The 225,581-nt window shown below is 65.1% G+C and carries 217 protein-coding genes, 3 tRNA genes, 1 pseudogene and 1 riboswitch (2 of these 222 running past the window's edge); of the genes and pseudogenes, 130 read left to right on the forward strand and 91 right to left on the reverse strand.

The window, feature by feature from the left end:
* The 6 genes from MKP08_RS08630 to MKP08_RS08655 form a co-directional block, all read left to right on the forward strand.
* A protein-coding gene (locus tag MKP08_RS08630) for a class II 3-deoxy-7-phosphoheptulonate synthase (RefSeq protein WP_241553479.1) crosses the window boundary here: on the forward strand, positions 1–587 show its final stretch. The gene continues 787 nt to the left of window position 1, outside the view; only the last 587 of its 1,374 coding nucleotides appear in the window; the start codon falls outside the window, past its left edge; its stop codon occupies positions 585–587.
* Positions 588–973: 386 nt separating this feature from the next.
* Complete coding sequence (gene egtB / locus MKP08_RS08635) at positions 974–2,239, forward strand: ergothioneine biosynthesis protein EgtB (protein ID WP_241553480.1); 1,266 nt, start codon at positions 974–976, stop codon at positions 2,237–2,239.
* Positions 2,239–3,225 (forward strand): L-histidine N(alpha)-methyltransferase, encoded by a 987-nt coding sequence (egtD, locus tag MKP08_RS08640; RefSeq protein ID WP_241553481.1) that lies wholly within the window; start codon positions 2,239–2,241, stop codon positions 3,223–3,225. Before egtB ends, egtD begins: the two co-directional genes overlap by 1 nt.
* A 30-nt stretch (positions 3,226–3,255) precedes the next feature.
* On the forward strand, positions 3,256–3,966 hold the full coding sequence (locus MKP08_RS08645) for a TIGR02281 family clan AA aspartic protease (protein ID WP_241553482.1): 711 nt from the start codon (positions 3,256–3,258) through the stop codon (positions 3,964–3,966).
* 116 nt (positions 3,967–4,082) lie between these two features.
* Positions 4,083–4,766 carry a Fe2+-dependent dioxygenase gene (locus MKP08_RS08650; protein ID WP_241553483.1) on the forward strand — a complete coding sequence of 228 codons (684 nt, stop codon included), beginning with the start codon at positions 4,083–4,085 and terminating at the stop codon, positions 4,764–4,766.
* 112 nt (positions 4,767–4,878) lie between these two features.
* On the forward strand, positions 4,879–7,035 hold the full coding sequence (locus MKP08_RS08655; RefSeq protein WP_241553484.1) for a TonB-dependent receptor domain-containing protein: 2,157 nt from the start codon (positions 4,879–4,881) through the stop codon (positions 7,033–7,035).
* Here the strand turns inward: MKP08_RS08655 and MKP08_RS08660 are convergent.
* The 11 genes from MKP08_RS08660 to MKP08_RS08710 form a co-directional block, all read right to left on the reverse strand.
* Positions 7,029–7,337, reverse strand: a complete 309-nt coding sequence (locus tag MKP08_RS08660; protein WP_241553485.1) for a hypothetical protein — start codon at positions 7,335–7,337, stop codon at positions 7,029–7,031. The two genes, MKP08_RS08655 and MKP08_RS08660, sit on opposite strands and share 7 nt — an antisense overlap.
* The gene (locus tag MKP08_RS08665; protein WP_241553486.1) at positions 7,334–8,344 is read right to left on the reverse strand and encodes a response regulator; all 1,011 of its coding nucleotides are present in this window, start codon (positions 8,342–8,344) and stop codon (positions 7,334–7,336) included. Before MKP08_RS08665 ends, MKP08_RS08660 begins: the two co-directional genes overlap by 4 nt.
* Before the next feature lie 35 nt (positions 8,345–8,379).
* Positions 8,380–8,820 carry a chemotaxis protein CheW gene (locus MKP08_RS08670; protein WP_215228556.1) on the reverse strand — a complete coding sequence of 147 codons (441 nt, stop codon included), beginning with the start codon at positions 8,818–8,820 and terminating at the stop codon, positions 8,380–8,382.
* 27 nt (positions 8,821–8,847) lie between these two features.
* The gene (locus MKP08_RS08675) at positions 8,848–9,222 is read right to left on the reverse strand and encodes a response regulator (protein ID WP_241553487.1); all 375 of its coding nucleotides are present in this window, start codon (positions 9,220–9,222) and stop codon (positions 8,848–8,850) included.
* Positions 9,223–9,248: 26 nt separating this feature from the next.
* Positions 9,249–9,794 (reverse strand): chemotaxis protein CheD, encoded by a 546-nt coding sequence (locus MKP08_RS08680; protein WP_306300137.1) that lies wholly within the window; start codon positions 9,792–9,794, stop codon positions 9,249–9,251.
* Positions 9,791–10,819, reverse strand: coding sequence for a chemotaxis response regulator protein-glutamate methylesterase (locus tag MKP08_RS08685; RefSeq protein WP_241553488.1), 1,029 nt, complete (start codon positions 10,817–10,819; stop codon positions 9,791–9,793). Before MKP08_RS08685 ends, MKP08_RS08680 begins: the two co-directional genes overlap by 4 nt.
* Positions 10,819–11,676, reverse strand: coding sequence for a protein-glutamate O-methyltransferase CheR (locus MKP08_RS08690; RefSeq protein ID WP_241553489.1), 858 nt, complete (start codon positions 11,674–11,676; stop codon positions 10,819–10,821). The genes MKP08_RS08685 and MKP08_RS08690 overlap by 1 nt, the downstream gene beginning before the upstream one ends.
* Complete coding sequence (locus MKP08_RS08695) at positions 11,673–13,832, reverse strand: chemotaxis protein CheA (RefSeq protein WP_241553490.1); 2,160 nt, start codon at positions 13,830–13,832, stop codon at positions 11,673–11,675. The genes MKP08_RS08690 and MKP08_RS08695 overlap by 4 nt, the downstream gene beginning before the upstream one ends.
* Positions 13,833–13,849: 17 nt before the next feature.
* Positions 13,850–14,113 (reverse strand): STAS domain-containing protein, encoded by a 264-nt coding sequence (locus MKP08_RS08700; protein ID WP_241553491.1) that lies wholly within the window; start codon positions 14,111–14,113, stop codon positions 13,850–13,852.
* 40 nt (positions 14,114–14,153) lie between these two features.
* The gene (locus tag MKP08_RS08705) at positions 14,154–15,581 is read right to left on the reverse strand and encodes a methyl-accepting chemotaxis protein (RefSeq protein ID WP_241553492.1); all 1,428 of its coding nucleotides are present in this window, start codon (positions 15,579–15,581) and stop codon (positions 14,154–14,156) included.
* A 282-nt stretch (positions 15,582–15,863) separates the two neighbouring features.
* Positions 15,864–15,938: transfer RNA gene (locus MKP08_RS08710), tRNA-Gln, on the reverse strand.
* 87 nt (positions 15,939–16,025) lie between these two features.
* Between MKP08_RS08710 and MKP08_RS08715 the strand changes: the two genes are divergently transcribed.
* The 7 genes from MKP08_RS08715 to MKP08_RS08745 are packed head-to-tail and all read left to right on the forward strand — an operon-like array spanning position 16,026 to position 23,370.
* The gene (locus MKP08_RS08715; RefSeq protein ID WP_241553493.1) at positions 16,026–17,039 is read left to right on the forward strand and encodes a DNA topoisomerase IB; all 1,014 of its coding nucleotides are present in this window, start codon (positions 16,026–16,028) and stop codon (positions 17,037–17,039) included.
* A complete protein-coding gene (locus MKP08_RS08720; protein WP_241553494.1) occupies positions 17,039–17,548 on the forward strand; it encodes a CinA family protein in 510 nt (169 codons plus the stop codon). The genes MKP08_RS08715 and MKP08_RS08720 overlap by 1 nt, the downstream gene beginning before the upstream one ends.
* Positions 17,545–19,614, forward strand: coding sequence for an NAD(+) synthase (locus tag MKP08_RS08725; RefSeq protein ID WP_241553495.1), 2,070 nt, complete (start codon positions 17,545–17,547; stop codon positions 19,612–19,614). Before MKP08_RS08720 ends, MKP08_RS08725 begins: the two co-directional genes overlap by 4 nt.
* Positions 19,615–19,624: 10 nt before the next feature.
* Positions 19,625–20,512, forward strand: a complete 888-nt coding sequence (locus MKP08_RS08730) for a DMT family transporter (protein WP_241553496.1) — start codon at positions 19,625–19,627, stop codon at positions 20,510–20,512.
* Positions 20,513–20,559: 47 nt separating this feature from the next.
* Positions 20,560–21,624 (forward strand): type III polyketide synthase, encoded by a 1,065-nt coding sequence (locus MKP08_RS08735; protein ID WP_373418081.1) that lies wholly within the window; start codon positions 20,560–20,562, stop codon positions 21,622–21,624.
* Positions 21,617–22,303, forward strand: a complete 687-nt coding sequence (locus MKP08_RS08740; RefSeq protein WP_241553497.1) for a methyltransferase domain-containing protein — start codon at positions 21,617–21,619, stop codon at positions 22,301–22,303. Before MKP08_RS08735 ends, MKP08_RS08740 begins: the two co-directional genes overlap by 8 nt.
* The gene (locus MKP08_RS08745; protein ID WP_241553498.1) at positions 22,282–23,370 is read left to right on the forward strand and encodes an FAD-dependent monooxygenase; all 1,089 of its coding nucleotides are present in this window, start codon (positions 22,282–22,284) and stop codon (positions 23,368–23,370) included. Before MKP08_RS08740 ends, MKP08_RS08745 begins: the two co-directional genes overlap by 22 nt.
* Before the next feature lies 1 nt (position 23,371).
* Here MKP08_RS08745 and MKP08_RS08750 read toward each other — a convergent pair whose 3' ends face one another.
* From MKP08_RS08750 to MKP08_RS08765, 4 genes and pseudogenes are all read right to left on the reverse strand, one after another.
* Positions 23,372–24,454, reverse strand: a complete 1,083-nt coding sequence (locus tag MKP08_RS08750) for a branched-chain amino acid aminotransferase (RefSeq protein ID WP_241555578.1) — start codon at positions 24,452–24,454, stop codon at positions 23,372–23,374.
* 116 nt (positions 24,455–24,570) lie between these two features.
* Positions 24,571–25,068 carry a hypothetical protein gene (locus MKP08_RS08755; RefSeq protein WP_241553499.1) on the reverse strand — a complete coding sequence of 166 codons (498 nt, stop codon included), beginning with the start codon at positions 25,066–25,068 and terminating at the stop codon, positions 24,571–24,573.
* 330 nt (positions 25,069–25,398) lie between these two features.
* A pseudogene (locus MKP08_RS14420) lies at positions 25,399–25,536 on the reverse strand (PEPxxWA-CTERM sorting domain-containing protein); the annotation flags it as partial.
* Between the two features lie 1,319 nt (positions 25,537–26,855).
* On the reverse strand, positions 26,856–27,416 hold the full coding sequence (locus tag MKP08_RS08765; RefSeq protein WP_241553501.1) for a hypothetical protein: 561 nt from the start codon (positions 27,414–27,416) through the stop codon (positions 26,856–26,858).
* Positions 27,417–27,450: 34 nt separating this feature from the next.
* Between MKP08_RS08765 and MKP08_RS08770 the strand changes: the two genes are divergently transcribed.
* The 6 genes from MKP08_RS08770 (at position 27,451) to MKP08_RS08795 (ending at position 31,977) form a co-directional block, all read left to right on the forward strand.
* On the forward strand, positions 27,451–28,215 hold the full coding sequence (locus tag MKP08_RS08770) for a TlyA family RNA methyltransferase (protein WP_241553502.1): 765 nt from the start codon (positions 27,451–27,453) through the stop codon (positions 28,213–28,215).
* Between the two features lie 87 nt (positions 28,216–28,302).
* A complete protein-coding gene (locus MKP08_RS08775) occupies positions 28,303–28,857 on the forward strand; it encodes a TspO/MBR family protein (RefSeq protein ID WP_241553503.1) in 555 nt (184 codons plus the stop codon).
* 38 nt (positions 28,858–28,895) lie between these two features.
* Positions 28,896–29,144: an accessory factor UbiK family protein gene (locus MKP08_RS08780; RefSeq protein WP_241553504.1), complete on the forward strand. Its 249-nt coding sequence runs from the start codon at positions 28,896–28,898 to the stop codon at positions 29,142–29,144.
* A gap of 24 nt (positions 29,145–29,168) precedes the next feature.
* Positions 29,169–29,768 (forward strand): recombination protein O N-terminal domain-containing protein, encoded by a 600-nt coding sequence (locus tag MKP08_RS08785; RefSeq protein ID WP_241553505.1) that lies wholly within the window; start codon positions 29,169–29,171, stop codon positions 29,766–29,768.
* 2 nt (positions 29,769–29,770) lie between these two features.
* Complete coding sequence (gene leuB, locus MKP08_RS08790) at positions 29,771–30,835, forward strand: 3-isopropylmalate dehydrogenase (protein ID WP_241553506.1); 1,065 nt, start codon at positions 29,771–29,773, stop codon at positions 30,833–30,835.
* Positions 30,836–30,888: 53 nt separating this feature from the next.
* The gene (locus tag MKP08_RS08795) at positions 30,889–31,977 is read left to right on the forward strand and encodes a glycosyltransferase family 2 protein (protein ID WP_241553507.1); all 1,089 of its coding nucleotides are present in this window, start codon (positions 30,889–30,891) and stop codon (positions 31,975–31,977) included.
* A gap of 52 nt (positions 31,978–32,029) precedes the next feature.
* Here MKP08_RS08795 and MKP08_RS08800 read toward each other — a convergent pair whose 3' ends face one another.
* A complete protein-coding gene (locus tag MKP08_RS08800; protein ID WP_241553508.1) occupies positions 32,030–33,313 on the reverse strand; it encodes a phospholipid carrier-dependent glycosyltransferase in 1,284 nt (427 codons plus the stop codon).
* A gap of 116 nt (positions 33,314–33,429) precedes the next feature.
* On the opposite strand from MKP08_RS08800, the gene MKP08_RS08805 reads away from it, so the two are divergent.
* The 34 genes from MKP08_RS08805 to MKP08_RS08970 all read left to right on the forward strand — a co-directional run bounded on the left by MKP08_RS08805 (position 33,430) and on the right by MKP08_RS08970 (position 56,981).
* Complete coding sequence (locus MKP08_RS08805; RefSeq protein ID WP_241553509.1) at positions 33,430–34,635, forward strand: PLP-dependent aspartate aminotransferase family protein; 1,206 nt, start codon at positions 33,430–33,432, stop codon at positions 34,633–34,635.
* Between the two features lie 60 nt (positions 34,636–34,695).
* Positions 34,696–35,967, forward strand: a complete 1,272-nt coding sequence (locus MKP08_RS08810) for a Glu/Leu/Phe/Val dehydrogenase (RefSeq protein ID WP_241553510.1) — start codon at positions 34,696–34,698, stop codon at positions 35,965–35,967.
* Between the two features lie 130 nt (positions 35,968–36,097).
* Positions 36,098–36,520, forward strand: coding sequence for a Co2+/Mg2+ efflux protein ApaG (gene apaG / locus MKP08_RS08815; RefSeq protein ID WP_241553511.1), 423 nt, complete (start codon positions 36,098–36,100; stop codon positions 36,518–36,520).
* 41 nt (positions 36,521–36,561) lie between these two features.
* Positions 36,562–37,365 carry a LysR family transcriptional regulator gene (locus tag MKP08_RS08820; RefSeq protein ID WP_241553512.1) on the forward strand — a complete coding sequence of 268 codons (804 nt, stop codon included), beginning with the start codon at positions 36,562–36,564 and terminating at the stop codon, positions 37,363–37,365.
* A 100-nt stretch (positions 37,366–37,465) separates the two neighbouring features.
* Entirely contained in the window at positions 37,466–38,983 is a 1,518-nt protein-coding gene (locus tag MKP08_RS08825) for a Tad domain-containing protein (protein ID WP_241553513.1), read from the forward strand.
* Positions 38,980–39,786, forward strand: a complete 807-nt coding sequence (locus MKP08_RS08830) for a TadE/TadG family type IV pilus assembly protein (protein ID WP_241553514.1) — start codon at positions 38,980–38,982, stop codon at positions 39,784–39,786. The genes MKP08_RS08825 and MKP08_RS08830 overlap by 4 nt, the downstream gene beginning before the upstream one ends.
* Positions 39,783–40,415, forward strand: a complete 633-nt coding sequence (locus tag MKP08_RS08835) for a TadE/TadG family type IV pilus assembly protein (RefSeq protein WP_241553515.1) — start codon at positions 39,783–39,785, stop codon at positions 40,413–40,415. Before MKP08_RS08830 ends, MKP08_RS08835 begins: the two co-directional genes overlap by 4 nt.
* Before the next feature lie 144 nt (positions 40,416–40,559).
* A complete protein-coding gene (locus tag MKP08_RS08840) occupies positions 40,560–41,183 on the forward strand; it encodes an SOS response-associated peptidase (RefSeq protein ID WP_241553516.1) in 624 nt (207 codons plus the stop codon).
* A 381-nt stretch (positions 41,184–41,564) separates the two neighbouring features.
* Positions 41,565–41,936: a 30S ribosomal protein S12 gene (gene rpsL, locus MKP08_RS08845; RefSeq protein WP_126175288.1), complete on the forward strand. Its 372-nt coding sequence runs from the start codon at positions 41,565–41,567 to the stop codon at positions 41,934–41,936.
* A gap of 138 nt (positions 41,937–42,074) precedes the next feature.
* Positions 42,075–42,545, forward strand: a complete 471-nt coding sequence (rpsG, locus tag MKP08_RS08850) for a 30S ribosomal protein S7 (RefSeq protein ID WP_215228523.1) — start codon at positions 42,075–42,077, stop codon at positions 42,543–42,545.
* Positions 42,546–42,677: 132 nt separating this feature from the next.
* Positions 42,678–44,810, forward strand: coding sequence for an elongation factor G (gene fusA, locus MKP08_RS08855; RefSeq protein ID WP_241553517.1), 2,133 nt, complete (start codon positions 42,678–42,680; stop codon positions 44,808–44,810).
* 119 nt (positions 44,811–44,929) lie between these two features.
* Positions 44,930–46,120 (forward strand): elongation factor Tu, encoded by a 1,191-nt coding sequence (gene tuf, locus MKP08_RS08860; RefSeq protein ID WP_215228521.1) that lies wholly within the window; start codon positions 44,930–44,932, stop codon positions 46,118–46,120.
* A gap of 307 nt (positions 46,121–46,427) precedes the next feature.
* Positions 46,428–46,739 carry a 30S ribosomal protein S10 gene (rpsJ, locus tag MKP08_RS08865; RefSeq protein ID WP_061924928.1) on the forward strand — a complete coding sequence of 104 codons (312 nt, stop codon included), beginning with the start codon at positions 46,428–46,430 and terminating at the stop codon, positions 46,737–46,739.
* 247 nt (positions 46,740–46,986) lie between these two features.
* Positions 46,987–47,871: a 50S ribosomal protein L3 gene (gene rplC / locus MKP08_RS08870; RefSeq protein WP_241553518.1), complete on the forward strand. Its 885-nt coding sequence runs from the start codon at positions 46,987–46,989 to the stop codon at positions 47,869–47,871.
* Between the two features lie 3 nt (positions 47,872–47,874).
* Positions 47,875–48,498, forward strand: coding sequence for a 50S ribosomal protein L4 (rplD, locus tag MKP08_RS08875; RefSeq protein WP_215228519.1), 624 nt, complete (start codon positions 47,875–47,877; stop codon positions 48,496–48,498).
* Positions 48,491–48,799, forward strand: a complete 309-nt coding sequence (locus MKP08_RS08880) for a 50S ribosomal protein L23 (RefSeq protein ID WP_215228518.1) — start codon at positions 48,491–48,493, stop codon at positions 48,797–48,799. The genes rplD and MKP08_RS08880 overlap by 8 nt, the downstream gene beginning before the upstream one ends.
* Positions 48,800–48,813: 14 nt before the next feature.
* Entirely contained in the window at positions 48,814–49,650 is an 837-nt protein-coding gene (gene rplB, locus MKP08_RS08885; RefSeq protein WP_241553519.1) for a 50S ribosomal protein L2, read from the forward strand.
* A gap of 6 nt (positions 49,651–49,656) precedes the next feature.
* Positions 49,657–49,932, forward strand: a complete 276-nt coding sequence (gene rpsS, locus MKP08_RS08890; RefSeq protein WP_215228516.1) for a 30S ribosomal protein S19 — start codon at positions 49,657–49,659, stop codon at positions 49,930–49,932.
* Positions 49,932–50,309 (forward strand): 50S ribosomal protein L22, encoded by a 378-nt coding sequence (gene rplV, locus MKP08_RS08895; RefSeq protein ID WP_215228515.1) that lies wholly within the window; start codon positions 49,932–49,934, stop codon positions 50,307–50,309. Before rpsS ends, rplV begins: the two co-directional genes overlap by 1 nt.
* Position 50,310: 1 nt before the next feature.
* Positions 50,311–51,006 (forward strand): 30S ribosomal protein S3, encoded by a 696-nt coding sequence (gene rpsC, locus MKP08_RS08900; RefSeq protein WP_215228514.1) that lies wholly within the window; start codon positions 50,311–50,313, stop codon positions 51,004–51,006.
* A 15-nt stretch (positions 51,007–51,021) separates the two neighbouring features.
* Positions 51,022–51,456 (forward strand): 50S ribosomal protein L16, encoded by a 435-nt coding sequence (rplP, locus tag MKP08_RS08905; protein ID WP_215228513.1) that lies wholly within the window; start codon positions 51,022–51,024, stop codon positions 51,454–51,456.
* A complete protein-coding gene (rpmC, locus tag MKP08_RS08910; protein WP_215229607.1) occupies positions 51,456–51,665 on the forward strand; it encodes a 50S ribosomal protein L29 in 210 nt (69 codons plus the stop codon). The genes rplP and rpmC overlap by 1 nt, the downstream gene beginning before the upstream one ends.
* Before the next feature lie 10 nt (positions 51,666–51,675).
* A complete protein-coding gene (gene rpsQ / locus MKP08_RS08915; RefSeq protein WP_215228512.1) occupies positions 51,676–51,966 on the forward strand; it encodes a 30S ribosomal protein S17 in 291 nt (96 codons plus the stop codon).
* Positions 51,967–52,049: 83 nt separating this feature from the next.
* Positions 52,050–52,418 (forward strand): 50S ribosomal protein L14, encoded by a 369-nt coding sequence (gene rplN, locus MKP08_RS08920; protein WP_067680194.1) that lies wholly within the window; start codon positions 52,050–52,052, stop codon positions 52,416–52,418.
* The gene (rplX, locus tag MKP08_RS08925) at positions 52,418–52,738 is read left to right on the forward strand and encodes a 50S ribosomal protein L24 (protein WP_215228511.1); all 321 of its coding nucleotides are present in this window, start codon (positions 52,418–52,420) and stop codon (positions 52,736–52,738) included. The genes rplN and rplX overlap by 1 nt, the downstream gene beginning before the upstream one ends.
* Positions 52,731–53,309, forward strand: a complete 579-nt coding sequence (gene rplE, locus MKP08_RS08930) for a 50S ribosomal protein L5 (RefSeq protein ID WP_215228510.1) — start codon at positions 52,731–52,733, stop codon at positions 53,307–53,309. Before rplX ends, rplE begins: the two co-directional genes overlap by 8 nt.
* Positions 53,310–53,335: 26 nt before the next feature.
* The gene (rpsN, locus tag MKP08_RS08935; RefSeq protein ID WP_241553520.1) at positions 53,336–53,641 is read left to right on the forward strand and encodes a 30S ribosomal protein S14; all 306 of its coding nucleotides are present in this window, start codon (positions 53,336–53,338) and stop codon (positions 53,639–53,641) included.
* 11 nt (positions 53,642–53,652) lie between these two features.
* A complete protein-coding gene (gene rpsH, locus MKP08_RS08940; protein WP_215228508.1) occupies positions 53,653–54,048 on the forward strand; it encodes a 30S ribosomal protein S8 in 396 nt (131 codons plus the stop codon).
* Positions 54,048–54,581 carry a 50S ribosomal protein L6 gene (gene rplF / locus MKP08_RS08945; protein WP_215228507.1) on the forward strand — a complete coding sequence of 178 codons (534 nt, stop codon included), beginning with the start codon at positions 54,048–54,050 and terminating at the stop codon, positions 54,579–54,581. Before rpsH ends, rplF begins: the two co-directional genes overlap by 1 nt.
* Before the next feature lies 1 nt (position 54,582).
* A complete protein-coding gene (gene rplR, locus MKP08_RS08950) occupies positions 54,583–54,927 on the forward strand; it encodes a 50S ribosomal protein L18 (RefSeq protein ID WP_241553521.1) in 345 nt (114 codons plus the stop codon).
* 1 nt (position 54,928) lies between these two features.
* Positions 54,929–55,807, forward strand: a complete 879-nt coding sequence (gene rpsE, locus MKP08_RS08955; RefSeq protein WP_373418082.1) for a 30S ribosomal protein S5 — start codon at positions 54,929–54,931, stop codon at positions 55,805–55,807.
* Positions 55,808–55,812: 5 nt separating this feature from the next.
* Positions 55,813–55,989 (forward strand): 50S ribosomal protein L30, encoded by a 177-nt coding sequence (rpmD, locus tag MKP08_RS08960; RefSeq protein WP_215228505.1) that lies wholly within the window; start codon positions 55,813–55,815, stop codon positions 55,987–55,989.
* Positions 55,986–56,312, forward strand: a complete 327-nt coding sequence (locus MKP08_RS08965; RefSeq protein WP_241553522.1) for a hypothetical protein — start codon at positions 55,986–55,988, stop codon at positions 56,310–56,312. Before rpmD ends, MKP08_RS08965 begins: the two co-directional genes overlap by 4 nt.
* 285 nt (positions 56,313–56,597) lie before the next feature.
* Positions 56,598–56,981 carry a PleD family two-component system response regulator gene (locus MKP08_RS08970; protein ID WP_256970034.1) on the forward strand — a complete coding sequence of 128 codons (384 nt, stop codon included), beginning with the start codon at positions 56,598–56,600 and terminating at the stop codon, positions 56,979–56,981.
* Positions 56,982–57,147: 166 nt separating this feature from the next.
* Here the strand turns inward: MKP08_RS08970 and MKP08_RS08975 are convergent, their stop codons facing one another.
* Complete coding sequence (locus tag MKP08_RS08975; protein WP_241553524.1) at positions 57,148–58,161, reverse strand: acyltransferase; 1,014 nt, start codon at positions 58,159–58,161, stop codon at positions 57,148–57,150.
* Positions 58,162–58,356: 195 nt separating this feature from the next.
* Here MKP08_RS08975 and rplO point away from each other — a divergent pair, with 195 nt between their 5' ends.
* The 11 genes from rplO (at position 58,357) to MKP08_RS09030 (ending at position 66,743) form a co-directional block, all read left to right on the forward strand.
* Positions 58,357–58,857, forward strand: a complete 501-nt coding sequence (rplO, locus tag MKP08_RS08980) for a 50S ribosomal protein L15 (protein ID WP_215228501.1) — start codon at positions 58,357–58,359, stop codon at positions 58,855–58,857.
* Positions 58,858–58,963: 106 nt separating this feature from the next.
* A complete protein-coding gene (gene secY / locus MKP08_RS08985; protein ID WP_241553525.1) occupies positions 58,964–60,328 on the forward strand; it encodes a preprotein translocase subunit SecY in 1,365 nt (454 codons plus the stop codon).
* Positions 60,329–60,358: 30 nt separating this feature from the next.
* Positions 60,359–61,003 carry an adenylate kinase gene (locus tag MKP08_RS08990; RefSeq protein WP_241553526.1) on the forward strand — a complete coding sequence of 215 codons (645 nt, stop codon included), beginning with the start codon at positions 60,359–60,361 and terminating at the stop codon, positions 61,001–61,003.
* Positions 61,004–61,077: 74 nt separating this feature from the next.
* Entirely contained in the window at positions 61,078–61,782 is a 705-nt protein-coding gene (locus MKP08_RS08995) for an SRPBCC family protein (protein WP_241553527.1), read from the forward strand.
* A gap of 9 nt (positions 61,783–61,791) precedes the next feature.
* Positions 61,792–62,577: an SDR family oxidoreductase gene (locus MKP08_RS09000; RefSeq protein ID WP_241553528.1), complete on the forward strand. Its 786-nt coding sequence runs from the start codon at positions 61,792–61,794 to the stop codon at positions 62,575–62,577.
* A 321-nt stretch (positions 62,578–62,898) separates the two neighbouring features.
* Entirely contained in the window at positions 62,899–63,267 is a 369-nt protein-coding gene (gene rpsM / locus MKP08_RS09005; protein ID WP_241553529.1) for a 30S ribosomal protein S13, read from the forward strand.
* A gap of 57 nt (positions 63,268–63,324) precedes the next feature.
* Positions 63,325–63,714: a 30S ribosomal protein S11 gene (rpsK, locus tag MKP08_RS09010; protein WP_215228496.1), complete on the forward strand. Its 390-nt coding sequence runs from the start codon at positions 63,325–63,327 to the stop codon at positions 63,712–63,714.
* Between the two features lie 106 nt (positions 63,715–63,820).
* Positions 63,821–64,876 carry a DNA-directed RNA polymerase subunit alpha gene (locus MKP08_RS09015; RefSeq protein ID WP_241553530.1) on the forward strand — a complete coding sequence of 352 codons (1,056 nt, stop codon included), beginning with the start codon at positions 63,821–63,823 and terminating at the stop codon, positions 64,874–64,876.
* A 90-nt stretch (positions 64,877–64,966) separates the two neighbouring features.
* Positions 64,967–65,389 (forward strand): 50S ribosomal protein L17, encoded by a 423-nt coding sequence (gene rplQ / locus MKP08_RS09020; RefSeq protein ID WP_215228494.1) that lies wholly within the window; start codon positions 64,967–64,969, stop codon positions 65,387–65,389.
* A gap of 203 nt (positions 65,390–65,592) precedes the next feature.
* Positions 65,593–66,114, forward strand: a complete 522-nt coding sequence (locus MKP08_RS09025) for a hypothetical protein (protein ID WP_241553531.1) — start codon at positions 65,593–65,595, stop codon at positions 66,112–66,114.
* Positions 66,115–66,203: 89 nt separating this feature from the next.
* Positions 66,204–66,743, forward strand: coding sequence for a hypothetical protein (locus MKP08_RS09030; RefSeq protein ID WP_241553532.1), 540 nt, complete (start codon positions 66,204–66,206; stop codon positions 66,741–66,743).
* Here MKP08_RS09030 and MKP08_RS09035 read toward each other — a convergent pair.
* Positions 66,731–67,393, reverse strand: a complete 663-nt coding sequence (locus tag MKP08_RS09035; protein ID WP_215228491.1) for a trimeric intracellular cation channel family protein — start codon at positions 67,391–67,393, stop codon at positions 66,731–66,733. The two genes, MKP08_RS09030 and MKP08_RS09035, sit on opposite strands and share 13 nt — an antisense overlap.
* Positions 67,394–67,611: 218 nt before the next feature.
* On the opposite strand from MKP08_RS09035, the gene MKP08_RS09040 reads away from it, so the two are divergent.
* Complete coding sequence (locus MKP08_RS09040) at positions 67,612–69,234, forward strand: hypothetical protein (protein WP_241553533.1); 1,623 nt, start codon at positions 67,612–67,614, stop codon at positions 69,232–69,234.
* Positions 69,235–69,267: 33 nt separating this feature from the next.
* Here MKP08_RS09040 and MKP08_RS09045 read toward each other — a convergent pair whose 3' ends face one another.
* The 10 genes from MKP08_RS09045 to MKP08_RS09090 form a co-directional block, all read right to left on the reverse strand.
* Positions 69,268–70,602 (reverse strand): serine hydrolase, encoded by a 1,335-nt coding sequence (locus MKP08_RS09045; RefSeq protein ID WP_241553534.1) that lies wholly within the window; start codon positions 70,600–70,602, stop codon positions 69,268–69,270.
* 62 nt (positions 70,603–70,664) lie between these two features.
* Positions 70,665–71,501 (reverse strand): hypothetical protein, encoded by an 837-nt coding sequence (locus MKP08_RS09050; RefSeq protein WP_241553535.1) that lies wholly within the window; start codon positions 71,499–71,501, stop codon positions 70,665–70,667.
* Between the two features lie 13 nt (positions 71,502–71,514).
* On the reverse strand, positions 71,515–72,918 hold the full coding sequence (gene lpdA / locus MKP08_RS09055) for a dihydrolipoyl dehydrogenase (protein WP_241553536.1): 1,404 nt from the start codon (positions 72,916–72,918) through the stop codon (positions 71,515–71,517).
* A gap of 110 nt (positions 72,919–73,028) precedes the next feature.
* A complete protein-coding gene (gene odhB, locus MKP08_RS09060) occupies positions 73,029–74,303 on the reverse strand; it encodes a 2-oxoglutarate dehydrogenase complex dihydrolipoyllysine-residue succinyltransferase (protein WP_241553537.1) in 1,275 nt (424 codons plus the stop codon).
* Between the two features lie 3 nt (positions 74,304–74,306).
* Positions 74,307–77,168 carry a 2-oxoglutarate dehydrogenase E1 component gene (locus MKP08_RS09065; protein WP_241553538.1) on the reverse strand — a complete coding sequence of 954 codons (2,862 nt, stop codon included), beginning with the start codon at positions 77,166–77,168 and terminating at the stop codon, positions 74,307–74,309.
* A 99-nt stretch (positions 77,169–77,267) separates the two neighbouring features.
* A complete protein-coding gene (gene sucD, locus MKP08_RS09070) occupies positions 77,268–78,158 on the reverse strand; it encodes a succinate--CoA ligase subunit alpha (protein ID WP_241553539.1) in 891 nt (296 codons plus the stop codon).
* Positions 78,159–78,165: 7 nt separating this feature from the next.
* The gene (locus MKP08_RS09075; protein ID WP_241553540.1) at positions 78,166–78,735 is read right to left on the reverse strand and encodes a hypothetical protein; all 570 of its coding nucleotides are present in this window, start codon (positions 78,733–78,735) and stop codon (positions 78,166–78,168) included.
* Positions 78,736–78,834: 99 nt separating this feature from the next.
* A complete protein-coding gene (mdh, locus tag MKP08_RS09080; protein ID WP_241553541.1) occupies positions 78,835–79,800 on the reverse strand; it encodes a malate dehydrogenase in 966 nt (321 codons plus the stop codon).
* 253 nt (positions 79,801–80,053) lie between these two features.
* Complete coding sequence (locus MKP08_RS09085) at positions 80,054–82,054, reverse strand: bifunctional diguanylate cyclase/phosphodiesterase (RefSeq protein WP_241553542.1); 2,001 nt, start codon at positions 82,052–82,054, stop codon at positions 80,054–80,056.
* 78 nt (positions 82,055–82,132) lie between these two features.
* Positions 82,133–82,468, reverse strand: coding sequence for a hypothetical protein (locus MKP08_RS09090; RefSeq protein ID WP_241553543.1), 336 nt, complete (start codon positions 82,466–82,468; stop codon positions 82,133–82,135).
* A 228-nt stretch (positions 82,469–82,696) separates the two neighbouring features.
* A riboswitch (cobalamin riboswitch) is annotated at positions 82,697–82,897 on the forward strand.
* Positions 82,898–82,987: 90 nt separating this feature from the next.
* Here MKP08_RS09090 and MKP08_RS09095 point away from each other — a divergent pair.
* The 4 genes from MKP08_RS09095 to MKP08_RS09110 are packed head-to-tail and all read left to right on the forward strand — an operon-like array spanning position 82,988 to position 87,514.
* Entirely contained in the window at positions 82,988–84,892 is a 1,905-nt protein-coding gene (locus MKP08_RS09095) for a TonB-dependent siderophore receptor (protein WP_241553544.1), read from the forward strand.
* Positions 84,889–85,839 carry an ABC transporter substrate-binding protein gene (locus tag MKP08_RS09100; RefSeq protein ID WP_241553545.1) on the forward strand — a complete coding sequence of 317 codons (951 nt, stop codon included), beginning with the start codon at positions 84,889–84,891 and terminating at the stop codon, positions 85,837–85,839. The genes MKP08_RS09095 and MKP08_RS09100 overlap by 4 nt, the downstream gene beginning before the upstream one ends.
* On the forward strand, positions 85,836–86,789 hold the full coding sequence (locus MKP08_RS09105) for an iron ABC transporter permease (protein WP_241553546.1): 954 nt from the start codon (positions 85,836–85,838) through the stop codon (positions 86,787–86,789). Before MKP08_RS09100 ends, MKP08_RS09105 begins: the two co-directional genes overlap by 4 nt.
* Positions 86,786–87,514 (forward strand): ABC transporter ATP-binding protein, encoded by a 729-nt coding sequence (locus tag MKP08_RS09110; protein ID WP_241553547.1) that lies wholly within the window; start codon positions 86,786–86,788, stop codon positions 87,512–87,514. The genes MKP08_RS09105 and MKP08_RS09110 overlap by 4 nt, the downstream gene beginning before the upstream one ends.
* 68 nt (positions 87,515–87,582) lie before the next feature.
* On the opposite strand, the gene MKP08_RS09115 is transcribed toward MKP08_RS09110, so the two are convergent.
* From MKP08_RS09115 to MKP08_RS09125, 3 genes are all read right to left on the reverse strand, one after another.
* Positions 87,583–89,868, reverse strand: a complete 2,286-nt coding sequence (locus MKP08_RS09115) for a M3 family metallopeptidase (protein WP_241553548.1) — start codon at positions 89,866–89,868, stop codon at positions 87,583–87,585.
* A gap of 177 nt (positions 89,869–90,045) precedes the next feature.
* Positions 90,046–90,705 (reverse strand): hypothetical protein, encoded by a 660-nt coding sequence (locus MKP08_RS09120; RefSeq protein WP_241553549.1) that lies wholly within the window; start codon positions 90,703–90,705, stop codon positions 90,046–90,048.
* Positions 90,677–91,312 (reverse strand): lysozyme, encoded by a 636-nt coding sequence (locus tag MKP08_RS09125; RefSeq protein WP_241553550.1) that lies wholly within the window; start codon positions 91,310–91,312, stop codon positions 90,677–90,679. The genes MKP08_RS09120 and MKP08_RS09125 overlap by 29 nt, the downstream gene beginning before the upstream one ends.
* Positions 91,313–91,795: 483 nt before the next feature.
* On the opposite strand from MKP08_RS09125, the gene MKP08_RS09130 reads away from it, so the two are divergent.
* Both MKP08_RS09130 and MKP08_RS09135 read left to right on the forward strand, forming a co-directional pair.
* Complete coding sequence (locus MKP08_RS09130; RefSeq protein WP_241553551.1) at positions 91,796–94,027, forward strand: DUF305 domain-containing protein; 2,232 nt, start codon at positions 91,796–91,798, stop codon at positions 94,025–94,027.
* A gap of 90 nt (positions 94,028–94,117) precedes the next feature.
* Positions 94,118–94,543, forward strand: coding sequence for an NUDIX hydrolase (locus tag MKP08_RS09135; RefSeq protein ID WP_241553552.1), 426 nt, complete (start codon positions 94,118–94,120; stop codon positions 94,541–94,543).
* Positions 94,544–94,606: 63 nt separating this feature from the next.
* Here MKP08_RS09135 and MKP08_RS09140 read toward each other — a convergent pair whose 3' ends face one another.
* Complete coding sequence (locus tag MKP08_RS09140) at positions 94,607–95,224, reverse strand: flavin reductase family protein (protein WP_241553553.1); 618 nt, start codon at positions 95,222–95,224, stop codon at positions 94,607–94,609.
* Positions 95,225–95,350: 126 nt separating this feature from the next.
* Here MKP08_RS09140 and MKP08_RS09145 point away from each other — a divergent pair, with 126 nt between their 5' ends.
* From MKP08_RS09145 to uvrA, 3 genes are all read left to right on the forward strand, one after another.
* Positions 95,351–96,379, forward strand: coding sequence for a glycoside hydrolase family 43 protein (locus tag MKP08_RS09145; RefSeq protein WP_241553554.1), 1,029 nt, complete (start codon positions 95,351–95,353; stop codon positions 96,377–96,379).
* Positions 96,379–97,305, forward strand: a complete 927-nt coding sequence (locus MKP08_RS09150) for an alpha/beta hydrolase (RefSeq protein WP_241553555.1) — start codon at positions 96,379–96,381, stop codon at positions 97,303–97,305. Before MKP08_RS09145 ends, MKP08_RS09150 begins: the two co-directional genes overlap by 1 nt.
* 155 nt (positions 97,306–97,460) lie before the next feature.
* On the forward strand, positions 97,461–100,415 hold the full coding sequence (gene uvrA, locus MKP08_RS09155) for an excinuclease ABC subunit UvrA (protein WP_241553556.1): 2,955 nt from the start codon (positions 97,461–97,463) through the stop codon (positions 100,413–100,415).
* Positions 100,416–100,657: 242 nt separating this feature from the next.
* Here the strand turns inward: uvrA and MKP08_RS09160 are convergent, their stop codons facing one another.
* Together MKP08_RS09160 and MKP08_RS09165 are read right to left on the reverse strand one after the other, a co-directional pair.
* Positions 100,658–101,809 (reverse strand): RNA-directed DNA polymerase, encoded by a 1,152-nt coding sequence (locus MKP08_RS09160; RefSeq protein WP_241553557.1) that lies wholly within the window; start codon positions 101,807–101,809, stop codon positions 100,658–100,660.
* A 72-nt stretch (positions 101,810–101,881) separates the two neighbouring features.
* On the reverse strand, positions 101,882–102,262 hold the full coding sequence (locus MKP08_RS09165) for a hypothetical protein (protein ID WP_241553558.1): 381 nt from the start codon (positions 102,260–102,262) through the stop codon (positions 101,882–101,884).
* A 267-nt stretch (positions 102,263–102,529) separates the two neighbouring features.
* Between MKP08_RS09165 and MKP08_RS09170 the strand changes: the two genes are divergently transcribed.
* A complete protein-coding gene (locus MKP08_RS09170) occupies positions 102,530–103,492 on the forward strand; it encodes a hypothetical protein (protein ID WP_241553559.1) in 963 nt (320 codons plus the stop codon).
* On the opposite strand, the gene MKP08_RS09175 is transcribed toward MKP08_RS09170, so the two are convergent.
* The 8 genes from MKP08_RS09175 to rlmN all read right to left on the reverse strand — a co-directional run bounded on the left by MKP08_RS09175 (position 103,461) and on the right by rlmN (position 111,727).
* A complete protein-coding gene (locus tag MKP08_RS09175) occupies positions 103,461–104,105 on the reverse strand; it encodes a hypothetical protein (protein WP_241553560.1) in 645 nt (214 codons plus the stop codon). The genes MKP08_RS09170 and MKP08_RS09175 overlap by 32 nt on opposite strands.
* Positions 104,106–104,226: 121 nt before the next feature.
* Positions 104,227–104,736 carry a septal ring lytic transglycosylase RlpA family protein gene (locus tag MKP08_RS09180; protein WP_241553561.1) on the reverse strand — a complete coding sequence of 170 codons (510 nt, stop codon included), beginning with the start codon at positions 104,734–104,736 and terminating at the stop codon, positions 104,227–104,229.
* A gap of 887 nt (positions 104,737–105,623) precedes the next feature.
* The gene (locus MKP08_RS09185) at positions 105,624–106,856 is read right to left on the reverse strand and encodes an argininosuccinate synthase (protein WP_241553562.1); all 1,233 of its coding nucleotides are present in this window, start codon (positions 106,854–106,856) and stop codon (positions 105,624–105,626) included.
* A 63-nt stretch (positions 106,857–106,919) separates the two neighbouring features.
* Positions 106,920–108,173, reverse strand: coding sequence for a cyclopropane-fatty-acyl-phospholipid synthase family protein (locus tag MKP08_RS09190; RefSeq protein WP_241553563.1), 1,254 nt, complete (start codon positions 108,171–108,173; stop codon positions 106,920–106,922).
* A gap of 116 nt (positions 108,174–108,289) precedes the next feature.
* Positions 108,290–109,039, reverse strand: a complete 750-nt coding sequence (locus MKP08_RS09195) for a molybdopterin-binding protein (protein ID WP_241553564.1) — start codon at positions 109,037–109,039, stop codon at positions 108,290–108,292.
* Positions 109,036–109,701 (reverse strand): cytochrome b/b6 domain-containing protein, encoded by a 666-nt coding sequence (locus MKP08_RS09200; RefSeq protein ID WP_241553565.1) that lies wholly within the window; start codon positions 109,699–109,701, stop codon positions 109,036–109,038. The genes MKP08_RS09195 and MKP08_RS09200 overlap by 4 nt, the downstream gene beginning before the upstream one ends.
* A complete protein-coding gene (locus MKP08_RS09205; RefSeq protein ID WP_241553566.1) occupies positions 109,698–110,483 on the reverse strand; it encodes an SDR family oxidoreductase in 786 nt (261 codons plus the stop codon). Before MKP08_RS09205 ends, MKP08_RS09200 begins: the two co-directional genes overlap by 4 nt.
* A complete protein-coding gene (rlmN, locus tag MKP08_RS09210) occupies positions 110,480–111,727 on the reverse strand; it encodes a 23S rRNA (adenine(2503)-C(2))-methyltransferase RlmN (protein ID WP_241553567.1) in 1,248 nt (415 codons plus the stop codon). The genes MKP08_RS09205 and rlmN overlap by 4 nt, the downstream gene beginning before the upstream one ends.
* 219 nt (positions 111,728–111,946) lie before the next feature.
* Here rlmN and MKP08_RS09215 point away from each other — a divergent pair, with 219 nt between their 5' ends.
* Positions 111,947–112,615 carry an outer membrane protein gene (locus tag MKP08_RS09215; protein ID WP_241553568.1) on the forward strand — a complete coding sequence of 223 codons (669 nt, stop codon included), beginning with the start codon at positions 111,947–111,949 and terminating at the stop codon, positions 112,613–112,615.
* A gap of 65 nt (positions 112,616–112,680) precedes the next feature.
* On the opposite strand, the gene MKP08_RS09220 is transcribed toward MKP08_RS09215, so the two are convergent.
* The 3 genes from MKP08_RS09220 to MKP08_RS09230 are packed head-to-tail and all read right to left on the reverse strand — an operon-like array spanning position 112,681 to position 115,628.
* Complete coding sequence (locus tag MKP08_RS09220) at positions 112,681–113,130, reverse strand: invasion associated locus B family protein (RefSeq protein WP_373418083.1); 450 nt, start codon at positions 113,128–113,130, stop codon at positions 112,681–112,683.
* Between the two features lie 37 nt (positions 113,131–113,167).
* Positions 113,168–113,650 (reverse strand): GreA/GreB family elongation factor, encoded by a 483-nt coding sequence (locus tag MKP08_RS09225; RefSeq protein ID WP_241553570.1) that lies wholly within the window; start codon positions 113,648–113,650, stop codon positions 113,168–113,170.
* A gap of 19 nt (positions 113,651–113,669) precedes the next feature.
* Positions 113,670–115,628 carry a lytic transglycosylase domain-containing protein gene (locus MKP08_RS09230; protein WP_241553571.1) on the reverse strand — a complete coding sequence of 653 codons (1,959 nt, stop codon included), beginning with the start codon at positions 115,626–115,628 and terminating at the stop codon, positions 113,670–113,672.
* Positions 115,629–115,710: 82 nt separating this feature from the next.
* On the opposite strand from MKP08_RS09230, the gene dapA reads away from it, so the two are divergent.
* The 6 genes from dapA to alaS all read left to right on the forward strand — a co-directional run bounded on the left by dapA (position 115,711) and on the right by alaS (position 124,486).
* Positions 115,711–116,592: a 4-hydroxy-tetrahydrodipicolinate synthase gene (gene dapA / locus MKP08_RS09235; RefSeq protein WP_241553572.1), complete on the forward strand. Its 882-nt coding sequence runs from the start codon at positions 115,711–115,713 to the stop codon at positions 116,590–116,592.
* Positions 116,593–116,623: 31 nt separating this feature from the next.
* Positions 116,624–117,106 carry an SsrA-binding protein SmpB gene (smpB, locus tag MKP08_RS09240; RefSeq protein WP_241553573.1) on the forward strand — a complete coding sequence of 161 codons (483 nt, stop codon included), beginning with the start codon at positions 116,624–116,626 and terminating at the stop codon, positions 117,104–117,106.
* 185 nt (positions 117,107–117,291) lie between these two features.
* Positions 117,292–117,825 (forward strand): DUF2062 domain-containing protein, encoded by a 534-nt coding sequence (locus MKP08_RS09245; protein ID WP_241553574.1) that lies wholly within the window; start codon positions 117,292–117,294, stop codon positions 117,823–117,825.
* 44 nt (positions 117,826–117,869) lie between these two features.
* Positions 117,870–120,257, forward strand: coding sequence for a response regulator (locus MKP08_RS09250; RefSeq protein WP_241553575.1), 2,388 nt, complete (start codon positions 117,870–117,872; stop codon positions 120,255–120,257).
* A 111-nt stretch (positions 120,258–120,368) separates the two neighbouring features.
* Positions 120,369–121,427, forward strand: a complete 1,059-nt coding sequence (gene recA / locus MKP08_RS09255) for a recombinase RecA (protein ID WP_215228452.1) — start codon at positions 120,369–120,371, stop codon at positions 121,425–121,427.
* 407 nt (positions 121,428–121,834) lie between these two features.
* Positions 121,835–124,486, forward strand: a complete 2,652-nt coding sequence (gene alaS, locus MKP08_RS09260) for an alanine--tRNA ligase (RefSeq protein ID WP_241553576.1) — start codon at positions 121,835–121,837, stop codon at positions 124,484–124,486.
* Positions 124,487–124,502: 16 nt separating this feature from the next.
* Here the strand turns inward: alaS and MKP08_RS09265 are convergent, their stop codons facing one another.
* From MKP08_RS09265 to MKP08_RS09275, 3 genes are all read right to left on the reverse strand, one after another.
* A complete protein-coding gene (locus MKP08_RS09265) occupies positions 124,503–124,691 on the reverse strand; it encodes a hypothetical protein (RefSeq protein ID WP_215228450.1) in 189 nt (62 codons plus the stop codon).
* A gap of 52 nt (positions 124,692–124,743) precedes the next feature.
* Entirely contained in the window at positions 124,744–126,507 is a 1,764-nt protein-coding gene (locus MKP08_RS09270; RefSeq protein WP_215228449.1) for a cation:proton antiporter, read from the reverse strand.
* 423 nt (positions 126,508–126,930) lie between these two features.
* On the reverse strand, positions 126,931–128,583 hold the full coding sequence (locus MKP08_RS09275) for a carbon-nitrogen hydrolase family protein (protein WP_241553577.1): 1,653 nt from the start codon (positions 128,581–128,583) through the stop codon (positions 126,931–126,933).
* 140 nt (positions 128,584–128,723) lie between these two features.
* Here MKP08_RS09275 and MKP08_RS09280 point away from each other — a divergent pair, with 140 nt between their 5' ends.
* On the forward strand, positions 128,724–129,416 hold the full coding sequence (locus MKP08_RS09280; protein WP_241553578.1) for a tetratricopeptide repeat protein: 693 nt from the start codon (positions 128,724–128,726) through the stop codon (positions 129,414–129,416).
* Between the two features lie 73 nt (positions 129,417–129,489).
* Here the strand turns inward: MKP08_RS09280 and MKP08_RS09285 are convergent, their stop codons facing one another.
* The 3 genes from MKP08_RS09285 to cpdR all read right to left on the reverse strand — a co-directional run bounded on the left by MKP08_RS09285 (position 129,490) and on the right by cpdR (position 131,397).
* Positions 129,490–130,710 (reverse strand): NADP-dependent isocitrate dehydrogenase, encoded by a 1,221-nt coding sequence (locus MKP08_RS09285; RefSeq protein WP_215228447.1) that lies wholly within the window; start codon positions 130,708–130,710, stop codon positions 129,490–129,492.
* A 145-nt stretch (positions 130,711–130,855) separates the two neighbouring features.
* Positions 130,856–130,930: transfer RNA gene (locus MKP08_RS09290), tRNA-Val, on the reverse strand.
* 74 nt (positions 130,931–131,004) lie between these two features.
* Positions 131,005–131,397: a cell cycle two-component system response regulator CpdR gene (cpdR, locus tag MKP08_RS09295; RefSeq protein ID WP_241553579.1), complete on the reverse strand. Its 393-nt coding sequence runs from the start codon at positions 131,395–131,397 to the stop codon at positions 131,005–131,007.
* 145 nt (positions 131,398–131,542) lie between these two features.
* Between cpdR and MKP08_RS09300 the strand changes: the two genes are divergently transcribed.
* On the forward strand, positions 131,543–132,454 hold the full coding sequence (locus tag MKP08_RS09300; protein WP_241553580.1) for an N-formylglutamate amidohydrolase: 912 nt from the start codon (positions 131,543–131,545) through the stop codon (positions 132,452–132,454).
* A gap of 221 nt (positions 132,455–132,675) precedes the next feature.
* On the opposite strand, the gene MKP08_RS09305 is transcribed toward MKP08_RS09300, so the two are convergent.
* Complete coding sequence (locus MKP08_RS09305) at positions 132,676–133,470, reverse strand: SapC family protein (RefSeq protein WP_241553581.1); 795 nt, start codon at positions 133,468–133,470, stop codon at positions 132,676–132,678.
* Positions 133,471–133,545: 75 nt separating this feature from the next.
* Entirely contained in the window at positions 133,546–134,994 is a 1,449-nt protein-coding gene (locus MKP08_RS09310) for an FAD-binding oxidoreductase (RefSeq protein ID WP_241553582.1), read from the reverse strand.
* 166 nt (positions 134,995–135,160) lie between these two features.
* Here MKP08_RS09310 and MKP08_RS09315 point away from each other — a divergent pair, with 166 nt between their 5' ends.
* Together MKP08_RS09315 and MKP08_RS09320 are read left to right on the forward strand one after the other, a co-directional pair.
* On the forward strand, positions 135,161–135,727 hold the full coding sequence (locus tag MKP08_RS09315) for a hypothetical protein (protein ID WP_241553583.1): 567 nt from the start codon (positions 135,161–135,163) through the stop codon (positions 135,725–135,727).
* A gap of 119 nt (positions 135,728–135,846) precedes the next feature.
* A complete protein-coding gene (locus MKP08_RS09320; protein WP_241553584.1) occupies positions 135,847–137,229 on the forward strand; it encodes a DEAD/DEAH box helicase in 1,383 nt (460 codons plus the stop codon).
* 15 nt (positions 137,230–137,244) lie between these two features.
* Here MKP08_RS09320 and MKP08_RS09325 read toward each other — a convergent pair whose 3' ends face one another.
* Both MKP08_RS09325 and MKP08_RS09330 read right to left on the reverse strand, forming a co-directional pair.
* Entirely contained in the window at positions 137,245–139,056 is a 1,812-nt protein-coding gene (locus tag MKP08_RS09325) for a sensor domain-containing diguanylate cyclase (protein ID WP_241553585.1), read from the reverse strand.
* Positions 139,057–139,134: 78 nt separating this feature from the next.
* Positions 139,135–141,441, reverse strand: a complete 2,307-nt coding sequence (locus tag MKP08_RS09330) for an ATP-dependent helicase (RefSeq protein ID WP_241553586.1) — start codon at positions 141,439–141,441, stop codon at positions 139,135–139,137.
* A gap of 138 nt (positions 141,442–141,579) precedes the next feature.
* On the opposite strand from MKP08_RS09330, the gene MKP08_RS09335 reads away from it, so the two are divergent.
* A complete protein-coding gene (locus MKP08_RS09335; protein ID WP_241553587.1) occupies positions 141,580–142,128 on the forward strand; it encodes a hypothetical protein in 549 nt (182 codons plus the stop codon).
* 90 nt (positions 142,129–142,218) lie between these two features.
* On the opposite strand, the gene rsmD is transcribed toward MKP08_RS09335, so the two are convergent.
* From rsmD to MKP08_RS09350, 3 genes are read right to left on the reverse strand one after another with little or no spacing between them, the layout of a single operon-like run.
* On the reverse strand, positions 142,219–142,764 hold the full coding sequence (rsmD, locus tag MKP08_RS09340; RefSeq protein ID WP_241553588.1) for a 16S rRNA (guanine(966)-N(2))-methyltransferase RsmD: 546 nt from the start codon (positions 142,762–142,764) through the stop codon (positions 142,219–142,221).
* A complete protein-coding gene (locus MKP08_RS09345) occupies positions 142,761–143,525 on the reverse strand; it encodes a pseudouridine synthase (RefSeq protein ID WP_241553589.1) in 765 nt (254 codons plus the stop codon). The genes rsmD and MKP08_RS09345 overlap by 4 nt, the downstream gene beginning before the upstream one ends.
* Positions 143,526–143,571: 46 nt before the next feature.
* Positions 143,572–144,303: a DUF6445 family protein gene (locus MKP08_RS09350; RefSeq protein WP_241553590.1), complete on the reverse strand. Its 732-nt coding sequence runs from the start codon at positions 144,301–144,303 to the stop codon at positions 143,572–143,574.
* 73 nt (positions 144,304–144,376) lie between these two features.
* Between MKP08_RS09350 and MKP08_RS09355 the strand changes: the two genes are divergently transcribed.
* Positions 144,377–146,101 carry an MFS transporter gene (locus MKP08_RS09355; RefSeq protein ID WP_241553591.1) on the forward strand — a complete coding sequence of 575 codons (1,725 nt, stop codon included), beginning with the start codon at positions 144,377–144,379 and terminating at the stop codon, positions 146,099–146,101.
* Here the strand turns inward: MKP08_RS09355 and MKP08_RS09360 are convergent.
* From MKP08_RS09360 to purB, 8 genes are all read right to left on the reverse strand, one after another.
* Entirely contained in the window at positions 146,098–147,393 is a 1,296-nt protein-coding gene (locus tag MKP08_RS09360) for a folylpolyglutamate synthase/dihydrofolate synthase family protein (RefSeq protein WP_241555580.1), read from the reverse strand. The two genes, MKP08_RS09355 and MKP08_RS09360, sit on opposite strands and share 4 nt — an antisense overlap.
* Positions 147,394–147,398: 5 nt before the next feature.
* Positions 147,399–148,247 carry an acetyl-CoA carboxylase, carboxyltransferase subunit beta gene (accD, locus tag MKP08_RS09365; protein ID WP_241553592.1) on the reverse strand — a complete coding sequence of 283 codons (849 nt, stop codon included), beginning with the start codon at positions 148,245–148,247 and terminating at the stop codon, positions 147,399–147,401.
* Positions 148,244–149,044, reverse strand: coding sequence for a tryptophan synthase subunit alpha (gene trpA, locus MKP08_RS09370; RefSeq protein ID WP_241553593.1), 801 nt, complete (start codon positions 149,042–149,044; stop codon positions 148,244–148,246). Before trpA ends, accD begins: the two co-directional genes overlap by 4 nt.
* 426 nt (positions 149,045–149,470) lie before the next feature.
* The gene (trpB, locus tag MKP08_RS09375; protein ID WP_241553594.1) at positions 149,471–150,685 is read right to left on the reverse strand and encodes a tryptophan synthase subunit beta; all 1,215 of its coding nucleotides are present in this window, start codon (positions 150,683–150,685) and stop codon (positions 149,471–149,473) included.
* Positions 150,682–151,323, reverse strand: coding sequence for a phosphoribosylanthranilate isomerase (locus MKP08_RS09380; protein WP_241553595.1), 642 nt, complete (start codon positions 151,321–151,323; stop codon positions 150,682–150,684). The genes trpB and MKP08_RS09380 overlap by 4 nt, the downstream gene beginning before the upstream one ends.
* A 4-nt stretch (positions 151,324–151,327) precedes the next feature.
* The gene (gene pyrF / locus MKP08_RS09385) at positions 151,328–152,002 is read right to left on the reverse strand and encodes an orotidine-5'-phosphate decarboxylase (protein ID WP_215228429.1); all 675 of its coding nucleotides are present in this window, start codon (positions 152,000–152,002) and stop codon (positions 151,328–151,330) included.
* Positions 151,999–152,403 carry a hypothetical protein gene (locus MKP08_RS09390; RefSeq protein WP_241553596.1) on the reverse strand — a complete coding sequence of 135 codons (405 nt, stop codon included), beginning with the start codon at positions 152,401–152,403 and terminating at the stop codon, positions 151,999–152,001. The genes pyrF and MKP08_RS09390 overlap by 4 nt, the downstream gene beginning before the upstream one ends.
* 54 nt (positions 152,404–152,457) lie before the next feature.
* A complete protein-coding gene (gene purB / locus MKP08_RS09395) occupies positions 152,458–153,768 on the reverse strand; it encodes an adenylosuccinate lyase (RefSeq protein WP_241553597.1) in 1,311 nt (436 codons plus the stop codon).
* Between the two features lie 198 nt (positions 153,769–153,966).
* On the opposite strand from purB, the gene MKP08_RS09400 reads away from it, so the two are divergent.
* Positions 153,967–156,759 carry a DUF3857 domain-containing protein gene (locus tag MKP08_RS09400; protein WP_241553598.1) on the forward strand — a complete coding sequence of 931 codons (2,793 nt, stop codon included), beginning with the start codon at positions 153,967–153,969 and terminating at the stop codon, positions 156,757–156,759.
* A gap of 28 nt (positions 156,760–156,787) precedes the next feature.
* On the opposite strand, the gene radC is transcribed toward MKP08_RS09400, so the two are convergent.
* Positions 156,788–157,498: a DNA repair protein RadC gene (gene radC / locus MKP08_RS09405; protein ID WP_241553599.1), complete on the reverse strand. Its 711-nt coding sequence runs from the start codon at positions 157,496–157,498 to the stop codon at positions 156,788–156,790.
* A gap of 195 nt (positions 157,499–157,693) precedes the next feature.
* On the opposite strand from radC, the gene MKP08_RS09410 reads away from it, so the two are divergent.
* From MKP08_RS09410 to MKP08_RS09430, 5 genes are all read left to right on the forward strand, one after another.
* On the forward strand, positions 157,694–158,062 hold the full coding sequence (locus tag MKP08_RS09410; RefSeq protein WP_215228424.1) for an AtpZ/AtpI family protein: 369 nt from the start codon (positions 157,694–157,696) through the stop codon (positions 158,060–158,062).
* Positions 158,063–158,074: 12 nt separating this feature from the next.
* Positions 158,075–158,869: a F0F1 ATP synthase subunit A gene (locus MKP08_RS09415; RefSeq protein ID WP_255750116.1), complete on the forward strand. Its 795-nt coding sequence runs from the start codon at positions 158,075–158,077 to the stop codon at positions 158,867–158,869.
* Positions 158,870–158,908: 39 nt separating this feature from the next.
* Entirely contained in the window at positions 158,909–159,136 is a 228-nt protein-coding gene (locus tag MKP08_RS09420; RefSeq protein ID WP_215228423.1) for a F0F1 ATP synthase subunit C, read from the forward strand.
* 90 nt (positions 159,137–159,226) lie between these two features.
* Positions 159,227–159,721 carry an ATPase gene (locus tag MKP08_RS09425; protein ID WP_241553600.1) on the forward strand — a complete coding sequence of 165 codons (495 nt, stop codon included), beginning with the start codon at positions 159,227–159,229 and terminating at the stop codon, positions 159,719–159,721.
* Positions 159,714–160,292 carry a hypothetical protein gene (locus MKP08_RS09430; protein WP_241553601.1) on the forward strand — a complete coding sequence of 193 codons (579 nt, stop codon included), beginning with the start codon at positions 159,714–159,716 and terminating at the stop codon, positions 160,290–160,292. Before MKP08_RS09425 ends, MKP08_RS09430 begins: the two co-directional genes overlap by 8 nt.
* Positions 160,293–160,383: 91 nt before the next feature.
* Here the strand turns inward: MKP08_RS09430 and gloB are convergent, their stop codons facing one another.
* Positions 160,384–161,145 (reverse strand): hydroxyacylglutathione hydrolase, encoded by a 762-nt coding sequence (gene gloB, locus MKP08_RS09435; RefSeq protein WP_241553602.1) that lies wholly within the window; start codon positions 161,143–161,145, stop codon positions 160,384–160,386.
* 114 nt (positions 161,146–161,259) lie between these two features.
* Positions 161,260–162,963, reverse strand: a complete 1,704-nt coding sequence (gene rpsA / locus MKP08_RS09440) for a 30S ribosomal protein S1 (protein ID WP_241553603.1) — start codon at positions 162,961–162,963, stop codon at positions 161,260–161,262.
* A 508-nt stretch (positions 162,964–163,471) separates the two neighbouring features.
* Here rpsA and MKP08_RS09445 point away from each other — a divergent pair.
* Positions 163,472–164,236: an EAL domain-containing protein gene (locus MKP08_RS09445; RefSeq protein WP_256970035.1), complete on the forward strand. Its 765-nt coding sequence runs from the start codon at positions 163,472–163,474 to the stop codon at positions 164,234–164,236.
* A 19-nt stretch (positions 164,237–164,255) separates the two neighbouring features.
* Here the strand turns inward: MKP08_RS09445 and MKP08_RS09450 are convergent, their stop codons facing one another.
* The 4 genes from MKP08_RS09450 to aroA are packed head-to-tail and all read right to left on the reverse strand — an operon-like array spanning position 164,256 to position 167,087.
* Complete coding sequence (locus MKP08_RS09450) at positions 164,256–164,846, reverse strand: DUF2238 domain-containing protein (RefSeq protein ID WP_241553605.1); 591 nt, start codon at positions 164,844–164,846, stop codon at positions 164,256–164,258.
* Between the two features lie 29 nt (positions 164,847–164,875).
* Complete coding sequence (locus MKP08_RS09455) at positions 164,876–165,502, reverse strand: d(CMP) kinase (protein WP_241553606.1); 627 nt, start codon at positions 165,500–165,502, stop codon at positions 164,876–164,878.
* Complete coding sequence (locus tag MKP08_RS09460) at positions 165,499–165,768, reverse strand: permease (protein WP_215228417.1); 270 nt, start codon at positions 165,766–165,768, stop codon at positions 165,499–165,501. Before MKP08_RS09460 ends, MKP08_RS09455 begins: the two co-directional genes overlap by 4 nt.
* Positions 165,765–167,087, reverse strand: coding sequence for a 3-phosphoshikimate 1-carboxyvinyltransferase (gene aroA / locus MKP08_RS09465; protein WP_241553607.1), 1,323 nt, complete (start codon positions 167,085–167,087; stop codon positions 165,765–165,767). Before aroA ends, MKP08_RS09460 begins: the two co-directional genes overlap by 4 nt.
* 147 nt (positions 167,088–167,234) lie before the next feature.
* Between aroA and MKP08_RS09470 the strand changes: the two genes are divergently transcribed.
* The 5 genes from MKP08_RS09470 to rimM all read left to right on the forward strand — a co-directional run bounded on the left by MKP08_RS09470 (position 167,235) and on the right by rimM (position 170,601).
* Positions 167,235–167,564 carry a TIGR02300 family protein gene (locus MKP08_RS09470; RefSeq protein ID WP_215228415.1) on the forward strand — a complete coding sequence of 110 codons (330 nt, stop codon included), beginning with the start codon at positions 167,235–167,237 and terminating at the stop codon, positions 167,562–167,564.
* A gap of 123 nt (positions 167,565–167,687) precedes the next feature.
* Positions 167,688–167,763, forward strand: a tRNA-Ala gene (locus tag MKP08_RS09475).
* Between the two features lie 248 nt (positions 167,764–168,011).
* Positions 168,012–169,484, forward strand: a complete 1,473-nt coding sequence (gene ffh, locus MKP08_RS09480; RefSeq protein ID WP_241553608.1) for a signal recognition particle protein — start codon at positions 168,012–168,014, stop codon at positions 169,482–169,484.
* A gap of 33 nt (positions 169,485–169,517) precedes the next feature.
* Positions 169,518–170,000, forward strand: a complete 483-nt coding sequence (rpsP, locus tag MKP08_RS09485) for a 30S ribosomal protein S16 (RefSeq protein WP_241553609.1) — start codon at positions 169,518–169,520, stop codon at positions 169,998–170,000.
* Between the two features lie 55 nt (positions 170,001–170,055).
* Positions 170,056–170,601, forward strand: coding sequence for a ribosome maturation factor RimM (gene rimM / locus MKP08_RS09490; RefSeq protein WP_241553610.1), 546 nt, complete (start codon positions 170,056–170,058; stop codon positions 170,599–170,601).
* Here rimM and MKP08_RS09495 read toward each other — a convergent pair.
* Positions 170,598–171,485 carry an oxidoreductase gene (locus tag MKP08_RS09495; RefSeq protein ID WP_241553611.1) on the reverse strand — a complete coding sequence of 296 codons (888 nt, stop codon included), beginning with the start codon at positions 171,483–171,485 and terminating at the stop codon, positions 170,598–170,600. The genes rimM and MKP08_RS09495 overlap by 4 nt on opposite strands.
* A gap of 52 nt (positions 171,486–171,537) precedes the next feature.
* Positions 171,538–172,446: an NAD(P)/FAD-dependent oxidoreductase gene (locus tag MKP08_RS09500; protein WP_241553612.1), complete on the reverse strand. Its 909-nt coding sequence runs from the start codon at positions 172,444–172,446 to the stop codon at positions 171,538–171,540.
* 56 nt (positions 172,447–172,502) lie between these two features.
* Here MKP08_RS09500 and trmD point away from each other — a divergent pair, with 56 nt between their 5' ends.
* The 12 genes from trmD (at position 172,503) to MKP08_RS09560 (ending at position 185,095) form a co-directional block, all read left to right on the forward strand.
* Positions 172,503–173,249, forward strand: coding sequence for a tRNA (guanosine(37)-N1)-methyltransferase TrmD (trmD, locus tag MKP08_RS09505; protein WP_241553613.1), 747 nt, complete (start codon positions 172,503–172,505; stop codon positions 173,247–173,249).
* Complete coding sequence (gene rplS / locus MKP08_RS09510) at positions 173,246–173,617, forward strand: 50S ribosomal protein L19 (protein WP_215228408.1); 372 nt, start codon at positions 173,246–173,248, stop codon at positions 173,615–173,617. Before trmD ends, rplS begins: the two co-directional genes overlap by 4 nt.
* A 128-nt stretch (positions 173,618–173,745) precedes the next feature.
* Positions 173,746–176,019 (forward strand): S9 family peptidase, encoded by a 2,274-nt coding sequence (locus MKP08_RS09515; protein ID WP_241553614.1) that lies wholly within the window; start codon positions 173,746–173,748, stop codon positions 176,017–176,019.
* Complete coding sequence (locus MKP08_RS09520; protein ID WP_241553615.1) at positions 176,016–177,200, forward strand: APC family permease; 1,185 nt, start codon at positions 176,016–176,018, stop codon at positions 177,198–177,200. The genes MKP08_RS09515 and MKP08_RS09520 overlap by 4 nt, the downstream gene beginning before the upstream one ends.
* Before the next feature lie 78 nt (positions 177,201–177,278).
* Positions 177,279–178,487 carry an APC family permease gene (locus MKP08_RS09525; protein ID WP_241553616.1) on the forward strand — a complete coding sequence of 403 codons (1,209 nt, stop codon included), beginning with the start codon at positions 177,279–177,281 and terminating at the stop codon, positions 178,485–178,487.
* Between the two features lie 99 nt (positions 178,488–178,586).
* Entirely contained in the window at positions 178,587–179,612 is a 1,026-nt protein-coding gene (locus MKP08_RS09530) for an aspartate-semialdehyde dehydrogenase (protein WP_215228404.1), read from the forward strand.
* Between the two features lie 5 nt (positions 179,613–179,617).
* Positions 179,618–180,187, forward strand: coding sequence for an aspartate-semialdehyde dehydrogenase (locus MKP08_RS09535; protein WP_241553617.1), 570 nt, complete (start codon positions 179,618–179,620; stop codon positions 180,185–180,187).
* A complete protein-coding gene (locus MKP08_RS09540; protein WP_241553618.1) occupies positions 180,184–180,945 on the forward strand; it encodes an alpha/beta fold hydrolase in 762 nt (253 codons plus the stop codon). Before MKP08_RS09535 ends, MKP08_RS09540 begins: the two co-directional genes overlap by 4 nt.
* Before the next feature lie 61 nt (positions 180,946–181,006).
* Positions 181,007–182,863: a M2 family metallopeptidase gene (locus MKP08_RS09545; RefSeq protein ID WP_241553619.1), complete on the forward strand. Its 1,857-nt coding sequence runs from the start codon at positions 181,007–181,009 to the stop codon at positions 182,861–182,863.
* 24 nt (positions 182,864–182,887) lie between these two features.
* On the forward strand, positions 182,888–183,349 hold the full coding sequence (locus MKP08_RS09550) for a RimK/LysX family protein (RefSeq protein WP_215228401.1): 462 nt from the start codon (positions 182,888–182,890) through the stop codon (positions 183,347–183,349).
* A 13-nt stretch (positions 183,350–183,362) separates the two neighbouring features.
* On the forward strand, positions 183,363–184,268 hold the full coding sequence (gene rimK / locus MKP08_RS09555) for a 30S ribosomal protein S6--L-glutamate ligase (RefSeq protein WP_215228400.1): 906 nt from the start codon (positions 183,363–183,365) through the stop codon (positions 184,266–184,268).
* 86 nt (positions 184,269–184,354) lie between these two features.
* Entirely contained in the window at positions 184,355–185,095 is a 741-nt protein-coding gene (locus tag MKP08_RS09560; protein WP_241555581.1) for an SIMPL domain-containing protein, read from the forward strand.
* Here the strand turns inward: MKP08_RS09560 and MKP08_RS09565 are convergent, their stop codons facing one another.
* From MKP08_RS09565 to rpsF, 4 genes are all read right to left on the reverse strand, one after another.
* Positions 185,096–186,535 carry an AMP nucleosidase gene (locus MKP08_RS09565; protein ID WP_241553620.1) on the reverse strand — a complete coding sequence of 480 codons (1,440 nt, stop codon included), beginning with the start codon at positions 186,533–186,535 and terminating at the stop codon, positions 185,096–185,098.
* A gap of 129 nt (positions 186,536–186,664) precedes the next feature.
* Complete coding sequence (rplI, locus tag MKP08_RS09570; protein WP_215228397.1) at positions 186,665–187,297, reverse strand: 50S ribosomal protein L9; 633 nt, start codon at positions 187,295–187,297, stop codon at positions 186,665–186,667.
* Between the two features lie 13 nt (positions 187,298–187,310).
* Positions 187,311–187,535 carry a 30S ribosomal protein S18 gene (gene rpsR / locus MKP08_RS09575; RefSeq protein WP_215228396.1) on the reverse strand — a complete coding sequence of 75 codons (225 nt, stop codon included), beginning with the start codon at positions 187,533–187,535 and terminating at the stop codon, positions 187,311–187,313.
* Positions 187,535–187,900 carry a 30S ribosomal protein S6 gene (gene rpsF / locus MKP08_RS09580; RefSeq protein ID WP_215228395.1) on the reverse strand — a complete coding sequence of 122 codons (366 nt, stop codon included), beginning with the start codon at positions 187,898–187,900 and terminating at the stop codon, positions 187,535–187,537. The genes rpsR and rpsF overlap by 1 nt, the downstream gene beginning before the upstream one ends.
* A gap of 223 nt (positions 187,901–188,123) precedes the next feature.
* On the opposite strand from rpsF, the gene MKP08_RS09585 reads away from it, so the two are divergent.
* Complete coding sequence (locus MKP08_RS09585; RefSeq protein WP_241553621.1) at positions 188,124–189,095, forward strand: DUF808 domain-containing protein; 972 nt, start codon at positions 188,124–188,126, stop codon at positions 189,093–189,095.
* On the opposite strand, the gene MKP08_RS09590 is transcribed toward MKP08_RS09585, so the two are convergent.
* Both MKP08_RS09590 and MKP08_RS09595 read right to left on the reverse strand, forming a co-directional pair.
* On the reverse strand, positions 189,092–189,367 hold the full coding sequence (locus MKP08_RS09590) for a hypothetical protein (protein ID WP_215228393.1): 276 nt from the start codon (positions 189,365–189,367) through the stop codon (positions 189,092–189,094). The two genes, MKP08_RS09585 and MKP08_RS09590, sit on opposite strands and share 4 nt — an antisense overlap.
* Positions 189,364–190,794 carry a glutamate ligase domain-containing protein gene (locus tag MKP08_RS09595; protein ID WP_241553622.1) on the reverse strand — a complete coding sequence of 477 codons (1,431 nt, stop codon included), beginning with the start codon at positions 190,792–190,794 and terminating at the stop codon, positions 189,364–189,366. Before MKP08_RS09595 ends, MKP08_RS09590 begins: the two co-directional genes overlap by 4 nt.
* A gap of 75 nt (positions 190,795–190,869) precedes the next feature.
* Between MKP08_RS09595 and MKP08_RS09600 the strand changes: the two genes are divergently transcribed.
* The 4 genes from MKP08_RS09600 (at position 190,870) to dnaN (ending at position 194,717) form a co-directional block, all read left to right on the forward strand.
* Positions 190,870–191,700 carry an LD-carboxypeptidase gene (locus MKP08_RS09600; protein WP_241553623.1) on the forward strand — a complete coding sequence of 277 codons (831 nt, stop codon included), beginning with the start codon at positions 190,870–190,872 and terminating at the stop codon, positions 191,698–191,700.
* Positions 191,701–191,732: 32 nt separating this feature from the next.
* Positions 191,733–192,671: an ACP S-malonyltransferase gene (fabD, locus tag MKP08_RS09605; RefSeq protein WP_241553624.1), complete on the forward strand. Its 939-nt coding sequence runs from the start codon at positions 191,733–191,735 to the stop codon at positions 192,669–192,671.
* On the forward strand, positions 192,671–193,423 hold the full coding sequence (gene fabG / locus MKP08_RS09610) for a 3-oxoacyl-[acyl-carrier-protein] reductase (protein WP_241555582.1): 753 nt from the start codon (positions 192,671–192,673) through the stop codon (positions 193,421–193,423). The genes fabD and fabG overlap by 1 nt, the downstream gene beginning before the upstream one ends.
* Before the next feature lie 166 nt (positions 193,424–193,589).
* Complete coding sequence (gene dnaN, locus MKP08_RS09615) at positions 193,590–194,717, forward strand: DNA polymerase III subunit beta (protein WP_241553625.1); 1,128 nt, start codon at positions 193,590–193,592, stop codon at positions 194,715–194,717.
* A gap of 19 nt (positions 194,718–194,736) precedes the next feature.
* Here dnaN and MKP08_RS09620 read toward each other — a convergent pair whose 3' ends face one another.
* On the reverse strand, positions 194,737–195,750 hold the full coding sequence (locus MKP08_RS09620; RefSeq protein ID WP_241553626.1) for an NAD(P)-dependent alcohol dehydrogenase: 1,014 nt from the start codon (positions 195,748–195,750) through the stop codon (positions 194,737–194,739).
* A 78-nt stretch (positions 195,751–195,828) separates the two neighbouring features.
* Positions 195,829–197,133: an FAD-dependent oxidoreductase gene (locus tag MKP08_RS09625; RefSeq protein WP_241553627.1), complete on the reverse strand. Its 1,305-nt coding sequence runs from the start codon at positions 197,131–197,133 to the stop codon at positions 195,829–195,831.
* A gap of 252 nt (positions 197,134–197,385) precedes the next feature.
* Here MKP08_RS09625 and MKP08_RS09630 point away from each other — a divergent pair, with 252 nt between their 5' ends.
* The 3 genes from MKP08_RS09630 to MKP08_RS09640 all read left to right on the forward strand — a co-directional run bounded on the left by MKP08_RS09630 (position 197,386) and on the right by MKP08_RS09640 (position 205,301).
* Complete coding sequence (locus MKP08_RS09630; RefSeq protein WP_373418101.1) at positions 197,386–200,037, forward strand: EAL domain-containing protein; 2,652 nt, start codon at positions 197,386–197,388, stop codon at positions 200,035–200,037.
* Between the two features lie 74 nt (positions 200,038–200,111).
* Positions 200,112–201,929 carry a translation elongation factor 4 gene (gene lepA, locus MKP08_RS09635; protein ID WP_215228385.1) on the forward strand — a complete coding sequence of 606 codons (1,818 nt, stop codon included), beginning with the start codon at positions 200,112–200,114 and terminating at the stop codon, positions 201,927–201,929.
* An 18-nt stretch (positions 201,930–201,947) separates the two neighbouring features.
* On the forward strand, positions 201,948–205,301 hold the full coding sequence (locus MKP08_RS09640) for a P-loop NTPase fold protein (protein ID WP_241553629.1): 3,354 nt from the start codon (positions 201,948–201,950) through the stop codon (positions 205,299–205,301).
* Between the two features lies 1 nt (position 205,302).
* Here the strand turns inward: MKP08_RS09640 and MKP08_RS09645 are convergent, their stop codons facing one another.
* The 3 genes from MKP08_RS09645 to MKP08_RS09655 all read right to left on the reverse strand — a co-directional run bounded on the left by MKP08_RS09645 (position 205,303) and on the right by MKP08_RS09655 (position 208,472).
* Positions 205,303–206,148 (reverse strand): hypothetical protein, encoded by an 846-nt coding sequence (locus MKP08_RS09645; RefSeq protein ID WP_241553630.1) that lies wholly within the window; start codon positions 206,146–206,148, stop codon positions 205,303–205,305.
* A 105-nt stretch (positions 206,149–206,253) separates the two neighbouring features.
* The gene (locus MKP08_RS09650) at positions 206,254–207,519 is read right to left on the reverse strand and encodes a glutamate-5-semialdehyde dehydrogenase (protein ID WP_241553631.1); all 1,266 of its coding nucleotides are present in this window, start codon (positions 207,517–207,519) and stop codon (positions 206,254–206,256) included.
* 50 nt (positions 207,520–207,569) lie between these two features.
* The gene (locus MKP08_RS09655) at positions 207,570–208,472 is read right to left on the reverse strand and encodes a pyrroline-5-carboxylate reductase family protein (RefSeq protein ID WP_373418084.1); all 903 of its coding nucleotides are present in this window, start codon (positions 208,470–208,472) and stop codon (positions 207,570–207,572) included.
* Positions 208,473–208,526: 54 nt separating this feature from the next.
* Here MKP08_RS09655 and proB point away from each other — a divergent pair, with 54 nt between their 5' ends.
* From proB to ligA, 5 genes are all read left to right on the forward strand, one after another.
* On the forward strand, positions 208,527–209,681 hold the full coding sequence (gene proB / locus MKP08_RS09660) for a glutamate 5-kinase (protein ID WP_215228378.1): 1,155 nt from the start codon (positions 208,527–208,529) through the stop codon (positions 209,679–209,681).
* A 93-nt stretch (positions 209,682–209,774) separates the two neighbouring features.
* Positions 209,775–210,572, forward strand: coding sequence for an outer membrane protein assembly factor BamD (locus tag MKP08_RS09665; RefSeq protein ID WP_241553633.1), 798 nt, complete (start codon positions 209,775–209,777; stop codon positions 210,570–210,572).
* Positions 210,573–210,709: 137 nt separating this feature from the next.
* Complete coding sequence (gene recN / locus MKP08_RS09670) at positions 210,710–212,374, forward strand: DNA repair protein RecN (RefSeq protein ID WP_241553634.1); 1,665 nt, start codon at positions 210,710–210,712, stop codon at positions 212,372–212,374.
* A 29-nt stretch (positions 212,375–212,403) separates the two neighbouring features.
* A complete protein-coding gene (locus tag MKP08_RS09675) occupies positions 212,404–213,291 on the forward strand; it encodes a S9 family peptidase (protein WP_241553635.1) in 888 nt (295 codons plus the stop codon).
* Positions 213,288–215,447, forward strand: a complete 2,160-nt coding sequence (gene ligA / locus MKP08_RS09680; protein WP_241553636.1) for an NAD-dependent DNA ligase LigA — start codon at positions 213,288–213,290, stop codon at positions 215,445–215,447. The genes MKP08_RS09675 and ligA overlap by 4 nt, the downstream gene beginning before the upstream one ends.
* A 26-nt stretch (positions 215,448–215,473) precedes the next feature.
* Here the strand turns inward: ligA and MKP08_RS09685 are convergent, their stop codons facing one another.
* Positions 215,474–216,505 carry a histidine kinase dimerization/phosphoacceptor domain -containing protein gene (locus MKP08_RS09685; RefSeq protein WP_241553637.1) on the reverse strand — a complete coding sequence of 344 codons (1,032 nt, stop codon included), beginning with the start codon at positions 216,503–216,505 and terminating at the stop codon, positions 215,474–215,476.
* Between the two features lie 253 nt (positions 216,506–216,758).
* Between MKP08_RS09685 and MKP08_RS09690 the strand changes: the two genes are divergently transcribed.
* Complete coding sequence (locus tag MKP08_RS09690) at positions 216,759–218,240, forward strand: carboxylesterase/lipase family protein (RefSeq protein ID WP_241553638.1); 1,482 nt, start codon at positions 216,759–216,761, stop codon at positions 218,238–218,240.
* Between the two features lie 3 nt (positions 218,241–218,243).
* Here MKP08_RS09690 and MKP08_RS09695 read toward each other — a convergent pair whose 3' ends face one another.
* From MKP08_RS09695 to MKP08_RS09710, 4 genes are read right to left on the reverse strand one after another with little or no spacing between them, the layout of a single operon-like run.
* A complete protein-coding gene (locus MKP08_RS09695; RefSeq protein WP_241553639.1) occupies positions 218,244–219,728 on the reverse strand; it encodes an MFS transporter in 1,485 nt (494 codons plus the stop codon).
* A gap of 43 nt (positions 219,729–219,771) precedes the next feature.
* Positions 219,772–220,551 carry a DUF2459 domain-containing protein gene (locus tag MKP08_RS09700; RefSeq protein WP_241553640.1) on the reverse strand — a complete coding sequence of 260 codons (780 nt, stop codon included), beginning with the start codon at positions 220,549–220,551 and terminating at the stop codon, positions 219,772–219,774.
* Positions 220,511–221,413: a 50S ribosomal protein L11 methyltransferase gene (locus tag MKP08_RS09705; protein ID WP_241553641.1), complete on the reverse strand. Its 903-nt coding sequence runs from the start codon at positions 221,411–221,413 to the stop codon at positions 220,511–220,513. The genes MKP08_RS09700 and MKP08_RS09705 overlap by 41 nt, the downstream gene beginning before the upstream one ends.
* A 9-nt stretch (positions 221,414–221,422) precedes the next feature.
* Positions 221,423–222,169 (reverse strand): SDR family NAD(P)-dependent oxidoreductase, encoded by a 747-nt coding sequence (locus tag MKP08_RS09710; RefSeq protein ID WP_241553642.1) that lies wholly within the window; start codon positions 222,167–222,169, stop codon positions 221,423–221,425.
* 138 nt (positions 222,170–222,307) lie between these two features.
* Here MKP08_RS09710 and sdhC point away from each other — a divergent pair, with 138 nt between their 5' ends.
* The 4 genes in view from sdhC to MKP08_RS09730 are tightly spaced (at most 37 nt apart) and all read left to right on the forward strand, a layout consistent with a single transcriptional unit that may run on beyond the window.
* Positions 222,308–222,703 (forward strand): succinate dehydrogenase, cytochrome b556 subunit, encoded by a 396-nt coding sequence (sdhC, locus tag MKP08_RS09715; RefSeq protein ID WP_215228367.1) that lies wholly within the window; start codon positions 222,308–222,310, stop codon positions 222,701–222,703.
* An 11-nt stretch (positions 222,704–222,714) separates the two neighbouring features.
* Entirely contained in the window at positions 222,715–223,101 is a 387-nt protein-coding gene (gene sdhD, locus MKP08_RS09720; RefSeq protein ID WP_241553643.1) for a succinate dehydrogenase, hydrophobic membrane anchor protein, read from the forward strand.
* A complete protein-coding gene (gene sdhA / locus MKP08_RS09725) occupies positions 223,101–224,939 on the forward strand; it encodes a succinate dehydrogenase flavoprotein subunit (RefSeq protein ID WP_241553644.1) in 1,839 nt (612 codons plus the stop codon). Before sdhD ends, sdhA begins: the two co-directional genes overlap by 1 nt.
* 37 nt (positions 224,940–224,976) lie before the next feature.
* Positions 224,977–225,581 carry the 5' portion of a glycoside hydrolase gene (locus MKP08_RS09730; RefSeq protein WP_241553645.1) on the forward strand. Its footprint extends 259 nt past the window's final position, so the window shows 605 of its 864 coding nt (coding positions 1–605); the start codon lies at positions 224,977–224,979; its stop codon lies beyond the right edge, outside the window.

A 225,581-nucleotide genomic window follows, 5' to 3' on the forward strand; every position in this document is an offset into this window, starting at 1 on the left:
TGCTGTGGATCGGCGACCGCACCCGGTTCGAAGGCAGCGCGCATATCGAATTCGCGCGCGGCATTGGCAATCCGCTGGGCATGAAATGCGGGCCGAGCCTGGAGCCGGACGCGCTGCTCAAGCTGCTCGACACGCTCAACCCGGGCCGCGAGGCGGGACGCATCACGCTCATCAGCCGTTTCGGCCACGACAAGGTGGAGGCGGCGCTGCCCCGGCTGGTCCGCGCGGTGCAGCGGGAAGGGCACCCGGTGGTGTGGAGCTGCGACCCGATGCACGGCAACGTGGTCAAGTCGGAAAGCGGCTACAAGACGCGGCCCTTCGACCGCATCATGGCCGAGGTGCGCGGCTTCTTCGCCGTCCACCGGGCGGAAGGCACCCATGCGGGCGGCATCCATCTGGAAATGACCGGGCAGGACGTGACCGAATGCGTCGGCGGCGCGGTGGCGATCACCGACGATGCGCTGGGCGACCGCTACCACACCCATTGCGACCCGCGCCTCAACGCCGCGCAGTCGATCGAACTGGCGTTTGCGATCGCGGACATGCTGCGGCTCGCGGCGTCCGAGCAGCAGGCTGACGCGGCTTAGAGGGGGTCGGGCCACGGTAGGGCTCGCCCTGTTAGTTTAGAAGGCCGTCATCCCGGTAATGGCTAGGATGACGGTGCCCGTGCATGTTGCCTATGGCCCATGGCAGGACGTCTTTGGCTGGTGGACGTAGTTTCCTACCCCCTGCGAAAATGCGAGAGGTGCCGGATGCTTCGTGCCCCGCACACCCCGCGCATGCCCGTCAGAAACCACACTCTTCCCAACCCCGATTTCCGGCCCCAGGACACTGTTCCATGTGTTCCATCCTGTAGGACTTCGCCTTGAAAAGGCGCGCGCTTTCTGGAACGAAGGGGCAACTCCCGCGCTTAAGCGGGAAGGGCGGTCGTCTGTCACCGGGTGACGGATCGCCGCGACAGGGATCAGACCGCATGGCCGAACCGAAGCTCCGCACCCGTCCGCAAGACGCCTCGCTCGCCGCGCGCTTCCACGCCGCGCGCGGGCTGACGGAGGCACTGGCCGCACCGCTTTCGGAAAGCGATGCGACGATCCAGTCGATGGAGGATGCGAGCCCCGCCAAATGGCATCTCGCACACGTCACCTGGTTCTGGGAGACCTTCCTGCTGCGCGATCATCTCGACGGCTACGAACTGCACGACGAGAAATGGCCGTTCCTGTTCAACTCCTACTACGAAACGGAAGGCGAGCGCATCGCGCGCGACAGCCGGGGCATGCTGTCGCGTCCGACCGTGGGCGAGATACTCGCATGGCGGCATCACGTGACCGAAGCGATGGGCCCGCTGCTGGATCGCGAAGACCTCGCCCCGCTGATCGAACTGGGCATCGCGCACGAGCAGCAGCATCAGGAACTGCTCCAGACCGATATCAAGCACGCGCTGTTCCAGAACCCGCTCGGTCCCGCGGTGTGGGACGGCAGCCCCGCCAAGGCGGAGGCGCGCGATCGCGGCTGGCTGGAACATCCCGGCGGGATCGCGCTGATCGGGCATGGCGGAAACGGCTTTGCCTTCGACTGCGAGGGGCCGCGGCACCGGGTGTTGCTGGAACCGTTCGCGCTGGCCGACACGCTCGTCACCAATGCCGAGTGGGAAGCGTTTATCGCCGATGGCGGCTACCGGGACCATTCGCTGTGGCTGTCCGACGGCTGGTGCTGGGTTCAGGATAATGGCGTTGCCGCGCCGCTCTATTGGCGCGACGACCAGCACTTCACGCTTCAGGGCTGGCAGGCGCGCGATCCGCACGCGCCGGTCACGCATATCTCCTATTACGAGGCCGACGCCTTCGCGCTGTGGGCGGGCGGACGCCTGCCGACCGAATTCGAGTGGGAGGCGATCGCGCGCGGGCAACATGCCGAGCAAGCGCCGAGCCATGATCCGGCGAGCGGCAATCAGCTCGACGAAGCGGGCCCGGTTCACCCCACGGGTGGCGCCACGGGTTCGTCGGACCTGTTCGGCGATTGCTGGCAATTCACCCGCAGCGCCTATCTGCCCTATCCGCGCTTCCAGCCGGCCGAGGGTGCGGTGGGCGAATACAATGGCAAGTTCATGAGCGGCCAGTTCGTGCTGAAGGGCGCGAGCTGCGCCACGCCGCGCGGCCATTCGCGCCCATCCTATCGCAATTTCTTCTACCCGCATCAGCGCTGGCAATTCACCGGCCTGCGGCTCGCCAAGGACATCTGATGACGCAAAACCGGGGGCTGGAACTGGTCGATCGCGACGAGCAGGGGGTGGACCGCGCCTTTCGCGAGGACGTGCTGGAGGGTTTGAGCGAGATGCAGAAGGCGACGCCCGCGCGCTGGCTTTACGACGATGCAGGCTCCGAACTGTTCGAGGACATCACGCAGGTGGAGGAGTATTATCCGACGCGCTGCGAGACCGAGATACTGCGCGCTCGCGGCCCGGAGTTTGCTGACGCGGTCGGGCCAGGGCGCGCGGTGGTGGAATTCGGTAGCGGGTCGTCGGTCAAGACGCCTTTGCTGCTCGAGGCGATCGACCCGGCGGCCTACGTGCCGCTCGACATCGCCGGCGACTTCCTGCGCGCCGCGGCAGAGGATCTGGGCCGCAAGTTCCCCGACCTTCCGATCTATCCGGTGGAGGCCGACTTCATGCGCCGGGTCGAGCTGCCCGCCGAAGTGGCCGACATGCCCAAGCTGGGCTTCTTCCCCGGCTCGACCATCGGCAACATGGTCCCACGCACGGCCGTCGACCTACTGCGCACGATGCGCGCGACGCTGGGCGAGGGATCGATGCTGCTGATCGGGATGGACCTGATCAAGAAACGCAGCGTCCTGGAAGCGGCGTATGATGATGCAGCGGGCGTTACTGCCAGCTTCAATCTCAACATGGCGCGGCGGATCAATCGCGAACTAAGTGGGACCATCCCGGTCGAGAAGTTGCACCACGAGGCGCGGTGGAACGACGATTTCGCCCGGGTTGAAATGCATCTGGTGGCCAACGACGACATTGCGTTCGAGGTCGCGGGGCGCAGCTTCACGATGGCGAAGGGCGAGACGATCCATACCGAAAACAGCCACAAGTTCAGCCGTCGCAGCTCCAACGCCCTGCTGCTGGCGGGCGGCTGGACGCCGGTCGGTCGCTGGCTCGACGGCAAGGACCGCTTCAGCGTCGTGCTGGCCCAGGCGACCGTGCCGCGCAACGCACCCTGAGGGGCGGGCGCCGCGCGGCTTGCACCGTTCATGGAATTGCTAGCCGATAGCGCCTATATCGAACGCGTGGACCCCAAGACCCTCTTCGACGCGCTGCTGAGCTACGTCGCCGACATTCCGCAGAGCGAGCTGCTGATGGCGGCGCTGGCGGCCATGGTGCTGGGCTGGATCGGAGCGATGATGGCGCGGCGACGCATACCGCTGGGCCGCCTGGTCGGCACGGCCTCGACAGTCGTGCTGGTCGGTGTGCTGGCGCTGGTGGTGGTGCAGGTCGCGCGGATGGACCCGCGCTTCGACGTCGCGATGTCGGACCTCGGCCTGCCGGAACAGCGCGTGGAGGGGAAGGAAACGCGCGTTCCGCTGGCACCCGACGGGCATTACTGGCTCAAGGCGCGCGTGAATGGCGAGCAGGCCAATTTCCTGGTCGATACCGGCGCGACTCTGACGGCGATTTCCGCGCGCACGGCGGAGCGGGCAGGCATCGAACCGCGCCGCGACCGGATGCCGGTGATGATGACTACCGCCAACGGCACCGTCCGCGTGGGCACCACGACGATCGACGAACTGCGCTTCGGCAATGTGGCGGCGCGCGGGCTCGACGCGGTGATCGCGCCCAATCTGGGCGATACCAACGTGATCGGCATGAATTTGCTCAGCCGCCTGGCAGGTTGGCGGGTGGAGAACGGGGAGCTGATCCTGGTCCCCAATCATCCGCAACCCGAAGTGGACACGACCGAATAGGGCCCGGTCCGCATCGGCGATCCGCATTAAGACAACCGTGCGGCGCTATTGACAATCATTCGCAAGGGGCCCAGCGCGCGCACTCCAATGCTTGTGTGCGAAGGGGACCGAGCGGGATGATGCTGCGGATCGAGAATGTGCTCGACAAAGGTTCGCTGGACGCGGTCCGCCGCACCATCGACGCCGGACCCTGGGTAGACGGGAACGAGACATCGGGGCACCAGTCGCGCTCGGCCAAGCGGAACCGGCAGTTGCGCCAGGGATGCAAGGAGGCGGCTGAGGCCGGGCGGATGGTTCTCGACGCGCTCGGCAAGGCCCCCGAATTCGTCGCCGCCGCGCTGCCGTTGAAGGTCTTCCCGCCCCTGTTCAACCGCTACGCCGGTGGCGAAAATTTCGGCGCGCATGTCGACAATTCGATCCGCCAGCTCGCCGGCAGCGAGTTCCGTATCCGTAGCGACCTGTCGGCTACGCTCTTCCTCGAAGAACCCGATGCCTATGACGGTGGCGAACTGGTGGTCGAGGATCTGTTCGGCGAGCACCGGGTGAAGCTACGCGCCGGGGACATGGTCCTTTACCCCGCCTCCAGCCTCCACCGCGTCACCCCGGTGACCGAGGGAACGCGGACCGCCTGCTTCTTCTGGTTGCAGAGCATGGTCCGCGACGATTGCGAACGCGAGCAACTCTACCGGCTGGACCGCAGCGTGCGGGTACTGACCGAGGAGCGCGGACCGCACGATCCCGTGGTGCTGGAACTCACCAATCTCTACCATAATCTCATGCGTCGCTGGGCCGACGCCTGACGGCGCATAGCGCATAGGATGATATTGAGAATAACTCGCATTAGCGTTGACTCCCTATTCTCGCGATCCTAGAGGCGGTGCCAAGGGACTACGAAAACAGGGGTCAAAAATCGTGAATGCTATTTCTCGCCGCAACATGAATCGCGGCACCGCGCCATTTCTCGCAATCGGATGCATCGGATTCATCGCCAGCGCCCCGGCCCAAGCCGAAGAGGCGGCGGCTCCTCCCGATACGATCGTCGTCAACGGTGCGCGCCTGAACGGGTTGGACATCGACGAGGCCACGGCAACGGTGCTCGATACGCCGCGCACCATCAATATCGTATCGGAAAAGACGATCGAGCAGACCGCGTCCTACTCGCTGGAAGATGCGCTTCGTACGGTGCCCGGGATCACCCTGGGGGCAGGCGAGGGGGGTACGGCGAGCGCTGACATACCCCTGATACGCGGAATCGATGCGACCGGGGACATCTTCGTCGACGGCGCACGCGACATCGGGACCCAGACCCGCGACACCTTCGCGGTCGAGCAGATCGAGGTCTTCAAGGGCCCGAGCGGCGCGTTCGGCGGCCGCGGCGCAGCGGCGGGCGGGATCAACCTCGTCAGCAAAACCGCGCGCGAAGGCTCCCTGGTCGCCGGAACCGCGTCGATCGGAACGGCGGACCTCTATCGAGCGACCGCCGACATTAACCAGCAGATCGGCGACCGGCTCGCCGTGCGGGTCGCCGCCTTGTATCATCAGAGTGACGTGGCGGGGCGCAATGCCGTGCACGATGAAAGATGGGGCGTGTCACCGTCGATCGCGTTCGGGGTGGGGACGGACACCGTCGCGCGCCTGACGCACTACCATTTTGAAAGCGACGGCATCCCAGATTACGGGATCCCGCTAACCTCGCGCGGTCAGCTACCCGGCGGGGTACGTCGCCCGGCCGATGTCGACTACGACAATTTCTATGGCTTGCTGGTGCGCGACTTCCAGAAAACGCGGGTCGATGCGACCACCTTCCAGTTCGACACCGCGCTGAGCACAAACTGGAGCGCCAGTGCACTGCTGCGCTACTCCAACTCGCGCAACGACTATATCGTCACCAACCCCGACGACAGCGCTGGCAACGTTGCGAACGGGTACGTCTGGCGGAACATCAAAAGCCGCAATGCGCTGACCGAATCGATGACCGCGACTGCCAATGTTTCGGGCCAGTTCGCCACCGGCGGGATCGAACACAGCCTTTCGACCGGAGTGGAATACAGCTGGGCCGATACGTTCAACCGCAACTACAGCGTCGATACCGGCAACTATCGTTTCAACGGCCCGGGAACGGGGTGCCTCGATCCTTCCGGGCTCGCCAGCTACAATTGCACCGACCTGCAGAACCCGAACCCGGCCGACCCATGGTCCGGTGCGATCACGCCTTCCACCTCGCCTTCGACCGCCGATGCGGAGGATATCAGCGTCTATGCGTTCGATTCGATCACGCTGATGCCGCAGATCATCGTCAACACGGGCGTGCGCTACACCGATTACCGCGCGGGTGGTGCGGGCAGCGGGCGCGGCGGACCCTATAGCGGGTCGGTCAAGACCGATTTCGTCAGCTGGCAGGCAGGCGTGATATTCAAGCCTGCGCCGTGGGCGAGTATCTACGCATCCTACGCGAATGCCAAGAACCCGCCGGGGACCGACGTGGGCGCGGGATCGGGGAACATCCCCATTCAGAACGATACCTACGCGCCGCAGGAAACCGAGAACTACGAGATCGGCGCGAAGGCCGATCTGTTCGGCGGCTCCATGCAGCTATCGGGAGCGGTGTTCCAGGTCGATCGCAACAATATCATCCAGACAGACGGGCTGGGCAATGTGACCGAGATCATCGATTCCGCACGTATTCGCGGGTTCGAATTGGGGGCGACCGGCCGCGCCGGACCACTGTCCGTGTTCGGCGGCTACAGCTATATCGACAGCGAGCTACCCAACTCGCCCCGCAACAACATGTCGCTCAACGCTTCGCTCGCGGTCACGCCGCGGTTCGAATTCGGTGGCGGCGTCTATCATCAGTCAAGTCGCTTCGCCGATACGACGCAGCTGGTGCGGGCGGACGGATATTGGCGGGTCGACGCCTTTGCGTCCTTCGCGATGACCGATCGGATCAAGCTGCAGCTCAACGTCAAGAATGTCGGCGACGAGCGCTACGTTGTGAAGCTGCGCAACCCGCACTTCGCGGTTCCCGCGCAGGGGCGCCAGGCGATCCTTTCGCTTTCCGCGCGCTATTGATCGTCGCGCTGGCAGGCGGCGCGTAGCCGCTGAGCCATGTCCTCCAGCCCGACCTCCAGGCTGTCGCCAGCCTGGGGGTCGCTTTCCAGCACGCTAGCGACCGAGAGCTGGATTTGCGTTACCAGGTCGATCTTCTGCAGCGGTTCCATGTGCTTGCGCACGACCTCGGGATCCATCGCGAGTTCGTATGCCAGATCGTTGAGATGGCGCGCGGCAAGCCTGAGTTCCTCGGCCAGGGCGGCGGTCAGCGCCGGCCCCTGAAACGCAGGCTCGTCCTGTACGATTGCGCTGGCCCGCGTCATTTGCTGATCAGCTTGAGAAGTTCGGACGCGAGGCTTTCGCGTGCGACCGGCTGGGATGCGTGACCGCGCGACAGGTTGTATTCGCCATTCTCGTCCACGGCAATGACGTGCGATCGCGCATCGCTCAGCACACCTGCGCCCCGCGCCGCGTCTTCGCCCAGGCTGGTTACCACGAGGCCGACCGCGCCATCGCCTGCCGCCTTTGCGGTGGAAGCGAACAGCAGCGAGATGGCCGGTCGCTGTCCGGCCACCGGATCGCGCGCGAGCAATTGCAGGCGCCCTTCCGGCCAGCCGCCGACGACGAGGTGATGCTCGGTACGCGGCGCGAAGTAGATCGTGCCACTCTCCATCGCCATGCCGTCTTCCGCAATAACGACCTTCGCGCCGAGCTGGCCGTCCAGCTTCGCCACCACGCCATCCAGCACGTCCTGATCGACGTTCTGCAAGACGACGGCGGTGGGCGGGCAGTCGTCGCCGAAGCCGGCAAAGAGAGAGAAAAGCTCGCTGATCGAGGTCGAGTCAGCTCCGACCACGAGCGGGCGACCGTTCCACTCAAGAGGCGGGCGGGCCGGTGCCGACCCTTCGTCCTGCTTCGACAGCTTGGACAGCCGGACGGACAGTGCCCGCTTGATGCATTCGCCGACCTCGGCGATGGTTTCCTGCATCACGTCGCGCGAGCCGACGGGCTTGGGGAAGCACCCGACCGCGCCCAGCCGAAGCGCCTCGACCGTATCGGCGGCGCCTTTTGAGGTGCGGGTGGAGAACATGATGACGGGCATCGGCCGCGTGCTCATGATCTCTTCCAGATATTCAATTCCCGACATGCCGGGCATTTCGACATCGAGGGTAATCACGTCCGGACGAAGCGAAGCCGCCTGCTCGCGCGCGTCGTCGGCGCTGTCGGCTTCCCCGACGACGGAGATGTTCGGGAGTTCCTCCAGCGCGAGCGATATCATCGTGCGCATCATGCGGGAATCGTCGACGACCAGAACCTTCGTGTCGGACATGGCTAACTGCAACCTCTAGGCAAGTATGGAAGGGATCAGGCGGCTTCTGACAGCGCCTTGGGTAAACTCAGCCGCTCCAGTGCGAGAACCGAGATCACCCGATCGTCGACGGTCGCGAGGGCTTCGAGCAGGCTCGGGGACTGCGGATCGTCGACCTCGGGAGGGGGCTGGAGGTCGTCCTGCGAGACGGACACGATATCGTTGACCGCGTCCGCCATGATGCCGTGCAATTGCTCGTTGATCGACATGACGATGATCACATGGCGCTCGCTCGGTTCGGTACGCCCCCAGCCGAGCCGTTCCCTGAGGTCGAGCACTGGCAGCACCACACCGCGCAGGTTTACCACCCCACGAACGTGGGAATCGACATTGGGCAGGGGCGTCGCTGGCGACCACGCGCGAATCTCGCGGATGGCCATGATATCCATGCCCAGCGTCTGGCCGTTGATTTGGAAGGTGATGAGTTGGCGGTTCATGGTCGGCTTCCTGCGTTGTGCGAATGATCAGTGGAGGACCCGGCGGATAGCCGCCGCGAGCTTTTCCGGGTGGAAGGGCTTGACGATCCAGCCGGTCGCGCCGGCGGCCCGCGCGCGCTGCTTCTTCTCGTCCGAACTTTCGGTGGTCAGCACCAGGATCGGCAGATCGCTGCGTCCCGCCGCACGAACCTGTTCGATCAGCCCGAACCCGTCGAGCCGCGGCATGTTGAGATCGGTGATCAGCAGGTCAGGCTTGAATTCGGCACCGTCGAAATCGAACTTGTCCAGCGCGCACACGCCGTCTTCCGCCTCGACCACGTCGTAGCCCATGTCGGTAAGCGCGCTGCGCAACAGCATTCGCATACTGGGCGAATCGTCCACGGTGAAAATCGTCTTGGTCACGGCTCGGTCCTTGTCATTCGATGATCTCAAAAGAATTCCACGTCCCCGCCGGTATCTACGGCGGGTGTCGGAGCTGGCGGCGGCGGTGGCGGCGCGGCACCCGCGATCGTTCGCGAACGTGCCAGGCCAAGGCCCGGGCGAAATTCGACCCGGCGCGCCGAAGTGCCGCCGACGTCTTCCCCGACGAGCGGGATCCTCTCTTCCGCAAGGAAGGAGCGGGCGAAGGCGATGTTGGCGGAGCCGATATCCTTGAAGGCGGCATGCATCCGGGCACCGCCGAAGATCCGCGCCTTCAGCCGGTGGCGCATCGCGCCTTCGGCCAGCATCTCGTTGATCAGCACTTCCATCGCGTGGACGCCGTAGCGCCGCAGCGCGCCCGGATTCTCTTCCGACCCTTCGGCCAGCAGATAATGATTGAGCCCCCCGATCCGCGCGAAGGGATCGTAGAAGCAGGCCGCGACGCAGCTGCCGAGCACGGTGGTCAACACAACATCGGTCGCGCCGCAGACCTGGCCTTCTCCCTGTGCGACCGTGATCCGGCGCAGGCCATCGCGACTGGGGAAGCGGGTCATGCGCGGCACCATTCGAGCGCGCGCTGGCCGATCCGGCGCAGGGGAAGCTGTTCGGTCACCGCCCCGCAGTTGAGCGCAGCCGCCGGCATGCCGTAGACGATGCTCGTCGCCTCATCCTGTCCCAACGTCATCGCGCCGCGATCGCGCATGCCCTTTAGCCCCGCCGCGCCGTCGCAGCCCATGCCGGTGAGGATCATGCCAAGGGCAGTGTCGCCCGCAACGCGCGCTACCGATTGGAACAGGCGATCGGCGGAGGGGCGATGCCCGTTAACTCGTTCGCCCGCGGTCAGCCGACAGTAGAGCTGGCCCCGCTCGCCCGCGATTTCCAGATGCCTGTCGCCGCCGGGCGCAATGTAGACTTGGCCGCGTACCAGTTTCGCTCCGGCGCGCGCTTCCGCGACCTTCGGCGGACATTTGCGGTCCAGTCGTGCCGCAAAGCTCGTGGTGAAGCTTGGCGGCATGTGCTGGACGATCACGGTTGGCGGACAGTCCGCAGGGAACCCGCCAAGCAACTCGATCAGCGTTTCGACGCCGCCGGTCGATACTCCGATGGCGATCACGCTGTCGGGGCGGGGGCTGTAATCGCGCGCGGGCCGTTCCGCCCTGGCGGTGGAGGGCGAACATGTGAGCCGGGCCCGCAGCGCCGCGGACCGAACCAGCTCGACCAGCGAAGGCGCGTGCTCGACCTTGCGGGCGCCGAGATTGTTCTTGTCGTGGCAGGCGAAGGCACCGAGTTCGAGCGCGGTTAGCGAAGCGTTCGCCCCCTCGCTGGTGAGCGAGGAAACCATGACCACCGGCATGGGGCGGAGCTGCATGACCCGCCGGAGGAACTCCAGCCCGGACATGCCCTCCATCTCGATATCGAGAGTGATGACGTCCGGATTGAGCGCCTTGATCTTGTCGCGGGCGTCATAGGCGCTGTTTGCCACCCCCACCACGTCGATATCGGGGGCCTCGTCCAGTTCGCGGCGCAACAGCGCCAGCATGGTGGGCGAGTCGTCGACGATGAGAACACGCGTCGGCATCACGCGACCTTCCGCCAGGACGTGCGACCGACGATTTCGAAACGCCTGGCGACCTCGCCGTCGAGGCGCTCGGAGTGACCGATGCAAAGCAGACCGCCAACCTTCAGGGCATCGGCCAGTCGCGCCTGTAGCCGGGCTTTCGTCGGGCCATCGAAATAGATCATCACGTTGCGGCAGAAAATGGCGTCGAAGGTTGTGCGGATCGGCCAGTCGCCCAGCAGGTTGAGGACGTTGAACACCACTGCAGCGCGGAGGGCGGGATCGACTTCGAAGCCGTCGCCGGATTTGTTCAGCCAGGTCTTCGCAAGCGGGCCGGGGACGGTTTCCACCACGTTTGCGGGATAGATTCCGGCCTTCGCTGTCGCCAGCACCGATGGCGAAACGTCGGTCGAGAGCATCCGGAAATCGCCGCTCAGCAAACGCTTTCCGCCGCTACGGTCGCTGCCGAGCATCGACATCAGCCAGCTGTAGGGCTCTTCCCCGCTGGAACATGCGGCCGACCACAGCCGAACACGCCCACCCGACGCAAGCCGCGCTTTCAGGTCGGGCCAGACAAGCCGGTTGAAGTCGTCGAAATGGTGGTTTTCGCGAAAGAAGAACGTGTGGTTGGTCGTCAGCGCGTCGATCGCGCGACCCCGTTCGGGGGCGTCGCTATCGATCAGACCGATATAGTCCGCCACGCTCGACAGACCGCAGGCGCGCACGCGCGGTGCCAGCCTGCCATATACCATCTGTGCCTTCGATGCGGGCAGCAGGATGCCGACCTCGCGATAGGCAAGCTCCGCGATCGCCCGGTGGTCGGCCTCGCCGAAACCGAACTCGCGCTCGCGCGGACGAGAGGCTATCGCCGCCTTCATGCCGCGTCGGCCAGCGCTGCGGGAGCGGCTGCCCCGCGGTGACGGGAAAGCAACTCGTGCGCGTCCACGATCAACGCGACCTTGCCATCCCCCAGGATGGTGGCCCCGGCGATACCGGCGACCGGCTGGAAATTGGCCTCCAGGCTCTTCACCACGACCTGTCGCTGATCGTCGATGGAGTCCACCATCAGGGCGACCTGCCCGTGATCGCCGTCGACCACGATCAGCACCCCGTCACGCGGATCGCGCTCGCGCTCGTCGATCGCCAGCGCGGAAGCGACCGACAGGATCGGTACGTAGGTTCCGCGCACGTTGAGGAGATGGCCGCTTGCGCCATAGGGTTTGACCGCTTCGGGTGTGGGGCGGATGTTTTCGATTACGTGGGACAGCGGAACGACCATCGTCTGATCGCCAACCGTCACCACCATGCCGTCCAGCACCGCGAGGGTCAGCGGCAGGCTGAAGGAGAAGATCGATCCGTGTCCGGGGCGCGAGGTGATGGTGATCCGCCCGCCTAGCGCCTGGATGTTCTTGCGCACGACATCCATACCCACGCCGCGGCCCGAAATGTTCGAGACCGCCTCCGCGGTGGAGAAACCCGGTGCGAAGATGAGCGCGTCGATCTCTTCATCGGTCAGGACCGCGTCCGCATGTACGATACCCTGCTGGATGGCGCGGGCACGCACCTTCTCGCGATCGATCCCCTTACCGTCGTCGCTCACCGCGATCACGATCCGGCCCGACTGATGGGTAGCGGAAAGCCGGATGAGACCTTCCTCCGGCTTTCCGGCAGCGACGCGACCTTCCGGCCCCTCGAGACCGTGGTCGACCGCATTGCGGATGAGGTGGGTCAGCGGCTCGCCGATCCGCTCGATCACCGTCTTGTCGACTTCCGTCATCTCGCCTTCGAGTTCGAGGCGTACGCGCTTGCCCGTTTCGGCTTCGAGGTCGCGGATCAGGCGCGGTATCCGGCTGTAGACCGTCTTCATCGGCTGCGCGCGGATCGCCATGGTCGATTCCTGCAATTCACGCGTCAGCAGTTCGAGATCGGCCAGTTCGTCGGCGTGCCCGGCCCCGTCGTCGAGGAGGCGCTGCGACAGCATCGACTGGGTTATGACCAGTTCTCCGACCAGGTTCACGAGCCGGTCCAGCTTGGCGAGATCGACGCGGATCGTGGCCGAGGGTGCAGGTGGGGCAGCTGGGCTCGGCCGTGCCGCGGGTGTGGCGGGCGCGCTCGCCGGTTCCGGCTTCGCTTCGGCTACGGGAGCGGGTTGGACCACGGGTGCCGCTTCGGGCGCGGCATCCGCAGGATCAGCGTCCTCCTGCTCTGTTTCGGCGGAAGCGCGGGCGAGGGTCAGGCTCTCCGGCTCGCTGAATTCGAAGGGGGTGCGTATATCCTCCTCCGCCACGTTGGCGGGGATGCGCAGTGTCCAGCGCAGATAGGCTGTTTCCGGGTCGAACGCGCCGAGCGCCGGAAGCGTGCTATGATCACAGCGGATATCGCGCGCGCCGAGCGCCGCAAGCTCGCGTAGGATGAGCAGCGGCTCGGCTCCGTTGGCCAAGGCATTCGGGGCTGGGCAGTAATTGAGTACCCAGTCGTCCGCTTCCTGTTCCGTGGTGGAGGAGGGCTCAGTCTCGTTCGCGGGTTCCGCCACGGAGGGCGTCGGGCCGAGCATCGCCATCAGATCGTCGAAGCCGTCGTCCTCGGCCTGCGCCTGTTCCGGTGTAGCGGTCGGCGCATCCTCAGCGCTCGCCGGTGCCTCGGCGGCAGCGGTTGCGGTCGCCTGGCAGCGGGCATCGAGCCGCTCTATCATGCTCTCGTCGGCGGGAGGTTCGCCATGTTCGCGCGCAGCATTGACGTGATCCGCCAGCATGTCGAACGCGCCCAGCATCAGGTCCATCAGATCGCGGTCGAGCGCGATCTTGCCTGACCTCACGAGGTCGAGGAGCGATTCGTAATGGTGTGCGTAATGCTGCAACTGCTCCAGGCCGAATGCCCCCGCACCACCCTTGATCGAATGGACGTGACGGAAGATCGTATTGATCGTTTCGGGATCCTGATCCGCGCCTTGCAGTTCGGCGAAGCAGGCTTCCATCCCGGACAGTCCTTCTTCACATTCCTGGAAGAAGATGGCCTCGATTTCGTTCATATCCACGAGCGGGACTCCGGCGGTCAGGAGGTCAGAAGGTCGTCGAGGCCGGCAAGGGTCGCCATGTCCGACAGCGGCTTGCTCGGATTGTCGAGCCGGAATGGCAGGCCGACGCCGGCAGCCGTCGTCTTGGCGGCAAGCAGCACCTGCAGGCCTGCCATCCCGATCTGATCAACCTCTCCACCGTCCATCAGCAGGGGCTGGGATCGGTCGACATGTTCTCCCAATGCGGTCGCAATCCTGACCGCTTCGGAGCCATTGACGTTACGGGATAACGCTATTGTCACGCTTCAACTCCCCCTGAACTGATTGGTACGCGTGCGCGGCTCAGAACTCGGACCAGTCGTCGTCGCCGAAGCTGGTGGTTCCACCGTTTGCCACGCGCCGGGCCTGGGGTGCCGTCGGCGCGCGATTGATGTTCGCTGCTTGGGCCTGGAGCCGGTGAACCGGGTTGCCGGTGGAACGCGGGGCCGTGCCGCTATTAAGCAGACGGAATTGCGAAACCTGCTGGTTAAGGGTCGTCGCTTCCTCGGCCAGGCTGCGCGCTGCGGCGGTCGCTTCTTCCACCATCGCGGCATTCTGCTGCGTCACGCCGTCCATTTCGCTTACGGCGGTATTTACCTGCTGAAGACCGGTCGACTGCTGCTTGGCCGATGCGGCGATCGTTTCCACCAGATCGGCGACCTCTGCGATCCGGGTGATGATGCGTTCGAGCGCCTGACCCGTCTCACTCACCAGACCGACGCCCAGTTCGACCTGATCGGAGGAGGCCGTGATCTTCGCCTTCACGTCCTTCGCCGCTTCGGCCGAACGCTGGGCAAGGGCGCGCACTTCGGATGCGACGACCGCAAACCCTTTGCCTGCATCGCCCGCGCGGGCCGCTTCGACCCCCGCGTTGAGGGCCAGAAGGTTGGTCTGGAATGCGATCCCGTCGATGACGCTGATGATTTCGCTGATTTCGCCCGAAGAGCGTTCGATCCCGTTCATGGATTCGACCGCCCGGCGCACGATTTCGCCCGATTGCTGCGCGTCGTTGCGGGTTTCGCCGACGATGGCGTTCGCCCGGTTCGCCCCCTCGGCCGTCTCGCGAACGGTGCCCGTGATCTCGTCCATGGCGGCGGCGGTCTCTTCGAGGCTCGCCGCCTGCTGTTCGGTGCGCTGCGAGAGGTCGTCCGACGCCTGGCGGATATCGCTGGCCCCGTTGTTGATCCCGTTCGCAGCCTCGATAACCGCTCCTACGACGTCGGAGAGAGCTTCGGAGGCGCGGTTGAAGTCGTTACGCAACTTCTCGTATTCGGAGGGGAAGGGCTCATCGATCCGATGCGTAAGATCGCTTACCGCGAGCTTCGAAAGGCCTTCGCCCAGTTCGGCCACAATCCGCTCCTGCGCCGCGGCCGTGTCGCGCACCGTTTCGCCATTCTTGCGAAACACGTCCATCGCGCGCGTCATCCGGCCGACACAGTCGGTGTAGGTCGTGTACTCGATGGGGGAGGAAAGGTCGCCGGCGGCGAGGCCTTCCATCCGCACCACGGTGCCCACATAAGGATCGCAGACGTTATTCTTGAAAATCAGGCCCGCCGCGACCGCGGCGACCAGCGCCCCGAACGCGGGAAAGAGCAGCCACCCTTCCGCACCGGAAGACGAAACCGCCGTTACAGTGGTAAACACCGGGACCGCGACGATCGCCGCGAACACGAATGTGATGACATCGAACTTGCGCCGAATGGGCGCGTTTTCCCGGAACCACGAGAGCATGAAGAAACCTCCGCGTATAGAAATCAGGACTGTGGGATTTTCCTACCGTCGAGGCCCGGATACGGGTTAGCCCCTAAACCGTAGTTAAGCGCGTTGGTTACTCACAGCTTACCGGACGGTTTCGTCGCTTGGCTTCGAGGTCGCCGTGAGCGAAACAGATGCCGACAACTGCTGCTGGAGAGCTCGAGAATCCGCGTCTCTCATGACGAAAGACCATGTATGCCGTAGGGGAAACGGGTCCCGCTGTGGCGAGCGATCTAAGTAAACGTGTGGGCGGGAGAATGGCTGGGGTGGCAGGGATCGAACCTGCGAATGCCGGTACCAAAAACCGGTGCCTTACCACTTGGCTACACCCCAGCAGGTGCGCGCCCCTATAGCGTGCAGACGCGGGATGTGAAGGGGCGATGCGGGGAACCAGACCGGGCGGGCGCGAATTGAGCCCGCATGGTGTCGCATCCCTCCGGACTGATATACGTCGACGATCAACTGCCCGGCATCACGCGCAAGCGGTCAGGCAAGGGGTGGAGCTATTACGATCCCGAAGGCGAACTGATCACCGACCGCGCCGAACGTACGCGGCTCAACGCGATCGCGCTACCGCCGGCTTATACCGACGCATGGTACTGCCCGGCAGAAAACGGGCATATTCTGGCAACCGGATACGATGCGAAGGGGCGCAAGCAATATCGCTATCACCCAGTTTTCCGGGAAGCGCGCGAAAGCGAGAAGTTCGACGGTTGCATCACCTTCGCCAGCCTGCTGCCGCTGATCCGCAAGCGGGTCGAGGAGGATCTGGCAGGCACCCGCGTGACGCGCGAACGCGCGCTGGCGGGTGTGGTCCGGTTGCTCGATCTGGGCGCGGTGCGCATCGGGAATGACGGTTACTCGAAGCGCAATGGCAGCTACGGGGCGACGACGATCAAGAGCCATCATGTGAAGGTCAAAGGCCAGAAACTGGATTTCAGCTACAAGGCGAAGTCCGGCAAGCAGCGCGAGATCACGTTGGACGATGCAGACCTCGCAAGGATCGTGCGTGAGATGCAGGATCTGCATGGGCAGGACCTTTTCACGTTCGAGGATGGCGAGGGCGGAATCTGTGACGTCACTTCCAGCCATGTGAACGACTATCTGTGCGAAACGATGGGCGATCACTTCACCGCGAAGAATTTCCGCACCTGGCATGCGAGCGTCCTGGCGTTCGAGATGATCGCGACGGCGAAGGACAATCTCACGATCAAGGCTCTCACGGAGAAAGTTGCGGAGAAGCTGGGCAACACGCCTGCCGTGACCCGCAAGAGCTACATTCATCCCGCCATGTTCGCGCTGCTCGACCGGCAGGCGGAATGGCGCCGCGGTCTGCGGCTGCCGCGAGCGACCAAATGGCTGTCCCGCGCCGAACGGGGTCTCATCGAATATCTCGAAACCTGCCCGCCTGCGCAGGACCTCCTGGCCGCCTGATGGCGGAGACGCTCGACCCTCTCCTTCCCGAGCGGCTCGATCGGCTCGCACGCGAAGTGCTGGATCTGGCAAAGGAGCGGGATGCGCCGATCGTCGTTGCCGAAAGCTGTACCGGCGGTCTGCTCGCCGCGCTGCTGACCGACGTTCAGGGGCGTTCGCACATGTTCGAGCGCGGTTTCGTCGTTTATTCGGACGGCGCGAAATGCGATCTGCTCGGTATCGAGCGCGAAATGGTGGATGATTGCGGCGCGGTCAGTCGCCCGGTGGCGCTGGCCATGGCGAAGGGCGCGCTGAACCGCGCCGATGCCGGAGTCGCCCTTTCGGTCACGGGTTTCGCCGGGCCGGGGGGAGATGACGACGAGGAGGGCCTTGTGCATTTCGCATGCGTTCGCGATGGTGGCGAGCCGCTTCACCGCGAATGCCATTACGGTGCCGTCGGACGGGACGGCGTACGGATCGCGGCGCTCGAAACGGCGCTGGAAATGATGAGGGACGCCTTGCGCGCATGAGTGAAGATCGCAGCCATCCGTTCTACGACCTGCACAATCATGGCTTCGTGCGCGTAGGGACCTGTACGCCCACGGTGCGCACCGCGGATGTCGACGCGAACACGCGCGGCATCATCGAACAGGCACGGGTCGCCAGTGAACGGCAGGTGGACCTGCTGCTTTATCCCGAACTGTGCGTGTCGTCCTACGCGATAGACGACCTTCATCTGCAGCTTGCAATGCTGGAAGCGGTGGAGCGTGGCATCGGGGAGATCGTCGAAGCCTCGCGTGAACTGACCCCCGTGCTGGTCGTCGGCGCGCCGCTGGCCCGCAATGGGAAAGTCTACAATTGCGCGCTCGCCATCGCGCGGGGTCGCATCCTGGGCGTCATTCCGAAAAGCTACCTGCCCAATTATCGCGAATTTTACGAGAAGCGCTGGTTTCAGCACGGGCGCGGCTGTGTCGGCCTGACTATCGAGGTCGCGGGTCAGGACGTGCCCTTCGGAACCGACGTTATCTTTGCCGCATCGAACCTTCCCGGTTTCACCTTCGGGATCGAGATCTGCGAGGATTTCTGGGCTCCGAACCCACCGGGCACGCTGGCCGCGCTGGCGGGCGCGACGATCCTGCTCAACCTCTCGGCCTCGCCGATTACCATCGGGCGCGCGGACGATCGAAAGCTGCATTGCCGCGCCAGCTCCAGCCGATCGATGTGTGCCTACGCCTATTCCGCCGCGGGCCATGGCGAGAGTACCACCGACCTTGCATGGGACGGACAGGGCGTGATCTACGAACTGGGCGAGCTGATGGGAGAGAGCCAGCGCTTCGATCTGGATCCCGACCTCTGCGTGGTCGATATCGACACGCAGCGAATCTTGTTGGACCGGATGCGCAACCAGACCTTCTCGGATGCCGCCGAGCACGAAGGGCGGCCGGAGGATTTCTATCGCACAGTCCGTTTCGAACACGAATATGAGCCTGGCAACCATGGGCTCGAACGGCCGATCCGTCGCTATCCCTTCGTTCCCAACCGGCAATGGGCGCTGGATGAGGATTGTTTCGAGGCCTTCGGCATTCAGGTCGATGCGCTTATGCGGCGGATCGAGGCAACGAAGCCCGAGAGCCTCGTCATCGGAATTTCGGGAGGGCTCGATTCTACCCATGCGCTGCTGATCGCATGCAAGGCGTGCGATCGGTTGGGACTGCCTCGTTCGACCATCCGCGGCTACACGATGCCCGGCTTTGGCACGTCGCAGGGGACCAAGGGCAATGCCTGGGCCCTGATGAAAGCGACCGGCATCGTCGCCGAGGAAATCGATATACAGCCCGCCGCGCGTCGCATGCTGGAGGACATCGGCCATCCCTTCGCCGATGGCGAGCCTGTCTACGACACCACTTTCGAGAACGTGCAGGCGGGGCTCAGGACCGACTATCTGTTCCGGCTGGCAGGGCAGCATAACGGCTTCGTCGTCGGCACCGGGGACTTGAGCGAACTGGCGCTGGGCTGGTGCACTTATGGCGTGGGCGACCAGATGAGCCATTACGGGGTCAATTCCGGGGTGCCCAAGACGCTCATCCAGTACCTCATGCGCTGGGCGGCGCAGACCGAGCAATTCGACGAGGATGTGCACCAGGCGCTCTACCGGGTGCTGGACACGGAAATCAGCCCAGAATTGATCCCGGCGGGTGAGGATGGCACGATCCAGAGCACCGAAGACACAATCGGCCCTTATTCGCTCAACGACTTCTTCCTCCATCATATCCTGCGCTACGGCCAGAAACCGGGCAAGGTCGCCTTCCTTGCCTGGCATGCGTGGCGCGACGCCGGCGAAGGCGTTTGGCCGGCAGGTTTTCCGGAAGGGTCCAAACGGGCCTACGATCTGGCCGAAATCCGCACATGGCTGGAAAAATTCCTTTGGCGTTTCTTCCAGTTTAGCCAGTTCAAGCGCAGTGCCATGCCTAATGGCCCCAAGGTGTCGGGCGGTGGCGCGCTCAGTCCGCGCGGCGACTGGCGTGCCCCGAGCGACGCCGTAGCGGACATCTGGCTCGCGGAGTTGCGCGAAACCGTGCCGGACGGGAACAGCTGACGCACGCTGCATGTCATTCCGTACGATCGCACTACTGTTCCTCGTCAATCTGATCTGGGCCGCCAATGTGGTGGTCAGCAAGCTGGCGGTGGGCGATCTGGGAATCCCGCCGCTGTTCTACGCCTTGCTGCGTTCGGTGATCGTGGTGGCCGCGCTCGCGCCGCTGCTGCGCCCGGTACCCCAAGGGCTCCTTCGCGTGATGCTGGTCGGGCTCGCCATCAGCGGCGGTTCGTTCGCATTGCTCTTCGTCGGGCTCAAAACCGCCAGTCCCTCGGCCGCGGGGATCGTCAGCCTGTCGGGGGCGCCGCTGACCGTGCTGTTCGCGATCCTGATCCTGAAGGAGCGGGTTCGCTGGCGGCGGGCCGGCGGGATCGTGCTTGCCTTCGTCGGTGTGGGGATCGCCGTCGCCTCGCCATCCGGCTGGGCGAACGGTTCCGGCCTAGGCTGGGTAGGCTTGTCGGCCATCGTCGGCGCGCTGGGATCCGTTTTCGTTAAACGGGTCGAGATCGACTCCGTGCGGTTGCAGGCGTGGGCGGCAGTCGCGTCCACCATCGTTCTCACGCCGCTGACACTGGCGACAGAGGGCGAGCAGTTCGCTTCGCTCGCCACCCATCCGTGGGAAGCGACGGCGTGCCTGCTCTATGCCGCGCTTGTCACCTCGGTCGGTGCGCATTCGCTCTATTACCGCCTGCTCCAGCACAACGAGGCGAACATGATCGTGCCGTTTACGCTGTTGTGTCCCTTGATGACGGTGGGGCTGGGCGCATCGATTACGGGGGATGCCATCGGATGGCCGCTCATCATCGGCGGACTAATTGCTGTCGCCGGTGTGGCGGTGATCGTGCTGCGCCCCAGCCAGGTCATGCCGAAGCAGTTCCTCGTCCGGCCCCGGTTGTAGCCGCTAAGGGAGCGATCGCGCGCTTCCCGCGTTTAGTGCGTACCCCGATGGCCGAGACCCCCCATTCCATGACCGCGCGTATTACCGATCTAGCCACCGCCGTACCCGACTGCGATTTCGAGCAGGATTATCGCGGCTGGGCCATGCGCCAGCTGGGCGAGGGACGGGAGGCCAAGGTTTACGAGCGCATGGCCGAGCGTTCGGGCATCGAGCATCGCTGGTCGGTATTAAGTGCGGAGGACGCCAAGCTTGACCGGGGGGAAGGCTATTACTCGGCCGCCGCTCCCTCGACCGCAAGTCGGATGGCTATCTACGAGCGGGAGGCGCCGGATCTGGCACTGCGCGCGATTGCGAAGCTCGATCGGTTGGGCGATATCACGCACATCGTGGTGGCAAGCTGCACCGGCTTCGTGGCCCCCGGTATCGACCAGATCATCGCGCGTCGCCTGGGCCTGCCCGACGATGTCGAGCGCGTGCTGATCGGCTTCATGGGCTGCTATGCCGCGGTCACCGCATTGCGCACCGCGCGCCATATTGTCCGTTCGGAGCCAGATGCGCGGGTACTGGTGGTGACGGTCGAACTCTCGACCCTGCATCATCAGAACCGGGTCGAGATCGAGCCGCTGCTGGCGGGCGCGCAGTTCGGCGACGGAGCTGCCGCGGCGATCGTCACCGCCGAGGGGCCGGGCCTTGAATTGGGCGAGGGTATTTCCGCCGCGCTTGAGGAAAGCGAGGCCCTGATAACCTGGCGCATCGGCGACACCGGGTTCGAGATGCATCTGTCCGGGGAGGTACCCAATCGCATCGCCGCAGCCCTATCGGATACGGCGGTGCGGCGGCGTATTCTCGGGACCGGTCCCAAACCCGAAGCCTTTGCCGTTCACGCGGGCGGTCGCTCGATCCTCGACGCGGTGGAGCGTGGCCTTGAGCTCGATCCGGCCCAGCTGCAGGCATCGCGCGCGGTCCTGCGCGATTTCGGGAACATGTCGTCCTCTACACTGATGTTCGTGATGGGGCGGATGCTGCGTGAGATGCCCGCTAGCGGCATCGCGCTTGCCTTCGGCCCGGGTCTCGCGATGGAAGGCTTCCGGTTCGGCCGAGTGGATGCTTGAGCGCCGCCTCATCGCCGAGGAACTGATGGATGATCCGGCACTTGTGCCGGAGATCTACGACGCCGTGTTACGTGACCTGGCCAAGGTCAACCGGGTCACCATGGCCGCGCGCCCTACGCTTGCCTTTCTCGACCGAGCGGTGGGACGGCGCGACCATTTCACCCTCCTCGATGTCGGCTTCGGTGATGGCGATATGCTGCGCATCATACGCCGCTGGGCGGTTCGGCGCGGCGTCGCGGCGCGGCTCGTAGGCATCGACCTGAACGCCAAGAGCGTCGCCATCGCGCAGGCGCGGACAGATCCCGGCAGCGGAATAGAGTACCGGGCGGGCGACTATGCCGATCTGGCGGGCGAGGGGTTCGACTGCGTCGTCTCCAGCCTCGTCGCGCATCATATGACCCATGCTCAGCTCGTCTCCTTCCTGCGCTTCATGGACGGCGAAGCGCGCGCGGGTTGGCTGGTCAACGACCTCCATCGCCACGGTTTTGCCTATCATGGCTATCCGTTGCTCGCGCGGATTTTCGGCTGGCACGATATTGTGCGCCATGACGGGCAGATGAGCATCGCGCGTTCCTACCGCCCTGCGGAATGGCCGCCCTTGCTGGCGGAGGCGGGGGCGACGGGGGCGCGGGTGTTCCGCGCCTTTCCGTTTCGCCTGTGCGTGGAGAAGCTGCGCTGACCGCGCCCCTGATCCTCGGCGCCGGACCTGCCGGCTGCGCCGCCGCCATCGTGCTGGCGCGGGGCGGGGCGGAGCCGGTGCTGATCGACCGGGACGAGAGAGTAGGCGACGCGCTGTGCGGCGGCTTCATGAGCTGGCGTACGGCGCAGAGCCTGCGCGGCCTCGGCATCGATCTGCCCGCGCTGGGCGCGCACCGGGTCGGGCGGTTGCGACTGTTCGCGGGCGAGCGTCAGGCAGACGCGCGATTGCCCGCGACCGCATTCGGCCTCTCGCGCCATGCCTTCGACACCGCACTGCGCCAGATGGCTCTGGCTTCGGGCGCGCGACTGGAGATCGATCGCGCGCGGGGCCTGGCACCCGGCCGGATCGAGGGCGAGCGGCGGGAATGGTGTTCCGACGCGATCTTCCTCGCCACGGGCAAGCACGATGTGCGCGGGGAACGCCGCCCGCGCCAGGGCGACGATCCGGCGCTCGGACTGCGTATCCGCCTGCCCGGCAGTGAGCGGCTGCACGATCTGCTCGCCGGGGCGATCGAGCTGCATTTCTTCGACGGCGGCTATGCCGGGATCGTGTTGCAGGAGGGCGGCAGCGCCAATGTCTGTCTCGCGGTGCGGAAGTCGCTGCTGGCCGGGGCGGGCGGCGACCCGCGCACCCTGCTCGACCGGCTGGCGGCGGATTACCCGGCGTTCGCCGAGCGCATGGCGGGCGCACCGGCGGGGCTGCCCATCGATACCATCGGCTCCGTCCCCTACGGCTGGATCGCGACCGAGACGCAGCCCGGCCTCTACCGGCTCGGCGATCAGGCGGCGGTCATTCCGTCGCTTGCGGGCGAGGGGATGAGCATCGCCATCGCCAGCGGGATCGCGGCGGGCGAAGCCTACCTTTCGGGCCGCAGCGCGCCGCAATTCCAGCGCGGCTTCGCCCGGCGCTCCCGGCGACCCGTCGGCGCGGCTAGCCTGGTGTGGCATCTTGCCGAGAACCCGACCGGCGCGCTTGCGCTGGCAACCATGGCGAAGCTCCTGCCCGCCAGCGCCGGGCTGGCGATGCGGCTATCGCGGATCGACTGACCTAGAGCCGCGTCACCCAGCCATGGGTGTCGTCGACCGCGCCCTTCTGGATGCCGACCAGCCGCTCGCGCAGCTTTGTGGTCAGCTGGCCCGGACCGCCGCTGCCGATGGTGAACTCGCCGTCCGGTTGCGCGACCGTGCCCACGGCGGTGACGACCGCCGCGGTGCCGCAGGCCATGGTCTCGACCAGCTTCCCGCTCTCGGCATCGGCGCGCCACTGGTCCAGCGAATAGGGCTCCTCGCGCACGGTCAGCCCTTGCTCGCGCAGCAGCGTCAGCAGGCTGTCGCGGGTGATGCCGGGCAGGATCGTACCGGTCAGCGGGGGCGTCACCACGCTGCCGTCGTCGAACACGAAGAACAGGTTCATGCCGCCCAGTTCCTCGATCCACTTGCGCTCCACCGCGTCGAGGAACACGACCTGGTCGCAGCCTTTCTCGATCGCCTCGGCCTGCGGCACCAGCGAGGCGGCATAATTTCCGCCGGTCTTCGCCGCCCCGGTGCCGCCGGGCGCGGCGCGGACATAATCCTGGCTGACCCAGATTTTCACCGCCGGCGCGCCGGATTTGAAATAATTGCCCGCCGGGCTGGCGATGACGAGATACTTGTATTTCTTCGCCGGGCGCACGCCCAGAAACGCTTCGTCCGCGAACATGAAGGGGCGCAGATAGAGCGAGCCGCCCGGTACGGTCGGCACCCAGGCGCGATCGACCTCCACCAGCCGCCGCAGCGATTCGAGGAACAGCTCTTCGGGCAGTTCGGGCATGGCCAGCCGCCGTGCGCTGTCCCGGAACCGGCGCGCGTTCGCCTCCGGCCTGAACAGTGCGAGGCTATCGTCCGCCTGCTTGTACGCCTTCAACCCTTCGAAGATTTCCTGCGCATAATGCAGCACTGCCGCCGCGGGATCGAGGCTGAGCGGTTCGCGCGGTGCGATGCGGGCCGAATGCCAGCCACGGCCATCGTTCGCGTCGTATTCGATGATCGCCATGTGATCGGTAAAGACGCTGCCGAAGCCCGGATCGGCGATCGCCTGGTCGCGGGTTTCGCCCGGTACCGGCGCGGGGTGGGGAATGTGCTCGAAGTCCATGGCGGCGGCGTAATCCGCGGCGGGGCGCGGGGCAAGGGGCGAGGTGGTGCGGAGCGGCGGTTGATCGTCCAACACGATGGAACGCGAACCGCGCGTTTGAAAAGTGTGACCTTCGCTCATCCCGTTGCCCCTTCTTCGGCATGGCGCGTCCGGGCGAGCACCGCGAAAAGCGCGGAATTATCCGGTTTCTGTCGGACCCCGGCATAACGCCCGGCGTGCAGGACGACCTGCCATATGCCGGTCTCGATGCGCCATTCGAGCTGTGCGAGTGTGACTTTCCAAGAGGGGCGCAAGGCCGCGTGCGCCGCCTCCAGCGCGGCAGCCAGCCGCTCTCGGCCACGCGGCGTTCCGGTGCTGGCCAGCGCCGCGTCCCACGCCGCCACGAACCCTTCCGATCCGGCACGCGCGCGCAGGCGATAGGCGCTCTCGCGCGCCATCGAGACGCGGCGCGCCGCCTGCGCGACCGAGCGCGTCTGCGCCAGATGCCCGATGAACTCCGCCTGCCGCAACGGCGTCCACCCGTCCGCCCGCAACCGTACCGGCGCGGCGTGGAAGGGCGGAATGGCGAGCGGTGGCGCGCGATCGCGCGGCGGCCGGGCAAAATAGTGCTTCATCCACCGTGAGAAGGCATTTTTCGGCGGAGTAGGAAAGTTAATAGACCGCCAACCCGTCGCCCCGGACTTGATCCGGGGCCGGTGCTTCTTCCCGAGCGACGTCGAGTTGAGATATCTCGGTGCAAATCGAGCACCGGCCCCGGATCAAGTCCGGGGCGACGCTACGGGCGCAGATGGGCGGTTTTGCGATTGTCGGCGTCTGAAGAGAGATAGCCGACGAAGGTCCGGCGGGCCGGTTTCTCGGCGATGGCGGCAAACGACCCCAAGGTCTCCACGCCGCCTGAGGCAGCAGAGCGTCGCGGAAGAAGACCGCGACGCTCCGGTATCAACCTAGCTGAAGCTGAGAGAGGACCGCACCCTCGCAACCTTCGCGCCCTGCCGACGCATAACCCCGCCGATCGCACCAAAACCGAGTATAAGGAGAGCCCAGGTGGCCGGCTCGGGGACGCCACCACTAGCTGCGATAGCGCTCCCGGCGCTGACATAGCGATATGGAGAGCAGTTGTCGCATTCGTAAGACCTGGCGGTGTCCAGTACATTTGTACCCACCGATGCCAGCGACGACATGAAGCCAAGGCTGAGGTAGGGTTTATTATATGTGGCTTTGTTGCCGATGTAGAATGAGTTCGGACCTAAGGCGTTTTGCGCTATCACGGTGCTGGTCATCGCATCGTAGGTGAAGCCTCCCAGAGCAGACGCTGCGGTCGTCGTGATGTCGAAGGAGAGCAGCGAGCCTGTTTCGGAATCCGTGGAAAACGTCCCGCTCGCAGTTCCTCCGTCCGTGAAGGTTACGCCTTGCAGCGTCCAGACTATAGGGGCCGCATGGGCGGATGTCGTACCGAGCAGTGCAGCCGCGGTTGCGGCAAAAAGAGACTTTTTGTTCATTATTCCCTCTCAAACATCGAGCCTACCCGCCTGGGTGATCGCTCCAAAAGACAAGACTTAACGGGATTCTCGGTGCGCCCTCCCGGAATCACGCCGAGTATACGAGGGCCAGCTCACTATTAACACTATTTTCACGATAGTTTTGCGGAACTTTTAGGGAAAAGATCCCGATATGGAACAAGCTCCGCCTGATCGTAATCGCACTACTTGAACGCAGGGCTCAGCGCACGGCAGCCCTATCGTCTGCCGCGAGGCGCGATGGCCGCCTTGAGATGACCACGTTCATCGCATCTTTTGCTCGGATCGGTTGATCGTCAATCTTGTGGGTGGCCCCCCGCTCGGATGGCATAGGTACGGCGTTCGCTTTCGATTCTCCGACCGCAGTGTGCGATGGCGCGAGCGTCGTCTCCCTGGACGGCTTTGCGCACTGTGTCGGCTGTTCGCGCAATCTCGCCGAACGGGATAAGCGAACGGCCGCTTTCGGCATCGCTTCGAAAGTGGCGGGACGACAGAATTGGGCGCTCAAGGCCGGTTCGCCACAACCCCAAAATGAGAAGGCCAGCCTCCGCGCCCGGCTCGATGCCTTGGGGGAGACTGGCCTTCGCATGGTCAGCGGCCAGGAAGTGCCGCTCACGGTGCCTCTATCGATAGGATCCTACCGATAGTGCTCCGTGCGGAAACTTGCCGACCTCTCTGCTGAACCATGAGACATCGGATCACCTCCTTTCGCGCTGTAGAGCCATAACCCGCCGTATCACCGGGGGTTGAAATCGTCGTTCGCCGCCGATCTCATCCCCTTTGTGATTCGTGCGGCCTGCGAAAACAAGGCCTGAATAAAAGTTTTCCAACGTCAGAATTGATCGAATGCGGTGCGCGGGTTTGCGCGCGCCTCGCGATCCTCCTTACCGACAGTCCTCGATCACCCGGCTCACTTCCGCCCAGGCGGGGAGGTAGAGCGTGGGCAATCCCGCGACCTCGATCGCGAAGCGCCCCTTGCTGAAAGCCATCGCATCCAGCAGCGGGTCGCGCGCGTTGAGCGTCGCCGCGACGCGACCTGTGCCGGGAATGGGCTGGGCCTGCACCACGCGGTCGGCGGTTTCGGTGCGCACCTGCATGGGAACCGCTGCACCGGCGCTGCCCGCCCGGACCAGCGCGATCGATCCGGCCGCGCGGTCGCACTCGATGGCGAATTGCCCGGTCCCGCCGCGCGCGCCGAATACGGCATAGGGCTTCCTGCCGTCCTGGGCGTAGCGCCAGTCGCCCGGCGTCTGGGGCGCGTCCATCCAGTTGTCGAAACTGGGCGTGGGCACCGTCACGGTAACCGGGGGCGGGGGAGGCGGGGGCGTGGGGGTCTGCTCCACCCGCTGCGGCGTGGGCGCGCAGGCGGCGAGCCCGATCGTCAGCGCGATCGCGGGGGCGAGGCGCAGGGCGATGGAGCGGATCGGCGTTCGGTTGCTTTGCATGGGGATGTAATGCGCGCTAACCGCGATGGGGTCCATGGCGAAGAAGATCCGTATCGACCAGTTGCTCGTTTCCCGCGGTCTGGCGGAAAGCCGCACCCGTGCGCAGGCGCTGGTGATGGCGGGGCTGGTGTTCTCCAACGAAAGCAAGCTGGCGAAGCCGGGCCACCAGCTGCCCGAGGACGCGCCGCTGGAAGTGCGCGGGCGCGACCATCCCTGGGTCTCGCGCGGGGGGATCAAGCTGGCGCACGCGATCGAACATTTCGGGCTCGATCCCGCGGACGCGGTGGCGATGGATATCGGCAGCTCCACCGGCGGGTTTACCGACGTGCTGCTGCAGAAGGACGCGGCCCATGTCTTCGCGGTCGATTCGGGCACCAACCAGCTTGCGTGGAAGCTGCGGCAGGACGAGCGCGTGACGGTGCTGGAACAGACCAGCGCGCGTATTCTGACCACAGAGCAGATCGACCGGCCCTGCGACTGGGTGGTGTGCGATGCGAGCTTCATCGGCCTCACCAAGGTGCTGGAGCGTCCGCTGGAGCTGGCCGCGCCCCGATGCCGCCTCGTCGCGCTGATCAAGCCGCAGTTCGAGGTCGGGCGCGAGGAGGTGGGCAAGGGCGGAGTGGTGCGCGACCCGGCCTTGCACGCGCGCGTCTGCGACGAGGTGTGCGCCTGGCTGGCGGATCGCGGCTGGACGGTCGATGGCGTGGTGGAAAGCCCGATCACCGGGCCGGAAGGCAATGTCGAATTCCTGGTCGCCGCGCATCGCGGCGATGGTGGAGGCGAATGCGGCGGGGAATAGTGCGTCTGCCGGTTGCGCGCGCGTGCGCCGCAATCTAGGTGCTGGTGCGAATAGGTCGCATGAATGCCCCTTTATCGAGGAGGTTCAATGTCGCGTCTGGCCTCGCGCGGGCAACTGCGCGCCAGCTTCATCCGCTGGGCCCTGTTGTGCATTCCCGCAGTCGTCCTGCTCGGCCTGCTGTCGGGGGCCGCGTCGGGCAATGGCGCTGGCAACCCGTGGTTCGCCTCGCTCGACAAGCCGGCGCTCTATCCCCCGCCGATCCTCTTTCCCATCGCCTGGACCGTGCTGTACGTCCTGATGGGTCTGGCGCTGGCGCTGGTGTGCAACGCGTGGGGCGCGCGGGGTCGGACCGCGGCGATCTTTGCCTTCGTGGTGCAGTTCGCACTCAATCTGGCGTGGAGCCCGCTGTTTTTTGCCGCGCACCAGATCACCGCCGCGCTGATCCTGATCGTCGCGATGGGGATCGCGATCGTTGCGACCATTGTGCTGTTCTGGCGGGTGCGGCGGGCGGCCGCCGTGCTGCTGGTGCCCTATCTGGCCTGGGTGTGCTTCGCCAGCGTGCTCAACTACCAGATCCTGGCCCTCAATCCGCAGGCCGACGGTGCCTCGTCCAGCGGGGCGGCGCAGCGGATCGCGATCTGATCTTGCCAATTCCGCCCGCGCGCCACATTTAGGCCGGTATGCAGAGCCAGAACCCCATGATCGCCGATTTCGTTAAGCTCGTGAACGGTGCCGCGGGCACCTTTGCCGGGATGACCCGCGAGGCGCGCGAGAGCGCGCGCGAGCGGGTCAAGGAAACGCTCGGCGGGCTCGACTTCGTCAGCCGCGAGGAATTCGAGGCGGTCAAGGCCATCGCCGCCAAGGCGCGCGAGGACAGCGAGGCGCTGGCCGCCCGCGTGACCGCGCTCGAGGCCAAGCACAAGCTCTGACCGGCCAGCCGGGACGATGATCCCGTGCAGCTGAGGGCACCCGCCATCGTGCTGGCGACGCGCTCGCATGGCGAGACCGCCGCGATCGCGCGGCTGTTCACCGAGGAGGCTGGCGTCGTGGCGGCCTATGTCGCGGGCGCGCGAGGCCGCCGGATGCGGCCCGTCGTGCTGCCGGGCAATATGGTGGAGGCAGACCTTCGCGCCCGGTCCGACAGCCAGCTCCCCTTTGCCAAACTCGAACTCACCCAGTCGCGCGGACCCTGGCTGAGCGAACCCTTGCCCGCCGCGGCGATCGGCTGGGTCACTGCGCTCACCGCCGCGACCCTGCCCGAACGCAATGCCTATCCCGCGCTGCATAGCGCGCTTTCGGCTCTGCTCGACGCCATCTGCGCCGCACCTTCCGCCCGGGGCTGGGCACCCGCGCTGGTGGCTTACGAAGCGCTGTTGCTGCGCGAGCTCGGCTATGGGGGCACGCGGCCCGCGGCGAGCACGCTAGCCGAGGTATTGGCGGCGATGGAAAAACTGGCCGAACCGCTCGCCCGCCATCTGCTAGCCGACCGGGCGAGCGACACGATGGCCGCGCGCGAGCGGCTGGTGGCGCGCCTCGCAAGAATGGACGGGTAGCGATGAAGATAGCGGTTTTCGGAGGCGACGGGATCGGGCCCGAAGTGACCCGGCAGGCGGTGCGCGTGCTGGAGACGCTCGATCTGCCCGGCCTGACCCTGTTCGAAGGCGATGTCGGTGCCGTGGCCTATCGCCGCCACGGCCATCCTCTGCCCGAAGAAACCCTCGCCATGGCGCGCGAAGCGGACGCAGTGCTGTTCGGCGCGGTCGGCGATCCCGCCTGCGACGACCTGCCGCGCGAGCATCGGCCCGAACAGGCGATCCTGGGCCTGCGCAGCGAACTCGGCCTGTTCGCCAATCTGCGCCCCGCGACGACCTTTGGCGGGCTGGAGAACATGAGCGGCCTGCGGCCCGAAATCGCGCGCGAGATCGACATGCTGATCGTGCGCGAGCTCAACGGCGACGTCTATTTCGGGGAGAAGGGTACGCATACCCGGACCGACGGACAGCGCGAAGGGTGGGACCGGATGTCCTATGCCGAGGGGGAGGTACGGCGGATCGCGCATGTCGCCTTCGCCGCGGCGCGCGGGCGATCGGGCCGCCTCACCAGCGTGGACAAGGCCAATGTCCTCGAAACCAGCCAGCTTTGGCGCGACGTGGTCTGCGAGGTCGCTGTCGATTACCCCGATGTCGAGCTCGATCATCTCTATGTCGACAACGCCGCGATGCAGATGGTTCGCGCGCCCGGCCAGTTCGACACGATCGTGACGGGCAATCTGTTCGGCGACATCCTGTCCGATCAGGCAAGCATGTGCGTGGGCTCGATCGGGTTGCTGCCCAGCGCCAGCCTGGGCGAACGCCGCACCGCGCACGGCACTTTCGGACTTTACGAGCCGATCCACGGCAGCGCGCCCGACATTGCCGGGCAGGGCCGGGCAAACCCGCTCGCCGCGATCCTTTCCGCCGCCATGCTGCTGCGCCACTCGCTGGGCCGCGAAGACGATGCGCGGAGCGTGGAGAAAGCGGTCGCCGACACGCTGGCGGATGGGCTGCGCGGCTTCGATCTGGGCGGAGACGCATCGACCGAACGGCTGGGGGATGCGGTGGTCGGACGCCTCGTTGGTTGACCCACGTCAACTGGCGATTGCCAGTAACCTGCGCTGACCCTAAAGGCGCGCGCGTGATCGAACTCGCCATCATTTTGCCGACGCTGAACGAGCGCGGCAATCTCGCCCCCCTGCTCGACCGGCTTCACGAGACTCTCGGCGATATCGCCTGGGAAGCGATCGTGGTCGACGACGACAGTCCGGATGGCACCGCCGAGGAGGCGCGTCGGCTGAGCCGGACCGACCCGCGTATGCGCGCGGTGCAGCGGATCGGCAGGCGAGGCCTCGCTTCTGCCGTGATCGAGGGGGCCTGTGCCACCGCCGCGCCTTACGTCGCGGTGATGGATGCCGACCATCAGCACGACCCAGCGCTGATCCCCGAGATGCTCGCCCATGTCCGCGGCGGGGAATACGAGGTCGCCGTCGCCTCGCGCTTCGTCGAAGGCGGCAGTGCGGCGGGCCTGTCCAGCGCCCGGCGCGAGAAGGGGTCGGACCTCGCCAATCGCCTGGCGCGCAAGATGACCGGCGTAGAACTGGCCGATCCGATGAGCGGGTTCTTCGTGATCGAGGCGGCAAAGGTTCGCGAGCTCGCCCCCAATCTGTCCGGCATCGGGTTCAAGATCCTGCTCGACATCCTCGCCGCGGCACCGGTCGCGCTGAAGGTCAAGGAAGTGCCGATGCAGTTCGCCTGCCGCCGCGAGGGCGAAAGCAAGCTGGACCGAGCGGTGGCGTTCGAGTTCCTGATCGGGCTCTACGACCGTGCCTTCGGTCGCTTCGTTCCGACCCGCTTCGCCCTGTTCGGGACCGTCGGGGCGCTGGGCGTGGCAGTTCACCTGACCGTGCTGACGCTGCTGTTCCGGTTCGCGGGCGAAGGCTTTGCACTTGCGACCACGATCGCGACCTTCATCGCGATGTCGTTCAACTTCTGGCTCAACAACTGGCTCACCTATCGCGACAAGCGGCTGGCGGGGGTGAGCGCCTTCGTGCGGGGGTGGGCCGGGTTCATCGTCACCTGCCTGGTCGGCGCGATGGCCAATGTCGCCATCGCTACGCTGTTGCAGGCGCGCGGCTTTCACTGGGTGCTCGCCGCGCTGGCGGGGATCGTGATCGGTTCGGTCTGGAACTACGCGCTGTCGAGCCGCTTCGTCTGGGGCAAGTTCTAGGCGGGTTACGCCCAATCGGTTGCCGGTACCGTCTACCGTCGATGGCGCCCGATCACTTCCATTCCTTGAACCAGGCGTAATCCGTGAACGCGTTCTTCTTGTGGAGCGGTGCGGCGCTCAGGATCGGGTAGAACCACGCGAACAGGCCGATGCTTGCGGCCATCGCCAGCAGCACCGCGCCCTGCGCCCAGCGCCGCCGCAGGTTCCATAGCGCGTCGAGCGCCAGCGCCAGCGCGGCAAGCAGGAAGCAGCTCGGCAGGAAATAGTGGTAGTAGAACTGGATCGGCTTGGCCGCGACGATCCAGGTGCCGATGGCGACGGCATAGAGCGCGAACACCGCCAGCGCGTCCGCCCGCTTGCGGAAAAAGCCGGCCCAGGCGCACCAGAGCACTGCCGGCAATCCAGCCAGCATGGTGAAGGGATTGCCGATCAGCATCACTCCGCGCTGCGCCCCGTCGATCTTCTCGTACAGATACCAGATCGCGCGCGAATCGGTGACCCACTGGTACCACTGGCTCTGGTAGGGATGCGGCTTGCGTACGCTTTCCTGCAGCTCAACCATCCATTTCTGCACTTCGAACAAATTGCCGTGCGTGAAGGGGCCGCCCGCGAACCACAGCGCCGGGATGAAGGTCGCCGCATAGACCGCAATCGGTAGCAGGCCCAGCCACACGCCCGCCTCTATCAGCGAGACGCCGGGCACGGGTCCGCCCTCGCGCGCGAACAGCAGCCGGTGGCGCGCCGTCCAGCCCCGCCAGACCAGGAACGTGAGCCCCGGCAGCGCGACGAGCGGCCCCGCGTTCCACTTGCAGGCGAGGGCGGCACCCATCGCTATCCCGGTAAGGACGAGATGCGTGCGCCCGCGCTGCGGATGGCGCAGCGCGGCGGCGAACTGCCACGTCGCCAGTGCCACGAAACCGACCATGAACATGTCGAGCATGGCGATGCGCGCCTGCACGAACAGGATGAAGCCGGTCGCCAGCAGCAGGGCGAACATGATGGTCGCCGCCCGGCGCAGGCTTGCGAGCCATAATGCGCGGCTGAAGGCGAACAGCGTCAGACTGGCGGCAATAAGCGGCCCGATCCTCCATGCCAGCGGGCGATCGCCGAACAGGGCGAGCAGGCCGACCAGGATCTCCTTCGCCAGCGGCGGATGCTCGGCGTTCTTCCAAGCAGTCCCTGCCAGCATCTGGCGCGCGGCCGGAATGTAATGGACCTCGTCGAAATACAGCTTCGCCGGAAAATCCAGCCGGATGGCGCACAGTCCGGCGAAAGCGAGTGTCAGCAGGATGAGGATGATCAGCGGGTCGCGCGCGCCGAAACGGGGCTGGTTCATCGCCGCACGATTATGGGCAGAGCGGCCCGACCACAACAGCTTTCTGGCGCTTTGCAGACGCACGGCACTTCGTCGCCACCGTTGCCAGCGACGGGCGCGTTCCGTAAGCGGGCCGCATGAAGAAAGACACCGGCACCGACCGTTCCATCACGCAGAACTGGCGCCCCGCCACGCAGGCCCTGCGGGGCGGCACCTGGCGGTCCGACCATGGCGAGACGAGCGAGGCGATCTTCCTCACCTCGGGCTATACCTACGACGATGCGGCGACCCCCGCGGCGCGCTTCGCGGGCGAGGAACCGGGGATGACCTATTCCCGGTTGCAGAACCCGACCGTCGCGATGCTGGAGGAGCGGATCGCACTGATGGAAGGTGCCGAGGCGTGCCGGGCGCAAGCGAGCGGGATGGCGGCGATGACCGCCGCGCTGCTGGCGAGCCTGTCGGCGGGCGATCACTGCGTCGCTGCGCGCGCCGCCTTCGGGTCATGCCGCTGGCTGGTCGACCAACTCCTGCCGCGCTTCGGGATCGAGACGACGGTCATCGACAGCGCGGACAACGACGCCTGGCAGGCGGCGATCCGGGACAACACGAAGGTGTTCTTCTTCGAAACGCCGGCCAATCCGACGCTCGACGTGGTCGATCTGGAACATGTCTGCGGCGTCGCGAAGGCACATGGCGTCACCACCATCGTCGACAACGCCTTCGCCACCAGCGTGCTGCAAAAACCGATGGAGTTCGGGGCCGACGTGGTCGCCTATTCCGCGACCAAGCTGATGGACGGGCAGGGCCGGGTGCTCGCCGGTGCGGTGTGCGGGACGAAGGAGTGGATCGACGAGGTGCTGCTGCCGTTCCAGCGCAACACCGGGCCCAACCTGTCGCCGTTCAATGCCTGGGTCGTGCTCAAGGGCCTCGAAACGCTGGAACTGCGCGCCATGAAGCAGAGCGAGAACGCGGTCGCGCTCGGCCGGATGATCGAACCCAGGGTCAAGCGGATGCTCCATCCCGGCCTTGCCAGCCATCCGCGCCACGACCTCGCGATGAAGCAGATGCGCGCGACCGGCCCGATCTTCAGCTTCGAGGTCGAGGGGCGCGAGCAGGCGCACGCGATCCTCGATGCGCTGCAACTGGTCGATATCTCCAACAATATCGGCGATGCGCGCAGCCTGATGTGCCACCCGGCCAGCACCACCCACGCCGCCATGAACGAGGACGAGCGGCAGGCGATGGGCATTCCCCAGGGGCTGCTGCGGGTGAATGTCGGGCTGGAGGATATCGAGGACCTGAAGGAAGATCTCGACCGCGCATTGTCCGCAGCGGGGCTTTAGGCCGGAACGAAGCGCCGGTTTCGGCCATTCTTCGGGCAAAACAGACCGGAGAATTCCAACATGGGTGATATGTTGAGCGCCGCGCGCGAGCGGATGCATCGCGCCGCGAAGGCGCTGGACCTGCAGGACGAACTGATCGAGCGGCTCTGCTATCCGCGCGAGACCTTGGCCGCCTCGATCCCGCTGCGCCGCGACGACGGCACGCTGATGCAGCTGAAGGCGTGGCGCTGCCGGTACGATTCCACCCTCGGCCCGACGAAGGGCGGCATCCGTTTCCATCACACGGTGAGCGAGGACGAGGTCTCGACCCTCGCTTTCTTGATGACGATGAAATGCGCGCTGATGGATCTGCCCTTCGGCGGGGGCAAGGGCGGGGTGAAGGTCGATGCGACCCAGCTTTCCACGATGGAGCGCGAGCGGCTGGCCCGGCGCTATGTGCGCGCCTTCGCCCGTATCCTGTCGCCCGACCGCGACATCCCTGCGCCCGACGTCGCCACCGGCGAGCGCGAGATGGCGTGGATGGTGAGCGAATATTCCGACCTCGTGGGCCGGATCGAACCGCACGCCTTCACCGGCAAGCCGGTCTCGCTGGGCGGCATCGTCGGGCGTACCCCGGCGACCGGGCGCGGCGGGATGATCGCGCTGGAAGCCATGCGCGAGAAGCTGGGGCTGGGCGGCAACCAGTCGCTGACCATCGCCCTGCAAGGCTACGGCAATGCGGGCAGCTGGTTCGCAAAGGCCGCGCGCGAGGCCGGGCACAAGATCGTCGCCGTATCCGATTCGTCCGGTCTGGTGCGCGCGAAGGGCGGGCTACCGATCGACCGACTATCGCAGGTGAAGGAGGAGAAGGGCGAAGTCTCCGCTCTCACCGGGGAGGGTATCTCCTCGCTCAAGGACGGCGCGAAGATCGTGGAGCAGGAATGCGACGTGCTGGTGCTTGCCGCGCTCGGCGGAGTGATCGGCGGCCCCGAGGACGTGGAGAAATTGGGCTGCAAGGCCATCGTGGAGATTGCCAACCGCCCGATTCTGCCGGCCGCCGACGACGCCTTGCGCCAGGCGGGTATCGAGGTCGTGCCCGACATCCTCGCCAATGGCGGCGGCGTGGTGGTGAGCCATGCCGAATGGGTACAGGGTCGCCAAGGGCGGCCATGGAAAGAGCACGAGGTCGAGACCTATCTGGAAGATCATATCAGCGACGCCGCCGACCGCGTCCGGCGCCTGATGGATTCGCACGGTCTCGATATGCGTACCGCCGCCCATGGCTGCGCGCTGCAGCGTCTGTGCGCCGGGATTTCCGCCAGCGGCCTGGCTAAAGATTACGCGGACGGGTGACTCGACGCGTCGACGCGGCCGTGCAGATTGGCAACAGCTTTCCGATAATTTCACCGCGGGTTCGGTCGTGGCGCGAAAAAGTGCGCGTTGGACCTTGCCGTGACAGACAGAAGGATTACGCTCGCCCGATATGAAGGAAATGTTCCAGCACGCCGCCACGACCGACGGGATCACGGTTCGGGTCGTTGCCAACTATCTGCCCGAACAGAGCCGCCCGGACGATGGCAAGTGGTTCTGGGTCTATCACATCCGGATCGAAAACGGCTCGCACGAGCGGGTCCAGCTCGTCAGTCGACACTGGCGCATCGCCGATGCCGATGGCCGGGTAAGCCATGTCGACGGCGAAGGGGTCGTCGGCGAACAACCGGTGCTCAATCCCGGGCGCAGCCACGATTACGTCTCGGGCTGTCCGCTCGAAACGCCGTTCGGCACGATGGAAGGTTTCTATACCTTCCACCGCGAGGACGGCCATCCGTTCGAGGTGCGTATCCCGTTCTTCCCCCTGGCCGCACCGGCCAATGCGGAAAGCCGCGCCCCCGAAGCGCGCGGCTGAATATTGCGGTTCGCGCCCGCGCGGCCTAAGTCGCGGGTCCGATGAAGCGCACTCACCTCCCTCTCAACGCCCTGCGTGTGTATGACGCGGCGGCGCGGCACCTCTCCTTCACCCGCGCAGCGGACGAACTGGCGGTCACGCCCGCGGCCGTCGGGCAGCAGATCCGCGCGCTGGAAGATCACCTCGGCACCGTCCTGTTTCGCCGCACCAGCAAGGGCCTCGAACTGACCGAGGAAGGGCGCGCGGGGCTGGAGCCGCTGCGCGAAGGCTTCCTGAAGTTCGAGGAAAGCGTGCAGAACATGCAGGCGGGTCAGGCGAGCGATCGCTACACCATCGCCGCGCCGCGCGAATTCTACGCCCAGTGGCTGGCGCCCAGGCTCGCCGCCTTCCGGGCCGAAAGTCCCGGCACCCGTTTCCAGCTGGTCGAGAACGAGAACGCGGATTTCACCGAAGCCAATCTCGACGTCGCCATCCGCCTGATCGACGGGCCGGGCGATCTGGAAGGGGTGGAGCTTGCGCCCGCGCGCCGTGTGGTGGTCGTCGCCGCCGGGCAGGAAAGCGATCCGCCCGACGAATGGATCGCATGGCCCGGCGCGCCGCTGCCGGAAGGAGCGGAGGCGACGGTGCAGGTCGGCAATGCCGGGCAGGCGCTGTCGAGCGCTATTGCGGGGCTGGGTCGTGCCGTGCTGCCCTATCTGCTGGTTGAGGAAGCGCTGGATCAGGGCAAGCTGGTCGCGATAGAGGGGCCGGACGAGGGACGCCGTGCCTACTGGATGGTCGCGCCGCTGCCCCAGTGGCGGCAGAAGAAGGTGCGTACGCTGACGGCCTTCCTGACCGGGTCCTGACGGCGGTTCGCAGCGTTGTCTGGCCGAAATAGCCATAGCGCCGGATGAGCAGACGTTCTTAGCGATGCGGTAAGCATTCCTGGGGCATATGCGCGAGCCTATGACCGGGCTCCGTGTAATTCTTGCGCATTGGATCGGGCTGCTTGCGCGCGACGTGCGCGGAAACGCGCTCGCAATCTTCGCTGGCGCCTTGCTGCCGCTGACCGCGATGATCGGCGGCGGAGTCGACATGGGCATCGGCTACATGGCGCAGGCGAAGCTGCAGAATGCGTGCGACGCGGGTGTGCTGGCCGCGCGCCAGTCCATGCGCGGCAATCTGTTCACCGCCGCGAACGAGACGGAGGGACAGAGGTTCTTCGCGTTCAACTTCCCCGACGGCATCTATGGCATCGACGATGCTGCGCTGGAGATTACGCAAAGCGATACCGACAAGGCGCAGTTGCTCGGCTACGCCAGCGCCAAGGTGCCCACTGCCATCATGGCGGTCTTCGGATACGACCAGATCCCGATATCGGCCGCCTGCGATGCGCGCCGCGACCTCGGCTACAACGACGTCATGCTCGTGCTCGACGTGACCGGATCGATGAATTCGGCACCCTCGGGCGGCGGCCAGAAGAAGATCGTGCGGCTGCGTTCCGGCGCGAAGGGGCTCTACCAATCGCTGGCCGCCGCCGACTCGCCTGGCACGACACGCTTCGGCATGGTGGCTTATTCCGTTACTGCCAATGTCGGACGGCTGCTTTCCAACAGCGACTTCGTGAAGAACCAGCATCACTGGACTACGCGCCAGGGGTGCGCGTTCGTGCTCTGGGGCATTTGCTTCGGCTCCAAGACGGAAGTGGGCAATTTCCTGGTCAACATTCGCGATACGAAATGGGGGAGGAACAACGACGAGCAACAGAGCCTGACTGCCTTCCGCACCAGCGGGGATGCCTGCGTCGAGGAGCGACCGAGCGAGGGCTACACCCAAGACGACTACCAGATCCGCGATACCGTGACGCGCAACGACATCGACCGGCGGGCGACCGGCCCCGACGACACCAGCCGGCAATTCGGTCGCTATGATCCGGAGTCGATGGCCGACCCGGGTGGACACAGTTGCCCGTCCGAGGCGCTGCCTCTGACCAACTATTCGAATCAGGGCAGCTTCGTCAGCGATGTCAACAAGGTGACGCAGCGCGTGGGCGGCAACACCTACCACGATGCCGGGATGCTGTGGGGGCTGCGCCTGATCTCCCCCACCGGGTTCTTTGCCGCCGATAATCCGACCACACGCAACGGCGTCGTCGTCAACAAGCATATCGTGTTCATGACCGACGGCGTGCAGGAGGTTAATGCCAACGGCTATACCGAGGACAGCCGGGACTCGCAGATGAACCGGGTACGGGGCAGCGGTTCTCTCGACACGATCCACCGGGCGCGCTTCCTTGCGACCTGCAACCTTGCGAAATCGATGGGTATCACCGTGTGGGTGATCGTGCTCGACACCAAACCCAACCCGGAGGTGGAGCAGTGCGCGACCAGCGGTGCGACCTATTTCTACAGCGACGGTAACGATCTGGAGCAGGTCTTCTCCGATATCGGCGCCGGGATCGGCCGGCTGAGGTTGACCAAATGATCCGGCGCCTGTTCCCTTCCCGCATCGCGCGCGACGAACGCGGCGCGACCATCGTCGAGTTCGCGCTGATCCTGATCCCCCTGCTGACCGTCATCATCGCGGGGCTCGATTTCGGGTATCAGAGCTATGTCCGCGCGGTGATGCAGGGCGCGGTGAACGACGCCGCGCGCCGGGCCTCCGTGCAGAACCCGGAGCTAGCTTATGCTGGCGATTCGGTGGAGGACCAGGTCGAGCAGATGATCCGCGACCAGATCGGGAGCATCGCGATCGGGGCCGACATCGATGTGAAGCAGACGAGCTTCTACAGGTTCTCCAGCATCGGCAATGCCGAGCCGCTGCTGACCGACGTCAACAAGAACGGCCGCTTCGACGCCAATGACGGCGATTGCTGGCGCGACGAGAACGGCAACGGGGTTTACGATACCGACCAGAGCGCGGGCGCGACGGGTCGCGGCTCCCCCGACGATGTCATCTTCTACCAGGTCGATGCGCTCGTGCCACGCCTGTTCAACAGTGGCTGGCTGTGGGGCGGCTCCGATGAGTTCGAGCTGGCCCTGGAGGCAGCGGTGCGCAACCAGCCTTTCGGCGAGCGCGTCACGCCGCCCGTCCTGTGTGGCAAACCGGTAGCGAGCGGCCCGGGCAGTTCTGGCGGCAATTGCAACGGCCACGGCCTCGCAGTGGGGCTCAACAACGGAACCGGCAACGGGCTGGGCCTGGGTGTCTGCGTCGGCGGTATCGGCGTGAACGTCAATGCGGGCGGCGGTAACGGTAACGGTAACGGTAACGGTAACGGTCGCCCGTGATCGCGCCCGCCGCCTTCCTCTCCCGCCTGCGCCGCGCGACCGGCGGTGTCGCCTATATCGAATTCGCGCTCGGCCTGCCGGTGTTCCTGACGCTGATCCTGGGCGGGATCGAGACCACCAATTATACGATCGCCCAGCTGCGCACGAGCCAGATCGCGATGTCGGTCGCCGACAATGCGGGCCGCAATCCTGAGAGCGTGGACGAGGCGGATATCTACGAGGTGTTCGCCGGCGTCCCCGCCATCGGCGGCTCCCTCGACTTCGAGAACAACGGTCGCGTCGTCGTCTCCTCGCTGCAGGACAACGGCAAGACCGGGTCGAGGAAGGGGCAGGAGATCGAGTGGCAGCGCTGCTACGGCGATCTCGACGTCGATCCCGCCTATGGCCGGCAGGGCGCCGGTGCGAACGACGACCGGCTGAAGGACGGCATGGGCGCTCCCAGCCACCGCATCGCGGCGGGGCCGGGCACCGCGGTGATCTTCGTCGAGGCGACCTACGAGTACCAGCCGCTGTTCTGGGACCGCGTGATCTCCAATCCCATCATCCGCTACGAAAGCGCGTTCAACGTGCGCGACCGGACCGAGAACGCGATCACCAATACGCAGAATCTGACCCCGCTCACCTGCTGAGCGGAACCGGGGGGGCAGGGGGCCTGCATCCTCCCCTCGCATTTCGCCGCGTGTGTTTTCGCCCGGAGCCGACCTGTAAGGCTGGGCACTGTCACCTATGGCCGAAGCCTGTCGTCCCAAGCCAAACGCCGTTACACAGTTCCCATGTGTAATCTCTATCGCCTGACCAAAACCACGGCCGAGGTCGCCAACTGGTTCTCGGCGATCGAGCAGCTCGCCGGCGCGAACTTTGCGGGCGAGGTCTTTCCCGGCACGCCCGGCATGGTCGTGACCGAAGGGGCGCTGGTCTCGATGAGCTGGGGCTTTCCGCTCCAGCGCACCGGGTCGAAGGGGCAGGCGTTGAAGCCCAAGCCGGTCAACAATACGCGCGCAGACAAGCTCGACGGATTTTTCTGGCGTTACAGCTTTGCCGAGCGGCGCTGTCTGATCCCGCTTAACGCTTGGGCGGAGGCGGAGGGGCCGCGCGGGGGCAAAACGCGCAGCTGGCTCTCGCTGCCCGACGCGCCGCTGTTTGCCTGCGCGGGAATCTGGCGCGACAGTGACGAGTGGGGGCGATGCTACTCGATGGTGATGACCGATGCCTGCGGCGTGGCGGCCGATTGCCATGACCGGATGCCAGTGATCCTGTCGGCCAGCGACTACGCCATCTGGACCGCGGGCGAACCCGAGGCGGCGCGCGCGCTGTGCCGCCCGTGGGAAGGGCCGCTGACGCTCGAGCGGACGGACGAGCCATGGGCGGGCGGGGCGGCGCAGCCTCCGCTGTTGTAGCGGCGGTCGTTTCCGGTCGGGCGGTCGACCGCTCCCTTGACCCGAATCCCACAAGTGCGTATGTGCGCGCCTATCCGAGGCAGCGCTTGCGCCGCCCCGGGTAGATAGAGCTGAACATTGCCGGTGGTGTCCCGGGGCCTGGTGCCGATGCGCGTCGGGCTCTTTTCTATTGGGGCGAACCTCACGCTTGACAGGGTGGGGCTCGCGCGGGGCAGCCGTCAAAGTAACCCGGTGGCCGTGCGGCCCGAGGGTGGAGTGTTTCAGGCTCGTGCGAGAACACCGTGTGCGACGCGATGCGCCCGCGTGGCGCTCGCCCGAACCGATACATTCCGTCCCGATCCGCTAGTTGCCGCCTCCATACGGTGAAGAGAAAGAACTCATATGCCGACGATCAACCAGCTGGTCCGCAAGGGCCGCGAACCGCAGAAGGCCAAGAGCAAGGTCCCTGCGATGGAAGCCAACCCGCAGAAGCGCGGCGTTTGCACCCGTGTCTATACCACGACCCCGAAGAAGCCGAACTCGGCGCTGCGCAAGGTTGCCAAGGTCCGCCTGACCAACCAGCGCGAGGTCATCACCTACATCCCCGGCGAAGGGCACAACCTGCAGGAGCACTCCGTGGTGCTGATCCGCGGCGGGCGTGTGCGCGACCTTCCCGGCGTGCGCTACCATGTGCTGCGCGGCGTGCTCGACACGCAGGGTGTGAAGGACCGCAAGCAGAGCCGTTCGAAGTACGGCGCCAAGCGCCCGAAGTAAGGTTTAGGCGCGGCGGCGGCTCGCTCCCCCACCCGGTTGGCCCTACGTGGGTAGGATTTGGGTGGCCGGGTGGGGGAGCGAGCCGGTGCCGCAGGACGCTCACGGATGTGAGCGGCCACTCCGAAGGAGTTAGAAAATATGTCACGTCGTCGTCGCCCGGAAAAGCGCGAAATCCTGCCCGATCCCAAGTTCGGTGATCTGGTGCTGTCCAAGTTCATGAACAACCTGATGCTCGATGGTAAGAAGGCCGTGGCCGAGAAGATCGTCTATGGCGCGCTCGACACCGTCGAGGCGAAGGCCAAGGCGAACCCGGTCGAGGTGTTCCACGCCGCGCTCGACAACATCAAGCCGCAGGTCGAGGTCCGCAGCCGTCGCGTTGGCGGTGCGACCTATCAGGTGCCGGTCGAGGTCCGCCCTGAGCGTGCTCAGGCGCTGGCCATCCGCTGGATGATCACCGCGGCGCGCGGTCGCCCGGAAACCACCATGGCGGCGCGCCTCTCGGGCGAGCTGCTCGATGCGTCGAACAACCGCGGCAACGCGGTGAAGAAGCGCGAGGACACGCACCGCATGGCGGACGCGAACCGCGCCTTCTCGCACTACCGCTGGTAAGAGATCGGTCAAAGCGGGGCCGCTCGGCGACGGCCGGCGGTCCCCGCGTCTTCAATCGGTCACACTGATACCCATATGGGGGAGGCTTACCGGCAGCCCCTGCTTTAAATTCGAACCCGACGAGGAATTATCATGGCCCGCGACTATCCGCTGGAGCGCTATCGCAATATCGGCATCATGGCGCACATCGATGCCGGCAAGACCACCACGACCGAGCGTATCCTCTATTACACCGGCAAGTCCTACAAGATCGGCGAAGTCCACGACGGCGCCGCGACCATGGACTGGATGGAGCAGGAGCAGGAACGCGGGATCACCATCACCTCGGCCGCGACCACCACGTTCTGGACGCCCGAAGATCCGACGATGGATGCCCGTTCGGATCCCGAAGCGCTGCGCGCGGACATGCCCAAGTACCGCATCAACATCATCGATACGCCCGGCCACGTGGACTTCACCATCGAAGTCGAGCGTTCGCTGCGCGTGCTCGACGGCGCGGTCGCCGTGTTCGACGGCGTGGCCGGGGTCGAGCCCCAGTCCGAAACCGTCTGGCGGCAGGCTGACAAGTACGGCGTTCCGCGCATGTGCTTCATCAACAAGCTCGACCGCACCGGCGCCGATTTCTATTATTGCGTCCAGTCGATCGTCGACCGTCTCGGCGCGACCCCGCTGGTCATCACGCTGCCGATCGGTGCGGAAAGCGACCTGAAGGGCGTCGTCGACCTCGTCGCCAATCGCGGTATCGTGTGGCAGGCCGAAGACCTCGGCGCGAAGTACGAATTCGTCGACATCCCCGAGGATATGGCCGACAAGGTCGCCGAATACCGCGAGAAGCTGATCGAAACCGTCGTCGAACAGGACGACGAGGTCATGGAAGCCTATCTCGAAGGTAACGAACCCGACGTGGCCACGCTGAAGAAGCTGATCCGCAAGGGCACGATGGCGCGCGATTTCGTGCCGGTGACCTGTGGTTCGGCGTTCAAGAACAAGGGCGTTCAGCCCCTGCTCGACGCGGTGGTCGATTACATGCCGAGCCCGCTCGACGTTCCGGCGATCAAGGGTGTCCTGCCCGACAGCGAAGAGGAAGAAACCCGTCCGTCGTCCGACGACGCGCCTTTCGCCGCGCTGGCCTTCAAGATCATGAACGATCCGTTCGTCGGCTCGCTCACCTTCACCCGCATCTATTCGGGCAAGCTGGCCAAGGGCCAGGTCCTGAACTCGGTGAAGGACAAGAAGGAAAAGATCGGCCGCATGCTGCTGATGCACTCGAACAACCGTGAGGACATCGAGGAGGCATTCGCCGGCGACATCGTCGCTCTGGCGGGCATGAAGGATACGACCACCGGCGACACGCTGTGCGATCCGGCCAAGCCGATCATTCTCGAGCGGATGGAGTTCCCGGACCCCGTCATCGAGCTGTCGGTGGAGCCCAAGACCAAGGCCGACCAGGAAAAGATGGGCGTTGCGCTCAACCGCCTGGCCGCCGAGGATCCGAGCTTCCGCGTCACGACCGACCACGAGTCGGGCCAGACGATCATCAAGGGGATGGGCGAGCTTCACCTCGACATCCTGGTCGATCGCATGAAGCGCGAGTTCAAGGTCGAGGCGAATGTCGGTGCGCCGCAGGTGGCGTATCGCGAATCGCTCGCCCGCGAAGTCGAGCTGACCTACACCCACAAGAAGCAGTCGGGTGGTTCGGGCCAGTTCGGTGAGGCGAAGGTGCGCCTGATCCCCGGCGAACGCGGGCAGGGCATTGTCTTCGACGACCAGATCAAGGGCGGCAATATTCCGCGCGAATATATTCCGTCGGTCGAGAAGGGCATGCGCGAGCAGGCCGAGAGCGGCTATCTGGTCGGCTTCCCGATCATCGACTTCACCATCGAGCTGATTGACGGCAAGTACCACGACGTCGACTCGAGCACGGTGGCGTTCGAGATCACGGGTCGCGGCGCGATGCGCGAAGGTGCGCAGAAGGCCGGGATCAAGCTGCTCGAGCCGATCATGAAGGTCGAGGTCGTGACGCCCGAGGATTACCTCGGCGACGTGATCGGCGACCTCAACAGCCGGCGCGGACAGATCCAGGGCACCGACAGCCGGGGCAACGCCCAGGCGGTGGAGGCCAACGTGCCGCTCGCCAACATGTTCGGCTACGTCAACGAACTGCGTTCGTTCACGCAGGGGCGTGCGCAGTACACGATGCAGTTCTCGCACTACGACGAGGTCCCGGCCAACGTCGCGGCGGAAGTCAAGGAGAAGCTTGCCTAAGGCAGGGCAAGCGAGTAGGGGCGGCGCCTTCACGAGGGTCTTCACGGGGGCCTTCGACCTGGGGTGCCGATCCTCTCCCGGTGAAATTCAATATCTGACAGACAGAGGTTAAGAGTAAAATGGCGAAGGAAAAATTCGAGCGGAACAAGCCGCACTGCAACATCGGCACGATCGGTCACGTCGACCACGGCAAGACCACGCTGACCGCGGCGATCACCAAGGTGATGGCCGAGACCTACGGTGGTTCGGCTGTCGATTTCGCGAACATCGACAAGGCGCCCGAAGAGCGCGAGCGCGGGATCACCATCTCGACCGCGCACGTCGAGTACGAGACCGAAGCGCGTCACTACGCTCACGTCGACTGCCCGGGTCACGCCGACTACGTGAAGAACATGATCACCGGTGCCGCGCAGATGGACGGCGCGATCCTGGTCGTGAACGCCGCCGACGGCCCGATGCCCCAGACCCGCGAGCACATCCTGCTGGCCCGTCAGGTCGGCGTGCCGCAGCTGGTCGTCTACATGAACAAGGTCGACCAGGTCGACGACGAGGAAATCCTCGAGCTGGTCGAGCTGGAAGTTCGCGAGCTGCTGTCCGAGTACGGCTTCGACGGTGACGATATTCCGATCGTCAAGGGTTCGGCCCTGGCCGCCCTCGAAGGTCGCGACGACAACATCGGCAAGGAATCGATCATCGCGCTGATGAAGGCCGTCGACGAGTACATCCCGCAGCCCGAGCGCCCGGTTGACCAGGCGTTCCTGATGCCGATCGAGGACGTGTTCTCGATCTCCGGCCGCGGCACCGTGGTTACCGGCCGCGTCGAAACCGGCGTTGTGAACGTCGGCGACGAAGTCGAGATCGTCGGCATCAAGGACACCACCAAGACGACCGTCACCGGCGTCGAGATGTTCCGCAAGCTGCTCGATCGCGGCGAAGCGGGCGACAACATCGGTGCCCTGATCCGCGGCGTTGCGCGTGAAGGCGTGGAGCGTGGCCAGGTCCTGGCGAAGCCGGGTTCGGTTACGCCGCACACCGAGTTCAGCGCCGAAGTCTACGTTCTGTCGAAGGACGAAGGCGGCCGTCACACGCCGTTCTTCGCCAACTACCGGCCGCAGTTCTACTTCCGCACCACGGACGTCACCGGCGAGGTCATCCTCCCCGAGGGCACCGAGATGGTGATGCCGGGCGACAACGTGACCATTTCGGTCAAGCTGATCGCGCCGATCGCCATGGACGAAGGCCTGCGCTTCGCGATCCGTGAAGGCGGTCGTACCGTCGGCTCGGGCGTGGTGTCGAAGATCACCACCTGATCTTCGCCGTAGCGAATTGAGGAGGCCCGGTTCCCCGATGGGGAGCCGGGCCTTCGCTATTTATAGGAGGTGCCGTCCGTCTCACGCTTCGGGCCGAACCTCCCGGTAACGCCCGATTTGTTGGAAAACGGGGGTTGCCAGAGCGCGAGCAGATTCGTATATGCGCGCCTCGACCCGGGGATTCGTCTCCGTCGAAACGAATTTCAGGAGGGCCGCCCTCTCCGGAGTTTTCCGGAAAGCGGGTGGGCCTTTCTTTTTTTGATGGCCCGGCAACGGGTCGTTTGGCTCTTTCGCATCGGTGTAGGTAATGGAAGCTCAGAATATCCGCATTCGCCTCAAGGCGTTCGATCATCGCGTTCTCGACCAGGCGACTGGCGAAATTGCAGAGACCGCTCGTCGTACCGGTGCGCTTATTCGTGGCCCCATTCCCATGCCGACGCGTATCGAGAAGTTCACCGTGAACCGCGGCCCGCACATCGACAAGAAGTCGCGTGAGCAGTTCGAGGTGCGCACCTACAAGCGGCTGCTCGACATCGTGCAGCCCAACGCCCAGACGGTCGACGCGCTGATGAAGCTGGACCTCGCCGCGGGCGTCAATGTCGAGATCAAACTGGCTTGATCGCGACCGTCCCCGGTGGGACGCTAAACTGACCGAAGGTTTCGGGGTTCTCTACGGCCCCGCCGATCCCAGCCAGGATCGGCAAGACATAGGGATACCGCCGGACCTGGTCCGGGCCGCGTCCCCCGTCTCGCTCTCTCCTGAATGGGGGAGGGCACTTTGGCCCGGACGGGGCGACGCATCACAGAATGGGCCAAGCATGCACCCGGGGATGGGCCTCTGGTGCCTCTGTTGAGGAGTTTCGACGATGCGCACAGGCGTTATCGCAAAGAAAGTCGGGATGACCCGCCTCTTCCAGGAGGACGGACGGCACGTGCCCGTTACCGTTCTCGCGCTGGAGGATTGCCAGGTCGTCTCGCACCGCACCGCGGATCGCGACGGCTATTTCGCCCTCGCGGTGGGTTCGGGCACTGCCAAGCAGAAGAACGTCAACAAGCCGCAGCGCGAAGCGTTCGGCAAGGCCGAAGTCGGGCTGAAGATGAAGGTCGCGGAATTCCGCGTCGAGAACGACGAGGGCCTGCTCCCCGTCGGTGCCTTCATCAGCGCAGACCACTTCATCGCCGGCCAGAAGGTCGACGTGACGGGCTACACGCAGGGCAAGGGCTTCGCCGGCGCCATGAAGCGCTGGAACTTCGGCGGCCTGCGCGCGACGCACGGCGTTTCGCTGAGCCACCGTTCGCATGGTTCGACCGGTAACCGTCAGGATCCGGGTCGCGTCTTCAAGAACAAGAAGATGGCCGGCCACATGGGCGACCGTCAGCGCACGCAGCAGAACCTCGAGATCGTGCGCACCGACGCCGACCGCGGCCTGCTGTTCGTGAAAGGCTCCGTCCCCGGCGCGAAGAACAGCTGGATGCTGGTCCGCGATGCGGTGAAGGTGGCGATGGCCGACGATCTGCCGTTCCCCGGTGTGATGCGTCGCAACCAGTCCGAGTTCTCGCACGAAGAGACCGATGCCGGTCTGGTCGAGAGCGGAGCCGAGCACGAAGTGCACCAGGAGGTTTCCGCCGAGCAGCAGGAAGCGCTCCTGAAGGAACAGGACGCGGGCGCCGATGCCGATACCGGCGCCGCCGATGACAACAACACCACGCCCTCTGCCGACAAGGCCGAAGGCGAGAACAAGGAGGGCTGAGCCGTGAAGGTGAAGGTCCAGAAAATCGACGGTAAGGCGTCGGGCGACATCGAGCTGAACGACGATGTGTTCGGTGTCGAGCCGCGCGCCGACATCCTGCACCGCGTCGTCACCTGGCAGCTGTGGAACCGCCGTGCCACCGCACGTCCGACGCGCGAGCGTTCTGATGTGGCGCGCACCGGCAAGAAGTTCGGCGCGCAGAAGGGTTCGGGCGGTGCTCGTCACGGCGATCGCGGCGCTCCGATCTTCATCGGCGGCGGCAAGGCGCATGGCGCGCGCAAGCGCGACTTCAACATGTCGCTCAACAAGAAGATCCGTGCCCTCGGCCTGAAGATGGCGCTCTCGAGCAAGGCGAAGGACGGCCTCGTCGTTCTCGACAGCCTCGAGATGAAGGAAGCCAAGACGAAGGAGCTCAAGGGCCACTTCGACAAGGCGGGCTGGAACGGCAAGGTCCTGGTCATCGGCGGCGAGAACGTCGACGAGGGCTTCCGCAAGGCGGCGAGCAACCTGGTGGGCGTCAACGTCCTCCCGGCGGCCGGTGCCAATGTCTACGACATCCTGAAGCACGACACGCTGGTCCTGACCAAGGACGCGGTCGAAAAGCTGGAGGCGCGTTTCAATGGCTAAGCAGCAGAATGTGGACGCGCGCCACTACGACGTGATCCTGGCGCCGCACATCACCGAGAAGTCCACGCTCGCGAGCGAGAACAACGCGGTGGTGTTCAAGGTGGCGAACGACGCCACCAAGCCGCAGATCAAGGAAGCGGTCGAAGCGATCTATGACAAGAAGGTCGTGGGCGTGAACACGATCGTGACCAAGGGCAAGACCAAGCGCTGGCGGGGCAAGCCCTACAAGCGCACCGACTTCAAGAAGGCGATCGTTACGCTCGCCGAGGGTGACTCGATCGACGTCACCAGCGGTATCTGAGGGGCTAGAGGAAAATGGCACTCAAGAACTACAATCCGACCAGCCCCGCACGCCGCGGGCTGATCCTCGTCGACAAGACCGGGCTCTACAAGGGCAAGCCGGTCAAGTCGCTGACTGAGGGCAAACGCAAGACCGGCGGGCGCAACAACAAGGGTCACGTGACCTCGCGCGGCATCGGTGGCGGCCACAAGCAGAAGTACCGCTTCATCGATTTCAAGCGGCGCAAGTGGGACGTGGAAGGCACCGTGGAGCGGATCGAGTACGATCCCAACCGCACCGCCTTCATCGCGCTGATCACCTATAGCGACGGCGAGCAGGCCTACATCATCGCGCCGCAGCGCCTGGCTGTGGGCGACACCGTCGTCGCGGGCGAGCGTGTGGACACCAAGCCGGGCAACGCGATGCCGCTGGGCAACATGCCGGTCGGCACCATCATCCACAATGTGGAGATGAAGCCGGGCAAGGGCGGGCAGATCGCCCGTTCCGCCGGTGCCTACGTCCAGCTGGTCGGTCGCGACCGCGGCATGGTCATGGTCCGCCTGAACAGCGGCGAGCAGCGTTACCTGCGCGCCGATTGCATGGGCACGGTCGGTGCGGTGTCGAACCCGGACAACCAGAACCAGAACTTCGCCAAGGCCGGCCGCACCCGCTGGAAGGGCAAGCGCCCGCTGACCCGCGGTGTCGCCAAGAACCCGGTCGATCACCCGCACGGCGGTGGTGAAGGCCGGACCTCCGGTGGCCGTCATCCGGTTACCCCGTGGGGCAAGCCGACCAAGGGTGCGCGCACCCGCAACAACAAGCAGACGGACAAGATGATCATCCGTTCGCGCCACGCCAAGAAGAAGAGGTAATCGGACATGGCACGTTCCGTCTGGAAAGGTCCGTTCGTCGAACTCAGCCTTCTGAAGAAGGCGCAGGACGCACAGGAAGCGAGCAGCAGCAAGCCGATCAAGACCTGGTCGCGCCGCAGCACGATCCTGCCCGACTTCGTCGGCCTGACGTTCAACGTCTACAACGGTCAGAAATTCATCCCGGTCTCCGTTTCGGAAGACATGGTCGGCCACAAGCTCGGCGAGTTCTCGCCCACGCGCAGCTTCCCCGGCCATGCCTCCGACAAGAAGGGCAAGCGCTAATGGGCAAGGCAAAATCCCCCCGTCGCGTGGCCGACAACGAGGCGCTCGCCGTAGGCACCACCATCCGTGGTTCCGCGCAGAAGCTGAACCTCGTCGCCGAGCTGATCCGCGGCAAGAAGGCCGAGGAAGCGTTGAACATCCTCGCTTTCTCGAAGAAGGCGATGGCTCGCGATGCCAGCAAGGTGCTGGCTTCCGCGATTGCCAATGCCGAGAACAACCATGATCTCGATGTCGACGCGCTGGTCGTCGCCGAGGCTTCGGTGGGCAAGTCGATCACGATGAAGCGGTTCCACACCCGCGGTCGCGGCAAGTCGACGCGCATCCTGAAGCCGTTCAGCCGGCTGCGCATCATCGTTCGCGAGCAGGAAGAGGCGTAAGATGGGTCAGAAGAGCAATCCGATCGGTCTGCGCCTGCAGATCAACCGCACCTGGGACAGCCGCTGGTACGCCGAAGGGCGCGACTATGCCAAGCTGCTCAAGGAAGACATCGAAATCCGCAAGTACATCGTGAACTCGCTGCCGCAGGCCGCGATTTCGAAGGTGGTGATCGAGCGTCCGGCCAAGCTGTGCCGCATCTCGATCTACGCGGCGCGCCCCGGCGTCATCATCGGCAAGAAGGGCGCCGATATCGAGAAGCTGCGCACGAAGCTTGCGACCATGACGGAAAGCGAGATCAAGCTGAACATCGTCGAGATCCGCAAGCCGGAAGTCGATGCGAAGCTCGTCGCGCAGGGAATCGCCGATCAGCTGATCCGCCGTGTGGCGTTCCGCCGGGCGATGAAGCGCGCGATGCAATCCGCAATGCGCCTTGGTGCCGAAGGCATCAAGATCGTGTGCGGCGGCCGTCTGGGCGGTGCCGAAATCGCGCGTGTGGAGCAGTATCGCGAAGGTCGCGTTCCCCTGCACACGCTGCGTGCGAACATCGATTACGCCGAGGCCGAGGCGCTGACCTCGTACGGCATCATCGGGATCAAGGTCTGGGTCTTCAAGGGCGAGATCCTGGGTCACGATCCGACCGCGCAGGACCGTCTGATGATGGAATCGCAGACGTCCGGCGTGCGCCCGGCGCGTTGAGTGTAGGATAGAGCAATGCTGCAACCGAAACGAACCAAGTACCGCAAGGCGTTCAAGGGCCGGATCAAGGGCGAGGCCAAGGGTGGCACCGACCTGAACTTCGGGTCCTACGGCCTGAAGGCGCTGGAGCCGGAGCGTATCACCGCCCGCCAGATCGAGGCCGCGCGCCGTGCGATCACGCGCCACATCAAGCGCCAGGGTCGCCTCTGGATCCGCATCTTCCCGGACGTGCCGGTGTCGAAGAAGCCTGCCGAAGTCCGTCAGGGTAAGGGCAAGGGTTCCGTCGAATACTGGGCCGCCCGCGTGAAGCCGGGTCGCATCCTGTTCGAACTCGATGGCGTCGCCGGTCCGCTGGCCGCCGAAGCGTTCGAGCGTGCAGCGATGAAGCTGCCGATCAAGACCAAGGTCGTTGCCCGCCTGGGCGACACCAGCCACCTGGGGGGCGAATGATGGCCAACGCATTCGAAGACCTGCGGCAGAAGACCGACGACCAGCTCGTCGAGGAACTGACCGAGCTGAAGCGCGAGCAGTACAACCTGCGCTTCCAGGCCGCCACCAACCAGCTGGAGCGTCCGGCGCGGATCAAGGAAGTCCGCCGCACGATCGCCCAGATCAAGACGCTGCAGGGCGAGCGTTCGCGCGCCGCCGAGAAGGCATAAGGACCAAGATATGCCCAAACGTATCCTGATCGGGACGGTGACGTCCGACAAGACCGACAAGACGGTGACCGTGCTGGTAGAGCGCAAGGTGAAGCACCCGCTCTACGGCAAGATCATCCGCCGCTCGAAGAAGTACCATGCCCACGACGAGAACAACGAGTTCACGCTGGGCGACGTGGTTCGGATCGAGGAAACCAAGCCGATCTCCAAGACCAAGACCTGGGCCGTCAAGGACCGGGTCACCGCGGGCGGCGTGCAGCCGGTCGAGGCCGAGCTCGACGTCGAGGCGGCGAGCAACTGAATTTTGCGCCCCGTATTTGCGGGGACAGGCGTAGGAACTGCCGGGCAACCGTCCCGGCAAGCCAGTGAGAAGGAACCGGATCGATGATCCAGATGCAGTCCAATCTCGACGTCGCGGACAACAGCGGCGCGAAGCGCGTCCAGTGCATCAAGGTGCTGGGCGGGTCGAAGCGTCGTACGGCGTCCGTCGGCGACGTGATCGTGGTTTCCGTGAAGGAAGCCCAGCCGCGCGCGAAGGTGAAGAAGGGCGACGTACACCGCGCCGTCATCGTTCGCACGAAGAAGGATGTGCGCCGCCCCGATGGCAGCGTGATCCGCTTCGACAGCAATGCCGCGGTGCTCGTGAACAAGAGCGAAGAGCCGATCGGCACCCGTATCTTCGGCCCCGTCGTGCGCGAACTGCGCGGCCGCGGCTTCATGAAGATCATCTCGCTCGCACCGGAGGTGCTGTGATGGCGAATGCCAAGATCAAGAAGGGTGACAGCGTCGTCGTCCTGTCCGGCAAGGACAAGGGCAAGACCGGCACCGTCGCGAAGGTCCTGCCCAAGGAAGGCAAGGTCGTCGTCGAGGGTGTGAACACGATCGCCCGTCACCGCAAGCCGAGCCAGACCAACCCGCAGGGTGGCATCGACCGCTACGAGGCGCCGATGTCCATTGCCAAGGTTGCCGTGGCCGATCCGAAGGACGGCAAGCCGACCCGCGTCCGCTTCGAGGAGCAGGACGGCAAGAAGGTCCGCATCGCCGTCAAGTCCGGGGAGAAAATCGATGGCTGATTATACCCCTCGCATGAAGGCCCGTTACGAGGAGGAAATCGCGAAGGCGATGACCGAGAAGTTCGGGTACAAGAACCGTCTGGAAGTTCCGCGGCTCGAGAAGATCGTGCTCAACATGGGCGTGGGCGAGGCGAGCCAGGACAAGAAGAAGGTCCAGACCGCTGCCGAGGAAATGGCGCTGATCGCCGGTCAGAAGCCGGTCATCACCAAGGCGAAGAAGTCGATCGCTCAGTTCAAGCTGCGCGAAGGCATGCCGATCGGGTGCAAAGTGACCCTGCGCCGCGAGCGGATGTACGAATTCCTCGACCGCCTCGTGACGATCGCGATGCCCCGCATCCGCGACTTCCGCGGCCTCAACCCGCGTTCCTTCGACGGTCGTGGCAACTATGCCATGGGCCTGAAGGAGCAGATCGTGTTCCCCGAGATCAGCTACGACAAGATCGAGAAGGTCCGGGGCATGGACATCATCGTGACCACGACCGCCAAGACGGACGAAGAAGCGCGCGAACTGCTGCGCCTGTTCGGTTTCCCGTTCCCGGCGGAAGAGTCGCAAGAGAAGGAAGCGGCGTAAGCCGCGAGAAAGAGAGCTTAAGTCCAATGGCGAAACTGAGTTCGATCAACAAGAACGAGAAGCGCAAGAAGCTGGTCAAACAGTTTGCGGCGAAGTTCGAGAAGTTGAAGGCGATCGCGGACGACACCTCGCTCGACGAGAGCGAGCGTCTGATGGCCCGGCTGAAGATGGCCGAGCTGCCGCGCAATGCGAACCCGACCCGGGTCCGCAACCGCTGCTCCACCACCGGCCGCCCGCGCGGCTATTACCGCAAGTTCGGCATCAACCGCATCGAACTGCGCGACCTCGGCAACAAGGGCCTGATTCCGGGCCTGACCAAGTCGAGCTGGTGAGGAATCGATAGATGGCTATGACCGATCCCCTGGGTGACATGCTCACCCGCATCCGCAACGGCCAGCAGGCGAAGAAGGACAGCGTCCTCTCGCCCGCCAGCAAGCTGCGTGCAAACGTCCTCGAAGTTCTCCAGCGTGAAGGCTACATCCGTGGCTATTCCGAGGACGAGAGCGGCAAGCACAAGGCGCTGCGGATCGAACTGAAATATTTCGAAGGCGAGCCCGCGATCAAGCATCTCGCCCGCGTTTCGAAGCCGGGCCGGCGCGTCTATTCGGGCAGCCGCGAGCTGCCGAGCGTGCGCAACGGCCTTGGCATCACCATCGTCTCGACGCCGCGCGGCGTGCTCTCGGATGCCGAAGCACGCAGCGAGAAGGTCGGCGGCGAAGTGCTGGCGGAGGTGTTCTGATGAGCCGCATCGGCAAAAGGCCGGTGGCGATCCCCAACGGGGTCACCGCCAATATCGAGGGCCAGACCCTGAACGTGAAGGGGCCCAAGGGCACCCTGTCGATGTCGCTCAGCGATCTCATCGACTACAAGGTGGAAGGCGACGCGATCAGCGTGCAGCCCGCCAACGACACGCAGAAGGCGCGGGCCTATTGGGGCATGCAGCGCACGCTGGTGTCGAACCTGGTCGAAGGTGTCACCGAAGGCTTCACCAAGACGCTGCAGATCTCTGGCGTCGGCTACCGTGCGCAGGCTCAGGGTAGCAAGCTGAAGCTGCAACTGGGCTATTCGCACGACGTCGATCTCGACGTTCCCGAAGGGCTTACGGTGCAGACCCCGGACCAGACGACCGTGATCGTTACCGGGATCGACAAGCAGGCCGTGGGCCAGTTTGCCGCCGAAGTCCGCCGCTGGCGCAAGCCCGAGCCGTATAAGGGCAAGGGCATCAAGTACCAGGGCGAGTATATCTTCCGCAAGGAAGGGAAGAAGAAGTAAGATGGCAAAGCTTTCCCTCTTCGAACGCCGCCGGCGTCGCGTGCGCACGGCTCTCAAGTCGCGCGCCGGTGCCAAGCCGCGCCTGTCGGTGCATCGTACCGGCCAGCATATCTATGCCCAGGTCATCGATGATGCGCAGGGCAAGACGATCGCGTCCGCTTCCACCCTTGGTGGCAAGAGCACCGGCGCGAATGTCGATGCCGCCACCCAGGTGGGCAAGGACATCGCCGCCGCCGCCCAGAAGGCGGGCGTGACTTCCGTCGTGTTCGATCGCGGCGGCTTCCTGTTCCATGGCCGCGTGAAAGCGCTGGCCGACGCCGCCCGCGAAGGCGGGCTGGAGTTCTGATATGGCTGACGAAAAGAAACCCGAAGACAACGCCGCGACCGATGCGGCCAACGCGCCCGCGATGACCCCCGAGGTCGCCAAGGCTCGCGCCGATTCCGGTGTCGATATCGACCACCCGGCGAGCGCTGAGAGCGGTCCGGAAGTGAAGAAGGAAGAACCGGCGATCGCCGATACGCCTTCCGAAGCTGCCGACAACCAGAGCGCCGCGCAGGGTGCCGAAGGTCAGCCGCGCGAGCGTGGTGATCGCGGCGGCCGTGGCCGTGGCGGTCGTGACGGTGGCGGCGGTGGTCGCGGTCGTGGCCGTGGCGGCCGCGACGGCGGTCGCGGGCGGCGCGAGGAAGAGGACGACGGCATCATCGAGAAGCTCGTCCACATCAACCGCGTCAGCAAGACGGTGAAGGGCGGCAAGCGCTTCGGCTTCGCGGCGCTGGTCGTCGTGGGCGACGGGTCCGGCCGGGTCGGCTTCGGCCACGGCAAGGCCCGCGAGGTGCCCGAGGCGATTACCAAGGCTTCGGCCTCGGCTCGCAAGAAAATGGTTCGCGTTCCGCTGAAGGAAGGCCGCACGCTCCACCATGACGGCAAGGGCCGTTTCGGTGCCGGCAAGGTGACCGTTCGTGCCGCACCGGCGGGTACCGGCATCATCGCCGGCGGCCCGATGCGTGCCGTGTTCGAGAGCCTGGGCGTGGCCGACGTTGTGACCAAGTCGGTCGGTTCGTCCAACCCCTACAATATGATCCGCGCCACTTTCGACGCGCTGACGAACCAGACGTCGCCGAAATCGGTGGCGCAGCGTCGGGGCAAGAAGGTTGCCGACCTGCTGGGTCGTGGCGGTTCGAGCGAGGCCGAGGCGGAAGCCGACGCCGCGGCTCTGGTGGAGTAACCGGAATGGCCAAGATCAAGATCAAGCAGATCGGCAGCCCGATCCGGCGCCCTGAATCGCAGAAGAAGATTCTCGTCGGCCTGGGCTTGGGTAAAATGCACCGCACCGTGGAGGTGGAAGACACCCCCGAGGTACGCGGCGCGATCGCGAAGCTCCCCCACATGGTGGAAGTGGTCGAGTGAAACACTTCCGGTTCTTCCTGGAAGGGGAAAATTTTCCCCTTCCACAGGAAGGATCGGACGTCGTTGTCGACATGGGCTGGTTCGCCACCCGCTGGGTGCAGGCGACGACGCTCGACGCGGCGATGGCAAAGGTGATGAGCGACATTCGCCGTCATACCCGCCTTGCCGCCGTTCCTTCCGGCAGCGGCGCAATCGTGTCCGTGCATGAAGCACGTAGGATAAACGCCGGTCAGGCCGGTGCCCACCGAGAGGCTTTGTCCTTCTATCGCATGCCGCCATCCGGCCCGAAGCAGAACGAGAGCGCCGCGAGCGCCAGTATCTGAGCGACATCCCCCGGGCGCATTGGCTACGGCAGACGCCCACCGGATCTCGGCAGTGCCAAATGGGGAATAAGGCGCGATGCGCGCCTCGCCCTAGGCAATCTGCGGATGCGCCGCCAGGCACCCTCCAAGACATGATCGAAAACGCCTGCCTCGGAGGAACTTTGCAGCCGTTAGGTTCGTATGCCCGTTCGCGAGGAGGGTCCCCTTCTGCATCGTGTGGTCCCAGTGTTGTCTATACCGGTGGTGATGCTAACCTCCTCCGGGATCGCAGGAAAAGGCCCATCTATGGCACTGATATTGTACGCCGAAGACGACCCCATCATGGGGGAGATCGTCAGGGCGGCGCTGGGTAAGGCGGGTCACGTCGTCGGGGTGGTGGGGGACGGAAAGGCTGCGCTCGCGTCGCTGCGCTTTCGCCGGCCCGCGCTGCTGATCCTGGATATGAACATGCCCGGGGTCGGCGGGGCGGAAGTGCTGGATTACGTCAGGCGCGATCCCGATCTCTACGATCTTTCCGTCCTGATCCTGACAGCGCGCCAGAGCGCATCCGACGAGGAGATCACGCTTCGAGCCGGAGCGACCGATTATTTGAAAAAGCCCGTCGATCCCGATAAGCTTGCGGTGACGGTGGATATGATCCTGATGCGGGACGAAGCCCGCCGCGGCTGACCCGCTCCGCCGCCGGTACGTTAGACACCCCGGAAACGGAAAACGCACATCGGGATCTAAGAGGCAGTTCCTTCCAACCGTGCTGGCCATAGCGAAAGCGCGCATGGTCGGCGTATGGGCGCATCCATTCCCGAGCCTGGACCATTCTCCAGCTGCAATCGATCGTTCACTTGCCTTGGAGGGAACGTTCGTCGGCTAATCCCGGGCGTTCTCCCTTCGCGAGAAACTTGGGTAGAACGAATAGCCACGGCGCGAAACGATCCGTGATGTTTCTGATCACGACCGATACGAATACCGCTATCGCCGTGCCCAAGGGTACCGCCCAGTATTCGATGCCTTCTTCCGTCACCTTACGGAACAGGCTCATCAGCGGCCACATCATGCCAAAGTGAAGGATGAATATCTCGAGCGAATGCCGTCCCAGGTATGTGAACAGGGCGCGCACGGCCTCGAGATGATCCGTTATGATCTTGGCGATCGACAAGCCCACGATCGTTCCGAAGACGGCAAGACCGGCATTGAAACCGAGTTTTCCGGAAATGATCGCCAGCAGAAGAGCCGCCGTGCCGATCGTGATAGGGCGAGCCACGAGGTATCGAACCCACGGCATCGCAAACCAGATACCGAAAAGATAGAAGACAGCATCCTTGGCGACGGCGGTCTGATGGGTCGAAAGCGCGCCCCACAGGTTCTGGGGCCACCCTGCAAACGATAGGATCGAAAGCGCCGCGGCTATCAGTATCGCCGGAAGTTTCATGGACACCGCCGCCCGCGCGGTGAAGCGGTAGATCACGAGGCCCCACAAGAACCACAGGTGTATCGGTGGATTATAGAACGATGAAAGAACCCATTCCGGGTCCTCGCGCCCTCGCAGCGCATACAGGAACGTCCACAGCGTGAAGAGCCAGATCATCGTCAGCAATCTCTTGCGAAAGAAGGTGGCCCAGCCTTTGGACAAGGTATGGCTGAAAACGAGACCCGATACGAAGAAAAACAGTGGCATCCGGATCTGAAGCAGTGGATTGTTTATTGCGACGTAGATCGAGTCCCGTGGCAGATCGATGGTAGTGTACGCGGCGGCAATGGCATGCCAGAATACCACCAGGACTATCGAGAAGCCTTTCGCGGTATCGAGGAACAGTTCGCGTGGTTTCTTGTCCGACGCTGTGATTTCGGACATCCGGCGGTTTCCCTATGCTGAAATCGAAGGCCTATCGACAAGCACCGAACACGATCGCGCCGGTGGAATTCAGCCTCTTTCAGAATATTTTCGGGAAAGAACCTCAGTGCGATTCCGAGGGTGACATCGCACCCGATTTTCGTTAAGGGCGCGCCTTTCCAACAGCGCGAACCAAAGCGAAAGCGAGTGCAGACTATGAAACTGAACGAAATCCGCGACAACGAAGGTGCCCGCAAGTCCCGCATGCGCGTGGGCCGGGGCATCGGCTCGGGCAAAGGCAAGACCGCGGCGCGCGGCCAGAAGGGCCAGAAGAGCCGCGAGGGCGTGTCCATCAACGGCTTCGAAGGCGGCCAGATGCCGCTCCACATGCGCCTGCCGAAGCGCGGCTTCAACAATCCGTTCGCGAAGGACTATGCCGAGGTGAACCTGGGCATGGTGCAGAAGTTCATCGACGCCGACAAGCTCGATGCGAAGAAGGACATCGACCACGCCGCACTGAAGGCGGCCGGCCTCGCCCGTGGTGGCAAGGACGGTGTGCGCCTGCTCGGCAAGGGCGAGCTCAAGGCGAAGGCCAAGTTCATCGTCGCCGGTGCCAGCAAGGGCGCGATCGAGGCGGTCGAGAAGGCCGGCGGTTCGGTCGAGGTGCTGGCACCCAAGAAGCCGAAAACCGAAAAGGCCGCCAAGGCCGACGCTTAATTCACGCAAAAGGGGCGGGCCGGGTTCGACATCGGACCCGCCCGTCCCTATGTGTCCCCCCGACGCCGGGAGGGACCGGCGAAAAGTCTAGGATATACAGAATCCCATGGCATCACGCGCCGACAATATCGCGAGCAATCTGAGTCTCGCGAATTTCTCCAAGGCCACCGAGCTGAAGAACCGTATCTGGTTCACCATCGGTGCCCTGATCGTGTTCCGCTTCCTGAGCTTCGTACCGCTGCCGGGCGTCAATCCGATGATCCTGTCGCAGCTATACGCGCAGACGCGGGGCGGGATCCTCGATCTCTTCAACACCTTCTCGGGCGGCAGCCTGGAACGCATGAGTCTCATCGCGCTCGGCGTGATGCCTTACATTACGGCCTCGATCGTCGTGCAGATGGCCGCTTCGCTTCACCCGGCGCTCGCCGCGTTGAAGAAGGAAGGGGCGACCGGACGGCAGAAGCTGAACCAGTACACCCGCTACGGCACAGTCTTCCTGTGCGCGATCCAGGGCTGGTTCCTGGCGACCGGCCTCGAAAGCTACGGCGCACAGAGTGGCATGCAGGCGGTGATCGATCCCGGCCTGCTGTTCCGCGTGGTCGCGGTGATCAGCCTGATCGGCGGGACCATGTTCCTGCTGTGGCTGGGCGAGCAGATCACCAGCCGGGGTATCGGCAACGGCGTCTCGCTGATCATCATGGCGGGCATCGTCGCCCAGTTCCCGAACTTCACCAGCAACATGTTCGCCAGCTATTCGAAGGGCACGATCAGCTCGTTCCTGATCATCGGCTTCATCGCCATGATCGTGGGGCTGGTGCTGTTCATCTGTTACATGGAGCGGGCGCAGCGGCGCTTGCTGATCCAGTATCCCAAGCGCGCGACGCAGCGCGGAATGATGCAGGCGGATCGCAGCCATCTGCCGCTGAAGCTCAACACTTCGGGCGTGATCCCGCCGATCTTCGCCAGCTCGCTGCTGCTGCTGCCGCTGACCATCAGCCAGTTCGCGCAGAACTCGATCGCGATCGACAGCACCGGCGGCCAGATCCTTCAGACGCTCAACCAGTATCTGCAGCATGGCCAGCCGCTCTACATGCTGCTGTATGCGATCGGCATCATCTTCTTCTGCTTCTTCTACACCGCCGTCGTCTTCAACCCGGAGGAAACCGCGGACAATCTGAAGAAGAACGGCGGCTTCATTCCCGGTATCCGTCCGGGCAAGCGGACCAGCGAGTATCTCGATTACGTCCTGACCCGCATCACCGTGGTCGGTGCCGTTTACCTGACCGTGGTCTGCTGCCTGCCCGAATACGTCATCGCGCAGACCGGCATTCCGCTGTTCCTGGGCGGAACCAGCCTGCTGATCGTCGTCAACGTCACCGTCGACACCATCAGCCAGATCCAGTCGCACCTGCTGGCGCACCAGTATGGCGACCTGATCAAGAAGGCGAAGTTGAAGGGGCGCATGCGCTAGGGCATGACCGGGGCGAAAGGGGAGCGCCAAGTGAACATCATCCTTCTGGGTCCGCCGGGCGCGGGCAAAGGGACGCAGGCCAATCGCCTGGTCGAAGAGCGCGGCATGGTGCAGCTGTCCACCGGCGACATGCTGCGCGCCGCGGTGAAGGCGGGTACGCCCGTCGGGCTGAAGGCCAAGGCCGTGATGGACCGCGGCGAGCTGGTTTCCGACGAGATCGTGTCGGAGCTGATCGATGCCGAGCTCACCGCCATGGACGCGGGCACCGGTGCGATCTTCGACGGCTATCCCCGCACCCGCGCGCAAGCCGAAAGGCTCGACGAACTGCTCGACAAGCACGGTCGCAAGCTGGACCGCGTGATCGAGCTGGAAGTCGACGAGGACGCGCTGGTCGATCGGATCACCGGGCGCTTCACCTGCGCCAATTGCGGTGCTGGCTATCACGATCGCTACAACCTTCCGCAGGTGGAGGGGGTGTGCGACCGGTGCGGTTCCACCGACTTCAAGCGGCGGCCCGACGATACCGAGGAAACGGTGCGCACGCGCATGCAGGAGTACCGGGCCAAGACCGCCCCGATCCTGCCCTATTACGAAGAGCGCGGCATCGTCAGCCGTGTCGATGGCATGGCCAGTATCGACGAGGTTGCCGACAAGATCGACGCGCTGCTTTCCTGATCATTTCCTCCTTTCGCTTCCCATTCCCTCGGCGCGCCCGTTCGCCTAGGATGGGATGCGAAGGAGGAGCGAGGGTGATCGGAAAACGGATAATCGGTGCCTGCGCGCTCGCCGCCGGAACGGCGCTTGCCATGGCCTCTCCGGTGCAAGCCAAGGTCGTCAAGCAGGCGGCGGATTTCTTCGTCACGCAGGACAGCGCGACGGTCCCCGCCGATCCGCAAGCGGTGTGGCTTGCGCTGATCTCTCCGGGCGAGTGGTGGAGCGACGAGCACACCTGGTCGGGCGACGCCGCGAACATGTCGATCATTCCGCAGGGCGGCGGGTGCTTCTGCGAGCGCATTCCGGAGAGCGACACGGACGGCGTGGTCGGCCTGGCGGGGAGCGTCCAGCACATGGTCGTGCTGCAAGCCTTCCCACGCAAGGCGCTGCGCATGCGCGGCGGGCTCGGTCCGTTGCAGAGCGAACCGGCGACGGGCGTCCTCACCATCACCATCAAGCCGGTCGCGGGCGGCACGCGAATTCTGTGGGAATATGTCGTCGGCGGCAAGACGCGCTACGATACGGCCGACATCGCCAAGGCGGTGGACGGCGTGATGAGCCAGCAGCTCGCGGGCCTCGCGAAGAAGCTCGGCGGTAAGGTCGATGCCGCGGGGGAGGGCGCCGCCGAAGAGCGCGCCGCGCCCGCAGGCAAACCGAAGCCAGCTGCACAGGCTCCCGACGTAAGCTCCGACAACGTGCTCGACGCCGTGGATGCGCTGGGCAAGAAACCGAAGGATTGAGGCAGCACGATGGATCTGGGAATAGGCGGGAAGACTGCGATCGTCTGCGCTTCGAGCGGCGGGCTGGGCCGAGCTTGTGCGGCGCATCTGGCCGAAGCCGGGTGCACGGTCGTGGTCAACGGACGTGACGCCGACAGACTGGAGCGCACCGCTGCCGAACTGCGTGAACGCAGCGGGGCGCAGATCGTCGCGGTAACCGGCGACGTGACCGAAGCAAATACGCGCGACGCCCTGATCGGAGCGGCGGGCGGGGCGGCCGATATCCTCGTCAACAATGCAGGCGGACCGCCGCTGGCCGATTTCCGCGACCTTTCCGAACAGGACATCCATGCCGGGCTCCAGTCCAACATGGTCACCCCGATCGCAATGATCCAGCTGGTGATCGGCGGTATGGAGGAGCGCGGCTTCGGCCGGATTCTCAACATCACTTCGGCGAGCGTGCTGACCGGGATCGAGAAGCTCGATCTGTCCTCCGGCGCGCGGGCCGGTCTGACCGCGTTCCTGTCCGGCGTCGCACGGCAGGTCGCGCCAAGGGGTGTTACGATCAACAATCTCCTGCCCGGTAATTTCGACACCGACCGGCAGGCCTCGATCATCGATCGGATCGCCGAGAACACGGGCAAGTCGCGCGATGCGGTGCGCGAACAGCGGGCGACGGCGCAACCGGTGGGCAGGCTGGGTATCCCGGAGGAATTCGGCGCGGCCTGCGCCTTCCTCGCCAGTACCCATGCAGGCTTCATCACCGGACAGAATCTGCTCTTGGACGGAGGGGCCTTCACCGCCAATTTCCCGTAAGGCGTGCTGTTTTTGACAGAGCGGGCGTGACAGAGTAAATCGCACTTGAAACGCGCTACGCGGGACCCATATGGAGCTCGCGCCGCTTTCGCATTGTGCGCTGTTGACGCGTGGTGAGAATCGGCCTAAGCGCGCCATTCATTCGATTGTTGCGAGATATAAGAGTCCGGCAGGCTGCGAGAAACTGGCACGCCAACCGGACTTTTGGCTTTTCCGGCCCTTCGTGTCCGCAGCCGCCGAATGAATATCAGCGATGAGATAGGGGGCGCCGCTTCGCGCATCCGCGGATCGACCGTCCCCCTGTGGAGCATGGAGAAGTAAGTGGCTCGTATTGCCGGGGTCAATATCCCCACCAACAAGCGCGTGATCATCGCGCTCACCTACATTCACGGCATCGGTCGCACGACCGCCGTGGAAATCGCCGACAAGCTGGGCATCGATCACAAGACCCGCGTCCAGGACCTCACCGATGCCGAGGTGCTGCAGATTCGCGAGGCGATCGACGCCGAACACACCGTGGAGGGTGACCTCCGCCGTGAGACGGCGATGAACATCAAGCGGCTGATGGACCTGCGGTCCTATCGCGGCCTGCGCCACCGTGCGGGCCTGCCCGTGCGCGGTCAGCGCACGCACACCAACGCCCGCACCCGCAAGGGCAAGGCGAAGCCGATCGCAGGCAAGAAGAAGTAAGCGCGGGTCCTTCCGCAGCTTACCCGTCTTCTTCTCTCAAGTTAGGGAAACATCACCATGGCACGCGAACCCAGCCGTATCCGGCGCCGCGAACGCAAGAATATCACCAGCGGCGTTGCGCACATCAACGCCAGCTTCAACAACACCATGATCACCATCACCGATGCGCAGGGCAATGCGATCAGCTGGTCCAGCGCCGGCATGATGGGCTTCAAGGGCAGCCGCAAGTCGACGCCCTATGCCGCGCAGGTCGCTGCTGACGACGCGGGCAAGAAGGCCGCCGAGCACGGCGTCCGTACCCTCGAGGTCGAGGTCAAGGGCCCCGGTTCGGGTCGCGAAAGCGCGCTGCGCGGGCTCGCGGCGGTCGGCTTCACGATCACCTCGATCCGTGACGTCACCCCGATCCCGCATAACGGGGTGCGCCCGTCGAAGCGTCGCCGCGTCTGATCCGAGCCTGCCCGGCGGCGCCTAACGGTGCCGCCGCTCCCATCCCGGATTGGACGCGCAAGGCCAGCGCACCGGTCCGCCCGAATTCGAACACCAGGGGAATCCCATGTCCGTCAACACCAAGAACTGGCAGGAACTCAAGAAGCCGACGCAGCTCGACATCAAGGACAGCGGTGACAAGAAGCGCAAGACCACTTTCGTAGCCGAGCCGCTGGAACGCGGTTTCGGTCTGACGCTCGGCAACGCCCTGCGCCGCGTGCTGCTCTCCAGCCTGCAAGGCGCCGCGATCACCTCGATCAAGATCGAGAACGTGCTGCACGAATTCTCCTCGCTCGCCGGCGTGCGCGAGGACGTGACCGATATCGTCCTGAACGTGAAGCAGATCGCGCTGAAGATGGAAGGCGAGGGGCCCAAGCGTCTCCAGCTTTCCAAGACCGGCCCGGGTGCGGTCAAGGCGGGCGACATCGCCGTGTCGGGCGACATCGAGATCATGAACAAGGATCTCGTGCTCTGCCACCTTGACGAAGGTGCGAACCTCAACATGGAACTCACCGCCGACGTGGGTAAGGGCTATGTCCCCGCGGTCGCGAACCGTCCGGTCGATGCGCCGATCGGTCTGATTCCCGTCGACAGCCTGTATTCGCCCGTGCGCCAGGTCAGCTACAAGGTCGACAACGCCCGCGTCGGGCAGGAGCTCGACTACGACAAGCTGAACCTGACGGTGGAGACCGACGGCACCGTGACCCCGGAAGATGCCGTGGCCTACGCCGCGCGCATCCTGCAGGACCAGCTGACGCTGTTCGTCCACTTCGAGGACGGTATCCCGCAGCCGCAGAGCGCGATGATCGGCATGGCCGCCGAGCCGCAGGAATCGGATGCCAACCAGCTCAACCGCTACCTCCTCAAGAAGGTCGACGAGCTGGAGCTGTCGGTGCGTTCGGCGAACTGCCTGAAGAACGACAACATCATCTATATCGGCGACCTGGTCCAGAAGACCGAGGCCGAGATGCTCCGCACGCCGAACTTCGGCCGCAAGTCGCTCAACGAGATCAAGGAGGTCCTTTCCTCGATGGGTCTGCGCCTCGGCATGGACATCCCTGGCTGGCCGCCGGAGAACATCGAGGAAATGGCCAAGAAGCTCGAACAGGAGCTGCTGGGTTAATTCACCTCGCAACGGGCAGGGGCCGGACCCGCAAATCCGGCCCGTACCGGGGTACCTCGCACGGCCCCCTTACGAACGAAGGAATGAAATATGCGTCACGGAATTTCGCAGCGTAAGCTGAACCGCAAGTCGGGCCACCGCACCGCCATGTTCCGCAACATGTCGGCCGCGTTGATCAAGCACGAGCAGATCCTCACCACCGCGCCGAAGGCGAAGGAACTGCGCCCCTATGTCGAGAAGCTGATCACGCTGGCGAAGCGCGGTGGCCTTTCCAACCGTCGCCTTGCGATGAGCCGCTTGGGCGACGAGACCCAGCTCAAGAAGCTGTTCGACGTTCTAGCCGAGCGTTATTCCGATCGTGAGGGTGGTTACACCCGTGTCATCAAGGCCGGCTACCGCGGTAGCGACGCCGCGCAGATGGCGGTGATCGAATTCGTCGACCGCGACGAGGAGGCCAAGGGCCAAGACTCGGGCCCGGTCATGAACGACGAGGAAGATTACGAGGACGCGTAAGCCCTCCACATATCGAACAACTGGAAGGGCCGCGAGGAAACTCGCGGCCTTTTCAATTGGTTCGAACGTATAAGTGCGTTCAGATAACTAGCCTTTTAGATGAACTGGGGCTGTCGCGCCAATTCAGCGTCGTCTCACTGCCGATGCTCCATAAGGGGATCAACCGAGGCAGTCCCGCCCCGGCCTGATGCGAGGAGCAACATATGAGAACCGTTTCAAAAGCCCTGCTCGGAACCGTCGCCGCAGGTGCGATGGCGGTGACTTCGGCAGCCCCCGCAATGGCCCGCGATCGTTACGGTCGCGACGACGGTATCAGCACGGGCGAAGTGATCGCCGGCGCCGTCATCCTGGGCGGCATCGTCGCCATCGCCAGCTCGATCGGCAAGAACCGCGACCGGTATCGCGGGGACCGCCGTTACGATGCCCGCTATCGTGACAATTATTATCGCAGCCGGGGCAATCCGCGCGCCGCGGTGGAGCAGTGCGTGCGCGCCGCGGAAGGCAATGCCAACCGCTACGGCTATCGCGCCGACGTCACCAATATCAGCCGGGTGAATGACACGCGCTATGGCTGGCAGGTTCGCGGCAACATCGCCGTCGATGCGGGCCGGGGCTATGGCCGCTACAATCGCCGCGGTGGCTACGACACCGGTCGCTTCAGTTGCGACATCAGCCGCGGCCGCGTGGTCGACATCGACTATCACGGTATTCGCGGGCTGCGGTGACGCAATCTCTCGCAAAGCTGCGGTTCAGCCTCACGACAGGCTGAACCGCGCATTTTCCGCCTCTTCCCTATCGAAAGGGTGATTTCATCATGACACGACTGCCTTCCCTGCTCGCCGGACTTGCCGCCGCTTCGATGGCGGTCGTGCCTATTTCCGCCTCTGCGGCGCAGGTAGAGACTCCGGTTTCGCCTGCCGTCTATGATCAGGGGTCGGCTCTGGCCTTCCTCGATGCGGATGCGCACCAGTACGACCGGCGGTGGCGCGATCGCCGCTATCGCCACCATCGCGACGACAACGGCATCACCGGCACCGACATCCTGATCGGGGCGGCGGTGATCGGCGGCCTGGCCGCGCTCGCCACCGCCAGCCAGAAGCCGCGCGAGGAACCCCGCTACGAGCCGCAATACAACGACGATTATCCGCAGGCCCCCGATCAAGCCTATAACGACCAGGCCTATGACGATGGCTATGCGCCCGCCGACGGGCAGTACGACGATCAGACCTATTACAATGCCCGCGCCCGGGCCGGCTCCCCGGCACCCGACGCGCCGTCGGGCGCGTATGATTACGATCCGAATGCCCGGTCCGACTATCCCGGCGGTCCCCCGGCGGACTATTACGGCGACTGATTTTCTTCTTCCGCTGTTGCCGCGGCCCGTTCATGATAAGCCGGCAGCGCCAGATTGAAGCGGATGGCGGCGCTGCGCAGCGCGTAGCCTGCCGCCGTCGCTCCGGTCCAGGTGAAGCCCCGAGCGATATTAAGCTCGGTGCCGATGGCGCACAGCGTTGCGGAAAGAGCCGAGGCAGTAACGTACAGCTCCGGCTTCATCAGGATCGACGGGCGTCCCGCCACCACGTCACGGATAATGCCGCCCACGCACCCCGTCACCACGCCCATCATTGCGGCGGGGACGGGCGGAACGCCATAGGTCATCGCTTTGGCCGTGCCGAGAACCGCGTAGGCGGTGAGGCCCAGTCCGTCAGCATAGTCGAGCAGATGGCCGGTCCAGATGCGGGTCGGGGTGAACCACACCGCCAGCGCCACGATCAGCGTCACCGCCGCGACCCAGGGATCGTGAATCCAGAACACCGGTGCACCGATCAGCAGGTCGCGGATCGTCCCCCCGCCGACCCCGGTGACGAGGGAGAAGAAGGACAGGGTGACGAAGGTTTGCCGCTCGCGCGCGGCGATCAGCGCCCCCGACAGCGCGAACACCGCCACGCCGGCCAGATCGAGCCAGTCGAGCAGCGGCGTCAGGATGGTTTGTGCGTCTGGCATCACGGCACGCTGGGGCAGGAGAGAATCATGCGCGGCCCATTAGGCCCCTCGCGCGTATGGCACCACCCGTTGCGCGCCGCCCATGTGCCGCGGTTGCCGTGACACGCCGGGCACCGCCCGTTAGATCGACCGTTGATACCGTTCATCGCAAAGGAACCCCGCCCATGCGCAAAGCCATTCTCCCGCTTCTCCTGACGACAGCCGCGTGCGCAGCGCCGATGGCCGATACAACCGATATTGCGAGTACCCGGTCTGCGTCGCACGAGGGGTACGACTTGGACGCGCAATACGCGAAGCTGGCGGAAATCCAAATGGACCCGGATACGTCCTACCTCTCCGCCGAAGAGCGCGACGTGGTGAACCTGCTGATCCAGGCGTCCGACCTGATGAGCGAGATCTACCTGCGGCAGCGCTATGCCGACAATCCGCAAATCCGCACCGCCATCTCGCGCATCCGGCGGGCCGATCGCGACCGGCTGCTGGCGATGTTCGACCGCAATTTCGGGCCGTGGGACGAGATCGCGGAACTGCATCCCTTCTACGGCACCGACGCCATGCCGGAAGGGGCGGGCTTCTACCCCACCGATATGACGCGCGAGGAATTCGACGCCTATCTCGCGGCGCATCCCGATCAGAAGGATGCGCTCACCAGCCCCTACACCGTGGTGCGGCGCGATGGCGACGCGCTGAAGGCGATCCCCTATTCGGTCGAATACGCGCAGTGGCTCAAACCCGCCGCCGCGCTGCTGGAGAAGGCGGCGGCGCGCACCAGCAATCCGAGCCTGAAGAAATTCCTGAACCTGCGGGCCAAGGCCTTCCTCACCGACAATTACTATCAGAGTGAGCTCGCCTGGATGGATCTGAAGGACACCCCGATCGAAGTCGCAATCGGCCCGTACGAGGTCTATACCGACAGGCTCTACGGCACGAAGACCGCGTTCGAGAGCTTCGTCACCCTGCGCAATCCCGAGGAAAGCGCCGCGCTGGCGAAGTACAAGAACTACCTGCGCGACATGGAAAAGAACCTGCCGATCGAGGACCGGTACAAGAACTTCGAACGCGGTTCGGAAAGCCCCATCGCGGTGGCGGACCAGGTGCATGGCGGCGGCGACAACGAGCCGGGCGTGCAGACCATCGCCTTCAACCTGCCGAACGACGAGCGCGTGCGCGAGGCCAAGGGCGCGAAGAAGGTGATCCTCGCGAACGTACTCGGCGCCAAATACGATCGCATCCTGAAGCCGATGGCGGGCGTGATCCTGAAGCCAGATCAAGCCGCGCTGGTGGCGAAGAAATACATGGAGCTGGAAACGCTGTTCCACGAGCTGTCGCACAGCCTGGGGCCGGGCAGCATCACCGTCGACGGGCGCAGGACCACGGTCAGCGCTGAGCTCAAGGACCAGTATTCCGCGCTCGAGGAATCGAAGGCCGATGTGATGGGCGCGTACAATGTGCTCTACATGATGGAGCGCGGCGAAATCCCCGCCAGCGAGAAGCAGCAGCTGCTCGCCTCCTACTTCGCCGGCATCTTCCGCGCGGTTCGCTTCGGTACCGAGGAAGCGCACGGCAAGGGCGCGGCGCTGCAATACGGCTATCTGAAGGAGAAGGGCGCGTTCCGCTGGGACGATGTGGCGCAGCGCTACGTGGTCGATTACGCGAAGATGGAAAGTGGCCTCACCGATCTCCTCCACGACCAACTGATGCTGCAGGCGCGGGGCGATTACGCCGGCACCAAGGCGTTCTTCGCTCGCTACGCCAGGCTGGACGATCACGCCCGGGCCGCGATCGCCGCGATTGGCGACATCCCGGTCGATATCGACCCGATCTATCCGGAGCGTATCTGATCGCGATCGGGGTGGCCGTGAGCGCTGCCCGCCCTATTCGCGCCTGGCGGGCATCTCCTGACCGTTCTGGAACAGGGTCAGGCCGGTGACCTTGCCGCTGTCATCGCGGGTGAATTCCACCACCGCGTCGACCACTTTCAGGAAGAAGCGGTCCGGCTTCTCGGCGTAGAGCTGGAACTCGGGCTGGTTGGTGGCCTGGGCCATCAAATGATCGCCCTCGCGCCGGATGGTGATCGCGAAAGTCGGCGCGAGGCGATAGGTGCCCGGGTATTCGTCCAGCGTCTCGGCCGACACCGCGACCTCATGGCGCACCGTGACCGGCGTGGCCTCGCGGCCCTGCGCCAGCTTCATCAGCGATGTGCCGAGGCGCGAGGCGGCGGGGCCATTCATGTTGGCGAGCACCGCCACCGTCACCTTGCGGTCGGGATCGTAGCCGAGCCAGCTGTTGAAGCCCTCGATCCCGCCGCTGTGCGAGATCGTCGTCGCGTCGCCTTCGCGCTGGACCAGCACGCCGAGCGCGTAGTCGTCGCGCGCCACGGTCAGCAGGTCCTTCATGCTGGCGGCGGGTAGCAGCTTGCCGCTGAACAGCGCGCGCTCCCATTTGAGCAGATCGCGGGTGGTGGAATAGAGCCCGCCCGCGCCGAGGGGCCACGACATGTCGGCATAGGGCGCGTTGAGCGGCCCGTCCGGCCCCGGCGCGTAGCCGGACGCGCGATGCATGACGATCGCGCTCTGATCGTCATAGGCGGTGTCGGCCATGCCTGCCGGCTGGAACAGATTCTCGCGCACGAAGTCCGCATAGGATTGGCCGCTCAGGCGCTCGACGATACGGGTGAGGACGATATAGTTGGAATTCGAATAGTCGTATTTGGAGCCCGGTTCGAATTCCAGCGGCAGGTCGCGGAACAGCGCGATCGGCTCGCCTTCGGCGGTCGGCCGGGCCTTTTCAGCGTCGAACGCGTCGAGCCCGGTGAAATTGACGATGCCGGAGGTGTGGGTGAGCAGGTTGCGCACCGTGACCTTCGCCCAGGCGGGCGGGGTGTCGGGGAGATAGGTCGAAACCGGCGCGTCCAGCTTCAGCTTGCCCTGGTCGCGCAGCATCAGCGTGGCGACGGCGGTGAACTGTTTGGTCAGCGAGCCGATGCGGAACTTTGTGTCGCCATCGTTGGCGACGTTCCATTCGAGGTCGGCATCGCCATAGCCCCGGTCGAACAGCACCGTTCCGTCGCGCGCGACCAGTACCGCGCCCATGAACTGCCCGGACTCCGATTCGGCATCGGCGAAGCGGGCGATGTCGGCCTCGCTCTGAGCATGGGCGGGTGTGGCGATGGCGACCAGTGCGGCCAGCCCGAGTGCGAAACGGTTCATTGCTATCCCTCCAGCGTGTGTTACAATGGTAATACACGCTGGCGAGGAGCGCAATCGTATCGCTACGATCGACTTCTTGTGAAAGGTCGCGCCGATGGCGCTGACCGCGTTTGGCCAAGCAGTCCGAGCGCCAGCCCGTAGCCGAGTATAGGGGCGGCGCCGTAACCGATCAGCGCTGTCGGATAGGGGCCGATCAGGCTGGCGAGCACGAGGCCGCCGAAGGATGCGGCCAAGGCAAGCCGTGGAAGCTTCTCGACTGGCGCGGTCAGCAGGGCGACCAGCCCCACGATCGCCGCGGCAGCCAGGACGAGCACCCACACGAGCGACTGCGCGGCTGCGGTTGCGAAAACGTGCTCGACGAACATTTGCGGTTCCAGCGTGTCGCTCAGGCGCAGCACCACCGCCGCGACGATCCCCGCCACGCCGAACAGCGCCAGGGACGTCTCCCTGCCAACCATCCCGATCGCGCCCACGCCAAGGGCGAGCGACAGCGCGAGCGCGGCATCGGGTTGCAGAATCGCGGCAAGGAGCGCCAAAGGTGCGCCGACGAGCAGCAGCAAGCGCTCGCGCGTCATCAGGACCAGCAGGGCGGGCAGCGCCAGTCCGCCAGCGTGTAGCGTGACTGGACCGAGCGGCAACCAGCGCGAGATGCCATCAAGATGCGGGCCACTCGCAAGCGGCAAGAACAAGAGAAGGAGTAGAAAGGCGAAGAGCCCGCGCCGCATCATCGCGCCATGCGGCGGGCGCAGCCAAAGCGCCGCGGCCAGACTGATGGCCAGCGCTACGGCGTTGACGGCGATATACTGTCGCGGCGCCCCGTTACCCGCCATCCAGACGATCCCTGCCAGTACCGGGAACGCCAGGAAGGGCAGGACGCGGTATCGTGGCCGGATCGCCATCAGCGGGCTTTGGTCATACGTGGATCGGCTTGCCCGTCACGCCCATCGCGGCTTCCTTCATCGCTTCGGCATGGGTCGGGTGGGCGTGGCAGGTGTAGGCGATGTCCTCGCTCGTCGCCCCGAATTCCATCGCCACTGCGGCTTCCGCGATCATCGTACCCGCGACGCTGGCGATGCACCATACGCCCAACACACGGTCGGTTTCCGCATCCGCGATCACCTTCACGAAGCCATCGGGCTCGTGATTGGTCTTGGCGCGACTGTTGGCCATCATCGGGAACTTGAACGACTTGACCTCGCCCGTTTCCTTCGCTTCCTCCTCGGTCAGGCCGACGCCCGCGATCTCGGGCCAGGTATAGACCACGCTGGGGATCACCGCGTGGTTCACGATGCCGGTCTGGCCCGCGATGTTTTCGGCACAGGCGATGCCCTCGTCCTCCGCCTTGTGGGCGAGCATCGGGCCGGGGACCACGTCGCCGATCGCCCACACGCCGTCCACCTTGGTGCGGAAGTCGTGATCGGTCTCGATCTGGCCACGCTTGTTGGTTTCCAGCCCGATCGCGTCGAGGCCGAGGCCGTCGGTGTTCGGCCGCCGCCCGATCGAAACGAGGACGCAATCGGCCTCCATCGTTTCCTCGTCGCCGCCTGCCGCGGGTTCCAGCGTCAGAGTCGCCTTCTTGCCCTTCACGGTCACGCCGGTAACCTTGGTCGAGAGCTTGAATTCGATGCCCTGCTTCGTGAAGATCTTGTTCGCTTCCTTGCGAATGTCGCCGTCCATACCGGGCAGCACCTGGTCGAGAAATTCGACGCAGGTCACCTCGGCCCCCAGGCGACGCCATACGCTGCCCAGCTCCAGCCCGATCACGCCTGCGCCGATGACGACCATCTTCTTGGGCACCTTGGGCAGTTCCAGCGCGCCGGTGGAATCGACCACCACATGGTTGTCGTTGTCGACCTCGACACCGGGCAGCGGCGTGACGGCGGAACCTGTTGCGATGATGATGTTCTTCGCCGTCTTGGTCTCTCCGCCGACCTCTACCGTATGCGCGTCCTTGAATTTGGCGTAGCCGTTCAGCCAGTCCACCTTGTTCTTCTTGAACAGGAAGGCGACGCCCTTGGTCAGACCCTCGACCGCGTCGCGGCGCTGGGCGTGCATCTGGTCGAGATTGAGCTTGGGGGTCACGTCGATCCCCAGCTCCTTCATCGTGCCGTTCGCTGCCGCGTCGAAATACTCGCTGGCGTGAAGTAGCGCCTTCGACGGGATGCAACCGACATTGAGGCAGGTGCCGCCCAGCGTCTCGCGCCCTTCGGCACAAGCGGTCTTCAGCCCCAGCTGCGCCGCGCGGATCGCGGCGACATAGCCGCCGGGTCCGGCACCGATGACGAGGACGTCGTAGTCGTAGTTCTGGTCAGCCATATCAAATTCCGCTCATCCTGAGCTTGTCGAAGGATCTTAGTTTTCACCGCGGCACCCCAAGGAAGGGCGGGGCGTCGACAAGCTCGGCCCGAGCGGTGTGGGTTCAACTCTTACAGGTCGATCAGCATCCGGGTCGGATCCTCGATCGCCTCCTTGATGATCTTCAGCGCGGTCACGGCTTCACGCCCGTCGATCAGGCGGTGGTCGTAGCTCAAAGCGATATACATCATCGGACGGATTTCGACCTTGCCGTCGATCGCGACCGGGCGGTCCTCGATCCGGTGGAGGCCCAGAACCGCGCTCTGCGGGGGATTGATGATCGGGGTGCTCATCAGCGATCCGAACACGCCGCCATTGGAGATGGTGAAGGTGCCGCCCTTCATGTCTTCCATCGTCAGCGTGCCTTCGCGCGCGCGGCTGCCGAAATCGGCGATGTCCTTCTCGATCCGTGCGAAGCCCTTCTTGTCCGCGTCGCGGATTACCGGGACCACCAGACCGTTGGGAGCGCTGACCGCGACCGAGATGTCGACGAAGTCGTGGTACACGATCTCGTCGCCTTCGATATAGGCGTTGGCCGAGGGCACGTCCTTCAGCGCGAGGCACGCCGCCTTCGCGAAGAACCCCATGAAGCCCAGCTTGATGTCGTGCTTCTTCGCGAACAGGTCCTTGTACTTCTCGCGCGCTTCCATGACCGCGGTCATGTCGCAATCATTGAAGGTGGTGAGCAGCGCGGCGTTTTCCTGCGCGCCCTTCAGCCGCTTGGCGATGGTCTGGCGCATCCTGGTCATCTTGACCCGCTCTTCCTTGCGCTCGCCCGACGCGGACGGGGTGGGGGAGGGGGCAGGCGTGCTCTGACTCGGCGAGGGCGTATCGCCTTTCGCCTTGGCGGCAGCGATCACATCTTCCTTGGTCAGGCGACCGTCCTTCCCCGTACCCTTGATGGTCGAGGGATCGACCCCGTGTTCCAGCACCGCGCGGCGGACCGACGGGGACAGGGCTTGCGTGTCGTCGCTTGCCGGGGATTCACCAGAGGGAGCCTGCTGACCCGCATTCTCGGGCTTGGCCGCGTCGTCCGACTTGCCTTCCTTGGGAGCGGGGGAGGGCGATGGCGCCGGCGCGCTGTCACCACCGCCGCTTTTCGCCTCCGCGCCTTCGTCGACCGTCGCGATCACCGCGCCGACTTCGACCGTGTCGCCTTCGTTCGCCACATGCTCCGCGAGCACCCCCGCGACCGGGGACGGTACCTCGACCGAGACCTTGTCGGTTTCCAGGCTGGCGATGGGTTCGTCCACCTCCACTGCATCGCCCGGCTGCTTCAGCCATTCGGCGATCGTGCCCTCGGTGACCGATTCACCGAGCTGGGGGACCTTGATTTCGGTTGCCATGCGTCAGCCCTTCGCCTTCTTCTTGTCGTCTTCGATACGGCATTCGCGTGCCGCCACGCCGCCATCCGCCAGGCCGAGAGCGACCTGGACCAGCGATTCCTGTTGTACCTTGTGCCGGTTGGCGAGGCCCGTCGCCGGGCTCGCCGCTACTTCGCGGCCGGCATAGCAGGGGCGCATCCCTTCGCGGCCCGCCTTTGCCAGCGCCTGTTCGATCAGCCCGTCGACGAAGAACCACGCGCCGTTGTTCTTCGGCTCTTCCTGGCACCAGACCACGGTTTCGAGGTTCTTCATCCGCTCCAGCCGCACCGCCAGCGGATCGCCGGGGAAGGGATAGAGCTGCTCGATGCGCACGATGGAAACGTCGTCCAGCCCTTCGGCGTCGCGCTTCTCCATCAGGTCGTAAGCGACCTTCCCGCTGCACAGGACCAGGCGCCGCACCTTGTCGTCGGGCACGTCCACCGGGTCCGACAGGATACGCTTGAACTGGCTGTCGCCGGTGAACTCTGCCGCCGCGCTCTTCGCCATGGGATGGCGCAGCAGGCTCTTAGGCGTCATGATCACCAGCGGTTTGCGGAAACTGCGCAGCATCTGGCGACGCAGGACGTGGAAATAGTTCGCCGGGCTGGTGATGTTGCACACCTGGATGTTGTCGTTCGCGCACATCTGCAGGAAGCGTTCCAGCCGGGCGGAGGAGTGCTCCGGCCCCTGGCCCTCGTATCCGTGCGGCAGCAGCAGGACGAGCCCGTTGGCGCGCAGCCACTTGACCTCGCCGCTCACGATGAACTGGTCGATCATGATCTGCGCGCCATTGGCGAAGTCGCCGAACTGCGCCTCCCACAGCACCAGCGTCTTGGGATCGGCCAGTGCGAAGCCGTATTCGAAGCCGAGCACGCCGTATTCGGACAGCGGGCTGTCATAGACCTCGAACTTGCCGTGGGGCAGGGTGGCGAGCGGGATATGCTTGTGCTCGTCCTTCTGGTCGACCCAGACGGCGTGCCGCTGGCTGAAGGTGCCGCGCCCCGAATCCTGTCCCGACAGGCGCACCCCGAACCCTTCGGTGACGAGGCTGCCGAAGGCTAGTGCCTCCGCGGTCGCCCAGTCGAGCCCCTCGCCCTTCGCGAACATCTCGCGCTTGGCATCGAGCACCCGGTTGAGCGTCTTGTGGATGTTGAGTCCCTCGGGCACCTCGGTCAGCGTGCGGCCAAGGCTGTCGAACAGCTTCTTCGGAATAGCGCTTTCGACGTTGCGGCGCGCGGTCTCCGCGTCGGCGGGCTTGTTCAGGCCCGACCAGCGACCGCTGAACCAGTCGGCGGCGTTGGGCATGTAGCTTTCGGCGGCGTCGAATTCCTCAGCCAGATGCGCCGTGAAATCCTTCTCGTAGGTGCCGACGAATTCGCCGTCGATCACCTTCTCGTCCTTCAGCCGGTCCGAATAAAGCACGCTCACCTTCGGATGCTTCCGGATGCGGTCGTACATCAGCGGCTGGGTGAAGCTCGGCTCGTCGCCTTCGTTATGGCCGAAGCGGCGATAGCACCACATGTCGATCACGATGTCGCGGCCGAAGCGCTGGCGGTACTCAATCGCCAGCTTGCAGGCGAAGGTCACCGCTTCGGGATCGTCGCCGTTCACATGCAGGATCGGGGCCTGCACACCCTTGGCAACATCGCTGGGGTAAGGGGACGATCTGGCGAATTGCGGGCTGGTCGTGAAACCGATCTGGTTATTGATCACGAAGTGAATGCAGCCGCCCGTGTTGTAACCGCGCACGCCGGAGAAGCCGAGGCATTCCCACACGATGCCCTGCCCCGCGAAGGCCGCGTCGCCGTGGATCAGCACGGGCAAGACCTGCTCGTGCTTCTTCAGGTCGTCGCGGATCGCCTGTTGCGCACGGGTCTTGCCCAGCACCACCGGGTCGACCGCCTCGAGATGGCTCGGATTGGGGACCAGCGACATATGGACCTGGATCCCATCGAATTCGCGATCGGTGCTGGTACCGAGGTGATACTTCACGTCGCCCGATCCGCCGACATCGTCAGGGTTGGCGCTGCCGCCCTGGAATTCGTGGAAGATCACTTTGTACGGCTTCGCCATCACGTTCGAAAGCACGTTCAGCCGGCCGCGATGCGCCATGCCGTAGATGATCTCGCGCACGCCCATCTGGCCGCCATACTTGATCACCGCTTCCAGCGCGGGAATCATCGATTCACCGCCGTCGAGGCCGAACCGCTTGGTCCCCACATATTTCTTGCCGAGGAAGTTCTCGAACTGCTCGCCGCGGATCACGGCAGCCAGGATCGCGCGCTTCCCCTCGTCGGTGAACTGGATCGTCTCGTCGGGGCTCTCGAACCGCTCCTGCAGGAACCGCCGTTCCTCCACGTCGGAGATGTGCATGTATTCGAGGCCGACCTTGCCGCAGTAATCGGCACGGAGCTTGTCGACGATTTCCTGCGGGGTCGCCCATTCGAGGCCCAGCGTGCCACCGACATAGACCTCGCGCTTCAGCGCGTCGCCGGTGAAACCGTGCCAGTCCAGCTTCAGGTCCTGGGGAATCTCACGGTGGCTGAGTTCGAGCGGGTCGAGATTGGCGGAGAGATGCCCACGCACGCGATAGGTGCGGATCAGCAGCATCGCCCGGATCGAATCCGCCGCCGCCTGCTCGATCGATGCGGCATCGGTGGGCTTGCCCGCCTTCTTCGCCGCTTCCTTCACCGCGATCTTCATCGCGGTGGGATCGAGCGCTTGCGTCAGCTCGCTTTCGGACTCCACCCCGGTCAGCGGCCAGCGCGGGTTGCCCCAGCTCGGCCCCTGCTGCGGCCCGTCCTGGTCGCCCAGCTCGGGGAGGAAATCGTGTGCTTCGTTACCCATGCCGGGTCACCTTTTGCATAGCGCGTTTGTCGGCGGTGTATTAAGCCAATGCCCGAACGCCGCGGTCGGTCCCTGAACCCACCGCGGCGTGGGGAAGTGTCAGGCCGTTTCCTTCAGCATCGCGTCGAGCGTGGTGCCGAGTTCGCTGGGGCTGGGCGAGACGCGAATGCCCGCATCTTCCATCGCCGCGATCTTGTCGTCGGCGCCGCCCTGGCCGCCCGAGACGATCGCGCCGGCATGGCCCATGCGGCGGCCCGGAGGGGCGGTGCGCCCCGCGATGAAGCCGACCATGGGCTTCGACCGGCCCTTGGTGCGCTGTTCCTTGATGAAGGCCGCGGCCTCTTCTTCCGCGCTGCCGCCGATCTCGCCGATCATGATGATCGACTTGGTTTCCTCGTCGTCAAGGAACAGGTCGAGCACGTCGATGAAGTTGGTCCCGTTGACCGGATCGCCGCCGATGCCGACCGCAGTCGACTGGCCCAGGCCGACCTGCGTCGTCTGGTGTACCGCCTCGTAGGTAAGGGTGCCCGAACGCGACACGACGCCGACCGAACCCTTCTGGAAGATGGAGCCGGGCATGATGCCGATCTTGCACTCTTCGGGCGTCAGCACGCCGGGGCAGTTCGGACCGATCAGGCGCGACTTGGAGCCTTCCAGCGCCGCCTTGGCGCGCACCATGTCCAGCACCGGGATGCCTTCGGTGATGCAAACGATCAGCTCGATCTCGGCATCGATCGCCTCGCAGATCGCGTCCGCGGCGAAGGGCGGCGGCACGTAGATGCAGCTGGCGGTCGCGCCGGTGGCGTCCTTCGCTTCCTTCACCGTGTCGAAATTGGGCAGGCCGATATGCGTGCTGCCACCTTTGCCCGGCGTCACGCCTGCCACCATCTGCGTCCCGTAATCGAGCGCCTGCTGGGTGTGGAAGGTGCCGGTATCGCCGGTCATCCCCTGCGTGATGACCTTGGTGGAATTGTCGACGAGGATGGACATAGGTGGGTTATTCTCCGGGTTGGACCACGACGGCGAGGGCGACGAGGCCCTGTTCGTCGTCGTCTTCGAAAGTGAGGACGATCATGTTCGCGCCCTGTCGATAGATGGTCTGATCAGCGCTCGCGCCGTCTTCGTCCGCTTCCTCGCCCGCCGTTTCGCCGGCTCCGAAGGCGTCGGTGAAGGCCGCCTTCACGGCTTCCTTGCCCGCATCCCCTGCGGACAGGACGCCCATCGAAACGCATACCGGCGCTTCGTCCTGCGACTGCGGCACGATCACCAGCGGATCGCCGTCGCCACGTTGCAGGAAGGTGACGGGAATCGGCAGCGCGGCACCATCGCCGTCAGTCAGCGCGAGTTCGCTCCAGCCGGTGCCGATGAAGCGCGCGATATCCACCGCGCTGCCGTCGCTGGCCGCGGCGCAGGTCGTCGCCGCGTCGCGCAGGCTGGCCGCCTCGACATCGGGCAGGCTGTCGGTCGGATCGGCCGAAACGTCCTGCGCCAGCGCGGCGGAGGGGAGGGCGATGGCGGCGCAAGCCAGCGCCAGACCGCGGATTGAATGCGTAATTCCGTAAGCCATCACTTCACTCCTCGACAAAGGGGCTGCCCCCAACACGAACCGGGGAACGATACCGGCACCGTCCATGAACGGCGCCGGAACCGCTTCCTCGTCCGGCGCTCAGTTCTTCAGGCTGCTATCGATACCCTTGCACGCATCGAGGAGTTCCTCGACGGCGTCGGTCGATACCTTGAGGTTCGACTTCTCCTCGTCGGAGAGCTCGATTTCGACCACATCCTCGATCCCGTCCGCGCCGATGATGGCAGGGACACCGACATACAGGCCGTCGACGCCATACTTGCCCTCGACATAGGCGGCGCACGGGATGACGCGCTTCTGATCGCCGAGATAGGCTTCCGCCATGCTGATCGCGCTGGTGGCGGGGGCGTAGAACGCGCTACCGGTCTTGAGCAGGCCGACGATCTCGCCGCCGCCCTTGCGGGTACGGTCGACGATCTCGTCGATGCGGCCCTGGTCCACGCCCTTGATCTTTGCGAAATCCTTCACCGGGATGCCGTTGATCGTGGTGTAGCTGGTGACCGGGACCATGGTGTCGCCGTGGCCGCCGAGCACGAAGGCGTTCACATCCTTCACCGACACGTCGAATTCCCACGCGAGGAAGGTCGCGAAGCGCGCGCTGTCGAGCACGCCCGCCATGCCGACGACCTTGTTGTGCGGCAGGCCGGAGAATTCGCGCAGCGCCCAGACCATCGCGTCGAGCGGGTTGGTGATGCAGATCACGAACGCGTTGGGGCAATTGTTCTTGATGCCTTCGCCGACCGCCTTCATCACTTTCAGGTTGATGCCGAGCAGGTCGTCGCGGCTCATGCCCGGCTTGCGCGGGGAGCCGGCGGTGACGATCACGACGTCCGCGCCCGCGATGTCGGCATAGTCGTTGGTCCCGGTAATCTTGGCGTCGAAGCCCTCGACGGGTCCGCACTGGCTCAGGTCCAGCGCCTTGCCCTGGGGCAGCCCCTCGGCGATATCGAACAGGACGATATCGCCCATTTCCTTCTTCGCGGCGAGGTGGGCGAGCGTGCCGCCGATCATGCCGGAGCCGATGAGCGCGATCTTCTTGCGAGCCATAATCCTTGGACTGTCCTTCCTGCGCGCGGGACCGGATCGGTATGACCGGAGGCCGACCCCGTCGTCCCGCGAGCGGGGGGCCCGGATGATCGGGGCCGAGTTAGGCGTCGCGGGAGGGGAATGCAACCGGGAATAGTAGCGATCTCAGGCGGATGAATGACATTGGTTCGCAATTGCAATAAGCGCTGTAGCTGGAGCGCTCTCTCGCACCGTGGTCAGGGTTCGGCAACGCCGCGCCGTTGCCGTGAGCCAGCTACCCCAACCGCCGTTCGGTCGGATTCTCCGTAACCTCCGTCGGTTCGTCCGCAGGGCCGAAATCGTCGCGCTCGCGCGCCAGCAGCATCGACGCCAGATAGTCCGGCACCGCGCGGCTGAAATAATACCCCTGGCCGAGCGTGCACCCGGCCCGGGCGGTCGCGCGCGCCTGATCCAGCGTTTCGATCCCTTCCGCGACGATTTCGAGATTCAACTGCGCGCCCATTTCGGCCACCGCGCGGATGATCGCCTCCGCCTTGCGCCCGGCCTGCGGGCCAGAAACGAAGCTGCGGTCGACCTTGATCTTCGAGAACGGATATTTGTTGATGTAACCGAGCGAGGAGTAGCCGGTGCCGAAATCGTCCATCGCGAAGCGTACGCCAAGCGCGGAAAGTTCGTGGATGAAGCCATCTGTCCCCGCGCTATCTTCCACGAACAGGCTCTCGGTCACTTCCAGTTCGAGCCGTTCGGGGGCCAGCCCCGCATCGCGCAGCGCCGCCTGGATGCCCAGCGCCGCACCGGGTGCCTTGATCTGCAAGGGCGAGAGGTTGACGGCGACGCGGACGTCGTCGGGCCAATGCGCGGCGGTTTTCGCGGCTTCGCGCGTGATCCAGTTGCCAAGCGTGACGATCAGCCCGGTTTCCTCCGCCACCGGAATGAATTCGCCGGGGCTCAGTTCGCCCTTTTGCGGATGGAACCACCGCACCAGCGCCTCGAAACAGCGGATGCGACCGGTGGCGAGATCGACCACCGGCTGGAAGAACACCGACAGCTCGTCGCGCTGGATTGCGCCGCGCAGTTCCTCTTCCAGTTCACGCTTGCGGGCGAGGTCGCGGGTCATGGCGGCATCGAAGAAGCGGGCGCGGTCCCGCCCTTCGATCTTCGCGTGGTACAGCGCCAGATCCGCCGCCTTCATGAGCGCCTCCGGCTCGCCCGCATCCTCTGGCAGCAGGGCGACCCCGATCGAGGTGTTGATCTCCAGCCGGTCGCCGTCGAAGCGCATGGGGGCGAGGAACTGCTCCAGGAGCTGGTTGGCGAGATATTCCGCCGCGCCCCGATCGTCGACCTCGCAAAACAGCACGAATTCGTCGCCGCCGAAACGGGCGAGCGTCGCCGTGGCGGGCATTGCGCTGCGCAGCCGGTTTGCGACCTCTTCCAAGACCCGGTCGCCGATCTGGTGCCCGAGCAGGTCGTTCACTTCCTTGAACCGGTCGAGGTCGAGCCAGAACAGCGCCAATTGCCGGTCGGCCGGCACGCGCATCAGCGACTTGACCAGCGACTGGTTCAGGCCGGCGCGATTGGCGAGGCCGGTAACGACGTCCGTCAGCGCCAGCGATTCCATCTTGCGCGCCAACCGTTCGCTGGTCTGCGCCGCCGCGACCGAATCGCGCAGCGTGTTGAACACCGTCATCGTGATCGAACCCATCGCCGGGCCGACCATGATCATGGTCAGGGCCAGAACCACCAGCGCATGCGAACCGTCGAGCAGGCAGGCGATAATGACGGGCACGAAGGTAAGGCCCAGCTGGCCCAGCGCGATGTACGGACGGCCCGCATTGCGCGCGCAGATGCCGATGCCGTAGCACAGGGCATTGGCGACCATCAGCGTCATCACCGCGTCGCCCGGGCGATAATGAACGGTCAGGGCGGCGGCCATGCCGTAGAACAAGGCGTAGGAAAACGCCCCGATCTCGTAGATCCGTTCCAGATGGCGCGTGGTGTTGCGCACATCGTCGGGCGAAAGGAAATATGCGACCGCGACCCGCGCGGCGGCGATCGTAGCGAATACGACTGCAATGGCGTTGAACAGCGGACGATCGATGAGCCAAGCGGCGATCCCGACCGCCATCAGACCATTCAGCGCGCCGATCGCCAGGCTGATGGGCTGGCTGTAAAGCGACACGACAAGCAAATGGCGCGCCTGGTTCGACAGCTCGTCGTCCCGGCGACGCGCCTGTCTTCTACGACGCTTCCGCACACGCTCGAAAAGTCTCGACATTCTTTGCGGGATAGTCCCGGGCATCTCTCTATTTGGTTAATGTCGCTATTACTGGCATCGCCAGCGGTTGATGGGGGCCTATGCGGGTGTCATTTCGCGGGAGGAGCGAAAGCGGTCCGCGAGTTCTTCCGCCAGTCGGCGGTCCAGGGTCTTGCAGATGCCACGCCACCATTCGTAGCGCTCCCGATCGCCGGCGAAGAAGGCGGTCTCGGCTTCCTCGGCGGCTCGGCTCGCGGCGTGGAGCCCGTGCTGGGAAAAGTGACGCAGCGCGGCGTTCACCATCTTCGGGTCGGTGGCGAGGTTCTGCGAGCGATTGCCATTATCGTTCGCCGCCCGTGCGCTCGCGCGCCTGGAAAGAGCGCGCACGACTGGAGAAGGCGCCACGCTGCGCGCCGCCGCATAGTAGAACTTCATGGTGTACAACCCACCCCGACAGTGATCCCCGGCGACCGTAACCGCCCCTGAGCCACCTATAGTGCGTGCAGGCTAAGGCTTTGCTGCCGCGAAAGGTTTCATGTGCGTTAACATTTGCCCGTCCCGCCTCCGGCCTGACCGCGTCCGTAAACCGTCATGGCCAAATGCGCGTCAACACGCGCGCAAAGGCTTGCCGCGCGCAGGACCGGGCCCTAAGGGGCGCGCGACGTCACGGGTTGTCCGGCGGGCGAGGGATCGACCGGCGGGCCTAAGAGGGAAGAGGGTGGAATACCCTCGCTGCCCCCGCAACTGTGACCGGGGAGCGCGCCTTCCAACACGCCACTGTCCCGAGCAAGTCGAAGGGTGGGAAGGCGGACGGCGCGCGACGATCCGGGAGCCAGGAGACCTGCCTGTGCGTGTCGTTCGGCCGGCGGGCGGGGTGTACCGGTGGCAAGCGGAGCGGGCATTTTCGCGCCTGCATTCCGTCATGGGCGACATTTCGCACATGATGGAGAAGTTATGCGTAAATACCTGATACTCGGCGTTTCCCTGGCGGCGATCGCGTCGCCCGCGCTGGCCCAGCCGCCCGCACAGCCCCACGAAAACACCGATCCCTACGCGCTCGAGGAGACGGAGATCACCGTCACCGCGACCGGCACCCGGATCGAGGTGGAGGACACCGGCCAGCCGGTAACCGTGATCGGCCGGTCCGAGATCGAGAGTATCCAGGGGGCCGACGTCACCCGCGTGCTGGAACGCGCACCCGGCGTCACCTTCACCCGCAACGGCCCGCCCGGGGCGACCACCGGCGTCAACGTGCGCGGCGCGGAAACCGCGCAGCTGCTGGTGCTGGTTGATGGGGTGCGGCTGAACGATCCCTCCAGCCCCGGCGGCGGGTTCGATTTCGGCAATCTGCTGTCCGGCACGCTGGCGAAGCTCGATCTGACGCGCGGCTCCAACTCCACCATCTGGGGGTCGGACGCGATCGGCGGCGTGCTGGAGGCGACGACGCGCAGCACGACCGGGATCGACGCGAGCGCGGAATACGGCGCGCGCGACACCGTCTATACGACCGCCACGGCGGGCATCGGCGGCGATACCGGCTATCTCGGCATCGGTGGCGATTATTATCGCACCGACGGTTTCTCCGCCGCCGCCGTCGGCACGGAGCCCGACGGGTTCGAGCATTATTCGATCAACGGGCGGGCGCGATACTACCTCGACCCCGCCAGCGAGATCTTCGCCACGGCGCGCTACGCCCGTGGCGACCTCGATATCGACGGGTATCCCGCGCCGACCTATACCTTCGGCGATACTCCGGAGACCCAGCGCACCAAGCAGCTCTCCGGCGCGGTCGGCGCGCTGCGCGATACCGGCACGCTGTACCTGAAGGCCTATTACTCCTTCGCCGATACGGACCGCGATTCCTACGCTTCCGATACGAGCGACACGCCCGCCTACAGCTACAAGGGCCGGTCGGACCGCATCGACGCGCGCGGCGAATACCGGCTGATCGGGCCGCTGCTGGTGGATTTCGGCGGCAGCTACGAATGGACCTCGTTCGAAAGCACCTATGACGCGCGGCAGAGCACCGGTATCGGTGGCATCTACGCGCAGGCGGGGATCGAGTACGGCGCGCTGTCCGCCCATGCGGGTGTCCGCCACGACGAGCACCAGGATTTCGGCGGCGCGACCAGCTTCGGCGCGGATGTCAGCTATGCCATCGTGCCGGGACTGCGCCTGCGCGCCAGCGTGGGCGAGGGCTTCAAGGCACCCACGCTCTACCAATTGCTGTCCGATTACGGGAACGAGACGCTGGTGCCGGAAAACAGCACCAGTTTCGATCTCGGCCTTGCCTGGGGCGACCGCTCGAAGGACGGCTACGCCGCTGTCACGCTGTTCCGCCGCGACACCGACGACCAGATCGATTTCGTGAACTGCACCGGCCAGACCACCGGCATCTGCACGAACCGGCCCTTCGGGACCTACGACAATGTGGGCAAGACCCGCGCGCAGGGCGTCGAGGTGGAGCTGGGCAGGGATCTGGGGGCGAACCTGTCCACCCGGCTCGCCTATGCCTTCACCGATACCGAGAACCGGACGCCGGGCGATGCGCGCGAGGGCAACGATCTCGCCCGCCGTCCGCGCCACGCGCTGACCGCCTCGCTCGACTGGCGCTCTCCGCTCGCCGGGCTGGTGCTGGGCGGCGACGTGCGGCTGGTGAGCGACAGCTTCGACGACAATTTTAATGCCACCCGGCTCGACGGTTACGCACTGACCACGCTGCGCGCCAGCCTGCCCGTGGGTGAGCGGTTCGAGCTGTATGGCCGGGTCGAGAACCTGTTCGACGTCGATTACACGAGCGTCGTCGGCTACGGCACGCCGGGCCGATCCGCCTATGTCGGGGCGCGGCTGAAGCTGTGAACCCGCGCGGCTGGACCGCCGCTTTCGCGGCGGCGGCGCTGGCGGGTTGCACCGCCGCGCCGCCGGTGCGCCAGACCGGTGCGGCGCACCCGACCATTGTCAGCCTCAACCCGTGCACCGATGCGATCTTGGGCGAGATCGCCCCGCCGGGCCAGGTCCTGGCCCTGTCGCACTACAGCCGCGATCCGGCGGCGAGTTCGATGTCGGTCGCGCGGGCGCAGCGTTACGGCACCACCGGCGGCACGGTGGAGGAGATCGCCGCGCTCGCGCCCGACATGGTCGTGGCGAGCGACTTCATCGCGCCCGCCACGCGCGCCGCGCTGACCGACATGGGAATCCGCGTGGAAACCTTCGGCATCGCATCCACAGTCACGAACAGTCGGGCGCAGGTTACGCGGCTGGCGGAGCTGGCCGATCGACAGCGGGAAGGCGCGGCTTTGAATGCGCGGATCGCGGCGGCGGTGGCGCCCGTTGCCGATGCGCCGGTTTCGACCGTGTTGTGGCAGCCGGGCGGCATCGTTCCGGGCGACAACACGCTGGCGACCGAATTGATGGCCCGGGCGGGGCTGGCCAGCCTGTCCGTCCAGCGCGGGCTGCGGCAGGCCGATTATCTCTCGCTGGAGCGGCTGACGGTCGACCCGCCGCGCCTGCTGCTAGTGGCGGGGAACGAGCGCGGCCAGCGCCACCCGGCGCTGCGCGGGATTCCCGGCATGGAGGTCGCGCGCTTCGATCCCTCGCTGCTTTATTGCGGCGGCCCGACGATCATCCGCGCGATGAAGCGGTTGCGAGAGATACGCGCTCAACTTTCCACCCTACCGCCTGCGGGAGGGGCGGGGGGTGAGCCTCCAACGCTATCGGCCAGAGCGGAAGCCCACCCCGCAGCGACTAACTTCGCCGTTGGCGCAGCAAGTCTCGCTGCCCCTCCCGTGGACGGGAGGGGTGGATGAGTCGCCTCTCCGCCATTCTCCTCGCGCTGCTGGCGCTCGCCTTCGGGCTTTCGCTGCTGGCGGGGCGCGTCTGGCTCGACCCGGCGAGCACGCCCAACGCCGCGATCATTCTGGCCGAACTGCGCCTGCCGCGCGGGGTGCTGGCGATCGTGGTCGGCGCGGGGCTGGGCGCGGCGGGCGCGGTGATGCAGGGCTATCTGCGCAACCCGCTCGCCGATCCCGGCCTGTTCGGGATTGCGCCCGGTGCGGCGCTGGGCGCGGTGGCGAGCTTCTGGTTCGGTCTGACGGCCAATGCCTGGCTGTTGCCGCTGTTCGCGCTGGCCGGGGCCGCCGGGGCGATGGCGCTGCTGGCTGCCATCGCGGGGCGGACGGGCGGGATCGCGCTGTTCACGCTCGCCGGGCTGATGATCGCGAGCCTCGCGGGCGCCCTCACCAGCCTGGTCATCAGCCTCGCGCCCAACGCCTTCGCGATGAGCGAGATCGTGACCTGGCTGATGGGCGCGCTGACCGATCGCAGCTGGCGCGCGGTGTGGATCGCCGCGCCGCTGACGCTGGCGGGGATCGCCTGCCTGTGGCGCACTGCGGCCGCGCTCGACGCGTTGACGCTGGGCGAAGGAGCGGCCCGCTCGCTCGGCATGCAACCGGGGCGCACGCTCGGCTGGCTCGTCGTCGGTGTGGGGCTCACCGTGGGCAGCGGGGTCGCGGTGGCGGGCATCATCGGCTTCGTCGGGCTGATGGTACCGCATATCGTGCGCCCCTTCACCGACCGTATGCCGAGTTCGCTGATCGGGCCGAGCGCTCTGACGGGCGCGCTGCTGGTGCTGGTCGCGGACAGCGCGGTTCGGGTACTGCCCACGGTTACGGAGCTTCGCCTCGGCATCCTGCTCAGCCTGCTGGGCGCTCCGTTCTTCCTTTGGCTGCTGATCCGCATGCGGCGGGGCCTCGCATGACGCTCGCCGCGCGCAATCTCGTCGTGCCCGGTCGGCTGGACCGCGTCTCGCTAACGCTGGAGCCGGGTGGCATCACGGCGATCTGCGGCCCCAACGGGGCGGGCAAGTCGACCCTGCTGCAATGCCTTGCCGGGCTGCTGGTGCCCGGCACCGGCGATCTCGTGCTCAACGGCAAGCCGCTCGACAGGCTGCATCCGCGTGCCCGCGCGCAGGCGATCGGTTACCTGCCGCAGCAACCGCAGGTCGCATGGGACGTCGCGGTCCGGCGGCTGGTCGCGCTCGGTCGTTTGCCCCATGGCGATCGGGGCGACGCGATCGTGGCGGAAATCATGCGGCGGCTGGACCTGACCGACTTCGCCGATCGCCCCATCTCCACGCTTTCGGGCGGAGAGCGCGCCCGCGTGCTGCTGGCGCGCGTGCTGGCGGGAACGCCGCGCTGGATCCTCGCGGACGAGCCGCTGGCGGCGCTCGACCTTGCGCATCAGCGCACGATCCTGCGCCATCTGCGCCGCGCCGCGCGCGACGGCGCGGGCGTGGTAATGGTGGTGCACGACCTCGCCCAGGCGATGAACCACGCGGACCGCGTCGTGGTGCTCGATCGGGGCAGCCTGGCGGCCGATGGGCCCCCGGAGGAAGCGCTGCATCGCGATCTGGTGGAGCAGGTATGGAGCATCCGCGCGCAGTGGATCGGCGAACAGGGCCGCCGCGCGCTGATCACGCTATAGCCGAAACGAAGGCGGGTCGGGTCCCTTATGTAGAAACTCGGCCCGCCCTTGCAGGTTACGAAATGTAACTACTTGGTTACCGGAGTTTGCGCAGAGGCGGTGGTCTGCCCCGGAAGCTGGCCGTCCGACGTGGTTCCGGTCGCATCGCCGCCTTCGTCACCCGGGATCAGGCCGTGCGCCTCCAGCAGCGGCTTTACATCCGGATTCCGGCCCGCGAACGCCTCGTACATCTTGAAATAGTCCTGCGTGCCGCCTTGGCTCAGCACCGTGTCGCGGAAATGCTGGCCGTTCTCGCGCGTCAGACCGCCGTGATCGAGGAACCATTGGCGGCTGTCTCGGTCCAGCATGGCAGTCCACAGATAGCTGTAATAGCCGGCCGAATAGCCGGTCGGGCTGGAGAAGATGTGGTTGAAATAGCTGCTGCGATAGCGCGGCGGGACCAGATCGATTTCCAGACCCAGATCGGTCAGCGACTTGCGCTCGTAGGCGTCGACTTTCTCCGGCGTGTCGATCGCCTTCGCCTGCGCGGCGGAGAGCGAGTGCCATTTCATGTCGAGCAGCGCCGCTTCCACCACCTCGCCGAAGTCGTAGCCCTGGTTGAACTTCGCCGCCGCCTCGATCTTGTCGATCATCGCGGGCGGGATGGGCGCACCGGTCTGGTAGTGCTTTGCATAGTTCTCCAGCACCTCGGGATAGGTCGCCCACATCTCGTTCACCTGGCTGGGATATTCCACGAAGTCGCGCGCGACCGCGGTGCCCGACATGCTGGGATAGGTCTGGTTGGCGAAGAAGCCGTGCAGGGCGTGGCCGAATTCGTGGAACATGGTGTTCACATTGTCGAAGCTGACCAGCTGCGGCTGCCCGTCGGGGGCCTTGGGAATATTGAGCACGTTGTAGATGACGGGCTTCGTCCCGTAGAGTTTGCTCTGCTCCACGAAATTGCTCATCCACGCGCCGCCGCGCTTGGACGGGCGCTGGAAGGGATCGAAATAGAACAGGCCCAGCTCCGACCCGTCCTTGTCGTAGACGGTGTAGGTCCACACGTCCGGATGATAGGTCGGGATGTCGGTACGCCGCTTGAAGGTCAGGCCGTAAAGCTTGTTCGCGGCGAAGAAGACGCCGTCTTCCAGCACCTTGTCCAGCTGGAAATACTGCTTCACCTGGTTCTCGTCGAGATCGAAGCGTTCCGCCTTCACCTGGTTGGCATAGCGATACCAGTCCCACGGCTGGACCTCGTAATCCCCACCATCGGCCTTGATCGCGGCGTCGAGCATCTGCGCATCGCGCCGCTGCGTCGCGGCGAGGGCCGGGACCATCTGGTTCATGAAGCCGAGCGCGGTCTTCGGGTTCTTCGCCATACGGTCCCACATCGCGTAGGTCGCCCAGTCGGGCTCGCCGAACAGCGCCGCCTTCTGTGCCCGCAGCGCGGCGATCTTCGCCAGCAGCACGCGGGTGTCGTATTCGGGATTGGTGCCGTCGGCGCGGTGGATACTGCGCATGAACAGCCGCTCGCGCACATCGCGGTTTTCCAGGCTGGGGAGCAGCGGCTGCTGGGTCGTGTTCTGCAGCGCGATGGCGAACTTGCCCGGCATCCCCTTTTCCGCCGCCAGATCGGCCGCGGCCTTGATCTCGCCATCGCTCAGCCCCGCCAGTTCCTCGCGCGTGTCGACGATCAGCGGCTGGTCGTTGGTAGCGGAGCGCACGTCCTGGCCGAATTCGGTGGTCAGTGTCGACAGCTCGGTATTGATAGCCTTCACCTGCTCGCGCTGCTGCGCGGTCAGCTTCGCCCCGGCATGGACCATGCCCTTGTAGGTTTCCTCCAGCAGCTTGGCCTGCTCGTTGTCGAGGCCCAGCGTGTCGCGCCGGTCATAGAGCGCCTGCACGCGCGCGAAGAGCGCCGGATTGAGCGAGATCGAGTCCGAATGGGCCGACAGCTTCGGACTGATATCGGTATTGATCTGGTCGAGCCGGTCGGTGGTGTTCGTGCCCGTCAGGGCGAAGAACACGGTCGCGACGCGGTTCAGCATCCGGCCCGATGTCTCCAGCGCGACGATGGTGTTGTCGAACGTCGGCGCGGCGGGATTGTTGGCGATCGCATCGACCTCCGCTTGGTGGATCGCCATGCCTTGCTCGAACGCCGGAACGTAGTCGTCTTCGGAAATCTGGCGGAAATCGGGGGCGTGGAACGGCAGCGTGCTCTCGCTCGCGAAATAGCCTGTCCCTTCCGGAATATCGGCACCCGCCATCACCTCGGCGTCGGAAGTATCGGCAACGGCCATGTCGTTCTCCATCGTGGTCGCGCAGGCCGACAGGGCGAGGGCGATACTGGTAGTGGCGAGGATACGGGCTTTCATGAAGTCTCTCTCCGGCAAACGTCGTGGGTGGTCCCCGGTTTCGCGAAGGCGGCGGGGAAGAATGTCTTGTCTAGCGAACCGTGCTTGAACCGAAGATTGATTGCGATTGCAACCGCCCTGCGCCCGCAACCCGGTGACAGCGCGCCGGTTACAGCGCCCCGGTCACAGCGCCCCCGTTCACAGCGAACGACGCGATCCGTCGCCCGCGGCGTGCCGGGCCGCCGCTGCGGCCTCGCCCAGCGCCTGGTGGTTGACGGTGACCAGACGCGGGCGTCCGCCCTTGCGGTCGACCACCAGCCACAGCGATCCCAGCTCGAAGAACGCGCCGCGATCCGGCACCACCGTGAGCTGCGACAGGTCGAGCCGCTGGAGCAGGGCCAGCATGCGATGGTCGAAGACGGTGTCGAAGGTTGCATCGATCGCCGCGGGATCGGTGATTTCGCGCCGGTCCCCGCGACCATCGATGAACAGCAGCGGCATCCCGACCTGTTTCAGCAAGGCGGCGCGGTCGCCGCTCTTCGCCGCGTCGCGAAGCGTTTCGATCGCCGCTTCGAATTCGCTGGCGGTCGTTCCCGTCGCGCAGGAAATCGCGCCTCCATCGGCCGCATCGTGCGCCCGGTCGAAAGAGGCATCGGGGTTTTTCTGTTCCTGCCAAACCACCAGCAGGCAGTCCTCCGCCGGGCGGACATCCGGCGCGCGCACTATCTGCGCCAGGGCTTTCTCGGTCGGTCGCGGGTCCGCGCCTTCGTTGCGGGAAGCGGGGCCATCGGAACACCCGGCGACGAGCAGCGCGGATGCCGCCAGCGCGCTAGCTGTTGACGAGCCTCGGGTTCGCATAATTTCCATCCAGAAAAATATTGGCGCGGCGCTCCGACCGATGGACAAGGCCCCCGGCGACCCTGCCGCCGGCGCTCGTGTAGTCGAGTTCGCGCGCGATGCCATCGTAATCTCCGGAAGCGATCGCGGCGTTGAGCATCGGGCTGTCGTCCGGCCCGGCGCCCCCTTCGCCGACATTGAAGACGAGGTCCACCAGCGCATCGAACTCGCGCTGGTAGAGGGGCAGATTGCCGACCAGTCGGGCAACGGCTTCCTCGGCGGTTTGCAAATCCTGCTTGAGGAATGCGAGCGCCTGTGCCCGGGTGATCCGGTCGCCGACCTGAAGGCCGTCGGCAGGGGTGACGAGATGGCCGACTCCCACCGTGGGATGTCCGGCGACGTCGCGGTAAACGGTCAGGCGCATTCCCTCTTCCTGCGACAGAGCCTTCAGCAGCTCCGGGCTGGCGGACTGGAACAGCGCCGGTTGGCGGTGGATGCGTGGATTGTTCGCCATGTCGAGGTCGTAGGACCAGCCATTGACCAGCTCTGACGCCGAGCGCGGCATCAGCTCTTCCGGCAAGGTGTTACCGATCAAGCCAAGCGCCATGGCCCCGGCGACCAGCGGCACCGAGGCTTCTCGCAAGGCCTGACCGCCGGAAACACGCGCTCGGAAGCCTCTGGCGCGGTTGCGCAAGCGCTCGCGCTCGCGACGACCCCGGGATTTCAGCCGCGATCGGCGGGATGGCTGTGGGTGGCTTTGCGCACCGCTCTGGGGCAAACTCGTCGAGCTTTTACGCGAATTCTTGAATCTTCGTCCGATGGGGGAGGTTATCTGGGGCCCCCTGCGCGGCAGCTGCGCCTTGGCTGAGCTGGGAAACTAACGAACTGGTTCATGGTCATCGTCTCGTCTGGCGGGCGCAAATCTCGCCCTGCGGATAGGTTTCTCGTGATATCAACGGTCCGGAAGCATGTTCGGTCCACATTTCGCCGATGCTGAGCCACGGCCCGGGGAGCGGGCGTATCGCTCGTCTCCACGGCGAATCGGGCATTTCACCTTGACGGCGGGGTACGATCGGCCATCAATGCGCGTGATCCAAGGGGGACAAATTTCATGCATTTTCGCTCGCTTTCGCTCGCCGCGCTGCTTCTGGCCGGCACCGCTCCAGTTGCCGCGCAAAACGCGCCGCCGATCGTCCAGCCGGGCGCGCCGGGGCAGCAGGGCAAGGCGCTGAGCGCGCAGGAAGCGAGCGACCTCGCCGACACGCGCTTTTCACCCGACGACGTGAAGTTCATGCAGGACATGATCGTCCACCACCAGCAGGCGGTCGACATGGTCGCGCTGGTGGACGAGCGCACCAATAACGAAACGCTGCGCGCCGCCGCCGACCGCATCCGCGCGAGCCAGGGCGACGAAATCCAGTTCATGCGCGACTGGCTGGAACAGCGTGGCCGGACGGCACCCGACCCGGCCCACATGCAGCACATGCAGCACGCCGGCATGGGCGACATGGCCGGGCATCACGCCACGATGCAGGGCATGGCGACGCCCGCGCAGATGAAGGAACTGGCCACGCTGAAGGGCGGGGCCTTCGACCGCATGTTCCTGACCCTGATGATCGCCCATCACGAGGGCGCGATCGACATGGTGGATGATCTGCTCGACCAGCCGGGCTCCGCCTACGATCCCGTGCTGTTCGAGTTCACCAACGACGTGACCAACGAACAGCAGTCCGAGATCGACCGGATGAGCACGATCCTGGCCGGGTTGTCGACCGATCCGCGCGCGCAGCTCGCCGCCGGTCTTACCGATGCGGGCGTCGCGGCACAGGGCCTGACGCTGGTCGAACACCTGCCCAAGCCGGCCGGGTTCTTCGATCCCGCCAATCCCGGCGGGTTGCAGCCGGAAATCGTCAAGGCCGACGCCGAGGCCGCCGAGGAGCCGACCAGCGAAACGTCGAGCGACGGCAAGGAAGGCACGCAGTTCGGCTCGCGCTCCTCGCTCCTCAGCTTCGCCAACACCGACATGGCGTTCCAGGGCGACATGATGGTCGCGGGCAATTACCACGGCTTCAACGTCTATCGCCTCGATCCGCAGGGGATGCCCAATCTGGTGAGCTCGGTCGTGTGTCCGGGCGGGCAGGGCGACATCTCGCTGGTCGGCGACATCCTGATCATGTCGGTCGAACAGACCCGCGGCCGCGTCGATTGCGGGCTGCAGGGGGTGCAGGGCGATGTGAGCGAGGACCGCTTCCGGGGCCTGCGCATCTTCGACATCTCCAACCCCGCCGCGCCGGTGCAGGTCGGGCAGGTGCAGACCTGCCGCGGCAGCCACACGCATTCGGTAGTCGATGCCGATCGCAACCGTATAATCGTGTATAATTCCGGCACCGCCAGCGTGCGCGACGAGGAGGAGCTGGCGGGCTGCGTCGGCGATGTGCCGGGCGATCAGAACACCGCCCTGTTCAGCATCGACGTGATCGAGATCCCGCTCGCCGATCCCGGCAAGGCGCGGATCGTGGACCGCCCGCGCGTCTTCGCGGAAGACGGCCAGATCGCCGGGCTGTGGCGCGGCGGCGACCATGGCGACGGGACGCAGCGCACCAGCCGGACCGACCAGTGCCACGACATCACCGTCTTCCCGAGCAAGAAGATCGCGGCGGGCGCGTGTTCGGGCAACGGCATCCTGCTCGACATTTCGGACCCGATGAAGCCCCGGCGGATCGCCGCGGTCAGCGACCCGGGCTTCGCCTACTGGCATTCGGCGACCTTCAACAATGACGGCACGAAGGTGATCTTCACCGACGAGTGGGGCGGCGGGGCCCGCCCGCGCTGCCGCACCTACGATCCCCGCGGCTACGGCGCCGATGCGATCTACGACATCGAGGGCGACCAGCTGGTGCGCCGCGGTACCTACAAGCTGCCCGCGCCGCAGGGCGACATGGAAAACTGCGTCGCGCACAACGGCTCCGCCGTGCCCGTGCCGGGCCGCGATATCTTCGTGCAGGCGTGGTACCAGGGCGGCATCTCGGTGATCGATTTCACCGACAGCGCCAACCCGAAGGAGATCGCCTATTTCGATCGCGGACCGATCGACGACGAGCAGCTGGTGCTGGGCGGGTTCTGGTCGGCCTACTACTACAAGGGCAAGATCTACGGCACCGAGATCGCTCGCGGGCTCGACGTGCTGGCGCTGGAGCCCACCGACGCGCTGAGCCCCGCCGAAATCGCCGCTGCTGCCGAGGCGCAGTATCCCGGAGGCGTGTTCAACCCGCAGACGCAGTACCCGGTCACCTGGCCGCAAGCAGCGCTCGACGCAGTGGAGAAGGAGCGCAGCGGCGGGTGAGAGCTGACCCCCGCCGCGAAACGAGCATGGATGGCGGGCAAGAAGTCCCCTCCCGCGTCGCCCCGGACTTGATCCGGGGCGGTGCTGCCTGTGGCTAAACGCAAATCGTTCTCAGGCGCGAAAATCGTGCTCCACACGCATCATCAACTCGTTGCGTATCTTCGTGATGAGAAGCCCGGCATACCCTTTCCCGGTCGATGGGATCTGCCGGGAGGAGGTCGTGAGGGTGAGGAGACCCCGGCCCAATGCGCGATGCGCGAGGTCGAAGAAGAGTTCGGCCTCAGAATACCGATCGAAAGGGTTGCGTGGAGCCGACGCTATGAAAGCAGCGCTCGTGGTGGACTATGCACCTATTTTCTGGCGGCTCCATTGCAACCGGAAGAGATTGGTCAGATCGCATTCGGCGATGAGGGCCAGCGTTGGCGCATGATGAGCTTCGATGAGTTCCTGAGCGAAGACAGGGCCGTGCCCGACCTGCAGTTGCGCCTCAGGGAGTGGGTCGTCGAACAAGGGTAGGGTGAGCAATTCCAGCTTCGCTCGCGGCCGCCGCCAGCTTCCGACCCGATAGCAGCCACTCCCTCACCCCGGCCGGTGCATCCTGAACAGTCCGTCCTCGCCGATCTCGAAATAGTCTGCCGGGCCGCCGCCGCGCAGGATGGGGCGGGGGCGGGCGGTCTGGTAGATGCCGTCCTCCAGCATCGCCGGGTCGATATGGATGCCGACCGCCTCGCCGATCACCAGCCAGGTGTCGGTTGCCGCGCCGTCCTTGTCTTCCAGCCGGACGAGCTGGGTCAGCTTGCATTCGAAATGAACCGGACTGCCCGCGACGCGGTCCGGCTTGACCAATCGGGAGGGCAGGGCGTCCAGCCCGGCGAGGTCGAACTCGTCCACCTCCGGCTCGACCTGCGCGGAGGTGGCGTTCATCGCCTCCGCCTGCGCGCGCGTGGCGAGGTTCCACACGAATTCGCCGGTCGCCTCGATATTGGTGACCGCGTCCTTCTTCCCCACGGAGGAGAACGCGATCAGCGGCGGGCGATAATTGATCAGGTTGAAGAAGCTGTAGGGCGACAGGTTGCGCACACCCGCGTCGCTCAGCGTCGAAACCCACCCGATCGGCCGCGGCGCGACGATGGCGTTCAACGGATCGTGCGGCAGGCGGTGGCCCTCGGCGGGCTCGTAGAAATGATAATCGGTCATGCGCGCTCCCTATGCCGAGAGCGGGCACCGCATCAAGGCTCGTCGCCGCTGTTGTTAGCGCTACCATGATCGGTTACGACATTGGGGGAGGCCCGGATGACGCGGGCACGGCGGGAGATAGAGCCGATGAAAATGGCATGGGGCGGCCTGACGATATTCCTGCTGGCGCTGTCGGCGCTATCGGCGGCGGCGGTACGGGCGCAGGCCCCTGGCCCGGAGCAGGAGCAATCGTTCCCGACCCGGATCGCATACGACACCTTCACCGCCGACCCGGCGCCGCTGGTCGTGGGCGATACGCTGTATGTATATGTCGGGCACGACGAGGCGGGCGAGGGCGAGATGTTCAACATGAACGACTGGCTCGTCTATTCCACCACAGACATGCGCCACTGGACCGCGCACGGCCCGGTCATGCACGTCGCCGATTTCAAATGGGCGAAGAAGGATGCCTGGGCGTCGCAGGTGATCGAGAAGGACGGGCGATACTGGCTCTATGCCGCGGTCGAACACGACGACACCCATCCGGGCAAGGCGATCGGGGTCGCGGTGTCGGACTCGCCGACCGGCCCGTTCCGCGATGCGAAGGGCGCGGCGCTGATTACCAATGAAATGACGCCCAGGGGCACGCATAGCTGGGAGGATATCGATCCGACGGTGTTCATCGATACGGACGGCAGCAGCTGGATCGCGTGGGGCAACCGACAATGCTACATCGCGAAGCTGGTACCGGACATGACCGGGATCGACGGCCCGATCACCGAAATCACGCCCCCGCATTTCGAGGAGGGGCCGTGGCTGCACCGGCGCGGCGAGACTTACTACCTCACCTACGCCTCGCTCGACCGGCGTACGCAGAGCGACGAGCACATTTCCTACGCCACAGCGCCTTCGATCCGGGGGCCGTGGACTTATCGCGGGCTGCTGACCGGGGCGGGGCGCAACAGCTTTACCATCCATCCGGGCATCGTGGAGTTCCGCGGCCACTGGTACCTGTTCGCGCACGATGCGGGGCTGCGCATCGGGGGGCGCAAGGGCGCGCTGGGGCGCCGCTCGGTCCGGGTCTTCCCGCTGGAATACAATGCCGACGGCACGATGCAGCCGATCGACCAGTCCGATTATCCCGGCCCGATGATCGCCAGGAAGGAGAACGAGTGATGAGATTCCCGCGATTGCTGTTCGCCGCGCTCTTCGCCATTGCCGCGCCTGCGATCCCCGCGCAGGCGCAGGACGATGCGATGACCGCAATCCCCACGCCCGCGCAACCGCAGGCGATCCCGCTGCAAACCGGTCCGCTGCCGGACGCCAAAGTGCCGGAAAGCTGGCATAGCCAGTATGGCAGCGTGTTCGCGCGCAATGTGACGGACGCCACGCTCACGCCGTTCCTGCCCGATCCGGCGAAGGCGACCGGTACGGCGGTGATCGTCGCGCCCGGCGGCGGCTTCCGCACCCTGTCGATGCAGAACGAAGGGTGGGACGTGGCACAGGCGCTGGCCGATCATGGGATCGCGGCGTTCGTGCTGAAATACCGGTTGCGCCAGACAGCCGCCGGGCTGCCCGCCTTCCAGAAATCCATGGCGGAGATGTTCTCCGCCGCCGCGAGTCAGCCGCGTGGGCAGGCGCCGGACATCGCCACTGATCTTGCGCCGCAACTGGCGGATTCGCGCGCCGCCTTCGCCCTGATCCGCAAGCGCGCCGGGGAGTGGCATGTCGACCCGGACCGGATCGGCATGGTCGGCTTTTCCGCCGGGGCGATGCTGACGCTTGCCACCGTGCTGACCGATGGCGAGGCGCATCCCGCCTTCGCCGCAACGATCTACGGCCCGCTCGCCCCGGTCACCGTGCCGGCCGATGCGCCGCCGCTGTTCGTTGCGCTCGCCGCCGACGATCCGCTGTTCGGCGACAGCGGCTTCGGCCTGATCGAAAGCTGGCGCACGGCGAAGAAGCCGGTCGAATTCCACCTGTACGAACAGGGCGGTCACGGCTTCGGTATGTACCCGAAGGATACCACCAGCACCGGCTGGTTCGACGCCTTCGTCGCCTGGATGCAGATGCACGGTTGGGTCGGGGCGGAGCCTTCGTAAAGAACCGGACGTATCGATCCGCCTTTTGCATTTCCCGGCCGCGACCCCACATCTCTCGCGACCGGGCGGAACCGCTGCGACCTTCCGCTCGCTCTTGAACGGCGATGCCGCCCGGCAAGCTTGACTTTGCGGAACACAAGGCGAACACGGCCCCTATGGCTCTTACGAAAATTTCCGTGCGCGGCGCGCGCGAGCACAATCTCAAGGGCGTGGATATCGATCTGCCGCGCGACAGCCTGATCGTGATCACGGGGCTGTCGGGCAGCGGCAAGTCGTCGCTCGCCTTCGACACCATCTATGCCGAGGGGCAGCGGCGCTATGTCGAGAGCCTCTCCGCCTATGCGCGCCAGTTCCTGGAGATGATGCAGAAGCCCGATGTCGAGCATATCGAGGGGCTGAGCCCTGCGATCTCGATCGAGCAGAAGACGACGTCGCGCAATCCGCGCTCGACCGTGGCGACGGTCACCGAGATATATGACTACATGCGCCTGTTGTGGGCGCGGGTCGGCATTCCCTACAGCCCCGCGACCGGCCAGCCGATCGAGGCGCAGACCGTCTCCAACATGGTCGACCGGGTGATGGCCCTGCCCGAGGGAACGCGTGCCTACCTGCTCGCGCCCGTGGTGCGCGGGCGCAAGGGCGAGTACCGGCGCGAGCTGGCCGAATGGCAGAAGGCGGGCTTCACCCGCGTGCGCATCGACGGCGAGCTCTACCCGATCGAGGAGGCGCCCGCGCTCGACAAGAAGTTCAAGCACGACATCGAGGTGGTGGTCGATCGCCTGGCGGTGAAGGAAGGGCTGGAAACGCGCCTCGCCGACAGTTTCGAGACCGCGCTGCGCCTGGCCGAGGGGCTGGCCTATGTCGACCTGGCGGACGGCGTGGTGCCGGGGCGCGAGGGTGAGGAAGAAAGCGGCGGCGCCCAAGGAAACAAGATGAAGGGCGCCGGCCTCCCCGCCAACCGCATCGTCTTCTCCGAGAAATTCGCCTGCCCGGTCAGCGGCTTCACCATCGAGGAGATCGAGCCGCGCCTGTTTTCCTTTAACGCGCCGCAGGGGGCCTGCGCGACCTGCGACGGGATCGGCGAGAAGCAGCTGTTCGACCCGCAGCTGGTGGTGCCGAACGAGGCGCTCAGCCTGAAGAAAGGCGCGGTGGTGCCGTGGGCGAAGAGCAACCCGCCATCGCCCTATTACATGCAGGTGCTTGCCAGCCTGGCGAAGGAATACGGCTTCGACCTGACCACGCCGTGGCAGGATTTGGCACCCGAGCAGCGCGACGTGATCCTCTACGGTACGAAGGGCAAGCGCGTGCCCCTCACCTTCAAGGACGGGCGCAAGCAGTACACCGTCAACAAGCCGTTCGAGGGCGTGATCGGCAACCTCAACCGCCGCATGCTGCAGACCGAGAGCGCGTGGATGCGCGAGGAGCTGTCCAAGTTCCAGACGGCGCAGCCTTGCGAGACGTGCGGGGGCAAGCGGCTCAACGACAAGGCGCTGGCGGTGAAGGTCGCGGGACCGGAAGGTCCGACTGACATCGCCACGCCCACCAAGATGAGCGTCGCCGACGCGAAGGCGTGGTTCCTCGCGCTGCCCGATCACCTGAACGAGCAGCAGAACCAGATCGCCACCGCCATCCTGAAGGAGATCAACGAGCGGCTGGGCTTCCTCGACAATGTCGGGCTCGACTACCTCAACCTCGACCGCACCAGCGGCACCCTCTCGGGGGGCGAGAGCCAGCGCATCCGCCTCGCCAGCCAGATCGGCAGCGGGCTCAGCGGCGTGCTCTACGTGCTGGACGAGCCGAGCATCGGCCTGCACCAGCGCGACAACGACCGGCTGCTGGAGACGCTCAAGCGCCTGCGCGACCTCGGCAACACCGTGATCGTGGTCGAGCATGACGAGGACGCGATCCGCGCCGCCGACCATGTGGTCGACCTCGGCCCGGGCGCGGGCGTGCGCGGCGGCAGCGTGGTGGCGCAGGGCACGCTGAAGCAAATCCTGAAGGCGAAGGGCTCGCTCACCGCCGACTACCTCACCGGGCGGCGCGAAATCGCGGTCCCGGCCGAGCGGCGCAAGGGCAACGGCAAGAAGCTCACCGTCCACGGCGCGCGCGCGAACAACCTCAACAACGTCACCGCGTCGATCCCGCTGGGCACCTTCACCTGCATCACCGGCGTTTCGGGCAGCGGCAAGTCCAGCTTCACGATCGACACGCTTTACGCCTCCGCCGCGCGGCAGCTGAACGGTGCGCGTGTGGTCGCCGGCCCGCACGACAAGGTCACGGGGCTGGAACATTGCGACAAGGTGATCGAGATCGACCAGTCCCCCATCGGCCGCACCCCGCGCTCGAACCCGGCGACCTACACCGGCGCCTTCACCAATATCCGCGACTGGTTCGCCGGCCTGCCGGAGGCGCAGGCGCGCGGGTACAAGCCGGGGCGCTTCAGCTTCAACGTGAAGGGCGGCCGGTGCGAGGCGTGCCAGGGCGACGGCCTGATCAAGATCGAGATGCACTTCCTGCCCGACGTCTACGTGACGTGCGAGGAATGCGGGGGCAAGCGCTACAACCGCGAGACGCTGGAGGTGAAGTTCAAGGGCCACTCCATCGCCGACGTGCTCGACATGACGATCGAGGATGCGGAGGAGTTCTTCAAGGCCGTCCCCCCGATCCGCGACAAGATGCACATGCTGAACGAGGTGGGGCTGGGCTACGTCAAGGTCGGGCAGCAGGCGACCACCCTGTCGGGCGGCGAGGCGCAGCGGGTGAAGCTGGCCAAGGAACTCGCGCGGCGCAGCACCGGACAAACGCTGTATATCCTCGACGAGCCGACCACCGGCCTGCATTTCGAGGATGTGCGCAAGCTGCTGGAGGTGCTCCACCGGCTGGTCGACCAGGGCAATTCCGTGGTAGTGATCGAGCACAATCTCGACGTGATCAAGACCGCGGACTGGCTGCTGGACCTCGGCCCGGACGGCGGCGTGCGGGGGGGTGAGATTGTGGCGGAAGGCACACCGGAGGAGGTGGCGAAGGTGAAGGCGAGCTACACCGGGCAATATCTTACCCCGATGCTCACCCGCGCTCCGGCGAAGAAAGCCAAGGCAAGCGCAACCTGAATCCTCCCCGGAACGGGGAGGGGGACCACCGAAGGTGGTGGAGGGGCGCACTCGCCGACCCACGCGGCACTACCCCAGCGGTAACCCATCCGGTTCACACGAAGACACGAAGAGGCGCGGCGCGACCCATGCCCTTGGGTCTGTTTGGTTTACGCGGAGCCCCGCAGAGGGAGGGGAGGCGCAGAGGGGCGCATTGGTCGATTAAGTACCTGCCATGAGGTTATGCAGGCAGCGGCTGTCGGCTAGGCTTCGGTCAGTATGTCCGGAAACCTGCTATGATTATCTTTGAGCCATTTCGAAAAAATTTTGGGGAATGTACCCGGTATGTCGTCGCTGACTGAGTCGACCCATGTCTTGAACTCGTCCTCCGGGAGGCACATTGCGCCCAGTAGAAGGCACGGATGTTCCCAGTCGCTGAAACCGGAAAACTTAGTACGCTGCGACCGGAAAAACTGTCGCTCATTTAACAGGCCGCGAAGCAGGAGATGGTAACGTTTTTCGTAGGTTGACCGCGTGAAATCATATCCAATAAAGTCTCCCTCGGCAGGGACTAGCGGGCCACGGACAAATAGATCAAGAACCCAAGCGCGGACAAATGTCAGGTCAGAAAAGGGCGTCTCATTAACAAGCTGAAGCAACGTTTCTTTTACTTCATCTGATTTGTTCGCATTTTGCTCTAAAGCAGCGCGAATAAGCAAGCAGTATTCCCTAGGAATATAATACAATAAAATCTTATGATCGCTGAGAAGCCGCGAAATTTTGATATTGGGTAGAAATCTCAACGCCCTAAGAATAGCCTTGTAGATAGATATGTCAGCAAGGCCGTTTGAGGATATTTCGTCCATCTTATCAAAAAGTTGGTCCGACGTCATAAAAAGACTCTTCGAAGCATCTTCCTTTAAGTCATCATTATCTTCTGCTTCATCTTCACCGTATTCAATTCTAATGTATTCTTCTATTTCTAGCATTTCTCGCGATGTAAATGCATCATCCAAACGTTTCGTCGCGAATTTTCTGAGATCGTCAATTTCAAGAATTTTTGTCTTGCTTGTATTAAGGGAAAGACCTTCAGTTACCATTAAATATTCTGCAATATTGCATAATATAGAGTGAGCTTCTTTTTCGTTTGTGGCAAGTATACGGAAATCGTCAACGTACCGCGTAGCTTGTAGGCCCTTACTTTCCAGTAACTTGTCGACATCAGTCAGCAGTGCTTCTGCTAAAATGCGCGAAGCGTTGCTGCCTACCGGAATTCCGAATGACTGCTTGGCGCGAACCTTCTGTATAAGCTTTTTTATTAGACTAGCGCTCATTCTATCGCACCCGCAGTCTGCAAGCATATTTTCAATACGATGGAAATAAATTCTCTGATAGTAATCAGATATATCGGTCATAATGCCGTACGACATTTCGTCAAAGGGATTGGAGCCCTTCCCCATTTTCGTTATGTAGTTGATCCAGTCGTGCTACGATTTTCCACGCTCGAAGAGACGTGGCTCGTCACCTTCAATAAAGCGATACGCGAACGAGCGATGAGATTCAGTATTAACGCGATATTTTTCTAGATCGGGCGCAGCGACAATGGTTGCTGCTAAATATACAATATTGTCAGTAGCGGACAACTGGTGAGAGATACGAAAACCAAGCGCGCCCTTAGGAGTGAGGCTTTCAATACAGTGCTGGGGCCGATAATTTCCGGCTGTAAGCTTATCGAACTCCGCAGCAACCGCATCTTTGCAATCAATGTAGCATCGCATTTCTGGCAGGGACGGAAAGAGGTCGGTGTCACCGAACTTCTCAAGGTGCTCGATAGCGCGTTTAGCAGCGGATTCTCGATCGATAGGCATGCCAAAAGTCTAGCTTCTTTTATCGCGCGATTACTAATGAATTTTCGAACGCATCTCTCTATGAGAGGTTTGTGAGCTTGCGGCACTAAGATCACGGCGGCACCAATTATCAGTGTCCGAGTCAGTGCTCCCAATTCATTTGGCTCCTGATTACGCCAATCACAAGGAGGGTGCCTGCCATCTCTCCTCCTTTTAGGTCAAACTGTCCTACACACCCCCACCCATATAACTAACCCGGCCCCCTTCCTCCCACAGGAGCCGGACCGCATGAACGCCCCCACCACCGCCCTCGTCCCCGTCGAGGGGTTCGCCGACACCACCAGAAGCGGAAACTTCACCGTCCTCACCCCGCGGCGGCAGGCGGCGTTTCTCGAGCATCTGATGGTCTTCGGCACCGTGCGGCTCGCCTGCCGGGCGGCGGGGGTCAGTCCGCAGACGGCCTATCGCGCGCGGCGGGCCTCGGCCGGGTTCGCGCGGGGGTGGGACGCGGCGCTGCTTTCCGCCCGCACCCGCGCGGAGGAGGTGCTGGCCAGCCGCGCGCTCGACGGGGTGGAGGAGAAGGTGTTCTATCACGGGGAGGAGGTCGCGACCCGCCGCCGCTACGATTCGCGCCTGCTGCTCGCCCATATCGCGCGGCTCGACAGGCTGGAGGAGCGGCCCGAGATCGCCGCGACCCTGCCCGAGCTGGACGCGCTGGTGGAGGGGCTGCGCCGCGGCGAGGCGATCCCCGATGCGCCGCTGCCCGAGCCTGCGGCCACGCCCACGGACGACCGGGCGGAAATTTCACCTCAGGACACTGTTCCAGGTGTTCCATCCTGTAGGATTTGCGGCGGCATCTGCGGGCCGCTCCCCCACGATCCCGACCGGCCCGGCGGCTCTTTCGAGGACCGCGTGCCGCCGCACGACTACCCCTTCTGGGAAGACGCGATGGACGATCCGGGCAACTGGGTGTTCGGGCGCTTCTATCCCGATTTCGGCGCGGTGCTGGACGCGATGGCGGCCGCGCGGCCTGCCGGTGCGCCCGATCCGGCGCGCCACGGCGGCGACGCGGCGGCGATCCGCAGCCTGCAGTGGGAGGCCTTCGACCACGATCTCGACGGATGGTGGGCGATCGTCACCGAAGCCGACCTCGCCGCCGCCTACGACGCCGACGACGCGAAATGCGCGGGCCTGTGGGGTAGCGGGGAGGGGGAGGGGGCTAGAGCTGCCCCTTCAGCTCCCAGCTGCTGATCGCGAACAGGATCTGCGTGGCGATGACGAACGCCATCAGCGCGATCGCGCGCCGCTTGCCCTTCGTCAGCGCCAGCCAGGCGAAGGCGGGGAAGTTGAACAGCAGGGCCAGGCTGGCGAAGGAGAACAGCGGGTGGCTCTCCACGAACCGCTGCATCGCCGCCGGGTCCTGCGCCTGCCCGCCGCCCAGCGCCATGATCGCGCCCTGCGCGGCCAGATTGAGGGCGAGGATGCCCCACACGACGACGGGCTTCTGCTGCCAGAAATAGGAGTCGAAATCGGGCCACAGCTCGGGCTCGTCCGGGAACACGAGGGTTGAGACGAGGTAGTAGCCGCCGATCAGGGTCAGCACGCCGAAGACCATCGCCATGCGCATGTCGAGCACGTCGCGCGCGCCCCACATGATGTTCCAGAAGGTGGCGAGGTCGAGCAGCACGAGCAGGCCCAGCAGCGGGACGAGCCAGCCGACGCGGACCCTGATCGCGTGCGGGTCGACCCCCGCCTTGCGCCGGGCGCGCAGCTTCAGGATGCGGGCGAAACCGCCCAGCACCTCCGCCACAGCCAGGCTGATGAGGAGTGTGAACAGCTCGAACAGGAAGGGAAATTCGTCCACCCGATGGCCCCCGCGAAAACGCCACCGTCAGCGATGGCCCGCGGCGGCGCACTTGGCAAGCGGGTGAAGGATGGGGGAACGCGAAAGGCCGGCTCGCTAGAAGCGATGCCAGCGGGTGTCCTCAGTCGAGCCGGGCAAGCTCCACGCGGCCGTGCCCGGCGCCGACGATGCCGATCTCGCTCGCGGCGGCGCGGCTGAGGTCGAGAATGCGATGGCCGGAGAACGGCCCACGGTCGTTGATGCGCACGACGACGGACTTGCCGTTCGCCTCGTTCGTCACGCGCACGCGGGTGCCGAAGGGCAGGGTGCGGTGCGCGGCGGTGAAGTCGTTCATGTCGAACCGCTCTCCGCTGGCGGTGCGGCGGCCCTGGAACTTGCGGCCGTAATAGGACGCGTTGCCGCTGCCGATGACCTCGCCGTCATCCTCGATCGCGACCTCCAGCGGGGGTTCGATCTCGGAGATGTCGACGACGTTGCCGCGGGCCTCGGGCGTTGCGGGGAGGGAAGCCACGGCGGCGAAGCTGCTCGTGAACTCGGCCTGCGGACCGGTCGGGACGGGGGCGGATGCGCTCGCCGGCGAGACCAGCAGCGTGGCGAAGCCGACGCCGAGAGCGAGCCAGGGGCGGGACATGGGGCTGTTGCGTTCCATGGCCGGGGGGATACAGGCTGGGGAGTACAGATGGCACCCATGCGAGAGCCGCTGGTCCCGCCGTGCCATCATCTCGTCGCAATTCACACGCGCCGAACTGTAAAAATGCGCCGAACCGCCCCCCGGTTCCCGCGAATTTGGGGGGTTTTGTAGGCGACTCCCTAGGAATGCGCGAATCGCCAGGGTATGGAGTCGGGAAAAGTTTGGATAAAACAGTGGCGTACGAATTGGCGCTCGTGAGCTCCAAAGCAAGCACGCAGTGCAGGCTCGCGAGAGCGGCGGCCAAAACAAATGGGGCCGGCATTGCTGCCGACCCCACTCTTACCGACGCGTGGTCGCTCCGAAGAGCGAACTTGGCGCCCGGTTCTACGCCTCCCCGCCGCGTGGGTGGGAAGATTTCAAGACCGGCGCTCGCACCGGCATCCGGTATCGTTTACACGCATTCGGCCCGAAGGCCGCGATGCAAGGTCCGCAATACCGAGACCGATAATCGCTGGTCGACGGTCATCGTCCGCATCGCTTGGCCGAAGCCGCGCGATGCTTCCTCGCGCCGACCGGAAAACCGGCCTGTGTCAGAGCGCCATACCGCGACCATCTCGGGCGATCGGCTTGCTTCTGGCCAAAGCCTTCCGCATACCGTTCTCGGTTGTCGCAGCGGTCTCCCCGCCACATCGGGAAAGCTGAAGTTCCCCTTTGATCTCCGGCTGTTAGAGCCCTCGATCTCCGGTGGGTTTCTGCCCTCTCGACGGTTTGAAACTGCGCCGCGACTATTGCTTTTTCAAGTCGCGCAAGAGCGACTTATCCACCTTTCCCCGATTTTGCGGTGGACAGAGGTGGATAACTCAACCGGTCGGCGCACCGCCGTTCGATCAACGACCGTCGCGCTTCGCCAGCAGCTTCAGCCGCAACGCGTTGAGGCGAATGAACCCTTCGGCATCATGCTGATCGTACGCGCCCGCATCGTCTTCGAACGTTACATGAGCCTCGGAATAGAGCGTCTGGGGCGAGCGACGGCCGACGACGCTGGCCAGCCCCTTGTATAGTTTCAGCCGGACTTCGCCCGTCACCTTCTGCTGGCTGTGATCGATCGCGGCCTGCAGCATCTCGCGTTCCGGACTGAACCAGAACCCGTTATAAATGAGCTCCGCATATTTCGGCATCAGTTCGTCCTTCAGGTGAGCCGCGCCGCGGTCGAGCGTGATCTGCTCGATCCCGCGATGCGCGCGGGCGTAGATCTCGCCGCCCGGTGTCTCGTACATGCCCCGGCTCTTCATCCCAACAAAGCGGTTCTCCACCAGATCGAGCCGTCCGATGCCATGCTTGCGACCGAGGTCGTTGAGAGCGGCGAGCAGGGTGGCGGGGCTCATCGCCTCGCCGTTCAGCGCCACGCCGTCGCCGCGCTCGAAGGCCAGGGTTATGTATTCCGGGGTCTCGGGCGCATCTTCCGGGTGGTCAGTGCGCGAGTAGACATAGTCGGGCGTCTCTTCCCACGGGTCTTCCAGCACCTTCCCCTCCGACGAGGTGTGCAGGACGTTCGCATCGGTCGAGAATGGGCTTTCTCCCCGCTTGTCTTTCGGCACCTGGATCTGGTGCTCTTCGGCCCAGGCGATCAGCGCGGTGCGGCTGGTAAGGTCCCACTCACGCCACGGAGCGATGACCTGAATATCGGGATCGAGTGCGTAGGCGGACAGCTCGAAGCGGACCTGGTCGTTCCCCTTGCCGGTCGCGCCATGGGCGATCGCATCGGCCCCGGTTTCGTGGGCTATCTCGACCAGGCGCTTCGATATCAGCGGCCGCGCGATCGAGGTGCCGAGCAGATAGTCACCCTCGTACCGGGCGTTGGCGCGCATCATCGGGAAGACGAAATCGCGCACGAACTCCTCGCGCAAATCTTCGATGAAGATATGCGCGTCCGGGATGCCCATGGCCCGGGCCTTGGCGCGCGCCGGCTCCAGTTCCTCGCCCTGACCGAGATCGGCGGTGAAGGTCACGACCTCGCAGCCTCGCTCGACCTCCAGCCATTTCGCGATTACGCTGGTGTCGAGCCCGCCGGAATAGGCGAGCACAACCCGCTTGACGGAGGAGGGGGTGTCGTTGGCCATGATTGTCGTACTCCGATGGATCGCGCGCCGGTAACAGCGCCGCTGGCAGGCTGCAATCGCAGGTCAGCTTTCCACGGGCAGAAGGGAGCTTTCCGCTTCGCCCATGTAGTCGCGTGTCAGCGGCACGGCGTGGCGGTCGCGCACATACTGGATCTGGAAATTGCCCATCCCACCATACTCGAACACCGTGGCGGCCCCTGCGAGATAGAACGTCCACATGCGGAAGAAGCGCGCATCGAACAGCGCCTCTATCTCTTCGCGATGCGCCATGCACCGGCGATACCACTCGCGCAGCGTCTTGGCGTAGTGAACCCGAAGTACTTCGACGTCGCTGGCGATCAGGCGATATTTCTCGCTTGCGGCCAGGGTCTCCGACAACGCCGGGATGTAGCCGCCGGGGAATATGTACTTGCGCGTAAAGGCGTCGGTGGATCCCGGAGGACCGAAGCGCACGATGGAATGCAGCAGCATCACCCCTTTGGGTCGCAGTATCTCTGCGCAGGTGCGGAAGAACGTGTCGAACTGGGACCGACCGACATGTTCGAACATGCCGACCGAGACGATGCGGTCGAACTGGCGCGCCTGGCCCGGAATATCCCGGTAATCGGTCAACTCGATCGTGATCCGATCCGCAAGCCCGGCCTCGGCTACCCGCTCGCGCGCGAGCGCCGCCTGTTCCTCGGACAGCGTGATGCCGGTCACCCGGCAATCGAAGTGGCGGGCGAGGTAGATCGCCATGCCACCCCAGCCGCATCCAATGTCGAGGATCTCGTTGCCGGGCTCGATCGAAAGCTTGGCAGCGATATGCGCCAGCTTCGCCTCTTGCGCCTGCGCAAGCGTCATGTCGTCGCGCGGCCAGTAGGCGCAGCTGTATTGCATGTGCTCCGCATCGAGCATCAGCTCGTAGAGAGCGTTTCCAATATCGTAATGTGCGGCGACATTGCGTTTCGATAAAGTCGCATTGTTGATCTGGCTGACAGCGAACTCAACCGTTTCCCGCAGTCGGCGCAAGGTCGCTGGCGCGGCAATGCGCCTGCCATCTTCCCACCGCGTGTTGGCACGAAAGAGGGTCACCAGATCGAGGATGTCGCCTTCCTCGACGATCAACCGCCCGTCCATGTATGCCTCGCCGACGCCGAGGCGCGGATCGAGCACCATATCGCGCGGGACCCGGCGATCGGCGAAGCGGATCGTCACATCGGGATAGCCGGCGACCGAACGCCCGAACTCGGCAATCTCCCCGTCAGCGAAGCCGACGAGCAATTGCCCATCGGTGACGAACTTGCCCAGAACCTGCTTGAGGAGTGTCTTGCTCATTACGTGCCCGCATTTGCCGTTATCTCCTCCCCACGACGCGTCCGCTGCCTATGACGCGCGTGATAATCAACCGGTTTGCGGAAAAGAAAATATTGGGCGTCGGGGCGGCGAAGCGATCAGACGCCAGCATACCATTGATAGCCGGTGGTATCCTCCCAATAGCCGCCTTGGCCGCCCGCAATATCGTCAAGCGATGCGACCGCTTCGATCGCGGTGAGATATTTCGCATGCTTGTATCCGAGCTGTCGCTCGATTCGCATGCGGAGCGGCGCGCCGTTCTTCACCGGCAGGGGCTCGCCATTGAGCGAGTGGGCAACGATCGTCTGCGGATGGAAAGCATCGATCATGTCGACGCTTTCGTAATAGGGTGTGCCGTTCAACGTATCGGCGCAGCGAAACACGATGAAGCGCGCTTCGGCAAGAAGGCCTGCGGCCTCCAGCACGGTCGAGAGCTGCGGCCCTGTCCACTGCCCGATCGCGCTCCAGCCCTCTACGCAGTCATGGCGCGTGATCTGGGTGCGCTGGGGAAGGCCGCGAACGTTTTCCAGCGACAGGCTGAGCGGATGCTCGACCAGCCCGCGCACGTCGAGCCGCCAGTCGGCGAAGCCGGTCGCGGCATGGGCTTGATAGCTGAGAGAAGACGGCTCCGTCGTCCCGTTGCCCCGGAAGCTCGGGGAAATCTGCGAGGCAGCGTATTCCTTTACCAACCCGCCGCGACCGCCCACGAGGCGCTGCACCCGCCGGTGCCAAGCCTGCGCCGTCGCGAAGGCCGAGCGGCCCGCGGCGCTATCGCCGACCTTGCTGCATGCGCCAAGGAACAGCGCTCCCATACCGGCGATCACGCCGCGCCGCTCGAACCCGCTCATGACTGCCGCCCTCCGACGATCATCGCCTTCAATTGCTCCAGGGGGCCAGAGATCAGGACGAGGAAAACATGCAGGACGAAGAAGGCGAACAGGGCCCAGGCGCTGATGAAATGTATGGACCGCACGCTTTGCCTGCCGCCGAGCAGTTCGATGACGGGGGAAAGCGCCGGTTCCCACCCCGGCGAAATGCCCATCCCGGTCAGCACCATCACCGGCAGCAATATGCCCAGGACGATCCCGTAGGCGACCTTCTGCAGGAAGTTGTACTTGCCCTTCCCGTGGTCGAAATCGAGGCGCAGATGCGCCGCGATATCGCGCCGGATGGCGGGCCAGCGCCATTCGCGCCTGTACGTGGTGATGTCTCGGCGAAAATGGCCGTTCATCAGCATGGCGATCCACCCAAACAGGAGGGTGAGGGCGAATATCCAGGCAAAGAGGATGTGCCAGTCGCGCGCCGCCGCCAGGCTGTAGTACCCCGGAATGGTCGCCCAGCCGGGGAAGCGCGGAACGGCCGCCCAGGCATTGTCGGGTACGAAGCCGTACTCCCCCCAGTACAGCCACGGATGCGCGTTGGAAATGTTAAGGCCCGACATGAACAGGACCACAAGGGAGGCGAAGTTCAGCCAGTGCCAAACGCGGGTGGAGAGGGCATGGCGGTTCACAGCCGCGCCGCCTCGACCGGTCGGCCCATCAGTTCGCGCGCGAGGTAGATCACGTCGCGCGGCTGCCGCATCAGATGCTGACCGCTGTCGACGAACAGCGTCTGCCCCGACGCCAGCCAGCCTTCCGCGAGAAACAGGGCTGCGACGGCCAGCTCCGCGGGTTCGGTCCGGCGTCTGAGCAGGTTCAGTCGATGGGAGATGGCCACCTCCTCCTCGGTCTGGTCGTGACTTTCGAGAATGGCCCCGGGGGCGAGGCCGTAAACGCGGTCTCGCGGGTCGGACAGCGCGGAAGAAAGCATGGCGATCCCCGCGTTCGCCGCGCATTTGCTCATGGTGTAGCTAAAGAAATCGGGATTGATGTTCTCGATCTTCTGATCGGTGAACTGAATGAACCGCCTGCCGGACCGGGCTCGCGCGTGGCGGAAAAATGCTTGTGCGAGAACGGCTCCGGCCTGCGCGTTCACCCGCATCGCCTTCTTGAAGACACCCTCGTCGAGCGAGTCGACCGTGTCCGGTTCGAATACCGCGGCGGAATTGACGAGGAGAGGCCAGTCGGAAAGCTTTCCGGCAAGGTCTTCGAAGAATGCAGAGGCGGCCCCGGCATCGGAGAGGTCGCACTGGACCGATTCGGCGCCCGGCAGGCTATCCGCCAGGTGCCGTGCGGCGCGCGCGCTGGAATTGTAATGGATTAGCACATGCCAGCCTCGCGCGGCAAAGGCGCGGCTCAGCGTCGCTCCAATGCGTTTGGCCCCGCCGGTCACGAGTACCGCGCGCGGCGTCATCCGGCTTCGACGACCTCTGCTGCGGCGTCACGATCGCGTTCCGCACGGGTTTTCTTCTGGGCGGAGGTTTTGAGCTGACCGCAGGCAGCATCGATGTCGCGGCCTCGCGGGGTACGGACCGGCGCGCTGATGCCCGCCTCGAACACGATATCGGAGAAGCGACGGATCCGCTCCGGACTGGAGCATTCGTAGGGCGCGCCCGGCCAGGGATTGAAGGGGATCAGGTTGACCTTGGCCGGAAGGTCGTACTTGCGCAGCAGCCGGACGAGTTCGTGCGCGTCGGCATCGCTGTCGTTCTTGCCGTCCAGCATGACATATTCGAACGTTATCCGCCGGGCGTTCGAGGCACCGGGGTAGGCGGCGCAGGCGGCAAGCAGTTCTTCGATCCCGTACTTGCGGTTGATCGGCACGATTTCGTCGCGAACCTCCTTCGTCACGGCGTGAAGCGACACCGCGAGATTGACGCCGATCTCTTCTCCGCAACGGTCCATCATCGGCACCACGCCACTGGTGGAAAGCGTGATGCGGCGTTTGGACAAGGCGAGCCCCTCGCCATCCATGACCAGCCGCATCGCATCGCGCACATTGTCGAAATTGTAGAGCGGCTCACCCATGCCCATCAGCACGATATTGGTTAGCAGCCGACCGTCGGAGCTGTATTGCGCGCTGGTCTCGGCCTCGTCGAGCCCGTCCATGCGACCTTTCGGCCATTCGCCGAGCGAATCGCGCGCCAGCATCACTTGGCCGACGATCTCGCCAGGGGTGAGGTTGCGGACCAGCCGCATCGTGCCGGTGTGGCAGAACCGGCAATTGAGCGTACAGCCGACCTGGCTGGATATGCACAAGGTGCCGCGGTCCGCGTCAGGAATAAACACCATCTCGAAATCATGACCGTCGGCGGTTCTGAGGAGCCACTTGCGCGTCCCGTCGGAGGAGTGCTGCGCCTCGACCACGTCGGGCCGACCGACGACAAAACGCTCCGTCAGCCAGGGACGCATCGATTTGGCGATATCGGTCATCTCCGCAAAATCGGTGACGCCCCGATGATACAGCCAGTGGTAGACCTGCTTGGCGCGCAGCTTCGCCTGCTTCGGATCGAGGCCCGCCTGCTCGAACAGATCCCGGATGCGATCCTTGGGAAGCCCCATCAGATCGCTTCGACCGTCCGCGCGCGGGGTTATGTCGCGCGGTGCGGGAATGGGGTCGACCTGCCCCGGGATGCTCATCAACGCTGTGTCGGCCATCGACGTCTTATAGGGACGGATCGGCCAGGAACCAAGCCGGGCACACCGCTCACGGCCGATGGAGCTATCCACCACACTCGGTGAACGTTTCAACCCGCCATTGTGATAAGAATGTCACGCTTTGCTGTTGTGTCACGTTAATGAAACTTTCTGTCCCGGCGCTCCGTTTTGGCCTCACATGCGGTCGTGACTGCATGAGAACTTTGACGGAGAACATACATGAAAAAGTCCATTCCCCTCCTTGCCGCCGTTGCCGTGGCTGCAGTCGCTTCCCCCGCTGCCGCCCAGTCCGTCGGCGATGCGCCGTTCACGGGTCTGCGCGTCGAGGCCTTGGCCGGTTACGATCAGTTGCGTGCCGGGAGCAGCGTGGATGACGATGTGAACGTGGACAACGATCAGTCGGCCGAGGGCGTAACTTACGGCGGCGCGGTCGGTTACGACGTCGATCTCGGCGCGGTGGTCGTCGGTGCCGAGGCGGAGCTTATGGGTTCCTCCGCCGATACCGACTACGATAACGGCGATTTCGAAGGTTTCGGCTACGGCAATGTCTCGGCCGGGCGCGATATCTATGTCGGCGCGCGCGTTGGCGCGAAGGTGGGTCCGCAGGCGCTGGTCTATGCCAAGGGCGGCTACACCAATGCGAAGCTTAACATCCGCAGCAACGACGGCACCGCGACCTTCGACGACAATTACAAGCTGGACGGCTACCGTCTCGGCGCGGGTGTCGAATACGCCTTCAACCCGCGCATGTATGCGAAGCTCGAGTATCGCTATTCGAACTATAGCGATGCGAAAGTGGATTTCGGTGGCAGTCTCCCGGACAGTGATCGGTTCGACGTCGACACCGACCGGCACCAGGTCGTCGCGGGCGTTGGCGTCCGCTTCTAATACCTGAAATTATGCATGCAGGACGGCCGGGGCATTTGCTCCGGCCGTTTTCTTTGGGCCTTAACTCAACGCCGGGCGCAACCTACGCTGGCGGCATCCATCGCGGTCGCTACACCCGAGAGATCGTAGATATCCGAAAAGCGGCGACCTCGCAGATCGGTCGCGCTCACGATCATTCGCACCCCCGATCGCATCGCAGCGATTATGGCCGCATCCATCCGCCCGTCCTGCGCCCAGGCGTCGCCTTCGCCGCCGGTAAGCCGGAAACGTCGATCGTTGATGATGAGAGTTATGGGCCGGCCCTCCGCCAGCTTGCGGGACAGTCGCACATGGACCTGGCCGCGGATCTCGCGTCGGGGCCATGTCGCAACGGTCGCATAGGGTTCGAAGTCGCGAGCGAGGTGGCTGGGCCGCGGCATGGAAATGGCATAGCAGCGTGGTGCCTCGGGGTCGCGAAACGCTGCCCAGTTTTCGAATACGCCCAGCGTGTCTCTGGCGGAGGCCGGGGCCGACATTGTCGCAAGTGCGAAAAGAGCAAGAGTTGTTGCGAGCCTAGCCATAGGCGATTTCGATCACTTCCCATTCTTTCGGGCCGGAAGGCAAACGCACTGTCCGAAGGTCGCCGACCTGCGCGCCGCGGATCGCGCGGGCAAGCGGACTGGACCACCCGATGCGACCGGCACCTGCATCCTGCTCGTCGTCACCGACGAGGGTCACGCGGGTCTCGCGGTCGTCTTCGTCGGCCAGCGTCACCGTCGCGCCGAAGAAGGCGCGGTCGGTTTCGGTCTGCTGTGCGGGATCGATGACCCGGGCGGATTTCATCCTTCTGGCAAGATGTGCCAGCTCGCGATCGATTTCGCGCATCCGCTTGCGGCCATAGAGGTAGTCTCCATTCTCCGACCGGTCGCCATTTCCCGCGGCCCAGCTGACGATCTCCACGATCTGTGGCCGTTCGGTGCCCAGCAGGTGCTCGTAGCGCGCCTGCATGGCGGTAAACCCACCAGGGGTTATGGGATTTCCCTGCGTTTCCCTCATTGATCGATCGCGTGCGGTATCAGCGCAGGAAGTCGCCGACCATGCGGGGCCGGTTCCAGCTCGCCTTGTCCGGATAGAGTTGTTCATAGACCGCGGCGTTTTCCAGCACCCGTTGCACGTAGTTCTTGGTTTCGTAGATCGGAATCTGCTCGATCCACGTGACCCAATCGATGCCACCCGAGCGCGGATCGCCATTGGCGCGAATCCACTTGTTCACATTGCCGGGACCGGCGTTGTAGGCAGCCACGGCGAGTGGATAGGACCCGCCGAAATAGTCCATCATCCGCGCGAAATAGCCGGCCCCCAACTGCATGTTGTATACCGGATCGCTGATGAGATTGGCCGACATATAGGCAATGCCCTGCTTGCCCGCCTGTTCGCGTGCCGTGCCGGGCATCAGCTGCATCAGGCCCCGGGCGCCGGCATGGCTGATCGCGTTTTGCGCGAACTGGCTTTCCTGTCGTGCGATGGCGTGGGTCATGGTCCAGTCGATATTGGCCGGCAGGGGAATGGTCGGAAACCCCTGCGCCGCGAACCGGTCATAGCCATCGGCAGCGGCAGCCTCAGCCACATTTACCGCCAGGTCGCGCCGGCCGATGTCGCGCGCCAGATCGGCCACGAGCTGATGTTCTTCCAGCGTGTCGGCCTGAGCTGCGATGGCACGATAGAACTGGATGCCGGTGCTCCAAGGCGCATCGACGGCGACCTCTCGAACCGCGCGCGTCAGGGGCCGGTTGGCGAACTCGCGCCGCGATTGCTCGTCGGGCAGCACCGCGTCCTGCGGACCGAGGGGAGGGACGCCGCGGCCGAGCTTCGCCAAGGCGAGTTGGCCGTAAAAGCGGTCTGGATAGGCCGCTGCGAGGTTCCAATAGCGCTGGGCCTCCGCCGTGTCGCCTGCCCGCTGCGAAGCCAGGCCCGCCCAGTAAAAGCCCTTCGACCGGGTCTGCGGCGTCTGCGCCGCCGCGCCATATTGATAGAAGAGAGGTGCCGCCCGCATTCCATCGCCCAGCGTCCACAACGCCTTCGTGCCGCCGAGCCACATCAGCGACGTGTAGTCGTCGCGCAAACGATAGCTCATCGTGCTGATATCGGTGCCCGGCGCGAACAATGTCGGAGCCGACGCTGCGATGCGCACTGCCGGATCGCTCCCCGCGGAACGCGCGACGCGCAGCATCACGCCGATGAAATCTTCCGGATCGAAGGCCGCCCCATCATAGGATTGGCGGCCCGCCAGCAGGTTTATAGCGGACGGAAGCTGTCCCGAATTGCGGTAGTAATTCGCCAGGTTGTAAGCATAGCCGGGATCGCTGCGTGCTCCGGCCGGTTCGGCAAGACCCGCTGCGGAAGGGGGGCTACCCTGGATGAGGGCCAGACGCGCCCCGAAGGCGTCCCGTGCAGCGGGCGAAGTGTTGCTAAGCTGTCGTGCGGCGGCCTCAGCCTCGCCCTGCCACAGCAGCGCATCCATTCGCGCATTCTGATCTTCGGGTGTCAGGCGCGGGCCGAACAGAGCCAGCGTGTACGCTTCGGACGGGCCGCTCATCATTCCCCCACGCCACGCGGCGCGCGCCACGTCGAACGCCTCGGGTCGATCCAGCGTGGCTAGGGCCAATGCATAACGCGCTTTGGCCGAATTGGTCAGCGGCGGTAGCGCATCGAAATACGCGACCAGGCGTTCGGGCGGCAGCGCCGTTTCGTCGAGGGCGTTCTCGGCCCTGATACGCAGCGTGTCGGCCTTCGGGAAATCGGGATACGTAAGCAGGAACGACGCGTAGTCTTCGAACGGCAGATCCCTGCGCTGGATCAGATATTCCCACCGCGTGATGGCCTGTGCCATGCCACTTGGCGCGCGTGCGACCAAGTCGGCACGCGCGCGATCCCAACTGCCCCCGTCCTGTGCGAAAGCGGGGGCGGCGTTTGCCAGTATGGTTGCGCTGGCCAGACCGGCGGCGAAGAGCTTAAATCTTGTCATGCTGGACATTGTGCCCGGCGGCTCCTTATCAGGCAGTGAATGAAGGACCCTATCCTGGATGGGTCATCCTTCCAACGAAAGGCGAATGTAAATGTTCTCGGGTTCGATCCCCGCTCTGGTGACTCCTTTTCGCGACGGAACGTTCGACGAGGCGACGTTTCGCCGGCTGGTCGACTGGCAGATCGAAAGCGGTAGCAAGGCATTGGTCCCCTGCGGCACCACCGGGGAAGCTTCCACGCTGTCGAATGCAGAACACCACCGCGTGATCGAAATCTGTATCGAGCATGCCGCCGGCCGGGTGCCGGTCATCGCCGGCTGCGGCAGCAACGACACGCGGAACGCCCTCCTGCACATGCAGTTCAGTCGCAAGGCGGGCGCGGCTGCCGGGCTCTGCGTGGCACCCTACTACAACAAACCCAGCCAGACGGGTCTGATCGCGCATTTCAGCCACCTCGCCGAGAACAGCGAACTCCCGATAGTCCTCTACAACGTTCCCGGTCGGACCGTCACTGACATCGCGCCGGAGACGACCTGTCATCTGGCAAACACCTATCCCGATCGAATCGTGGCAATCAAGGACGCGAGCGAGGACTTGTCGCGCGTTGCCGACCATCGCATGGGAATCGGACGCGAATTCTGCCAGTTGTCGGGCAATGACGAGCTGGCGCTGCCGTTCAACGCCGCCGGCGGGGTGGGGTGCATTTCTGTGACCGCCAATGTCGCCCCGGTACTATGCGCCCGGTTTCAACAGGCCTGCGCCGATAATGATCTGATCGAAGCACGGCGGCTCAACGACCAGCTTTATCCGCTGCATTACGCGATGTTCGAAGACAGCAGCCCCGCGCCGGTGAAATACGCCCTCAGCCGCGTGATGGAGGGGATGACCGACGAAGTCCGCCTCCCCTTGACCCCCTGCAGCGAACACGCGCGCAGGGCGGTCGATCAGGCGCTGGAACACGCGGGGCTGGTCTAGTCGCCCTCGAGCGCCTACATGCGCGCTCCCCATGGCCAAGCCGAAACCCGAAACCTTCGACAAGCAGAAGACCGTCGCGGAGAATCGCCGCGCCCGGTTCGATTACGCCGTGGAGGACAAGTTCGAGGCGGGTCTGGCACTGCAGGGAACCGAGGTGAAGGCTCTGCGTGCGGGCGAGGCTTCGATCGCCGAAAGCTATGCCGAGGTGCGCGACGGGCAAGCGTGGCTCATCAATGCCAACATTCCCGAATACACCCATGGCAACCGGCAGAATCACGAACCCCGCCGTCCGCGCAAATTGTTGCTCCACACGCGTGAAATCGAACGCCTTGTCGGTGCGACCGAGCGCAAGGGCATGACGCTCGTACCCCTGAGCATCTACTTCAATCGACAGGGTCGGGCGAAGGTCGAACTTGCCCTCGCCAAGGGGCGGCAAGCGCAGGACAAGCGAGAATATCTCAAGGATCGCGACTGGCAGCGGGACAAGGCGCGGATCATGCGCGACCATAACTGATCGCGCTTAGCAATTTCGCTCGTTTCAGGGGTGGTTTTTGGTGGCGTTTTCGCCATATCGACGCCCATGGTCGCCCGCTCGCCTTCTCACCATGAACGTTTGATCGCCATGTGGTCCTCGTGCACTCTCGGTTGGTCATGAAGGGCGAGGGTGAATCCGGTTTCGGGAGTTGGGCGAAGCGCCGCATGCCCGAGCGGGAAGAGCTAGCACGCAATCGCTGGCTCGCGCCGATCGCCCACCGGTTTCTCAGCCCCGAATTGTGGCGTTTTACGCGTCGATCGGTTCCGCGCGGAGTTGCCTTGGGTCTGTTTTGCGGCTTCATCGTGCCGATCGGGCAGATTTTCCTTGCTGCCTTTATGGCGTTGCCGGCGCGGGCCAATGTCCCCCTGGCCGCAGCGGTCACCTTCATCACCAATCCGTTCACGTTTCCCTTCTGGGTGGTGGTCGCCAATCGGCTCGGTGCGCGCGTGCTGGCGATCGATAGCCACATCGGCGGTGCGGTGCTTGAAACCGAGGGGTTCCAGACACTGCGTGGCTTTTTCGAAGCCGCCGGCGTTACTGTCTTCGGCTTTGTGGTCCTCGCGATCGTATCGGCGGCGCTCGGTTATCTGATCTCTGGATTGCTGTGGCGCGTAGTCGTGGCGCGGCGTCGAAACCGTCGCTTGCGCGCGATGGAACACCGTCTCAGCGAGCGGCTGGCGCAGGACGCCAGCGAATGAAGGGCCTTCAGGTGCGGAGTACTTCTGGGGCGGGCCAGGAGGGAATGTTCTGGGTCCTTGCGTTGTTGGGCAGCATAGCGCTGATCTGGCTAGCGAGTGGATCCGCCCTACTGGCATTGGCCTATGCTGGGGGTCTCGCGACCCTGTCGGCTTTGGTGTTGCTGGGGGTCCGTGGGCGAAGAAGCGGTGCCGATAGCGAACTGGCACCCCCCGACTGGTCGGTTACCTCGGCGGCGATTGCGAAACACGCGCACCCCATGGCCATCACCGATCGGGCCAACCGATTGGTGTGTGCCAATGCCCTCTTTGCCGACAAGTGGGGAACCTGCGCCCCCCCGGCGATCGGCGCGCCTCGCGAAAGCGTGGAGGATCTGACCAGACTTGCGCGCGAAGCCTGGCGGGATGGTCGGGCGGAAGCGTTGGTGTCCTTGGACGACCAAGGCCAGTCCTGGACAGTTGTCGCCGAGCGTGCCGGGCGAGGTGACGACTTTCTCGTCTGGGGGTTCCACCCGCGTTCTGACCGCGATGCAGTCGACCAGGCGACCGCAATCGTTGCAGGGATATTCGGCAACGTCCTGGGCCGTGCAGGTATCGAAGCGGCGGTAGTCGGCCCTGACGGTATCATCCGCTCCGTATCGTCGAGCTTTGCCGAGAGGGCGGTTGGCGACCGGAGCGCGACCCTTGCCGGGCAGGATTTTAGTTCGCTGTTGCGTAGCGACGAGCGCGACAGAATCTATTTCGCGCGCGAGGGTAGGGAGGGGCCATCACATAGCCTCGTGCATGTGCCGCTCTCGACGGAGTCCCAAGGCGCGGTTGCGGCAGATGAAGCGCCTTCGCTGATGCTGTTGTTGGAAGCCGGAGTGGGTATAGGCGCCGGGGACATATCCGCGCCCAGTGCAACTCCGCAGCTCGAAGCGTTGCTCGGTGCATTGCCCATGGGTCTCGCGATGACGGAGCGGGATGGACGCTTCCTGTTTGCCAACAAGGCTTTCCTGCGGGCGACCGGGCGCGAGCTGGAGGGGCTGCCGCAATATCCCTCCGATCTCGTGGTGCGCGAGGACAAGGCAGCGCTTGCCGACGCGGTACGCCGTTACGGGAAGGGCTCCGTGAACAGCGGCGATTTCGCCGCCCGATTGCGGCACGAACCGGACGAGCCGGTGTCTATCGGCTTGGCGGGCGTACGCGGGTTGGGCGAGGCCGCAGTCCTGATCAGCCTCGTCGATTCGCGCGAAGAGGGTCAGTTGCGGCGAGAGATGGCGCAGGCGACCAAAATGCAGGCGGTCGGGCAGCTCGCCGGCGGTGTCGCGCATGATTTCAACAACGTGCTGACGGCCATCATCGGTTATTGCGATCTCATGCTGCTGCGCCACACCCCGGGTGACGGCGATTACGACGACATCCAGCAGATCAAGACCAATTCCAACCGCGCGGCCAGCCTGACGCGACAGCTGCTCGCCTTCAGCCGTCAGCAGACGCTGCGGCCGGAGGTGTTGCAGCTGCCCGACGTGGTCAGCGAAGTGAGCCAGTTGCTGAGGCGCCTGCTCGGCGAGAAGATCGAGCTCGAAGTGCGTCACGATCGCGATTTGGGACCGGTGCGCGCCGATCCGGGTCAGCTGGAACAGGTCATCGTGAACCTCGCCGTGAACGCGCGCGATGCGATGTTGGCGGGTGGTGGGCGAACCGGTCGTTTGACCATGACGACCCGGCAGGTGACCGCGAAGGACGTGCGCAAGATGGGGTCGGAGATACTCCCGGTGGCGGACTATACCGCCCTCATCGTGCAGGACACCGGGGGGGGCATTCCGGCCGATATTCTCGGAAAGATTTTCGAGCCGTTCTTCACCACCAAGGAACAGGGGAAGGGCACCGGACTGGGTTTGTCGACCGTCTATGGCATCGTGAAACAGTCGGGCGGCTTCATCTTCGCAGACAATGTAACGAGCGCCGGTTCTCACCCGGGCGCACGGTTTACCATCTATCTCCCGGTCCATCGCGGCGAAGTTCCCAAGCCTAGGGAAGCCGCGCGTTCCGAGCCTGCGAGGGAATGGTCGGGAGGGGGCAAGGTCCTTCTGGTGGAGGACGAAGATACGGTGCGGCTGGTGGCCGAACGAGCGCTGACACGGGCAGGCTATACGGTCACGGCCTGTGCCAATGGCGAGGATGGGCTGGCCGCAGTCAGCCGGGGAGACCAGTCGTTCGACCTTGTGGTGTCGGATGTCGTCATGCCGGGAATGGACGGGCCTGCCATGGTGCGTGCTATCCGCGCCCATAAACCCCGGTTGCCGGTTCTCTTCATGTCCGGCTACGCCGAAGGGCAATTGCGTTCGGAAATCGATGTGCCCGACATGCATTTCATCGCCAAGCCGTTCAATGTTCAGCAAATCAGCGAGAAAGTCGGAGACGTTTTACGAAGCACGCGTGCAGAAGTCTGACGGGGTGCGCAGAGAAAATTCGTTCCCCCCTTGTTCTGATAGAACAAACGCGGTACAACGCTTTTGTCGAAAAGGAATTCGGCACCCTTTCAAAGCGTGGGAGACAATGCGATGTCCGCCAATCTGAAGCTGGTTGAAAAGGAATCCAACGTGGACCGTCAGAAGGCGCTCGACGCCGCTCTCGCACAGATCGATCGTGCTTTCGGCAAGGGGTCGGCGATGAAGCTCGGCTCGCGCGAGGCCATGAACGTGGAGGCGATCTCCACCGGCTCGCTCGGCCTCGACATTGCCCTCGGCGTCGGCGGCCTGCCCAAGGGGCGCGTGATCGAGGTTTACGGACCGGAAAGTTCGGGCAAGACCACGCTGGCCCTCCATGTCATCGCCGAAGCGCAAAAGAACGGCGGAACGGCAGCCTTCGTCGACGCCGAGCACGCGCTCGATCCGGTGTACGCGAAGAAGCTGGGCGTCGATATCGATGAACTCATCGTCTCGCAGCCCGATACGGGCGAGCAGGCTCTTGAGATCACTGACACGCTGGTGCGCTCCAACGCGATCGACGTGCTGGTGGTCGATTCGGTGGCGGCGCTGGTGCCGCGGGCCGAGATCGAGGGCGAGATGGGCGACAGCCATGTCGGCCTGCAGGCGCGCCTCATGTCGCAGTCGCTGCGCAAGCTGACCGGTTCCATCAATCGGTCTAAGTGCATGGTGATCTTCATTAACCAGCTGCGCATGAAGATCGGCGTGATGTACGGCAATCCGGAGACCACGACCGGCGGCAACGCGCTCAAGTTCTATGCCTCGGTCCGGCTCGATATCCGCCGCACCGGGCAGATCAAGGATCGGGACGAGATCATCGGCAACTCCACCCGCGTGAAAGTGGTCAAGAACAAGGTCGCTCCGCCTTTCAAGCAGGTCGAGTTCGACATCATGTATGGCGAGGGGATTTCCAAGATTGGCGAAATTCTCGACCTTGGCGTGAAGGCTGGGATCGTGGAAAAATCCGGCTCCTGGTTCTCTTATGACAGCATCCGGATCGGTCAGGGGCGAGAGAACGCCAAGACCTATCTCAAGGAACACCCCGAAGTTTGCGACAAGCTGGAGGCTGCGATCCGTGGCAAGACCGACGATGTCGCCGAGGAGATGATGACCGGTCCTGACGCGGAGGACTGAGCGACAAGCTCCTCAAGCGGGCCTACTCATTCCAGCGGGCCCGGAAAAACGGAAGGCCGGCGCGCACCGCTCCAATGGTGCGGCGCCGGCTTTTCCGTTTGGGCGCGTTTGATGCGGGAGACAGTAGCCCGTCGGTGTGATCGGCCGATCCGATCCGGTCATGGACGCTGCCTCTTATCTGCAGGTCATCTGCCCGGGCTGCGCGCGAAGCCCGCTCCCTATCGCATCAGGCGCATGATGATTTCCTCAGGCGACTGGGAGACTGGGTAGCAGAACACCGGCAGGGCAGCATGTTCCGCTTTTCTGCCGCGGCCTGGATCGTCACCGCTAGCGCCTGAGTTCGACCGGCACGATAGGCGCGCCGAATCGGCTTGTGACCGCGTGCGCGAGCGCTTACCTCCCCGCTTATGCAGTCGACCAACGAAATTCGCCGTTCCTTTCTCGATTACTTCGGCCAGCGCGGCCACACCGAGATCGCGAGCGCGCCGCTGGTGCCGTACAACGATCCCACATTGATGTTCGTCAACGCCGGCATGGTGCCGTTCAAGAATGTGTTCACCGGGCTTGAGCCGCGACCGGCTCCGACCGCCACCAGCGCGCAAAAATGCGTGCGCGCCGGTGGCAAGCACAACGATCTCGATAATGTCGGCTACACCGCACGCCACCACACCTTCTTCGAGATGCTGGGCAACTTCAGCTTCGGCGACTATTTGAAGGCACAGGCAATCGAGCATGCTTGGACGCTGCTGACGAAGGAATGGGGCCTGGCTCCCGAGAAGCTGTTGGCAACGGTCTATCACACCGACGACGAAGCGTTCGAACTGTGGCGCAAGATCGCCGGTTTGCCCGAAGATCGCATTATCCGCATCGCGACCAAGGACAATTTCTGGGCGATGGGCGACGATGGTCCGTGCGGTCCATGCTCGGAGATATTCTACGACCATGGCGAGGATATTCCAGGCGGACCGCCCGGATCGCCCGATGAGGATGGCGACCGCTTCATCGAGATCTGGAACCTCGTGTTCATGCAGCATGAGCAGGTGGCTGGAGAGATCGTCGGCGATCTGCCGAACAAGAACATCGATACCGGCATGGGGCTCGAACGCATCGCCGCGGTGATGCAGGGCGTCCACGACAATTACGATACCGACACGTTCAAGGCGCTGATAGCGGCGAGCGAAAATCTGACTGGCGTCGCTGCCGAGGGCGGCAACACCGCCAGCCACCGTGTGATCGCGGATCATCTGCGCTCGACCAGCTTCCTTATCGCCGATGGGGTGCTGCCTTCTAACGAGGGGCGCGGCTATGTGTTGCGCCGCATCATGCGTCGCGCGATGCGCCACGCGCATCTGCTCGGGTCGGCCGAGCCGCTGATGCACCGGCTCGTCCCCGCGCTCGTAACCGAGATGGGCCAAGCCTATCCCGAGCTGTCGCGCGGCGAAGCGCTCATCCGCGAAGTACTCGAGCGCGAGGAGACGCGGTTCCGTCAGACGCTGGAGAAGGGCCTGCGCCTGCTCGACGAAGCGACTGAGAGCATGGGGAAGGGCGATACCTTGGACGGGGCGACCGCGTTCAAGCTCTACGACACCTACGGTTTTCCCTACGATCTGACCGAAGATGCGCTGCGCACCCGCGGCATTGCGGTCGATAATGCGGGCTTCGACGCTGCCATGGCGCAGCAGAAGGCCGCCGCGCGCGCCGCGTGGAAGGGTAGCGGGCAGGCCGCCGACAGCGAGCTATGGTTCGACATCGCCGAGCGCGAAGGTGCCACCGAATTCACCGGCTACGCCGCGACCAGCGGCGAGGGTCGTGTCGTCGCGCTGATCCGGGACGGCACGGAAGTCGAAGAGGCGAAAGAAGGCGATACGGTAACCGTGCTCGCGAACCAAACGCCCTTTTACGGTGAAAGCGGCGGTCAGTCGGGGGACACGGGGACCATCACGACTCCTGAGGGGTTGAGGATCGAAGTTACCGATACGGGTAAACCCCTTGGTCGCCTGCACACGCACGAAGGCACCGTTGTCGCAGGTTCTGTCCGGCCGGGCGATACGGTGCATCTCGAGGTCGATGCCGAGCGCCGCGCACGCGTGCGGGCGAACCATTCGGCCACGCACCTTGTGCATGCCGCGTTGCGCCACCGGCTGGGCGATCATGTGACGCAGAAAGGATCGCTCGTGGCGGAAGATCGTCTGCGGTTCGATTTCTCGCACCCCAAGCCGTTGACGGCAGAGGACATCGCCGCCGTCGAAGAAGAGGTGAATGCGGAGATCCGGGCGAACGAAACCGTCTCCACACGCCTGATGTCTCCCGACGACGCAGTAGCCGCGGGTGCGTTGGCGCTGTTCGGTGAAAAGTATGGTGAGGAAGTTCGCGTGCTATCGATGGGCCGGGCGGGCGAGGGCGGTCGCAATTACTCGGTCGAGCTGTGCGGTGGCACGCATGTCGAGGCGACCGGGGATATCCAGCTGTTCCGGATCGTGTCGGAAAGTGCGGTGAGCTCGGGCGTGCGCCGGCTTGAAGCACTGACCGGCGAGGCGGCGCGTCGCTGGCTCGTCGACCGCGAGGATGCGCTCAAGGAAGCGGCGAGCGCGTTGCGCACGAACCCGGAAGAGGTCGCCGAGCGGGTTACCGCGCTGCTGGACGAACGCAAACGGCTCGAGAAGGAACTGGCCGACGCGAAGAAGCAGCTGGCCCTCGGCGGGGGCGGCGCAGCGGCGGCGAGGGCCGACGAGACGGTGGCAGGCGTTACTTTCAGCGGTCAGGTGATCGACGGCTTGGAGGCCAAGGAGCTGCGCGGGCTGCTCGATCAGGAGAAGCAGCGTATCGGTTCGGGCATCGCGGCGATCTGCGCTGTCAACGATGGCAAGGCGGCGTTCGCGGTTGCCGTTACTGAAGACCTGACTGACCGGTTCGATGCGGTGGCGCTGGTTCGCGCTGGTGTGAGCGAACTTGGGGGGAAGGGTGGTGGCGGCCGCCCCGACATGGCGCAAGGCGGCGGCCCGGATGGATCGAAGGGCGAGGCAGCGCTCGCAGCGGTGCGCGAAGCGCTCGCCGCCTGACCCTATCGTTGCGGAGCTAGCGTGCTCCGCCGGTCTTGCGACCGATCTTCTGCTGGCTGCCCTTGGGCACGTCGCGCCCGCCGGTATCGGCAGGTTTGTCCCCGTCGCGAGCGGGAGGCTCGGTCTGCGCGCCCGGTTCGGCCACGTTTTGCGGCTTGAACTTCTCGTCGTTCGGGATGGGCTTGGTCGGATCTTGATCGGACATGATTTCTCCTTTTCCCCATCAATGTGTGGGGCGGGCGAAAGTTCTCGAAAAATCAGCCGTTCGCGGATGAGGTCCGCAATTTGGGCGTGTGATCGAGCGCGCCCTCGTGCTGAATCTTGGCCCGGAATTCGTCGCGTTTCTCGTGAATGCTGGCGATCACCGGTCCCATGGCGACGCCGATATCGGTCAGCACCGCTTCGGACAGCTGGAGCGAGCTTTCCAGCGTCTCGGGCACCGCATGGCTCGCCCCTGCACGGTACAGCGCGCCGGCGTGTTCGCTGTCCCGCGCGCGGGCGACGATCAGCAGGTCAGGGAAGGTCTGACGCAGCTTGGTGGTGATGCGCTGCGCGAGCACAGGCTGATCCATGGTGAGGACGACCGCGGCGGCGGAGCCCAGATCCATCGCCTCCAGCGTCCGCGTGCGGGCCGCATTGCCGAACAGGGCGCGATAGCCGTCCCGGCGCGCGCGCTCGATCAGGTCGGCGTCCGAATCGATCGCCAGATAGGGCTTGCCGTGCGCGACCAGCATGTCAGCGACCAGGCGCCCGACGCGGCCCGCCCCGATGATGAACACGCGCGGCGCATCGTCCTCCAGCGCATCTTCCACCACGGGCGAAGGATCGACATGCCGGCCCACCAGGCGTCCGATCATCGCCAGAACGGGCGTGATGGTGAGCCCGATGGCGGTCACGATCTGCCAGAACGCGGCGGTGCCGGGCTGGATCAGCATGGCCGAGCCCGCAGCGCTGAGCACGATCAGCGTGGTTTCCGACGGGCTCGCCATCAGGATCCCCGTCTCCGTCGCAGTGCTGCGGCGCGCCCCCATCAGGCGCAGCAACACGCCAGTGACGAGTGCCTTGAACGAAAGGACGAGGACCACGGCCAGCATGATCGGGCCGAAGTTCTCCCAGATGCTGACCAGGTCGATGCTCATGCCCACGGTGAGCAGGAATACGCCAAGCGCGAGGCCCTTGAACGGCTCCATGATCGTCTCGACCTCGCCGTGGAACTCGGTTTCGGCGATCAGCAATCCGGCGATCAGCGCGCCCACGATCGGCGACAGGCCGGTGGCGGCAGTGGCGAGGCTCGCGCCGATCACGACCAGCAGGCTGGCGGCAAGGAACAGTTCGGGGCTCTTGGTGCGGGCCGCCTGCGCGAACAGGCGGGGGAGGCCGAAACGGCCCAAAATCAGCAGGGCCGCGATCACTGCCGCGCCTTGCCATAGCGTATCCCAGATGCCCGACAGCCCATCCGCCTGCGCATAGGGGGCAAGCGCGCCGAGCAGGAAGATGATCGGGACGATCGCGATATCCTCGAACAGCAGCATGGAAAGCGCTGCCTTCCCGACCGAGGAGGAGGTGCCCGAAATCGGCAGCACGATGGCGGTGGAGGACAGCGCCAGCGCCAGCCCCAGCCCCAACGCACCGGTCCAGTATTGTCCCATCATCGCCAGCACGATCGCAATGACGCTGCCGATGATGATCAACTCCATCGCCCCAAGCCCGAAGACGAGGCGGCGCATCTTCCATAATCGGTCGAAGGAAAGCTCCAGCCCGATTGTGAACAGCAGCAGGATGATGCCGAACTCTGCGAAGGGCTCCAGATTCTCCGGATTGTCGATGGTTATGTAGCCGAGCCATCGGTTCTCGAACGCGAACTGGCCCAGCCCGTACGGTCCGACGAGGATACCGACCAGGATGAAGCCGATCACGGGGGTGATGCGGAACCGGGCGAAGACCGGGATCACGATTCCCGCCGCGCCGAGGATCACGAGCGCATCGGCGAGTTCGGGTGAGGGGGCGAGATCTCCGGCCATCGTTACCGCCTATCGCCGCGCGACGCGGATGTCACGCGGCGGCCCCGGCGTCCCGGCCCAACGGGAGGCGCATCCGCGCTATGGCCTCGTCGCGTCGTGCGGCGGATACCGCCAACCGAATGGGCCACAGGACGATGGAACGCGCAATCGCCGTTTGAAAAGTGTGACTTTAGATAAAAGCGCAGCGGCGTCAGTGCATTACGGATAGGTGGGCGCAGCCGGGCGTGACCTTCCGCCGAGGGTGCTTGATCGCCGCCGCGATCGCCATACACCGAGCGTGGGTAGCGGTTATCGGCACGGTTCGGACTGGCGGCTGACATGTGCATGGAATGCCACACCGTCGCCCCGGTAGGAAAGCTGGCATCGCGCGTTCCACCGCGCCCCCCCCGCCCGCCGAATGCGAAAGCCGCTCGCGACTTTCCGCTAACCCCCACCCGGTGAGCGCGGACCGTGCGGTTTGGAATCCGCCGCCGCGCTTTCCGCCGCGGCTTCGCCGATCCGCTCGCTGACCTGTCCGACACGCTTGTCCCATTCGATGCGGTAGAGGTCGAAGCGCCGGTCGGCGAGGTTCTGCACCGTGCCCTCGGCGCGCGCCCAGCTCAGATCGGCGAGGTTCACGTCGCTGATCGTCAGGGTCTCCACATTCTCGCTCGCCTCGGCCGCGATGCCGTCGCGCGCGAAGGGGAAGTCGCAGGGCGTCAGGATGCAGCTTTGCGCGTACTGGATATCCATGTTCCCGACATTGGGCAGATTGCCGACATTGCCCGAAAGGACGGTAAAGCACTGGTTCTCGATCGCGCGGGCCTGCGCGCAATAGCGCACGCGCATGTAGCCTTGGCGGCTGTCGGTGCAGAACGGGATGAAGATGATCCGCGCACCTTCGTCCACCAGCCGGCGGGCCAGCTCGGGAAATTCGCTGTCGTAACAGATCAGCACGCCGATGGGGCCGCAGTCGGTCGGGATCGCATCGATGCTGTCGCCGCCCTTGATGTTCCACCAATAGGCCTCGTTCGGCGTCGGGTGGATCTTCTCCTGCGAATGTATCGAACCGTCGCGCAGGCAGACATAGGCGACGTTGTGGATGTCGCCATCGTCCATCCGGGTCGGGTGGCTGCCGCCGATGATGTTGATATTGTAGTTCAGCGCCATTTCCGAAAGCCGGGTGCGGATCTTCGGCGTGTAGCGGCTGAGCGCCTCGATCGCCTCCAGCGGGCTCAGTTCCTTCTCTTCCGCCGACAGCAGCATCAGCGTGAAGAGTTCGGGAAAGACGATGAAATCCGATTCGTAGTCCGATGCAACGTCGACGAAATATTCGACGTGGCGCATGAACTCGTCGAAGCCGGTGACCGCGCGCGCCTGCAGCTGGCAGGTCGCGATCCGGACGCTTTCGACGTCGCGCGGGACGCGGTGCTTTGGCGGAGCGTCGCTGTCGACATAGGGATTGCGCCACACCATGCGCACCGCATTCGCTTTGGACGGCTTGTCCTCCGGCAGGTAGCCCGAGATGATGCCCTTCGCCTCGAACCCGTTGGCGAGCTGGAAACGCAGCACGGGGTCGTGGATTTTCGAATCTACGACCTTGGCCAGGTAATCCTCCGGCCCCGTGGCATTGTTGGTCTTGCGCCGCATTGCGCGGGCGAGGCCGGGCATCCGCCCGCCGAAGACGATGCCCGACAGGTCGAGCCGCTCGGCCAGCGCGCGCCGTTCCTCGTACAGCCGCCGCCCGATGCGGGTGCCGCGCACCTTGGGATCGACACACATCTCGTAACCGTAGAGCCACTCGCCCTTCGCGTTGTGGCGGCTGCCGAAGCCGTTGCCGGTAATCTCGTCCCAAGTGGCGTCCGAGAAGGCGAGCCGTTCGGACAGGCGCATGGAGGCGCAGTAGCCGACCAGCTTGCCGTCGAGCTTCGCGACGAAGCATCCCTCACGGTAATTGTTCAGCTGCCCGCGAATTTCCCCGTGGGTATAGGGCGGCAATTCGGAATAGGACCGGCGGATCAGGTCCGCGATCCCGCGAACGTCCTTCATCTGGGCCTGGCGAACTTCGAGGCGGGCCTTGCGGCGCGTTTCGGTCATATGTGGTAATTCCGGTGGATGTTTGGCTTTCGGCGCTCCCTAGCCCTGCGGGGCCGGCGAGTCACGCGGGGCCGCGTAGGGAATTGCACCAGTCCGATGCGCTGGATAGGCTCCGACGCGGGTCTTAGGGGGCTTTTGAAATGGGTATCATATCGAGGGCGCTTGCTCCGGCTTTACTGATCGCGACGGCTGTCATACCTGCGGCTGCAGCAGCGCAGGACGAGACTTTTTCGCCTGATTGGGACGCGATGAGCGGCGCTCTAAGTGAGCGGCGGTTCGCCGACCTGCTACGCTTGGCGGACGAGGCTATCGCCCATAGCCCTCCGCTGGAAGACAGCGAGGGCCGCCGGGTCCTGTGCGCGCATTCGGAGGTCGAGGCAGTACTGTATACTGCCCTGCCCGATCCGGATGGGCAGGGCACGATTGTGCGAAATGCGGCACCATGCAACCTCCTCTTCTATCGTGCCTATGCGTTGGAGGAATTGGGCCGCCGCGCGCAAGCGATGGAGTTGATGGCTAGCCTTACGAGGTATGCGCCGTTCCGGCCTCAGTACCACATTGAATACGGATACCTGCTAGCACAGTCGGGTCGGCCTGAGGAGGCTCTCGCGCAGTATCGACAGGCTATCGATGCGCTGGAGCTGCAGTCCGACGACATCGATAAGCAGCATTGGAGCGCTGTCGCGCAGCGCGGAATCGGGTATGCGCTAATCGATCTCAAGCGCTGGGACGAGGCGGAGGCGGCCTATCGCAAGAGCCTTGATCACGACCCTGACAACGCCGTGGCGCAGCACGAACTCGAGTTCATCGCGCGCGAACGCCCACGCGACTAAGCGTCAGACAAGACGAAGGCCGCCGTCCCTTTCGGAATGGCGGCCTTCGCAATTGCTCGAAATGGCGGCGGGCTCAGCTCCAGTTGGCCATTTCCTTCTCGAGGCCGGTCACGATCGCCTCGAAGAACTGCTCGGTGGTCAGCCAAGCCTGGTTGGGGCCGATGAGCAGCGCCAGATCCTTCGTCATCTGGCCGTTCTCCACCGTCTGAACACAGACGCGCTCCAGCGTTTCGGCGAACTTCACCACTTCGGGGGTGTCGTCGAACTTGCCGCGATACATGAGGCCGCGGGTCCAGGCGAATATGCTGGCGATCGGGTTGGTGCTGGTCGCCTTGCCCTGCTCGTGCTGGCGATAGTGGCGGGTGACGGTGCCGTGCGCCGCCTCGGCCTCGACCGTCTTGCCGTCGGGCGTCATCAGAACGGAGGTCATTAGACCAAGCGAGCCGAACCCCTGCGCCACGGTGTCGGACTGCACGTCGCCGTCGTAGTTCTTGCAGGCCCAGACGAACTTGCCGTTCCACTTGAGCGCGGAGGCGACCATGTCGTCGATCAGGCGGTGTTCGTAGGTGATGCCAGCCTTGTCGAACTTGTCCTTGAATTCATTGTCGAACACCTCCTGGAACAGGTCCTTGAAGCGACCGTCGTACTTCTTGAGGATGGTGTTCTTGGTCGACAGGTAGACCGGCCAGCCGCGGTCGAGCCCGTAGTTCATGCTGGCGCGGGCGAAGTCGCGGATCGAATCGTCGAGGTTGTACATCGCCATGGCGACGCCCGAGCTCGGGAATTCGAACACGTCGATATCGATGTTCTCGCCGTTTTCCCCTTCGAAGACCAGGCGCAGCTTGCCCTTGCCGGGGATCAGCGTGTCCTTCGCCCGGTACTGGTCGCCAAAGGCGTGGCGGCCGACCACGATGGGATCGGTCCAGCCGGGCACGAGCCGCGGCACGTTGTCGATCACGATCGGCTCGCGGAAGACCACGCCGCCCAGGATGTTGCGGATCGTGCCGTTGGGGCTGACCCACATCTTCTTCAGGCTGAATTCTTCGACCCGCGCCTCGTCGGGGGTGATCGTGGCGCATTTGACGCCGACGCCGTGTTCCTTGATCGCGTTCGCCGCATCGACCGTGATCTGGTCCTCGGTCTCGTCGCGCTTCTGGATCGACAGGTCGTAATATTTCAGGTCGACGTCGAGATAGGGCAGGATCAGCCGCTCGCGAATCCATTCCCAGATGATCCGCGTCATTTCGTCGCCGTCGAGTTCGACGATAGGGTTCTTGACCTGAATTTTTGCCATGTTTCGCCTGTCCGCTTGTCTGAAGTTGTCTCTTGCGCGCGGGCTTTAGCAGAGCGGCGCGCGAGGGCAAGGCGAGGGGGCACGCAGCACGAAAGCAAAGAAAAACCCCGCGGGGCGCGGGGCCCGGCGGGGTCTTGCTTGCCGATGGTGGGCGTAGGAAGAGTTGAACTTCCGACCCCTGCGATGTCAACACAGTGCTCTACCACTGAGCTATACGCCCGAACCGTCGGCCCTGCGCGGGTCAGCCCCGCGAAGGAGGCGGCGTTTAGCGACGCCCGAATGGGCGCGCAACCCTTAAAGCGAGGCCTGTCGCTCGGTCTCGAACACGCGATCCACCTCGAGCACCAGATCGCGCAGGTGAAACGGCTTGGACAGGATCTTGGCGCGCGGCTGGTCGGCCTGCGCCTTCAGCGTCACGGCGGCGAAGCCGGTGATGAACATCACCTTCGTGCCGGGGCTGACCTCGTTGCAGCGCTGCGCCAGTTCGATCCCGTCCATTTCCGGCATCACGATGTCGGACAAAAGCAGGTCGAACTCGCCCTCTTCCAGAAGCGGGATCGCGGCGGTTCCGCGATCAACGCTTTCGACTTCGTATCCGGCCTTGATCAGGGCGCGGGACAGGTAGGTACGCATGGCCTCGTCATCTTCGGCGAGGAGGATTCGGCGGGGAAGGGGGAGAGCATTCATGGCTGATGCCGATAGCACCGCTCCCTTAAAAAATCCTGTCCCGGGGCGCGCGAAAACCTGTTTTGACATCCGGCCCGCGGCGGTACAGCCTGCTACGGATGGACGGCACCTCAATCCTTTTCCGGCGGACCGGGCGATCGCATTCGTGATCGAGACCGGAAGGGTTCCGGGCCTCGATACGCCCGCTTTCCGCGTGGTGTCGCCCGATCGCCCCGCGCTGCCGGTCCTGATCGCCGCGCCCCATGGCGGGCGCGCCTATCCCGGGGCGTTGAGCGGGCGCATGCGGGTGCCCGATACGACGAAGCTGCGGCTGGAGGATCGCTATGTCGATCGGCTGGCCGAGGAGGTTGCAGGCGAGACGGGGGCGGTGCTGATCGCGGCGAACGCGCCGCGCGCGATGCTGGATCTCAACCGCGCGCCGGACGACATGGACTGGACGATGGTGAGCGGGGAGAAGCCCGCGGGCAAGCAGCATTCGCTCGCCAACCGCCGCGCGCGCACCGGGCTGGGGCTCGTGCCCCGGCGCATTTCCGGCATCGGGGAGATCTGGCGGGACCGGCTGAGCAGCGCGGAGCTGGACGACCGTATCGCGGCCATTCACACGCCCTATCACGCGGCGGTGGCCACGATACTGCGCGACATCCGGACACGGTGGGGGGCGGCGCTGCTGGTCGATCTGCATTCGATGCCGCCGCTGCGCCGCCGCCATCCGTCGGACGTGACGGCCGAGTTCGTGCTCGGTGATCGATTCGGTGCATCCTGCGATCCGATGATCAGCGCCACTGCGATCGGATATCTCTCCGGGAAGGATCGACCCGTCGCGCATAATCGCCCCTATGCGGGGGGGTACGTCCTCGATCGGCACGGGCGACCTTCGCTCGACATCCACGCGCTGCAAGTGGAGGTGTGCCGTACCCTCTATCTCGACCGGCGGGGGGAAGGATTGAGCGCCCGCATGCCCATGACCGCGCGGCTGCTGGCCGGAATGGTGCGCGCCCTGGCGGACGAGCTCAATCGCCAGCAGAGCGGCGGTCGCAGTGCCGAGGCGGCAGAATAACCCATAGAAGACTGCTGCCGTGCGATGCACTCGTTCAGATGGCACATAAAAAACCACCCCGTGCGATGCACGGGGTGGCCAAGGTTCAGGGAGGGGGTGCATCGAATGCACCCGGCCCGGACAAGCCATGAGGGGAGCGCTGCCGGGCTGCTCCATATGTGGGGAATTGCGCGCCTGGGATCAAGTCTCCATCGACCGCAAATTGGCTTCGGTTTATCGCGTCAATTCTGCAATTCGGCGGTCGCCGCGTCGGGCATGACGGGTTTCTTGCCCTGCTGCGCCTGCCGCGCGAAGATCACGCGCATCAGGTCGATCGAGAAGAGATGGGCGTAGATCAGCTGCAGAATGCCGTTCTCGTTCCATTCCTTCAGCCGGTCGGGCGCGAGTTCGCGCAGCTTGTTCTGATCGACCACTTGGAAACCGCGATAGACGAACGGCTTGCCGGGATTGCTCGCTTCCTCGATGCCGATCTCGCCATCGGTCAGCAGGTCGTTTTCCTTGAGCGCGGCGATGAAGTTCTGCGTGCGCATCCCCGCCTCTTCGAACTGCTGGCAGAATTCCAGAATGCCCTGGGTCGCCTCGGTCGGCTTGCCTTCGCCATCGAATACCGCTTCGCCGCCGGCATCCTCTCCGACGAGGTCGGAGGTCGGGTCGAAGCACAGCGACAGATCCTCGCTATCCGGCTGGAGCCGGGCGAGCATGAAGGGATAGCGGCGGATATACGCCGGAATGTAAACCGGCTCGGTCACCTTTCCGCTGTCGTCGACGAAGGTGTTCACGCCTTCGTTCAGGCCCATCAGAGCGAGCGGGAGAGGCGCATCGCCCGAGGAGAAGATGATCGGGAAATGGCGGCTGGCCGGCACGAACTCGTCGGAGGTCAGCGGAATAGCATGCTGCCCGACCAGCCACGAGGCGGTCTCGGTCTGCCGCGTCTTGTATTGCGCGTGATCGCGCGAATTGAGCGGCATCAGATCTTTGTAGAACAGGGGCAGATTGGGCTGCGGCGCACTGGCCATCGGTCATCTCCGAAAAAGCTGAAGCGGGATCGATCGCGAAAACCCCGAGGGGCGCGGTCGAAGGGCGGGAGGGCTTTAGGAGTTCGCTTGCGCCGGTGCAAGCGGCACCAGTTTGCCCGGATTCATCAGGCCCGCCGGATCGAGCGCCTGCTTGACCTGCCGCAGCATCGACAGGGCGACGGGGTCGCCGAGCCGGGCGAAATCTTCCCGCTTGAGCTGGCCGATGCCGTGTTCGGCGCTGAGCGACCCGCTCCATTGCGTCACCAGTTCGTACACCTGAGAACTGATTTCCTTCCCGTCGCCGGTCATCCATTCCATCGGCTCCACGCCGGGTGGGGCGATGACGTGGAAGTGTACGTTGCCGTCGCCCAGATGGCCGAAAGCGATGGCCTGCGTTCCCGGCCAGGCGGCTTCGATCTTGGCGACCGCTTCGGTAACGAAGGCGGGCATGCGGTCCACCGGCACCGAGATATCGTGCTGGACCGCCGGCCCCTTCTCCCGCTCGGCCGGGGCGATCGAATCGCGCAGCAGCCAGAAATACTCGGCCTGGCTTTCGTTGGCCGCGATCACCGCGTCTTCCAGCAGGTCGCGTTCCAGCGCATCCATCAGCACGGTTTCCGCCAGTTCGCCGAGGCGATCCGCGTCGGCGCCTGTCGCGACCAGTTCAATCAGCGCATGCCATGCATGGCGGTGCTCCAATGGCGGGCGCGCATCCGGCAGGTGCGCGACGACATCGTCGAGCGTTTCCTGCAACACGACTTCGAACCCCTCCAGCGCGTCTCCGCACGCGCGCTGGCAATGCACGAGCAAGGCGCGAGCCGCCTCCAGCGACGACACGCCCGCCCAGATGACCCGCCGCTCCGCGATCGCGGGTTGCAGGGCCAGCGTGGCGGCCGTGACAATCCCCAGCGTCCCTTCCGACCCGATCAGCATCTGCTTCAGATCGAAGCCGCGATTGTCCTTCTTGAGCGGCGTGAGGGCGGAGAACACCTGACCATCGGGCATCACCGCCTCTATTCCCAGCACCTGCGCGCGCATCGAACCGTGGCGCAGAACCTGCGTGCCACCGGCATTGGTGGAAATGAGGCCGCCCACCGTGGCAGAGCCTTTCCCGCCGAGAGTGAGGGGGAAGCGCAGCCCCTCCGCCTCCACCCGCTCGTGCAGGGTTTGCAGGATGACGCCCGCTTCGCAGACCACCTGCCCGGCCTCGGTATCGAGATCTCGGATCGCGTTCATGCGTCGCAGGGATAGCACGATCGCGTGGCCGGTATCGTCGGGGGTGGCGCCGCCGCACATGCCGCTATTGCCGCCCTGGGGTACGATGGGCACGCCGTGGCGCGCGCACAGCTTCACCAGTTCGGCAACCTCTGCCGTGTCGGCAGGGGAGGCGAGGGCGAGCGCGCTACCGCTGAACCTGCCCCGCCAATCGGTGAGCCACGGTGCCATATCCTGCGCATCGCGGGTGAAGCCCTTGGCCCCGAGCAGGTCGGACGCCTGTTGCAGAAACTGTTCGATTTCGCTCATATCCGCTCCCATGCCACAAGCTGCCCTGCCTTCGCCAGCGCTTTGCGCCAATTAAGCCGCCATTCAAATCCGGGCGCTATCATGGCGTCGTTCCGGTCCGTGGGGGTATCGGCAACGCACTATCCGCGCACAGACCTTTCGAGCAAGACGGACGGACCGGGTTAGAATGACGACTTTCGCCGCATTTCTCGCTCCCCTCGTGTTCCTCCTGCCCGCCGCGCCGTTTTCCGGCCATGCGGAGACGGACGAAGCCAATGCCCCGGGATTTGCGAAATCGCCGGAAGCGCGTGCGGACGAGCCGCCACCGCCCGCCGATCGGTTTCCTCTATCCGCTGTCCTTCGCCCGGACGCTCACCAGGTCCGTATCGAACAGAGGATCACCATCCGGATCTCTCCGCGAACACCGGAAATGCAAAGCGCCGTCGCGGAAATTCAGCGGCGACAGCGCAACACGCGATGGGAAGAGCGCAAGACGAGCGGCTGCATTCCGATGGCTTCGCTGGTCGGTGTGCGCGTGAACGGGGCGGACCAGCTGTTGCTCTACACCCGGGACCGGTCGATGTTCACCGCCCGGCTGGAGGGGTCTTGCAGCGCGCGCGACTTCTATTCCGGCTTCTATGTGGAACCGAACAAGGACGGCAAGCTGTGCATCCGGCGCGACCGGCTTCAATCCCGCAACGGGGCGAGCTGCCAGATAGCGCATCTCGGGCGACTGGTCCCCGTCTCCGATTGACCGGGTCCGATCGACCGGGAGCGGGCACCGCTTCCCTTGACAACTCGCGGCTTTGCGGCGATGGGCGCGGGATATGAAAGAGGAACCGGGTTCGGTTCCGCATTTTTCCGGACATTTGGATGAAGTTTGCCGATCTCGGCCTCTCTGATGAATTGCTGAAGGCGGTCGAGGCCGCTGGATACGACACGCCTACGCCGATTCAGGAACAGGCGATCCCGCCGGTCCTGATGATGAAGGACATCATCGGTATCGCGCAGACCGGGACGGGCAAGACCGCCAGTTTTGTGCTGCCGATGATCGACATCCTCAATCACGGTCGGCGGCGCGCCCGCATGCCGCGCAGCCTGATCCTGGCGCCGACGCGCGAACTGGCGGCGCAGGTCGCGGAAAACTTCGAGAAATACGGCGTCAATCACGACCTCACGCTCGCGCTGCTGATCGGCGGCGTGCAGATGGGCGACCAAGTGAAGGCGCTGGACGAGGGTGTCGACGTGCTGATCGCGACCCCGGGCCGCCTGATGGACCTGTTCGAGCGGGGCAAGATCCTCCTCAACGGGTGCGAGCTGCTGGTGATCGACGAGGCGGACCGGATGCTCGACATGGGGTTCATCCCCGATATCGAGTTCATCTGTTCGAAGCTGCCTGAAACGCGGCAGACCATGCTGTTCTCCGCCACCATGCCCCCGCCCATCGAGAAGCTGGCGAAGAAGTTCCTCGACGATCCGAAGCGCATCGAGGTCAGCCGCGCGGCGACCACGAACAAGGATATCACCGCGTTCAAGATCATGGTCGGCCAGCGGCAGAAGCGCGAAACGCTGCGCTGGCTGCTCGCCCACGACCACGTCGACACGGCGATCGTGTTCTCCAACCGCAAGACCACGGTGCGCGAGCTCAATAAGAGCCTGCAGCAGCACGGTTTCGCCAGCGGGGAAATCCACGGCGACATGGACCAGACCAGCCGCATCCGTGAGCTCGACCGGTTCAAGGCGGGGGAAGTCAATATCCTCGTCGCCAGCGACGTCGCGGCCCGCGGCCTGGACGTGAAGGGCGTTAGCCACGTCTTCAATTTCGACACACCGTGGCATCCCGACGATTACGTTCACCGGATCGGTCGAACGGGCCGCGCAGGGGCGAAGGGGCGGGCATTTACGTTCGTCACGCCCGAGGATGCCGAGGCGATCGAGAATGTCGAGAAGCTCACCGGCAACGCGATCCCCGTATTCGGCAAGGACGACGTTCGCGTCGTGCTGAAGGGGCAGGGCGATGCTTCGGAGGTCGAAGGTGCGAAGCCGCGTCGCGCCACGAGCGAGAAGCGCGAGCGCCCCGAAAGGGAAGACCGTCCTCGCGACGAAGCTGCGAAACCGCGACGCTCCGACAGGGGCAATGACACCAGGCGCGGGTCCAGCCGCGGCGGCAGGAACGACCGGGACGATGAAGGTTCCGTGCCTGCGGGCGAATGGAACGGGCCCAAGCCCGATTTTCTGAGCGTCAGCGCGAGCTGAACGCCGTCCCGGCGGTCAGGCCGCCAGCCGGTAGCAGTTCTTCCCGCTGGCCTTCGCCTCGTACAAAGCGAGATCGGCTGCTCCCAGCAGGGTTTCGGCGGTACCGCCTTCCTTCAGTTCGGCAACGCCCAGACTGACCGATATCGGGCCGGTGGGGCGTCCCCGACCGGCTTTGGCCGCGATCTGCGACCGGATGCGCTCGGCGACGTTGGAGGCGATTTCGAGATCGGTTCCGGGCAGGATCACGCCGAATTCCTCCCCGCCAAGCCGCCCCACCAGGTCTCCCTTGCGCAGGCACGACGCGGCGATCTGTGCGATGCGGACCAGCACGGCGTCCCCTTCCGGATGGCCGTAAGTGTCGTTGATCGACTTGAAATTGTCGACATCGAACATGACGAAAGAGAGCGGGGCCTTCATCGCCCGGGCTTCGCCCACCTGTTCGTCCAGCCGCGCGATAAGCTTGCGACGATTGGCGATACCCGTCAGCTGGTCGGTCTCGGCCAGCTTGAGCGCGTGTTCCGCCTGACGTTCCGCGGATCGCCGCGCGGCTTCGAGCTGGTCTATCGCCTCCGCCTTTTCCGTCACGTCCACGATGGTGCCGAACATCGCCACCGGTTCGTCGTCCTGCACCTCCACGATTCCGTGACATTCGACACGACGCATCGTGCCGTCGGGCAGGACAAGTCGTGCATGGAAGAAATAGGGATCGCGGGTCGCGAGGGACTGTTCGATCGCCTTCTCCACTATCGGCCGGTCGTCCTCGTGATAAGCCGTGATCGCGTTTTCCAGCGGGACCATCGCGTCCGTCACTTCCAGCCCGTGGATACGGAAGACCTCTTGCGACCAGAACACCTCTTCCGCACCTATCTCCAGCTGCCAATGGCCGACCTTCGCCGTCCTTTCCGCCATGGCGAGCAAGCGGTTCTGTTCCGCGAGCAAGGCGGCGCTACGGCGTGATTCCGACAGGAGCGCCGCGGTCGGGAGGCCGCAGGCAAGCAGAGTGAGCAGGAAGAATTGCAGATAGATCACCCGCCCCTGGATGTCGGCGCCGATCGAATTGATGGGGCCGAGCTGATGGCTCGTCATCACGCTCCCCATGATGGCGATGATGAACACGGCACGCACCGCGCCACCGACTCCCGCTGCGAAGGAAGCGAGGATGACGGTCGCGAGAGCCAGGAACAGCAGCGGAAACGCGGTTTGCGCAAAGGCGGCGAACCCTGCCATGGCGGCCAGGACGATCACGACCGCATAGGCGACCGATCGTGATCCGGTTCGACGCTTTGCGGGGAACACGAACGGCACGAACAGTTCAACCAGCAGCGGGGTGACGATCAGGATCCCCAGTACGACGGTGGAGAACCACGCCGCAAAGAACGGCACCAGCTCTGCCGAACCGACGACGGTCGAGGTCGCGATCGTCGCGCTGGTCAAGCCGGCGATCAGCGTTCCCTTGCCGACAGCGATCAGGCCCAGCCGGCTGTCGAAGGCGGGCAGTCCGGCCGTCCCGCGCAGAATGTAATGCGAGGCGATCAGGCATTCGACGACATTGGCCACGGTAAAACCGACACTGCCCAGCAGCGATGTGCCCTCGATCAGGTTCGCCGCGCAGCTGGCGATTCCGATGCACAGGGCGAGAGGATACCGGAAGGGCCTGCGGATCAGGCTCATCGCAGCCACGGCTACGCCGCTCGCAGGCCAGATGAAGGCGATTCCGCCCGTGCCCTTCGTCAATGCCAGGGTGAACACGCCACAGGCGAAATAGGTCACACCGGTGGCAATGCAGATCAGCCAGAGCTGGTACGGGGATAGATCGCGCCTCTCCATGCGCCGACCGTGCCCAAGCTTGGTTAAGACCAGGTAACCCGCTTAGCGTAAATTACGTATTTCGCGCCGGACCGACGATCAGGCGAGCTTGAGAAAGCTGTCGATCACGCGCTTCTCGCCGGCCTGCTCGAACTCGATGGTCAGCTTGTTGCCTTCCTGATCGGTCACCGTTCCGTATCCGAACTTCTCGTGAAAAACCCGCGCCCCGATCGCGATATCGGTTCGCGGCCGCGCCGCGAAGCTCGCGGCGCTGCGACGGCTTTCCTGCACGCGCGCCGGCTTGGTTTCATACCCGGTAGAGAGCGCCCGCTGCCATCCGGGCCCGCGCTTGCTGGCGCGATCGGGTGAGCTTTGGGACAGGTGGGCGAAGGGGTCCTCCTGTTCGCTCCAGTTCGCGCGCCAGAGCGATGCGCCGCCGGTCATCGTCGTTTCCTGATCGATGTGTTCCTGGGGCAGCTCTTCGATAAACCGGCTGGGGATGGAGCTCGTCCATTGGCCGTAGATGCGACGGTTCGCGGCGTGGAGGATGGTGCAGCGCCGCCGGGCGCGGGTGATCGCGACATAGGCCAGCCGGCGCTCTTCCTCCAGGCTGGCAAGCCCGCCCTCGTCGAGTGAGCGCTGGCTGGGAAATACGCCTTCCTCCCAGCCGGGCAGGAACAGGTGATCGAATTCGAGGCCCTTGGCGGCGTGGATGGTCATGATCGTGACCTTCTCCTCGTCCTCGTTCGCGTCGTTGTCCATCACCAGGCTGACATGTTCGAGGAAATCGCCGAGATCGTCGTAATCTTCCATCGCGCGGGCGAGCTCGGACAGGTTCTCCAGCCGCCCGGCCGCCTCGGCGCTCCGCTCTTTCTGGAGCATCTCGTTATAGCCGCTTTCCTCCAGCAGCGTGCGCATCAGCTCTGCGGGCGTGACCTTATCCGCCTGCTCGCGCCAGTCGCGGAACTGCACCATCAGGCGCGCGATGGTGTTCGCGGCGCGGGCGGGCAGCTCGTCGCTGTCGGCGAGTTGCAGGGAAGCGGCGGCGAGCGGCAGGCCGGTCCGCCGCGCATGCTGATGCATCTTTTCCAGCGTCTTGGCCCCGAGCCCGCGCTTGGGCTGGTTATAGATACGCTCGAACGCCAGATCGTCCGCAGGCTGGGCGATGACGCGCAGATAGGCCAGCGCGTCGCGAATCTCGGCACGCTCGTAGAAGCGGAAACCGCCGACGATACGATAGTTGAGGCCGATCTGGATGAACCGGTCCTCGAACTCGCGGGTCTGGTATTGCGCGCGGACGAGGATCGCGACCTGGTCCAGCGAAGCGCCCTCGCGCTCGATCCGCTCGATTTCCTCGCCGACGCGGCGGGCCTCCTCCGGCCCGTCCCACACGCCGATGATGCGCACCTTCTCGCCCGCGTCGAGCTCGGTCCACAAGGTCTTGCCCAGACGCTCGCTATTGGCGCGGATCAGGCCGGAGGCCGCGGCGAGGATATGCGGGGTGGAGCGATAGTTCTGCTCCAGCTTGACCACCTTGGCGCCGGGAAAATCCTTCTCGAAGCGCAGGATGTTGGCGACCTCCGCCCCGCGCCAGGAATAGATCGACTGGTCGTCGTCGCCAACCACGCAGATATTCTTGCGCTCCTGCGCCAGCAGCCGCAGCCACAGATACTGGACCGCATTGGTGTCCTGATATTCGTCCACCAGGATATATTTGAAGCGGCGCTGATACTGCTCCAGCACCTCGCGCTCGCGGCGGAAGATGTTGAGCATGTGGAGCAGGAGGTCGCCGAAATCGCAGGCGTTCAGTTCCTTCAGCCGGTCCTGATACAGGCCATAGAACTGCGCGCCGCGACCATTGGCGTAGGCCTCGTTCTCCACCGCATCCAGATCGCCGGGATTGAGCCCCCGGTTCTTCCACCGGTCGATCAGCCCGGCCAGTTGCCGCGCCGGCCAGCGCTTCTCGTCGAGGTCGTTCTGCGCGATCAATTGCTTGAGGAGCCGCAGCTGGTCGTCCGTATCGAGGATGGTGAAGTTCGATTGCAGCCCGACCAGTTCGGCATGGCGGCGCAGCATCTTCGCGCAGATCGAATGGAAGGTGCCGAGCCACGGCATCCCCTCCACCGCGTCGCCGATATGCCGCCCGACCCGCTCGCGCATCTCCCGCGCGGCCTTGTTGGTGAAGGTGACGCACAGAATTTCGCTCGGCCATGCACGCCGGGTTGCGACGAGATGTGCCAAACGTGCGGTTAGCGCCGCAGTCTTGCCGGTTCCCGCCCCGGCCAGCATCAATACCGGCCCCTCGGTCGTCAGCACGGCCTCGCGCTGCGGCGGATTGAGCCGCGCGGCATAGGGCGGAGCGGCGGATTCCGGAGTGCCGGCGGGAAGGGTGCTTTCGTTCGTCATGTCGGGTGTCGCGCGAACAGGTAGGGAACGACGCGCTTGGGGGCAAGCGGTGGATCGGCGGAACCGGTCCGGAACCCTGATAGCGCTTGCCCGTTATGTCGGCGAAACCGGTTTACGGCAGGAATAAGGAGCAAACATATGAAAACGATCCTAGCAGCAACCGCCGCCATGGGACTCGCGATCGCCGCAGTCCCTGCCGTTGCGCAGATGAACAACGACAGCATGGGCGAGATGAATTCCACCGGCATGCAGATGACGGCCCAGCAGCAGGCCGCGTATGACGGCTGGCGCCAGTCGCGTCAGGCGGCCTACGACACCTGGGACGACAAGACCAAGACCTACTTCTGGACGCTCGACCCCATGGAGATGGAGGGCTGGTGGGCCCTGTCCGACGCGCAGAAGGCCAAGGTGCTCAGCATGACTCCGGAGCAGCAGGCGCAGACCTGGGCTTCGATCAAGTCGCAGCTGGCAAGCACGCCGGCGACGTCGAGCACCACCAGTTCGACCACTTCCAGCGGAATGTCTTCCTCGAACAGTGGCAACATGTCGTCCAGTGCGAGCACGCCGCGCTATGTGAGCAACGAGATGGTGCAGAACATGGGCGCTTCGAAGAAGCCCGCCGGTGGAGACTATCCGGTGTGCACGAAGAACATGACCGACAACTGCGTCAATCCCGGCGCTCGCTGAGCCAGGGGTTCTCTGATCGCCTGAACTTCCCTCGCGAAGTTCGCGACCGAGAAAACAGTCAAAGGCCGCTCCTTCCGGGGGCGGCCTTTTTCATGCGGTTCGTCGTAATAGCCACAGCTTGGCTCGCCCCACCTTGCGCTCTGCCGCAATCGTGAAATCGCGCACGGAGAGGGACTCGTCGGACGCGGTTTCCAGCGCGACCCAGGTTGCGGGTGCTATCCATCCCAGACGGGCCAGGCGGTCGAGCGCGACCGCCCCCGCGCCGGTGTGATACGGCGGATCGAGCAGGATCAGTTCGTGCGCCTGCCTGGCCGGTCCCAGCGAAAGAACCGATCCCGCCTGCACCGCGCTACGATCTTGCGCCTCGAGCGCCGCGATGTTGTGGCGGATGGCTTTCACCGCATCCTTGTCATGTTCCACGAAGAGGCAGAACGCGGCACCTCGCGACAGCGCCTCCAGACCAAGTGCGCCGGATCCAGCGAAAAGATCGACGACGCTGAGCCCTTCGAACCCGCCGAGCCGGCTGGCGAGCATGCTGAACAGCGTCTCGCGCGTCCGATCCGCCGTGGGTCGGGTCGCCTCGCCTTTCGGCGCGACCAGGTTCCTCCCACGCCAATCCCCGGCGACGATCCTCACCGTCGGCGACCCTTGCCGAGGGTGCTGCGAAACCGACCGAGTTCCTCCTTGCGTATCTCTCGCACCTGGCCGCGCGCGAGATCGCCCAGTTCGAAGGGGCCGTAAGCGGTGCGGATCAGCCGGTTCACCCTCAGCCCGAGATATTCGAGCACCTTGCGCACCTCGCGATTCTTGCCCTCGGTTATCGACATCACGATCCACAGATTGCTCCCGGTCCGACGTTCGATATCGGCATCGATCGGGCCGTAGCGCACGCCCTCGATGGTGACCCCTTCGATCAGATCGTGCAGCGCGGTTTCGGCCACTTCGCCGAAGGCGCGGGCGCGATAGGTGCGCGGGATGCCCGATGCCGGAAGCTCCATCTGGCGTTTCAACTCGCCATCGTTGGTCAGCAGCAACAACCCCTCGGTATTGAGGTCGAGCCGTCCGATCGGCATCACCCGCGGCGCGCCTTGGGGCAGGGCGTTGCGTAGTGCAGTGTAGATCGTCGCGCGCCCCTTCGGATCGCGCTCCGCGGTGATCAGCCCCTGCGGTTTGTGGAAGGCGAACAGGCGCGCCGGCTCCGCCTTGCCGATCGGCTTGCCGTCGACCGTCACCCCGCGCAAACTGGGAATGATGGTCGCCGGCGTATCGAGCACCTTGCCATCGATCGCGACCCGGCCATCGCCGATCATGCGCTCCACTTCGCGGCGGCTGGCGACGCCTGCGCGGGCAAGCAGTTTGGCGATGCGCTCGCCCTCGGGTCGGGAATTCTCGGTCATGGCGAGCGCCTACGCCGTGGCGACGGCACGCGCAATGCGGGCGCGATCAACGCTGTCCGATCAGAAAGGCGTTGATGGTCAGGCGACCGCTTTTTCTCAACCCATCGGGGTCCGATGGGGGAGGCGTGGGGACGACGCCCGAATGCAGGTTCCACCCGCGATAGGCGACAAGCCTGTCGGGCGCGGCCTCGACCTCGCCGATCATCTCGTAGCGGTCGGTGTCGCCGTAATAGTATTCGGCCGGCAGAGGGCCGAACTCGGCTTCGTCGGCCTTGACCGCGGCCTCGTATTCCTCCGCCCGCCCTGGCTGCACGGTTTCGAACCCGGTTCGCCGGTGGCGGTAGAACGCGGTCCCGCCACTACCCCGCTCGCCGGTGTAGTGGACGGTCGCGACGAGGTCGGGCCGCGTGCCATCGTAGTGGGGCCGCCGCTGCACCGGCGTGAGGTCTGTGGGCTGCGTGGCGACGATGGAAAAGGCGCAGCCTTCCACGCCGAAGTTCCCTTTAAACCCTAGATGTTCGGTAAACAGACGCGCAAGCAGAGGACCACCCAGCCGCAGATAGTTGGGGTCGAGCGGGCTGCGCAGGCCGGGGTAACCGACCACGGGCGAATAGCGCGCGCGCCGGGCCGCCGCTTCCAGCTCCGCGATCCGCCCGCTGAAAGCATCGATCACGATAACCGGTTCGCCCTCGCGCCCGAACCGTTCCACGCGGTAGCGTCGCCCGTTATCCTCTCCCTCTGCCACCGGCTTGTGGACGTTCGTGACGCCGAGGTTCATGTGCACTTCCCTATCGCTGGCCCGTGCGGCTAGTGTCGCAGAAATCGAAACCTACGGGAAGGACGGGCCGCTTATGGCAGAGACCGCAGCGAAATCGGGTAAGCCAGGCTGGCGCGAGCTGTTTCGCGCCATGCGCAATCGCAAGACCGGGTTCATGGCCTTGTTCGGTTTCGCCAGTGGCCTGCCCTTCGCGCTGTTCCTGGGCACCCTGTTCGCGTGGTTGAGCGAAACCGATGTCGAGCTGGAAACGATGGGGGTCTTCTCGTTGATCGGGCTCGCCTACGCTTTCCAGTTCATGTGGTCACCGTTGATCGAGCGGGTGAATATCGCCGGGTTCCGGCGGCTCGGCAAACGCAAGCAGTGGATCGTACCGGCGCAAATCCTGCTGGGCATAATCCTGGTGGCGCTGTCGCTGAGCCATCCGAGCAACTCCACGATCGGGTTTTTCTCCCTGCTCGCCGGGATCGGGGCGCTCGCTTCGGCGACGCAGGACATCGCGATCAACGCCTGGCGGATCGACGTGGCGGACGAGGTCGCGACGCTCGATATCCTCTCCACTATCTACCAGATGGGCTATCGCCTCGCAGCTCTGGTCGGCGGCGCGTTCGGCCTGATCATCGCGGAGCGGATCGGCTGGCCGCAGACATATCTTATCATGGGCGGCATCCTGCTGGTGATCGGGCTGGTCGGATTGCGGGCGCCTGATTCCGATTCCGAGGTGAGCGATGTCGGTTCGCGGGGTGACGAGGACCTTCTGGCCCTGCGCAAGGCGGGGGAACTCCACCCCCGCATCCGTTTGCGCGCATTGTGGGCCGTCGGGCTGCTATGGGCCGTCGCGATCGCGATCGTTCTTATCTTCATGGGCCTCTCGCTGTTCAGCGCGCCCGAGAACCGCCCGAACCCGACCGACTTCACCGTGCAGTTCGGCCCTTGGATCATCGTCGCAACCGTCGTGCTGCCTGCGCTGATCGCGGGGTGGCTGGCCGCGAAGAAACGCGAAGGCACCTATCTGCTGGAAGCCGATGCCCCCGCGAGCAGTCGCGGCAGCTTCGTGATGGACCACCTTTATCGTGCACTCGTCCTGCCGCTGGTCGAATTCGTCGGCCGATTGGGCTGGTCGCTGGTGCTGATCCTCGCGCTGGTACTTACCTACCGGATCTGCGACGCGATCTGGGGGACGTTCGCCTACCCGTTCTATCTGGGCGAGTTGCACTACACGAACGACGAGGTCGCGGTGGCTTCCAAGTTCTTCGGCGTCGGGGCCATCGTCCTGGGCCTTGCGCTGGGTGGATACATGCTGACCGTGTTTGGTCGGATGTTCACCCTGACGCTCGGCGCGCTGCTGGCGGCGCTGACCAACCTGCTCTACGCCGATCTGGCGGTGGGCGGCCGGTACATGGGTATGGCGAGCGACGCGATCGGGCTGACCTGGGCGGTGGAGCAATTCCCGGGCGGCAGTGCGAGGCTCGCCAAGCTGATGCTGACCATCGGCGGCGAGAATCTGGCCATCGGGATCGCGGGCGCGGCCTATATCGCCTGGCTTTCCTCCATCGTGTCCAAGAAGTTCAGCGCGGTGCAGTATGCGCTCCTGTCGTCCCTCACCCTGCTGATCGGCACGCTGGGGCGGGGCGCGCTGGGTCAGATGATCGAGGAGCAAGGCTATTACGATGTCTTCTTGCTGACGACCTTCATCGGCATCGGCGCGGTCGTGCTGTGTATCGCCGAATGGATCCGCCAGAAGCGCGCGGGCGCCAATTCCGGCGTGGTCACGCCCGAGAATCCCGCGGCGGCGACCTAGTCCAGCATCTCCGCGTTCAGGCGCAGCACCTCGCCCGCGAGGTAGAGCGACCCGGCGATAAGCACCGGGAGCCCGTCGGGCGGAATCGCACGCAGCGCCTCGGTAACGCTGTCGAAGCTGCGCGCGGCTCCGAAGGCGTCGGCGGGGTGCGAGGCATGGCCCGGAACCGCGACTGCCGAAAGCGTCACGATGTTCTCCGCCAGCGGGTCGATCAGCGCGCGTGGTGCCTTGTTGTCGAGCATCCCGAGCACGAGATGCAGCTTCCGCCCGGTGAAATGCCGGGCGATCGCTTCGCCCGCGTTCGGGTTATGCCCGCCGTCGAGCCACAGCTCGTGTCCGGGCACCAGCGCCGCCAGCGGGCCTTCGCCCAGCGCCTGCATCCGGGCGGGCCAGCGCGCACCGCGCAATCCGACGGCGATCGCCTTGTTGCCGACGGGCACGTGGTCCTGATGCCGCAGCATGGCAATGGCGAGGCCCGCATTCTCGGCCTGATGTGCGCCGGGCAGGGCGGGCAGGGGCAGGGCGAGTTCGCCCGCGCGGTCGGCATAATGCAGCTCGACTTCCGTCGCCGCGACCGACCAGTCGCCGCCGCGCAGATGCAGCGGCGCACCTGCCACGCGCGCCGCGCGCTCGATCTCGCTGGATGCTTCGGGTGGATAGGACAGGGCGATCAGCGGTGAGCCCGGCTTCGCGATTCCCGCCTTCTCGAACGCTATGCGGGCGAGGGGGAGGGTGGGCGTGCCCTCCTCCGGTGCCAGCAGGAACCGCTCGTGATCAATGCCCAGCGCGGCGATGCCACACGCCGTGGGCCGGGGCAGCACGTTGGTCGCATCGAAGCGGCCGCCGAGGCCGACCTCCACCACGCAGGCATCGGCGGGCACGCGGGCGAATTCGGTGAAGGCGGCGGCGATGGTCACTTCGAAGAAACTGGGGTTGAGGTCCTCGCCAGCGTCCAGCACCTCCGCCAGCAATTCGGCCAGGCGGTGGTCGGAGATCAGCTCGCCCGCGACCCGGATGCGCTCGTTATAGCGCACCAGATGCGGGCTGGTGGTGACGTGCACCCGCTTCCCATCGGCCTCCAGCATGGCGCGCAGGAAGGCGCAGACCGAGCCCTTCCCATTGGTGCCCGCGACATGGAACACCGGCGGCAGGCGGTCCTGCGGATCGCCCAGCCGCGCCAGCAGTTCGCGAACGGTGCCGAGGCCCACCCGCCCGTCCGGCACGGACAGCGCCGCCAGCCGGTCGAGCTGCGCCTGCACCGCGGGCGAATCGGAGCGGGCGAAGTCCTTCAGCGTCGTCAGGCCGCCGCGCGCGGCCGCATGTATTCGAGCAGCGTCGCCAGTTCGCTGCGCAGGTTGCGCCGCTCCACCACGCGGTCGATCATGCCGTGCTTGTGGAGATATTCCGCGCGCTGGAAGCCGTCGGGCAATTGCTCGCGGATCGTGTCCTGGATCACCCGCTGCCCGGCGAAGCCGATCAGTGCGCCCGGCTCCGCCAGCTGAACGTCGCCTAACATGGCGTAACTGGCGGTGACCCCGCCCGTGGTCGGGTCGGTCAGCAGCACGATGTAGGGCAGCCCCGCCTCGCGCAGGCGGCGCGTCATCACGGTCGCCTTGGGCATCTGCATCAGGCTGAGAATGCCTTCCTGCATCCGCGCGCCGCCCGCCGCGGTCACCACGATATAGCCGCATTTGCGGTCGAGCGCGCGCTGCGCGCCGTTGCAGAAGGCCTGGCCGACGGCCATCCCCATGCTGCCACCCATGAAGCCGAAATCCTGCACGCCGACCACGGCGTCCTGCCCCTCGATCGAACCGGATCCGACCACGAACGCGTCGCGCAGTGGGGTCTTTGCCCTCGCCTGCTTCAGCCGGTCGGTGTATTTCTTGGTGTCGCGAAACTTGAGCGGGTCCTGGCGCACCTCGGGCTGGGGCAGGGTTTCGAACCCTTCGTCCATCAGCTGGAAAAGCCGCTCCTGCGCGCCGATGCGCCCGTGATGGCCGCAGCGCGGGCAGACATGCAGGTTCTCTTCGTACTCCTTGGCGAAGATCATTTCCTGGCATCCTGGGCACTTGACCCACAGATGGTCCTTGGTTTCGCGCTTGCCGACGAAGGGCAGCGAATTGCGTACGCGGGTAAGCCAGTTCATGGGGTCGCCTTTGCCGCCGAATGCACCGATTTGGCAAGCGCCGCGGTCAGCTCGCGGATGGCGGTGGGCGCGTCCGGGCCATGCCTCGCGACCAGTTCTACCAGCGCGGAACCGACCACGACCCCATCGGCGACCGCAGCGATTTCAGCAGCTTGTTCGGGTGTCCTGACACCGAATCCCACGGCGACGGGGATGTCGGTCGCGCGCTTGATGCGGCCGACATTGAATCGAATCGATTCAATCGCCGCCTGCTGCATCCCCGTGATACCCGCCACCGCGACGTAATAGAGGAAGCCCTCGCTGCCATCGATCACGACGGGTAGGCGCTTGTCGTCGGTGGTCGGGGTGGCGAGCCGGATCGGCGCGATTCCGGCATCGCGCAGCGCGGGGCCGAGCGCCTCGTCCTCCTCCGGCGGGATGTCGACGCAGATCACGCCGTCGACGCCCGCATCCTTCGCGGCGGAGGCGAACCATTCCGGCCCGCGCCGGATCATGGGGTTGGCGTAGCCCATCAGGATCAGCGGCACCTGCGCATGACGCTGGCGGAACGCGGTCGCGATCCGCAACACGTCCGCAGTGGTTGTCCCCGCACCGAGCGAACGGATGTTCGCCTGCTGGATCGCCGGGCCGTCCGCCATCGGATCGGTGAAGGGCATCCCTAGCTCGATCACGTCCGCGCCGCCCTCGACCAGCGCATCGAGATTGGCCGTGGTGTCGCCATCGCCGGCAGTGAGGAAGGTCACGAGTGCGGGGTGGGGTTTGGCGAAGGCAGAGGAGAGGCGGGTGGGAGCGGTCATTCTGAAGCGGGAAGTCCTACAGGATGGAACACATGGAACAGTGTCCTAGGGGCGGAAAAATCCGGTCCGCGTGCGCATGGCAAAGAACGGCTGGATGGGGAAGGGTATGGTTGCGGGCATGGCGTGATTATGCCTGTGGGGAGCGCTGTAGGACATACTCTGCCGCAACCGTCGCCCCGGCCCTCGAGCCGGGGTATTGCTTCCTTTGGGCGTAGTGAAAAAGGAAGCACTATCCCGGGTCAAGCCCGGGATGACGATGGGGGATGGGAAGCGGAGGCCAGGTCCTCTATCTCGCGAGGCCACTCTGCCAGCCCGGCTCCCTGAATGGGAGAAGGCTTTTCCCGCCCGAATGACGTCAGCGAGACATCGGCCATCATCTCTCTTTCGCGTATCAAATTCCAGATATTCCAGTCGGGCCTGATCCGCTCAAATCTCCACTCCCAGCCGCTCGGCCACGGTGAAGATGTCCTTGTCGCCGCGACCGCACAGGTTCGCGAGGATCACGCTGTCCCTCGGCAGTTCCTTCGCGCGGCGAGCCACGGCGGCGATGGCGTGGCTCGGTTCCAGCGCGGGGATGATGCCCTCCGTTCGGCAGAGCAGCTGGAACGCCTCCAGCGCCTCCTCGTCGGTGACGGCGGTGTATTCGACGCGGCCGGTATCCTTCAGCCATGCGTGTTCCGGCCCGATACCGGGATAGTCGAGGCCCGCGCTGATCGAGTGGCCCTCGGTGATCTGGCCGTCCTCATCCTGCAGTAGGTAGGTCTTGTTGCCGTGAAGCACGCCAGGAAATCCGCCGAGCAGGCTGGCCGCGTGTTCGCTTCCGTCGAGGCCATGCCCCGCCGCCTCGACGCCGAGCATCTTCACGTCGGGATCGTCGAGGAAGGGGTGGAACAGGCCGAGCGCGTTGGACCCGCCGCCGATCGCCGCGACCAGCAGGTCGGGCAGGCGGTCGATGCGCGACACCATTTGCGCGCGCGCTTCCTTGCCGATCACGCTCTGGAAGTCGCGAACCAGCTCGGGATAGGGATGCGGGCCGGCGGCAGTGCCGATAATGTAGAAGGTGTCGTGGACATTCGCGACCCAGTCGCGCAGCCCCTCGTTCATCGCGTCCTTCAACGTCGCGCGGCCGCTGGTGACGGGGATCACTTCCGCGCCGAGCAGCTTCATGCGGAACACGTTGGGCTGCTGCCGCGCCACGTCGGTCGCGCCCATGTAGATGACGCAAGGCAGGCCGAAGCGCGCGCAGACGGTGGCGGTGGCGACGCCGTGCTGGCCCGCGCCGGTTTCCGCGATGATCCGCGTCTTGCCCATCCGCATCGCGAGCAGGATCTGCCCGATGCAATTGTTGATCTTGTGCGCGCCGGTGTGGTTCAGCTCGTCGCGCTTGAACCAGATTTGCGCGCCCCCGACCGCCTCGGTCAGCCGTTCCGCGAAATAGAGCGGGCTGGGGCGGCCGACATAATGTTCCAGCAAGTCGTCGAACTGCGCCTTGAACGCCGGGTCCGCCTGCGCCGCGCGATATTCGCGCTCCAGATCGAGCACGAGCGGCATCAGCGTCTCGGCGACGTAGCGCCCGCCGTAATCGCCGAAATGGCCGCGCTCGTCGGGCATCTGGCGGAAGGTGTTGGGTTGATCGGTCATGCACGAGCCGCTTTGCAAAAGGCGGCGATCTTGTCGACATCCTTCTCGCCCGGCGCGCTTTCGACGCCGCTGGAGGTATCGACCAGCGGCGCGGCGGTCTGCCGGATCGCCTCCGCCACGTTCGCCGGGTTCAGCCCGCCCGCCAAGCCCCACGGCAGCGCGCCGCGATAGTGCGCGAGGAGGCTCCAGTCGAAGGTCAGGCCTATGCCGCCGGGAAGGGCCGAGCCCGAGGGCGTTTTCGCATCGAACAGGATCAGGTCCGCCGCGCCCTGATAGCCGTCGGCGCGTGCAACATCCTCCGCCTTCGCCACGGGCAGCGCCTTCCACACCGGCAGGCCGAAGCGCGCCTTCACCTCGGCGCAGCGCTGCGGCGTTTCCGACCCGTGCAACTGCACCGCGTCGAGCCGCCCGGCCTGCACGCCCTCCGCCAGCAGGCCGTCGTCGGCATCGACGAACAATCCGACGCGCCCGATCCGCTGCCCCGCGCGCGCCGCCAGCGCGGACGCCCCCCACGTATCGATATGGCGGGGGGAGGGGGGGAAGAAGACCAGGCCGATGAAGTCCGCCCGCGCGCCGATCGCGGCGTCGAGCGCGGCGGGGGATGAGACGCCGCAGATCTTGATCAACGTTGTGGGCACGGGGCTAGAGCGTCGCCTCGATCTCGCGGGCGGCTTTCGCCGGGTCACCGGCCTTGCTGATCGGGCGGCCGATCACGAGGACGCTCGCGCCATCGTCGCGCGCCTGGCGGGGCGTGACGACGCGCTTCTGGTCGCCGGTGGGTGCGCCGGTCGGGCGCAGGCCGGGGACGACGAAGAAGCCGTCCCGCCACTGTTTGTGAACCGCCTTCACCTCCTGTCCGGAACATACGACGCCGTCGAGCCCGGCCGCCTCGGCCAGTTCCGCCAACCGCATGACCTGATCGTGGGGTGCTCCGTTCACGCCGGTGCGCGCGAGATCGCGCTCGTCGAGGCTTGTGAGCATCGTGACCGCAACGACCTTGGTGTTCTCGCCCGCCGCGGCCTTCGCATCCTCCATCATCGCGCGCCCGCCGCTCGCGTGCACGGTGACGATCGCGGGCTCCAGCACATGGAGCGCCTGCATCGCCCCGGCCACGGTATTGGGGATGTCGTGCAGCTTCAGGTCGAGGAAAACCGGCAGGCCGAGTTGCGCGATCTCGTGCACGCCATGATGTCCGTGGGCGCAGAAGAATTCGAGCCCGAGCTTGACCCCGCCGATATGCCCGCGAACCTTCTGCAGCAGATCCTTCGCCGCATCGATGCGCGGCAGGTCGAGCGCGAGATAGATGGGGTTGCTCACCGGCGTTCGCTCTCGTCCGGTTCGGCCTCGGGAGCGGCCGGGGCGAGGTGGTTCTCACGGTAGTCGTTATCCTCCTTCGCTACCGTGGCCGCAGTCGCGGGCGGGGGCGCGGTGACCGGGTGGGGAGTGGTTGTCGCGACGGGCGCGGCGGTAGCGGTATTGGTCCGCGCCGCCGTCTCCAGCGAGTTGATCTTGCGTTGCAGGCTCCACCTGATCCCGCGCGACCACAGCCAGGTCGGCACCAGCCCGAGCAGGAAGGAGACGACTACCAGCGCAGGGATCTTGGTCTGGAGGATCAGATCCTCCCAGATGACCACATCGACCTCGCGCCAGTTGAAGAACGAAAATGCCAGCAATGCGAACAGGATCAGAACCCAGACGATGGTGCGAACGATCTGCATGGTCGATTTCCTTTGCGCGTGGCCCCCGATGCTAGGGCGGGGGTGCCTCTTCGTCTAGCCGAAGACCCGGTCGAAGATCGTATCGACGTGCTTGAAATGGTATTCGAGGTCGAACTTCTCCTCCAGTTCCTCTTCCGAAAGCGCGGCGCGCACATCCTCGTCGGCCTTGAGCAGCTCGAGCAGCGACAGCTCGCCATTGCTGGCCCACACCTTCATCGCGTTGCGCTGAACCAAGGCATAGGCATCCTCGCGGCTGACGCCGGCCTGCGTCAGCGCCAGCAGAACGCGCTGCGAATGGATCAGGCCGCCCATCCGGTCCATGTTGGCCTGCATCCGGTCGGGATAGACCAGCAGCTTCTCGACCACACCGGTCAGCCGGGCGAGCGCAAAGTCGAGTGTAATGGTCGCGTCCGGCCCGATGAAGCGCTCCACGCTGGAATGGCTGATGTCGCGCTCGTGCCACAAGGCGACGTTTTCCAGTGCGGGCAGGGCGTAGGCGCGGATCATTCGCGCCTGCCCGGTCAGGTTCTCGGTCAGGATCGGATTGCGCTTGTGCGGCATAGCGCTCGACCCCTTCTGCCCGGGGCTGAAATACTCCTCCGCCTCCAGCACCTCGGTGCGCTGGAGGTGGCGGATCTCCACCGCCAGCCGTTCGATCGAGCCCGCGATCACCGCCAGCGTGGCGAAATACATCGCATGCCGGTCGCGCGGGATGACCTGCGTGCTGACCGGCTCTGGGGCGAGGCCGAGACGCTCGGCAACATGGTGCTCCACTTCGGGCGAGACATTGGCGAAGGTGCCAACCGCGCCGCTGATCGCGCAGGTCGCGATCTCGGCCCGCGCGGCGACCAGCCGCTTGCGGCAGCGGGCGAACTCGGCATGCGCCTGCGCCAGCTTCAACCCGAAGGTAACGGGCTCTGCATGGATGCCATGGCTGCGCCCGATCGTAGGGGTGTATTTGTGCTCCTCCGCGCGCGTGCGCAGGGCATCCAGCAACCGGTCGAGATCGCCCAGCAGGATGTCGGAGGCGCGGGCGAGCTGAATGCTCAGCGTCGTGTCGAGCACGTCGGAGCTGGTCATGCCCTGGTGCATGTAGCGGGCCTCGTCGCCTACCTGATCGGCCACCCAGGTAAGGAAGGCGATGACATCGTGCTTGGTCACCGCCTCGATCGCGTCGATCGCGGCGACGTCGATCGCGGGCTCCGTCGCCCACCAGTCCCACAGCGCCCTGGCCGCGCTTTCGGGCACCACGCCCAGCTCGGCGAGCTTTTGCGTGGCGTGCGCCTCGATCTCGAACCAGATGCGGTACTTCGCCTCCGGCTCCCACAGGGCGGTCATTTCGGGGCGGGCGTAGCGGGGGACCATGCGTGAAACTCCATTGAACCGGCCAGTCGCGCCAGCCGCTAGGGCGCGGCCGGGCCGATGGCAAGCTTGCGCGGGTCGCCACCAGCGCCCCCGACCCGATCGGCGATGGGGTATTCACGCTTGGCAAGCGCGCCGGGCGGGTGATACCCCTATTGAGTGCGGAGGTTCTCATCCGCTTTGGGGGTTGCAGGGGTACCTATGAACAGGACGACTTATTTCGTGGCCGGCACGGTGCTGGCTTGCGTGGCGGCACCGGCGATCGCCGGGGAAGAGGTGCTGTACCGCCCGGCTCCGGACTGGGTCGAGGTGAAGACGCTGACGGCAAAGGATCTCGCCGACGGGCCGCCGATCGTGAACGTGGAACAGCAGGTCCGGCTGGAAGGCGGCACCGTCTCGACCTACCGCGAGACCGCGCTGCGCCTCAATTCCCCGGAAATGATCACCAGCGCCAGCACTCTGACCGCGAGCTGGATGCCCGACAAGGGCGATCTCATCATCCACGACGTAAAGCTGATCCGCGGCGACGAGATCGTCGACGTGATCGCGGGCGGGGCGAAGTTCGACGTGCTGCGGCGCGAGGCGCAGCTGGAGCGCCGGATCGTGGATGGTGCCCGCACCGCCACGCTGGTGCTGCCCGGCGCGCGCGTCGGGGATGTTCTGCGGTTCTCCTATAGCACCACGCAGAAGGATCAGGCGCTGGGCGAGAATGCCGAATTCGTCTCTCCCCTTCCGACAGAGCCGGTCCCGATCGCGGACGGCCGCTTGATCATCTCCTGGCCGGAAGGAGAGGACGTCGACTGGATGCTGCGCGGCGCGGCTGGCGATCAGGCACCCGTGGCTCGCGACGGCTATCGTTTCCTGTCGGTGCCGCTGCCTTTGCCCAAGCCCGACGAGATGCCGTTCGATTCGCCTCTGCGCTATCGCCTGGGCGCGTTCGTGGAGGCGAGCACTTTCGCCGACTGGATGCAGGTCTCGAGCGTGATGGCGCCGCATTACCTCGACAAGCTGTCCCTCGCCGCCGACGGCCCGATCATGGAGCAGGTGCGCGAGATCGAGGGGAAGACCTCCGATCCGCTGGAGCGTGCGGCGCTGGCCACGCAGCTGGTGCAGGACCGGATCAGCTATATGCTGAACGGCATGGACGGCGGCAATTACCTGCCCCAGGCACCGGACGTCACCTGGCGCGAGCGGTACGGCGATTGCAAGGCGAAGTCGGTGCTGCTCGTCGCCATGCTGCGCGCGATGGACATCGATGCCGAGCTGGTCCTGGTGTCCACGATACAGGGCGACGCGATCCCCACGCTGCTGCCCACGCCGGGCAATTTCAACCACGTCATCGCCCATGCCGTGATCGGTGGTGAGGACTACTGGCTGGACGGCACGACCGCCGGGACACGCCTCGCCAATGTGTCCGCCGTTCCCGCCTTCTCCTACGGCCTGCCCCTGCGCGCCGGGGGTGCGGATCTGATCGAGCTGGAGGCGCGCGTCCCACCGGTTCCCGATGCGACTGCCAGGGTGACGCTCGACAGCCGGGCCGGGCCGAACCTGCCCACGCTGTTCGATATCGAGCTGGGCCTTTCGGGTGCGGCCGCGGGGCAGTTGCGCGTGGTCAACGACCAGATGGGCAAGGAGATCGTGGACAATGTCGCGAACGCCGCCGTGCGCAGTTACCTCGGGAATGCGCGGATCGTCGATCGCTCGCTCGAATTCGACGACGAGACCGGGCGCGGCACGCTTCGCGCGACCGGCGTGATCGATTCGCCGTGGTCTCGCCAGGAAGAGGTGTATCAGCTCGAGCCGCCGGGCCAGCCGGCCGCGTCCGTTTCGTTCGACGCCGATCGTGCGCGTGCCGCGTGGCGCGATATCCCGCTGGCGCTGGGCGCTCCGACTTACGAGACGGTCGATCTCAAGGTGCTGCTGCCCGACGGCGGGAAGGGCTTCACGATCGAGGGCGAGCCCGACATCGACCAGACGATTTCGGTTGTCGAGGTGGACTCCGCCGCCGCGATCACGGGGGACGTGTTCGAACTGAAGCAGAGCCTGCGCTCGACCGGGGGCGAGCTGGCGGTCGGGGACCTGGTTGGCGCGAAGCGCGATACGGCGGTGTTGCAGCGCAAGCTGCCGACCATTATCGCGCCCGCCGATCTCGCCCTGACCTGGACCGGCGCGAAGCTCGATCCGGCGCGCATGAAGCCGCTCGAGGACGCCTTCGCCAAGATCATCGCCAAGGCCGACGAGCGCGAGCTTGCCGGTGCCTATTACGGGCGGGCGGCGTTGCGTAGCTCGGTTTACGACTATGCCGGTGCGCGCGAGGACCTGACCAAGGCGATCGAGGCGGAGGCATCGGCCGACATGTATTCCGAACGGGCGGGGCTTGCTTATCGGATGGGCGATTTCGAAGCCAGCTTGGCGGATTACCAGCAGGCCGAAGCGCTGAATGCCGACGGTTCGACCTATTGGTCGCAGGTCGATCTGCTCGGCCTGCTGGGTCGGCCGGAAGAGGGGCTGACGCTGGCGGAAGATTACGCTGACATTGCCGAGAAGAACTCCGACGCGCGCAGCCTGATGGCATCGGCGCTGATGTGGAACGGCCAGATTGAGGAGGGGCTCTCCATCCTCGCGTCCGAGGTGAAGAAGCGCCCCGGCGACCCGACCCTGCTCAACAGCGAATGCTGGCAGGGCGGCATCTGGAACGCGGCCGACGCGTCGCTGCTGAGCGTCTGCGACCAGGCGGTCGCCAAGTCGGACTGGTCGGCAGACAAGCTCGACAGCCGGGCGATGGTCCATTTCCGGCTGGGCGAAATGGAGGAGGCGTTGACCGACCTCGACGCCGTGCTCGCCAGTGCGCCCGAACTGGCACAGTCGATGTTCCTGCGCGGCATCGTCCGCCTGCGGATGGGCGACAAGGGTGGCCGCAAGGACATCGAGCTGGCCCAGCGCATTCAGCCGAGCGTGGCGCGGATCAACAAGGCCTACGGCATCGAGCCCTGATCGGACCGCGTGGAGGGCCGGACGCCGGTCAGATAAGCCCCTTGGCGCGGAGGCTGACATGGCCTTCGCGCCCGACGATCACGTGATCGTGCACGGTCATGCCGAGCAGACGGCCGGCCTCCATGATCCTCTGCGTGATCTGGATGTCGGCCCGGCTCGGCTCCGGATTGCCGCTGGGATGGTTGTGGACCAGGATCATGGCCGTAGCCCCCAGGTCGAGCCCGCGGCGAATGACCTCGCGCGGGTGGATCGCCGCCTCGTCCACCGATCCGTCGCCCACATGATGGTCGCGGATGAGCTGGTTACGCGCATTGAGATACAGCACCCGCACGCGCTCCACCGTCAGATTGCCCATGTCGATGGTGAGATAGTCGAGCAGCGCCTGCCAACTGCTCAGGACCGGGCGCTGTTCCACTTGTGCGCGGGCCATGCGCCGCGCGGCCAGCGCCACGGCCTTGAGCGCGGCGGCGCTGGTCTCGCCCATGCCCTTGACCGCGGCGAGCGCAGCGGGATCGGCGTCGAGTGCACCCGCGAGCGAGCCGAAATGCTCGATCAGGCGCTTGGCGAGCGGCTTGGTATCGCCTTGCCGGAAGGCGGCGAAGAGTAGGTATTCGAGGACCTCGTAATCGGCCAGCGCCTCCGCTCCGCCGGTCAGCAGGCGGCGGCGCAGCCGTTCGCGGTGGCCCGTGCCGCCATGGGTGGGGGGAGGGGTCTTCCCGGTTTCCTGGTTGCCGCTCAACTCGTCGCGCCCCGCTGCAATGCCTGGCAAACCGCATGACGGCTGTCGCTGCGCTGTGCAAGTGGAGCGAATTGAATGGCTTCGCGGGCACCGCTCCGGTTGACTCGGATTTACCCCCCTTCTAAGGGGGCGGCGCCCTCGGCGGGCAGCTCTCGCCTGTGCCGCGCACCCCTTCTACACGGAAAGGAGCTTGGCATGAGCGATGAGAAGCCCGCACGGGAACCCATTGCCGAGGATGCGCGGATCGATGCGCTCGAGGCGCGGCTGAAGGCCGCACGCGAGCGGGAAGATGAGCGCAACCGGTCCAGGACGGATGATCCCGATGCGAGCTATCGCATGGGCAACCGGGTACTGGCCGATCTTCTTGGCGGGCTTCTCGGCGGTGCGCTGATCGGATACGGTTTCGACGCCTTGTTCGGGACGCTGCCCTGGGGTCTGTTGGTGGGGCTGTTCGCAGGAATAGTCGTGGCCTTCAGGAACGTTTTCCGGATCGCGAGCGGGCCCTCCGGCGGTTCTTCCCAGGAAGAACGGGACCAGGGGCACGATCGGGATCAGACGCGATAGGGAATAGCGCAAGTGGCGGCAGAACATGCCAAGGTCGACCCGATGCACCAGTTCGCGATCGAACCCCTGTTCGGTTCGCGGACGTGGGAGCTGGCCGGCTTCAACATCTCCTTCACCAACAGCGCGCTGTGGATGCTGATCGCGGCGATCGCGCTGGGCATCTTCGTCTATGGCGGCATGAAGCGCGAGCTGGTGCCCGGCCGCTGGCAGATGATGGTGGAAAGCTGCACCGGCTTCATCGAGGACCTGCTGCGCGCCAATATCGGCGAGGCGGGACGTAAATACGTCCCCTACATCTTCAGCCTGTTCATGTTCATCCTGTTCGCGAACCTGCTGGGCCTGGTGCCGTTGCCGCTGGCGATGGCGGGGATCCACCCGTTCACCTTCACCAGCCACTTCACGATCACCGGAATTCTGGCGATCATGAGCTTCCTGATCGTGCTGGTGGTCGGCTTCTGGAAGCACGGGTTCCACTTCTTCAGCCTGTTCATCCCGCACGGCACCCCGGTGCCGATGATCCCGCTGATCTTCCTGATCGAACTGTTCAGCTTCATGATGCGGCCCTTCAGCCTCGGCCTGCGACTGTTCGTGGCAATGATGGCCGGGCACGTCCTGCTGGAAATCCTGGGCAGCTTCATCATCGACAGCACCAATGCGGGTGCGGGCTGGGGCCTCGCCATCGGCACGCCCAGCTTCCTGCTGATGCTGGCGATCTGCGCGCTGGAACTGCTGGTCGCTGCGATCCAGGCCTACGTCTTCGCTCTGCTTTCCGCGCTCTATATCAACGACGCGGAAAACCTTCACTAAGCCTTTCAACCAACGTATTTTACCCAAAGGAGTTTTGTCATGGATATGGAAGCTGCCAAGCTTATCGGTGCCGGTCTCGCGGCCATCGGTGCGGGCCTCGCCTCGATCGGCGTGGGCAACGTGTTCGGTTCGTTCCTCGAGAGCGCGCTGCGCAACCCGGGTGCCGCCGACGGCCAGCAGGGCCGCCTGTTCATCGGCTTCGCCGCCGCCGAACTTCTCGGCCTGCTCGCGTTCCTTATCGCGATCATCCTGATCTTCGTCGCCTGATCGACGGATACGCACAGTGCCGGCCGGGTTCGCGCCCGGTCGGCGGTGCATCCATCCTAGACTTGCGATCGATCTGACCGGACCCGACCCATGCCCCAGATAGCCCAGCTGACCGAAACCTATTCCAGCCAGATATTCTGGCTGCTGGTGATTTTCGGCCTGGTTTTCTTCGTCGTTGGCCGGGGCATGGTGCCCAAGGTCGTGGCGACCGTCGCCCAGCGTGACGAGCAGATCTCGGCCGACCTCGCCGCCGCGCAGGCCGCGCGCGACAAGGCGGACGAGGAAGAGGAAGCCTGGCGTCAGCGCGAGAACGAAAATCGCGTGAAGGCGCAGGGCATCGTTGCCGAGGCCAAGGCCGAAGCCGCCGCCAAGAGCGAGAAGAAGCTCGCCGCGGCGCAGGGTCGGATCGACAAGAAGATCGCCGAGGCCGAAGAGCGGATCGCGCAGTCGCGCGATGCCGCAATGGCCGAGGTCGAAACCGTTGCGGCGGACGCCGCGCAGGACATCGTGCGCCGCCTCGCCGGCGTCGATGTCAGCGCGGGTGACGCCAACGCCGCCGTAAGGAAGGTCATGGCCCATGGCTGAGCCCACCACCGATCCCTTCGTTCCTGAGAACCCCGCCGTGGCGGAGCAGGTTGCCGAAGGCCACATGGTCAAGGATGCGCCGCATGCCGAGCCGAGCGCGCTGGGCCTGACTCCCGGCGGGTGGGTCGGTGCGTCGATGCTCGTCCTGCTTCTGATCCTGATCTGGAAGGGCGGGCTCAAGGCGATGACCGGCGGGCTCGATTCGCGCATCGCCGCCATTCGCGAACAGCTCGACGAAGCGAAGAAGCTGCGTGCCGAGGCCGAGGCGCTGCGCGACGAATACACGACCAAGATCGCCAATGCGGAGAAGGACGCAGAGGCAATGCTCGAGAATGCGCGGCACGAAGCCGAAGCCCTGCTCGACAAGGCCGAGGAAGACAGCAAGGCGCTGGTCGAACGGCGCAAGCGGATGGCGGACGAGAAGATCGCCGCCGCCGAGCGCGAAGCGGTCGAGGACGTGCGTAACCGCGCGGCGAGCGCCGCCGCTGCGGCGAGCCGGGGTCTGATCGCCGAGAAGCACGATGCGAGCGCCGACAGCCGCCTTGCCGACGAGCTGATCGCGGGCATCTAACCTTCCAATAGTCTAGAATACAAAAGGCCCTGCTTCGGCCGGGCCTTTTCGTATGCGCGGCGTGTGCACCTCGCCGAATCCGCCGGTCCCGCTAGAAAGCGTCCTTGGCAGCCCTCAGCGCGGCGAAGGTCTGCGCCGGTGTCTCCCCGCCCCAGCGTTGCCGCATGGCGGGCTCGTCGGCGCGCAGGAAGGGATTGGTGGCGAGCTCGCGCGACAGCACGGTGGGCACGGTCGGCTCGCCATGCAGCCGCTTCGTATCGACCTCCGCCGCATAGACCGCCAGCGCCCGGTTGTCGGGATCGGCATGGCGGGCGAATTTCGCATTCGCCGCGGTGTATTCATGCGCGCAATAGAGCGTGGTTTCGGGCGGCAGGGCCTTGATCCGTTCCAGCGCGGCCCAGAACTGCTCCGGCTCTCCCTCGAACATCCGCCCGCAGCCCAGCGCGAAGACGCTGTCGCCAACGAAGGCGATGGCGTCGTCGGCAAGGTGGTAGGCGATGTGGCCATTGGTGTGGCCGGACACGTCGATCACGCGCGCTTCGTGCGATCCCAGGGTCACTCTGTCGTCATCCCCCACAACGCTGTCGATAGGAGAGATCTTCTCGACCTCGGCGGGCGCGATCACCCGCGCGCCGGTCGCCTCCACGATAGCCTTGTTCCCGCCCGCATGGTCGGGGTGCCAATGCGTGTTCCAGATCTGCGTGATGCGCCAGCCCTTGCTTTGCGCCTGATGCAGATATTCCGCGCCGTCGGGCGTATCGATCGCCGCGGTCTCTCCGCTGGCGGGATCGTGGAGCAGGAACCCGTAATTGTCGGAGAGGCAGGGGAACTGGTGAATTTGGAGGTCGGCCATACCCTTCGATGTAGGAACGGAGGGTAGAGTAGGAAAGGCCCGCCGCTCCCGGGCAGGGAGGGCGGGCCTTTCTTGTTACCGTCAGGCGCGGACAGACGGCGCCTTGGGGTCTACTTAGTCGTCGGCCTTCTTGAGCGCTTCGCCCAGGATGTCGCCGAGCGACGCGCCGCTGTCGGACGAGCCGAACTGCGCCACCGCCTGCTTCTCTTCAGCGATCTGGTAGGCCTTGATCGAGAAGTTCGGCTTCTTCGAGCGGTCGAACCCGGTGACCATGGCGTCGACCTTCTGGCCGGTCTGGAAGCGATCCGGACGCTGCTCGTCGCGGTCGCGGCCAAGGTCGGAACGCTTGATGAAGCCGGTCGCGCCGTCTTCGCCGACCTGCACTTCCAGTCCGCCGTCGCGCACTTCGAGAACCGTGACGGTCACGGTCTCGCCGCGGCGCAGCGTGCCTTCCATGCCCGATTCGCTGGGCGCACCCTTCTCGAGCTGCTTCATGCCGAGGCTGATGCGCTCCTTGTCGATGTCGACGTCGAGCACGATGGCCTCGACCTCTTCACCCTTGCGGTGCAGCGCCAGCGCGTCCTCGCCGGAGATGCCCCAGGCGATGTCGGACATGTGGACCATACCGTCGACGTCGCCGGGCAGGCCGATGAACAGGCCGAATTCGGTGGCGTTCTTGACTTCGCCCTCGACCTTGGAGCCGACCGGGTGCGCCTCGGCGAACTCTTCCCACGGATTGCGCTGGGCCTGCTTGAGGCCGAGCGAAATGCGGCGCTTCTCGGAATCGACTTCCAGCACCATCACTTCGACTTCCTGGCTGGTCGAAACGATCTTGCCCGGATGGACGTTCTTCTTGGTCCAGCTCATTTCGGAAACGTGGACCAGGCCCTCGATCCCCGGCTCCAGCTCCACGAAGGCGCCGTATTCGGTGATGTTGGTGACGGTACCGGTCAGCTTCATGCCCACCGGGTACTTCTGGCTGACGCCTTCCCACGGATCGCTCTCGAGCTGCTTCATGCCCAGGCTGATGCGCTGGGTATCGGCGTTGATGCGGATGATCTGTACCGTGGCGGTCTGGCCGATCTCGACCACTTCGCTGGGGTGGTTGATCCGCTTGTAGCTCATGTCGGTGACGTGGAGCAGGCCGTCGATGCCGCCCAGGTCCACGAACGCGCCGTAATCGGTGATGTTCTTGACCACGCCGTCGATCACCTGGCCCTCGGCCAGATCGCTGATCAGTTCGCTGCGCTGTTCGGCGCGCGTCTCTTCCAGCACGGCGCGGCGCGACACGACGATATTGCCGCGGCGGCGATCCATCTTGAGGATCTGGAACGGCTGCGGCTGATCCATCAGCGGGGTGACGTCACGCACGGGGCGGATATCGACCTGGCTGCCGGGGAGGAAGGCCACGGCACCGTCGAGGTCGACGGTGAAGCCGCCCTTGACGCGGCCGAAGATGCGGCCTTCGACGCGCTTGCCTTCGCCGAATTCGCTTTCCAGCTTGTCCCACGCGGCTTCGCGGCGGGCGCGGTCGCGCGACAGCATCGCTTCGCCGTCGGCGTTCTCGACGCGGTCGACATAGACTTCGACTTCGCTGCCGACCGTCAGGCCGTGCTCGTCCTTGTTACGCTCGAATTCCTTGAGGTCGACGCGGCCTTCGCTCTTCAGGCCCACGTCGATCACGGCCATGCCGGCCTCGATCGCGGTGACGGTGCCCTTGACCACGCGGCCTTCGAAGCCGCCGTCGTCGACATTGCCGAGCTGTTCGTTGAGCAGCGCCTCGAAATCGGCGCGAGTGGGATTGGCTGCTGTTGCCATAATGGGGTTCAGTCCTGTTTCAGTCATTTCCGGCCACCGGTTTTACCGGGGTCTTGTGGCCAGACTCTCCGCCGGGCCGGATGCCGTGGCGAAGGCCCTAGGGCGCGCCACCCTTGCCGAAATGCGATGCGGCGGCGCGTGAGTGCGCCAGCGGCTAACGGGCATCGGTCAGGAAAGCGTCCGTCGGACGGGCGCGCACATAGGCAAAACGGGCCGATTTGGCAAGCGGAAAGGTGGCGGTGGTGGCCGCCCGAATCCTACACGATGGAACACATGGAACAGTGTCCTGGGCGAGAAAAAGAACCCGCCCAATGGCCCGGGGAGGGGGCGTTTGAAGAGGAGGGAGCACAAGACTGCATCGCCGATCCGCATAGTCGAACGGGGAAGGGTAGGACAGGCGCGCCATTTCGTCCTGCGCCGGTGGCCCCGAGTCGGCGGGAGGCGAAAAGACCAGCGTTCACGATATTTTATCGACTGGCGACTAGTCCGCGACCGACAGGAGGCGAAGATGGTTACTGGGTGTCAGGGTTGTCGCGGGGAAGACCACGCGTTCGATATCGCGATGGCGTTCCAGCCCATCGTCGATTGCGAAACCGGTGCGCCTTTCGCTTACGAGGCGCTGGTTCGCGGGGCCGACGGGGCAAGCGCGCATAGCGTCCTCTCCCGCGTTCATGCCGACAACCGCTATGCCTTCGACCAGAAATGCCGCGTCGCCGCGATCGAAGGGGCGGTTGCCGCGGGTATTCTGGACACGGATGCGAAGCTTTCGATCAATTTCCTGCCCAATGCGGTCTATTCGCCACTGGCCTGTATCCAGCTGACGCTGAAGACCGCCCGCGCGTGCGGCTTCCCCACGGATCGGCTGATTTTCGAATTTACCGAGAACGAGCACATGGCCGACACCGACCATGTGAAGCTGATCATCGAGACGTACCAGAACATGGGCTTCGGCACCGCGATCGACGATTTCGGGGCGGGGTATGCGGGGCTGGGCCTGCTCGCGGGCATCCAGACCGACTACCTGAAGCTCGATATGGAACTGGTGCGGGGAATCGACGCCTCGCGCCCGCGCCGCCTGATCGTGGAGGGCGTGGTGCGCATGGCGCGCTCGCTGGGCATCGCGGTGATCGCCGAGGGGATCGAGACGGCCGCCGAGTACGAGGCATTGCGGGTGCTGGGCGTGCGCTATCTGCAGGGCTATCACTTCGCCCGCCCGGGTTTTCGCGAATTGCCCGCGATCGGCCCTGTGGAAAGCTACGCCGCCGTCGCCTGACGGGAGCCCCGGGCGCAAGTCAGCTCAGGCGCGCCAATTGCCGGTCATGCGGGCGCGAAAGGAACAGCAGGGCCGCCGCCGCGCCGACCACGCACATCAGCATGTCCCACTGGGTATCCCACGGGTCGCCCTGCGTCCCCAGGAACTCGTCCGCGTCCTGGCCTAGTGCCATGGCCGCACCGAACTCTACCAATTCGTAACCGGCGCTGACGGCGAGGCAGCAGGCGAGCACGAGCACGGTGAGCAGGGTTCCGCGGCCCAGCGGGCTGAGGCGCAGCAGCAATTCGCGAAAGACGATGGCGGGGACGAAGCCCTGCATCAGATGGCCGAACCGGTCATAGGGATTGCGCGCGAGCCCCAGCCAGTCCTGCACCGCGAAACCTGCCGGAACGCGCGCGTAGGTGTAGGCTCCGCCGAGCATCAGGACGAGGCCGTGCAGGCCGATCAGCGTCAGCGCCAGCGTGGTGAGCGGGAAGCGCCGCCGCGTGGCCCACAGGATCGGGAGCGCGATCAGCGCCGGCGCGACCTCCATCCACCATGTCGCCTGGTCGTAGGGCGCCCATCCGGACCAGATCAGCGCGACGGCCCATACCGCGGTGAGGAGCCACAATCGTCTGGACGAGGGGCCTCTCGCCGTCGTCACTCGCCGCGGATCGCGGTTTCGACCGCCTCGATGGTGAAGCGGATCGCCTGATCGCGGTCGAGCGCGGTGGTGTCGATCACCTGCGCGTCGGGCGCGGGGGCCAGCGGGGCGATGGCGCGGCTGCGGTCGCGCCGGTCGCGCGCCTCTAGATCGGCGACGATGTCCTCCAGCGAGACGTCCTGCCCGCGCCCGCGCATCTCGGCCCATCGGCGCTCCGCGCGCGCCTGGGTGCTGGCGGTGATGAACAGCTTCACCTCGGCATCTGGCGCGATGACGGTGCCGATATCGCGCCCGTCGAGCACCGCGCCGCCTTCCTGCGTGGCGAAGCTGCGCTGCCGCTCGAACAGCGCCTGGCGCACGCCGTTATGGATTGAGACGCGGCTCGCGAGCCCGCCGACCCGCTCGGTCCGCAATTCGGGGTCGGCCAGCAGCCCGTCGGGGAAGCCGCACGCCGCCAGCGCGTCGCCCCCGTCGTCCGGGTTGCCACCGTCGAGGAAGACCTGCCAGCCCACCGCCCGGTAGAGCAGCCCGGTGTCGAGATGCGGCAGCCCGAAATGCGCGGCCAGTGCCTTGGCGATGGTGCCCTTGCCACTGGCGGTCGGCCCGTCGACGGCGATGATCATGCCTCGCGCTCCTGTCCCTTGCGCCCGGTGCGGATCGCCTTGACCAGGCCGTAGATCGCGATCGCGGCCCAGAAGCCCTCCAGCACCAGCGACGGCCAGTTGGTGTGGACCAGCAGCGATACGGTGAGCAGCGCCGCGCCCGCCAGATTGGTGCCATGCAGCACGAACGGGTTCGGCTTCGGTTGCCAGGTCAGATAGGCGTAGGCGGCGATGATGCAGGCCATGCCGGCAAAGCCGACGATCGTGTAGATGTCGAGGTTGGTCATGCCGATGCCTCGGCCAGCAGCGCCTCGAAACTCGGGAAGCTGGTTGCGATCGGGCGGGTGTCGTCCACCTCCACCCCTTGGCGGCTGGCAAGCCCCGCGACCGCCATGCTCATGGCGATGCGGTGGTCGAGATGGGTGGCGACGGGGCCGCCGCCGGGCAGAGGCTCGCCGCCGGTCCCCTCTATGACGAGGCCGTCCGGCGTTTCCTCCACCCGCGCGCCGATGGCCGCCAGTGCAGTGGCCATGGCGGACAGGCGGTCGCTTTCCTTCACCCGCAGTTCCTCCAGCCCGGTGGTGCGGGTGGTCCCGCGCGCCAGCGCGGCGGCGACGAACAGCACGGGAAATTCGTCGATCATGCTGGGGGCGAGGGCGGGGGCGACCTCGATCCCCGTCAGCGCCGCGTGGCGCACGCGCAGGTCGGCGACCGGCTCCCCGCCGACGTCGCGCCGGTCGAGCTCCTCGATATCGGCTCCCATCTCGCGCAGGACCGCGATCAGGCCGGCGCGGGTCGGATTGAGGCCGACATTTTCGATCGTCAGGTCGCTTCCCTCGACCAGCGTCGCGGCGACGATGAAGAACGCGGCGGAGGAGGGATCGCCCGGCACCTCGATCGTCTGCGGCGAAAGATCCGCCTCGCCGGTCAGCCGGATCGTGCGCTCGCCCCCCGTTTCCTCCACCTCGATCGCCGCGCCGAACCCTTTCAACATGCGTTCGGTGTGGTCGCGCGTCGGCACCGGCTCGATCACGCTGGTGATGCCCGGCGCGTTGAGCCCGGCGAGCAGCACCGCACTCTTCACCTGCGCCGATGCGACGGGCAGGCGATATTCGATCGGGATGGCGGGGGTCATGCCCTCCATCGTCAGCGGCAGCGTTCCCCCGGGCGCGCCGTGGAACTGCGCACCCATGCGCGAAAGCGGCTCGATCACGCGGTTCATCGGCCGCTTCGACAGGCTGGCATCGCCGGTGAAGGTCGCGGTGATGCCATGGCTGGCGATCAGGCCCATCAGCAGCCGGGTCGACGTGCCGCTATTGCCCATCTCGATCGCGGTGCGCGGTTGCAGCAGGCCGCCGACGCCCACGCCGCGGATCGACCAGGTGCCGTCCTCACCGCGCTCCACCTGCGCGCCCATGGCACGCAGCGCGGCGGCGGTGGCGAGCACGTCCTCCCCCTCCAGCAGGCCGGTCACGCGGGTCTCTCCGATCGCGAGGGCCCCGAACATCAGCGAGCGGTGGCTGATCGACTTGTCGCCCGGCACGCGGATGCGCCCGGTCAGCGGATTGGAAGGGGCGAAGCGGCGGGGCAGGGGGGCGGCGTGCATGGCGCGCGGCTTTGACACCGCAGGGGCCGCGTGGCAAGGCGCGCGCCACGCTTGATTCGGGGCGCCTGCGCCTCCACATCGAACCCGTATTCGAATTCAATTGCACGAGGGGCGGCGAACAGGCCGCGCCCGCACGAGGAAGATAACATGGCAAAGCCGGAATGGGGCACGAAGCGTAGCTGCCCCAAATGCGGAACGCGTTTCTACGACCTGGGCAAGGACGATCCCGTCACCTGCATCGAATGCGGTGAGGAATGGGATCCCGAGCCCGTGCTGAAGTCGAAGCAGCCGATCCCGTTCGAGGAAGACGAGAAGAAGAAGAAGGACGCGGAGGCCGATTCCGATCTGGCCGACGACGATCTGGAAGACATCGACGAGGACGACGATTCGCCCGACAACGAAGTCGATCTGGGCGGCGACGACGATCTCGGCGTGTCGAAGGGCAAGGGCGACGACGAAGGCGACGACGAAACGTGATCGCGTTCGTCGCCGATCTGGAACTTGGAACGATATAAGGCTTGCATTGGGCGGTGCGCCTTTCTAAAGGCCGCTTCCCGCAAGGGCGGTGCCTCCCAGGGCACCGCGCAAGACAAGTGATTTGGGGCCTTAGCTCAGCTGGGAGAGCGCTACAATGGCATTGTAGAGGTCAGCGGTTCGATCCCGCTAGGCTCCACCACTTCACCGTTCTGCGGCTCTGGACTTGCTGCAAACGGCGGTGTCGTCCGCTTCCGGTGCTCACGGACTTGATGTCCGCTGCGCGCCGGTTCTCCGACACCACTGTTTTCGCTGGCGTTCAGAACCACAGTCCGGCAAAGTGGACTGCAATGAAGTCGGGATATTCCCGCACGCTGGCCGACGAGGTTTCGTCCGCCGGCGTTTTTCGCGTTTGCTGCGGGTTCGCGGCGTTTGGAGTGACGAGACACGATGTTTGAAGCGCTGTCCGATCGCCTGACCGGCACTTTCGACCGCCTGCGCGGGCGTGGTGCCCTGCGCGAACAGGATGTGCGCGACGCGATGCGCGAGGTGCGGGTCGCGCTACTGGAAGCGGACGTGGCGCTGCCCGTCGCGCGCCAGTTCATCGACCGCGTCACCGAGAAGGCGGTGGGCCAGGATGTGCTGCGCTCCGTCACGCCGGGCCAGCAGGTGGTCAAGATCGTCAGCGACGAGCTGGTCGAGATGCTGGGCGGGGAAGGGCACGAGGATATCAACCTCGCCGCGCGCCCGCCGGTCGTGGTGATGATGGTCGGCCTGCAAGGTTCGGGCAAGACCACCACAACCGCGAAGCTGGCGCGCTATCTGCGCGAGAAGCACGGCAAGCGCGCGCTCATGGCCTCGCTCGACGTCAATCGCCCGGCGGCGCAGGAACAGCTGGCCGTGCTCGGCACGCAAGTCGATGTCGCGACGCTGCCGATCGTCGAGGGCCAGCAGCCGGTCGATATCGCGCGCCGCGCGATGGAGGCGGCGCGGTTGCAGAACGCCGATGTGCTGATGCTCGACACCGCGGGCCGCCTGCATGTCGACGAAGCGCTGATGGCCGAGATGAAGGCGGTGGCCGGGGTTTCGACCCCGACCGAAGTGCTGTTGGTGGTCGACAGCCTGACCGGGCAGGACGCGGTCAACGTCGCGCAGAGCTTCTCCGACGAGGTGCCGCTGACCGGTGTGATCCTGACCCGGATGGACGGCGATGCACGCGGGGGCGCGGCGCTTTCCATGCGCGCGGTCACGGGCAAGCCGATCAAGTTCGCAGGCACGGGCGAGAAGCTCGACGCTCTGGAGGCGTTTCATCCCAAGCGCGTCGCCGACCGGATCCTGGGCATGGGCGACGTCGTCAGCCTGGTCGAAAAGGCCGCGGCGACGATCAAGGAAGAAGACGCCGAAGCGCTCGCCAAGCGCATGTCCAAGGGGCAGTTCGACCTCAACGATCTGCGCATGCAGCTGGCGCAGATGCAGAAGATGGGCGGCCTCGGCATGCTGGCCGGCATGATGCCGGGCATGAAGAAGGCCAAGGCGGCGATGGCGGCGAGCGGGATGGACGACAAGGTGCTCGTCCACATGGACGCGATCATCGGCTCCATGACCGCAAAGGAACGCGCGAACCCCGCGCTGATGAATGCGAAGCGCAAGAAGCGCGTCGCGGCGGGTTCCGGCGTGCAGGTGCAGGACGTTAACAAGCTGTTGAAGATGCACCAGGAAATGGCGCGCGCGATGAAGCAGATCAAGAAGATGGGCGGGCTCAAGGGCCTCGCCGCAATGTTCGGTGGTGGCGGCGGCATGGGTGGTGCCGGCGGCCCCGGAGGAATGGGTGGCGGCGGAATGCCCGGCCTGCCCGGCGGCGCTGGGGGCCAGGACGCGATGTCGGCCGATCTCGCCAACCTGCTCAACAAGTCCAAGAAATGATTTCAGACGTTTAGAATCGAAAGGTAACACATCATGGCAATTTCCCTCCGTCTCTCCCGTGGTGGCGCGAAGAAGCGTCCCTATTACCGCATCGTGGCCGCCGACAGCCGCAAGCCGCGTGACGGCGCCTATCTGGAACAGATCGGCACCTACAACCCGCTGCTCGCGAAGGACGACGAGAAGCGCGTCCAGCTGAACGAGGACCGCGCGCGTTACTGGCTGGGCGTCGGCGCGCAGCCGAGCGACCGCGTCGCCCGCTTCCTCGACGCCGCCGGCGTGAAGGAGCGCACCGCGCGCAACAACCCGAACAAGGCCGAGCCGGGCGAGAAGGCCAAGGAACGCGCCGAGGAGAAGGCCGCGAAGGCTGCCGAGGCCGAGGAAGCGCGCAAGGCCGCCGAGGAAGAAGCCAACGCTCCGGCCGAGGAAGCGGCCGCCGAGGAGGCTCCTGCCGCCGAGGAAGGCGCTGCGGAAGAAACCGCGGCGACTGCAGACGAAGGCGAGAAGGCCGAGGGCTGATGGCCCTCTCTCCCCTCCCGCTTGCGGGAGGGGCCGGGGGTGGGCCTGTGAAGCTATGACACACCCCGCCAGGCCCCCCTCCAACCCCACCGACGGGCGCGAGGGGAATTCTTCGGACCGCGCCGTCACGCTCGCCGCCGTAACCGGCGCGCACGGCGTGACGGGCGAGGTCCGGCTTAAGCTGTTCGGCGAGGACGGCGTCGCATCGCTGAAGCCGCACAAGCGGTTCAACGACGGCACGCTGACCCTTGCGAAAGTGCGCGACGACGGGAAGGGCGGTGCGATTGCCCGCTTCGCCGAGATTGCCGATCGCAATGCCGCCGAAGCGCTGCGGGGCACCGTGCTTACCGTGCCGCGCGAAACCCTCCCGCCGCTCGAAGAGGGCGAGTTCTACCATGCCGACCTGATCGGCCTGCCCGTGGTAACCGATGCGGGCGACCCGATCGGCACGGTCGCCGACGTGGTGAATTACGGCGCGACCGACATCATCGAGATCGCGCGCCCCGATGCGAAGCCTTTGCTGGTGCCGCTGATCGACGCCGCCGTTCCGGAGTGGAACGGAGAGCGGCTGGTGGTGACCGCCGCCTTTGTCGAGGACTAGTCCGCGATCCCGTTCAGCCGCTCCAGTGCGTCCTCGGGCAGGTCCAGCGACGCCGCCGCGATGTTCTCGCGCAAATGCGCGCGCGAGGAGGTGCCGGGGATGACGAGGATATTGTCCGACCGCTGGAGCAGCCAGGCGAGTGCGACCTGGAATGGCGAGGCGTCGAGGTCCTTCGCCACCGCGTCCAGCGTCTCCGACTGCAGCGGACTGAACCCGCCCAGCGGGAAGTAGGGCACGTAGGCAATATCCTCGTCGGCCAGCCAGTCGATCAGCGCATCGTCGCCGCGCTTAGCGAGGTTGTAGGCGTTCTGGACGCAAACGATGGGACAGATGGTTCGGGCTTCCTCGACCTGTCCTTGGGTCACCGTGCTGATGCCGACATGCCGCACCAGCCCTTGTTCGCGAAGCCGCGCCACCGGTTCGACGAAGCGCGCGACACTCTCGCCGGTCGGGACGACGCCGCCATCGCCGCTGCCCATGATCCGCACGTTGACGACTTCCATCGCCTCCAGACCAAGATGTTCCAGATTGTCGCGCAGGCCCTGTTCGAGCGCATCGGGATCGTTCCAGGGGAGCCACTGCCCCTCTTCGTCGCGCCGTGCGCCGAGTTTGGTCACGATGGTCAAATCATTGGGGTAGGGATGCAGCGCCTCGCAGATCAGCCGGTTGGTTATGTGCGGACCGTAGAAGTCGCTGGTGTCGATATGATCCACGCCGAGTTCGACCGCTTCGCGCAGCACGGCCAGCGCCTCTTCGCGATCCCTGGGCGGCCCGAATACGCCTTCGCCCGCGAGTTGCATCGCGCCGTAGCCCATGCGTTTCACGGTGCGGTCGCCCAATTGCCACGTTCCGGCGGCGGCGGGGTCGAGAGGGCGATCGGTCATGCGGGTTCTCCTTTACGACCCGAAGCGCGAGGGGCGTGCATGGTTCCGCTGGTCAGCGCCGCAGGGGCCGTTCCTGCGCCAGATGGTTGCGGATCGTCGTTGCGGCGACTCCGGCCTGCCCCATTGCGTGGCTGATCTGATCGAGCCCGAGCACCACGTCGCCCGCCGCGAACAGGCCCGGCACGGTGGTTTCGAGATGATCGTCCACCGTCAGGCAGCCCTCTTCAGTCGCCTCCGCGCCAAGATTTACCGCCAGTTCGGAACGGATGTGGGAGCCGAGCGCGGGATAGACGCTGTCGAATTGCAGCCAGCCGTCGGCGGTTTCGACCGCGAGCCTGTCGCCCTCGATCCGATATTCGCCGCATGGGCCGTCGTGCGTTTCGATTCCGGCTTCGGCGAGTTCGGCCTGGCATTCCTCGTCCAGCTCGTGATCGACATCGGGCGCGACCAGCGTCACGTCGGCGGTATAGCCGCGCAGGAACAGCGCCTCGCGCGTGCCATGGTCGCCGGTGCCGATCACGCCCACGCGCTTGTCGGTGACCTCGTAGCCGTCGCAGATGGGGCAATAGCGCAGCAGGCCGCGCGCCAGCGCCTCGTCGTGCAAGGTGTCGTCCATACCGGGCGGGTGGCGGTTGAAGACCCCGGTCGCGAGCAATACGGAGCGCGCGGCGAAGCTCTCCCGATGGGTCTCGATCCGGAAATGCCCATCCTCGTGGGCCAGCGCGATGACCCGCCGTTCCTCTCGTACCGCGCCGAAGCGGGCGGCCTGTCGGCGCATGCGATCGAGCAGGTCCGTGCCCGTAATCCCATCTGGATAGCCCGCATGGTTGTGCGTGCGCGGGATCAGCGCCGCCCGGCTGGTGCCGCAATCGAACAGGCGGACCTTGAGATAGAACCGCGCGAGATAGATCGCCGCGGTCAGCCCCGCCGGTCCCGCCCCGATGATGATGCAGTCGTCCATCGCAGCTCAAACGCACGGGATGGCGTTGCGCTCCAGCGCGGTCTAAGCGGCGCGCCATGACCTTCGCCGCCACCGTCCTGACGCTTTATCCCGAGATGTTTCCCGGCCCGCTCGGCGTGTCGCTGGCGGGGCGGGCGCTGAGCGAAGGCGCGTGGTCGCTCGATACCGTGCAGATCCGCGATTTCGCCACCGACCGGCACCGGACGGTGGACGATACCCCGGCGGGTGGCGGAGCGGGGATGGTGCTCAAGCCCGACATTCTTGCCGCTGCGATCGACCATGCGCGCGAGAAGCAGCCCGCCGCGCCGGTGCTCGCGATGACGCCGCGCGGGGCTCCGATCACGCAGGCGCGCATCCGCGAGCTGGCGGCGGGGCCGGGGGTGACGCTGCTTTGCGGCCGGTTCGAGGGGTTCGACGAGCGGATTTTCGCCGGGCGCGAGGTCGAGGAGGTTAGCCTTGCCGACATCGTGCTGTCCGGCGGCGAACCCGCGGCGCTCGCCATACTCGACGCTTGCATTCGCCTGCTTCCCGGCGTAATGGGCGCGGCTTCAAGCGGTATCGAGGAATCCTTCGAGGAAGGGCTGCTCGAATATCCGCACTACACCCGACCTCCGGAATGGGAAGGGCGCACGATCCCCGAAGTGCTGCGATCGGGGGATCATGCGAAGATCGCGGCGTGGCGCAAGCAACGCAGCGAGGACGATACACGGTTACGCAGGCCGGACCTTTGGGAGCGCCGCGGTGGTGCTCGGGCCCAGTCTGCCTCTGGCGCGCGGCATGAAGATAGGGACCAGGGTCAATGAACCTGATTCAGCAACTCGAGGCCGAGGCGATCGCCAATCTCGGCAAGGATATTCCGGATTTCCGCCCGGGCGATACGCTGCGCGTCGGCGTACGCGTGGTCGAGGGCACCCGTGAGCGCGTGCAGAACTTCGAAGGCGTGTGCATCGCACGTTCGAACCGCGCGATGGGTAGCAATTTCACCGTGCGCAAGATCAGCTTCGGCGAAGGTGTGGAACGCGTCTTCCCGCTCTATTCGCCGATCATCGACAGCGTCACCGTGGTCCGCCGCGGCGTCGTGCGCCGGGCGAAGCTGTATTACCTGCGCGGCCGCACCGGCAAGCGCGCCCGCATCGCGGAACGCCGCGACAACCGGCCGGTCGACGCGTAAGCGATCAAGCGCCTGCAACGGTAAAGACGGGGGCGGCCTTTCGGGGCCGCCCTTTTCTTTTGTGCGAAGGTCGGGCATCGCGCGGAAAACTTGCCGTTTTCACCCGATACGAAAGGCCCCGCCTTGCCATGCGAACCATGCTTCTCGCCGCCGCTGCCGCCCTGTCCATCTCTGCGCCCCTGGCCGCGCAGGACAATCCGATGAGCGACAGCGCCGCGGCGAGCCAGGTGCAGCAACAGGGCGACCTCTCTTTCCAGCGCGTCTTCGGCAGCCCGAGCCTGAGCGGTTCCACCCCGCGCGCGACGAAGCTGTCGCCGGACGGACGCTGGCTGACCGTGTTGCGCCCGCGCGAGGACGAGAAGGAGCGCTACGACCTGTGGGGCTACGACCGCGAGAACGGCACGTGGTCGATGCTCGTCGACAGCAAGAAGCTGGGCACCGGGCGCGAACTCTCCGAAGCGGAGAAGATGCAGCGCGAGCGCGCGCGCATCGGCAGCCTGAAGGGGATCGTGAGCTATCAGTGGACGCCCGACGGCACGGCTATCCTCGTGCCGCTGGAAGGCGACCTCTATCTGGCGCAACCGGGCGGCGAGGTGCGGCGCCTGACCGATAGTGAGACGGGCGAGCTCAACCCCGCGATCAGCCCGGACGGCGGCTATCTCTCCTACGTCGCGGACCGGCATCTGATGGTCGGCCCGGTGGGCGGCGCGGCGCAGGCGGTGACGCCCGACGAGGCGAACAAGAACGTCCACTGGGGCGAGGCCGAATTCGTCGCGCAGGAGGAACTGGACCGGTCGACCGGATACTGGTGGAGCCCGGACGACCGGCGCGTCGCGGTGGAGCGCTTCGACGAGAGCCGCGTGGGCGTCGTCACCCGCGCCGCCATCGGCGCGACCGGGACCAAGGTGTTCGACCAGCGCTATCCCGCGGCGGGCACGCCCAACGCCGTGGTCGATCTTTATGTCATGAAGCCGGACGGGTCGGACAAGGTGAAGGTCGATCTGGGCAAGAACGACGACATCTATCTCGCCCGCGTGAACTGGGCACCCGATGGCAAGACCCTGTATGTCCAGCGGCTGGATCGCGAGCAGACGAAGATCGACATGCTGAAGGTCGATCCGGCCACGGGCAAGTCGTCGGTGCTGTTCACCGAGAAGGCCGCGCTACCCGATTACTGGGTCAACCTTACCAGCAATTACAAGTGGTTGAAGGACGGTTCTCTCATCTGGTGGTCGGAGCGCAGCGGCTACGGCCAGCTCTACCGGCTCGCCAACGGCAAGTGGACGCAACTTACCGGTAAGGGGCGCGATGCAGACTGGGTGGTTACCGACCTGGTCGGGGTGGACCAGGACACGGGCACGCTGTTCTTCGCCGGGACGAAGGACGACCCGCTCGCCAGCCAGATCTATTCGGTCGACTATCGCAAGGCCGGCGAGCCCAAGCGGCTGACCGACCCGGCCTTCGTCAACCAGGCCTCGATGGACGACAAGGGACGCACGCTGCTGATCACCCGGTCGAGCGACACGCAGCCGCCGCAGACCTATCTCGCCGACCAGGCGGGAACGGAACTGGCCTGGGTCGAACAGAACCGGCTCGACGCCGATCACCCCTACGCGCCCTATGTCGCGAGCCACGAACTGGCGAAATACGGCACGCTGAAGACGCGCGACGGCGCAACGCTGCACTGGAAGATGATTACGCCCGAAATGAAGCCGGGCAAGCGCTACCCCGTGTTCTTCAGCCATTACGGCGGGCCGCACGCGCAGGTCGTGACCAAAGGCTGGGACGGGCCGCTGCCACAGGCGATCGTGGACCAGGGCTACATCTATTTCGAGATCGACAATCGCGGCAGCGCCAATCGCGGGGCCCGGTTCGAGCAACCGATCTATCGCGCGATGGGCGGGATCGAGGTGTCCGACCAGAAACAGGGGGCCCAGTTCCTCAAGTCGCTGGACTACGTCGATCCGGACAAGATCGCGATCTATGGCTGGTCCTATGGCGGCTACATGACGCTCAAGATGCTGGAGGCCGATCCCGGCCTATATGCCGCGGGGATAGCCGGTGCGCCGGTGACCAAGTGGGAATTGTACGACACCGCCTATACCGAACGCTACATGGGCACGCCGCAGGACGACGCGGCGTCCTACGCGAAGGCGGATGCACTGGCGGACGCGGGCAAGATCGCCGATCCGATGCTGCTGATCCACGGGATGGCCGACGACAACGTGGTGTTCGAGAATTCCACCGCGCTGATCGCCGCGCTGCAGCAGTCGCAGACCCAGTTCGACATGATGCTCTATCCCGGCCAGACGCACGGTGTGGGCGGGCCTAACATCAGCCCGCAGTTGTGGAACACGATCTTCCGCTTCCTGAAGAATAACGGGGTGACCCCGCCCGAATGAGCAAAGGCCGATCCAGCGACCGGATCGGGCCCGCCGCGGTATGGGCCATCGCCGTCGGCGGGATGGTCGGCGGCGGGATCTTCTCGACGCTGGGGGTGGTGATATCCAGCGCGGGGCAATGGGCGGGCGTCAGCTTCGTGCTTGGCGGGCTCGTCGCACTGGCGACGGGCCACAGCTTGTCCGCGCTGACCGTCGACAGCGACGAGGCGGGCGGGATCTATACCTTCCTGCGCGATCTCGGGCGCAAGCGGATTGCGGCGGCTTCCGCCTGGGTGCTGCTGGCCGGATACGTGCTTACCTGCGCGGTCTATGCCTACACTTTCGGGGCCTACCTCGCCCACGCGGTCGGCGGGCCGGGCTGGATCGCGCCGGCGATGGCGAGCGCGGCGATCCTGTCGATGGCGGCGATCAATTTGCGCGGGGCGGGGCAGGCGACGGGCGTGGAAATCGCCATCGTCGCGGTGAAACTGGCGATCCTTGCCGCGCTGGCGGCCTTCGGTCTGTCGAAGTTCGATGCCGGCGCGCTGACGATCCCATCGCAGCCGGGGCTCGTCGGCATCGTGGTCGGCGCGGCAAGCGTGTTCATGGCTTACGAGGGCTTCGAACTGCTGGCCTACGATTACGACGAGATGCGCGACCGCAAGCGCACGATCACGCGCATGATGGCTCTTTCCATTGTCAGCGCGGCGGCGATCTATGTGCTGGTGGCGCTCGCGGTGCCGATGCTGACGGGGACGCAGGCGGTGATGCAGGATGGCGAGGTGGCCCTGTCCAATGCCGGGCAGGCCGCGCTGGGCACGCCCGGGCTGATCGCAGTGACGATCGCCGCGGCGCTTTCCACTGCATCGGCCATAAACGCGACGATCTTTTCCAGCGCGCGGCTGGCCGAGGAGGTGGCGAAGGACGGCGCGCTGCCCGGCTGGCTGGACAACCGCAACGCACATGGCGCGCCGCAATGGGCGGTGCTGTCCCTCTCCGCACTCGCGCTGGCGCTCGCCATCGTCGGCGGGCTCGGTGGCCTCGTCAGCGGGGCCAGCCTCGTCTTCCTGCTGGTGTTCGGCACGGTCAACGCGCTCGCCTTTGCGGAAAAGGTCGGGCGGCGCTGGGTATCGCTGCCGGGCGCGATCGGTGCCTTTGCCGCGATGACGGTGCTGGTGCTGCATTTTGCCGGAGTAGTCTGAGCAAGAACTTTCCGTACTGATCTACGTTAAGTCTGCGTGGCCGCCGTTCGCGACCTGAAACGCAGGAGCACGTCGACCATGGCAGCGAAAACCGACAAGTCCGATGGCGGCAAGCTGAGCCTGAACGCATCGTGGTCGATGGCGGTCGGCGGAATGATCGGCGGCGGCATCTTCGCCACGCTGGGCGTGGTGTTCGACACCGCGGGTGCCTTCGCTCCGGTCGCGTTCCTGATCGGGGGGCTCATCGCGCTCGCGACCGCGCACAGCTATGCCGAACTTACCCGCCACCACGACAAGTCGGGCGGGGTGTTCATCTATCTTCACCAGGACGGGCACGAGACGGTAGCGCGCGTCTCGGTGTGGGTCCTGCTGGCGGGCTACACCCTGACCGTCGCGGTCTATGCCTACACCTTCGGGGCCTATCTGTCCGACGCGCTGGGCGGACCCGACTGGATCAAGCCCGCCGCCGCTGTCGCCTCCATCGCGATCCTGGCCGGTGTGAACCTGATGGGGGTGAAGGAGAGCGCGGGCGTGGAGATCTTCGTCGTCTGGGCGAAGCTCATCATCCTGCTGGCGCTGGCGGTGATCGGCATTGCCCATTGGGCGCCCGATAACTTGCAGGTGACGGGCGATGGCGGCGGCGGACAGTCGCCTTTCCTCGGCGCGATCGTCGGCGCGGCCAGCGTGTTCATGGCCTATGAGGGTTTCCAGCTGCTGTCCTACGATTACGAGGAAATGGAGAAGCCCAAACGCGACATCGGCCGCGGCATGATCCTGGCCGTGGCGGCGGTGATCGTCGTCTACATCCTGGTCGCGGTCGGCACCGGCATGCTGATCGGCGCGGACAAGGTGATCGCGGAGAAGGAAGTCTCGCTGGCCATCGCGGGCCGCGCGGCGGCGGGCGAGGTGGGCTTCATCGCGGTGGCGATCGCCGCGCTGTTCTCGACCGCGTCGGCAGTGAATGCGACGATCTTCTCGACCGCCCGGCTGACCAAGCGCGCTTCCGAACTGGGCGAGATGCCTGATGCATTCGACAAGACCAATTCCGCGGGCGTACCCTGGTTCGGCACCGTGCTGATCGCGGTGGTGGCGGGCGTACTGGCGCTGTTCGGCGGGCTCGACCCGTTGGTGAAGGCGGCCAGCCTCGTCTTCCTCGCCATCTTCGCGATCGTGAACCTGATTTCGATCCGTAAGGATGCGGGCATCCGCTGGATCTCGGTCGCTGGGCTGATCGGCGCGGTCGCCTCGGCAATCGTGCTGGTGATCCACTTCTTCGGCGTGGTGTAGCGCGAACGCTGGCTGCCCCCGCACGAAGCAGGGATTGCTTGCCCGGCGGGCACGCGCGCCCTAGGTCGGCGCGCGAGAAAGCCAAGGAGTACGAAGCGAATGGGTTACCGCGTGGCCGTAGTGGGCGCGACCGGCAATGTCGGGCGCGAAGTGATGCAGATCCTGGCGGAGCGTGCCTTCCCGGCGGACGAGATCGCCGCCGTGGCGAGCAGCCGCTCGATCGGGACCGAGGTCGAATACGGCGACAGCGGCAAGATGCTCAAATGCAAGAACATCGAGCATTTCGACTTTTCCGGCTGGGACATCGCGATCTTCGCCGCGGGTAGCGGCCCGGCGAAGGATTACGCGCCCAAGGCAGCGGCCGCAGGCTGCGTGGTGATCGACAACAGCTCGCTCTATCGCATGGACCCGGACGTGCCGCTGATCGTGCCCGAGGTGAACCCGGACGCGATCGACGGCTATACGAAGAAGAACATCATCGCGAACCCGAACTGTTCCACCGCGCAGCTGGTGGTCGCGCTGAAGCCGCTGCACGACGCGGCGAAGATCAAGCGCGTGGTGGTCAGCACCTACCAGTCGGTCTCGGGTGCCGGGAAGGCGGGAATGGACGAGCTGTTCGAGCAGAGCCGCGCCATCTTCGTAGGCGATCCGGTCGAACCGAAGAAATTCACCAAGCAGATCGCCTTCAACGTCATCCCGCATATCGACGTGTTCATGGATGACGGTTCCACCAAGGAAGAGTGGAAGATGGTGGTCGAGACCAAGAAGATACTCGACCCGAAGATCAAGCTGAACGCCACCTGCGTGCGTGTGCCGGTGTTCGTCGGCCACTCGGAAGCGATCAATATCGAGTTCGAGAACGAGCTGACCGCCGACCAGGCTATGGACATCCTGCGCGAGGCCCCGGGCTGCATGCTGGTCGACAAGCGCGAGGACGGCGGATACGTCACCCCGGTCGAAAGCGCGGGCGACGGTGCGACCTATATCAGCCGGGTCCGCGAGGACCCGACGGTGGAGAACGGGCTGACACTGTGGTGCGTGTCCGACAATCTGCGCAAGGGCGCGGCCCTGAACGCGGTACAGATCGCCGAGCTGCTCGGTCGGCGGCACCTGAAGAAGGGATAGGGCGCATGCGCATCGCCATGGTAACCGTAGCGGCCCTCGGCCTCGCTCTGGCCGCGTGCCAACCATCGGCCGATCCCTCCGCGAAGGAGAGCGGCGCTGCGCAGACCGATACCGGCGAAGCGCCCGAGGCCGATGCGGTGACGTTGCGCGGCGACGGGCTGGCGGCTGGCGCGGAGAGCTTCTACTTCGGCGCGGGCCGCAGCGAGGTGGAAGCGGGCGTGACCAGCGCGCTGGGCGAGCCGACGGAGCGCAGCGATGACGCCGAATGCGGTGCGGGACCGGTGCAATTCACCGTCTATCCGGGCGATCTCCACCTCAATTTCCAGGACGGCAAGCTGGTCGGCTGGCTGGTGCAGGATGGAAATTCCTCCCCCACCATCCGGACGGCACAGGGTGTCGGCATCGGAACACCCGCGCAAGACGCGGCGGCGCGGATCGACGCGAAGCCGGTGGTAGGGTCGACCCTCGATGGTGAATTCCAGGCGGCGGGCGACATCGGCGGGTTCTTCGGCGAAGCGGGCGGTGCCAGGCGGGTGACCGGGCTGTTCGCCGGGACAAACTGCTTCGCCCGGTGAGTAACGACGCGATCACCGAACGTTTCGCCAGCTTCGACGGGGTCGAACTCGCGCTGCATCGTCTGGGCGAGGGCGCGCCTTTGTTGCTGCTGCACGGCCTGTTCTCCAGTGCGGAGATGAACTGGATCAAGTGGGGTCATGCGCAGCGGCTCGCCGATGCGGGATTCGCGGTCGCGATGCTCGACTTTCGCGTGCATGGCGACAGCGCCGCGCCGCACGACGAGGCGGCCTACCCGGAGAACGTGCTGGTCCGCGACACGGTGGCCGCGCTCGCGCATCTGGGCTGGGACGATTACGTGCTCGGTGGCTTTTCGCTCGGCGCGCGCACGTCCTTGCACGGGGTGGTCCAGGGATTGCTGAAGCCGCAACGGCTGATCGTCGGTGGGATGGGCATCGCGGGGCTGGGCGAATGGAGCACACGCTCCGCTTTCTTCCGCCGCGTGATCGACGAATTCGACACCATCGGGCGCGACGATCCGGCGTATTTCTCCCGCCAGTTCCTGAAATCGCAAGGGGTCGACCGGGTCGCGGCGCGGCTGCTGCTGGGCACGCTGCCCGACATGGAACTCGGCGATCTCGACCGGGTCACGATGCCCACGCTGGTCGTGTGCGGCGACGAGGATCGCGACAACGGCTCGGCCGAGGAGCTCGCCGCGCTGCTGCCGCACGCGACCTATGTCGAGGTGCCCGGCACGCATATGTCGAGCGTGACGAAGCCGGAACTGGGCGAGCGTATGGCGGAGTGGCTGACCGCTTGATTAAGCCGCGCGGCGCGGGCAAACCCGTCTCAACCGCAACCGGTTTTCGAGAGGGGAATCCATGAAATTCGCGCCCGTCGCCCTGTCCGCCATTGCCATCGCTCTGTCCACACCCGCCATGGCGCAGGATCAGACGCCCATGGAAGACGCACCCAGCGAAGTGGCCGCCGATTATCCCATGACGCCGGAAGGGGCGAAGGCGTGGGTCGCCGCGGTCGAGAAGGACCTGTTCGACTTCTCCGTCGACGCGGCGCGCACCCAGTGGGTCAACGCGACCTACATCACCGACGATACCGACGCGCTGGCAGCCAAGAGCGGGGCCGAGGGGACCGAGAAATCGGTGACCTACGCGTTGGAAGCGGCGGAATATGCCGAGGTCCCCGGGCTCGATCCCGATGTGAAGCGCAAGCTCGACATCCTGCGCAACGGCATCGTCCTGCCCGCGCCGACCACGCCGGGGGCCGCGACCGAGCTGGCCGAGATCGCGACCGGTCTGCAATCGCAATACGGCAAGGGGAAGGGAACGCTGAACGGGAAGCCGATCTCCGGCTCCGACATCGAGGCGGAAATGGGCAATCTCGAGCATACGCCCGCCGAGTTCGAGGAGATGTGGACCAGCTGGCACGACAATGTCGGCGCGCCGATGAAGGGCGATTACGCCCGCATGGTCGAAATCGCGAACCTGGGCGCGAAGGAGCTGGGCTTCAGCGATGTCGGCGCGATGTGGCGGTCGGGCTACGACATGCCGGCTGACGATTTCACTGCCGAGACCGAGCGGCTGTGGCAAGAGGTGAAGCCGCTCTACATGGCGCTCCACACCTATGTCCGGGGGCGACTGAACGCGAAATACGGCGATGCGGTACAGCCGAAGACGGGCCCGATCCGCGCCGACCTGCTCGGCAATATGTGGGCGCAGGAATGGGGCAACATCTATCCCCTGGTCGCGCCCGCGGGATCAGGCGATCTGGGCTACGACATTGGCGACCTGCTGCAAGAGAAGGGCAAGGGTCCGCTCGACATGGTGCATATCGGCGAGAACTTTTATTCCTCGCTAGGTTTCGAGAAGCTGCCGGAGACGTTCTGGCAGCGCAGCCTGTTCACCAAGCCGGCCGACCGCGAGGTCGTGTGCCATGCGAGCGCGTGGGACGTCGACAACAAGGACGATATCCGCATCAAGATGTGCATCAAGGTGAATGCCGACGACTTCGTCACCATTCACCATGAGCTGGGCCACAACTACTACCAGCGCGCCTATAGCGATCAGCCCTATCTCTATCTCAACGGCGCGAACGACGGCTTTCACGAGGCGATCGGCGATTTCGTCGCCCTCTCGATCACGCCCGAATATCTCGTCCAGATCGGGCTGCTCGATCGCAACGACGTGCCGAGCGCGGAAAAGGATATCGGCCTTCTCCTGCGCCAGGCGATGGACAAGGTCGCGTTCCTCCCCTTCGGCCTGCTGGTCGACAAATGGCGCTGGGGCGTGTTCGACGGATCGATCACCCCGGCGAACTACAATCAGGCCTGGGTCGACCTGAAGCAGGAATATCAGGGCGTCGCCCCGCCGGTGGACCGCCCCGCCGATGCCTTCGACCCAGGTGCCAAATACCACATCCCGGCGAACACGCCCTACATGCGCTATTTCCTCGCGCGGATCCTGCAGTTTCAGTTCTACAAGGCGGCGTGCGATCAGGCGGGCTGGAAGGGGCCGCTGCACCGCTGTTCCTTCTACGGAAACAAGCAGGTCGGGGACCGGTTGAACGCGATGCTGGAAATGGGCGCGTCCAAGCCGTGGCCCGATGCTCTGGAAACCTTTACCGGCAGCCGGCAGATGAGCGGCAAGGCGATGATGGAGTATTTCGCCCCGCTCAAGAAGTGGCTCGACGAGCAGAACCAGGGCATGAAGAGCGGATGGTGACCCACGCGCGAGGGCGGGTGGCGCATGGCGAAGTCTGATCCCCTGCCGATCATCGGATGGCGCGAGGTCATCGCGCTGCCGGAACTGGGCCTGTCCGCCATTCCCGCCAAGATAGATACCGGCGCGCGCACATCGTCCCTTCACGCCACGGTGCTGGAGGACTATGAGCGGGACGGTCAGCATCTGGTGCGCTTCGCGGTCGATTATCACGAGCAAAAGGTACGCCAGGTGTGCGAGGCGGTGCAGGTGGGCTGGCGCGGCATCACCAGCTCCAACGGGGAAACCCAGCGGCGCCTGGTGGTGAAGACCCTGATGGAAGTGGGCGAGTACACGTTTCGGGCCGAGATCAGCCTGGCGGACCGCTCGGACATGAAATTTCCAATGTTGATCGGCCGCTCGGCACTACGGCGTCGCTTCGCCGTTGATAGCGGTCATTCCTGGTTGCAGACGCCGGGTCGCAACCCCGTTTCGGGACACAAGCCATGACGGACGCCTGCCGATGAAAATCGCGATGCTCGCCCGCAATCCGAACCTCTATTCGCATCGGCGGCTGGTCGAGGCGGCGGAGGCGCGGGGGCACGAGATGCACATTCTCAACACCCTGCGCTGCACGGTCCACATCGCCAGCCATCGCCCGCAGGTGTGGTACAATGGCGAGCCGTGCGAGGGTTACGAGGCGATTATTCCGCGGATCGGAGCCTCTATTACCAGCTACGGCATGGCGATCCTGCGCCAGTTCGAGATGCGCGGCTGTTGGCCGCTGAACGAGAGCGTCGCCATCGGGCGCAGCCGCGACAAGCTGCGCTCCATGCAGATCCTGGCGAAGCATGGGCTGGGCCTGCCCCTGACCGCCTTCGCCCACGATCCCAAGCAGGCGGAGGAGATCATCCGCTCCGTCAACGGACCGCCGGTGGTGATCAAGCTGCTGGAGGGGACGCAGGGTATCGGCGTGGTGCTGGCGGAAACCATGTCGAGCGCCAAGTCAGTGATCGAGGCCTTTCGCGGGGCCAATGTCTCGATCCTGGTGCAGGAATTCATCAAGGAAGCTGGTGGGACGGACATCCGCGCGCTGGTGATCGGGGGCAAGGTCGTCGCGGCGATGAAGCGCACCGGCGCGGCGGACGATTTCCGCAGCAATCTCCACCGCGGCGGCAGTGCCCAACTAATCAAGATCACACCCGAGGAACGCAGCACCGCGGTGCGTGCGGCGAAGCGCATGGGTCTGAACGTGTGCGGCGTGGACATGCTGCGCTCCAACCACGGACCGGTCATCATGGAGGTCAATTCTTCGCCCGGTCTGGAGGGAATCGAGAACGCAACGGGCAAGGACATTGCCGGGCAGATCGTCGATTTCGTCGTCGCGAACGCCAGGGACGGCAGGACGAAGACCAAGGGGCGCGGCTGAATTGTCTTGGGAGGTTCACGAAACGCGGATAGGCTTTGCCTGAGCGGTCGGATGCGCCGCTTTCAGGGGAGATTCCAACCGTGAAAATGCACCTTCTCGCCAGTTCGCTGCTTCTCGCCATTCCCGCCGGAGTGTCCGCCCAGAGCGCGGAAATGCTCGCGCCGGGACAGACATTGCTCCAGGTACAGGCCACCGGGGAATCCTATGCGGCCCCCGATATGGCGAGCGTGAGCGGCGGGGTCGTCACCTTCGCGGCGACATCACGGGAAGCTGCGTCCTCCAACGCCGACGCGATGAACACGGTGGTCGCGGCCCTGCGCAAGGCGGGCGTGGCGGCGCGCGACATCCAGACGCAGAACCTCTCGCTCAACCCGGAATACAACTACAACCGCAGCGAGGGTCAGCCCCCTGCCATTACTGGCTATCAGGCGACCAACAGCGTGACCGTGCGAGTCCGCGACGTGAAGAAGGCGTCGGATCTGCTGACGGTGATGTTCGACGCCGGGGCCAACAACGTTTCAGGTCCCAACTTCTCCCTGTCCGATGACACGGATGCCGTTGCCAAGGCGCGCACGGCGGCAGTGGCGGAGGCAAAGGCGGAGGCGGAGGCCTACGCCGCAGCGTTCGACATGAAGGTCGTCCGCGTGATACGGATCAGCGAGCGTTCGCAGAGCGCGCAGTACGAGCCGATCATCGTCACCGGCTCGCGCATCGGCGCACCCCCGCCGCCTCCGCCGCCCCCGCCGGTCAGCGCACCGGCGGTCGAAGTCGGGGAGATGCAGCAATCGGTGACGCTGTTCGTCGATTACGCGCTGGGGCCGCGCTGATCAGCGGAACGGTGGCTCGTTGAAGGCGCGCAGCTTCCGGCTGTGAAGGCGCTGTCCCTCCTCGCGCAGGCGGCGGCAGGCGGTGACGCCGATCTGCAAATGCGCGGCGATCGCTTCCTCGTAGAACTTGTTCGCCTGACCCGGGAGCTTGATCTCGCCGTGCAGCGGCTTGTCGCTGACGCATAGCAGCGTGCCGTAGGGCACCCTGAAGCGATAGCCCTGCGCGGCGATGGTCGCGCTTTCCATGTCGATCCCGACCGCGCGGCTGAGCGACAGGCGGCGCGCAGACTGGGTGTAGCGCAGCTCCCAATTGCGGTCGTCGGTGGTGACCACGGTGCCGGTGCGCATGCGTTTCTTGAGGTCGGCGCCATGTTCGCCCGAAACCTGCTCGGCCGCGCCGGCCAGCGCCTGCTGGACCTCGGCGATGGCGGGCAGGGGGATTTCTGGCGGCAGCACCGGGTCGAGCACGTGATCGTCGCGCAGATAGGCGTGGGCGAGCACGTAGTCCCCGATCTTCTGGCTCGGGCGCAGGCCACCGCAATGGCCGATCATCAGCCAGGCTTCGGGCCGCAGCACCGCCAGGTGATCGCAGATCGTTTTCGCATTGGAAGGGCCGACACCGATATTCACCAGCGTGATGCCGCCGCCATCCTCGCCCAACAGGTGGTAGGCGGGCATCTGGTGCCGCCGCCACGCGGTATCGGACAGCTGGCTGCGCGCGTTGTCGACCGGCTCGTCGATATAGAGCCCGCCGGCGCCGGCTAGCGCGGTGCAGCCGTTCTTGCCCAGCTGCTTGCCCGCCCAGTCAACGAATTCATCGACATAGCGATGATAGTTCGTGAACAGGACGAAGCGCTGGAAATGATCGGTGTCGGTGCCGGTGTAATGCGCCAGCCGGGCGAGGCTGAAATCGGTCCGCAACCCGTCGAACAGCGACAGGGGGATGGTGTCGGTATCCTCGTCCAGCTCGATCCCGTCGGCCAGCTCGTCGCCGATCAGCGCCAGCTCCGTGGAGGGGAAGTGGCGCGCGAGATCGTTCGGATCGATCCCGGCGAGCTCGGCCCCCACGGCGCCGTCGAGGACATAGGGGAAGGGAATTTCCTGCCGCGAGCGCTGAACTTCCAGCGAGACGTCGTAATCCTCCCCGATCAGGCGCAGCTGCTCGGCCAGATAGGTCGCGAACAGGGCGGGGCGGGTGACGGTGGTGGCGTAGATGCCGGGCGCGGTGAGACGACCGAAGGAGCGGCTGCGATCACGCGGCTGCTCGCCCCCGCGATAGATCAGGCGCAGCTCGGGATAGGCGTAGCTGCCATCGGTGCGCCGCTCCGGCGGGGGCAGGGTGCCCTCGCGCGCATAGGCCACGACGTCCTTGCGCAGTCGCGCGATCGCCTCGTCATAGAGGCGGTTCAGGTCGGATATGATTGTGTCGATCGATTCCATCGCGCGGCTGATAGTATCGCGTCGATGCGACAGGCAAGAGAAAGGGGCACGATCCGGTGTGGACCGCGCCCCTTTGCTGTTCCTTCCGGCGGTATGGGCCGGGGATCGGTCGGGCCGTGGCCCGTGCCCTTAGTTCTCGGTCGATTCGTCCGCAGCGTCCGCCTCGGCGTTCTCTTCCAGCAGCTCGGCGGGGATTTCGCCCGGCTCGAGGTTCGGATCGACGGCGTTGGCCTGCGCCATAGCCTCGATCTCGCGCTGCTCGTCTTCGAACATCTGCGCGAGGACGTCGACGCCCTGGCTCTGCAGTTCGGCTTCGTCGTCCGAACGCGCAACATTGGCCTTCACCGCAACGTGCACCTCGGGGTGCAGCGCGATGGTTACCTCGTGCATGCCGATCGTCTTGATCGGGCTACCCATGATGACCTGCTTCTTGTCGATCGAATGGCCCTTCTCTTCGAGGCCGTTGACGATGTCGCGGACATTGACCGAACCGTAGAGCTGGCCGGCGTTGGAGGAAGCGCGGATCAGCACGATTTCCGTGCCGTCGACCTTCTCGCCCGCCTTCTCGGCCTCGCCGCGGCGTTCCGCGTTTTCCTTCTCCAGGCGATCGCGATTGGCCTCGAAGACCTTCTTGTTCGCCTCGTTGGCGCGCAGCGCCTTCTTCTGCGGGAGGAGGAAGTTGCGGGCGTAGCCGTCCTTCACGGAAACGACGTCGCCGATCGAACCCAGATTGCCGATCCGTTCGAGGAGGATGATATCCATGTGTCTTCTCCTCTTACTTCACGATGTAGGGCAGCAGGCCGATGTGGCGCGAACGCTTGATCGCCTTGGCGAGTTCGCGCTGCTTCTTGGCGCTGACGGCGGTGATGCGGCTGGGCACGATCTTGCCACGCTCGGATATGAAACCCTGCAGCAGGCGCGTGTCCTTGTAATCGATGGTCGGCGCATTCTTGCCCGAGAACGGGCAGGTCTTGCGGCGGCGAAAAAACGGGCGGGCCATCAGTCGTCTCCCCGATCGCGATCGCGGCGCTTCTTGTCGCGGTCGTTCTTGCGCATCATCACGCTGGGGCCTTCCTCGTGTTCGTCCACGCGGATGGTCATGTAGCGGATGACATCTTCGTTGATGCGCGTCTGGCGCTCCAGTTCCTGAACCACGGCGCCCGGACCCTCGATATTGAGGAGCACGAAATGCGCCTTGCGGTTGCGGTCGATCTTGTAGGCGAGATTCTTGAGGCCCCAGGTCTCGGTCTTGGTGACCTTGCCTTCGTTCGCCTCGACGATCTCGGTGGCGGTCGCGGCCAGCTGGTCGACCTGAGCCTGGCTCAGATCCTGGCGCGCGAGAAACACATGCTCATACAGAGCCATGCTCGCTTCCTTTCATGTTGCTGCCGATCGCTGGCTGATCCGTCCGGATGACGGGGCCCCTCCGGCTTTCTTGGTTTCCACGGGGGCCGTCGCCCCCGCGGAAGGGGCGCACATAGCGACATTGGCCGCGAATGCAAGCGGCAGCGCGCTCGCGCGCGGCGGATTGCATCGCCGGTCCGGGCACCCTAACGACCGGAGCTTAACGGGGAAAGGAATTCGCAACATGCCCGGTGGTCTCGCCGCCCTTCTGGACGACGTTTCGGTAATCGCGCGCGCTGCGGCCGCTTCGGTGGACGATGTCGGCGTGGCCGCGGGCCGGGCCGGATCGAAAGCGGCGGGCGTGGTGATCGACGATGCGGCGGTCACGCCCAACTACGTCACCGGCATCACCCCGGCGCGCGAATTGCCGATCATCTGGCGCATCACGTTGGGCAGTTTAAAGAACAAGCTGCTGATCCTGTTGCCCGGCGCGCTGATCCTGAGCGAATTCCTGCCCGCGGCGATCATCTTCATCCTGATGGCGGGCGGTGCCTACCTCTCCTACGAAGGCGCGGAGAAGGTGATCGAGAAGCTGGGCGGGGAAAAGCACGGCGAGACGCTGGAAGACCCGATCGAGGACCCGGCGGAGTTCGAGAAGAAGCGCACCGCGGGCGCGATCCGCACCGACCTGATCCTGTCGGCGGAGATCATGGCGATCACCCTGAACGAGGTATCGGCTGAAACCCTGGTGACCCGGGCGCTGGTGCTTGCGCTGGTCGGCGCGGGGATCACTTTCGTCGTCTATGGCGCGGTGGCGCTGATAGTGAAGCTCGACGATATCGGCTTGCACCTGAAGACGAAGACGTCCGCCTTCGCGCAGAGCGTGGGCGGCCTGCTGCTGAAGGCGATGCCCAAGATCCTAATCCTGCTGTCCTTTGTCGGCACGATCGCGATGCTGTGGGTGGGCGGGGGAATCATCCTGCACGGATTGGAAGAGCTCGGCCTGCACGCGCCCGCCGATCTGGCGCACGGGGCGCAGCACGCGGTGGAACATGCCACCGGCCCGCTCAGCGGAGTGCTGGGCTGGGCGACCTATGCCGGGTTATCGGCGCTGGTCGGCCTGTTGCTGGGCGCGGTGATCGTCTTCGTGCTGCACAAGGTGCTGAGGATCGGTCATGGGGACGGCCATGACGAAGAGGCCGAAACCGGGCACTAATCGACGCGGGTCAGGTCCAGTCCGCAGCGAGTGCAGGTCCTGTTCGGCCACGGTACCATGATGAACCGGCGGAAGAACAGATTGCTGCGGCAGCGCGGGCAATTGTAGCCCAGAATGCCGATATTGCCGACGAAAAGGCCAAAGATCACGATCGCGAAGGCGATGCTGGAGTGCCCGACCCACTGATCGAACGCGATGATGAACACCACGCCCACGCCTACCAGGCCGAGCATCTTGAGCGCATGGCGCCGGGCGCGTTGGTAAAGGCTCATCCCAGCCGTGCCAGCACGTCGCGGGCGAACTGGCTCAGCGTGTCGTCGCGAGCGCCCATGATCACGATCCGGTCTCCGGGCCGCGCGTTCTCGACCAGGAAATCGCCGCAGCCGTCGCGGGTATTTATATGGATCGCCTTGCCGCCGGCCTCGGCTATCATGTCCACGATCTGCTCGCTCCCCGCGCTGCGATCGACCGTGCCCCCGAAATAGACCGGGTCGCACAGCACGGTCACGTCCATCGGGCCGAGCTCGCGGGCGAAGGTTTCGGCCAGTTCGCGCCCCATCTGGCGTAAGGGACCGTAGCCGTGGGGCTGGAAGAAGGCGAGCACGCGGCCATCGTGCGCCTTCAACGTGCGCAGGGTCGCGGCGCACTTGTCGGGATTGTGTCCGAAATCGTCGATCACGCTCACGCCCGACGGACTGGTCCCGACGATGTCGAACCGGCGCGCCAGGCCAGTGAAGCTACCGATAGCCGCGACAGCGTCCGCCACCGGCACGCCCGCCGCGCTCGCCCCGGCGATCGCTGCCATCGCGTTGGAAAGGTTGTGCCGCCCGGGCAGGTGCAGCGTCAGCGCATGTTTGGTATCGTCGCGCAGATCGTGGACCATCGCCGCTTGGCGCACAGGGCCGTCGGCGATCGAGCCCTTCTCGATCTGCAGTGCGGCGCAGCCGTTCTCCACCCCGAAGGTGATCGGGTCGTTGGCATGCGCAACAAGGCGGAAGGCCTCCGTATCGTCGGCATTGACCACGCCGACCTTCGATCGTTCGAGGAACGCTCCGAACAGGTCGCGCAGCTCGTCCATACTCTTGTGGTCGAGCGAGACGTTCAGGAGGATGCCGACCGCCGGATCGTACTGAGCGATCGAGCCATCGCTCTCGTCAACTTCCGACACGTAAAGTTCAGGTCCGCCGACGACCGCGCTGGCGAAGGGGCGATCCTCGCTGACGAAGTTCTTCATCACCGCGCCGTTCATGATCGTCGGATTACGGCCCGTCTCGTGCAGAATCCAACCGAGCATGCCGGTAACGGTCGACTTGCCGCTGGTGCCTGCCACCGCGATGCCGTTATCGGCGGCATTGAACAGCGCGGCGTTGAGATCGGCGCGGGTCAGGCGCGGAATGCCCAGCTCCTTCGCACGACCGACATCGGGCACGCTGTCTTCCACCGCGGCGCTGGCGACCAGCACTTGGGCAGGGTCGGTTATCCCGCTGCCGTCCTGAGGGAACAGGGCGAAACCCTGTCGCTCCAGCGCGGCGAACTTCTCGGGCGTGCGACCCTGGTCGAGACTGCGGTCGGAACCAGCCACGTCTGCCCCGCGCGCCTTCAGGATCTGCGCCAGCGGCTGCATGCCCGATCCACCGATCCCGCAGAAGAACCAGGGGCGGGCGGTCAGGTCGGCTGTGGGATCGGGCAAGTCGCTCATGGCGGATCGAGGTAGGCGGGGAGGGCCGCTTTGTGAAGCGTTGCCAGCGCGACTTGCTAACCTTAGACCGGCCCGATGACCCGTATTGCCGTGTGCGCCCCCGCGACTCCCATTTCCGAAGCCAGCGCGCAGGCCTGCCGCCAGCTCGTCGCCGATGAATTTCCCGATCAGGAGGTCTGGTTCCACCCCCAGTGCTTCGCCAAGCAGGGGCATTTCGCAGGGGACGACCTCGTCCGGCTGACCGCGCTGCTCGAATGCGCCAACGACCCGCAATGGGATGCGGTGTGGTTCGCGCGCGGCGGCTACGGCTCCAACCGTATCGCCGAGGCGGCGATCTCGCAGATGACAGGTCCTGCGCGCGAGAAGACCTATGTCGGTTTCTCGGACATGGGTTACCTCTTGGCCGCGCTCTATCGCGCCGGGATCGGGCAACCGGTGCATGGCGCAATGCCGATCAGCTCGGGCAGCGAGACGGGCCGCGAAAGCGTGCGCCGCGTGCTGCGCTGGTTCGCGGGCGATCCCTCGGGGCTGGAGCCGCATGTGGATGGCCGGACACCAACCGCCGCCTTCAACCTCATCACGCTGACAATGCTGATGGACACGCAGCTGATGCCCGACCTCGCAGGCCATGTGGTGATGGTGGAGGAGGTCAGCGAATATCTCTATTCGATCGACCGGTTGTTCTTCAGCCTGACCCAGCGCCTGCCCCGCATCGCCGGGCTTCGCCTGGGCGCGGTGACGGCGGTGCCCGACAACGAGCGCGATTTCGGTCAAAGCGCGGAGGGTATCGCGCAATACTGGTGCGCGCGGGCGGGCATTCCCTATCTCGGCCGGGCCGAGATCGGGCACTCGGCCAACAACCACATCGTGCCCTTCGGCCTTGCGCGCCCCGCCCCCGCTGTCTAGCCGCGCCGCCAAAGGTTTTTACGGAGATATCGATGCGCGCATTCCTTTTTCCCGGACAGGGTAGCCAGAAGGTCGGCATGGGGGCCGAACTCGCCGATGTGAGCCCCGTCGCCCGCGAAGTGTTCGAGGAAGTGGACGAGGCGCTGGGCCAGAAGCTGTCGCGGATCATGCGCGAAGGGCCGGAGGACCAGCTCACCCTGACCGAGAACGCGCAGCCCGCGATCATGGCCAACGCTATCGCCACCCTGCGAGTGCTGGAGCGTGAGGGTGGCCTCGCCATCGCGGACAAGGGCAATTGCGTCGCCGGGCATTCGCTGGGCGAGTACACAGCGCTGTGCGCCGTCGGAGCGTTCCCGCTGGCCGATACCGCGCGGCTGCTGAAACTGCGCGGACAGGCGATGCAGGCGGCGGTGCCGGTGGGCGAGGGTGCGATGGCCGCGCTGCTCGGTGCCGATGTCGAGAAGGCAGAGGCGCTTGCCGAAGCCGCCGCGCAAGGCCAAGTCTGCGAAGTCGCCAACGACAACGATCCGACGCAGGTCGTGATCTCCGGCCACCGCAGCGCGATCGAGCGCGCTATCGCGCTGACCAAGGAGCATGGGATCAAGCGCGGTATCCTGCTGCCGGTGTCCGCGCCGTTCCATTGTTCGCTGATGCAGCCCGCCGCCAATGCGATGGCGAAGGCGCTCGACGACTGCCCCCCGCGCGGGTTCAGCCTGCCACTCTATGCCAACGTCACCGCCGCACCGGTCAGCGACCCGGCGGAGGAGCTCGGCCTGCTGGTCGAGCAGGTTACCGGCCGCGTGCGTTGGCGCGAAAGCGTGCTCGCCATGCGCGAGGACGGAATGGAAGATTTCGTCGAACTGGGCGGCAAGGTACTCGGCCCGATGGTGGGCCGCATCGACCGCGATGCGAAGGTGACCAGCGTCGTGATGATGGCCGACATCGAAGCGCTGGCGAAGGAGATCGGATGATGTTTTCGCTCGAAGGAATGACCGCACTCGTGACAGGTGCCAGCGGTGGCATCGGGTCGGCGATCGCGCGCGCGCTTGCCGGCCAGGGTGCGAGGCTCGCACTGTCTGGCTCCAACGGCGACAAACTGCGCGCCTTTCGCGAGCAGTTGCAGGACGAATGCGGCGGCGATCACATCGAAATCACCTGCGATCTTTCCAGCGCGGAAAGCGTGGAGAAACTGATCCCCGCCGCGGTCGACAGCCTCGGCCAGCTCGATATCCTCGTGAACAATGCCGGTATCACGCGCGATAACCTCGCCATGCGGATGAAGGACGAGGAGTGGGACGACGTTATCCGCATCAATCTGGAGGCGGCGTTTCGCCTGATGCGGGCTGCGGCGCGGCCGATGATGCGCGCGCGGTTCGGCCGGATCGTCTCAATCACCAGCGTGGTCGGGGCGACGGGCAATCCGGGGCAGATGAACTACACCGCGGCCAAAGCAGGCCTGACCGGCATGTCGAAGAGCCTGGCGCAGGAGCTGGCGAGCCGTGGCATTACCGTGAACTGCATCGCGCCCGGTTTCATTCGTACCGCGATGACCGACCAGCTCGACGATAAACAGAAAGACGCCATCAACGCCCGCATTCCGATGGGCCGCATGGGCGAAGGCGACGAAATCGGGGCCGCGGTGGCCTATCTCGCTTCGAAGGAGGCGAGCTACGTCACAGGGCAGACCTTGCATGTGAACGGCGGAATGGCGATGCTGGGCTGACCGACCAGGATTCCTGCGTCTTATCCCCAGCTTCGCCCGTCGGTCGGATACGAGAACTTGCCCCATGAGCGCCCAGCGTTAAGGGTGTAGGAGAATATTCCGGCGCCGCGGGCGATTCCGGCCGACGGGTCGCAGCGACGGCGCATCAGGGGGTTGAAAGGGACCGATGAAGGCTACCATCGAACGCGCCACGCTGCTCCGCTGCCTGTCGCATGTGCAGTCCGTGGTGGAACGCCGCAATACCATTCCGATCCTGTCGAACGTGCTGATCGACGCGAGCGAAGGCGGACAGGTGAAGGTCATGGCGACCGACCTCGACCTGCAGGTGGTCGAGACCATGAGCGCCGCCAGCGTGGAAAGCCCCGGTGCAATCACGGTGTCGGCACACCTCTTGTTCGATATCGCGCGCAAGCTGCCCGATGGCAGCCAGGTCAGCCTGGAAACGGCCGACAATCGCATGACGGTGAAGGCCGGGCGCGCCCGGTTCCAGCTGCCGACCTTGCCGCGCGACGACTTCCCGGTGATCGTGGAAGGCGACCTGCCGACCAGCTTCGAGATTTCGGCCAAGACCCTGGCGGAGCTGATCGATCGCACCCGCTTCGCGATCAGCACCGAGGAAACGCGGTATTACCTGAACGGCATCTTCCTGCACGTTTCGGACGAGGATCGCCCGGTGCTGAAAGCCGCTGCCACAGATGGGCATCGCCTGGCGCGCTTCACCATCGATCGGCCGGAAGGGGCCGAGGGCATGCCGGATGTCATCGTGCCGCGAAAGGCCGTGGCCGAACTGCGCAAACTGCTGGAGGAAGCGCTTGAGGGCAATGTCGAGCTTGACCTGTCGGCCAGCAAGATCCGCTTCACGCTGGGCGGCGAGGGCGGGGTGGTCCTGACCAGCAAGCTGATCGACGGCACCTTCCCAGATTACAGCCGGGTTATTCCGACCGGCAACGACAAGCTGCTGAAGCTCGACCCCAAAAGCTTCTTCGCAGGCGTGGACCGCGTTGCTACGATCGCCACCGAGAAGACCCGTGCGGTCAAGATGGCGGTCGAGAGCGACAAGGTCACCCTGTCGGTCACCAGCCCGGACAACGGCACCGCCGCCGAGGAACTCGCCGCCGATTACGGTAGCGATGGGCTCGAGATCGGGTTCAACGCCAACTACCTGAAAGATATCCTGAGCCAGATCGACAGCGACACGGTGGAACTCCACCTCGCCGATCCGGGCGCGCCGACACTCATCCGCAAGGACGAGAACAGCCCGGCGCTCTACGTGCTGATGCCGATGCGGGTCTGACCCGCACCGGCACTTCGCTTTAGCCGATTTCGATCGCGATCTTGCCGAAATGCTCGCCGCTCTCTTCGCGGCGGAAGGCGTCGGCAAGGTCTTCCAGCGCAAAGGTATCGCTGATCTGGGGCTTGATGCCGTTCGCCTCGATAGCGCGGACCACCTCCATTTGATGGGTGCGGCTGCCCACGGTCAGGCCCTGCAACCGCTGGTTCCTGCCCATCATCTTGGCGGTCGCCACCTCGCCCGACTGGCCGGTGAGAACCCCGATCAGCGCGATATGCCCGCCCATGCGCGTCGCGTCGATCGACTGGTCGAGCGTACCGGGTCCACCGATCTCCACCGTCACGTCCACGCCGCGCCCGTCGGTCAGCTCCGAGACGCCTTTGCCCCACTCCGGCACGTCCTCGTAGTTGATCGTCTCGTCTGCCCCAAGCGCGCGAAGCCGCTCCAGCTTTTCGTCGGAGGAACTGGTGGCGATGACCCGCGCGCCCGCCGCCTTCGCCAGTTGTAGCGCGAAGATCGAGACGCCGCCGGTTCCAAGCACCAGCACGGTGTCGCCCGGCTTGACGTCGTCGTCGACGAACAGTGCACGCCAAGCGGTAACACCGGCACAGGTGAGGGTCGCCGCCTCGACGTGAGAGAGATTGCGGGGTGCGAAAGTGAAGCAATTCGCCGGACGAACGACAGCTTCGCGCGCATGGCCATCGATGCCGTCGCCCGGCACGTCCGCGAAGCCGGGCTTGTCCGGGGAAGGCCCCGATTGCCACTGCGTGAAGAAGGTCGAGACCACCCGGTCGCCGACTGCGAAGTCGCTGACACCTTCGCCTACTGCAACGACTTCGCCCGCCCCATCGGATAGCGGGATGCGGCGCCCGTCCGTTGGGATCTTGCCGGTAACGACGGCATAGTCGTGGAAGTTGATCGAGCTGGCCTTCAGGTCGACCCGGATTTCGCCGCGGCCGGGCTCGCCCGGATCATCCATCTCGAAGACTTCGAGTGTATCCAGTGCGGCAGGGGATCCGGTGCGAATGGCTTTCATGGTGATGTCCTGTCGTTGGAGAGTTTGCTTACTCGCTTCCAACGTGGCGGGCGGACGATCGTTTCTCCGCCTGAACAGTCAACGTCCTGCGCGGATCATCGCTTCGATATCGACGAACTTCTCCCGTGGGGAGCCCTCGCGGGCAGCGGCCTCTTCCGCCTCCTCGATTCTTTTCCAGTCCCGGAAGGTCACGATGTCGAGCCCGCGTTCTTCGGCCATCCGATCGAATCCGGCGCGGCCTTCCCTGTCGGAACCGGAGCCGATGTCTGCGGCGATGCGGTCCACAACGTCGAAGCCGTCGGGCCGGTTGGTTCCGATCGTCCCTGTCGGTCCGCGTCGCGCCCAGCCGACGCAGTACAGCCCCGGCCGGATCCGTCCTTCATCGTTGGCGAAGCGCCCCTGGCGCTCGTCGTACGGCACCCCTGGAATGGGGGCAGTGCGGTATCCGATGCAGGAGATGACGAGATCGGCGGGCAATCGATAGAGTTTTCCTGTGGGTTCGGGCCTGCCATCCACCAGCCGGGTTTCCGCGACTTCCACCTCTCGCACCCTTCCATCGCCGTGCAGGGCGGCCGGGCTGGCGAACATGTCGAATTCGATTCGGACCGGCTTGATCCCGCGCTCCGCCTCCGCTCGCGTCGCGAAGCTGCGCAGCAGACCGACCGACTTGCGAACTCCCGGATCGAGGTCCGCATCCGCTTCCTCCGGGGGAAAATCCGCAGGATCTACATGCGGTTCGGCCCGTTCGAGCGATGCGAGTTCGCCCAGTTCCTTCGGCGTCATCGCGATCTGATGCGGCCCGCGGCGCCCCAGGACGGTAATCGTCTCGATCCGGCTTTCGCGCAATCGGTCGAGCGCATGGCCGACGATGTCCGATCCGGCGAACTCAGCCTCCGTCTTCGACAGGATGCGCGCCACGTCGAGCGCGACGTTACCCATGCCGATGACGACCGCGTGGCGGCCGGTTAGATCGGGGGCGAGGGCGGTGAATTGCGGATGCCCGTTGTACCAGCCGACCAGCTCTGCGCTGCCGAAAATATTGCCAAGATCGCTGCCCGGTAGGTCGAGCGGGCGATCGTGCGGTGCGCCGGTGGCGAGCACGATCGCGTCGTAAAGCCCGCCGAGTTCCGTGATTGTGATATCCTCGCCCACGGTAACATTGCCGACGAACCGGGCATTGTTGCCGAGGCTGGTTTTCTCGAACCGGCGCGACACGCCCTTGATCGACTGATGGTCGGGTGCCACCCCGGTACGAATGAGGCCATAGGGCACCGGCAGACGATCGAATATGTCGATCCGCACGTCATCGCCCCATTTTTTCTGGGCCGCTTCCGCGCTGTAGTAGCCGGCGGGCCCGGAACCGATGATCGCGATATGCAGCATCGTCCGGCATTCCTCCAATCGCCACTACGTATGTCATGCACGCCCGCCCTATCCAACACAAATACGGGGCGCTCGGGCCTTTCCCCTCGCAGCCATACGAGCGTCGCATTTTATTTCGGCCTCAAGGTTAGGAGATTGATTACGCTTTTTGGTCATGGAGCCGTTATGGGAGGCCAGCCAGCTACAGCACGATCGGACGATGAGACGGGGCGCCAGAGCGCGCGTGTTCGCGCGGAGCCCGCATCGAGCCCTGTGGGCTTGCCGCACGAGACTATTTCGCCCGTTGCGGCGGTCAAGCATCGCGGAGGGCGGGCCCGCGCCGCGGCCAACCAGGGCAACGCTGCCCGGCCCGAACAGTTCGATCGCTACGCAATGGTGCCCTCGCAATGGCACCATCTGGCGATCGCGCCGCTCCTTTCGATCCTGATCGGAGTGCTGGAGACATTCGCTCTTCCGCCGCTCGCGCCGTTCCTCATGCTGCTCGCAGCCTCCGGCTTCTTCTATTTCGGGAAGACGGTGCATGCGTGGGAGCTGGAAGGCGACCGGGGGAAGGGGCCTACCGCCGTCATCGGCGGGGCGGTGACGGTTCTTCCCAGCCTGCTCACAGGATTCGCGCTCGCGTTTTGGATGTTTCGCGCGGACCTTCACCTCGCCATCGGCGGCGCCCTGCTGATCTGTGCGAGTGCATTCGCCAGTGCCCTGATGAGCCGGCGTCCGATTCCGCTGGTCGTTTGCAAGGTCGCATTATGGGGACCGCTGGCAGTGGTCGATATGACCGGCGTCTCCGCAGCCGCCCTGGGCATAATGATCGGCGGAGGAGCAGCGATCGCGTTCCTCCAGGTGCGCTTCGATCGATCGCGTGCGACGAAGGTCGAGATCGACGCGCGGGTGCAGACGCGCTCGATCGACATTCTGCGCGATTACGAAGAGACTGGACTGGGATGGTTCTGGGAAACACAGGCGGACGGGAAGATGACTTATATCTCCGATCCGCTTGCAGAAAGGCTGGGGGTAACGAAGGATGACCTGCTCGGTCGATCTTTCATGATCCTGTTTGATCCCGACGTTACGACCCGCGACAGCGAACGGACCATAAACTTCCACCTGTCCGCCCGATCGCCATTCCACGAATTGCCCATCAAGGCGGCGCCGACCTACGGCAGCGAGCGCTGGTGGTCGGTCAGCGGGCGTCCGATCTTCGACAGTTTCGAGAATTTCTGCGGGTTCCGAGGCTTCGGCACCGACCTCACGGAACAACGCCGCAGTCAGGAGCAGGCGTCTCGCCTGGCGATGTTCGACTCCTTGACCGGTCTCGCGAACCGCCACCAGATGTCGCAGACGCTGGAGAAAATCCTGCAGGCGCGGCAAGTGCACAGCCGCGCTTGTTCGCTTCTCATGCTCGATCTCGATCGCTTCAAGCACGTGAACGACACCATGGGGCATCCGGCGGGCGATGCCTTGCTCGGACAAGTCGCCCATCGGCTCGAGAACGCCGTCGGATCGCTGGGGCGGGTAGGACGGCTCGGCGGGGATGAGTTCAAGGTTATCCTACCGGGTGCATTCGAACGCGACCGATTGGCTACCCTTGCCAAGGAAATAATCCACTCACTGTCGCAACCGTATTCCATCGATGGCCAGCGCGTGGTGATCGGCGCCTCGATCGGTATCGCCTTGGCACCCGAAAACGGAACCGAAAGCGAGGAACTGATCCGGAATGTGGATCTCGCGCTATACGCGGCGAAGGAACGAGGCCGCGGTCGCTATCATTTCTATTCGCCAGACCTCCACAGCGCCGCGGAGGAACGCAGCCAGCTGGAGCAGGAACTGCGCGATGCGATCAGCACCGGTGGGTTGGAACTGTATTATCAGCCGGTGGTGGAAACCGCGACCGAACAGATCGCCGGGTTCGAAGCGTTGCTGCGATGGACCCATCCGGTGCGCGGCAATATCAGCCCGGACAAGTTCATTCCCATTGCCGAGGATACCGGCCTGATCCAGTCGATCGGGGATTGGGCCTTGCGCACCGCTTGCGCCGACCTCGCCAAGTGGCCCGAGGAGGTACGGTGCGCGGTCAACGTATCGCCACTTCAATTCGCCAACCCGAAGCTGCCCGCGATTATAGCCAGCGCGTTGGCGCACAGCGGCGTCGACCCGTCGCGGCTCGAACTCGAAATCACCGAGAGCGTGTTTCTGAGCGACGATACCGGCACGGAAACGATGTTCGCAGCACTGAAAAAGCTCGGTGTGAGGCTGGCTTTGGACGATTTCGGCACCGGCTATTCCTCGCTCGGCTATCTGCGAAACGCTCCGTTCGACAAGATCAAGATCGATCAGAGCTTCGTGCGCGGAGCCACGATCCCCGGCAGCCGCAACGGCGCGATCATCCAGGCGATCACGAGTCTCGCCCATGCGCTGGGCATGGATACGACCGCGGAAGGCGTCGAGACGCTCGACGAACTGGATCTCGTTAGGATGCAGGGATGCAGCCACGTTCAGGGCTATATCTACGCCAAGCCTCTCAGCGCACAGGCGGCGGGTGAACGTCTGGCGACCGGGCTGGCGGCGGTCGCTCGCGGGCCGCGTTCCTCGCGTCCGCCGCGCCAGACGATGCTGCGCAAGGTACGGGTTCGTCATGAAGGCAACGAATACGACGCTACCATCCGCAATATTTCGGTATCGGGCGCCATGCTCGAAGGGCTGTGGAACGTGCCGCCGGGCACAGAGTTCGAAATTGTGCTGTCGCCGCATCTCTCGCTCGCGGGCGTGTCGCGCTGGAGCGAGGGAAACCGGCTGGGAGTGCACTTCCACACCGAGCTGACGCGCCATTCCTCCGGCACCTTCGTGGAGCTGATGGAGGATGCCCGCATGCCCCGGGCGCAGAGCGTGCGGCGGGTGAGCGCGTAAGGCGTATACCCCCCGCGTCGAAACCCGTGCAAACAGGCTGACAGCGGGGGTTGGCGCGGCTAATGGCGGGGGTGATGACCGACCTTTCCAAGATCCGCAATTTTTCCATCATCGCGCATATCGACCATGGCAAGTCGACGCTCGCCGACCGGCTGATCCAGGTCTGCGGCGGGCTGACCGATCGCGAGATGAGCGAGCAAGTCCTTGATAATATGGACATAGAGCGCGAGCGGGGCATCACCATCAAGGCCCAGACCGTCCGCCTTTCCTACACCGCGAAGGATGGCGAGACCTACGAGCTCAACCTCATGGACACGCCCGGCCACGTCGACTTCGCCTACGAAGTTTCGCGCAGCCTGGCCGCGTGCGAGGGCGCGCTGCTGGTGGTGGACGCGGCGCAGGGGGTGGAGGCGCAGACCCTCGCCAATGTCTACCAGTCGATCGAGCACGACCACGAGATCGTCCCCGTCATCAACAAGATCGACCTGCCCGCTGCCGAGCCCGAGAAGGTCAAGGCCGAGATCGAGGACATCATCGGCCTCGACGCCAGCGACGCGGTGCTCACCAGCGCGAAATCCGGCATCGGTATCGAGGACACGCTGGAGGCGATCGTCGCCCGCATCCCGCCCCCCACCGGCGACCGCGACGCGCCGCTGAAGGCGATGCTGGTCGACAGCTGGTACGACCCGTACCTGGGCGTCGTCATCCTGGTCCGCGTGCTCGACGGCTTCCTGCACAAGGGGCTCAACGTCCGCTTCATGCAGGGCGGCACGCAGCATCTGGTCGACCGCGTCGGCGCCTTCACGCCCAAGCGCGTCGACCTGAAGGAGATCGGCCCGGGCGAGATCGGTTTCATCACCGCGCAGATCAAGGAGGTCGACCAGGCCCGCGTCGGCGATACTATCACCACGGTGAAGGGCGGGGCGGACAAGGCGCTGCCCGGCTATCGCGAGCCGCAGCCAGTCGTGTTCTGCGGCCTGTTCCCCGTCGACGCCGCCGATTTCGAGAAGCTGCGCGAATCGATCGGCAAGCTGCGCCTGAACGATGCCAGCTTCACCTACGAGATGGAATCCAGCGCCGCCCTCGGCTTCGGCTTCCGCGCCGGCTTCCTCGGCCTCTTACACCTGGAGATCATCCAGGAGCGCCTGAGCCGCGAATACGACCTCGACCTCATCACCACCGCCCCCAGCGTGGTCTATCGCATCCAGCTCGGCCATACGAAGAACGAGGAAGCGAAGGTGATCGAGCTGCACAACCCAGCCGATTACCCCGACCCGAACCGGATCGAGTGGATCGAGGAGCCGTGGATCAAGGCGACGATCTACACCCCCGACGACTATCTCGGCTCCATCCTGAAGCTGTGCCAGGACCGGCGCGGCATCCAGACCAACCTGACCTATGTTGGCGGCCGCGCGCAGGTGACCTACGAGCTGCCGCTGAACGAGGTGGTGTTCGATTTCTACGACCGGCTGAAGAGCATCAGCCGCGGCTACGCCAGCTTCGACTACGAACAGATCGGCCTGCGCGAAGGCGACCTCGTGAAGATGAACATCCTCGTCAACAACGAGCCGGTCGACGCGCTATCGCTGATCGTCCACCGCAGCGTGGCGGAGGAGCGCGGGCGCGGCATGTGCGAGCGGCTGAAGGACCTGATCCCGCGCCATTTGTTCAAGATCCCCATCCAGGCCGCGATCGGCGGCAAGGTGATCGCCCGCGAAACCATCGCCGCGCTGAGGAAGGACGTGACCGCCAAGTGCTACGGCGGAGATATTACCCGCAAGAAAAAACTGTTGGAAAAACAGAAAAAGGGGAAGGCGCGGATGCGGGAGTATGGCAATGTGAGTATTCCGCAGGAGGCGTTTATCGCTGCACTTCGGATGGGGGAAGAATAACGTAGGGGTAGCCGCCGTATGAATAAGCTGGGGTTGAGCGAGGGAGTTCAGCGCGTACGGCTTATTCCCGACGAGCCTGCTGCTGACGATTTTTTCTCAACTCATACAGAGCTATCAAGTGCTATCGAAATCGCGATACGACAAAATCCGTCAGCAAGAGTAATTGGGCTGTTCGGGACGTGGGGTAGCGGAAAGTCCACGGTCGTCAGAAGGGTATCTAAGGCATTCTCCAAAGACGAAACCTTCGAGGTGTTTAATTACGACGCTTGGCTACATCAGAGCGACCCAATAAGAAGGTCGTTTCTGGAAAGCTTGATGCAGCATCTGAAAGTCTCTCGCCTGATTGAACAGGGCGACTGGGACCAGAAGCTGGCTGAAATAAATAAGCGTGTCGAAGACACCGAGACGACCCAGATCCCGAAGTTTACTACCGACTTCTTAGTGTTGTCAGTATCGCTATTATTCGTTCCATTCGGCGTATCTTTGCTGGATTTAGAAACAATATCGCAAGCCTTTGGAGAATCTCACTCAACCGCTGGACGAGTAACCTTTTGGACGGCGTTGATGTTCTCGTTTATGCCATTGCTTACATGGCTCGTGATGTATCTTATCCGTCGCCCAAGGGGTGATGTCTTTTCAACGAGGTATTTTACCAAGCGGTTCTGGCGCATAACTGATCAAAGTGGTTCACCCGCTCAGTTGCTTCCCATATTTGTTGGTCAAAATCCGTCTGTTACAAATACGCGGACAATCCGAAGGGCGGAACCGACTTCTCTAGAGTTTGGGCGCCTCTTCCAAGACGTGATGAGGGAGGCGACCAACGGGGGTAGGCACTTCATCATCATTGTAGACAACTTGGATCGTGTTTCCGCTGAACAAGCTGGACAAATATGGGCGACGATAAGAAGTTTCTTCATGTCGGCGTCGCAAGACGAAGCAGATAGCGCATACGAAATTTATCATCCGTCTGTTATCTTACCGATCGATCCTAGCGCCATCGATGAGATATTTGAAACTAGCCGATCAGACTCATTTATAGAAAAGACCTTTGACGCCGTTTTCAAGGTTCCTCAGCCGGTGTCCTCAGATTGGCGAGCTTTTCTTGCGAAGCAATTAAACTATGCTTTTGGCGAGATATGTGGGGAGCGAGACGCATACTGGATTCGCCGCTTTTATGAAGAGGGTATCGTTGGGACAAAAGAATCCTCACCAACGCCCCGAGAAATCAATAAATATGTAAACCGTTTAGTCACGCTATTTTTGCAGTGGTCTAAGTTCCAAATACCGCTTCGTACTCTCGCGTTTTACGAAGTTTATGCTTCGCAAATTGATGATAATATAGTGCATTTTCTGCGTACTCACAACAGCTCTGGATTCCGCGAAATGGCTGGCTGGCGGAATGATATCGCGGCCGTGCACTTTGGAGTGCAGCCTGAGAAAGCTGCGCAGGTCCTGCTAGACGGAAGGATCAGAGCCGCTATCCGGAATAGGAACACCGATTTGTTCTCTGAGATCGCTGAATACGACGGGTTCATCGAGGTGTTTGAGGCCGTCATCGAAAAGCTTCCTGCTCCTCAAAAAACTGAGACCGAACTGTCGGTTGCTGTTAGCACCGCCCACTTACTTTCAGGCCTTTCGAGCATAAAGAATGAAGCGTTTTTATCCTCGTCCTGGTGGAAACTAATCGATTTCATAACTTCAAATATTTCGGAGGCGGAGTCAGCAACTATTGTTGCTGAAGCAATGGGCCTTTGCGAGAAATATATCGTTAAGATCCAAGTGCCGGAATTTCTCCGTAAGGCGAGTCTGGCCGTATCAGGTAGGTTAAATGACGACGAGATTGCGGTTGCTGACCTGCGATCTTTATCGTCTGCAATGGAAGTGCTGAATCGGATTTCTTCTACACATGGCCTGAAGCCTCCCAATATGACCCTTGGCGGAACCGTGGAGAGGTTTCTTCTCAGGCTTGGAGTAATTGGGGCTTACGACTTAGCATGGCCACTTATCCGGTCAGAATTTCAGTCGGACGAAATTGAGGCCCAGATAGTTGCGCTCCTACATGACTCCAATCGCAACAAGAACGTGCCGTGGCTAGTCAAAGTTTTGAGTGACCCCGCATCGGATCAAATATATGGCGGAAGTAACCGCATTGGGTGGGATGCCTTTGCCGATGCGTGCATCGGCTATCTGGAGAGAGCGGTCAACGAGGAGCTCGATCCGGCGCCTGCGACCAAGAGTTTGCTAAAGTTGCTTTCAGCCGACGAAGCGAAAGTTCTCGAAAGGTTAGACGCTTTTGTTGAATCCCGGCAACATGAGACGCTTTTTCGTAAGGCGTTGAACGAGAAGCGGGAGGCCGTTCTAGATTTTCTGACCCTCTTTCTGTGGCGTGCGAAAAGTGTAAGGCTGCCCTACTTTCGAATCTCTGAGATCGAGGTCATCAATATAAACTTTTCGCAGAGTGTGTGGCAGAGTTTGACAGGTATTGGAGAAGGAGCCGCGGTTAGGGTCTGGGAGAGTTATCATGCTGATTATTCGCTAAGGAAGATTTCTGAATCTGTCATTGAGTGGCTAGTCAAAAGAGATTCGCTTGGTGATATTCGAATTTCCGACGTTTTTGAAAGGCTATATTTCTTTCGATCTGCGATACCCTGGAAATTGAGAGGTAGGTTTGATGATCTACTCCGAGCGCGTGATGATTTCTGGGATCGGTTTGCTGCTGCATCATTTGATTCGGGTTTTACCGACACAGTTCGTTCGCTTCAGAAAGATCCTGGCGTAGATCAACAAGGTTTAGAGCGGCGGTTAAAGGAAAAGCTTGAAGGAGCGAGCGAAGGTGTCTGGTTAGCTGCTTTCCTCAATGGTCACGAGCCTTTCAAGCTCTCAACCGAAATTGCTGAGCCCCTAGGCATCCATCTCGGAGTGCACAGTAATCTTGCATCGATGTTGCGAGGAGAGATTTCTGCGCTCATCTCCGGCGTCGAAATGAACGCAAGACTTCGATGGTTTCAGCTCAAGGACGTCCTCAACGGTCGTGCAGCGAAATCGCTATTAGGGTCGCTGGCTGCTGCGCTTTTGGACGGTTCGCCGGGGAACATTCTTAGTAATCTAAAGATAGGAGGCGCGAAATTCAGGAAAGTCGTCGAGGACGAGTTGGGGTCTGATGGCCGATCTGAGCTCCTATTGAGCATTCTTGAACTGAAAAGCGGTCAAGAGTTTCTGATCGATCACGCTGTAGAATTCCGAAGTTGGATTACCGATATGGAGGCCGACGCGAGAGGTAAGCTCAAAGAGAAATTGTTACGGTTCAAAAACTCTAGAAGTCAGCTCAAAAACAGTTGTTCTGAGCGCTTATTAGAGGAATGGGTAATTTAGCTTACCACCCCTCATCCTTCAACCGCCTGATCCGCGGGCCCTCCTCTTCCTCCTCCTCCGCAGGGCCGGGATAGCGGCGCCAGCCGGGCGGGGGGAGCGATAGGGCCTCGTCCTGGTCCGGCGCGTCGGGCTGCGGCTGGTTGCCGGGCCATTCGTGGTAATGCGGGTTCTCCGGGTCCTCGTACCAGAGATAGCCGTTCTCCCTGTCCTCCTCCTCCAGCCGCCGAACCTCCGCCTCCGCGGCGCGCACGCGCGGGCTCTTGGCGCGCTCGTCCTCCCACGCCATTCGGTCGATCAGCTCGTTGATCGAGGCGACGACCTCCTCCTCGCTGCGGCCGTCGCGTTCCGCCTCCCACTCGGCGCGCCACTGCTTCTTCAGCCGCCGCCGCTCCATCTCGCCGATCGCGCCGCGGTTCGCCCGAGCGCCGTCCGCCGCGAAGCGCTCCGGGCTGCGGTTCCGCAGGAGGAACATCAGCAGCCGGTCGTTGAAGACGCGGCGCGTGCCGACCAGCTTGCCGTAGGAGTACACGGGCACCTCCACCCCGTTCAGCGCGCGGTCCATCGCGGTGTCCTCCACCCGCTGCATCCCGATATCGAGCGCGGCGTTCCACGCGGCGCGGAAGCTCTCCGCCTCCGGGTGGCGGCGCAGCAGGTAGGCGCCGTGGTCGGAGCGGTTCACGCGCTTGCACGCCTCGCTGACGCTGCCGGTCTCCGCCAGCGCCTCGATGAAGTTGCGCTGCACCTCGGGCTTCCACCCGTTCGAGCGCTCCTTCGCCCGGGGGACCGGGTCGAACGCGGGCAGGGTGGTGCGGGGGCCGGGGTTATGCGGGGGTGTCTCGTCGTCCATCGGCGAGGATGGAGCACAAACGCGGCGAGTAGGAAAGTTTGCGTGGGGTGGATGCAAAACGGGCCCCCCGAAGGGAGCCCGTGTCGGTGTGCCAGGTGCCGGGCCTCAGGGGCGCGTCTGCCCCTCGCCATGGACGAGGTACTTGAAGCTGGTGAGCTGCTCCAGCCCCACGGGGCCGCGCGCGTGCATCTTGCCGGTTGCGATGCCGATCTCCGCGCCCATGCCGAACTCGCCGCCGTCGGCGAACTGGGTGGAGGCGTTGTGCATCACAATGGCGCTGTCGATCGCGGTCATGAACTTCTTCGCCGCGGCCTCGTCCTCGGTCAGGATGCAGTCAGTATGATGGCTGGAGTGGGTGTCGACCCAGGCGATGCCTTCGTCCAGCCCGTCGACCACCTTCACGGAGACGATGGGGTCGAGATATTCGGTGGAGAAGTCCTCCTCCGTCGCGGGCTTGATCCGGTCGTCGAGCTTCGCCGCCTCGGCGTCGCCGCGGATCTCGCAATCGGTGCCGAAGATCTCGGCCAGGGCGGGGACGGCCTTGTCTGCCACGGCCCGGTCGACCACGATGCTTTCGGTCGCGCCGCACACGCCGGTGCGCCGCAGCTTCGCGTTGCGGATGACCTTCACCGCCTTGTCGATGTCGGCCGCCTCGTGGATGTAGCTGTGGCAGTTGCCGTCGAGGTGGAGGAGCGTGGGCACGCTCGCCTGGTCGCGGACCAGCTCCACCAGTCCGCGCCCGCCGCGCGGAATCACCAGATCGACGAACTCGTCCGCCTTGAGCAGCGCGGCGACTGCGGCACGGTCGGTGGTCCCGACGGTCTGCACCGCGTCCTTGGGCAGACCCGCCGCCTCCAGACCAGCCTGCATGCAGCCGACGATGACGCGGGTCGAGTTGCGGCTTTCCGAACCACCCCGCAGGATCACCGCATTGCCGGATTTCAGGCACAGCGCGCTGGCATCCGCGCCCACGTTGGGGCGGCTTTCGTAGATCATGCCGATGACGCCGATCGGCACCGCGACCCGCTCGATCTTGAGGCCGTTGGGCCGCTCGAAATGCGCGAGCTCGCGGCCGACGGGGTCGGGCAGCTCGGCGATCTGTTCCAGCGCGCTCGCCATGCCTTCGACACGCTCCTCGGTCAGGCGCAGGCGGTCGACGAAGCTGTCGGGCTTCTTGCCCTCGACCGACGCGACGTCCTTGCCGTTCGCCTCCAGCAGCTCGTCCATCGAGCCACGCAGGGCCTTAGCCGCTTCGCGCAGCGCGGTGTTCTTCTGCTCGGTCGTCGCCTGCAGCAGACCACGCGCCGCCTCGCGGGCGCGGCTGCCGAGGTCGTGGATATGGATCTGCGGATCGAGGGTCTGATCGTTCATGTCGTGGGTCCTTATATATCTTGTCGTATCTTGGGCGCGGGAGCGGCGCGTCAGCGCAGCTCCACCGCGCGGTCGTAGGCAGCCTGCAGCGTGGCGCGCAGCTTGTCGGAGACGACGCCATCTCCGTTCAGCGCATCGAGCCCCGCGGCCGTTGTGCCGCCCTTGCTGGTAACCGAATTACGCAGTTCGGCCAGTTCGGTTTCCCCTTCCTCCTGCGCCATAGCGATGGTGCCTTCGATCGTGCCGAGCACCATCTCGCGCGCCTGCGCCTTGTCGAAACCGAGCTCTTCGGCCGCCGCGACATAGGCGCGGGCGATCTCGAAGACGTAGCCCGGGCCGGAGCCCGCCACGGCGGTGACGCGGTCGAGCGCGTCCTCGCTGTCGACGGTGACGGTGCGCCCGGCGCGGCCCATCAGGTCCTGCGCATGGGCGAGCTGATCCCGGTCCACACCGTCCGCGGCGCAAATCCCGCTGACCGCGCGACCAATTGCGGCGGGCAGGTTAGGCATCACGCGAATGACGGGCGCGCCGTCCATCGCGCTCGACAGGCGCTCGATCGAGCAGCCTGCGGCGATCGAGAGCACGTAGCCATCGTCCGCCAACAGGTCGGCGAAACCGGGGAGGATATCGCCCACCATCTGCGGCTTGATCGCCACGATGATAACGTCGAACCTTTCATCCGATCCGAATTCCTCGCGGCCTTTCACCAGTCGCGCGCCATGTGGCCCGCTTTCCAGTGCCGGGTCGGTGACGGTGAAATCCTCCTCCCCCTTCATCCAGTGTCCAAGAAGGGCGCCGCCCATCTTTCCACAGCCGATCAGCAGAACTCTTTTCGAAATGGTTCGTTCTCCCTTTAAGAATATCGAAAAAGCGCGTCTGGTAGGGTATCGGTTCCCCACCGGATTCCGGCCTGCAAAGCGAAGCTTTACAATTGCGCCGGTTGTGCGCCGCACAATCAATACCTAGGTGGATCGCCGCCTTATTCAACCGGAGGACGAAGATACAGCGTGCCCGATAACCATACCGTCGTCGTCAAAATCGGATCGGCCCTCTTGGCCAATACCGACCTTCTCACCCCCCGTTTCGGATTCATGCAGCGCATGATGGAGGACGTGGCCCAGTTGCGAGAGGAAGGGACCAATGTGATCCTGTGTTCCTCCGGCGCGGTCGCGCTGGGGCTCAGGATGATGGGCGAGACCCCGGAAAGCGCGGGCGTCAGTGACAAGCAGGCGGCCGCTGCGTGCGGCATGCCGCTCCTGCTCAACGCATACAAGCAGATCGGGCACGAATACGGGATCGACATCGCGCAGGTGCTGCTGACGCTCGGCGATTTCGAGGATCACCGCCGCTTCCTCAACACCCGCAACACGGTCAACCGCTTGATGGAAGCGGGCGTGGTTCCGATCGTGAACGAGAACGATTCGATCACGACCGAGGAAATACGGGTCGGCGACAACGACCGGCTGGCGGCGAAGGTCGCGCAGATGGTCGGCGCGCAGGACCTCATCATCCTGACCGGGGTGGAGGGGCTGTACGACCGCAATCCCGACGATCCCGAGGCCAAGCTGGTCGAGGTGGTCGAGGACGTCGCGCCCTATATCGAGGCGACCAAGGGCAAGAGCACTCTGGGCACCGGCGGGATGGAAACCAAGCTGATCGCCGCGAACATGGCGCAGGAGGCCGGCTGCACCACCTGGATCGCCGATGGCGAGGTGGACAATCCGCTCACCTCGGTCTTGCGCGGTGAGCGCCGCTGCACGAAATGCGTCGCCCATGCCGATCCCGCGACCGGCTGGGAAAGCTGGATCGCCAACCGGTTGCAGATGGCCGGCAGCCTGGTGGTCGACCCGGACTTTGCCGGAGCGCTGGCTAATGGCGACCGCTCGATCACGCGCGACGATCTGGTGTCGGTCGACGGCGACTTCACCCGCGGCGACGTGCTCCACATCTACGATACAAATGGCGAGGAACGTGCGCGCGGCCTCAGCGATTTCACCGCTGAGGAAATCCGCGTGATGGTGAACAATCGCGATATGCCGGCGGAACAGCTGCTGGGGTACAATACGAAGGGCGAGATCGTGCGCGCGAAGAATCTCGTTTCGCTGCAGAAACGCCACCTGCGCTGGGACGCGCCGTCCCCGACAGAGGGCCGGGTCAGCTAGGAATAGAGGCTAATTGCCGCGTACGCGCAAGCCGTCGACATCCGCGCCAACTTCACTTGGCGTTCAGCGGAGCCGCGGTTATAGGCTTGCCCCATGACGACCCGTTCCCTCCGGCGCGCCGCCGCCGTTTCGCTTCTTGCCGCAACCACCGTGGTTTCCGGCTGTGCAACCGGCGCCAGTGGCGGGCCGCGCGATACCGCCTATGTCGCGCGTGATGTCGAGACGCTGTATCTGAGCGCGAAGGAACGGCTCGACCGGGGCGACACCAAGCTGGCCGCGGCGCTGTTCGACGAGGTCGAGCGCCAGCATCCCTATTCCCCGTGGGCGCGCCGCGCCCAGTTGATGAGCGCGTTTTCCTATTACGTGGCGCAGGATTACACGAAGGCGATCCAGAGCGCCCAGCGCTTCCTGTCGATCCATCCGGGCAACAAGGACGCGCCTTACGCCTATTACCTGATCGGGCTGAGCTATTACGAGCAGATCGGCGATGTGCAGCGCGACCAGAAGACGACCGAGCAGACGCTGACCGCGCTGCGCGAGCTGACGCGGCGGTTTCCCTACAGCGAATACGCCGCCGACGCGCAGCTGAAGATCGACCTGGTGAACGACCATCTCGCGGGCAAGGAAATGGCGATCGGCCGCTATTACGAGACTTCGGGCAAGTGGCTGGCCGCCGCGATCCGGTTCCAGAACGTGGTCGAGAACTACCAGACCACCAGCCACGCCCCCGAGGCGCTGTTCCGCCTGACCGAAACCAACCTGGCGTTGGGCATTCCGGGCGAAGCGAAGAAATATGCCGCGGTGCTGGGCGCGAACTATCCGGGAAGCGAGTGGTACGAAAAAGCGTACAAGCTGATCGACGAGTACGCGCCGAACGCCCAGGCGACCTGACGGCCGAGCTGGCGGGTCGGGGATCGCGGGCGCTTTCGCGCTAATTCCGAGTTCGGCGGTCCGGCCGTTGGCTCTGGGGATATAGACCGGTGAGACCGCGTGACGCGGCGTTGCAGTCGCGCTAGACCGTTCGAGCCATGCTGACCCGGCTTTCCATCCGCAACATCGTGCTGATCGAGGCGCTCGATCTCGATTTCGGGCGCGGGCTCGGCGTGCTGACCGGCGAAACCGGCGCGGGCAAGTCGATCCTGCTCGATGCCCTGGGCCTGGTGCTCGGCAATCGCGCCGACAGCGGGCTGGTGCGGGCGGGGGAAGAGCGGGCCAGCGTCACCGCCAGCTTCGAATTCGGCGCGCTTCCGGCGGCGCTCGTCGAAGCGCTCGACGATGCCGGGGTGGAAATCGAACCGGGCGAACCGTTGCTGATCCGGCGCCAGCTGCGCGCCGATGGCGGCTCCAAGGCGTTCGTCAACGATCAGCCGGCGGGCGTCGCCCTGCTGCGCGAACTGGCCCCGGCGCTGGTCGAATTGCACGGCCAGCACGACGATCGCGGACTGGTCAATCCGCGCGGGCATCGGGCGCTGTTGGATCGCTATGCCGGTGCGGATACGGCCGCGGTCGCGCGCAGCTGGCAGCACTGGCGCGCGGCGTCAGAGGCGCTGCGCGAGGCGCGCGAACGGATCGATACCGCGAAGGAGGAGCAGGACCTGCTGCTTGCCCATCTTGCCGAACTGACCGCGCTGGAGCCGCAGGCGGGGGAGGAGGAACGCCTCGCCGAAGCGCGCGCCGCGATGCAGAAGGGGGAGCGGCTGTCGGGCGACCTCGAGGAGTTGCGCCATGTGTGGGACGGTTCGGATTCGCCGCTGGCGGCATTGCGCGGGGCGGCGCGGCGGCTCGACCGGATTGCGCCCGAGCACCCGCTGCTTGCGGAAGCGCTCGCCAGCCTCGACCGCGCGGTAATTGAGGCGACCGAAGCGGAAGAGAAGCTGGAGAAGGCGGCAGAGGCGCTGACTCACGATCCCGCCGCGCTCGAGGCCGCCGAGACGCGTCTGTTCGACCTGCGGGCGCTGGCGCGCAAGCATCGCTGCGAGGTGGATGAACTGCCGGAAAAGGCGCGCGAGTTCCGTGCCGCGCTCGACGCGATCGAGGGCGGGGAGGCGGAGCTCGACGCGCTGGAGGCGTCGGAGCGCGAAGCGGGCGAGACCTATCGCGATGCGGCACATGCGCTGCACGCGGCGCGCGTCGCGGCGGCGGAGCGGCTGGACGTTGCGGTGGCGGAGGAGCTCGCCCCGCTGAAGCTCGACGCCGCGCGCTTCCGCACCCAGGTGACCGAATTGCCGGAGGAGCGCTGGGGCGTCCACGGGCTGGACGCCGTCGAATTTCTGATCGCGACGAACCCGGGCGCGGACTTCGCGCCGCTGGGCAAGATCGCGAGCGGGGGCGAGCTGTCGCGCTTCATCCTGGCGCTGAAGGTCGCGCTGGCGGAGCAGGGCGGGGCGGCGACGGTGATCTTCGACGAGATCGACCGCGGCGTGGGCGGCGCGGTCGCGAGCGCGATCGGCGAACGGCTTGCGCGGCTGGCGCGGGACGGGCAATTGCTGGCCGTCACCCACTCGCCGCAGGTCGCGGCGCGCGGGCGGATGCATTACGTCATCCACAAGTCGAGCGAGGGCACGGTGACGAAGACCAGCGTCACCCTGCTCGACGAGAGTGGGCGGCAGGAAGAGATCGCGCGGATGCTGTCGGGCGCGGAAGTGACGCCCGAGGCCCGGGCGCAGGCAGACAGATTGCTGGAGGGAGTATGAGAGGTGTCTTTGCCGCAGGAGCGTTGCTCATGATCGCGGGGTGCTCTGCGAAAGGCGATCCGACCGAGACCGAGCAGCCGATCGCGCTTGCCGCCGACGGCGCGATGTGGGGGACGGATACCCATATGCCCCCGGGCCAGCCCAGCGCGATCATGCGCTATGCCGACCACGCGCGCGGCTACGCGGCGCTGCGGCTGCCGCAAGGGGACGGACCGTTTCCGCTCGCGGTGCTGTTCCATGGCGGTTGCTGGAAGGCAGGGTTGGCGGATACCGCCTATCTCGCGCCGCTCGCCACCCGCTGGCAGCAGCAGGGGATCGCAACGCTGAACGTCGATTATCGCGAGGTGGGCGAAGGGAAATTCGGCGGTGGCGGATGGCCCAATTCCTTCACCGACTGGCAGCAGGCGGCGGGGCTGATCGATCAGCTCCTAGCGAATTACCCGATTGATCGGAACCGCATCACGCTGGTCGGACACTCAGCGGGTGCGCTGCCCGCTTTGTGGCTTACCGAGCAGCGCGGAACGACCAGCCCCGGTGGCGGTGCGGTCCCGGTGAAGGCGCGGGCGGCGATCATCTTCGACGGTCCTGCCGATATCGGGGCGGAGCGCGAGGCGTTCGACGCCCTGTGCGAATTTTCGGCGGTCGATCCGTTCATGGGCGGCTCGCCCGATGCCGTCGCCGGGCGCTACGCCGCCATCTCGCCCGGCGAGCATCCACCGCAACTGAAGGAAATCCTGTTCGTCAACGCCCGCCTACCGCAGCCGCCCAAGAGCGCGCTCGACGCGGTTGGTGCCGGCGGGGCGAAGGTGGAAACACTGAGCAATTCCGGCGCGAGCCATTTCGACATCATCACCCCCGGGGCCGAGGCCTACACCGCTAACGAGCCCGCAATCATGAAGGTGCTGCGCGGGGAATGAGCGACGCAGACCCGTCGGCGATGACCGATGCCGAGGCCGCCAATGCCCTGATGCGGCTGGCGAAGCAGATCGCCCATCACGACCGGCTCTACCATGCCGAGGACGCGCCCGAGATCACCGATCAGGAATACGATGCGCTGGTGCGGCGCAATGCGGCGATCGAGGAAGCGTTTCCCCATCTGGTGCGCGAGGACAGTCCGAGCCGGCAGGTCGGGCACGCGGTCGCCGCCTCTCCGCTGAGCAAGGTCGCGCACGAGGTTCGCATGATGAGCCTCGACAATGCCTTCGCCGACGAGGAGGTGGCCGAATTCGTCGCCCGCGTGCGCCGCTTCCTGTCGCTGGAGGACGACGCACCGCTCGCCTTTACCGCCGAGGACAAGATCGACGGGCTCTCCTGCTCGCTGCGCTACGAGGACGGGCGGTTGGTCCGCGCCGCCACGCGGGGCGACGGTCAGGTGGGGGAAGACGTCACTGCCAACGTGCAGCATATCGCCGATATCCTGCAGCAACTAGACGGCAAGGACATCCCTGCGCTGTTCGAAGTACGCGGCGAGGTCTACATGGAAAAACAGGCGTTTGCCGCGCTCAATGCTGCGCAGCAGGACGCGGGTGGGAAGCAGTTCGCGAACCCGCGCAACGCCGCCGCCGGTTCGCTGCGGCAGAAGGATGCGAGCGTCACTGCGAAGCGTCCCTTGCGCTTCTGGGCGCACGGGTGGGGCGCGGTTTCCGAAGGTGGCCTGCCGGGCGATACGCAGGAAGAGGTGATGCGGGCGATCGAGGGCTGGGGCCTCCCGCTGAGCCCGCATTTTTCGCGGGTCGAGGATGTCGACGGCATGTTCGCTGCCTACGAACGGATCGCCAAGGACCGAGCCGAGCTGCCGTACGAGATCGACGGCGTCGTCTACAAGGTCGACCGGCTCGACTACCAGCACCGCCTGGGCTTCGTCGCCAAGGCACCGCGATGGGCGATCGCGCGCAAGTTCCCGGCGGAAAAGGCCGAAACGACGCTGGAAGCGATCGACATTCAGGTCGGGCGCACCGGCAAGCTGACCCCCGTGGGACGGCTCGCCCCGGTGCTGGTCGGCGGTGTCACCGTGACCAACGTCACGTTGCACAACAAGGACGAAATCGAGCGGTTGGGCGTACGACCGGGCGACCGGGTGAGGGTCCAGCGGGCGGGCGACGTGATCCCCCAGGTGGTCGAAAACCTGACGCCGGACGAGCCGCGCGACCCCTGGCATTTCCCCGACCATTGCCCCGAATGCGGCAGCGAAGCCGTGGCGGAAGAAGGCGAGGTCGATATTCGCTGCACCGGCGGGTTGATCTGCCCCGCGCAGCGCACCGAGCGGCTGGAGCATTTCGTCAGTCGCGGCGCGCTCGACATCGAGGGGCTGGGCGAGAAGACCATCGCGCAGTTCTTTGCCCTCGGCTGGCTGGAAAGCCCGGCCGACATCTTCCGGCTGAAGTCGCGGCGCGAGGAGATCCTCGCGCTCGAGGGCTGGAAGGACAAGTCTGTGGATAACCTGTTGGCGAGCATCGAGGCGAAGCGCACGCCAGACGCCGCGCGGCTGCTGTTCGGGCTGGGTATCCGTCATGTCGGAGCGGTCACGGCTCGCGACCTGATGAAGGGCATCGGCGATATCCGCCGCCTCCCGGAGAAAGCTGCCGAAATTCGCGCCTACCGCGAGGATAACCCGCGCGCGGAAGGGGAGGCCGAAAGCCCGTTCAACACGCGCATGGTGGAGGCCGTGAAGAGGATACTGGAAGTGCAGGCGGACGGGATCGGAACGGCCGTCGGGTTCGCGCTGGCTGACTTCTTCCACGAACAGCACAATATGGATGTCTGGAACGAGCTCATCGGACCGGAGCCAAGCGCGGGCGAGCTCGATCCGCCACGCTACGAGGTGGAGACGCGCGCCAGCCCGGTTTCCGGCAAGACGGTGGTCTTTACCGGCAAGCTGGAAACCATGAGCCGCGACGAGGCAAAGGCGCAGGCCGAGCGCCTCGGGGCGAAAGCGGCGGGTTCGGTCAGCGCCAAGACTGACCTCGTGGTCGTCGGCCCCGGCGCAGGCAGCAAGCTGAAGCAGGCCGAGAAGCTGGGTATCGAAGTGATCGACGAAGCGGGCTGGGCGGATATCGTCGCCGCGGCGGGGTAAGGCACCTCGCGAATTTCAGCCCGCGGCTATCGCGCCGTGGCAGTATCTGTCGCCGCCACGCGGCTGCTGCTCAGCGAGGCGCGGAAGCCGCCCACGATCGGAGCGGCTTCATGCGTACCGCCTGCCTGCTGGGCGAACGCGGCCATCAGGCTGGTGCCGAGGCCGCCCGAACCATCGGATACGGCGCCATGCCCCACGCCGTTGTCGTCGACGGTAAGCCGCCACTCCCCTTCCGTGACGTGGAAGAAAACACCGATCGTGCCGCTCCGCCCGTCGGGGAAAGCGTATTTGAGACAATTCGACAGCGCTTCGTTGAGATACAGCCCGATGGCGACGGCGGTTTCACGCGGTAGCGTGGCCGGCTCGATCTCCCGATACAGGCGGACATGGCTGGGCACCGCGGCCTTTTCGAGCCGGTTCATCAGAGCGTCCAGATAGAGCTCCATCTCGACGTCGCTGTGCTCGGCCTGCTCGTAGGCGAGATTGGAATAGGCATCGGCGAAGGTGCGGATGCGACCGACCGCGTCGTCGATCGGGCGGTGCAGGGTGATGTCGGATAGGCGGCGCTTCTGGAATTCGAGCATGCTAGCCACCAGCGCGAAATTGTTCTTTGTGCGGTGCTCCAGCTCGGCGAGGAGGGTCAGGCGCCGGTCCGCGGACCTCTGTATTTCTTTTAGAGAGCCATGCGCGGCCCGGCGGAAGGCCTCGGCAAAGCACATCACGATCAGGCAGCACACCGCATTAAGCACGACCCGCCCGGGGTCGGTCGGGTTGGTGAAGGTGAACGAGGACGGTGCCGGCAGGACGAAGTACCACGCCCACAGGAACGTCAGGATTGCCGCTGTGACCCCGGCGCGCAAATGGCCGTAGAGCGTGGCGAGCAAGACGGTGGGGTAGATTAGCGCGAAAGGCCCCGAACTCGGTGCGATCAGATCGACCGTGGTCCTGACGCCGATCATCGCGCCGGCGCACATTACGCCGAAGCCGTATTGCGCCGCCTTCTTCCCCCGGCGGGTCTGGAATTGGCGCGATACGTCGAACTGAGCCAGTCTGTGCATGGGCGACTCTTCGGGTGGTGGGTTTGCGAGACGGCGGACATGCGATCTCACCAGCTGGGCAACCCGGTCCCGTGGCTTGTGGTTGCAATAGCGCCTACTCGCCCGATTGTCGAACTTCGCTGGAAAAAGCGCGGGTAGCGATCCCGCTTGCGCGGGTCGGCCAATGGTGGGACGGTGCCTCCCTCAATGGAAGAAGAGGGGAGTGGGGATGTCGCGAGTCGGAAAATCGCGGGCGCGAACCGCATGCGGAGCCATGATGGCGGCAGCCGCGATCGGGGCACTGGCGGTCGCTTCCCCGCTGGTTGCGCAAGGCGAACCAGTCCCGCAGGTCGCGGTCACCGGCGGGACGATCGCGGGCGAAGCAGCGGAGGGGGGCGGTGCGCTGGTCTTTCGCGGTATTCCCTTCGCCGCCCCGCCGACTGGCGAACGGCGCTGGAAGGCTCCACAGCCGGTCGAACCGTGGGCGGGCGTGAAGGAAACGACCGAGCCGACCCCCGCCTGCATCCAGAACGACCAGGGCTGGAACCGCGCGGACTATCTCTTCGCGGACGAGGATTGCCTGACGCTGGACGTGCGCACGCCCGCCCTGTCGGGCAAGCGCCCGGTAATGGTCTGGATTCACGGCGGGTCGAACAAGGCGGGATCGGCCCATGGCATGGTCGAATCGCGCATCACCGATCAGGGCGTGGTGCTGGTGGCGATCCAGTACCGGCTCGCAATCTTCGGCTTCCTCGCTCCGCGGGGCGCGGCGGCGGAGGCGGGCGGCCATGCGGGCAATTACGGCCTGATGGACCAGATCGCCGCGCTGCAATGGGTCCACGACAATATCGCGAAGTTTGGCGGCGATCCCGACGACGTGACGATCTTCGGCGAAAGCGCAGGCTCGCAGGACGTCTCGCTGATGCTGGCCGCACCGCAGGCGCGCGGGCTGTTCAGGCGCGCGATCATGCAGAGCGGCACGCCCGGCTTCGGCATGCCGTTCCGCAGCCAGGAAGAAGCCTTTGCGATCGCCGACCAGACCGACAAGCTGCTCGACACCGGCGGATCAATCGAGAAGCTGCGGCGGACCTCGGTCAACGCATTGCTCGACGCCGATCTGAAGCTGGAGGACAAGAGCATCCAGGGCAACGGGCTGATGTGGCTGAAGACCACGGTCGACGGCGTGGTCCTGCCCGACAGCCCGAAGGCACTGCTGGCCGAAGCGCCGAAGAAGCCAGTGATCATCGGGTCCAACCGGGCCGAGTTCGGGCCGCCGGCGGGCACCTATCCGATCGAGGCGATGGTCGGGCAGATTTACGGCGCGAATGCGGCGAAGGCGCTGGCGCTCTACGATTTCGAGGGCTCGGACCACGATGCCCGGCTGGGCCATCCGCAGCTGGAGGTAGCGACCGACTACGTCTTCCGTTGCCCGGCGAACAATCTGGCGACCATGCTGGCGGGCGAAGGCTGGCCCGTGTGGCGCTACGAGTTCGACCTGTCGCAGGACGGCGGGCTGACCGCGCATGCGAAGGACGTGGCCTATGTCATGGAATCGATCGCGTTCGGCGGCGGGGTCTCGTTGCAGGATTACTGGACCAACTTCGCCAAGACCGGCGATCCGAACGGCAAGGGCGTGCCGCAATGGCCCCGCTGGCAGGGCAGGCAGAAAGCCTACGTCCTGTTCGACGATACAGGCGTCACGAAGAAGTCCGACCCTCGCGGCGACTTGTGCGAACTTCTGCCCCCGGAACTCTGAACCTCAGTCGGTCTCGTCCAGCCCGCGCAGCACCGGCGGGCTTTCGATCGCGACCTCGTCCTCGCCATCCAGCCATTGTTCGAGTTTCGGCGTGGGCAGGCGGCGATAGCTGGTGAGGAAGGCGATCGCCACGAACAGCAGCGTGGCCGCGCCCATCGCCACCGCAATGCCGAGCGTGATGTCCACCGACTTGGTGGTGATCGCGTCGCCGGTGGCGATCAGCACCGCGAACTGCGCGAGCACGGGGCCGATCAGGAAATCGCCGACCGAGCGAACCAGCTCGATGAAGGCGAAGACGCGGCCGAGCAGGTTCGACGGGACGGAGAACGCAGCCAGGAACAGGGCGGGCGAGACGGTCGATCCGGCCCCGAAGCCGAGCAGCGCCGCGCCGATGGTGACGAACGAGACCTGGTCCGGCCCCTGCGCCGCCATCAGCAGGCCGCCCGCGACCGCGGTCACGCTCATGCCCGCCAGGATCATGATCGGCAGGTAGCGGGTGCGGAACACGAAATAGATCAGCACCGAAGCGAGAAGCGCACCCGGGAGCAGCGGCCAGAAGGCAAGACCCGCCTCGCCCGGGCTCCAGCCCCAGATCGTCGTCAACCGCTGGAGCGAGAGCGTCAGCAGGGTGAGGAAAACGCCCCCGGCGAACGACGCGATGATGGTGCCGATGATCGGCAGAGTATGCAGCATCTGCCGCACCTTGATCAGCGGCTCGCGCGCGCGGTCCTCCACGATGAAGATCGCGGCGAAGCAGGCGAGCCCGATCGCCAGCGGCACCAGGAACAACGGCGAGACGAAGCCCGTTTCCGGCAGGAACGCGACCGCGCCGAAGGGAAGGATTGTGGCCCCGGCGCTCAACACGACCACTCGCCAGTCGAAGGTCAGGCCGGGCTCCGGCGGCTCCTCGTGCGGCAGGACGATGCGGCTGAGCACGCACGCAAGTGCTGCGATCGCGGCGAATGCGGTGAACATCGTGCGCCAGCCCAGCCCGCTCGCCGCCAATCCGCCCATCAGCGGTCCCGCTGCGATTCCTCCGAACAGCGCAATGTTGACGAATGCGGCGGTTATGTGGAGCCGACTGGCCGGAAAGTGCTGGAAGCACGGGGGCAGGGCGACCACCAGCAGCAGGCCGGTCGACAGGCCCGCCAGGACGAGGCCGATGGCGAACGCTGCCGGTCCCAGGCCCGATACCGTCAGCGTCCAGGCGACGGCCGCGCTCGCCGTGAACAGCGCGAACAGCGGGCGGCGGTGGAAGCGCAGGCCGATATCGCCCGCCAGCAGCGCACCGAAGGCGTAGCCAGCGGTCGCCAGCGAGGTCGCGAGGCTCAGCGCCCCCTTCGATATGCCGGTGTCGCGCATGATCGTATCGCGCAGCAGTTCGGTGGCGCTGGTCGCAATCAGGTACGGGACTAGGGCGAACAGGGTGATGGCGAGCACAAGCGCGTAGTTTCCGCGCAATGCGCCCTTCAGCCCTGTGTCGCTCATGAACATGCCCCTCTGCGGTGCGAACCCGTGGATGGAAGCCCTTCTAACGGGCGAGGGCGCGATTGGTTCGCGCGCGCCATTCGCCAGACCTTTCGGCCGGGCGCGTAATCCATTTCATCACCCCGCCCGCGAACGGTGTCCAGCGCCCCATTTCGACCCCCGCGGCGGCCAGCGTATCGCCGACCCACTGGTTGCAGGTATTGCCCAACGTGTAGCGCCCGGTCGCATCGAAATTGCGCGCGTTGGCCTGATAGCTGGTGTAGGCGACCCGGCCTGCGCCGGGTGCCACTGGAGGCAGGGCCGCCTCGATCCGGCGCACGAGCCGCGCATACTCCGCCGGGCGCAGGCGCAGCGGGCGCCAATCCTCGCCCGGCGCGGGGCGGGCGAAGGGAACCACACGGAGCAGTCCCGGCCCGCCCTCCGTGACGATGCGCAGCACCGTCTGCGCCTTCAGGTCGCTCCAGCTGGGAACGTTCAGGAACACTTCGCGCTCGCCCCAGCCGACATCGATATGCGTCGGCAGATCGCCGCCGGGCAGCGGGTCGCGCAGGAAGGGGAAATCCGCGCGCCAGTCCTTCTGCGCGGTGACGACGGGCAACACAATTCCGGTGTGGAAGCCGTTGCTCTCGACCATGATGGTCACGCCGTCCTCGGGCTCCACCCATGCGCGGTTGCGTGGGATCGAGCTGCCGATCCATGCCGCCAGTAGAAACAGCAGAATCGCCGCCGACAGCCCGCCCGTCAGCCAAAGCGCAAGGCGATAGGCTGCCGTCCGCACCGCCTCAGCGACGCCGCACCAGCCACAGGATCGACCAGTCGCCATTGACCAACCGTGCCCGCAGGCGGAAACCCGCGCGCCGGTAGGCCCGGCGCACCGCCGCCTCCTGCGTCGTCAGCAAGCCGGCCAGCAGGATCTGTCCGCCCGGAGCGACCGCTTCCGCGAAATCCGGCGCAAAGTCGATCAGCGGCCCGGCCAGGATGTTCGCGATGAGCAGGTCGTAGGGGCCACGCGCCGCCAGCAGTGCATCGTCCATCCCGTCCGCGACGACCATCGCCAGTTCCCCCCGGCCGGAACCCATCGGGATGCCGTTCGCCTGCGCATTGTCCTCGACCACGCCGACGCACACGGCATCTATGTCGGACGCGGTGGCGAAGGCGCGCGGCCACAGCGCCAGCGCGGCGAAGGCGAGCAGTCCGGTTCCGGTCCCGATATCCGCGACATTGCGGGCGACGATCCCGCTGCGCTTCATCGCGTCGAGCATGGCGAGGCACCCAGCGGTCGTCTCGTGCTGGCCGGTGCCGAAGGCCTGGCTGGCGGGAATGACGAAATCGACCGTTCCCGCAGCTTTGTCGGGCGCATGATCGGGCGTGCGGACATGAAAGCGCGCGGCGCGGATCGGGTCCACACCCTGCTGGCTCAGCGTCAGCCAGTCCTCGTCCGCCAGCTTCTCGACCGTGAACTGCGGCGCGTCGCCAGCGAACAACCCGGCGAGTGCCGCCTTTTCCGCCTTGCCGGGCCGGCGCGGATACCACGCCTCCAGCACCCAGTCGTCGGGCCGGTGCTCCGCGATCTCGCTGCCCGAGATCACGAGCTCCGGATCCCAGTCCTCACGCTCGTCATGCGCCAGCAACGCCGCCTGCACGACCGGCTTGGCGGCATTGGCGGAGAGTTTCCAGCTGGTCACCGGGAATTCCTAACGAACATAGCTCGCCCCGTTGGCGTCGATCGTCGCGCCGGTCATGCTGGCGGGGGCGTCGAGCGCGCAGAAGGCGATGATCGCGGCCATCTCCTCTGGCTCCGCAACGCGGCCCAGCGGTATGTCGGCGAGCAGGCCCGGTCCGCCGCGGCTGGCGAGATAGTCGCCCGCCATCGCGGTATCGGTAAAGCCGGGCGTGACGGCGAAGCTGAGAATGTCTTCGCTGGCGTAGCCGCGCGCGATGGTCTTGTGCAGCGCCAGCATCCCGCCCTTGGCCGCGGCATAGTGCCAGTGCTGCGGCGAATCGCCCCGGTGCCCGGCACGGCTGGCGACATGGACGATCCGCCCCGGCCGCCCTGTCTCCTGCCAGTGGCGCACGGCGAACCGGCTGAGCTGCGCCGCCGCGGTCAGGTTGATCCGCAGCGTATCCTCCCACGCGTCGAGCCATTCGATGTCGGATGCGTCGAGCGGTACGCCGCGAAACAGCCCGGCATTGTTGACCAGCACGTCGATTTCGCCACCGGCGGTATCGAGCGCTTCCTCCCACAGCATCTGCGGGGCGGGCGGGTCGAGGAAATCAGCGGCGATCTCGCTCGCGCCGTCTCTGGCCCCATCCCTGGCCCCATCCCTGGCGTCGTCCCCGCGCGTCGAATGGCCGATGACGCGCGCACCGCGCGCCTCCAGCATCTCGCGGGTGGCGGCGCCGATTCCACGGCTCGATCCGGTAAGAAGAACGGTAGGCATGGGGTCCATATCGAAAAGATTCCGCCCGCTGTCGAGCGTAGCTGCGCTTGCGCGAAGCGGCTCAATCGCTAATTAGGCCTCCGAACGCCGAAGGTACGGGCCGCCGCTGGCGCGGTCGCAAAGGAAACGAACACCCGCATGGCCAAGCCTCCCTCCGCCGACCGCCCGATCGCACCGCACCTGTCGATCTACCAGCGCAAGCCGCACATGATCGTGTCCATCCTGCACCGGATCACCGGCGACGGCATGGGGATCGTCGGCGTCGCGGTGCTGCTGTGGTGGCTGGGCGCGCTGGCAAGCGGACCGGCGGCCTACGAGACCTTCCATGGGGTGATGAGCTCCCCCATCGGATACATCGTGCTGATCGGCCTCACCTGGGCCTTCTTCAATCACATGGCGAGCGGCCTCAGGCACTTCGTGCTCGATATGGGGGCCGGTTACGAGCTCAAGACCAACGAGGCCTGGTCTGTCGGCGTGATGGTCATCGGCGTCATTCTCACCATCGCCTTCTGGGCGGTGATCCTGCTTCGATAGAGGAAAGTACCTTGGGTAACGGAACGTCCATCGGCCGCGTGCGCGGCCTCGGCTCGGCCCACGAGGGGCCACATCACTGGATGCTGCAGCGCTTCACCGCGATCGGCAATCTGGTGCTGGTGGTGTGGTTTCTGGCCAGCATGCTGATGCTGCCCGACATGTCCTACGCCACGGTCAGCAAATGGCTGGCCGCGCCGATCCCGGCGGCGGCGATGGTCCTGCTGATCATCTCCACCTTCTGGCACGCGCGGCTGGGGCTGCAGGTGATGATCGAGGATTACGTCCACACCCCCGGCAACCGGTTCGCGGCGCTGGCGCTGCTCAACGTCGCGCTCGTCGCGGGCGCTGTCTTCGGGATCTTCTGCATCGTGCGCCTTGCGCTGGGAGGGGCCTCCTGATGTCTAACCAGAACCCGAACGAAACCGGCGCGACCACGCAGCCGGCCTATTCCATCATCGACCACACCTTCGACGTCGTCGTCGTGGGTGCGGGCGGATCGGGTCTGCGCGCGACCATGGGCGCGGCAGAGGCCGGTTTCCGCACCGCCAACATCTCCAAGGTGTTCCCTACCCGCAGCCACACCGTGGCGGCGCAGGGCGGCATTGCCGCCTCGCTCGGCAACAATACCCCCGACCACTGGCAATGGCACATGTACGACACCGTGAAGGGGTCGGACTGGCTGGGCGACCAGGACGCGATCGAATATCTCGCGCGCGAGGCCCCCGCGGCGGTCTACGAACTGGAACATGCGGGCGTGCCGTTTTCGCGTAACGAGGACGGGACGATCTACCAGCGCCCGTTCGGCGGGCACATGCAGAACATGGGCGAAGGCCCGCCGGTGCAGCGCACCTGCGCCGCCGCCGACCGCACCGGGCACGCGATGCTTCATGCGCTCTATCAGCAGAGCCTGAAATACGATGCGGACTTCTTCATCGAATATTTCGCGCTCGACCTGATCATGAAAGACGGGCGCTGCGTCGGCGTGATCGCGATGTGCCTCGACGACGGGACGATCCACCGCTTCCGCGCGCAGGCCGTGGTGCTGGCGACCGGCGGCTACGGCCGCTGCTACTACACCGCGACCAGCGCCCATACCTGTACCGGCGACGGCGGCGGCATGGTGCTGCGCGCAGGCCTGCCGCTGCAGGACATGGAATTCGTGCAGTTCCACCCGACCGGCATCTACGGCGCGGGCGTGCTCATCACCGAGGGCGCGCGGGGCGAGGGCGGCTACCTGACCAATAGCGAGGGCGAGCGCTTCATGGAGCGCTATGCCCCCAGCGCCAAGGACCTCGCCAGCCGCGACGTCGTGTCGCGCTCGATGGCGCTTGAAATGCGCGAGGGCCGCGGCGTCGGGCCGGAGAAGGATCATATCTATCTCCACCTCGACCATATCGACCCGAACATCCTGGCCGAGCGGCTGCCCGGCATTACCGAAAGCGGCAAGATCTTCGCCGGTGTCGACCTGACGCGCCAGCCGCTGCCGGTGACGCCGACCGTCCACTACAACATGGGCGGCATCCCGACGAACTATCACGGAGAGGTTCTGACCGTGAAGGACGGCCAGCCCGACACCGTCGTGCCCGGCCTCTACGCCGCGGGCGAGGCGGGCTGCGTCTCGGTCCACGGCGCGAACCGACTGGGCTCGAACTCGCTGATCGACCTTGTGGTGTTCGGTCGTGCGATCGGGCACCGGTTGAAGGAGACGATCACGCCGGGCGCGAACCAGGAACAGCTGGCGAAGGACAGCGCCGAGTTCGCGCTGACCCGGCTCGATCATTTCCGGCATGCGAAGGGCGGTTCGTCCACCGCCGAAATCCGCGCCGAAATGCAGAAATCGATGCAGAAGCACTGCGCCGTCTTCCGCGACACGGAGACGCTGGCCGAGGGCAAGAAGGAGCTCGCCGCGATCAACAAGCGGATGCAGGACATTCACGTCACCGACCGCTCGATGATCTGGAACAGCGATCTGGTCGAGACGCTGGAGCTCGACAACCTGATGGCGCAGGCCAACGTCACCATCGCCAGCGCGGACAACCGCAAGGAAAGCCGAGGTGCCCACGCGCACGAGGATTATCCCGAGCGCGACGACGCGAACTGGATGAAGCACACCGTCGCCTGGTTCGAAGGCTGGGGCGGAAACGGCGGCGATATGACGATCGATTACCGCCCGGTGCACGAATACACGCTCACCGACGACATCGAATACATCAAGCCGAAGAAGCGGGTGTATTGATCGCAGGTTCAGCCGGGGCGAGCTAACGGAACCACCCATGGTGAAGTCCGCGCTCGCCCTGATCCTGTTGCCTGTGGCGGCGTGCGCGTCCGCCATCGGGGATCCACCCGCTTCGCTCGGGCTCGATCCGTTCTACACGCAGTATCTGGATGCCGAGGGTATCCCAATCGTCGCGTCTTCCCGCGTGTCGAGGGCTGCGCTGACCGACGCGCGCGACATGGTCGAGGGGATGCTCGCCTTCCGGCCCGATCTGGCCGCGTGGCTTTCCAGGAACGGCTATCGCGTCGCCATCATGGCGGAGAGCGAGACCACGACCGACCTGCCGGAGCAGGCGCACTGGACCCGACCCGCGAAAGACGATCCGCGCCTGACGCGGTGCGAGCGCAAGCATTACGACGAGCGTATCGGCGCGATGACCGACCAGCAGTACTGGGACAGCCGTGCCCGCGGCATGGCGGGGGTGCTCACCAGCGGGGCGGAGGAAGACATCCTCGGTAAGCCGTCCTCGCGCTATTACGGCGAGACGATTTTCGTCCACGAGTTCTCGCACAATGTCCTCGCGGCGATCCGCGCGGTCGATCCGGCGCTTTCGGGGCAGATCGACGCAGCCTACGAAGCGGCGCAGCAGGCCGATCGCTGGCA

Source organism: Erythrobacter sp. LQ02-29 (assembly GCF_022576075.2).
GTDB lineage: Bacteria > Pseudomonadota > Alphaproteobacteria > Sphingomonadales > Sphingomonadaceae > Alteriqipengyuania.

Excerpts from the sequence above, each read along its gene's own strand:
- egtB (WP_241553480.1), top strand. The coding sequence starts at position 974 with ATGGCCGAACCGAAGCTCCGCACCCGTCCGCAAGACGCCTCGCTCGCC.
- egtD (WP_241553481.1), top strand. The coding sequence starts at position 2,239 with ATGACGCAAAACCGGGGGCTGGAACTGGTCGATCGCGACGAGCAGGGG.
- MKP08_RS08645 (WP_241553482.1), top strand. The coding sequence starts at position 3,256 with ATGGAATTGCTAGCCGATAGCGCCTATATCGAACGCGTGGACCCCAAG.
- MKP08_RS08650 (WP_241553483.1), top strand. The coding sequence starts at position 4,083 with ATGATGCTGCGGATCGAGAATGTGCTCGACAAAGGTTCGCTGGACGCG.
- MKP08_RS08660 (WP_241553485.1), bottom strand. The coding sequence starts at position 7,337 with ATGACGCGGGCCAGCGCAATCGTACAGGACGAGCCTGCGTTTCAGGGG.
- MKP08_RS08665 (WP_241553486.1), bottom strand. The coding sequence starts at position 8,344 with ATGTCCGACACGAAGGTTCTGGTCGTCGACGATTCCCGCATGATGCGC.
- MKP08_RS08670 (WP_215228556.1), bottom strand. The coding sequence starts at position 8,820 with ATGAACCGCCAACTCATCACCTTCCAAATCAACGGCCAGACGCTGGGC.
- MKP08_RS08680 (WP_306300137.1), bottom strand. The coding sequence starts at position 9,794 with ATGACCCGCTTCCCCAGTCGCGATGGCCTGCGCCGGATCACGGTCGCA.
- MKP08_RS08685 (WP_241553488.1), bottom strand. The coding sequence starts at position 10,819 with ATGCCGACGCGTGTTCTCATCGTCGACGACTCGCCCACCATGCTGGCG.
- MKP08_RS08690 (WP_241553489.1), bottom strand. The coding sequence starts at position 11,676 with ATGAAGGCGGCGATAGCCTCTCGTCCGCGCGAGCGCGAGTTCGGTTTC.
- MKP08_RS08705 (WP_241553492.1), bottom strand. The coding sequence starts at position 15,581 with ATGCTCTCGTGGTTCCGGGAAAACGCGCCCATTCGGCGCAAGTTCGAT.
- MKP08_RS08715 (WP_241553493.1), top strand. The coding sequence starts at position 16,026 with ATGGTGTCGCATCCCTCCGGACTGATATACGTCGACGATCAACTGCCC.
- MKP08_RS08720 (WP_241553494.1), top strand. The coding sequence starts at position 17,039 with ATGGCGGAGACGCTCGACCCTCTCCTTCCCGAGCGGCTCGATCGGCTC.
- MKP08_RS08725 (WP_241553495.1), top strand. The coding sequence starts at position 17,545 with ATGAGTGAAGATCGCAGCCATCCGTTCTACGACCTGCACAATCATGGC.
- MKP08_RS08730 (WP_241553496.1), top strand. The coding sequence starts at position 19,625 with ATGTCATTCCGTACGATCGCACTACTGTTCCTCGTCAATCTGATCTGG.
- MKP08_RS08735 (WP_373418081.1), top strand. The coding sequence starts at position 20,560 with ATGGCCGAGACCCCCCATTCCATGACCGCGCGTATTACCGATCTAGCC.
- MKP08_RS08740 (WP_241553497.1), top strand. The coding sequence starts at position 21,617 with ATGCTTGAGCGCCGCCTCATCGCCGAGGAACTGATGGATGATCCGGCA.
- MKP08_RS08750 (WP_241555578.1), bottom strand. The coding sequence starts at position 24,454 with ATGGACTTCGAGCACATTCCCCACCCCGCGCCGGTACCGGGCGAAACC.
- MKP08_RS08755 (WP_241553499.1), bottom strand. The coding sequence starts at position 25,068 with ATGAAGCACTATTTTGCCCGGCCGCCGCGCGATCGCGCGCCACCGCTC.
- MKP08_RS08765 (WP_241553501.1), bottom strand. The coding sequence starts at position 27,416 with ATGCAAAGCAACCGAACGCCGATCCGCTCCATCGCCCTGCGCCTCGCC.
- MKP08_RS08770 (WP_241553502.1), top strand. The coding sequence starts at position 27,451 with ATGGCGAAGAAGATCCGTATCGACCAGTTGCTCGTTTCCCGCGGTCTG.
- MKP08_RS08775 (WP_241553503.1), top strand. The coding sequence starts at position 28,303 with ATGTCGCGTCTGGCCTCGCGCGGGCAACTGCGCGCCAGCTTCATCCGC.
- MKP08_RS08780 (WP_241553504.1), top strand. The coding sequence starts at position 28,896 with ATGCAGAGCCAGAACCCCATGATCGCCGATTTCGTTAAGCTCGTGAAC.
- leuB (WP_241553506.1), top strand. The coding sequence starts at position 29,771 with ATGAAGATAGCGGTTTTCGGAGGCGACGGGATCGGGCCCGAAGTGACC.
- MKP08_RS08800 (WP_241553508.1), bottom strand. The coding sequence starts at position 33,313 with ATGAACCAGCCCCGTTTCGGCGCGCGCGACCCGCTGATCATCCTCATC.
- MKP08_RS08805 (WP_241553509.1), top strand. The coding sequence starts at position 33,430 with ATGAAGAAAGACACCGGCACCGACCGTTCCATCACGCAGAACTGGCGC.
- MKP08_RS08810 (WP_241553510.1), top strand. The coding sequence starts at position 34,696 with ATGGGTGATATGTTGAGCGCCGCGCGCGAGCGGATGCATCGCGCCGCG.
- apaG (WP_241553511.1), top strand. The coding sequence starts at position 36,098 with ATGAAGGAAATGTTCCAGCACGCCGCCACGACCGACGGGATCACGGTT.
- MKP08_RS08820 (WP_241553512.1), top strand. The coding sequence starts at position 36,562 with ATGAAGCGCACTCACCTCCCTCTCAACGCCCTGCGTGTGTATGACGCG.
- MKP08_RS08825 (WP_241553513.1), top strand. The coding sequence starts at position 37,466 with ATGACCGGGCTCCGTGTAATTCTTGCGCATTGGATCGGGCTGCTTGCG.
- MKP08_RS08830 (WP_241553514.1), top strand. The coding sequence starts at position 38,980 with ATGATCCGGCGCCTGTTCCCTTCCCGCATCGCGCGCGACGAACGCGGC.
- MKP08_RS08840 (WP_241553516.1), top strand. The coding sequence starts at position 40,560 with ATGTGTAATCTCTATCGCCTGACCAAAACCACGGCCGAGGTCGCCAAC.
- rpsL (WP_126175288.1), top strand. The coding sequence starts at position 41,565 with ATGCCGACGATCAACCAGCTGGTCCGCAAGGGCCGCGAACCGCAGAAG.
- rpsG (WP_215228523.1), top strand. The coding sequence starts at position 42,075 with ATGTCACGTCGTCGTCGCCCGGAAAAGCGCGAAATCCTGCCCGATCCC.
- fusA (WP_241553517.1), top strand. The coding sequence starts at position 42,678 with ATGGCCCGCGACTATCCGCTGGAGCGCTATCGCAATATCGGCATCATG.
- tuf (WP_215228521.1), top strand. The coding sequence starts at position 44,930 with ATGGCGAAGGAAAAATTCGAGCGGAACAAGCCGCACTGCAACATCGGC.
- rpsJ (WP_061924928.1), top strand. The coding sequence starts at position 46,428 with ATGGAAGCTCAGAATATCCGCATTCGCCTCAAGGCGTTCGATCATCGC.
- rplC (WP_241553518.1), top strand. The coding sequence starts at position 46,987 with ATGCGCACAGGCGTTATCGCAAAGAAAGTCGGGATGACCCGCCTCTTC.
- MKP08_RS08880 (WP_215228518.1), top strand. The coding sequence starts at position 48,491 with ATGGCTAAGCAGCAGAATGTGGACGCGCGCCACTACGACGTGATCCTG.
- rplB (WP_241553519.1), top strand. The coding sequence starts at position 48,814 with ATGGCACTCAAGAACTACAATCCGACCAGCCCCGCACGCCGCGGGCTG.
- rpsS (WP_215228516.1), top strand. The coding sequence starts at position 49,657 with ATGGCACGTTCCGTCTGGAAAGGTCCGTTCGTCGAACTCAGCCTTCTG.
- rplV (WP_215228515.1), top strand. The coding sequence starts at position 49,932 with ATGGGCAAGGCAAAATCCCCCCGTCGCGTGGCCGACAACGAGGCGCTC.
- rpsC (WP_215228514.1), top strand. The coding sequence starts at position 50,311 with ATGGGTCAGAAGAGCAATCCGATCGGTCTGCGCCTGCAGATCAACCGC.
- rplP (WP_215228513.1), top strand. The coding sequence starts at position 51,022 with ATGCTGCAACCGAAACGAACCAAGTACCGCAAGGCGTTCAAGGGCCGG.
- rpmC (WP_215229607.1), top strand. The coding sequence starts at position 51,456 with ATGGCCAACGCATTCGAAGACCTGCGGCAGAAGACCGACGACCAGCTC.
- rpsQ (WP_215228512.1), top strand. The coding sequence starts at position 51,676 with ATGCCCAAACGTATCCTGATCGGGACGGTGACGTCCGACAAGACCGAC.
- rplN (WP_067680194.1), top strand. The coding sequence starts at position 52,050 with ATGATCCAGATGCAGTCCAATCTCGACGTCGCGGACAACAGCGGCGCG.
- rplX (WP_215228511.1), top strand. The coding sequence starts at position 52,418 with ATGGCGAATGCCAAGATCAAGAAGGGTGACAGCGTCGTCGTCCTGTCC.
- rplE (WP_215228510.1), top strand. The coding sequence starts at position 52,731 with ATGGCTGATTATACCCCTCGCATGAAGGCCCGTTACGAGGAGGAAATC.
- rpsN (WP_241553520.1), top strand. The coding sequence starts at position 53,336 with ATGGCGAAACTGAGTTCGATCAACAAGAACGAGAAGCGCAAGAAGCTG.
- rpsH (WP_215228508.1), top strand. The coding sequence starts at position 53,653 with ATGGCTATGACCGATCCCCTGGGTGACATGCTCACCCGCATCCGCAAC.
- rplF (WP_215228507.1), top strand. The coding sequence starts at position 54,048 with ATGAGCCGCATCGGCAAAAGGCCGGTGGCGATCCCCAACGGGGTCACC.
- rplR (WP_241553521.1), top strand. The coding sequence starts at position 54,583 with ATGGCAAAGCTTTCCCTCTTCGAACGCCGCCGGCGTCGCGTGCGCACG.
- rpsE (WP_373418082.1), top strand. The coding sequence starts at position 54,929 with ATGGCTGACGAAAAGAAACCCGAAGACAACGCCGCGACCGATGCGGCC.
- rpmD (WP_215228505.1), top strand. The coding sequence starts at position 55,813 with ATGGCCAAGATCAAGATCAAGCAGATCGGCAGCCCGATCCGGCGCCCT.
- MKP08_RS08970 (WP_256970034.1), top strand. The coding sequence starts at position 56,598 with ATGGCACTGATATTGTACGCCGAAGACGACCCCATCATGGGGGAGATC.
- MKP08_RS08975 (WP_241553524.1), bottom strand. The coding sequence starts at position 58,161 with ATGTCCGAAATCACAGCGTCGGACAAGAAACCACGCGAACTGTTCCTC.
- rplO (WP_215228501.1), top strand. The coding sequence starts at position 58,357 with ATGAAACTGAACGAAATCCGCGACAACGAAGGTGCCCGCAAGTCCCGC.
- secY (WP_241553525.1), top strand. The coding sequence starts at position 58,964 with ATGGCATCACGCGCCGACAATATCGCGAGCAATCTGAGTCTCGCGAAT.
- MKP08_RS09000 (WP_241553528.1), top strand. The coding sequence starts at position 61,792 with ATGGATCTGGGAATAGGCGGGAAGACTGCGATCGTCTGCGCTTCGAGC.
- rpsK (WP_215228496.1), top strand. The coding sequence starts at position 63,325 with ATGGCACGCGAACCCAGCCGTATCCGGCGCCGCGAACGCAAGAATATC.
- MKP08_RS09015 (WP_241553530.1), top strand. The coding sequence starts at position 63,821 with ATGTCCGTCAACACCAAGAACTGGCAGGAACTCAAGAAGCCGACGCAG.
- rplQ (WP_215228494.1), top strand. The coding sequence starts at position 64,967 with ATGCGTCACGGAATTTCGCAGCGTAAGCTGAACCGCAAGTCGGGCCAC.
- MKP08_RS09025 (WP_241553531.1), top strand. The coding sequence starts at position 65,593 with ATGAGAACCGTTTCAAAAGCCCTGCTCGGAACCGTCGCCGCAGGTGCG.
- MKP08_RS09030 (WP_241553532.1), top strand. The coding sequence starts at position 66,204 with ATGACACGACTGCCTTCCCTGCTCGCCGGACTTGCCGCCGCTTCGATG.
- MKP08_RS09035 (WP_215228491.1), bottom strand. The coding sequence starts at position 67,393 with ATGCCAGACGCACAAACCATCCTGACGCCGCTGCTCGACTGGCTCGAT.
- MKP08_RS09040 (WP_241553533.1), top strand. The coding sequence starts at position 67,612 with ATGGCCGATACAACCGATATTGCGAGTACCCGGTCTGCGTCGCACGAG.
- MKP08_RS09045 (WP_241553534.1), bottom strand. The coding sequence starts at position 70,602 with ATGAACCGTTTCGCACTCGGGCTGGCCGCACTGGTCGCCATCGCCACA.
- MKP08_RS09050 (WP_241553535.1), bottom strand. The coding sequence starts at position 71,501 with ATGGCGATCCGGCCACGATACCGCGTCCTGCCCTTCCTGGCGTTCCCG.
- lpdA (WP_241553536.1), bottom strand. The coding sequence starts at position 72,918 with ATGGCTGACCAGAACTACGACTACGACGTCCTCGTCATCGGTGCCGGA.
- odhB (WP_241553537.1), bottom strand. The coding sequence starts at position 74,303 with ATGGCAACCGAAATCAAGGTCCCCCAGCTCGGTGAATCGGTCACCGAG.
- MKP08_RS09065 (WP_241553538.1), bottom strand. The coding sequence starts at position 77,168 with ATGGGTAACGAAGCACACGATTTCCTCCCCGAGCTGGGCGACCAGGAC.
- sucD (WP_241553539.1), bottom strand. The coding sequence starts at position 78,158 with ATGTCCATCCTCGTCGACAATTCCACCAAGGTCATCACGCAGGGGATG.
- MKP08_RS09075 (WP_241553540.1), bottom strand. The coding sequence starts at position 78,735 with ATGGCTTACGGAATTACGCATTCAATCCGCGGTCTGGCGCTGGCTTGC.
- mdh (WP_241553541.1), bottom strand. The coding sequence starts at position 79,800 with ATGGCTCGCAAGAAGATCGCGCTCATCGGCTCCGGCATGATCGGCGGC.
- MKP08_RS09085 (WP_241553542.1), bottom strand. The coding sequence starts at position 82,054 with ATGTCGAGACTTTTCGAGCGTGTGCGGAAGCGTCGTAGAAGACAGGCG.
- MKP08_RS09090 (WP_241553543.1), bottom strand. The coding sequence starts at position 82,468 with ATGAAGTTCTACTATGCGGCGGCGCGCAGCGTGGCGCCTTCTCCAGTC.
- MKP08_RS09095 (WP_241553544.1), top strand. The coding sequence starts at position 82,988 with ATGCGTAAATACCTGATACTCGGCGTTTCCCTGGCGGCGATCGCGTCG.
- MKP08_RS09105 (WP_241553546.1), top strand. The coding sequence starts at position 85,836 with ATGAGTCGCCTCTCCGCCATTCTCCTCGCGCTGCTGGCGCTCGCCTTC.
- MKP08_RS09110 (WP_241553547.1), top strand. The coding sequence starts at position 86,786 with ATGACGCTCGCCGCGCGCAATCTCGTCGTGCCCGGTCGGCTGGACCGC.
- MKP08_RS09115 (WP_241553548.1), bottom strand. The coding sequence starts at position 89,868 with ATGAAAGCCCGTATCCTCGCCACTACCAGTATCGCCCTCGCCCTGTCG.
- MKP08_RS09120 (WP_241553549.1), bottom strand. The coding sequence starts at position 90,705 with ATGCGAACCCGAGGCTCGTCAACAGCTAGCGCGCTGGCGGCATCCGCG.
- MKP08_RS09130 (WP_241553551.1), top strand. The coding sequence starts at position 91,796 with ATGCATTTTCGCTCGCTTTCGCTCGCCGCGCTGCTTCTGGCCGGCACC.
- MKP08_RS09140 (WP_241553553.1), bottom strand. The coding sequence starts at position 95,224 with ATGACCGATTATCATTTCTACGAGCCCGCCGAGGGCCACCGCCTGCCG.
- MKP08_RS09145 (WP_241553554.1), top strand. The coding sequence starts at position 95,351 with ATGAAAATGGCATGGGGCGGCCTGACGATATTCCTGCTGGCGCTGTCG.
- MKP08_RS09150 (WP_241553555.1), top strand. The coding sequence starts at position 96,379 with ATGAGATTCCCGCGATTGCTGTTCGCCGCGCTCTTCGCCATTGCCGCG.
- uvrA (WP_241553556.1), top strand. The coding sequence starts at position 97,461 with ATGGCTCTTACGAAAATTTCCGTGCGCGGCGCGCGCGAGCACAATCTC.
- MKP08_RS09160 (WP_241553557.1), bottom strand. The coding sequence starts at position 101,809 with ATGACCGATATATCTGATTACTATCAGAGAATTTATTTCCATCGTATT.
- MKP08_RS09165 (WP_241553558.1), bottom strand. The coding sequence starts at position 102,262 with ATGCCTATCGATCGAGAATCCGCTGCTAAACGCGCTATCGAGCACCTT.
- MKP08_RS09170 (WP_241553559.1), top strand. The coding sequence starts at position 102,530 with ATGAACGCCCCCACCACCGCCCTCGTCCCCGTCGAGGGGTTCGCCGAC.
- MKP08_RS09180 (WP_241553561.1), bottom strand. The coding sequence starts at position 104,736 with ATGTCCCGCCCCTGGCTCGCTCTCGGCGTCGGCTTCGCCACGCTGCTG.
- MKP08_RS09185 (WP_241553562.1), bottom strand. The coding sequence starts at position 106,856 with ATGGCCAACGACACCCCCTCCTCCGTCAAGCGGGTTGTGCTCGCCTAT.
- MKP08_RS09190 (WP_241553563.1), bottom strand. The coding sequence starts at position 108,173 with ATGAGCAAGACACTCCTCAAGCAGGTTCTGGGCAAGTTCGTCACCGAT.
- MKP08_RS09195 (WP_241553564.1), bottom strand. The coding sequence starts at position 109,039 with ATGAGCGGGTTCGAGCGGCGCGGCGTGATCGCCGGTATGGGAGCGCTG.
- MKP08_RS09205 (WP_241553566.1), bottom strand. The coding sequence starts at position 110,483 with ATGACGCCGCGCGCGGTACTCGTGACCGGCGGGGCCAAACGCATTGGA.
- rlmN (WP_241553567.1), bottom strand. The coding sequence starts at position 111,727 with ATGGCCGACACAGCGTTGATGAGCATCCCGGGGCAGGTCGACCCCATT.
- MKP08_RS09215 (WP_241553568.1), top strand. The coding sequence starts at position 111,947 with ATGAAAAAGTCCATTCCCCTCCTTGCCGCCGTTGCCGTGGCTGCAGTC.
- MKP08_RS09220 (WP_373418083.1), bottom strand. The coding sequence starts at position 113,130 with ATGTCGGCCCCGGCCTCCGCCAGAGACACGCTGGGCGTATTCGAAAAC.
- MKP08_RS09225 (WP_241553570.1), bottom strand. The coding sequence starts at position 113,650 with ATGAGGGAAACGCAGGGAAATCCCATAACCCCTGGTGGGTTTACCGCC.
- MKP08_RS09230 (WP_241553571.1), bottom strand. The coding sequence starts at position 115,628 with ATGTCCAGCATGACAAGATTTAAGCTCTTCGCCGCCGGTCTGGCCAGC.
- dapA (WP_241553572.1), top strand. The coding sequence starts at position 115,711 with ATGTTCTCGGGTTCGATCCCCGCTCTGGTGACTCCTTTTCGCGACGGA.
- smpB (WP_241553573.1), top strand. The coding sequence starts at position 116,624 with ATGGCCAAGCCGAAACCCGAAACCTTCGACAAGCAGAAGACCGTCGCG.
- MKP08_RS09245 (WP_241553574.1), top strand. The coding sequence starts at position 117,292 with ATGCCCGAGCGGGAAGAGCTAGCACGCAATCGCTGGCTCGCGCCGATC.
- MKP08_RS09250 (WP_241553575.1), top strand. The coding sequence starts at position 117,870 with ATGTTCTGGGTCCTTGCGTTGTTGGGCAGCATAGCGCTGATCTGGCTA.
- recA (WP_215228452.1), top strand. The coding sequence starts at position 120,369 with ATGTCCGCCAATCTGAAGCTGGTTGAAAAGGAATCCAACGTGGACCGT.
- alaS (WP_241553576.1), top strand. The coding sequence starts at position 121,835 with ATGCAGTCGACCAACGAAATTCGCCGTTCCTTTCTCGATTACTTCGGC.
- MKP08_RS09265 (WP_215228450.1), bottom strand. The coding sequence starts at position 124,691 with ATGTCCGATCAAGATCCGACCAAGCCCATCCCGAACGACGAGAAGTTC.
- MKP08_RS09270 (WP_215228449.1), bottom strand. The coding sequence starts at position 126,507 with ATGGCCGGAGATCTCGCCCCCTCACCCGAACTCGCCGATGCGCTCGTG.
- MKP08_RS09275 (WP_241553577.1), bottom strand. The coding sequence starts at position 128,583 with ATGACCGAAACGCGCCGCAAGGCCCGCCTCGAAGTTCGCCAGGCCCAG.
- MKP08_RS09280 (WP_241553578.1), top strand. The coding sequence starts at position 128,724 with ATGGGTATCATATCGAGGGCGCTTGCTCCGGCTTTACTGATCGCGACG.
- MKP08_RS09285 (WP_215228447.1), bottom strand. The coding sequence starts at position 130,710 with ATGGCAAAAATTCAGGTCAAGAACCCTATCGTCGAACTCGACGGCGAC.
- cpdR (WP_241553579.1), bottom strand. The coding sequence starts at position 131,397 with ATGAATGCTCTCCCCCTTCCCCGCCGAATCCTCCTCGCCGAAGATGAC.
- MKP08_RS09305 (WP_241553581.1), bottom strand. The coding sequence starts at position 133,470 with ATGGCCAGTGCGCCGCAGCCCAATCTGCCCCTGTTCTACAAAGATCTG.
- MKP08_RS09310 (WP_241553582.1), bottom strand. The coding sequence starts at position 134,994 with ATGAGCGAAATCGAACAGTTTCTGCAACAGGCGTCCGACCTGCTCGGG.
- MKP08_RS09315 (WP_241553583.1), top strand. The coding sequence starts at position 135,161 with ATGACGACTTTCGCCGCATTTCTCGCTCCCCTCGTGTTCCTCCTGCCC.
- MKP08_RS09320 (WP_241553584.1), top strand. The coding sequence starts at position 135,847 with ATGAAGTTTGCCGATCTCGGCCTCTCTGATGAATTGCTGAAGGCGGTC.
- MKP08_RS09325 (WP_241553585.1), bottom strand. The coding sequence starts at position 139,056 with ATGGAGAGGCGCGATCTATCCCCGTACCAGCTCTGGCTGATCTGCATT.
- MKP08_RS09330 (WP_241553586.1), bottom strand. The coding sequence starts at position 141,441 with ATGACGAACGAAAGCACCCTTCCCGCCGGCACTCCGGAATCCGCCGCT.
- MKP08_RS09335 (WP_241553587.1), top strand. The coding sequence starts at position 141,580 with ATGAAAACGATCCTAGCAGCAACCGCCGCCATGGGACTCGCGATCGCC.
- MKP08_RS09345 (WP_241553589.1), bottom strand. The coding sequence starts at position 143,525 with ATGACCGAGAATTCCCGACCCGAGGGCGAGCGCATCGCCAAACTGCTT.
- MKP08_RS09350 (WP_241553590.1), bottom strand. The coding sequence starts at position 144,303 with ATGAACCTCGGCGTCACGAACGTCCACAAGCCGGTGGCAGAGGGAGAG.
- MKP08_RS09355 (WP_241553591.1), top strand. The coding sequence starts at position 144,377 with ATGGCAGAGACCGCAGCGAAATCGGGTAAGCCAGGCTGGCGCGAGCTG.
- accD (WP_241553592.1), bottom strand. The coding sequence starts at position 148,247 with ATGAACTGGCTTACCCGCGTACGCAATTCGCTGCCCTTCGTCGGCAAG.
- trpA (WP_241553593.1), bottom strand. The coding sequence starts at position 149,044 with ATGACCGCTCCCACCCGCCTCTCCTCTGCCTTCGCCAAACCCCACCCC.
- trpB (WP_241553594.1), bottom strand. The coding sequence starts at position 150,685 with ATGACCGATCAACCCAACACCTTCCGCCAGATGCCCGACGAGCGCGGC.
- MKP08_RS09390 (WP_241553596.1), bottom strand. The coding sequence starts at position 152,403 with ATGCAGATCGTTCGCACCATCGTCTGGGTTCTGATCCTGTTCGCATTG.
- purB (WP_241553597.1), bottom strand. The coding sequence starts at position 153,768 with ATGGTCCCCCGCTACGCCCGCCCCGAAATGACCGCCCTGTGGGAGCCG.
- MKP08_RS09400 (WP_241553598.1), top strand. The coding sequence starts at position 153,967 with ATGAACAGGACGACTTATTTCGTGGCCGGCACGGTGCTGGCTTGCGTG.
- MKP08_RS09410 (WP_215228424.1), top strand. The coding sequence starts at position 157,694 with ATGAGCGATGAGAAGCCCGCACGGGAACCCATTGCCGAGGATGCGCGG.
- MKP08_RS09420 (WP_215228423.1), top strand. The coding sequence starts at position 158,909 with ATGGATATGGAAGCTGCCAAGCTTATCGGTGCCGGTCTCGCGGCCATC.
- MKP08_RS09425 (WP_241553600.1), top strand. The coding sequence starts at position 159,227 with ATGCCCCAGATAGCCCAGCTGACCGAAACCTATTCCAGCCAGATATTC.
- MKP08_RS09430 (WP_241553601.1), top strand. The coding sequence starts at position 159,714 with ATGGCTGAGCCCACCACCGATCCCTTCGTTCCTGAGAACCCCGCCGTG.
- gloB (WP_241553602.1), bottom strand. The coding sequence starts at position 161,145 with ATGGCCGACCTCCAAATTCACCAGTTCCCCTGCCTCTCCGACAATTAC.
- rpsA (WP_241553603.1), bottom strand. The coding sequence starts at position 162,963 with ATGGCAACAGCAGCCAATCCCACTCGCGCCGATTTCGAGGCGCTGCTC.
- MKP08_RS09445 (WP_256970035.1), top strand. The coding sequence starts at position 163,472 with ATGGTTACTGGGTGTCAGGGTTGTCGCGGGGAAGACCACGCGTTCGAT.
- MKP08_RS09455 (WP_241553606.1), bottom strand. The coding sequence starts at position 165,502 with ATGATCATCGCCGTCGACGGGCCGACCGCCAGTGGCAAGGGCACCATC.
- MKP08_RS09460 (WP_215228417.1), bottom strand. The coding sequence starts at position 165,768 with ATGACCAACCTCGACATCTACACGATCGTCGGCTTTGCCGGCATGGCC.
- aroA (WP_241553607.1), bottom strand. The coding sequence starts at position 167,087 with ATGCACGCCGCCCCCCTGCCCCGCCGCTTCGCCCCTTCCAATCCGCTG.
- MKP08_RS09470 (WP_215228415.1), top strand. The coding sequence starts at position 167,235 with ATGGCAAAGCCGGAATGGGGCACGAAGCGTAGCTGCCCCAAATGCGGA.
- ffh (WP_241553608.1), top strand. The coding sequence starts at position 168,012 with ATGTTTGAAGCGCTGTCCGATCGCCTGACCGGCACTTTCGACCGCCTG.
- rpsP (WP_241553609.1), top strand. The coding sequence starts at position 169,518 with ATGGCAATTTCCCTCCGTCTCTCCCGTGGTGGCGCGAAGAAGCGTCCC.
- rimM (WP_241553610.1), top strand. The coding sequence starts at position 170,056 with ATGACACACCCCGCCAGGCCCCCCTCCAACCCCACCGACGGGCGCGAG.
- MKP08_RS09495 (WP_241553611.1), bottom strand. The coding sequence starts at position 171,485 with ATGACCGATCGCCCTCTCGACCCCGCCGCCGCCGGAACGTGGCAATTG.
- MKP08_RS09500 (WP_241553612.1), bottom strand. The coding sequence starts at position 172,446 with ATGGACGACTGCATCATCATCGGGGCGGGACCGGCGGGGCTGACCGCG.
- trmD (WP_241553613.1), top strand. The coding sequence starts at position 172,503 with ATGACCTTCGCCGCCACCGTCCTGACGCTTTATCCCGAGATGTTTCCC.
- rplS (WP_215228408.1), top strand. The coding sequence starts at position 173,246 with ATGAACCTGATTCAGCAACTCGAGGCCGAGGCGATCGCCAATCTCGGC.
- MKP08_RS09515 (WP_241553614.1), top strand. The coding sequence starts at position 173,746 with ATGCGAACCATGCTTCTCGCCGCCGCTGCCGCCCTGTCCATCTCTGCG.
- MKP08_RS09520 (WP_241553615.1), top strand. The coding sequence starts at position 176,016 with ATGAGCAAAGGCCGATCCAGCGACCGGATCGGGCCCGCCGCGGTATGG.
- MKP08_RS09525 (WP_241553616.1), top strand. The coding sequence starts at position 177,279 with ATGGCAGCGAAAACCGACAAGTCCGATGGCGGCAAGCTGAGCCTGAAC.
- MKP08_RS09530 (WP_215228404.1), top strand. The coding sequence starts at position 178,587 with ATGGGTTACCGCGTGGCCGTAGTGGGCGCGACCGGCAATGTCGGGCGC.
- MKP08_RS09535 (WP_241553617.1), top strand. The coding sequence starts at position 179,618 with ATGCGCATCGCCATGGTAACCGTAGCGGCCCTCGGCCTCGCTCTGGCC.
- MKP08_RS09545 (WP_241553619.1), top strand. The coding sequence starts at position 181,007 with ATGAAATTCGCGCCCGTCGCCCTGTCCGCCATTGCCATCGCTCTGTCC.
- MKP08_RS09550 (WP_215228401.1), top strand. The coding sequence starts at position 182,888 with ATGGCGAAGTCTGATCCCCTGCCGATCATCGGATGGCGCGAGGTCATC.
- rimK (WP_215228400.1), top strand. The coding sequence starts at position 183,363 with ATGAAAATCGCGATGCTCGCCCGCAATCCGAACCTCTATTCGCATCGG.
- MKP08_RS09560 (WP_241555581.1), top strand. The coding sequence starts at position 184,355 with ATGCACCTTCTCGCCAGTTCGCTGCTTCTCGCCATTCCCGCCGGAGTG.
- MKP08_RS09565 (WP_241553620.1), bottom strand. The coding sequence starts at position 186,535 with ATGGAATCGATCGACACAATCATATCCGACCTGAACCGCCTCTATGAC.
- rplI (WP_215228397.1), bottom strand. The coding sequence starts at position 187,297 with ATGGATATCATCCTCCTCGAACGGATCGGCAATCTGGGTTCGATCGGC.
- rpsR (WP_215228396.1), bottom strand. The coding sequence starts at position 187,535 with ATGGCCCGCCCGTTTTTTCGCCGCCGCAAGACCTGCCCGTTCTCGGGC.
- rpsF (WP_215228395.1), bottom strand. The coding sequence starts at position 187,900 with ATGGCTCTGTATGAGCATGTGTTTCTCGCGCGCCAGGATCTGAGCCAG.
- MKP08_RS09585 (WP_241553621.1), top strand. The coding sequence starts at position 188,124 with ATGCCCGGTGGTCTCGCCGCCCTTCTGGACGACGTTTCGGTAATCGCG.
- MKP08_RS09590 (WP_215228393.1), bottom strand. The coding sequence starts at position 189,367 with ATGAGCCTTTACCAACGCGCCCGGCGCCATGCGCTCAAGATGCTCGGC.
- MKP08_RS09595 (WP_241553622.1), bottom strand. The coding sequence starts at position 190,794 with ATGAGCGACTTGCCCGATCCCACAGCCGACCTGACCGCCCGCCCCTGG.
- MKP08_RS09600 (WP_241553623.1), top strand. The coding sequence starts at position 190,870 with ATGACCCGTATTGCCGTGTGCGCCCCCGCGACTCCCATTTCCGAAGCC.
- fabD (WP_241553624.1), top strand. The coding sequence starts at position 191,733 with ATGCGCGCATTCCTTTTTCCCGGACAGGGTAGCCAGAAGGTCGGCATG.
- fabG (WP_241555582.1), top strand. The coding sequence starts at position 192,671 with ATGTTTTCGCTCGAAGGAATGACCGCACTCGTGACAGGTGCCAGCGGT.
- dnaN (WP_241553625.1), top strand. The coding sequence starts at position 193,590 with ATGAAGGCTACCATCGAACGCGCCACGCTGCTCCGCTGCCTGTCGCAT.
- MKP08_RS09620 (WP_241553626.1), bottom strand. The coding sequence starts at position 195,750 with ATGAAAGCCATTCGCACCGGATCCCCTGCCGCACTGGATACACTCGAA.
- MKP08_RS09625 (WP_241553627.1), bottom strand. The coding sequence starts at position 197,133 with ATGCTGCATATCGCGATCATCGGTTCCGGGCCCGCCGGCTACTACAGC.
- lepA (WP_215228385.1), top strand. The coding sequence starts at position 200,112 with ATGACCGACCTTTCCAAGATCCGCAATTTTTCCATCATCGCGCATATC.
- MKP08_RS09640 (WP_241553629.1), top strand. The coding sequence starts at position 201,948 with ATGAATAAGCTGGGGTTGAGCGAGGGAGTTCAGCGCGTACGGCTTATT.
- MKP08_RS09645 (WP_241553630.1), bottom strand. The coding sequence starts at position 206,148 with ATGGACGACGAGACACCCCCGCATAACCCCGGCCCCCGCACCACCCTG.
- MKP08_RS09650 (WP_241553631.1), bottom strand. The coding sequence starts at position 207,519 with ATGAACGATCAGACCCTCGATCCGCAGATCCATATCCACGACCTCGGC.
- MKP08_RS09665 (WP_241553633.1), top strand. The coding sequence starts at position 209,775 with ATGACGACCCGTTCCCTCCGGCGCGCCGCCGCCGTTTCGCTTCTTGCC.
- recN (WP_241553634.1), top strand. The coding sequence starts at position 210,710 with ATGCTGACCCGGCTTTCCATCCGCAACATCGTGCTGATCGAGGCGCTC.
- MKP08_RS09675 (WP_241553635.1), top strand. The coding sequence starts at position 212,404 with ATGATCGCGGGGTGCTCTGCGAAAGGCGATCCGACCGAGACCGAGCAG.
- ligA (WP_241553636.1), top strand. The coding sequence starts at position 213,288 with ATGAGCGACGCAGACCCGTCGGCGATGACCGATGCCGAGGCCGCCAAT.
- MKP08_RS09685 (WP_241553637.1), bottom strand. The coding sequence starts at position 216,505 with ATGCACAGACTGGCTCAGTTCGACGTATCGCGCCAATTCCAGACCCGC.
- MKP08_RS09690 (WP_241553638.1), top strand. The coding sequence starts at position 216,759 with ATGATGGCGGCAGCCGCGATCGGGGCACTGGCGGTCGCTTCCCCGCTG.
- MKP08_RS09695 (WP_241553639.1), bottom strand. The coding sequence starts at position 219,728 with ATGAGCGACACAGGGCTGAAGGGCGCATTGCGCGGAAACTACGCGCTT.
- MKP08_RS09700 (WP_241553640.1), bottom strand. The coding sequence starts at position 220,551 with ATGGCGACTGGTCGATCCTGTGGCTGGTGCGGCGTCGCTGAGGCGGTG.
- MKP08_RS09710 (WP_241553642.1), bottom strand. The coding sequence starts at position 222,169 with ATGCCTACCGTTCTTCTTACCGGATCGAGCCGTGGAATCGGCGCCGCC.
- sdhC (WP_215228367.1), top strand. The coding sequence starts at position 222,308 with ATGGCCAAGCCTCCCTCCGCCGACCGCCCGATCGCACCGCACCTGTCG.
- sdhA (WP_241553644.1), top strand. The coding sequence starts at position 223,101 with ATGTCTAACCAGAACCCGAACGAAACCGGCGCGACCACGCAGCCGGCC.